The 180,763-nt window shown below is 70.9% G+C and carries 170 protein-coding genes and 6 tRNA genes (1 of these 176 running past the window's edge); 111 read left to right on the forward strand and 65 right to left on the reverse strand.

Annotated features, from left to right (window positions below):
• Both dxs and pepN read left to right on the forward strand, forming a co-directional pair.
• A protein-coding gene (gene dxs / locus ACFVR6_RS11595) for a 1-deoxy-D-xylulose-5-phosphate synthase (RefSeq protein ID WP_386963016.1) crosses the window boundary here: on the forward strand, positions 1-108 show its 3' portion. 1,869 nt of this gene lie to the left of the window's left edge; only the last 108 of its 1,977 coding nucleotides appear in the window; its start codon lies beyond the left edge, outside the window; it ends in the stop codon at positions 106-108.
• A gap of 55 nt (positions 109-163) precedes the next feature.
• Positions 164-2,662: an aminopeptidase N gene (gene pepN / locus ACFVR6_RS11600; protein ID WP_386963019.1), complete on the forward strand. Its 2,499-nt coding sequence runs from the start codon at positions 164-166 to the stop codon at positions 2,660-2,662.
• Between the two features lie 191 nt (positions 2,663-2,853).
• Here pepN and ACFVR6_RS11605 read toward each other — a convergent pair whose 3' ends face one another.
• The 4 genes from ACFVR6_RS11605 to ACFVR6_RS11620 all read right to left on the reverse strand — a co-directional run bounded on the left by ACFVR6_RS11605 (position 2,854) and on the right by ACFVR6_RS11620 (position 8,072).
• Positions 2,854-5,007, reverse strand: coding sequence for a 3-hydroxyacyl-CoA dehydrogenase NAD-binding domain-containing protein (locus tag ACFVR6_RS11605; RefSeq protein WP_386963022.1), 2,154 nt, complete (start codon positions 5,005-5,007; stop codon positions 2,854-2,856).
• Positions 5,008-5,013: 6 nt separating this feature from the next.
• Positions 5,014-6,219 (reverse strand): thiolase family protein, encoded by a 1,206-nt coding sequence (locus ACFVR6_RS11610; protein WP_386963025.1) that lies wholly within the window; start codon positions 6,217-6,219, stop codon positions 5,014-5,016.
• Positions 6,220-6,292: 73 nt separating this feature from the next.
• Positions 6,293-7,489 (reverse strand): ribonuclease D, encoded by a 1,197-nt coding sequence (locus ACFVR6_RS11615; protein WP_386963027.1) that lies wholly within the window; start codon positions 7,487-7,489, stop codon positions 6,293-6,295.
• Positions 7,482-8,072 carry a DUF3000 domain-containing protein gene (locus ACFVR6_RS11620; RefSeq protein WP_386963030.1) on the reverse strand — a complete coding sequence of 197 codons (591 nt, stop codon included), beginning with the start codon at positions 8,070-8,072 and terminating at the stop codon, positions 7,482-7,484. The genes ACFVR6_RS11615 and ACFVR6_RS11620 overlap by 8 nt, the downstream gene beginning before the upstream one ends.
• A 25-nt stretch (positions 8,073-8,097) precedes the next feature.
• On the opposite strand from ACFVR6_RS11620, the gene ACFVR6_RS11625 reads away from it, so the two are divergent.
• The 5 genes from ACFVR6_RS11625 (at position 8,098) to ACFVR6_RS11645 (ending at position 13,216) form a co-directional block, all read left to right on the forward strand.
• The gene (locus tag ACFVR6_RS11625) at positions 8,098-9,321 is read left to right on the forward strand and encodes an alpha/beta hydrolase family protein (protein WP_386963033.1); all 1,224 of its coding nucleotides are present in this window, start codon (positions 8,098-8,100) and stop codon (positions 9,319-9,321) included.
• Between the two features lie 40 nt (positions 9,322-9,361).
• Positions 9,362-10,390: a cell division protein ZapE gene (gene zapE / locus ACFVR6_RS11630; RefSeq protein WP_386963036.1), complete on the forward strand. Its 1,029-nt coding sequence runs from the start codon at positions 9,362-9,364 to the stop codon at positions 10,388-10,390.
• Between the two features lie 188 nt (positions 10,391-10,578).
• Positions 10,579-11,805 carry an ammonium transporter gene (locus tag ACFVR6_RS11635; protein WP_386963040.1) on the forward strand — a complete coding sequence of 409 codons (1,227 nt, stop codon included), beginning with the start codon at positions 10,579-10,581 and terminating at the stop codon, positions 11,803-11,805.
• A gap of 169 nt (positions 11,806-11,974) precedes the next feature.
• A complete protein-coding gene (locus ACFVR6_RS11640) occupies positions 11,975-12,493 on the forward strand; it encodes a type II toxin-antitoxin system PemK/MazF family toxin (RefSeq protein WP_386963043.1) in 519 nt (172 codons plus the stop codon).
• A 246-nt stretch (positions 12,494-12,739) separates the two neighbouring features.
• Positions 12,740-13,216 carry a hypothetical protein gene (locus tag ACFVR6_RS11645; protein ID WP_386963046.1) on the forward strand — a complete coding sequence of 159 codons (477 nt, stop codon included), beginning with the start codon at positions 12,740-12,742 and terminating at the stop codon, positions 13,214-13,216.
• Positions 13,217-13,234: 18 nt separating this feature from the next.
• On the opposite strand, the gene ACFVR6_RS11650 is transcribed toward ACFVR6_RS11645, so the two are convergent.
• Positions 13,235-13,310, reverse strand: a tRNA-Val gene (locus ACFVR6_RS11650).
• 148 nt (positions 13,311-13,458) lie between these two features.
• On the opposite strand from ACFVR6_RS11650, the gene ACFVR6_RS11655 reads away from it, so the two are divergent.
• The 8 genes from ACFVR6_RS11655 (at position 13,459) to ACFVR6_RS11690 (ending at position 19,653) form a co-directional block, all read left to right on the forward strand.
• Positions 13,459-13,531: transfer RNA gene (locus ACFVR6_RS11655), tRNA-Gly, on the forward strand.
• A gap of 55 nt (positions 13,532-13,586) precedes the next feature.
• Positions 13,587-13,660, forward strand: a tRNA-Cys gene (locus ACFVR6_RS11660).
• Positions 13,661-13,684: 24 nt separating this feature from the next.
• Positions 13,685-13,756, forward strand: a tRNA-Val gene (locus ACFVR6_RS11665).
• Positions 13,757-13,869: 113 nt separating this feature from the next.
• Entirely contained in the window at positions 13,870-15,714 is a 1,845-nt protein-coding gene (locus tag ACFVR6_RS11670; RefSeq protein ID WP_386963049.1) for an FUSC family protein, read from the forward strand.
• A 71-nt stretch (positions 15,715-15,785) separates the two neighbouring features.
• Positions 15,786-16,298 (forward strand): glycine cleavage system protein R, encoded by a 513-nt coding sequence (locus ACFVR6_RS11675; RefSeq protein ID WP_386963052.1) that lies wholly within the window; start codon positions 15,786-15,788, stop codon positions 16,296-16,298.
• 178 nt (positions 16,299-16,476) lie between these two features.
• The gene (gene thrS, locus ACFVR6_RS11680; RefSeq protein WP_386963055.1) at positions 16,477-18,468 is read left to right on the forward strand and encodes a threonine--tRNA ligase; all 1,992 of its coding nucleotides are present in this window, start codon (positions 16,477-16,479) and stop codon (positions 18,466-18,468) included.
• Positions 18,465-19,022 (forward strand): HIT family protein, encoded by a 558-nt coding sequence (locus ACFVR6_RS11685; RefSeq protein ID WP_386963057.1) that lies wholly within the window; start codon positions 18,465-18,467, stop codon positions 19,020-19,022. The genes thrS and ACFVR6_RS11685 overlap by 4 nt, the downstream gene beginning before the upstream one ends.
• A gap of 34 nt (positions 19,023-19,056) precedes the next feature.
• On the forward strand, positions 19,057-19,653 hold the full coding sequence (locus ACFVR6_RS11690) for a hypothetical protein (protein WP_386963060.1): 597 nt from the start codon (positions 19,057-19,059) through the stop codon (positions 19,651-19,653).
• Positions 19,654-19,665: 12 nt separating this feature from the next.
• Here ACFVR6_RS11690 and pdxY read toward each other — a convergent pair whose 3' ends face one another.
• Positions 19,666-20,517, reverse strand: a complete 852-nt coding sequence (gene pdxY, locus ACFVR6_RS11695) for a pyridoxal kinase PdxY (protein ID WP_386963063.1) — start codon at positions 20,515-20,517, stop codon at positions 19,666-19,668.
• A 16-nt stretch (positions 20,518-20,533) separates the two neighbouring features.
• Positions 20,534-21,862 (reverse strand): aminotransferase class I/II-fold pyridoxal phosphate-dependent enzyme, encoded by a 1,329-nt coding sequence (locus ACFVR6_RS11700; RefSeq protein WP_386963788.1) that lies wholly within the window; start codon positions 21,860-21,862, stop codon positions 20,534-20,536.
• 99 nt (positions 21,863-21,961) lie between these two features.
• On the opposite strand from ACFVR6_RS11700, the gene pdxS reads away from it, so the two are divergent.
• Together pdxS and pdxT are read left to right on the forward strand one after the other, a co-directional pair.
• Positions 21,962-22,846, forward strand: a complete 885-nt coding sequence (gene pdxS, locus ACFVR6_RS11705) for a pyridoxal 5'-phosphate synthase lyase subunit PdxS (RefSeq protein ID WP_386963066.1) — start codon at positions 21,962-21,964, stop codon at positions 22,844-22,846.
• A complete protein-coding gene (gene pdxT / locus ACFVR6_RS11710) occupies positions 22,840-23,436 on the forward strand; it encodes a pyridoxal 5'-phosphate synthase glutaminase subunit PdxT (protein WP_386963790.1) in 597 nt (198 codons plus the stop codon). Before pdxS ends, pdxT begins: the two co-directional genes overlap by 7 nt.
• A 6-nt stretch (positions 23,437-23,442) precedes the next feature.
• Here the strand turns inward: pdxT and ACFVR6_RS11715 are convergent, their stop codons facing one another.
• Entirely contained in the window at positions 23,443-24,828 is a 1,386-nt protein-coding gene (locus ACFVR6_RS11715) for a pyridoxal phosphate-dependent decarboxylase family protein (protein WP_386963069.1), read from the reverse strand.
• A 96-nt stretch (positions 24,829-24,924) separates the two neighbouring features.
• Between ACFVR6_RS11715 and ACFVR6_RS11720 the strand changes: the two genes are divergently transcribed.
• The 8 genes from ACFVR6_RS11720 to ACFVR6_RS11755 all read left to right on the forward strand — a co-directional run bounded on the left by ACFVR6_RS11720 (position 24,925) and on the right by ACFVR6_RS11755 (position 33,703).
• Positions 24,925-25,689 carry a YebC/PmpR family DNA-binding transcriptional regulator gene (locus ACFVR6_RS11720; protein WP_386963072.1) on the forward strand — a complete coding sequence of 255 codons (765 nt, stop codon included), beginning with the start codon at positions 24,925-24,927 and terminating at the stop codon, positions 25,687-25,689.
• Between the two features lie 59 nt (positions 25,690-25,748).
• A complete protein-coding gene (gene ruvC / locus ACFVR6_RS11725; protein ID WP_386963075.1) occupies positions 25,749-26,327 on the forward strand; it encodes a crossover junction endodeoxyribonuclease RuvC in 579 nt (192 codons plus the stop codon).
• 82 nt (positions 26,328-26,409) lie between these two features.
• Positions 26,410-27,045 (forward strand): Holliday junction branch migration protein RuvA, encoded by a 636-nt coding sequence (gene ruvA / locus ACFVR6_RS11730; protein WP_386963078.1) that lies wholly within the window; start codon positions 26,410-26,412, stop codon positions 27,043-27,045.
• Complete coding sequence (gene ruvB / locus ACFVR6_RS11735) at positions 27,038-28,093, forward strand: Holliday junction branch migration DNA helicase RuvB (protein ID WP_386963081.1); 1,056 nt, start codon at positions 27,038-27,040, stop codon at positions 28,091-28,093. The genes ruvA and ruvB overlap by 8 nt, the downstream gene beginning before the upstream one ends.
• A 78-nt stretch (positions 28,094-28,171) precedes the next feature.
• Positions 28,172-28,624 (forward strand): preprotein translocase subunit YajC, encoded by a 453-nt coding sequence (gene yajC, locus ACFVR6_RS11740; RefSeq protein ID WP_386963084.1) that lies wholly within the window; start codon positions 28,172-28,174, stop codon positions 28,622-28,624.
• Between the two features lie 42 nt (positions 28,625-28,666).
• Positions 28,667-30,394, forward strand: a complete 1,728-nt coding sequence (gene secD, locus ACFVR6_RS11745; protein ID WP_386963087.1) for a protein translocase subunit SecD — start codon at positions 28,667-28,669, stop codon at positions 30,392-30,394.
• Positions 30,394-31,383: a protein translocase subunit SecF gene (gene secF, locus ACFVR6_RS11750; protein ID WP_386963090.1), complete on the forward strand. Its 990-nt coding sequence runs from the start codon at positions 30,394-30,396 to the stop codon at positions 31,381-31,383. The genes secD and secF overlap by 1 nt, the downstream gene beginning before the upstream one ends.
• 70 nt (positions 31,384-31,453) lie before the next feature.
• Complete coding sequence (locus ACFVR6_RS11755; protein WP_386963092.1) at positions 31,454-33,703, forward strand: RelA/SpoT family protein; 2,250 nt, start codon at positions 31,454-31,456, stop codon at positions 33,701-33,703.
• Here ACFVR6_RS11755 and ACFVR6_RS11760 read toward each other — a convergent pair.
• The 3 genes from ACFVR6_RS11760 to ACFVR6_RS11770 form a co-directional block, all read right to left on the reverse strand.
• A complete protein-coding gene (locus ACFVR6_RS11760; protein ID WP_386963095.1) occupies positions 33,682-34,230 on the reverse strand; it encodes an SAM-dependent methyltransferase in 549 nt (182 codons plus the stop codon). The genes ACFVR6_RS11755 and ACFVR6_RS11760 overlap by 22 nt on opposite strands.
• Before the next feature lie 91 nt (positions 34,231-34,321).
• Positions 34,322-36,031 (reverse strand): DUF349 domain-containing protein, encoded by a 1,710-nt coding sequence (locus ACFVR6_RS11765; protein ID WP_386963098.1) that lies wholly within the window; start codon positions 36,029-36,031, stop codon positions 34,322-34,324.
• 76 nt (positions 36,032-36,107) lie between these two features.
• Positions 36,108-36,392 (reverse strand): dioxygenase, encoded by a 285-nt coding sequence (locus ACFVR6_RS11770; RefSeq protein WP_386963100.1) that lies wholly within the window; start codon positions 36,390-36,392, stop codon positions 36,108-36,110.
• A gap of 163 nt (positions 36,393-36,555) precedes the next feature.
• Between ACFVR6_RS11770 and ACFVR6_RS11775 the strand changes: the two genes are divergently transcribed.
• The 43 genes from ACFVR6_RS11775 to pyk all read left to right on the forward strand — a co-directional run bounded on the left by ACFVR6_RS11775 (position 36,556) and on the right by pyk (position 86,256).
• The gene (locus tag ACFVR6_RS11775) at positions 36,556-37,833 is read left to right on the forward strand and encodes a replication-associated recombination protein A (RefSeq protein ID WP_386963792.1); all 1,278 of its coding nucleotides are present in this window, start codon (positions 36,556-36,558) and stop codon (positions 37,831-37,833) included.
• Positions 37,834-38,358: 525 nt separating this feature from the next.
• Positions 38,359-38,988, forward strand: a complete 630-nt coding sequence (gene rpsD, locus ACFVR6_RS11780; protein WP_191719041.1) for a 30S ribosomal protein S4 — start codon at positions 38,359-38,361, stop codon at positions 38,986-38,988.
• Positions 38,989-39,111: 123 nt separating this feature from the next.
• Complete coding sequence (locus ACFVR6_RS11785) at positions 39,112-39,318, forward strand: ATPase (RefSeq protein ID WP_386963104.1); 207 nt, start codon at positions 39,112-39,114, stop codon at positions 39,316-39,318.
• 60 nt (positions 39,319-39,378) lie between these two features.
• A complete protein-coding gene (alaS, locus tag ACFVR6_RS11790; protein WP_386963107.1) occupies positions 39,379-42,048 on the forward strand; it encodes an alanine--tRNA ligase in 2,670 nt (889 codons plus the stop codon).
• Positions 42,045-42,518: a Holliday junction resolvase RuvX gene (gene ruvX, locus ACFVR6_RS11795; protein ID WP_386963109.1), complete on the forward strand. Its 474-nt coding sequence runs from the start codon at positions 42,045-42,047 to the stop codon at positions 42,516-42,518. The genes alaS and ruvX overlap by 4 nt, the downstream gene beginning before the upstream one ends.
• On the forward strand, positions 42,518-44,227 hold the full coding sequence (gene mltG, locus ACFVR6_RS11800; RefSeq protein ID WP_386963111.1) for an endolytic transglycosylase MltG: 1,710 nt from the start codon (positions 42,518-42,520) through the stop codon (positions 44,225-44,227). The genes ruvX and mltG overlap by 1 nt, the downstream gene beginning before the upstream one ends.
• Positions 44,194-45,066 (forward strand): shikimate dehydrogenase family protein, encoded by an 873-nt coding sequence (locus tag ACFVR6_RS11805; RefSeq protein WP_386963794.1) that lies wholly within the window; start codon positions 44,194-44,196, stop codon positions 45,064-45,066. Before mltG ends, ACFVR6_RS11805 begins: the two co-directional genes overlap by 34 nt.
• A 4-nt stretch (positions 45,067-45,070) precedes the next feature.
• A complete protein-coding gene (gene aroC, locus ACFVR6_RS11810) occupies positions 45,071-46,282 on the forward strand; it encodes a chorismate synthase (RefSeq protein WP_386963114.1) in 1,212 nt (403 codons plus the stop codon).
• Positions 46,279-46,794 (forward strand): shikimate kinase, encoded by a 516-nt coding sequence (locus ACFVR6_RS11815; protein WP_386963117.1) that lies wholly within the window; start codon positions 46,279-46,281, stop codon positions 46,792-46,794. Before aroC ends, ACFVR6_RS11815 begins: the two co-directional genes overlap by 4 nt.
• On the forward strand, positions 46,791-47,882 hold the full coding sequence (gene aroB, locus ACFVR6_RS11820) for a 3-dehydroquinate synthase (RefSeq protein WP_386963119.1): 1,092 nt from the start codon (positions 46,791-46,793) through the stop codon (positions 47,880-47,882). Before ACFVR6_RS11815 ends, aroB begins: the two co-directional genes overlap by 4 nt.
• Positions 47,879-48,424, forward strand: coding sequence for a GNAT family N-acetyltransferase (locus ACFVR6_RS11825; RefSeq protein WP_386963122.1), 546 nt, complete (start codon positions 47,879-47,881; stop codon positions 48,422-48,424). The genes aroB and ACFVR6_RS11825 overlap by 4 nt, the downstream gene beginning before the upstream one ends.
• 103 nt (positions 48,425-48,527) lie before the next feature.
• A complete protein-coding gene (gene aroQ, locus ACFVR6_RS11830) occupies positions 48,528-48,986 on the forward strand; it encodes a type II 3-dehydroquinate dehydratase (protein ID WP_386963124.1) in 459 nt (152 codons plus the stop codon).
• Between the two features lie 87 nt (positions 48,987-49,073).
• Entirely contained in the window at positions 49,074-49,634 is a 561-nt protein-coding gene (efp, locus tag ACFVR6_RS11835) for an elongation factor P (RefSeq protein ID WP_386963127.1), read from the forward strand.
• A gap of 18 nt (positions 49,635-49,652) precedes the next feature.
• On the forward strand, positions 49,653-50,063 hold the full coding sequence (nusB, locus tag ACFVR6_RS11840; protein WP_386963130.1) for a transcription antitermination factor NusB: 411 nt from the start codon (positions 49,653-49,655) through the stop codon (positions 50,061-50,063).
• Between the two features lie 60 nt (positions 50,064-50,123).
• Positions 50,124-53,075 carry a DEAD/DEAH box helicase gene (locus tag ACFVR6_RS11845; RefSeq protein ID WP_386963133.1) on the forward strand — a complete coding sequence of 984 codons (2,952 nt, stop codon included), beginning with the start codon at positions 50,124-50,126 and terminating at the stop codon, positions 53,073-53,075.
• 77 nt (positions 53,076-53,152) lie between these two features.
• On the forward strand, positions 53,153-54,727 hold the full coding sequence (locus ACFVR6_RS11850) for a Rieske 2Fe-2S domain-containing protein (RefSeq protein WP_386963136.1): 1,575 nt from the start codon (positions 53,153-53,155) through the stop codon (positions 54,725-54,727).
• 92 nt (positions 54,728-54,819) lie between these two features.
• Positions 54,820-55,350, forward strand: a complete 531-nt coding sequence (gene pyrR, locus ACFVR6_RS11855; protein WP_386963139.1) for a bifunctional pyr operon transcriptional regulator/uracil phosphoribosyltransferase PyrR — start codon at positions 54,820-54,822, stop codon at positions 55,348-55,350.
• Entirely contained in the window at positions 55,347-56,312 is a 966-nt protein-coding gene (locus tag ACFVR6_RS11860) for an aspartate carbamoyltransferase catalytic subunit (protein ID WP_386963142.1), read from the forward strand. The genes pyrR and ACFVR6_RS11860 overlap by 4 nt, the downstream gene beginning before the upstream one ends.
• The gene (locus tag ACFVR6_RS11865) at positions 56,309-57,628 is read left to right on the forward strand and encodes a dihydroorotase (RefSeq protein ID WP_386963145.1); all 1,320 of its coding nucleotides are present in this window, start codon (positions 56,309-56,311) and stop codon (positions 57,626-57,628) included. The genes ACFVR6_RS11860 and ACFVR6_RS11865 overlap by 4 nt, the downstream gene beginning before the upstream one ends.
• Entirely contained in the window at positions 57,625-58,146 is a 522-nt protein-coding gene (locus tag ACFVR6_RS11870; protein WP_386963149.1) for a PH-like domain-containing protein, read from the forward strand. The genes ACFVR6_RS11865 and ACFVR6_RS11870 overlap by 4 nt, the downstream gene beginning before the upstream one ends.
• Entirely contained in the window at positions 58,143-59,297 is a 1,155-nt protein-coding gene (gene carA / locus ACFVR6_RS11875; protein ID WP_386963152.1) for a glutamine-hydrolyzing carbamoyl-phosphate synthase small subunit, read from the forward strand. The genes ACFVR6_RS11870 and carA overlap by 4 nt, the downstream gene beginning before the upstream one ends.
• Positions 59,290-62,574: a carbamoyl-phosphate synthase large subunit gene (gene carB, locus ACFVR6_RS11880; RefSeq protein WP_386963155.1), complete on the forward strand. Its 3,285-nt coding sequence runs from the start codon at positions 59,290-59,292 to the stop codon at positions 62,572-62,574. Before carA ends, carB begins: the two co-directional genes overlap by 8 nt.
• Positions 62,571-63,413, forward strand: a complete 843-nt coding sequence (gene pyrF, locus ACFVR6_RS11885; protein ID WP_386963158.1) for an orotidine-5'-phosphate decarboxylase — start codon at positions 62,571-62,573, stop codon at positions 63,411-63,413. Before carB ends, pyrF begins: the two co-directional genes overlap by 4 nt.
• Complete coding sequence (gene gmk / locus ACFVR6_RS11890; protein WP_386963161.1) at positions 63,406-64,302, forward strand: guanylate kinase; 897 nt, start codon at positions 63,406-63,408, stop codon at positions 64,300-64,302. The genes pyrF and gmk overlap by 8 nt, the downstream gene beginning before the upstream one ends.
• A gap of 343 nt (positions 64,303-64,645) precedes the next feature.
• On the forward strand, positions 64,646-64,900 hold the full coding sequence (gene rpoZ, locus ACFVR6_RS11895) for a DNA-directed RNA polymerase subunit omega (RefSeq protein WP_386963164.1): 255 nt from the start codon (positions 64,646-64,648) through the stop codon (positions 64,898-64,900).
• A gap of 102 nt (positions 64,901-65,002) precedes the next feature.
• Positions 65,003-66,196 carry a methionine adenosyltransferase gene (gene metK, locus ACFVR6_RS11900; protein ID WP_386963167.1) on the forward strand — a complete coding sequence of 398 codons (1,194 nt, stop codon included), beginning with the start codon at positions 65,003-65,005 and terminating at the stop codon, positions 66,194-66,196.
• Between the two features lie 20 nt (positions 66,197-66,216).
• Positions 66,217-68,193, forward strand: a complete 1,977-nt coding sequence (locus tag ACFVR6_RS11905; protein WP_386963170.1) for a primosomal protein N' family DNA-binding protein — start codon at positions 66,217-66,219, stop codon at positions 68,191-68,193.
• A gap of 9 nt (positions 68,194-68,202) precedes the next feature.
• A complete protein-coding gene (gene fmt / locus ACFVR6_RS11910) occupies positions 68,203-69,123 on the forward strand; it encodes a methionyl-tRNA formyltransferase (RefSeq protein ID WP_386963173.1) in 921 nt (306 codons plus the stop codon).
• A complete protein-coding gene (locus ACFVR6_RS11915) occupies positions 69,120-70,490 on the forward strand; it encodes an RsmB/NOP family class I SAM-dependent RNA methyltransferase (RefSeq protein WP_386963176.1) in 1,371 nt (456 codons plus the stop codon). The genes fmt and ACFVR6_RS11915 overlap by 4 nt, the downstream gene beginning before the upstream one ends.
• Before the next feature lie 466 nt (positions 70,491-70,956).
• A complete protein-coding gene (gene rpe, locus ACFVR6_RS11920; RefSeq protein ID WP_386963179.1) occupies positions 70,957-71,631 on the forward strand; it encodes a ribulose-phosphate 3-epimerase in 675 nt (224 codons plus the stop codon).
• A 16-nt stretch (positions 71,632-71,647) separates the two neighbouring features.
• Positions 71,648-71,911, forward strand: coding sequence for a phosphoribosyl-ATP diphosphatase (locus ACFVR6_RS11925; protein ID WP_386963182.1), 264 nt, complete (start codon positions 71,648-71,650; stop codon positions 71,909-71,911).
• Positions 71,912-71,957: 46 nt separating this feature from the next.
• Entirely contained in the window at positions 71,958-72,800 is an 843-nt protein-coding gene (gene hisG / locus ACFVR6_RS11930; RefSeq protein ID WP_386963186.1) for an ATP phosphoribosyltransferase, read from the forward strand.
• Positions 72,800-73,579, forward strand: a complete 780-nt coding sequence (gene hisF, locus ACFVR6_RS11935) for an imidazole glycerol phosphate synthase subunit HisF (protein ID WP_386963190.1) — start codon at positions 72,800-72,802, stop codon at positions 73,577-73,579. The genes hisG and hisF overlap by 1 nt, the downstream gene beginning before the upstream one ends.
• The gene (gene hisI, locus ACFVR6_RS11940) at positions 73,576-73,932 is read left to right on the forward strand and encodes a phosphoribosyl-AMP cyclohydrolase (protein WP_386963193.1); all 357 of its coding nucleotides are present in this window, start codon (positions 73,576-73,578) and stop codon (positions 73,930-73,932) included. Before hisF ends, hisI begins: the two co-directional genes overlap by 4 nt.
• Entirely contained in the window at positions 73,929-74,528 is a 600-nt protein-coding gene (locus ACFVR6_RS11945) for a Trp biosynthesis-associated membrane protein (protein WP_386963196.1), read from the forward strand. Before hisI ends, ACFVR6_RS11945 begins: the two co-directional genes overlap by 4 nt.
• Positions 74,529-74,583: 55 nt before the next feature.
• Complete coding sequence (locus tag ACFVR6_RS11950; RefSeq protein ID WP_386963199.1) at positions 74,584-74,814, forward strand: DUF6704 family protein; 231 nt, start codon at positions 74,584-74,586, stop codon at positions 74,812-74,814.
• Positions 74,815-74,816: 2 nt separating this feature from the next.
• Positions 74,817-75,593, forward strand: a complete 777-nt coding sequence (gene trpC / locus ACFVR6_RS11955) for an indole-3-glycerol phosphate synthase TrpC (RefSeq protein ID WP_386963796.1) — start codon at positions 74,817-74,819, stop codon at positions 75,591-75,593.
• Positions 75,590-76,852 (forward strand): tryptophan synthase subunit beta, encoded by a 1,263-nt coding sequence (gene trpB, locus ACFVR6_RS11960; protein WP_386963202.1) that lies wholly within the window; start codon positions 75,590-75,592, stop codon positions 76,850-76,852. Before trpC ends, trpB begins: the two co-directional genes overlap by 4 nt.
• Positions 76,849-77,637 carry a tryptophan synthase subunit alpha gene (gene trpA / locus ACFVR6_RS11965; RefSeq protein WP_386963205.1) on the forward strand — a complete coding sequence of 263 codons (789 nt, stop codon included), beginning with the start codon at positions 76,849-76,851 and terminating at the stop codon, positions 77,635-77,637. Before trpB ends, trpA begins: the two co-directional genes overlap by 4 nt.
• Before the next feature lie 53 nt (positions 77,638-77,690).
• On the forward strand, positions 77,691-78,662 hold the full coding sequence (lgt, locus tag ACFVR6_RS11970; RefSeq protein WP_386963208.1) for a prolipoprotein diacylglyceryl transferase: 972 nt from the start codon (positions 77,691-77,693) through the stop codon (positions 78,660-78,662).
• Between the two features lie 52 nt (positions 78,663-78,714).
• Positions 78,715-83,292, forward strand: a complete 4,578-nt coding sequence (gene gltB / locus ACFVR6_RS11975; RefSeq protein WP_386963211.1) for a glutamate synthase large subunit — start codon at positions 78,715-78,717, stop codon at positions 83,290-83,292.
• Entirely contained in the window at positions 83,285-84,751 is a 1,467-nt protein-coding gene (locus ACFVR6_RS11980) for a glutamate synthase subunit beta (protein WP_386963214.1), read from the forward strand. Before gltB ends, ACFVR6_RS11980 begins: the two co-directional genes overlap by 8 nt.
• A gap of 56 nt (positions 84,752-84,807) precedes the next feature.
• Positions 84,808-86,256 (forward strand): pyruvate kinase, encoded by a 1,449-nt coding sequence (gene pyk / locus ACFVR6_RS11985; RefSeq protein WP_386963217.1) that lies wholly within the window; start codon positions 84,808-84,810, stop codon positions 86,254-86,256.
• 56 nt (positions 86,257-86,312) lie between these two features.
• Here the strand turns inward: pyk and ACFVR6_RS11990 are convergent.
• A tRNA-Leu gene (locus tag ACFVR6_RS11990) sits at positions 86,313-86,393 on the reverse strand.
• Positions 86,394-86,481: 88 nt separating this feature from the next.
• On the opposite strand from ACFVR6_RS11990, the gene ACFVR6_RS11995 reads away from it, so the two are divergent.
• Positions 86,482-87,069, forward strand: coding sequence for an ANTAR domain-containing response regulator (locus ACFVR6_RS11995; RefSeq protein WP_386963798.1), 588 nt, complete (start codon positions 86,482-86,484; stop codon positions 87,067-87,069).
• A gap of 89 nt (positions 87,070-87,158) precedes the next feature.
• Here ACFVR6_RS11995 and ACFVR6_RS12000 read toward each other — a convergent pair whose 3' ends face one another.
• A complete protein-coding gene (locus ACFVR6_RS12000; protein WP_386963220.1) occupies positions 87,159-87,581 on the reverse strand; it encodes a hotdog fold thioesterase in 423 nt (140 codons plus the stop codon).
• Positions 87,582-87,629: 48 nt separating this feature from the next.
• Between ACFVR6_RS12000 and polA the strand changes: the two genes are divergently transcribed.
• Positions 87,630-90,269 (forward strand): DNA polymerase I, encoded by a 2,640-nt coding sequence (polA, locus tag ACFVR6_RS12005; RefSeq protein WP_386963223.1) that lies wholly within the window; start codon positions 87,630-87,632, stop codon positions 90,267-90,269.
• Positions 90,270-90,316: 47 nt separating this feature from the next.
• Positions 90,317-91,990 carry a DUF885 domain-containing protein gene (locus ACFVR6_RS12010; protein WP_386963226.1) on the forward strand — a complete coding sequence of 558 codons (1,674 nt, stop codon included), beginning with the start codon at positions 90,317-90,319 and terminating at the stop codon, positions 91,988-91,990.
• 5 nt (positions 91,991-91,995) lie between these two features.
• Here ACFVR6_RS12010 and ACFVR6_RS12015 read toward each other — a convergent pair whose 3' ends face one another.
• Positions 91,996-92,625: a phosphoribosyltransferase family protein gene (locus tag ACFVR6_RS12015; protein WP_386963229.1), complete on the reverse strand. Its 630-nt coding sequence runs from the start codon at positions 92,623-92,625 to the stop codon at positions 91,996-91,998.
• A 264-nt stretch (positions 92,626-92,889) separates the two neighbouring features.
• Between ACFVR6_RS12015 and ACFVR6_RS12020 the strand changes: the two genes are divergently transcribed.
• Genes ACFVR6_RS12020 through ACFVR6_RS12030 form a run of 3 tightly spaced genes read left to right on the forward strand, consistent with a single transcriptional unit; the run spans position 92,890 to position 96,132 of the window.
• Positions 92,890-93,930, forward strand: a complete 1,041-nt coding sequence (locus ACFVR6_RS12020; protein WP_386963232.1) for an LLM class flavin-dependent oxidoreductase — start codon at positions 92,890-92,892, stop codon at positions 93,928-93,930.
• A gap of 41 nt (positions 93,931-93,971) precedes the next feature.
• Positions 93,972-95,342 carry an MFS transporter gene (locus ACFVR6_RS12025; RefSeq protein WP_386963235.1) on the forward strand — a complete coding sequence of 457 codons (1,371 nt, stop codon included), beginning with the start codon at positions 93,972-93,974 and terminating at the stop codon, positions 95,340-95,342.
• Positions 95,343-95,361: 19 nt separating this feature from the next.
• Positions 95,362-96,132 carry an SGNH/GDSL hydrolase family protein gene (locus tag ACFVR6_RS12030; protein ID WP_386963238.1) on the forward strand — a complete coding sequence of 257 codons (771 nt, stop codon included), beginning with the start codon at positions 95,362-95,364 and terminating at the stop codon, positions 96,130-96,132.
• Here the strand turns inward: ACFVR6_RS12030 and ACFVR6_RS12035 are convergent.
• Positions 96,114-96,674 (reverse strand): dihydrofolate reductase family protein, encoded by a 561-nt coding sequence (locus tag ACFVR6_RS12035; RefSeq protein WP_386963241.1) that lies wholly within the window; start codon positions 96,672-96,674, stop codon positions 96,114-96,116. The two genes, ACFVR6_RS12030 and ACFVR6_RS12035, sit on opposite strands and share 19 nt — an antisense overlap.
• A gap of 120 nt (positions 96,675-96,794) precedes the next feature.
• On the opposite strand from ACFVR6_RS12035, the gene ACFVR6_RS12040 reads away from it, so the two are divergent.
• The 3 genes from ACFVR6_RS12040 to ACFVR6_RS12050 all read left to right on the forward strand — a co-directional run bounded on the left by ACFVR6_RS12040 (position 96,795) and on the right by ACFVR6_RS12050 (position 99,022).
• A complete protein-coding gene (locus ACFVR6_RS12040; RefSeq protein ID WP_386963244.1) occupies positions 96,795-97,055 on the forward strand; it encodes a DUF6458 family protein in 261 nt (86 codons plus the stop codon).
• Between the two features lie 75 nt (positions 97,056-97,130).
• A complete protein-coding gene (locus ACFVR6_RS12045) occupies positions 97,131-97,874 on the forward strand; it encodes a formylglycine-generating enzyme family protein (RefSeq protein WP_386963247.1) in 744 nt (247 codons plus the stop codon).
• A 671-nt stretch (positions 97,875-98,545) separates the two neighbouring features.
• Positions 98,546-99,022 (forward strand): GNAT family N-acetyltransferase, encoded by a 477-nt coding sequence (locus ACFVR6_RS12050; RefSeq protein WP_386963249.1) that lies wholly within the window; start codon positions 98,546-98,548, stop codon positions 99,020-99,022.
• A gap of 19 nt (positions 99,023-99,041) precedes the next feature.
• Here ACFVR6_RS12050 and ACFVR6_RS12055 read toward each other — a convergent pair whose 3' ends face one another.
• Positions 99,042-99,908, reverse strand: coding sequence for an AraC family transcriptional regulator (locus ACFVR6_RS12055; protein ID WP_386963252.1), 867 nt, complete (start codon positions 99,906-99,908; stop codon positions 99,042-99,044).
• A 144-nt stretch (positions 99,909-100,052) separates the two neighbouring features.
• Complete coding sequence (locus ACFVR6_RS12060) at positions 100,053-100,286, reverse strand: hypothetical protein (RefSeq protein WP_386963255.1); 234 nt, start codon at positions 100,284-100,286, stop codon at positions 100,053-100,055.
• Positions 100,287-100,313: 27 nt separating this feature from the next.
• On the opposite strand from ACFVR6_RS12060, the gene ACFVR6_RS12065 reads away from it, so the two are divergent.
• Positions 100,314-100,685, forward strand: a complete 372-nt coding sequence (locus ACFVR6_RS12065; protein WP_386963257.1) for a hypothetical protein — start codon at positions 100,314-100,316, stop codon at positions 100,683-100,685.
• Here ACFVR6_RS12065 and ACFVR6_RS12070 read toward each other — a convergent pair.
• The gene (locus tag ACFVR6_RS12070; RefSeq protein ID WP_386963260.1) at positions 100,660-101,781 is read right to left on the reverse strand and encodes a saccharopine dehydrogenase family protein; all 1,122 of its coding nucleotides are present in this window, start codon (positions 101,779-101,781) and stop codon (positions 100,660-100,662) included. The genes ACFVR6_RS12065 and ACFVR6_RS12070 overlap by 26 nt on opposite strands.
• Before the next feature lie 92 nt (positions 101,782-101,873).
• On the opposite strand from ACFVR6_RS12070, the gene deoD reads away from it, so the two are divergent.
• Positions 101,874-102,593, forward strand: coding sequence for a purine-nucleoside phosphorylase (deoD, locus tag ACFVR6_RS12075; RefSeq protein ID WP_386963263.1), 720 nt, complete (start codon positions 101,874-101,876; stop codon positions 102,591-102,593).
• Positions 102,594-102,920: 327 nt separating this feature from the next.
• Positions 102,921-103,256 (forward strand): hypothetical protein, encoded by a 336-nt coding sequence (locus tag ACFVR6_RS12080; RefSeq protein ID WP_386963266.1) that lies wholly within the window; start codon positions 102,921-102,923, stop codon positions 103,254-103,256.
• On the opposite strand, the gene ACFVR6_RS12085 is transcribed toward ACFVR6_RS12080, so the two are convergent.
• Entirely contained in the window at positions 103,253-103,861 is a 609-nt protein-coding gene (locus tag ACFVR6_RS12085) for a GNAT family N-acetyltransferase (RefSeq protein WP_386963269.1), read from the reverse strand. The genes ACFVR6_RS12080 and ACFVR6_RS12085 overlap by 4 nt on opposite strands.
• A gap of 115 nt (positions 103,862-103,976) precedes the next feature.
• Here ACFVR6_RS12085 and ACFVR6_RS12090 point away from each other — a divergent pair, with 115 nt between their 5' ends.
• Positions 103,977-104,288, forward strand: coding sequence for a hypothetical protein (locus ACFVR6_RS12090; protein ID WP_386963272.1), 312 nt, complete (start codon positions 103,977-103,979; stop codon positions 104,286-104,288).
• Positions 104,289-104,301: 13 nt separating this feature from the next.
• On the opposite strand, the gene ACFVR6_RS12095 is transcribed toward ACFVR6_RS12090, so the two are convergent.
• The 7 genes from ACFVR6_RS12095 to ACFVR6_RS12125 all read right to left on the reverse strand — a co-directional run bounded on the left by ACFVR6_RS12095 (position 104,302) and on the right by ACFVR6_RS12125 (position 112,101).
• Positions 104,302-104,775, reverse strand: a complete 474-nt coding sequence (locus ACFVR6_RS12095; RefSeq protein ID WP_386963275.1) for a DoxX family protein — start codon at positions 104,773-104,775, stop codon at positions 104,302-104,304.
• Positions 104,776-105,152: 377 nt separating this feature from the next.
• Positions 105,153-106,169 carry a LacI family DNA-binding transcriptional regulator gene (locus ACFVR6_RS12100; protein WP_386963278.1) on the reverse strand — a complete coding sequence of 339 codons (1,017 nt, stop codon included), beginning with the start codon at positions 106,167-106,169 and terminating at the stop codon, positions 105,153-105,155.
• 47 nt (positions 106,170-106,216) lie between these two features.
• The gene (locus ACFVR6_RS12105) at positions 106,217-107,665 is read right to left on the reverse strand and encodes a GH1 family beta-glucosidase (protein ID WP_386963281.1); all 1,449 of its coding nucleotides are present in this window, start codon (positions 107,663-107,665) and stop codon (positions 106,217-106,219) included.
• Positions 107,666-108,565 (reverse strand): carbohydrate ABC transporter permease, encoded by a 900-nt coding sequence (locus ACFVR6_RS12110; protein ID WP_386963284.1) that lies wholly within the window; start codon positions 108,563-108,565, stop codon positions 107,666-107,668.
• Positions 108,562-109,560, reverse strand: coding sequence for a carbohydrate ABC transporter permease (locus tag ACFVR6_RS12115; RefSeq protein ID WP_386963288.1), 999 nt, complete (start codon positions 109,558-109,560; stop codon positions 108,562-108,564). Before ACFVR6_RS12115 ends, ACFVR6_RS12110 begins: the two co-directional genes overlap by 4 nt.
• Positions 109,561-109,648: 88 nt before the next feature.
• Positions 109,649-110,947, reverse strand: a complete 1,299-nt coding sequence (locus ACFVR6_RS12120; protein ID WP_386963291.1) for an ABC transporter substrate-binding protein — start codon at positions 110,945-110,947, stop codon at positions 109,649-109,651.
• A gap of 167 nt (positions 110,948-111,114) precedes the next feature.
• The gene (locus ACFVR6_RS12125) at positions 111,115-112,101 is read right to left on the reverse strand and encodes a Gfo/Idh/MocA family protein (protein WP_386963294.1); all 987 of its coding nucleotides are present in this window, start codon (positions 112,099-112,101) and stop codon (positions 111,115-111,117) included.
• A 324-nt stretch (positions 112,102-112,425) separates the two neighbouring features.
• Here ACFVR6_RS12125 and ACFVR6_RS12130 point away from each other — a divergent pair, with 324 nt between their 5' ends.
• Together ACFVR6_RS12130 and ACFVR6_RS12135 are read left to right on the forward strand one after the other, a co-directional pair.
• Positions 112,426-113,346, forward strand: coding sequence for an AEC family transporter (locus ACFVR6_RS12130; RefSeq protein WP_386963297.1), 921 nt, complete (start codon positions 112,426-112,428; stop codon positions 113,344-113,346).
• A 90-nt stretch (positions 113,347-113,436) separates the two neighbouring features.
• Positions 113,437-113,985, forward strand: coding sequence for an HdeD family acid-resistance protein (locus tag ACFVR6_RS12135; protein ID WP_386963300.1), 549 nt, complete (start codon positions 113,437-113,439; stop codon positions 113,983-113,985).
• 51 nt (positions 113,986-114,036) lie between these two features.
• Here the strand turns inward: ACFVR6_RS12135 and ACFVR6_RS12140 are convergent, their stop codons facing one another.
• Both ACFVR6_RS12140 and ACFVR6_RS12145 read right to left on the reverse strand, forming a co-directional pair.
• A complete protein-coding gene (locus ACFVR6_RS12140; protein ID WP_386963303.1) occupies positions 114,037-116,028 on the reverse strand; it encodes a S9 family peptidase in 1,992 nt (663 codons plus the stop codon).
• Between the two features lie 4 nt (positions 116,029-116,032).
• Complete coding sequence (locus ACFVR6_RS12145; protein WP_386963306.1) at positions 116,033-116,797, reverse strand: SDR family oxidoreductase; 765 nt, start codon at positions 116,795-116,797, stop codon at positions 116,033-116,035.
• Positions 116,798-116,917: 120 nt separating this feature from the next.
• Here ACFVR6_RS12145 and ACFVR6_RS12150 point away from each other — a divergent pair, with 120 nt between their 5' ends.
• The 4 genes from ACFVR6_RS12150 to ACFVR6_RS12165 all read left to right on the forward strand — a co-directional run bounded on the left by ACFVR6_RS12150 (position 116,918) and on the right by ACFVR6_RS12165 (position 119,616).
• Positions 116,918-117,409, forward strand: coding sequence for an NfeD family protein (locus ACFVR6_RS12150; RefSeq protein WP_386963309.1), 492 nt, complete (start codon positions 116,918-116,920; stop codon positions 117,407-117,409).
• Positions 117,402-118,343, forward strand: a complete 942-nt coding sequence (locus tag ACFVR6_RS12155; protein ID WP_386963312.1) for an SPFH domain-containing protein — start codon at positions 117,402-117,404, stop codon at positions 118,341-118,343. The genes ACFVR6_RS12150 and ACFVR6_RS12155 overlap by 8 nt, the downstream gene beginning before the upstream one ends.
• Entirely contained in the window at positions 118,340-119,116 is a 777-nt protein-coding gene (locus ACFVR6_RS12160; RefSeq protein ID WP_386963315.1) for a glycerophosphodiester phosphodiesterase family protein, read from the forward strand. The genes ACFVR6_RS12155 and ACFVR6_RS12160 overlap by 4 nt, the downstream gene beginning before the upstream one ends.
• 116 nt (positions 119,117-119,232) lie before the next feature.
• Complete coding sequence (locus ACFVR6_RS12165; RefSeq protein WP_386963318.1) at positions 119,233-119,616, forward strand: RNA polymerase-binding protein RbpA; 384 nt, start codon at positions 119,233-119,235, stop codon at positions 119,614-119,616.
• Positions 119,617-119,625: 9 nt separating this feature from the next.
• Here the strand turns inward: ACFVR6_RS12165 and lnt are convergent, their stop codons facing one another.
• The 9 genes from lnt to ACFVR6_RS12210 form a co-directional block, all read right to left on the reverse strand.
• Positions 119,626-121,221: an apolipoprotein N-acyltransferase gene (gene lnt, locus ACFVR6_RS12170; protein WP_386963321.1), complete on the reverse strand. Its 1,596-nt coding sequence runs from the start codon at positions 121,219-121,221 to the stop codon at positions 119,626-119,628.
• The gene (locus ACFVR6_RS12175) at positions 121,218-123,704 is read right to left on the reverse strand and encodes a DEAD/DEAH box helicase (protein ID WP_386963324.1); all 2,487 of its coding nucleotides are present in this window, start codon (positions 123,702-123,704) and stop codon (positions 121,218-121,220) included. The genes lnt and ACFVR6_RS12175 overlap by 4 nt, the downstream gene beginning before the upstream one ends.
• Positions 123,701-124,459, reverse strand: coding sequence for a twin-arginine translocase subunit TatC (gene tatC, locus ACFVR6_RS12180; RefSeq protein WP_386963327.1), 759 nt, complete (start codon positions 124,457-124,459; stop codon positions 123,701-123,703). Before tatC ends, ACFVR6_RS12175 begins: the two co-directional genes overlap by 4 nt.
• 66 nt (positions 124,460-124,525) lie before the next feature.
• Positions 124,526-124,801: a twin-arginine translocase TatA/TatE family subunit gene (gene tatA / locus ACFVR6_RS12185; protein WP_386963330.1), complete on the reverse strand. Its 276-nt coding sequence runs from the start codon at positions 124,799-124,801 to the stop codon at positions 124,526-124,528.
• Between the two features lie 57 nt (positions 124,802-124,858).
• Positions 124,859-125,821 (reverse strand): helix-turn-helix transcriptional regulator, encoded by a 963-nt coding sequence (locus ACFVR6_RS12190; RefSeq protein WP_386963333.1) that lies wholly within the window; start codon positions 125,819-125,821, stop codon positions 124,859-124,861.
• A complete protein-coding gene (locus ACFVR6_RS12195; protein ID WP_386963336.1) occupies positions 125,818-126,822 on the reverse strand; it encodes a helix-turn-helix transcriptional regulator in 1,005 nt (334 codons plus the stop codon). Before ACFVR6_RS12195 ends, ACFVR6_RS12190 begins: the two co-directional genes overlap by 4 nt.
• Positions 126,823-126,827: 5 nt before the next feature.
• On the reverse strand, positions 126,828-127,760 hold the full coding sequence (locus tag ACFVR6_RS12200) for an FKBP-type peptidyl-prolyl cis-trans isomerase (protein WP_386963339.1): 933 nt from the start codon (positions 127,758-127,760) through the stop codon (positions 126,828-126,830).
• Between the two features lie 9 nt (positions 127,761-127,769).
• Positions 127,770-128,786, reverse strand: a complete 1,017-nt coding sequence (locus tag ACFVR6_RS12205; protein ID WP_386963342.1) for a tRNA (adenine-N1)-methyltransferase — start codon at positions 128,784-128,786, stop codon at positions 127,770-127,772.
• Positions 128,783-129,469: an HAD family hydrolase gene (locus ACFVR6_RS12210; protein ID WP_386963345.1), complete on the reverse strand. Its 687-nt coding sequence runs from the start codon at positions 129,467-129,469 to the stop codon at positions 128,783-128,785. Before ACFVR6_RS12210 ends, ACFVR6_RS12205 begins: the two co-directional genes overlap by 4 nt.
• A gap of 83 nt (positions 129,470-129,552) precedes the next feature.
• Here ACFVR6_RS12210 and ACFVR6_RS12215 point away from each other — a divergent pair, with 83 nt between their 5' ends.
• Positions 129,553-130,419: a PAC2 family protein gene (locus ACFVR6_RS12215; RefSeq protein ID WP_386963348.1), complete on the forward strand. Its 867-nt coding sequence runs from the start codon at positions 129,553-129,555 to the stop codon at positions 130,417-130,419.
• Positions 130,420-130,429: 10 nt separating this feature from the next.
• Here the strand turns inward: ACFVR6_RS12215 and ACFVR6_RS12220 are convergent, their stop codons facing one another.
• Both ACFVR6_RS12220 and ACFVR6_RS12225 read right to left on the reverse strand, forming a co-directional pair.
• Positions 130,430-131,254: an undecaprenyl-diphosphate phosphatase gene (locus tag ACFVR6_RS12220; RefSeq protein WP_386963351.1), complete on the reverse strand. Its 825-nt coding sequence runs from the start codon at positions 131,252-131,254 to the stop codon at positions 130,430-130,432.
• A gap of 21 nt (positions 131,255-131,275) precedes the next feature.
• Positions 131,276-132,577 carry a M20/M25/M40 family metallo-hydrolase gene (locus ACFVR6_RS12225; protein ID WP_386963354.1) on the reverse strand — a complete coding sequence of 434 codons (1,302 nt, stop codon included), beginning with the start codon at positions 132,575-132,577 and terminating at the stop codon, positions 131,276-131,278.
• Between the two features lie 110 nt (positions 132,578-132,687).
• Between ACFVR6_RS12225 and ACFVR6_RS12230 the strand changes: the two genes are divergently transcribed.
• A tRNA-Leu gene (locus ACFVR6_RS12230) sits at positions 132,688-132,772 on the forward strand.
• A gap of 530 nt (positions 132,773-133,302) precedes the next feature.
• On the opposite strand, the gene ACFVR6_RS12235 is transcribed toward ACFVR6_RS12230, so the two are convergent.
• Both ACFVR6_RS12235 and ACFVR6_RS12240 read right to left on the reverse strand, forming a co-directional pair.
• On the reverse strand, positions 133,303-134,394 hold the full coding sequence (locus ACFVR6_RS12235; RefSeq protein WP_386963357.1) for a VIT1/CCC1 transporter family protein: 1,092 nt from the start codon (positions 134,392-134,394) through the stop codon (positions 133,303-133,305).
• Between the two features lie 126 nt (positions 134,395-134,520).
• Positions 134,521-136,356, reverse strand: coding sequence for a DEAD/DEAH box helicase (locus tag ACFVR6_RS12240; RefSeq protein WP_386963360.1), 1,836 nt, complete (start codon positions 136,354-136,356; stop codon positions 134,521-134,523).
• Between the two features lie 68 nt (positions 136,357-136,424).
• Here ACFVR6_RS12240 and ACFVR6_RS12245 point away from each other — a divergent pair, with 68 nt between their 5' ends.
• A complete protein-coding gene (locus ACFVR6_RS12245) occupies positions 136,425-137,297 on the forward strand; it encodes an SGNH/GDSL hydrolase family protein (protein ID WP_386963363.1) in 873 nt (290 codons plus the stop codon).
• Here the strand turns inward: ACFVR6_RS12245 and ACFVR6_RS12250 are convergent.
• Positions 137,294-138,130, reverse strand: coding sequence for a TrmH family RNA methyltransferase (locus tag ACFVR6_RS12250; RefSeq protein WP_386963367.1), 837 nt, complete (start codon positions 138,128-138,130; stop codon positions 137,294-137,296). The genes ACFVR6_RS12245 and ACFVR6_RS12250 overlap by 4 nt on opposite strands.
• Positions 138,131-138,780: 650 nt before the next feature.
• Between ACFVR6_RS12250 and ACFVR6_RS12255 the strand changes: the two genes are divergently transcribed.
• Together ACFVR6_RS12255 and ACFVR6_RS12260 are read left to right on the forward strand one after the other, a co-directional pair.
• Positions 138,781-139,599 carry a Sir2 family NAD-dependent protein deacetylase gene (locus tag ACFVR6_RS12255; RefSeq protein ID WP_386963800.1) on the forward strand — a complete coding sequence of 273 codons (819 nt, stop codon included), beginning with the start codon at positions 138,781-138,783 and terminating at the stop codon, positions 139,597-139,599.
• Between the two features lie 34 nt (positions 139,600-139,633).
• Positions 139,634-140,341, forward strand: coding sequence for a histidine phosphatase family protein (locus ACFVR6_RS12260; protein WP_386963370.1), 708 nt, complete (start codon positions 139,634-139,636; stop codon positions 140,339-140,341).
• Here the strand turns inward: ACFVR6_RS12260 and ACFVR6_RS12265 are convergent.
• From ACFVR6_RS12265 to ACFVR6_RS12285, 5 genes are read right to left on the reverse strand one after another with little or no spacing between them, the layout of a single operon-like run.
• Positions 140,338-141,156 carry an HpcH/HpaI aldolase/citrate lyase family protein gene (locus ACFVR6_RS12265; protein WP_386963372.1) on the reverse strand — a complete coding sequence of 273 codons (819 nt, stop codon included), beginning with the start codon at positions 141,154-141,156 and terminating at the stop codon, positions 140,338-140,340. The genes ACFVR6_RS12260 and ACFVR6_RS12265 overlap by 4 nt on opposite strands.
• Positions 141,153-141,656: a MaoC family dehydratase gene (locus ACFVR6_RS12270; RefSeq protein ID WP_386963375.1), complete on the reverse strand. Its 504-nt coding sequence runs from the start codon at positions 141,654-141,656 to the stop codon at positions 141,153-141,155. Before ACFVR6_RS12270 ends, ACFVR6_RS12265 begins: the two co-directional genes overlap by 4 nt.
• Positions 141,657-141,661: 5 nt before the next feature.
• A complete protein-coding gene (locus ACFVR6_RS12275; protein ID WP_386963377.1) occupies positions 141,662-142,831 on the reverse strand; it encodes an acyl-CoA dehydrogenase family protein in 1,170 nt (389 codons plus the stop codon).
• Positions 142,828-144,744 (reverse strand): acetyl/propionyl/methylcrotonyl-CoA carboxylase subunit alpha, encoded by a 1,917-nt coding sequence (locus ACFVR6_RS12280; RefSeq protein WP_386963379.1) that lies wholly within the window; start codon positions 144,742-144,744, stop codon positions 142,828-142,830. The genes ACFVR6_RS12275 and ACFVR6_RS12280 overlap by 4 nt, the downstream gene beginning before the upstream one ends.
• A gap of 1 nt (position 144,745) precedes the next feature.
• Complete coding sequence (locus ACFVR6_RS12285) at positions 144,746-146,329, reverse strand: carboxyl transferase domain-containing protein (protein ID WP_386963381.1); 1,584 nt, start codon at positions 146,327-146,329, stop codon at positions 144,746-144,748.
• A 107-nt stretch (positions 146,330-146,436) separates the two neighbouring features.
• Between ACFVR6_RS12285 and ACFVR6_RS12290 the strand changes: the two genes are divergently transcribed.
• Positions 146,437-147,033, forward strand: coding sequence for an SACE_7040 family transcriptional regulator (locus tag ACFVR6_RS12290; protein ID WP_386963383.1), 597 nt, complete (start codon positions 146,437-146,439; stop codon positions 147,031-147,033).
• A 29-nt stretch (positions 147,034-147,062) separates the two neighbouring features.
• Here ACFVR6_RS12290 and ACFVR6_RS12295 read toward each other — a convergent pair whose 3' ends face one another.
• The 3 genes from ACFVR6_RS12295 to ACFVR6_RS12305 are packed head-to-tail and all read right to left on the reverse strand — an operon-like array spanning position 147,063 to position 150,561.
• Complete coding sequence (locus ACFVR6_RS12295) at positions 147,063-148,421, reverse strand: dihydrolipoamide acetyltransferase family protein (protein ID WP_386963385.1); 1,359 nt, start codon at positions 148,419-148,421, stop codon at positions 147,063-147,065.
• A complete protein-coding gene (locus ACFVR6_RS12300; protein ID WP_386963387.1) occupies positions 148,418-149,428 on the reverse strand; it encodes an alpha-ketoacid dehydrogenase subunit beta in 1,011 nt (336 codons plus the stop codon). Before ACFVR6_RS12300 ends, ACFVR6_RS12295 begins: the two co-directional genes overlap by 4 nt.
• Entirely contained in the window at positions 149,425-150,561 is a 1,137-nt protein-coding gene (locus ACFVR6_RS12305; protein ID WP_386963390.1) for a thiamine pyrophosphate-dependent dehydrogenase E1 component subunit alpha, read from the reverse strand. Before ACFVR6_RS12305 ends, ACFVR6_RS12300 begins: the two co-directional genes overlap by 4 nt.
• 169 nt (positions 150,562-150,730) lie before the next feature.
• Between ACFVR6_RS12305 and ACFVR6_RS12310 the strand changes: the two genes are divergently transcribed.
• The gene (locus ACFVR6_RS12310; protein WP_386963392.1) at positions 150,731-151,204 is read left to right on the forward strand and encodes an Lrp/AsnC family transcriptional regulator; all 474 of its coding nucleotides are present in this window, start codon (positions 150,731-150,733) and stop codon (positions 151,202-151,204) included.
• On the opposite strand, the gene ACFVR6_RS12315 is transcribed toward ACFVR6_RS12310, so the two are convergent.
• A complete protein-coding gene (locus ACFVR6_RS12315; protein WP_386963394.1) occupies positions 151,176-152,285 on the reverse strand; it encodes a DMT family transporter in 1,110 nt (369 codons plus the stop codon). The genes ACFVR6_RS12310 and ACFVR6_RS12315 overlap by 29 nt on opposite strands.
• A 73-nt stretch (positions 152,286-152,358) precedes the next feature.
• On the opposite strand from ACFVR6_RS12315, the gene ACFVR6_RS12320 reads away from it, so the two are divergent.
• Positions 152,359-152,919: a CGNR zinc finger domain-containing protein gene (locus ACFVR6_RS12320; protein WP_386963396.1), complete on the forward strand. Its 561-nt coding sequence runs from the start codon at positions 152,359-152,361 to the stop codon at positions 152,917-152,919.
• On the opposite strand, the gene ACFVR6_RS12325 is transcribed toward ACFVR6_RS12320, so the two are convergent.
• Positions 152,879-153,778: an alpha/beta fold hydrolase gene (locus tag ACFVR6_RS12325; RefSeq protein ID WP_386963398.1), complete on the reverse strand. Its 900-nt coding sequence runs from the start codon at positions 153,776-153,778 to the stop codon at positions 152,879-152,881. The genes ACFVR6_RS12320 and ACFVR6_RS12325 overlap by 41 nt on opposite strands.
• Positions 153,779-153,850: 72 nt before the next feature.
• Between ACFVR6_RS12325 and ACFVR6_RS12330 the strand changes: the two genes are divergently transcribed.
• Entirely contained in the window at positions 153,851-154,594 is a 744-nt protein-coding gene (locus tag ACFVR6_RS12330; RefSeq protein ID WP_386963400.1) for a 3'-5' exonuclease, read from the forward strand.
• A 56-nt stretch (positions 154,595-154,650) separates the two neighbouring features.
• Here ACFVR6_RS12330 and ACFVR6_RS12335 read toward each other — a convergent pair whose 3' ends face one another.
• The 3 genes from ACFVR6_RS12335 to glgA all read right to left on the reverse strand — a co-directional run bounded on the left by ACFVR6_RS12335 (position 154,651) and on the right by glgA (position 156,998).
• The gene (locus tag ACFVR6_RS12335; protein WP_386963402.1) at positions 154,651-154,902 is read right to left on the reverse strand and encodes a type B 50S ribosomal protein L31; all 252 of its coding nucleotides are present in this window, start codon (positions 154,900-154,902) and stop codon (positions 154,651-154,653) included.
• Positions 154,903-155,000: 98 nt separating this feature from the next.
• Entirely contained in the window at positions 155,001-155,795 is a 795-nt protein-coding gene (locus ACFVR6_RS12340; RefSeq protein WP_386963404.1) for an ABC transporter ATP-binding protein, read from the reverse strand.
• Positions 155,796-155,804: 9 nt separating this feature from the next.
• The gene (gene glgA, locus ACFVR6_RS12345; RefSeq protein ID WP_386963406.1) at positions 155,805-156,998 is read right to left on the reverse strand and encodes a glycogen synthase; all 1,194 of its coding nucleotides are present in this window, start codon (positions 156,996-156,998) and stop codon (positions 155,805-155,807) included.
• A gap of 76 nt (positions 156,999-157,074) precedes the next feature.
• Between glgA and glgC the strand changes: the two genes are divergently transcribed.
• Genes glgC through ACFVR6_RS12360 form a run of 3 tightly spaced genes read left to right on the forward strand, consistent with a single transcriptional unit; the run spans position 157,075 to position 159,716 of the window.
• A complete protein-coding gene (gene glgC / locus ACFVR6_RS12350; RefSeq protein WP_386963408.1) occupies positions 157,075-158,319 on the forward strand; it encodes a glucose-1-phosphate adenylyltransferase in 1,245 nt (414 codons plus the stop codon).
• 32 nt (positions 158,320-158,351) lie between these two features.
• On the forward strand, positions 158,352-158,984 hold the full coding sequence (gene serB / locus ACFVR6_RS12355; RefSeq protein ID WP_386963802.1) for a phosphoserine phosphatase SerB: 633 nt from the start codon (positions 158,352-158,354) through the stop codon (positions 158,982-158,984).
• 42 nt (positions 158,985-159,026) lie between these two features.
• Entirely contained in the window at positions 159,027-159,716 is a 690-nt protein-coding gene (locus tag ACFVR6_RS12360) for an alpha/beta fold hydrolase (protein WP_386963410.1), read from the forward strand.
• A gap of 46 nt (positions 159,717-159,762) precedes the next feature.
• On the opposite strand, the gene fabG is transcribed toward ACFVR6_RS12360, so the two are convergent.
• Positions 159,763-160,473, reverse strand: a complete 711-nt coding sequence (fabG, locus tag ACFVR6_RS12365) for a 3-oxoacyl-ACP reductase FabG (RefSeq protein ID WP_386963412.1) — start codon at positions 160,471-160,473, stop codon at positions 159,763-159,765.
• Positions 160,474-160,588: 115 nt separating this feature from the next.
• On the opposite strand from fabG, the gene ACFVR6_RS12370 reads away from it, so the two are divergent.
• Genes ACFVR6_RS12370 through ACFVR6_RS12385 form a run of 4 tightly spaced genes read left to right on the forward strand, consistent with a single transcriptional unit; the run spans position 160,589 to position 162,736 of the window.
• Positions 160,589-161,221, forward strand: a complete 633-nt coding sequence (locus ACFVR6_RS12370; RefSeq protein WP_386963414.1) for a DUF4190 domain-containing protein — start codon at positions 160,589-160,591, stop codon at positions 161,219-161,221.
• A 50-nt stretch (positions 161,222-161,271) separates the two neighbouring features.
• The gene (locus ACFVR6_RS12375; RefSeq protein ID WP_386963416.1) at positions 161,272-161,637 is read left to right on the forward strand and encodes a DUF3099 domain-containing protein; all 366 of its coding nucleotides are present in this window, start codon (positions 161,272-161,274) and stop codon (positions 161,635-161,637) included.
• Positions 161,634-161,837, forward strand: coding sequence for a hypothetical protein (locus ACFVR6_RS12380; protein ID WP_386963418.1), 204 nt, complete (start codon positions 161,634-161,636; stop codon positions 161,835-161,837). Before ACFVR6_RS12375 ends, ACFVR6_RS12380 begins: the two co-directional genes overlap by 4 nt.
• Positions 161,834-162,736, forward strand: coding sequence for an SURF1 family cytochrome oxidase biogenesis protein (locus ACFVR6_RS12385; protein WP_386963419.1), 903 nt, complete (start codon positions 161,834-161,836; stop codon positions 162,734-162,736). The genes ACFVR6_RS12380 and ACFVR6_RS12385 overlap by 4 nt, the downstream gene beginning before the upstream one ends.
• 6 nt (positions 162,737-162,742) lie before the next feature.
• Here ACFVR6_RS12385 and ACFVR6_RS12390 read toward each other — a convergent pair whose 3' ends face one another.
• Entirely contained in the window at positions 162,743-164,341 is a 1,599-nt protein-coding gene (locus tag ACFVR6_RS12390) for an ABC-F family ATP-binding cassette domain-containing protein (RefSeq protein WP_386963420.1), read from the reverse strand.
• 170 nt (positions 164,342-164,511) lie between these two features.
• Between ACFVR6_RS12390 and ACFVR6_RS12395 the strand changes: the two genes are divergently transcribed.
• From ACFVR6_RS12395 to ACFVR6_RS12420, 6 genes are all read left to right on the forward strand, one after another.
• Positions 164,512-165,171 (forward strand): DedA family protein, encoded by a 660-nt coding sequence (locus ACFVR6_RS12395; protein ID WP_386963422.1) that lies wholly within the window; start codon positions 164,512-164,514, stop codon positions 165,169-165,171.
• A gap of 128 nt (positions 165,172-165,299) precedes the next feature.
• Positions 165,300-166,328: an iron-siderophore ABC transporter substrate-binding protein gene (locus ACFVR6_RS12400; RefSeq protein WP_386963424.1), complete on the forward strand. Its 1,029-nt coding sequence runs from the start codon at positions 165,300-165,302 to the stop codon at positions 166,326-166,328.
• Between the two features lie 8 nt (positions 166,329-166,336).
• Positions 166,337-167,380 carry a FecCD family ABC transporter permease gene (locus tag ACFVR6_RS12405; RefSeq protein ID WP_386963804.1) on the forward strand — a complete coding sequence of 348 codons (1,044 nt, stop codon included), beginning with the start codon at positions 166,337-166,339 and terminating at the stop codon, positions 167,378-167,380.
• On the forward strand, positions 167,377-168,402 hold the full coding sequence (locus tag ACFVR6_RS12410) for a FecCD family ABC transporter permease (protein WP_386963426.1): 1,026 nt from the start codon (positions 167,377-167,379) through the stop codon (positions 168,400-168,402). Before ACFVR6_RS12405 ends, ACFVR6_RS12410 begins: the two co-directional genes overlap by 4 nt.
• Positions 168,399-169,268, forward strand: a complete 870-nt coding sequence (locus ACFVR6_RS12415; RefSeq protein WP_386963428.1) for an ABC transporter ATP-binding protein — start codon at positions 168,399-168,401, stop codon at positions 169,266-169,268. Before ACFVR6_RS12410 ends, ACFVR6_RS12415 begins: the two co-directional genes overlap by 4 nt.
• Positions 169,252-170,157: a siderophore-interacting protein gene (locus ACFVR6_RS12420; RefSeq protein ID WP_386963430.1), complete on the forward strand. Its 906-nt coding sequence runs from the start codon at positions 169,252-169,254 to the stop codon at positions 170,155-170,157. Before ACFVR6_RS12415 ends, ACFVR6_RS12420 begins: the two co-directional genes overlap by 17 nt.
• A gap of 756 nt (positions 170,158-170,913) precedes the next feature.
• Here the strand turns inward: ACFVR6_RS12420 and ACFVR6_RS12425 are convergent.
• The 7 genes from ACFVR6_RS12425 to sufB form a co-directional block, all read right to left on the reverse strand.
• Positions 170,914-172,284 carry an MFS transporter gene (locus tag ACFVR6_RS12425; RefSeq protein WP_386963432.1) on the reverse strand — a complete coding sequence of 457 codons (1,371 nt, stop codon included), beginning with the start codon at positions 172,282-172,284 and terminating at the stop codon, positions 170,914-170,916.
• Positions 172,281-173,441, reverse strand: a complete 1,161-nt coding sequence (locus ACFVR6_RS12430) for a MalY/PatB family protein (RefSeq protein WP_386963434.1) — start codon at positions 173,439-173,441, stop codon at positions 172,281-172,283. Before ACFVR6_RS12430 ends, ACFVR6_RS12425 begins: the two co-directional genes overlap by 4 nt.
• 104 nt (positions 173,442-173,545) lie before the next feature.
• Positions 173,546-173,875 carry a metal-sulfur cluster assembly factor gene (locus ACFVR6_RS12435; RefSeq protein WP_386963436.1) on the reverse strand — a complete coding sequence of 110 codons (330 nt, stop codon included), beginning with the start codon at positions 173,873-173,875 and terminating at the stop codon, positions 173,546-173,548.
• A 9-nt stretch (positions 173,876-173,884) separates the two neighbouring features.
• Positions 173,885-174,655, reverse strand: a complete 771-nt coding sequence (gene sufC, locus ACFVR6_RS12440) for a Fe-S cluster assembly ATPase SufC (RefSeq protein WP_386963438.1) — start codon at positions 174,653-174,655, stop codon at positions 173,885-173,887.
• Between the two features lies 1 nt (position 174,656).
• Positions 174,657-174,983, reverse strand: a complete 327-nt coding sequence (locus tag ACFVR6_RS12445; RefSeq protein WP_386963440.1) for a non-heme iron oxygenase ferredoxin subunit — start codon at positions 174,981-174,983, stop codon at positions 174,657-174,659.
• Complete coding sequence (gene sufD, locus ACFVR6_RS12450; RefSeq protein WP_386963442.1) at positions 174,980-176,194, reverse strand: Fe-S cluster assembly protein SufD; 1,215 nt, start codon at positions 176,192-176,194, stop codon at positions 174,980-174,982. Before sufD ends, ACFVR6_RS12445 begins: the two co-directional genes overlap by 4 nt.
• Positions 176,194-177,612, reverse strand: coding sequence for a Fe-S cluster assembly protein SufB (gene sufB / locus ACFVR6_RS12455; protein WP_386963444.1), 1,419 nt, complete (start codon positions 177,610-177,612; stop codon positions 176,194-176,196). Before sufB ends, sufD begins: the two co-directional genes overlap by 1 nt.
• Positions 177,613-177,863: 251 nt before the next feature.
• Here sufB and ACFVR6_RS12460 point away from each other — a divergent pair, with 251 nt between their 5' ends.
• Entirely contained in the window at positions 177,864-178,847 is a 984-nt protein-coding gene (locus tag ACFVR6_RS12460; RefSeq protein WP_386963446.1) for a COX15/CtaA family protein, read from the forward strand.
• 84 nt (positions 178,848-178,931) lie between these two features.
• Positions 178,932-179,417, forward strand: a complete 486-nt coding sequence (locus ACFVR6_RS12465; RefSeq protein WP_386963448.1) for a dinucleotide-utilizing enzyme — start codon at positions 178,932-178,934, stop codon at positions 179,415-179,417.
• Positions 179,418-179,519: 102 nt separating this feature from the next.
• Here the strand turns inward: ACFVR6_RS12465 and ACFVR6_RS12470 are convergent, their stop codons facing one another.
• Entirely contained in the window at positions 179,520-180,377 is an 858-nt protein-coding gene (locus ACFVR6_RS12470) for an endonuclease domain-containing protein (protein WP_386963450.1), read from the reverse strand.
• Positions 180,378-180,763: the final 386 nt, after the last annotated feature.

Below are 180,763 nucleotides of genomic sequence, written 5' to 3' on the forward strand. Positions count from 1 at the left end.
GGCACCCGCATCCCCGTCGCACGGCCGGCGACCGACACCGGCGCGCTGTGGGTCACGCAGGTCACCAGCCCCGAGCGGGCCTCCCAGACCGGCGACGGCCAGAGCTGACCGCGCGCCGAGCGCGGCGCCTCGGCGTGCGCTCCGCGCGTGAAAGCATGGAGGGATGAGCAGCGCCAACCTCGGGCGGGAAGCCACCGCCGCCCGGTCCGCAGACATCACCCTCCACACCGTGCACGTCGAACTCGACGTCACGGGAGCACCGGATGCCGCCGTCACCGGCTTCCCGACGACGAGCGTCCTCCGCTTCGACGCCGCCGATGCGGCGGACCAGACGTGGATCGACTTCATCGGCGAGGCCGTCGAGCAGGTGGAGGTGAACGGGGTCGCGCAGCCGGTGGACTGGGACGGCGCCCGCATCCGGATCCACGACCTGCGGGCGCACAACACGGTGCGCATCGTCGCCCGCGGGGCGTACAGCCGCTCCGGTGAGGGCCTGCACCGGTTCGTCGACCCCGTGGACGGCGCGACCTACCTGTACACCCAGTACGAGCCGGCCGACTCCCGCCGCGTGATGGCCTGCTTCGAACAGCCCGACATGAAGGGGCACTACGCGTTCTCGGTGACCGCGCCCGCGGGGTGGCAGGTGCTGTCGAACCAGCCCGCCGTGACCGTCGCCCCGACCGGCGACGGGCAGCGCGTGGAGTTCGCGCCGACCCCGCCGCTGTCCAGTTACATCACGGCGATCGCCGCGGGCCCCTACCACCGCGTGGACTCCGAGTGGCGGCGCGGCGACCAGACCGTCGCGCTCGGTGTGCTGTGCCGTGCCTCCCTCGCGCAGCACCTCGACGCGGAGGAGATCATCGAGGTCACGCGGCAGGGGCTGGACTTCTTCACGGATGCCTTCGCGTATCCGTACCCGTGGGGCAAGTACGACCAGATCTTCGTGCCGGAGTACAACCTCGGCGCGATGGAGAACCCGGGGCTCGTGACCTTCACGGAGGGCTACGTGTTCCGCGGCGCCGCCACCGTCGCCCAGCGCGAGGGCCGGGCGAACACGATCCTGCACGAGATGGCGCACATGTGGTTCGGCGACCTCGTGACGATGCGCTGGTGGGATGATCTGTGGCTCAAGGAGTCGTTCGCCGACTACATGGGCGCCCATGCAACCGCCGCCGTCACCCGGTTCACCGACGCGTGGGTCACGTTCGCCGCGCGCCGCAAGTCGTGGGCGTATCAGCAGGATCAGCTGCCGACCACCCACCCGATCGTCGCGGACATCCCCGACCTGGAAGCCGCCAAGCTCAACTTCGACGGCATCACCTACGCCAAGGGCGCGGCGGTGCTCAAGCAGCTGGTCGCGTTCGTGGGGGAGGAGGCCTTCTTCGAAGGCGCCCGGCGGTACTTCGCCGCCCACGCGTACGGCAACACGACGCTCGCCGACCTGCTGACACAGCTGGAGGCGGCATCCGGCCGTGACCTGCGCGCCTGGTCGCGCGCGTGGCTGGAGACCACCGGGGTGAGCACCGTGTCGATCGAGCGCGGAGACGGTGAGGTCACGCTCGTGCAGACCGACCCCCGCCCGCACCGGCTCGGTATCGCGGCGTACGCGCTCGAGAACGGGCGCCTGGTGCGCACCGGCAGCGTCGAGGTCGACATCGCCGACGAGCGCACCGCCGTGCCGCTGCCGACGGCCGCCACCGCCGCGCTCCTCCTCCCCAACGAGGGTGATCGCACCTACGCCAAGGCGCGGCTGGATGCGGCATCCCTCGACGCCGTGCAGGCGGCACTGTCGACCATCGATGACGCGCTCACCCGCGGCATCGTGTGGTCGGCGCTGTGGAATGCCGCCCGCGACGGCGAACTGCCGGTGGCCCGCTACCTCGACATCGTGCGCCGTCACGCCCCCGCCGAATCGAACATCGCACTGTTGACCGATGTGCTCGCCAACGCCGCGTTCGCGATCGGTCACTACGTTCCCGAGGCCGACCGCGCCGCGCAGCACGCGGCGTGGCTCGAGGCGACCTGGCAGGCGATGATGGATGCCGCCCCCGGCAGCGGCGCCCAGCTCGCGTGGGCTCGCGCGGTGGGGCAGGCCGCGGCCGACGACGGTTCCCGCGCCGCCGAGCTGCGCGCCCTGCTGACCGGCACGCAGGGACCGCCTGCGGGCCTGGCGCTGGACCCGGAGCTGCGCTGGACGTGGTGGACGGCGCTGGCGACGACGGGCGACGCCGACACGGCGGATGCCGATGCCGAGCTCGCCCGCGACGCGACCGCGACCGGCCGCACCGCCTACATCGAGATGTGCGCGTCCCGGCCCCTCGCCCGAGTGCGCGCGGACGCGTGGCACCGCGCATGGGACGACACGACGCTCACCAACGACCACCTGAGCGCGACGATCGCAGGGATCCGCGCCGGCGGGCGCCGCGATCTCATCGCCCGGTTCGACGCCGACTACTTCGCGCGGCTGCGGCCCACGTGGGACGAGCGCAGCATCGAGATCGCACGGCGTTTGGTGCGGGGCCTGTTCCCGGCATCCGACTCGCTCGCGCCCGTGGACGCGTGGCTGGCCGAGAACGCCGCCGCCCCCGCGGCGCTGCGACGCATCGTCGTCGAGCAGCGTGACCATCTCGCCCGCGACCTGCGGGTGCGCGCGGCGCAGTAGCCCGGCGGCATCCGTCGCGCGCTCCGCCACGACTTCGGAGAAAACCACGACTTCGGACCGAACAGGCCGATCGGCTCCGCGGAACCGGCGATCTCCGAAGTTGCGGCGCGGGGCGCGTCGCCCGGGTGAGGACCGCGCACACACGAAAGGCGGCCCCGAGCCGAAGCCCGGCGCCGCCTTTCGCGTTCGCGTCAGACCGCGGCGATGCCGCGGATCGGCGGGTGGTGGAAAGTGTCGCCGAACACGCGCTCGGACGCACCCTCACGGTCGAGGTAGGGCGAGGCCCCGCCGTCGATGAACGGCCAGCCAGCGCCGAGGATGAGGCACAGGTCGATGTCCTCGACCTCGGGCACGACGCCCTCGTCCAGCATGATGCGGATCTCCTGCGCGAGCCCGTCCTGCACGCGGCGCAGGATCTCGTCCGCCGACGCCGGTGTCGAGCCGATGGCGCCCTTGAGCGCCTTCTCGGCCTGCTTGGTCCACCCGGAGACGCGGCCGCCCTTGTCCTTCTCGACGACGGCATCCAGCTCAGCGAGCGCGTGGAAGTTCTCGTTCGCGTAGAACCGGTCGGGGAAGGCGGTGACCATCGTGTCCTGCACGTGCGCCGCGACCTTCCAGCCCACCAGGTCGATGAGCTGGAACGGCGTCATCGGCAGGCCGATCGGCGCGAACGCCTTCTCGACCGTCATCAGCGGTGTGCCCTCGTAGACCGCGCGCGCCGCCTCGCCCATGACCTTCGCCAGCAGCCGGTTGACGACGAAGCCCGGAGCGTCGGCGGTGAGCACGGCGTTCTTGCCCAGACCCTTGGCGACGACGAACGCCGTCGACAGTGCGGCTTCGGAGGTGTGGGGCGTCTTCACGATCTCGATGAGCGGCATGACCGCCACCGGGTTGAAGAAGTGGAAGCCGACGAGACGCTCGGGGTGGGCGAGCTTCGCGCCGATCTCCTCGACCGACAGCGACGAGGTGTTCGTCGCGAGGATCGCGTCGTCGGCGATGATCTTCTCGATGTCGCCGAAGACCTGCTGCTTGACGCCGACCTCTTCGAACACCGCCTCGATCACGAAGTCGCAGTCGGCGTAGTCGCTCTTGTCGGTCGTACCGCTGACCAGTCCCCGCAGCCGGTTGGCGGCGTCGGCATCCAGCCGTCCCTTCGCCTCGAGCTTGCCGATCTCCTCGCGGATGTACGCCAGGCCCTTGTCGACGCGAGACTGGTCGAGGTCGGTGATGAGCACCGGCACCTGCAGCTTGCGTACGAACAGCAGCGCGAACTGGCTGGCCATGAGCCCGGCACCGATGACGCCGACCTTCGTGACCTTCTTCGCCAGCTGCTTGTCGGGAGCGCCGACCGGGCGCTTGGCGCGCTTCTGCACGAGGTCGAACGCGTACATCGACGCCGCGAACTGGTCGCCGGTCACCAGCTCAGCCAGCGCCTCGTCCTCGCGGGCGAAGCCCTCGGCCTTGGTGCCGCTCTTGGCCTTGTCGAGCAGGTCCAGCGCGACGTACGGCGAACGCGGCACGGTGCCGATCTTGGATTCGAGCATGCCGCGGGCCATCTTGATCGCGATGGGCCACTTCGTGAGGCGCTCCATCTTGCCCGGCTCGTTCTTGCGCTGCACCTTGACCGCACCCGACAGCACGCCGTCGGCCCACCGCAGCGAGTTCTCGAGGTAGTTCGCTGCCGGGAAGATGGCGTCCATGATGCCGAGGTCGAACGCTTGCTGCGGCTTGAGCATGCGGTTCTGCTTCAGCGGGTTGGAGATGACCACTTCGAGGGCGTTCTCGATGCCGATGAGGTTGGGCAGCAGATACGCCCCACCCCAGCCCGGGATGATGCCGAGGAACACCTCGGGCAGCGCCACCGCGGCGGCCGACGCGTCGACCGTGCGGTAGGTGGAGTTCAGCGCGATCTCCAGGCCCCCGCCGAGGGCGAGGCCGTTGACGAACGCGAACGACGGCACGCCCAGGTCGCCGAGCGACCCGATGACCTTGTGTCCGAGCTGGGCGACCAGTCGGGCGTCGTCGATCGAGCCGACGCGGGAGATGTCGGACAGGTCGGCACCGGCGGCCAGGATGTACTGCTTGCCGGTGATGCCGACCGCCTGGATCTCACCCGCGGCGGCACGGGCCTTGAGGCCCGCGAGGGTCTGGCCGAGTTCGGCGAGGGTCGCCGGACCCAGCGTGTTGGGCCGGGTGTGATCGCGCCCGTTGTCGAGCGTGATGAGGGCGAGCACGGCGCCGCTGGGGAGCGTGATGTCGCGCACGGGGGAGTGCGTGATCACCTCGCCGTCGGTGGCGGCGGCGGAGAGGATCGGCGAGAAGTCGATGGATTCGTAGTCGGTCATGTCGCTCTACTTCCGCTTCTTGCCGTCGAAGTGGGGGTTCTCCCAGATGACCGAGCCGCCCTGGCCGAGGCCGACGCACATGGCCGTGAGGCCGTAGCGCACGTCGGGACGCTCGGCGAAGTGCGCGGCGAGCTGGATCATCAGGCGCACCCCGGATGCCGCGAGCGGGTGGCCGACGGCGATCGCGCCGCCCCAGGGGTTCACGCGCGGATCGTCGTCGGCGATGCCGAAGTGATCCAGGAGCGAGATCACCTGGATGGCGAACGCCTCATTCAACTCGAACAGGCCGATGTCGGAGATGTCGAGACCGGCCTTGCGCAGCGCCTTCTCCGTGGAGGGGATCGGGCCGATTCCCATGATCTCCGGCTGCACGCCGGCGAAGGCGAACGAGACGAGCTTCATCTTCGGGGCGAGCCCGAGCTGCTTCACGGCCCCGCCGCCGGCCAGCAGCGACATGGTCGCCCCGTCGGTCAGCGGCGAAGACGTGCCCGCGGTCACCCGGCCGTGCGGGCGGAACGGGGTCTTCAGGTTCGCGAGGTCTTCCATCGTCGTCTGCGGGCGGCGGCCCTCGTCGGCGGTGGCGAGCCCCCAGGCGCCGTCGGCGTCCTTGATCGCGACCGGCACGAGGTCGGGCTGAATCTTTCCGGCGTCGTATGCCGCCTGCAGCTTGTGCTGGCTGAGCATGCCGTACCGGTCGGAGCGCTCCTTGGTGAGGTGCGGGAAGCGGTCGAAGATGCGCTCCGCGGTGACGCCCATGTTCAGAGCCCCCGGGTCGACCATCTTCTCGGCGACGAAACGCGGGTTCGGGTCGGCGTTGGTGCCGATGGGGTGGTGCCCCATGTGCTCCACACCGCCCGCGAGGGCGACGTCGTACATGCCGACGCCGATGGAGCCGGCCATCGTGGTCACGCTCGTCATCGCGCCGGCGCACATGCGGTCGATCGCGAAGCCGGGGACCGTCTGCGGCAGCCCGGCGAGGATGGCGACGGACCGCCCGAGGGTCAGGCCCTGGTCACCGGTCTGGCTGGTCGCGGCGATCGCGACGTCGTCGATGCGGTCGGCGGGAACGAGCGGGTTGCGCTCCATCAGCCCGATGGTCGCCTTGACGGCGAGGTCATCGGATCGGGTGTTCCAGTACATGCCTTTTTCGCCGGCGCGCCCGAACGGGGTTCGCACACCATCGACGAAGAAGACGTCCGAAATCTCGGCCACTCTGCCTCCAATTGTTGGGATCCGCGTCAGCCTAGAAATCGGGCTCTGCGCGGGAGAATCGCTTGGGGCGATCCTACGAAGCCGCTTCGGGCTCGTCGGAGGCCCCTTGCACAGAACGCACAAAAGCGTCGGTGATCACCTGTGCGGTTCGTTCAATCTGCCACGGGCGCGCACCGAGCCCGGCCATCGCGGCGGAGACGGATGCCACGTCGAGCGGCTCCGGCGGCGTCCACGCGAGACGGCGCAGCGAGTCGGGGGTCAGCAGGTTCTCCGTCGGCATGCCCAGCTCCTCCGCGACGCGCTCCACCTCGGGCCGGGCGGCCTTCAGCCGGGCGTCGGCGGCCGGGTTGCGGTCGGCCCAGGCGCGGGGCGGGGGCATGCTGTCGCCGGGGACGCGCTCGGGCGGGAGCGCGGTCTCGGCGCGGCCGGCTTCGATCGCCGCCCACCAGCGGTCCAGCTGGGAGCGGCTCGCACGTCCCGTGAACTCCTTGACCTTCGACAGCTCCTGCTTGCTCGCGGGATCGGCGAGCACCGCCGCGACCAGCGCACGGTCGGGCACGAGGCGGCCGGGGGAGACATCCTGCTCGCGGGCGTACTCCTCGCGCGCGGTCCACAGCGCCCGCGCCACGGCGAGCCCGCGGCGGCCGCGCACCGTATGCAGGCCGCTCAGCCGTCGCCACGGGTCCTCGCGGGGCGGCTTCGGGGCCCGCTCGAGCACCGCCTGGAATTCCTCGGCGGCGAGTTCCACCTTGCCCTGCTCCTCGAGCTCCGCGGCGAGCACGTCGCGCACGTCCACGAGCAGCAGCACGTCCAGCGCGGCGTACTCGAGCCACGCCTGCGGCAGCGGGCGGGTCGACCAGTCGGCGGCGGAGTGCGCCTTGTCCAGCGTGATGCCGAGGGTGTCCTCGACGACGGCGCCGAGACCCACCCGCTCGTGGCCGAGGAGGCGGGAGGCCAGTTCGGTGTCGAAGATCGACGGCGGCTCGAGCCCGATCTCCCGCAGCGACGGCAGATCCTGACTGGCCGCGTGCAGTACCCACTCGACGTCGCCGATCGCCGCCTGCAACGGGGTCATGTCGCCGATGGCGGGCGGGTCGAACAGGAACACCCCGGCATCCCGTCGGAACACCTGCACGAGGTAGGCGCGCTGGGAGTAGCGGAAACCGCTCGCGCGCTCCACATCGACGGCCACGGGGCCGTCACCGGCGGCCAGCGCAGCACAGGCTGCGGCGAGGCCGGCGGCATCCTCGATGACGACGTACTCAGCCACGGGCGCCTCGGCGCGGTCCGAACACAGCAATCTCCTCCGACCCGGGCGGGAGTCCCGCCAGCATGCAAACCAGTTCGCCCCACGCCTGAACGTGCTGGGCGATGTCGCTGGTCGGCGACCACGATGCCCGCAGCTCGATCTGGGCACCGTCACCCTGATCGGCGAGCGTGCCGAAACCCTTCGACAACGTCTTCGTGGCGGTCCCGGATGCCGCGTGGTACTTCGCCCCGCGGGATTCGAGCGCGTCGACCAGCCACGACCAGGCTACGTCAGCCAGCAGCGGGTCGGTGCCGATCTCGGTCTCCAGCGGCGCCTGCGCGAAGCACACGATGCGCCAGGGGCCGTCCCACGAGTCGACGCCCGCGTCGTCGTGCAACAGGATGAACCGGCCCGTCCCGTAAGGGGAGTCCACGCCGTGCTCCTCGGGACGCACGTCACCGGCGAGGGCGATGGCGTCGGGGGCCAGGCCGCCGGGCGCGGGGATCTCTCGCACCACGAAGTCGGAACGGAAGGCGAGGGAGCGCACCCGTTCCGCCACTTCGGCGAACGCGGGCCGCGCCGCCGGAGGCCGCGGGTCATCCACGTCGACAGACTAGAGTGAGCCCACCATGATGGCTTCCAGGCGCGCCGTCTCGCCCGGCGCCTCCCTCACCGCCCCGACGCTCCTGCGCGCACTGATCGTCGCCCTCAGCGCCGCCCTCGTCGGCGTCGCCGGCGCCATGGGCGTGCTGGCCGTGCGCATGGCCCGCCGCGTCGTGACGCCGTCGGGCCGCGTGCCCGACACGACGATCGTCGACCTCGACACCGCGGCGCAGACGATCACGCTCACGCGAACGCCCGACACCGAGCTGCCCGGCCGCTACGGCCTGTTCACGACCGGTACGTCGCCCTACATCAAGCTCGGCTCGGTGCTCTCCGAGGACGACGCCACGGTCAAGCGCAAGCTGCTCACGCACGTGCCCGCCGACGCGCGCCTCGCCCCGGCGGCGGCGTTCAGCGGCTGGTACTACGACGACCCGGCACAGCTGCACCTGCCGTACTCGGTCGAACTCATCGGCGGCCCGCTCGGCCCGTGCCCGGCGTGGCTGTTCCCCGCGGGGGAGCCCGCCGACACGTGGGTGATCCAGGTGCACGGCCGCGGCACGACGCGCGCGGAGTGCCTGCGCGCCGTACCGGTGTTCCACGAGGCCGGCATCACCTCGCTCCTCGTCTCGTACCGCAACGACGGGGAGGGACCGCGCAGCCGCACCGGCACCTACGCCCTCGGTGCGACCGAATGGCGCGACGTGGATGCCGCCGTGGGGTTCGCCCGCCGCAACGGCGCGCGGCGCGTGGTGCTGATGGGCTGGTCGATGGGCGGTGCGATCGTGCTGCAGGTCGAGCTGAATTCGGCCCACCGCGACCTCATCGTCGGGGTCGTGCTGGAGTCTCCGGTGCTGGACTGGCGCATCGTGCTGGGCTACCAGGCCAAGCAGCTGAACGTCCCCGAGCCGGTCACCCAGCTCGCGATCGAGGCGCTGCGCACCGAGTGGGCGACGGCGGTCACCGGCACGGGCGCGCCCATCCCGTTCGACAGGCTCGATGTCGTCGCGCGGGCGGGGGAGCTGCGGCATCCCGTGCTCATCCTCCACAGCGACGACGACGGGTTCGTCCCCTCCGACGCCTCGCACGACCTGGTGGTCGCGCGCCCCGACCTGGTGGAGTTCGAGATCTTCGAGGTGGCCCGCCACACGAAGCTGTGGAACTACGACCAGGACCGCTGGAACCGCCGCATCCTCACGTGGCTGCGCACGCACGGTTTCACCGCCGCCGAGGCCCCCGCGCGCGACTGAGCGCGACCGCGCTGCCGCGGCGCGACTACGATCGACACACATGACGACCACCGGCACGGGCATCGTGCGTCTCAGCGAACGCCAGCCCCACGTGACGGGCGACGAGATGATCGCCTCGCTCGTGCCGCCGCCGCAGTTCGACGGTGCCACGTTCGACACGTACCGCGCCGATGCCGCCTACCCGTCGCAGCAGGAAGCGAAGGAGACGCTCACCGCGTTCGCCGGCGGCGGCGCCCCCGCAGCACGCGGCGGACTGTTCCGCCGCGCGAAGAAGGCCCCCGACCTCAAGCCCGGCGTCTACCTCGACGGCGGCTTCGGCGTCGGCAAGACCCACCTGCTGGCGGCGATCTACCACGCGCTGCCCGCCCGCCGGAAGTACTTCGGCTCGTTCATCGAGTACACCGCGCTCGTCGGCGCGATCGGGTACCAGAAGACCGTCGAACTGTTCCGCGGCGCGGAGTTGCTGTGCATCGACGAGTTCGAACTCGACGACCCGGGCGACACGATGGTGATGACCCGGCTGCTGGGGGAGCTCGTGGCATCCGGCACACGTCTGGCCGCCACATCGAACACCCCGCCCAACGCGCTCGGCGAGGGTCGTTTCGCCGCGCAGGACTTCCTCCGCGAGATCCACGCGATGTCCGCGAGCTTCCAGACGCTGCGCATCGACGGCACCGACTACCGTCAGCGCGCCGTCGACGGCCACGCCGTGGTGCTCGGCGAGGACGAGTACGCACGGGCGCTGGCGGATGCCGCGGCATCCGCTGCCGCCTCCGACGACGAGTTCGCGGCGGTCGTCGCCCACCTCGCGACCGTCCACCCGTCGCGCTACATCCGCCTCCTCGACGGACTCTCGGCGATCGGGCTGCGCGAGGTGACCCAGCTGGACGACCAGTCCGCCGCGCTGCGGTTCGTCGCGTTCGTCGACCGCGCGTACGACGCACAGATCCCGATCCGCGCGACCGGCGTCGCCCTCGATCAGGTGTTCGGGGACGAGATGCTCGCCGGCGGGTACCGCAAGAAGTACCTGCGCGCCATCTCCCGCCTGGTGGCCCTCACCCACTCCTGAGCGTTCCGGCAGGAGGCTCCCGGCGGCGCGAAACGTGATGTTTACGCCGGATGCCACCACGTAACGAACGCGAAACACGACCTGCACGTTGACAGAAACGGCGCCTGGCGAAACTGGGCGAACACGAAGCGGCCACCCGTACCCATCCGCGACGTGTCCCTGTCACTGATCAATGTGAGGTAACACCTATGGACGCACCCGGCAACATCGCCTGGGGGATCATGGCCACCGCGCTCGTGCTATTCATGACGCCCGGTGTCGCCTTCTTCTACGGCGGTCTGGTCAAGGCCAAGAGTGTCGTCAGCATGATGATGATGAGCTTCGGAGCGCTCGGCCTCATCAGCGTGCTGTGGATTCTCTACGGCTTCAACATGAGCGCGGTCGGCAGCCCGTGGGAGTTCGCCGGCAACCCCTTCAGCGACTTCGCGCTGAGCGGCCTCGCCAGCGGTGACGACGCGAACACCTCGCTCATCGGCGTCGCCTACGGCTCGACGTTCGCCATCATCACCGTCGCCCTCATCTCCGGCGCGATCGCCGACCGGGCCAAGTTCGGCTCGTGGATGCTGTTCGCGGGCCTCTGGGCCACCATCGTCTACTTCCCGGTCGCGGCCTGGGTCTGGGGCGGCGGCTGGATCTTCAACCTCGGCTCGAGCATGGGCTTCGGCACGGAGGTCATCGACTATGCCGGTGGCACCGCGGTGCACATCAACGCCGGTGCGGCGGCTCTGGCCCTCGCCCTGGTGCTCGGCAAGCGCATCGGCTTCCAGAAGGGCATCCACAAGCCGCACAACGTGCCGCTGGTGCTCCTGGGCGCGGCGATCCTCTGGTTCGGCTGGTTCGGCTTCAACGCCGGCGCCGAGTGGCTGTCGGAGGACATGGGCGGAGTCGGTCTCATCGGCATCAACACGATCGGCGCGACCGCTGCGGCCGTGCTCGGCTGGGTCATCGTCGAGAAGCTCAAGGACGGCAAGGCCACCTCGATCGGCGCCGCCTCGGGTGCCGTCGCCGGCCTCGTCGCCATCACCCCGGCCTGCGCCAACCTGACGCCCGGCTGGGCGCTGCTCCTCGGCATCATCGCCGGTGCCGCCTGCGCCATGGCGATCGAGCTGAAGTGGAAGCTCGGCTTCGACGACTCGCTCGACGTCGTCGGCATCCACCTCGTCGGTGGCCTCATCGGCACCATCTACCTCGGCTTCTTCGCCACCGAGACCGGCCTGTTCGTCGGCGGCAACGCCGAGCAGCTGATCATCCAGGTGATCGCGGCGCTGGGCGTGCTGGTGTACTCCTTCCTGATCGCCGGCATCCTCGGCTTCGCGATCCAGAAGACCCTCGGATTCCGCATCAAGAACGAAGACGAGATCGCCGGCGTCGACACCGTCGTACACGGCGAAGAGGGCTACGCCCTGGTCGACTGACCGGGTCCGCCCACACAGCACGCAGAGGGCGTCGCGGCTTCGGCCACGGCGCCCTCTGTCGCGTGCGCACCCGGCGCCCCTCGCCCGTCGCCCGATACGCGCCCCGAACCCGCACCCCCGGGCGCCATACCTCCGATACGCGCCCCGAACGGGGGGATAGGGTGGCGCGATGGGCACCCGCGGCATCCTCCGGCGGCTCGTCTCGCTGTTGCGGCCGACGAGGCGATCCACCCAGCCGAGCCGGGCGGCCGACGACTCGCCCGGCCGCTCCGGTGCGACAGCGACGGTGCAGCTCGCGCCGCCGGCATCCGGCGCGTTGCGCATCGCCTACGCGCCCGCCAGTGACGGCCGCCCCGACGGTGGCGAGGTCGTGTGGACCTGGGTGCCGTATGCCGAGGGTGACGGCCGCGGCAAGGACCGCCCGGTGCTCGTGATCGCCCGACAGGATGCCGACCGGGTGTACGCGGTGAAGCTCACCAGCCAGCCGCGTGACGGTGGTCGCGATCACGTGCCGATCGGCGCGGGGGAGTGGGATTCGAAGGGTCGCCCGTCCTGGGCCGACATCGACCAGCTCTACAGCGTGCACGCCGCCGGGATGCGACGCGAGGCATCCGCCGTCGATCGCCGCGTGTTCGCGCGGGTCGCCGAGGCGTTGCGCCAGCGGCACGGCTACACGCCGGCCCGATGACGCGCGCTTTCCGCGCCTGACGGCGCCGGTACTTCGGAGAACGACCGTACATCGGAGCCCGGAAACGTTCCGGCCCCGAAGAAGCGGCGATCTCCGAAGAAGTGGCGTGCCGGTACGGGCGCACCCACGCACGCGACGCCCGCGGACGTCCTCAGCCGACGGCGGACGTCACGCCGGTGATCAACGCCGCGATGATCGTCGCCCGACCGCTGCGGCGATCATGATCGCCACGGATAGGGTGTGGCGATGACACGATCGCGCTCCGGTACCACAGCGCTGTGGGCCATCGCCTCCGTGCTCACCGTCGGTGGATTGGCAGGGATCGTCCTCACGCGCAACGCCTGGGGGCCATGCGTGCCCGACGAGTCGAGCGCGACCTGTCTCGAGGTGATGGACGGGCCGCCTCACCTTCCGGTCCTCCAGCTGTTCTGGATGGCGGCTTTCGCGCTGTCGCTCTGGGCCGCCGGTCTGGCTCAGACCCGCGCCGGTCGCACCCTGGCGTGGTCGGCGACGGCTCTCGTGGCGATCATGAACCCCTTCACCGAGTACCTGGTCTGGCTCGGGATCGCCGGCGGCCACTGGGACGTCCCGCCGGGGACGGGATACACCCAGGCGCTGGGCTTCGTCGTCGCGGGACTGCTGGTCGCCCTGTCCGCGCGCGTCCGCCGTCCACGTCGCACCGGCATGGCAATGAAAAGGCCCCGGTCACTCGCTTCCGAGTGATTCCGGGGCTTCCCTGGTTGGTGGGCGATACCAGACTCGAACTGATGACCTCTTCCGTGTGAAGGAAGCGCGCTACCAACTGCGCCAATCGCCCGTCGCCCCGAGGGGCCTCAACGAGCATACCGGATGCCGGGGCGGGCTTCGAACCAACAGGGCGAGACACGCGCGGGGCGCGCGTGGTTTTGCACTCGGCTCAGAGTCGGCTAAAGTCATTCAAGTGCCGGAGCGATCCGGTACGGAATGCGGATGTAGCGCAGTTGGTAGCGCACAACCTTGCCAAGGTTGGGGTCGCGAGTTCGAGTCTCGTCATCCGCTCGAGTGTACGGATTCTCTTCTGGGGGAATCCATGGCACGTGGGGTCAAACCACACGGTGGCGTGGCCGAGCGGCTAGGCACCGGCCTGCAAAGCCGTTTACACGGGTTCGAATCCCGTCGCCACCTCCACTCAGAACTCAACAGCCCTTACGGGCGCGATTGGCGCAGCGGTAGCGCGCTTCCCTGACACGGAAGAGGTCACTGGTTCGATCCCAGTATCGCGCACAGACAGAAGAGCCCCGCGAGGGGCTTTTCTTGTTTCTGCGCTGCGGTGTCGCTGTCCCGCAGACCGCGTGCACCTTCTGGTGGTCCCGGCGCTCGGGCCCTACCGTCAAGCCATGAACGAGCCCCGCAAGCTCAGACGACGCTCTGCGACCAGCGCCCCGACTCGCACGCGCCCGAAGGGCAGCCCTCTGCTCATCGTGTTGATGATCATCGTGGTGCTTCCCTCAGTTCTCCTCGCCGATGCCTGGGGGGCCGGTGCCGCGGGGATCATGGGCGGTCTCACCGGCATGTTCTCCCTCGTGGTGTTCATGGGCGGCCCGCTGCGTGCCGATCTCCGCGTCGCCGTGGTCATGGGCCCGATCCTGATCTTCGCTGCGGCGGTCCCTCGCCTCGTGGCCGAGGCGTCGCGTCCTGCGGCGATGGCGCTCGTGGTCGTGCTCACGTTCGTCGCCGCGCTCCTTCCGGTGATCGGCCCACGCTTCGGCAACGCCGGGATGGGGCTCGGGATGGCCACCATGTTCGGCTACGGGTACGCGCCGACGGGCGGGGCAGATCACCAGCAGGTGATCGCCGCGGCCATCGCGGGCGTCGTCGTGGCCCTCGTGCTGCGCATTCTCATGGGCATCTCCGATCCGTCCAAACCCACCCGGGAGCAGATCGCCGCGGTGCTCACCGCCGACGATCCGAGCGCGGCCACGGCCACGGCGTTCGGCACCTGGCTCACCGATCGCAGGCAGCGCTGGCTCGCGGATGCGCTCGAGGCAGCGTCGCGCTATCGCCTCGCACTGCGCACCGCACAGGCGACGGGGGCGGTCAGCGCCCACGACGCCGCGGCACTGCACGGGCGGGCCCAGACGCTGGCGGAAGCGCTGAAGGCCAAGCCCGGCCGCGACACGTCCCTCCAGGCATCGGCATCGGCGGCGGCACCCGGCGCGGGAGATGCTTCCGTCGCCGACGCGACGCGTGCCCTGGACGCGGTCGAGCAGGCCATCCGCGGGCACGACACCACCCCCGTCCAGCTCGATCGCGATCGGCGCCACCAACTCGGCGACGCCGTGCTGCATCCCTCGGCCAGGCTGCAGTCCATCCAGGTGCGGCATGCGCTGCGCGCGGCGCTCGCGGTGCTGCTGATGCTCGTGATCACCTCAGGGCTGGAGCCGGGCGATCCGCTGGTGTCCACCGCGCTGCTCACCACCTTCAGCATCCTCCAGGCCAGCTGGAGCGACACCGCGACGAAGACGCGCAACAAGATCATCGGTGTCGTCGCCGGCTCGCTCACGGTCGCGGTGGTCCTGCTGGTCGTGCCGCACGAGTACCTGGTCGCGGTCGCTGCCGTCGCCCTGTGCCTGGGACTGTGGTTCATCGTCACCCGTCCGGCACTGGGCGGCGCGTTCATGGTCATCGTCAGCGTCGGATTCAATTCCGTCACGAGGGATCTCGACCCGGTCACCCTCCTGCTGCAGTACGTGGGCCTCACGGCGAGCGCCGTGCTGGTCGGCGTCGGGTTCGGGTTCGTGGTGATCCCGGCGTTCCGGCCCGCGCCGCTGCGGAACCGGATCGAGGCCGCGACTGCGGCCACCGTTGCCGCGCTGCGCATCGCGCCCGGTCGCACGGGTCGGCCGACGCCCGACGAGATCAAAGTGTTCCGCGACGCCGCGCGCACGCAGGACGAGCTGGTGCCGGACCGCGAGAAGCTCGATGACCGGCAACGCGCCGAGCTCGACGCGTTGCGCACCGGGCTGCGCGACCTGACAGTTCTGGCGGATGCCACTCCGCTGGGCGCCCAGGAGGCGGAGCAGGTGATCCAGGCGCTGAGCCGCGACGGCGGCGGCCGCACCGAGCGGCCCGGCACCGCGCCGGAGGGATCCGGCGCGGCATCCTCGACGCTGTGGGACCTGGCGCAGCGCGCAGGATCCGCCGAGGAATACCTGCTCCAGACGCTGCCCGCCCGCACCTGAGCCGTCTCGGGGCCCCGACCTGCGGCGCCCCAGCCCCACCGCGCCGCATGCGGCGGGGCTAGGCTCGCCGCATGGCCCACCTCGTGCTCACCTTCGTCGGCGATGACCGTGCAGGTCTCGTGCAGACCCTCGCCGACACCGTCGCCGCCCACGGCGGCAACTGGGAGCGCAGCGAAATGGCCGAGCTCGCCGGCGCGTTCGCCGGCATCGCGCTCGTCTCCGTCGCCGACGACCGGGTCGACCAGCTCCGCACCGCCCTCGACGGCCTCGGCGGCCTCCTGCGCGTCACCACCCACACGAGTGCCGCGCCGCACCCCGCAGCCACGCGGCATGTGACCGTCACGGTGCTCGGCAACGACCGCCCCGGCATCGTGCGCGATGTCACCGGCACGCTCGCGGCGCGGGGCCTCAGCATCGACAGCCTCACCAGCCGCACCCTCGACGCACCGATGGCCGGTGGCACGCTGTTCGAAGCCACGGTCGCCGTCCGGGTGCCCGGCGACCTCGACACGACCACGATCACGAGCGACCTGGAGCGCCTTGCGGGGGAGATCCAGGTCGACCTCACCGTCACCGACTCGTGACGCACGTCGCCGACGGCCGGCAGCCGACTAGAATCATCCGCATGGAACTGAGCCGGACGACCGCTGCGATCGTCGTCGCGGCCACCGGCACGCGAACGCTTCACGCCTGAGCGGGCGGGGCGCCTGGCGCCCGAAGCTGAGCATCGATTGTTCCGAGCCACCTTCTGGAGAAGTTCCTGTGACTGACGTGTCGTACCCCGTCGACGGTTTCGCCCTGTTCCCCGATCGTTCCGTCGTGGCGCTGCGCGTCAACGGCGAGCTGAAAGACCTCGCGACGGTGGTGTCGGACACCGACACCGTCGAGCCGGTCTACGTCGACAGCCCCGAGGGCCTGTCGATCCTGCGCCACTCCACGGCGCACGTGCTCGCCCAGGCGGTGCAGCGCATCAAGCCGCAGGCCAACCTCGGCATCGGCCCGCCCATCGAGAACGGCTTCTACTACGACTTCGGCGTCGACGAGCCGTTCACCCCCGAGGACGTCAAGGCCATCAAGAAGGAGATGGAGCGCATCGTCCGCGAGAACCAGCGCTTCGTCCGGCGCGTGGTCACCGAGGACGAGGCGCGCGCCGAACTCGTCGACGAGCCGTTCAAGCTCGAACTGATCGACCTCAAGGGCGGATCGAAGGATGCCGCGGAGGGCGCCTCCGTCGAGGTGGGCGCCGGCGAGCTGACGATCTACGACAACGTCAGCCGCGACGGCGAGACCGTCTGGAAGGACCTCTGCCGCGGCCCGCACGTGCCCGGCACCCGCATGGTCGGCAACGGCTGGGACCTCACCCGCATCGCCGGGGCGTACTGGCGCGGCAGCGAGAAGAACCCGCAGCTGCAGCGCATCTACGGCACCGCCTGGCCCACGAAGGATGAGCTGCGCGCGTACCAGCAGCGTCTCGAGGAGGCCGCCAAGCGCGACCACCGCAAGCTCGGCAAGGAGCTGGACCTGTTCTCGTTCCCCGACGAGATCGGCTCGGGACTGTCGGTGTGGCATCCGAAGGGCGGTGTCATCCGCGGCGAGATGGAGCAGCACGCCCGCCGACGCCACATCGAGGGCGGCTACACGTACGTCTACACCCCGCACATCTCCAAGGAAGACCTCTTCCTGCAGTCCAACCACCTCGTCACCTACCGCGAGGGCATGTTCCCGCCCATCCGCATGGACGAGGAGCGCGACGCGGACGGGCACATCACCAAGCAGGGCCAGGACTACTACCTCAAGCCCATGAACTGCCCGATGCACATCCTCATCTACAAGGAGCGGGCGCGCAGCTACCGCGACCTGCCGATGCGGCTGGCCGAGAACGGCACCGTCTACCGCAACGAGCTCTCGGGGGCCCTCCACGGCCTCACCCGCGTGCGCGGCTTCACGCAGGACGACTCGCACCTGTTCGTCACGCCCGACCAGCTCGAGACCGAGACCACCCGGGTGCTGGAGTTCGTGCTCTCGATGCTGCGCGATTTCGGCCTGACCGACTTCGAGCTCGAGCTGTCGATGCGCGATGACGAGAAGGACAAGTGGATCGGCTCCGAGGAGTTCTGGGAGTACTCCACCAACGCCCTCCGCAACGTCGCCCACTCGAGCGGCCTGAAGGTCACGGAGGTCCCCGGCGAAGCCGCGTTCTACGGGCCGAAGATCGACCTCAAGACGCGCGACGCCATCGGGCGCACCTGGCAGCTGTCGACCGTGCAGGTCGACGTCAACCTGCCGGAGCGCTTCGACCTGGAGTACACCGGCCCCGACGGCGAGAAGCACCGCCCGATCATGATCCACCGGGCACTGTTCGGCTCGATCGAGCGGTTCTTCGCGATCCTGCTCGAGCACTACGCCGGCGCCTTCCCGGTGTGGCTGGCTCCCGTGCAGGTGGTGGGCATCCCGGTGGCCGCCGACTTCGGCGACTACCTCGACGGCATCATCGACCAGCTGCGGCTGCAGGGCGTGCGCGCCGAGGTCGACCACTCCGACGACCGCATGCAGAAGAAGATCCGCACGCACACCACCCAGAAGGTGCCGCTGCAGCTGATCGCGGGGGAGCAGGACCGCTCTGCCGGCACGGTGTCGTTCCGCTTCCGCGACGGTACGCAGACCAACGGCGTCCCGGTCGACGACGCGATCGCCCTCGTGCTGCGCGCCATCGCCGAGCGCACCCTCATCAACACGGCCGAGGACCTGGCGTGAGCGACGAGGAACTCGTCGACGCGGCGACCCTTGCCGGGGTGCCCGACGAGTTCCAGCGGCTGTGGACCCCGCACCGGATGGCCTACATCCACGCGGGCGCCGACGCCATGCGGGCGCACTGCCCATTCTGCGCCGCGCCGGAGAAGTCCGACGAAGACGGTCTCATCGTGCACCGCGGGCGCACCGCCTACGTGCTGCTGAACCTCTTCCCGTACAACTCCGGCCACCTGCTGGTGTGCCCGTACCGCCATGTGGCGACCTACGACCAGGCGACCGACGAAGAGGTGGCCGAGATCGCCGCCCTCACCCAGACGGGCATGCGCGTGCTGCGGCAGACGGCGCGCTGCGACGGGTTCAACATCGGCATGAACCAGGGCGCCGTGGCCGGGGCGGGCGTGGACGAGCACCTCCACCAGCACATCGTGCCGCGATGGGCCACCGACGCGAACTTCTTCCCGATCATCGCGAAGACCAAGGCCCTGCCCCAGTTGCTGGGCGAGGTACGCGAGGCGGTATCCACAGCGTGGCGACGGGAGATCGGCGAAGCCCAGTAGCCTGACGGGACATCCCCGAGAGGAAACCGCTTTCATGAAATCCACCCGCGCACTGGCGACCGTCTCCGCCGCACTGTTGGCCCTGTCGCTCACCGCCTGCGCCTCCTACCCCACCGAGGGCGCCCAGCGTGTCGATCAGGGCGGCGACACGGCCCCCGATCCGGCGGCGACACCGGACGAGGGGACGACCGTGGAGGAGACCGAGACGGACGCCGAGGCCGATGAGTTCGCCGCCGCATTCGCCGAGCGCGACGCGTTCTTCGTCGCGCAGCAGCAGCCGCTGGACGGCTCGTCCCTCGTGGCGAAGACACCCGAGCAGCTGGCGCTGGTCGCCGAGCAGCGGGCGTACGTCGAATCGCAGGGCGGCGCGTGGTCCGCGGAGGCGGAGACGCTGACCCTGGCCCTCACGCTCGATGCGTGCGAGACGTCGATCCTCAACGGCCACAACGTGGATGTGGATGTGTTCCGGACGCACGTCACCACATCGCCGCTCATCGCGGCCGTCTCCGGCGGCGACCCCGCCACGATCGACGGCGCCGTGAGCATCATGGTGTTCGGCACCGGCTTCATCTGCCCCGACGACGCCGCGCAGTGGGATGCCGCGTGGACGGAGTCCGGCGGCGTCTACTGAGCCATCCCCGGCTCAGCGCACCTGCCGCACGTCGAACTGCAGGCGCGGCTCGGCGTAGAAATCCTGCGCCTCGATGAGGGCGAGCTCCCGCTTGCCGGATTCGTGGGTCAGTCGCAGCAGGTCGTAGACGCTGGAGGTCGTGCGCGCGAGGGCGTCGGCGGCGCTGCCGGTGCGCCGGTAGTGGGCGGTGAACAGCGCGGCGGTGACGTCGCCCGACCCGTTCGCCTTCATCGGCAGCAGCGGCGTCTGCACGATCCACGCGCCGGCGTCGTCGACCACCAGCATCTCGATCGTGCCTTCGGGGCGGTCGGGTCGCTCGACGCTGGTCACCAGGACCGTCCGTGGCCCCATCGCACGCGCGCGATCCGCGGCATCCAGGGTCTCGTCGATCGTCGCAGGCTCGGTGCCGGTGAGAAAGCCCAGCTCGAATTGGTTGGGGGTGATGATGTCAGCCACCGGCACCACCTTCTCGCGCAGCAGCACCGGGATGCTGGGGGCGACGAAGCAGCCCGACTTGGCGTTGCCCATCACGGGATCGCACGCGTACACGGCATCCGGATTGGCCGCCTTGACCCGCGCGACGGTGTCGATGACGACCTGACCGATGCCTTCGCCGCCCTGGTAGCCCGACAGCACCACGTCGATGTCGGCGAAGGCGCCGCGCTCCTCGATCCCGATGATCACCTCGCGGACGTCGTCGGGCGAGATGAGCGGTCCGCGCCAGGCGCCGTAGCCGGTGTGGTTGGAGAAGTTCACGGTGTACACCGGCAGCACCTCCACCCCGATGCGCTGCAGCGGAAAGACGGCCGCGGAGTTGCCGACGTGCCCGTAGGCGACGGCGGACTGGATCGACAGGATGTTCACGGCAGGGGACCTTCTCTCATCGGGTGGCCGTCGCCCGGACGGCGGCGGCGATGTCGGCGGCGAGGGATTCCGCTTCGGCATCGGACAGGGTGTGCACGGTCAGACGCAGCCGGTGCGCAGCGCTCTGGTCGGCCAGGACGAATTCGTCTCCGGGGCGGGCGAGCCAGCCACGGCGCATGAGCTGCTCGGTGACCGCGCGCGCGGGAACGCCCACGTCGACCCACAGGCTCAGGCCGTCGCCGGCCGCGCAGGCGACGCCGTGCGCGGTGAGACGCTCGGCGAACGCGCGGTTGCGTGCGAGGTAGTGCTCGCCGGCGCCGTCGATGCCCGCCAGCACGTCGGGGTCGGTGACGAGCGCGACGGTGAGCCGCTGCAGCAGGTGACTCACCCAGGTGCTCCCGGGGCTCAGCCGCATGGCGAGCCGGTCGGCGGTGTCGGGGTCGCTCGCGGTGATCGCCAGGCACATGTCGGGGCCGAGGGACTTCGAGACCGACCGCACCAGCGCCCAGCGCCGGTGCGACGGACCGACGATCGAGTGGTAGGGCTGGCGGGTGAGCATGGCGGAGTGGTCGTCGATGATCACGAGCACGTGCGGATGCCCGTCGAGCACGTCCCGTAGCTGCTGGGCACGGCGGGCCGTCAGGCTCACTCCGGTGGGGTTCTGCGCCCGTGGGGTGCAGATGACGGCACGCACGCCCTCTTCCAGCGCGGCGCGGAGGCCGGCGACGGTCATGCCCTCCGCGTCGACCGGAACCGCGACGGGGCGGTAGCCGCCCAGGCGCACGGTGCGGATGCTGGAGAGGAAGCAGGGATCTTCGAGGGCGACGGCGTCGTCTCGCGTCAGCGCCTGGGCCAGCAGCCGCTCCATTGCATCGACGGCACCGCCGGTGACCGTGATGCGCGCCGCGCGTGGATCGGCGACGTCGGGGGCCACCCAGTCGTGCGCCCAGCGCTCCAGGTCGGGGTCGATGACCGGTTCGCCGTAGAGCACCGGTCGGCCGGCGAGCGAGGCGAGGGCGCGGGAGAGGTCGGGGATGAGCGCGGGGTCGGGGTTGCCGTCGCCGACATCGCGCAGCACGCTGTTCTGCGCGTAACCCTCCGCCGGCATGGGGCCCGGCGCCGTGACCCGCGTTCCGCCGCGACCGAGCGTGACGACGAGACCGGCCTGGCCGAGCAGGCGGTAGGCGGCGACGACGGTGTTGCGGTTGACACCCAGCCGGTCGGCGAGGGCGCGCACCGAGGGGAGGAGGTCGCCGGGGGAGAGCCGGCCGCTGTCGACGAGGTCGCGCACGCTGTCGGCGATCTCGGCCGCGGAGGCACCGGTGATGGCCTCGTCCGCTCTCATGTCATCCATCCCTCTGAACCTACAGCTCAGGACATGCTAGCTTCTGGCATAGGTCAAACAGCACAACGGCGCGATGGACGCGTCGGAGGGGAGCGCACCATGTCGATCACCGGAACCGGACGCGTCAAGCGCGGTCTCGCCGAGATGCTCAAGGGCGGCGTGATCATGGACGTCGTGACCGCCGACCAGGCCCGGCTCGCGGAGGATGCCGGCGCCGTCGCGGTGATGGCGCTCGAGCGCGTTCCCGCCGACATCCGCGCCCAGGGCGGCGTCGCGCGCATGAGCGACCCCGACCTCATCGACGACATCATCGCCTCGGTGTCGATCCCGGTCATGGCCAAAGCCCGCATCGGCCACTTCGTCGAGGCGCAGGTGCTGCAGCACCTCGGCGTCGACTACATCGACGAGTCGGAGGTGCTCTCGCCCGCCGACTACGTCAACCACATCGACAAGTGGCCCTTCACGGTGCCGTTCGTGTGTGGTGCGACCAACCTCGGCGAGGCGCTGCGGCGCATCACCGAGGGGGCGGCGATGATCCGCTCCAAAGGCGAGGCCGGTACCGGCGACGTGTCGGAGGCGACGCGGCACATCCGCACGATCTCCGGCGAGATCGCCCGGCTCCGATCCATGAGCAAGGACGAGCTGTACGTCGCGGCGAAGGAGCTGCAGGCGCCGTACGAACTGGTGGCCGAGGTCGCCGAGAACGGGCGGCTCCCCGTCGTGCTGTTCGTCGCCGGCGGGGTGGCCACCCCTGCCGACGCAGCCATGATGATGCAGCTCGGCGCCGACGGCGTGTTCGTGGGCTCGGGGATCTTCAAAAGCGGCAACCCCGCCGAGCGGGCGGCCGCCATCGTGAAGGCGACGACGTTCCATGACGACCCGCAGGTGGTCGCCGACGTCTCCCGCGGCCTCGGCGAGGCGATGGTCGGCATCAACGTCGCCGACCTGGTCGCGCCCCACCGGCTCGCCGACCGCGGCTGGTGATCGTGGCGGCGCCGCGCGCCGGCGTGCTGGCCCTCCAGGGCGACGTGCGCGAGCATCTGGGCGTCCTCGCCCGCCTGGGCGCGGACGCGGTGCCGGTGCGCACGCCCGCCGACCTGGTATCCGTCGATGTCCTCGTGATCCCGGGCGGTGAGTCGAGTGTCATCGACAAGCTCTCGCGCGCGTTCGGGCTGCAGGGCCCGGTACGTCAGCGCATTGCAGCGGGGATGCCGGTGTACGGCACGTGTGCCGGCCTCATCCTGCTCGCCGACCGCATCACCGACGCGGCGCCCGGTCAGCAGACCTTCGGCGGCATCGATGTGACGGTGCAGCGCAACGCGTTCGGCGCGCAGGTGGACTCGTTCGAGACCGAGCTCGAGGTCCCCGACCTCGGCGGTCCGCCGGTGCGCGCCGCGTTCATCCGCGCGCCACGGGTGGTCGAGGCCGGTCCTGACGTCCAGGCGCTGGCCTCGCTCGACGACGGCAGCATCGTCGCGGTGCGCCAGGGGCGCCTGGTGGGCACCGCATTCCACCCCGAGGTCACGGGGGAGCTGCGCTTCCACGCCCTGCTGCTCGACCTGGTGCGCGCCTGAGCCGCGTCAGGCGGTCGTGCCGGACGTCGCGGCCAGCCGCGCGATCGCGGCGACCGTGCGGTCGATGTCCTCGGGGGTCGTGGCCCAGTTCGACATCGAGCAGCGCAGCACGGCCCGACCGCGCCAGAGCGCCCCGGTGAGGGCGGCGGTGCCGTCGGTGAGGATCGCCGCACCGAGCGCCCGCGTGGCCTCGTCGTCGTCGAGGCGGAACATCACCTGGGTGTAGACGACGTCGTTGACCACCGTGATGCCGGGCACCTCCCGCAGGCGCGCCTCCAGCTGCCGGGCGTTGCGGTGCAGCCGGTCCACGAGCTCGGCGACACCGCCGCGGCCGAGCGCCCGCAGGGCCGCCCACACCGGCACCCCGCGCCCGCGTCGCGACAGTTCGGGGGTGACGTCCCACGGGTCGAGGCTCGTGTGCATGAGGTAGTCGCCACCGGCGTGGAACATCGCGATCGAATCCTCCGGGCGGCGCACGATCGCCATGCCGCAGTCGTAGGGCACGTTGAGGGTCTTGTGGGCGTCGGTCGACCACGAGTCGGCCTCCCCGACACCGGCGGTCAGCGCCTGCAGGGTGGGCGTGGCCGCCGCCCACAGCCCGAACGCGCCGTCCACGTGCACCCAGGCGCCGTACCGGCGAGCCAGCGGAATGAGATCGGCGAACGGGTCGGACGCCCCGGAATGGACTTCGCCCGCCTGCAGACACACCACGGTCGGCTGCCCGGCCGGTGCGGAGGCGAGCGCGTGGGCCAGGGACTCCGGCAGCATCCGCCCCTCGCCGTCCGCGGCGACGACGGTGATCTCGTCCGCGCCGACCCCCGCGAACCGCAGCCCGCGGTCGACGGCGCCGTGACGGTCGGCGCCCACGATGAAGCGCACCGGCGGCGCGCCGCGCAGGCCCCGGCGGGTCATGTCCCACCCCGCGTCGCGCAGCACCGCGTTCTGGGCGACCGCCAGGCACACGTAGTTGGACACCTGCGCACCCGTCACGAAACCGACGGATGCCGCGGCGGGCAGGCCCAGCAGGTCGCACAGCCAGGCGCCGGCGACCCGCTCCATCGCGACGACCGCGGTCGTCATGGTCGACGAGCCGGAGTTCTGGTCCCACGCCGACACCAGCCAGTCCGCCGCGAGGGCCGCCGGCAGCGTGCCCCCGATCACGAAGCCGAAGAACCGCCCACCGGGTATGGCCACGAGTCCCGGATCGGCGTCCGCGGCCAAAGCGGTCACGACCTCCTCGGCATCCGTCCCCGCATCCGGGAGCGGACCGCCGAACACGCCGATCATCTCGTCGAGCGTCGCCCGCGGCCATACCGGCCGGTCGTCCAATCCGGCGAAGAATCCGGTCGCCGCCCGGTGCGCCGCGTCGAGGGCGCGCTGCCTCTCATCCATGCCGCACAGTGTCCTCTCGTTCTGCCACGGTCACCACCCTGACCTGCGTGCACGGATGAGCGATACGCCAGGGGTCTGGCCCCGTAGACTGGGCGCATGTCCGGCCACTCCAAGTGGGCGACGACGAAGCACAAGAAGGCCGTCATCGACAGTCGTCGCGCCAAGTCGTTCGCCAAGCTCATCAAGAACATCGAGGTCGCTGCCAAGCTCGGCGGTGCGGATCTCTCAGGCAACCCGACGCTCTACGACGCCGTCCAGAAGGCGAAGAAGACCTCGGTCCCCAACGACAACATCGACCGCGCCATCAAGCGCGGTGCGGGCATCGGGGGAGAAGCCGTCGAGTACACCTCGATCATGTACGAGGGTTACGGCCCCAACGGCGTCGCGCTCATGATCGAGTGTCTGACCGACAACAAGAACCGCGCCGCGGCCGAGGTGCGCACGGCGCTGTCGCGCAACGGCGGCAACCTCGCCGATCCCGGCAGCGTCGCCTACAACTTCACCCGCAAGGGCGTCATCGTGGTGTCGTCGGAGCACGCGACCGAGGACGACGTCATGCTGGCCGTCCTGGACGCCGGCGCCGAGGAGATCCTGCCCCACGGGCAGGGGTTCGAGGTCATCACGGAGGCTTCCGACCTCGTCAAGGTGCGCACGGCGCTGCAGGATGCCGGCATCGACTACGAGTCGGCCGATGTCGAGTTCGTCCCGAACCTCAAGGTCGAGATCGACGCCGACACGGCCCGCAAGGTGTTCCGTCTGATCGACGCCCTCGAGGACAGCGACGACGTGCAGAACGTCTTCAGCAACTTCGACCTCACCCCCGAGGTGCAGGCGGAGCTGGAGAGCGCCGAGAGCGAGTGACACGGCCCGGGCGCGGTGCGCCTGAGTCCGATGCCGCGGCGCGCGGTTAGCGTGGGGGAGTGACCTCCTCCGGCAGCCTCCGCGTGCTCGGCGTCGACCCCGGCCTCACCCGCTGCGGCGTGGGCGTCGTCGACGTGGCGCGCAACCGGTCGGCATCCCTCGTGCACGTCGGCGTCGTGCGCACCGAGCCGTCGATGCCGATCGAACAGCGCCTCGCCGCGATCGCCGCGGGGCTTCGTGCCGTGTTCGCCGAGCACCGCCCCGACGTCGTCGCCGTGGAGCGCGTCTTCGCCCAGCACAACCGCAGCACCGTGATGGGCACCGCCCAGGCCAGCGGCATCGCGCTGCTGCTGGCGGGGGAGTTCGGACTGCCCGCGGCCACGCACACCCCCTCCGAAGTGAAGGCGGCCGTCACCGGGTACGGCTCGGCCGACAAGCTGCAGGTGCAGACGATGGTCGCCCGGGTGCTGCGGCTGGACGCCCTGCCGCAGCCGGCGGATGCCGCCGATGCTCTGGCCCTCGCGCTCTGCCACGCGTGGCGGGGCGGCGCCTCGACCCCCGCCGGCGGTAAGGCAGAGGCCACCCTCACGCCCGCACAACGGGCGTGGGCGGATGCCGCACGCCTGGCGCGCCGCTGAGGCGGAGCATCCGACCACGTCAGGGCGGGCCCCCGAGCGTGTCGCTCGAACAAACGTCCGAACCCCCACGTAGGCTCGGGGCATGATCTCCTCCGCGCGCGGCCGCGTGCTGCACCTCGACAGCGACACCGTCATCGTGGACGTCGGCGGCGTCGGCTTCTCGATCGCCGTGACCCCCCAGCTGTCCCGCGGGTTCCACGTGGGCGACGAGATCGTGCTGCTCACCCACCTCGTCGTCCGCGAAGACGCCCTGGCGCTGTACGGCTTCGAGTCGCGCGACGAGCTGGCCGTCTTCCTGCAGCTCATCGGCGTCTCCGGCGTCGGGCCGAAGTCGGCACTGGGCGTGCTGGCATCCCTCACCGTCCCGCAGATCGCGCAGGCCGTCGCCGACGAGGACGACGCCCCGTTCCGGCGCGTCTCGGGCATCGGGCCGAAGACGGCGAAGCTCATCGTCGTGCAGCTGGCCGGCAAGCTCAAGGACATCGCGCTCAGCCCGGGGGGCGCCGGGCATGCGGCCGGTGGATCGGCGCACGAGAAGGTCATCGCCCAGGTGGTCGCGGCGCTGGTGAGCCTCGGGTGGAGCGAGCGCATCGCCGCTGAGACCGCCCGGCCCGTCGCGGAGGCCGCGTCGGCGGGCGAGCGCACCGATGTCGCCGCGCTGCTGCGTCTGACGCTCGCCGAGCTGGGGCCCGCACGCAAGGAGCCCACCGGTGGATGACGCCCGCGACCTCGCCGAGCCGCAGGACGAGATCGAACTCGCCGTCGAGGGGGCGCTGCGCCCCCTGTCGCTGGCCGAGTTCGTCGGCCAGCAGAAGGTGCGCGGCCAGCTGCAGCTGCTGCTGGATGCCGCCCGCATCCGCCAGCGCCCGGCCGATCACATCCTGTTGTCGGGCCCGCCGGGACTCGGCAAGACCACTCTCGCGATGATCGTCGCGCACGAGAGCGAGCGCCCGCTGCGGCTGTCGTCGGGGCCCGCCATCCAGCACGCCGGCGACATGGCCGCGCTGCTGTCGAGCCTGACGCCCGGCGAAGTGCTGTTCATCGACGAGATCCACCGCATGGCGCGCTCCGCCGAGGAGATGCTGTACCTCGCGATGGAGGACTTCCGCATCGACATCATGGTCGGCAAGGGCGCCGGCGCCACGAGCATCCCCCTCGAGCTCGCCCCGTTCACGCTCGTGGGCGCCACGACACGGTCGGGCATGCTGCCCAACCCGCTGCGCGACCGGTTCGGCTTCACGGCGCACCTGGAGTACTACGAACCCGAGGAGCTCGAGCAGGTCGTGGAGCGCTCCGCCATCGTGCTGGGCGTGGGCCTGCCGCGCCACGCGCGTGCCGAGATCGCCCGTCGCTCCCGCGGCACGCCCCGCATCGCCAACCGGCTGCTGCGCCGCGTGCGCGACTACGTGCTGGTCCACGGCCAGTCCGGCCGCGCGGGCGCCGTCGACGGCAGTCCCGCCGCGACGCAGGCCGATGTCAACGCGGCCCTGGAGCTCTACGACGTCGACCCGATCGGGCTGGACCGCCTCGACCGCGCCGTGCTCGACGCGCTGGTGCGCCGCTTCCGCGGCGGCCCTGTCGGTCTCAGCACCCTCGCGGTGACCGTGGGCGAAGAAGCCGAGACCATCGAGTCGGTCGTGGAGCCGTATCTCGTGCGCATCGGGTTCATGGGACGCACCCCGCGCGGGCGCATCGCCACGCCCGAGGCATACGCGCATCTGCGGGTCCCGCACGCCGAACAAGCGCTGCGCATCGATGACCTATAATCACTGAAGGCTGTCGCCGCACTCTCCCTTGCTGGGCTGCTCATCCGCATGCCCGAACCGAAAGGTGATCTCACCTCCATGGAATTCGCTGCCTTCTTCGCCGAATACGGCCTCATCGTCCTGCTCGGCCTGCTCCTGGTCTTCATGTTCTGGAGCTCGCGTCGCCGCATGCAGAAGCAGAAGGCCGAGCAGGAGGTCAAGGCGCGCCAGACCGTCCCCGGCGCCGAGGTGCTGCTGCAGGGCGGTCTCTACGGCACGATCGTGGCGTACGACCCCGAGAACCTCGACCAGCCCGCGATCGTCGAGATCGCCCCGGGCGTGGACATCAAGGTGCACAGCCAGGCGATCCTGCGCGTCGTCGACCCGGCTGAGGGCGTCGTCAGCGAGGACGAGCTCATCGAGTCCGAGGCCGACGAGGCCGAGTACGTCGCTGACGTCGCCGACGGCGACATCACCTCTATCGACGACGACCGCAAGAGCGCGTCGGGCGAGTCCACCGACACCGACCCGGGCGCCAAGCCCCAGGCCTGATCCGCCCGCCGCTCCGGCGGCGTCCGAGAAAGCTGACCACTCGTGGCCACACCCACCCCCGTCCGGCACGCCTGGCGTGCGCTGACCGGACTGCTGGTCATCACCGCGGTCCTCTTCGGCATCAACGCCCTCGGCGTGCACGTGTTCGGAAAGAGCTCCTGGCTCCCCGAACTCGCCCTCGATCTGCAGGGCGGCACGCAGATCGTGCTCGAAGCGCAGACCGAGGACGGTGCGAACCCCACGACCGAGCAGATGGATCAAGCCGTCACGATCATCCGCCAGCGCGTCGACGCGTCGGGTGTGGGTGAGGCGGACGTCACCACCGAGGGCGGCCGCAACATCGTGGTGCAGATCCCCGGCGAGGCCGACGCTGCCACGCGCGAGCGCATCGAAGCCTCCGCCCAGCTGCAGCTGCGTGCCGTGCTGTACACCGGAGCACCGGCGAACACGTTCGTCGGCGAGGACGGCACGGCGACGCCGTACCCGACTCCCGACCCGGCGCTGCCCGCGACGCCGACGGCCGAGCCGACCAGCGGCAGCGACCTGGCATGGGTGACCCCGGCCCTCGAGGCCCAGTTCCTCGCGTACGACTGCGCGAACCCCGAAAACGATCCGGCATCGGCCCCGGCCGACCAGCCGCTCATCACGTGCGACCCGTCGGGAACGGTGAAGTACATCCTGGGCCCCGTGGAGCTCGACGGCTCGTCGATCTCGGACGCGAGCCACGGCATCGTGCAGCAGAACGGACAGTGGGCGGTCAACCTCGTCTTCGACAGCGAGGGCGCCAAGACGTTCGGCCAGATCAGCCAGCGTCTCTACAGCCAGACCCCGCCGTTGAACCAGTTCGCCTTCGTGCTCGACGGCTATGTGCTCTCGGCTCCGTCGATGAACGCGGTCATCCTCGACGGCAAGCCGCAGATCACCGGCAACTTCACGCAGGAGTCGGCCCAGGTGCTCGCCGACCAGCTCAAGTACGGCGCCCTGCCGCTGAGCTTCGAGGTGCAGAGCTCCAGCACGATCTCCGCGACGCTCGGTTCGCAGCAGCTGCAGATCGGTCTCATCGCCGGTCTCATCGGCCTGCTGCTCGTCGCCATCTACTCGGTGGTCGTCTACCGCGCGCTCGGCTTCATCATCATCGCCTCGCTGATCGTGATGGGTGTGCTGACCTACCTCGCCCTGTGCATCCTGGCCTGGCGCATGGGCTTCCGCCTGTCGCTGGCCGGCGTCGCGGGCATCATCGTCTCGATCGGCTTCACCGCGGACTCGTTCATCGTCTACTTCGAACGCATCCGCGATGAACTGCGCGACGGCAAGAGCATCACCGGCGCCGTCGAGGACGGCTGGGGACGCGCCAAGCGCACGATCTACATCTCCAAGTCGATCAACATCCTCGCCGCGGTGGTCCTCTACGTGCTGGCCGATGCCACGGTGAAGGGCTTCGCGTTCACGCTGGGGCTCACGACCGTCATCGACGTGGTGATCTTCGTCCTGTTCACCCACCCGGTGCTGCAGCTGCTCGCCCGCACCCGGTTCTTCGGATCCGGTCACCCGCTGTCCGGGCTCGACCCGGCTGCCCTCGGCGCCGTCTACCGTGGCCGTGCGCAGTTCCGCACGCCCATCGCGTCGACCAAGGATGCGGCGGGTAAACGCGCGAACCGTGCGAAGGGCGAGGCGGAACGCCGCCAGACCATCGCCGAGCGCAAGCAGGCCGAACTCGCCGCAGCCCAGCGCGGCGGCGATACCGGCCGCACGAAGGAGGGGGACAACTGATGCGTTCCATGAGCACGCTCGGCAACGACCTCTACACCGGCAAGACCTCGTTCCCGTTCGTCGGCAAGCGCCGGCTGTGGTTCATCCTCGCCGCCGTCCTCGTGATCGGCTCGGCCCTGGTGCCGCTGTTCCGTCCCATCCAGTTCTCGATCGAGTTCACCGGCGGGTCGCAGTTCACCGTCTCCAACGTCGCGGTCACCGATCAGGCACTGGCCACCGACGCCGTGCAGTCGGTCGTCCCCGGCGCCACCACGAAGGTGTCCACGGTCGGTGAAGACGCGATCCGTGTGCAGACCGACCAGATGACCGCCGAGGAGACGCAGGAGGTCACCGCGGCGCTGGCGTCGGCCTACGACGTCTCGTCGGCCGAGGTGACGTCGTCGTTCATCGGACCCAGCTGGGGTGCCGATGTCACCCGGCAGTCGCTGTGGGGTCTCGCGATCTTCCTCGCGCTGACCTTCCTCATCCTCGCGCTGTACTTCCGCACCTGGAAGATGTCCGCGGCCGCCATCATCGGCCTGGTCGACGTGCTCATCATCACGGTCGGCGTGTACGCGCTCTGCGGGTTCGAGATCTCGCCGGCGGCGGTGATCGGCTTCCTCACGATCCTCTCGTACGCCCTCTACGACACGACGGTGGTGTTCGACAAGATCCGGGAGAACACCCTCGAGGACGGCGAACGATCCAGTCGTCTGTTCGGCGAGTCGGTGAACCTCGCGGTCAACCAGACCCTCGTGCGCTCGATCAACACGACCGTGGTGGCGATCCTGCCCACCGGCGCCATCCTGTTCATCGGCGCCCTGTGGCTCGGTGCGCAGACGCTCACCGACATCTCGCTGTCGATCTTCGTCGGCACCATCGTCGCGGCATACTCGACGCTGTTCGTCGCCGCGCCGCTGTACTCGCTGCTGCGCGAGAACGAGCCGGCGATCAAGGCCCGCGACGAGCGGGTGCGCGCGGCGCGCGCGCTCGCCCTCGCCGCGGCCTGACGTCCAGACGCCTCCCACACGGGCGGGCGTAGAATCGATGGGTTGAGCACAGACGAGCGGAGGTGAGCGCATGACCGAGACGGTTCCCGCCGCCCAGACGTCATCGCTGCGCCGCCTCGTACCCCGCATCTTCTCGCGGGCCGCTCGCCGCGACGACGTCAACCAGCTTCTGCGCACCGTGCGCACGCACCACCCCAAGGGCGACCTCGCGATCATCGAGCGCGCCTACGCCACCGCGGACGCTGCCCACGCGGGCCAGAAGCGCCAAAGCGGTGAGCCCTACATCACGCATCCGCTCGCCGTCGCGCAGATCCTCGCGGACCTGGGGCTCGGACCGCGCGCGATCGCCGCGGCGCTGCTGCACGACACGGTCGAGGACACCGACTACCCGCTCGACCAGCTGACCGCCGACTTCGGCGACGAGGTCGCCATGCTGGTGGACGGCGTCACGAAGCTCGACAAGGTCAAGTACGGCGACGCCGCGCAGGCCGAGACCGTGCGCAAGATGATCGTGGCGATGTCGCGGGACATCCGGGTGCTGCTGATCAAGCTCGCCGACCGCCTGCACAACGCCCGCACGTGGGGCTTCGTGCCGCCCGAGAAGGCGGCGAAGAAGGCGACCGAGACACTCGAGATCTACGCGCCGCTCGCGCACCGACTCGGCATCCAGGCCGTCAAGTCCGAGCTCGAGGACCTGTCCTTCGCGGTGCTGCACCCCAAGCTCTACGCCGAGATCGACAGTCTCGTCAAGCAGCGCACCCCGCAGCGCGAGCAGTACGTGCAGTCGGTCATCGAGGCCGTCGAATCGGACCTGCGGGAACTGCGCATCCGCGGCCGCATCATGGGCCGCCCGAAGCAGCTGTACTCGGTGTACCAGAAGATGGTCGTGCGCGGCCGCGAGTTCGACGACATCTACGACCTCATCGGCATCCGCGTGCTCGTGAACACGGTGCGCGACTGCTACGCCGTCCTCGGCGCCCTCCACGCCCGCTGGACACCGCTGCCCGGCCGGTTCAAGGACTACATCGCCACCCCGAAGTTCAACCTCTACCAGTCGCTGCACACGACCGTCATCGGTCCCGGCGGCCGTACGGTGGAGATCCAGATCCGCACCAACGAGATGCACCAGCAGGCCGAGTTCGGCGTCGCGGCGCACTGGAAGTACAAGGAGCGGATGGCGGGCGGCAAGCCCGACCCCAAGTCGGTGGATGCCGACATGGCCTGGCTCGCCCACATCTCCGACTGGCAGGCCGAGACCGCCGACCCGGGGGAGTTCCTCGACTCGCTGCGGTTCGAGATCGGCGCCAAAGAGGTCTACGTCTTCACCCCCAAGGGTCGCGTCATCGGCCTTCCCGCCGGTGCGACGCCGGTGGACTTCGCCTATGCGGTGCACACCGAGGTCGGCCACCGCACGATGGGCGCCAAGGTCAACGGGCGCCTCGTGCCGCTGGAGTCCGAGCTCAAGAGCGGTGACGTCGTCGAGGTGTTCACCTCGAAGAACCCCGACGCAGGCCCCAGCCAGGACTGGCTCGGCTTCGTCAAGAGCACCCGAGCGCGCAGCAAGATCCGCGGCTGGTTCACCAAGGAGCGCCGCGAAGAGGCCATCGAGCAGGGCAAGGAGGCCATCGCCCGCGCGATGCGCCGCCAGAACCTCCCGCTGCAGCGCCTCATGAGTCAGGACTCCTTCGGGGAGGTCGCCCACCAGCTGCGCTACGAGGACGTCTCGGCACTGTACGCCGCCGTCGGCGAGGGACACGTCTCCACCCAGTCGGTGATCGAGAAGGTCACGGCGCTCGTCAGCCACTCCGACACCGCGACAGGTCCCATCGACCTCCCGCAGGTGGGGCGCTCGCGTCAGCCGCGCAGCAGCGATTCCGGCATCCTGGTGCGCGGAGCGCCCGACATCCTCGTCAAGCTCGCCAAGTGCTGCACGCCGGTGCCCGGCGACGAGGTCGTCGGCTTCGTCACGCGCGGCAGCGGTGTCTCGGTGCACCGCGCCGACTGCACCAACGTGCAGTCGCTCATGGCCGACAAGGAACGCCTCATCGAAGTCGAGTGGGCGCCGACGACCAAGAGCCTGTTCCTGGTGCAGATCCAGGTGGAGGCGCTGGACCGCTCGGGGCTGCTCAGCGACGTGACGCGCGTGCTCAGCGAGCATCACGTGAATATCCTGTCGGCGAGCGTGTCGACGACCAACGACCGGCTGGCGCTCAGCCGTTTCGTGTTCGAGATGGGCGACACCGTGCACCTGGACCGCGTGCTCAACGCGGTGCGTCGCATCGACGCGGTGTACGACGTCTACCGGGTCACCTCCTCCTGACGCCCGCGCAACCACGCGGCGGCGGCACGCTTGTCGTGCAGCGGTCCGCAGTCGGCGAGCCACGCCAGCGCAGCGCCGATGAGCTCGGGCCGCGTCGCCGCCATGCGCTCCGCCGCTGCGCGGTCGGCGGCATCGCGTGAGCGGACGAGGTCGGCGAGGGTGCGGGTCGGGGTGGTGACGGCGGCACCGCAGAGGACCATGACGTCGCGGTCGGGCAGTCGCATGGCGCGGTAGCGCACACGCAGATCGATCGCCGGCGAGAGACGACGTGCCGTGATGCGCTGCACCGCGTGCCGGGTGGGCGGCTCATCGAGCACACCGTGCACCCACGCGGCGCTGAGGTGGGTCGCGGCGAGCGTGTCGCCCAGGAGCGGGGCCAGCGAACCCGCACGCAGGTCGAACGTCTCGACCGCGTCGGCGGGCATGAAGCCCTCACCCACCTCCACGACATCGCCGTCCAGGCGCGCCGACGTCAGCTCTGCGGCCGAGAGGCGGCCGCCGGCGAAGTAGAGGAACGGCGACGACATGGGCCCATCGTCGCGCATCCGCAAGACCGCGGAACGCGCAACGGCCCCGACTGTGGACAGTCGGGGCCGTTGAGGCGGGTGTGGAGGAGGGTCAGCCGCCGAGAGCGGACAGCCACGCCTTGCGGGCGGCCAGAGCCTCGGATGCCGCGGCCTCGGCCTTGCGGTCGCCGGCGCTGCGCGCCGCCTCGACCTCGGCCTCGAGCTTGTCGATGGCATCCGTCAACTGACGCGTCATGTCGTTGGCGCGTGCCTTGGTCTCGGGGTTGTTGCGCTTCCAGTCGGTCTGCTCGCGCGCATGCAGCGCCTGCTCGATCTTGCGCAGGTCGTCATCGAGGGCGCGCTCCACCTCACGCGGGAAGATGCGACCCACGTCGTCCCAGCGGCGCTGGATGCCGGTGAGCAGCTGGCGTGCCTTGGCGATGTCCTTCTCGTCCGCGACCGCAGCGGCTTCGGCCACGAGGGCGCGACGCACCTCGATCTTCTCGCGCGACTCCTCGGCATCCGCCTGCTCACGCTCGGCACGGGCACCGTAGAGTGCGTCGCCGGCGGCCTTGAAGCGGGCCCAGAGAGCGTCGTCGACCTTCTTGCCTGCGCGGCCGGAGCTCTTCCACTCGTCGAGCAGATCGCGGTATGCGCCGATGCCGTCCTCACCGCGCGGGGCGAGGGCTTCGGCGCGCTCCACGAGGCGCGTCTTGCGGTCGCGGGCGGCCTTGTGGGTCTCGTCGAGCTCCGCGTAGAACTCGCGGCGGTGCTTGTCGACCGTGGCGCGGGCATCGCGGAATCGCTTCCACAGCTGCTGGGCGGTCGACTTGGGCAGACGGGGACCGTTCTGCTGGTGGGCCTGCCACTGGTCGAAGAGCGAGGCCATGTCGGCGGTCGCCTGCTTCCACTGCACCGAGCGAGGGTCGCGCGCGGCGAGGGCCTCGGCCTGCTCGACGAGCTTGGTGCGGTGGGCGACGGCCTGATCGACGGCTTCGCGGGCCGCGGCGACCTCTTCCTCCGACGCGGAGGCCAGCTCCGAGTCGAGGGCGTCGACACGGGCGCTGAGGGCGGCGAGATCGCCGACGGCCATCGCATCGGTGAGCTTGCCGCGCACGAGCGCGACCGCCGAGCGCAGGTCGGCGGCGGATGCGCCGCCGCGACGATGACGCACCTCGAGCAGCGTCACTTCGCTGGCGAGGTCGGTGTACTTGCGCTCGAAGTAGGCGAGTGCCTCCTCGTGCGTGCCGTCGGGGTACTGACCCACGACGCGCCACTGGTCGCCTTCGCGCACCGAGACGGTGCCGTCGTCGTCGACACGGCCCCACGCGGCGGCGGGTGCCGTCGGCGCGGTCGCGGGCTTCGTGCCGGACTGCGGGGCGCGGGGGAGCGGCGGGCGCGGCGACGGAGCCGGGCTCGGGGACGGGGTGGGCGCGGGAGCGGCGGTCTCGGGAGCCGGGGCGGCGTCCTCGGCCGGGGCGGCTTCCTCGGCAGGCGCATCAGCCGGGGCGGCATCCGCGACAGGGGCGGCATCCTCGGCCGGCTCATCAGCGGGGGCCTCGGCGGCGGGCTCTTCCGCGGTCGGCTCATCGGCCGCGGCCTCGTCGGCGGCGGGCTCCTCCGCGGTCGGCTCGTCGGCGGCGGGCTCTTCCGCGGTCGGTTCTTCGGTCGCGGGCGACTCCTCCGAGGCGTCGGTCGAGCGCGTGTCGGTGGCCGTCGCGGCGGGCGCGTCGGACTCGACGACGTCCCCCGTCTCTGGCGCGTCGCTCGTAGGCGCGTCGGTGTCGGGGCTGTCGGGAGTGGGCTGTGCTGCGGCGTTCACGGAATAGTCCTCGTCGCGGCTGACGCCGCCTTCGCTGATCGGTCGGCTCACAGCCTAGTACGGCAGGGAGCCCGGGTCAGGGGGTGGTCGTCGGCTCGGGTGTGGGTTCGGAGTCGGGCTCGGTCGGGGTGTCGGTCGGGGTGGGCGTGGGCGTCGGCTCGGGAACGCCGGGTCCCACGGTGAAGTAGAGGGTCTGACCGCCGATGACGGCGAGCACCAGCGCACCGCCGACGACGGCGGCGATGACGTTGTCGCGCACGCGCCGTCTCGCCTGACCGCGGTGATAGTCCAGGCGCGCCTGATAGATCCGTGCCCGCTCGCGCGCGACGCGGTCGTCGCGGCCTTTCGCCCCAGCTGCCACGGAACCTCCCTCGATCCCGGATGCCCGGGTGGCACGAGCCTACGCGGCCGCGATTCCGGCCCGCAAAACGGCGCGCGGCGCGAGGGTCGGCGGCCGCGATTAGCCTGGAGGGGTGACCTCTCCCGCAGCGCTCTTCCAAGGACAGACGCCGCTGCCGGTGCGTATGCGTCCCGTCTCGCTCGAAGAAGTGGCCGGGCAGCGCCACCTGCTGCGTCCCGGCTCGCCGCTCGTCGCGCTCGCGTCCACCGAGACCCGCGGCGCCGCGGCATCCTCCGTCATCCTCTGGGGGCCTCCCGGCACCGGCAAGACGACGCTGGCGCAGGCCGTCGCACGGTCGTCGGGTCGGCGCTTCGTCGAACTGTCGGCGGTGACGGCGGGGGTCAAGGACGTGCGCGAGGTCATGCAGGAGGCACTGACCCAACGCGACCTCTACGGGCAGTCGACCATCCTCTTCCTCGATGAGATCCACCGGTTCACCAAGGCGCAGCAGGACGCCCTGCTGCCGGGCGTGGAGAACGGGTGGGTCGTGCTCATCGCCGCCACGACCGAGAACCCGTCGTTCTCGGTGATCTCACCGCTGCTGTCACGGTCGCTGCTGCTGACCCTGCAGCCGCTCACAGACGAGGACCTCGGCATGCTCGTCGACCGCGCCGTCACCGACGCGCGCGGTCTCGCCGGCGCCGTGACCCTCGGCGACGAGGCGCGCGCGGCGCTCATCCGACTGGCATCCGGCGATGCCCGTCGCGCCCTCACAGCGCTTGAGGCGGCCGCGGCCATGGTCGACGTCGACGATGAGGGCGACGAGACGCCGGAGATCACGGCGGACCACGTCGCGCAGGCCGTCGACCGGGCGCTGCTGCGCTACGACCGTCAGGGCGACGAGCACTACGACGTGATCAGCGCGTTCATCAAGTCGATCCGCGGATCCGACGTGGATGCCGCGATGCACTACCTCGCCCGCATGATCGAGGCCGGCGAGGACCCGCGCTTCATCGCGCGCCGACTGGTGATCTCGGCCGCGGAGGACATCGGGCTGGCCGACCCGCAAGCGCTGGGCATCGCCGTGGCCGCCGCCGACGCCGTCGCGTTCATCGGCATGCCGGAGGGGCGGATCCCCCTCGCGGAGGCCACCGCCTACCTCGCCACGACCGCCAAGTCCAACGCCGCGTACAACGCGATCAACGCCGCGATCGCCGATGTGCGTGCCGGCGGGTTCGGCCGGGTGCCGATGCATCTGCGCGATGCGCACTACCCGGGGGCCAAGCGCCTGGGCCACGGCAAGGGATACGTGTACCCCCACGACCTGGACGTCGGGGTCGCGACGCAGCAGTATCTGCCCGACGAACTGCGCGGCCGCCGCTACTACGAGCCCACCGGCCGCGGCGTCGAGCGTGACATTTCCGCCCGCGTGGAGAAGATCCGCAAGATCCTCGGCGACTGACCCGCCGCGGCATCCACGTCGGTCGCGCTCCCCGCGCGACCACGAGCCGCTCGAGTGTCACTTTCGGTGGGTGCGAGACGCCCGAATCGTGCGCACGTGATACCCGAGCCGCACCCCGGGCGGTTCCGGTGTCACGTTCGGTGGGTGTTGGCCGCCGGAACTGTGCGCAAGTGACACTCGAGCCGCGCGAAGCCACGGCACGGCGCCGCGCGGCACCCCGGGCGGTTCCGGTGTCACGTTCGGTGGGTGTTGGCCGCCGGAACTGTGCGCAAGTGACACTCGAGCAGCCCCAGGGGAGGCGGGCGGGGGATGCCGCGGCACGGCGGATGCCGGCGGGCGGCGGGCTCAGGCGGCTCGGAGGGCGGATCTGTTAGGCTTGATCGGCTCGAAACCCAGTTTTCGGGCATCCCCTCTTCTCTTGAACACCTACCGGCATGCCCCGGCGTGCAGTCCGGACAGGGCGAGGAGAGGCGATACGTCCGTGAGCCGCGAAAGCCGCGGCCACGTCATCGGAAGGAACACTTCGTGGCAACGAAGTCCCAGGACCGCCGCAAGGTCCGTCTGTCGCGCGCCCTCGGCGTCGCACTGACCCCGAAGGCCGCCCGCTACCTCGAGAAGCGTCCCTACGCTCCCGGCGAGCACGGCCGCACCAAGCGCAAGCAGGACAGCGACTACGCCGTCCGTCTGCGTGAGAAGCAGCGTCTGCGCGAGCAGTACGGCATCCGCGAGAAGCAGATGCGCAACACGTTCAACGAGGCGCGCCGCAAGGACGGCCTGACGGGTGAGAACCTCGTCGAGCTGCTCGAGATGCGTCTGGACGCGCTCGTCGTGCGTTCCGGCCTCGCCCGCACCACCGCGCAGGCGCGCCAGCTCGTCGTGCACCGTCACATCCTCGTCGACGGCCAGACCGTGGACCGCCCGTCGTTCCGCGTGAAGCCGGGTCAGCTCATCCACGTCAAGGCCAAGAGCGAGGGCCTCGAGCCCTTCCAGGTCGCAGCCGCCGGCGGTCACGCCGAGGTGCTGCCCCCGGTTCCGGGCTACCTCGAGGTCGAGCTCGACAAGCTGCAGGCGCGCCTCGTGCGTCGCCCGAAGCGCGCCGAGGTGCCCGTCACGTGTGACGTGCAGCTCGTCGTCGAGTACTACGCCGCTCGCTGACCCACGGTCGGTAAGCGCAGGAATGCGCGTGAAGGGCGTCGGGGTCACCCGGCGCCCTTCACGTTTTGCACCTAACATTGAAAAGCGCCGCCGAAGCGGTGCGCAACGCGAGGATGTGGTGACGTGAAGAAGCTGGTGTGGTTCGTCCTGGGGATCGGCGCCGGATTCGTGTTGGCCCACGTGGTCGACAAGGACCCGCGCGGGCACGAAGTTCTCGCCGACCTCGACGCGCGCATCTCCGAGTTCACCGACCGGATGGGCGACGCGTACCGCGAGCAGGAGGCACGGCTGGACGCCGTCGTCGCCGCCGCCACGCCCACCGACGCCTGACTCTTCCCCACTCGTCCGGCCGCCCGCCGTGGTGCTGGACCCTGCCCTCGAGGACCTGAAATGAAGACCGCTGAGATCGCCCAGCGCTACCTCGACTACTTCGAGAAGAACGGTCACACGATCGTGCCGTCCGCCTCGCTGGTGACCGACGACCCCGCCCTGCTGTTCACGGTGGCCGGCATGGTCCCGTTCATCCCGTACCTCAGTGGCGACGTCCCCGCCCCGTACGCGCGGGTCGCCGACGTGCAGAAGTGCCTGCGCACGAACGACATCGAAGAGGTCGGCAAGACCCCGCGCCACGGCACCTTCTTCCAGATGCTCGGCAACTGGTCGTTCGGCGACTACTTCAAGGAAGGCGCGATCCGCTACGCGTGGGAGCTGCTGACCATGTCCGAGGCCGACGGCGGCCTCGGCTTCGACGCGAAGGACCTGTGGGTCACCGTCTACGAAGAGGACGACGAGGCGTTCGAGCTGTGGGAGCGCATCGCAGGGCTCCCCGCCGAGCGCATCCAGCGCCTGGGCAAGGACACCAACTACTGGAGCACGGGCCTTCCGGGCCCCGCCGGCCCCTGCTCGGAGATCTTCTTCGACCGCGGCCCCGAGTACGGCATCGACGGCGGCCCCGCCACCGATGACGACCGCTACGTCGAGATCTGGAACCTCGTGTTCATGCAGTACGAGATCACGAACGTCCGCTCCAAGTACGACTTCGACATCGTCGGCGAGCTTCCGAACAAGAACATCGACACCGGCATGGGCCTGGAGCGCATCGCGTTCATCAAGCAGGGCGTCGACAACATGTACGAGACCGACCAGGTGCGTCCCGTGCTGGATGCCGCGGTCGCGCTGTCCGGCCGCACCTACGGTGCCAACCACGAAGACGACGTGCGCTTCCGCGTCATCGCCGACCACGTGCGCTCGTCGCTCATGCTGCTCGCCGACGGTGTGACGCCGGCCAACGACGGCCGCGGCTACATCCTGCGCCGCCTCATGCGTCGCGCCATCCGCTCGATGCGTCTGCTCGGCGTGGAAGGCCCCACGTTCGCGGACCTCTTCACCGCGTCCCGCGACGCCATGAAGGACGCCTACCCCGAGGTCGAGACCGACTGGGCGCGCATCTCGCAGTACGCCCTCGCCGAAGAGGCGACCTTTCTGCGCACGCTTGCCGCGGGGGAGACCCTCCTCGAGGAGTCGCTCGTGCAGACGCGCGCGGCGGGCGGATCGACGATCCCCGGCGCCGAGGCGTTCCTGCTGCACGACACCTACGGCTTCCCGATCGACCTCACCCTCGAGGTCGCCGAGGAGGCAGGCCTCACCGTCGACCGCGCGGCGTTCGACACCCTCATGAAGGAGCAGCGCGACCGGGCCAAGGCCGACGCGCGCTCCCGCAAGCGCCTGCTCGCCGACACCAGCATCTACCGCGACTTCCGCGCGCACGGTGAGACCGTCTTCACCGGCTACACCGACCTCGAGACCGAGTCGACCGTGCTCGGCATCCTCGTCGACGGCGCCTCGGTCGACCGCGCCCTCACCGGCCAGATCGCCGAAGTGATCCTCGCCGAGACCGCCCTGTACGCCGAGTCCGGCGGCCAGGTCGCCGACAAGGGCGTTATCGTCGGGCCCGGCTACGAGCTCGATGTCATCGACGTGCAGCGCCCGGTGGCGGGCCTCATCAGCCACACCGTCGAGGTCACCACGGGTGAGGTCGGCGTCGGGCAGCCGGCGACGACGGTCGTGGATGCCGCGAACCGCCGCGCCGCCCGTCAGGCGCACTCCGCGACGCACCTCGTGCACGCAGCCCTGCGCGACACGCTGGGCAAGACCGCCACGCAGGCCGGATCCCTCAACCGCGCCGGCTACCTCCGCTTCGACTTCACCTGGGGCCAGTCCCTCTCGCCCGAGACGCGCAGCGAGATCGAGGAGATCGCCAACAACGCGGTGCGGGACAACCTCGAGGTCACCACGCGTGTGCTGCCGCTGGCCGAGGCCAAGACGCTCGGTGCGCAGGCGCTGTTCGGCGAGAAGTACGGCGACGTCGTGCGCATGGTCGACATCGGCGGACCCTGGTCGCGTGAGCTCTGCGGTGGCACGCATGTGTCATCGAGCGCCGAGATCGGGCTGGTCAACCTCGTCGGCGAGTCGTCGGTGGGCGCGTCCAACCGTCGTGTCGAGGCCCTGGTGGGCCTGGACGCCTTCCGCGAGCTGGCCGCCGAACGCGCCATCGTGTCGCAGCTGACCTCGAGTCTGAAGACGCCGCGCGATCAGCTGCCCGCACGCATCGCCGAGCTGGCCGCGAACCTCAAGGCCGCCGAGAAGAAGATCGCGCAGTTCGAGGCGCGCGCCCTCGGCGAGCGGCTGCCGCAGCTGGTGGAGTCGGCGCGGCGCATCGGCCGGTTCCAGGTCGTGGCGCAGTCGCTGGGCACCGCCGGTTCCGCCGACGACGTGCGCTCCCTCGCCCTGCAGGTGCGCGACCGGCTCGGGGCGGATGCCGCGGCGGTCGTGGCGCTGGGTGCCGAGGTCGGCGGTCGTGCCGTGGTCATCGTCGCCACCAACGACACCGCCCGCAGTGCGGGCGCGAAGGCCGGCGTGCTCGCGAAGTCGGCTGCTGCCGCCCTCGGCGGCGGCGGCGGCGGTCGCGACGACGTCGCCCAGGGCGGCGGGACGGATGCCGCGGCGCTGCCGGCCGCGTTCGACGCGATCACCTCGGCACTGGAGTCGCAGGCCGCGTGAGCGGGTTCCGGCGGGGCGTGCGCATCGGCGTCGACGTGGGCAAGGCGCGCGTCGGGGTCGCCCGCTGCGATCCCGATGGAATGCTGGCGACCCCGGTCGAGACGGTGCCGCGCAACGAGCATTCTGTGGCGCGCGTGCGGGAGATCGCCGCGGAGTACGACGCCACCGAGCTGCTCGTGGGCCTGCCGCTGAATCTGCGCGGCGAGGACACCCCCTCGACGGCCGACGCGCGGGCGTTCGCCGCCGCTCTCGCCGAGGCCGGCGACCCCCCGGTGCGGCTGGTGGACGAGCGGCTGAGCACGGTCTCGGCGCATGCCGCTTTGAGACAAAGCGGGCGCTCACAGCGAGATTCTCGTAGCATTGTCGATCAGGTCGCCGCCGTCGTCCTCCTCCAGCATGCACTCGACGTGGAGAAGAGCACGGGACGGCCTCCCGGAACCCCGATGCCCCCGGCCCAGGAGCCCGCCTGATGCCCTCTCCGTCCTCACCGTTCGACGATTCGCTCGCCGACATGTTCGGCAAGCTGCCCGACCCCCGGCACCGCGCCGCGACCGGTCGGGCGACCGAGTCGACGGCCGCGGGAGGACCGACCAGCGCTCCCGCCCCGGCGGGCGATCCCGCTGCGGGCGATCCCGGCGCCGGCGAACCCGCGTCGGCCGATGCCTCGGGCCGCAGCGCGGTCGCACGCGAGAGCGCTCCCGCGACCGAACCCGCAGCCCCGGCATCCGCCCCCGCCGATGCCCCCGCCGCACCGCTCTCGCGCCGCGCTGCCCGCGCCGCCGCCCGTCACACCGAGTCCGACGCAGCGTCCGCGACGCCGGCGGCGGACGCGCCCGTCCCAGCCACAGCATCGGCCTCGGCGGCGCAGCCGGAGTCCCCGGCACAGCCCGTGGCCGCCCCACGCCTCGAGACGCACGCCGCACCCGCCGTCGGCTCCGAGGACGACGACCTCCGCGCCGACGCGGGAAGCGCCGCGCCTGCCGCCGCGCCGCGCGTGGCCGCTCGGCCCGCCGCGACAGCGACTCTGGATGCCTTGTTCACCGGCGAGGTGTCCGTCGACCAGGTCGGCGCCCCGCCGCCGCCGCCGAACAAGCGCCGTCGACGTGTCGGTGGCTGGATCGCGCTCGGCATCGTGCTGGCGCTGCTGGGCGGCATCGCCGCCGGCGGCCTCTGGCTCTGGAACACCTACGAGGAGCCGATCCGGGAGTTCATGGGCTGGGAGGAGCCCCAGGACTATCCGCCGGGGGAAGCCACCGGCGAGGCGAGTATCACGGTCATCTCCGGCGACACCGGTGGGCCGATCTCGCGGAAGCTCTACGACGCCGGCGTCACCATGACCCCCGACGCGTTCTACGACTACCTCATCGACACCGGCCAGAACCCGCCGTTCCAGCCGGGCGTGTTCGCCCTGCAGCAGCGGATGACCTCCGCCGCCGCGCTGGACGCGCTGCTGAATCCCGCCAACAAGGTGTCCAACGCGGCCCAGCTGCGCGAGGGCCTCACGGTGGAGCAGTCGCTGCCGCTGCTGGCCGAGGGCCTGGCCCTGCCGATCGAGGACTTGCAGGCGGCCGTGAGCAACCCCGCCGACTACGGCGTGCCCGCCGACAGCCTGGAGGGCTGGCTCTTCCCGGCGACGTACTCCTTCGATCCGGGGGTCACCGCACCGGATGTCATCCGCACGCTCGTCAACCGCACGATCGAGTCGCTGGACAGCGCCGGAGTGCCGGTCGAGCAGCGCCAGGAGATCCTCACGATCGCGTCGATCATCCAGCGCGAGGCGCGGTTCGAGGACGACTTCTACAAGGTCTCGCGCGTCATCCAGAACCGGCTCTCGCCCGACAACGACGAGACGTTCGGCCTGCTGCAGATGGACTCGACCGCGCAGTACGGGTACAAGGAGATGCACGACGGCACCGTGAGCTCGTCGGCCGAGGCCCTCGCCGACGACAACGCGTGGAACACGTATGTGCACCCCGGTCTGCCGATCGGCCCCATCGCCAACCCGGGGGATCTGGCCATCGACGCCGCGATGCACCCGGCGGACGGCCCGTGGATGTACTTCGTCACGGTCAACCTCGACACCGGCGAGACGGTGTTCACCAACACCGGCGCCGAGCACGAGCAGGCTGTGAAGCAGTGGCAGCAGTGGTGCGCGGACAACCCCGACTCGGGCTGCTGAGGGTGGGGGAGCGCGCCGCGCTGGAGGTCTGGGGCGACCCCATCGCCCACAGCCGTTCGCCGCAGCTGCACGCCGCCGCGTACCGCGTGCTGGGGCTGGATTGGACGTTCGGGCGCCGCCGCGTGACCGAGGCGGCCTTCCCCGACGCACTGGCATCCGTCGACCCGCACACCCGCGGACTGTCGCTGACGATGCCGCTGAAGGGCGCGGGTTTCGCCGCGGCGACCTGGCACGACGACCGCGCCAGGGCCACGGGAGCGGTGAACACCCTGCTGCTCACCGACGACGGACCCCGCGGCTTCAACACCGATGTCGGCGGCATCGTGCGCGCGCTGCGCGAGGCCGGCATCCCCGCCCTCGACGAGGCCCGCATCGTCGGCGCAGGTGCAACGGCCACCTCGGCCGTGGTGGCCGTCGCCGAACTCGGCGCACGACGGGTCGAGGTCGTCGCCCGTCGCCCGGAAGCCGTCGAGCCGCTGCGCCGGCTCGGCGAGTCTCTGGGCGTCACCGTGCGACCTGTCGCGTTCGAGGTCACGGGGCACGCTGCGGTACCCGTGACGATCGCGACCCTGCCCGGCGAGGCGACCGTGCCCGCCGCTGCGGCGGACGCGCTGGCGCGGGCCGGCGGCGTGCTCATGGACGTCGTCTACGGCCACTGGCCGACCCAGCTGTCCACGGCGTGGACCCATGCCGGGCACCCTGCACTGTCGGGCGAGGGGATGCTGCTGCACCAGGCCCTGCTGCAGGTGCGGGTGTACGTCACCGGCGACCCCGGCACCGCACTGCCCGAGGAGGACGCCGTCCTCGCCGCAATGCGCCGCGCGCTCGTGGGAGGATAGGCGAATGCTCCGCGTGCTCACGGCCGGCGAATCCCACGGCCCCGAACTCGTCGCCATCATGGAAGGCCTGCCCGCAGGCGTGCCCGTCACCCGCGACGCCATCCAAGCCGACCTCGCCCGCCGAAAGCTGGGCTATGGACGAGGCTCCCGCATGAAGTTCGAGCAGGACGAGCTGACGATCTCGTCGGGCGTGCGCCACGGCTTCAGCCTCGGCAGCCCGATCGCGCTGCGCATCGGCAACACCGAATGGCCCAAGTGGGTCGAGGTGATGAGCCCCGAGCCTGTGGAACTGACCGAGAAATCGCGTGGCCGCGGCGCCGCGCTCACCCGTCCCCGCCCGGGGCACGCCGATCTCGTCGGCATGCAGAAGTACGACTTCGACGAGGCCCGGCCGATCCTCGAGCGCGCCAGCGCCCGCGAGACCGCCGCGCGCGTCGCGCTGGGCGCGGTGGCCCGAGCGTTCCTCAGCGAGCTCGGCATCCGCCTCGTCAGCCACACCCTCTCGATCGGGCCCGTGCGCGTGCCCGAGGACGCCGCCCTCCCGACTCCTGACGACGTCGACGCGCTCGACGCCGATCCGCTGCGGTGCTTCGACGCCGCCACGAGCGAAGCGATGGTCGCCGAGGTCGACGACGCACGCAAGGAAGGCGACACGCTCGGCGGCATCGTCGAGGTGCTGGCCTACGGCCTGCCGCCGGGGCTCGGCTCGCACGTGCAGTGGGACCGCCGCCTCGACGCCAAGCTCGCGCAGGCGCTCATGAGCATCCAGGCCATCAAGGGTGTCGAGGTCGGCGACGGCTTCGAGACCACCCGCCGTCGCGGCTCCGCCGCGCACGACGAGCTCTTCGCGACGGATGCCGGGATCACCCGTTCCAGCGACCGCGCCGGCGGCACCGAGGGCGGCATGTCCACGGGCACCGTGCTGCGGGTGCGCGCGGGCATGAAGCCCATCGCGACCGTGCCGCATTCGCTGCGCACCGTCGACGTCACCACCGGCGACACGGCCTCCGCGCACCACCAGCGCTCCGACGTGTGCGCGGTGCCCGCCGCGGGTGTCGTGGCCGAGGCGATGACCGCGGTCGTGCTGGCCGAGGCGGTGCTGGAGAAGTTCGGTGGCGACAGCGTGGGGGAGACCCGCCGCAACCTCGAGTCCTACCTCGCCGCCATCCCCGAGACCCTGCGCACGACGACGGCCAGCGACCCCGCACTGGCATGACGTCGCTCGTGCTGATCGGCCCGATGGGCGCGGGCAAGACGAGCATCGGCCGAAAGCTCGCCAAGCGCCTGGGACTGCCGTTCACCGACACCGACGCCGTGATCGTGCGCGATCACGGTCCGATCGACCGCATCTTCGCCGATCACGGCGAGGCCCGCTTCCGCACGCTGGAGCGGGACGCCGTGCTCGCGGCCCTCGACGAGGGCGGTGTCGTGGCACTGGGCGGCGGGGCGATCCTCGAACCGGTGACCCGGGTCGCCCTCCTCGACCACCGCGTCGTCCTCCTCACCGTCAGCGGCGACACCATCGCCTCGCGACTGCGCTCCACGGCGCGCCCGCTGCTGCAGGGCGAGGACCCGGTCGCGCGCTGGCACGCCATCCACGAAGCCCGCCGAGCGCTGTACGAGCAGACCGCCGACGTCACCTTCGACACCTCCGCCGGGCCGCTGCAGGACGTCGTCGACGCCGTGGCGCGCTGGGCGACGACCGCGACCCCCGAGGAGCGCCCATGAGCGAGCAGACCACCACGATCTCGGTGCGCGGAGGCGACGCCTACGACATCATCGTCGGGCGCGGCATCCTCGACCGTCTTCCCGAGCTCATCCCCGACGAGGCGCGCAAGCTGCTCGTCGTCCACCCGCCCACGCTGCGCGACGCCGCCGAAGCGCTGCGCGTGTCGCTGACCGATGCCCTGGGCGCGGGACGCCAGGTGCTGCTGGCCGAGATCCCCGATGCCGAGGCGGGCAAGCGCATCGAGGTCGCCGCCTTCTGCTGGCAGGTCATGGGCCAGGCGGACTTCACCCGCACCGACGTCGTCATCGGCTTCGGCGGGGGCGCGGTCACCGACCTCGCCGGCTTCGTCGCGGCGACCTGGCTGCGCGGGGTGAAGGCCGTGCTCGTGCCCACCACGGTTCTCGCCATGGTCGACGCCGCCGTGGGCGGCAAGACCGGTGTGAACACCGCCGAGGGCAAGAACCTCGTGGGCGCGTTCTGGGCGCCGCACGCGGTGCTCTGCGACCTGGCACTGCTCGACACGCTCAGCCAGAACGAGCGCATCGCGGGCTTCGCCGAGGTCGTCAAGGCCGGCTTCATCTGGGCTCCCGAGATCCTCGACCTCATCGAGGCCGACCCCGTCGCCGCCGTCGACCCCGCCAGCGCCGCGTTCCGCCGCAGCGTCGAACTCGCCATCGAGATGAAGGCCCGCGTCGTCAGCGAGGACTTCCGCGAGGCGGGGCTGCGGGAGATCCTCAACTACGGCCACACCCTCGGTCACGCCATCGAGCACGCCGAGCGCTACCAGTGGCGCCACGGCGCCGCCGTGTCGGTGGGCATGATGTTCGCTGCCGAGCTGTCGCGGCTGGCCGGGCGCCTGCCGGATGCCGTGGTGCAGCGTCACCGCGACATCCTCGGCACCCTTGGGCTGCCGATGAGCTACCGGCCCGGCGCGTGGCCGCAGCTGCTGGCGACGATGCAGCGCGACAAGAAGACGCGCGCCGGCATGCTGCGCTTCATCGTGCTCGACGACATCGCCCGGCCCACCGTGCTGCAGGCCCCCGACGAGTCGCTGCTGTTCGCGGCGTACCAGGAACTCGCCGAGTGACCCCTCGCCTGTCGGTGCGGCGTGTCCGCGCCGACGAATGGCGTGAGGTGCGGGCGCTGCGTCTTGCTGCCACCGCGGACCCCGACGCGACGATCGCGTTCCTGGACAGTCACGCCACGACGGCGGCGCACGGCGACGAGTTCTGGCAGTCCCGCACCGCGGATGCCGCGGACGGGGAGACCACCGCCCAGTTCATCGCCCTCCGCGGTGACGATCCCGTGGGCAGCGCCACCGTGCTCGTGCGGGCGACCGGTCAGACCGACCATCTGGGCCGGTTCGTCGACGACCGCCGCGCCGACGTCGTGGGCGTGTGGGTGCGGCCGGATGCCCGCGGCTCCGGCGCGATCGACCTGCTGCTGAGCACGGCGGCGGCGTGGGTGCGTTCGGTGGGGCTGCGCCGCGTGCACCTGGATGTGCACCGCGACAACGCGCGTGCCCAGGCCGCCTACCGGCGGGCCGGGTTCACCCCCACGGGCGAGACGTTCGACGGGCCGATCGGTCCGGAGATCGTCATGGCCCGCGACCTCCCGGTCGCTCCCTGAGTCTGCCCGGTACAGGAGAACTCCCCGCAACAGGACGGTGCCGTCGCGGATCGTCCTGTGCCGGTGAGATCGCCTGCGTCCGGGAGGGCAGTAGGGTGCCAGGGTGACCACGCCCCGCCGCCTGCTGCTCGTCAACGGCCCCAACCTCAACCTCCTCGGCACCCGTGAGCCCGCGATCTACGGCCACGAGACGCTCGCCGACGTCGAGCGGATCGTGACGGAGACCGCCGCCGCGCGCGGGTTCGAGGTGCGCTGCGTGCAGAGCAACCACGAGGGCGTGCTGCTGGACGCCATCCACGATGCCCGTGAGGACTGCGCCGGCATCGTCATCAACCCCGGCGGCCTCACCCACACCTCGGTCGTGCTGCGCGACGCCCTCGCCGGTGTCGCGCTGCCCGTCGCGGAGGTGCACATCTCCGATATCCAGGCCCGGGAGAGCTTCCGCCACCACTCCTACGTCGCCGACGTCGCACTCGTCCACGTGGTCGGCGAAGGCGTCGCCGGATACGCCCGCGCCGTGTCGCTGCTGCTGGATGTCATCACCGGTCATGCCGAAGGCTGAGAGACTGCGACCGGTCATCACGTAGAATCGAACGCCGGGCACGCCCGCGGCGCCCGACTCCCTCACACGAACGGACTTCTCCCTCCCATGGCATCCACCGCAGACATCAAGAACGGCGTCGTCCTCAGCATCGACGGCCAGCTCTGGAACGTCATCGAGTTCCAGCATGTCAAGCCGGGCAAGGGCGGCGCATTCGTGCGCACCAAGCTCAAGAACGTCGTGTCGGGCAAGACCGTCGACCGCACGTACAACGCCGGCGCCAAGATCGAGATCGAGAACGTCGATCGCCGCGACTTCACCTACCTGTACAACGACGGCGACAGCTTCGTGTTCATGGACGTCGCCGACTACGACCAGATCAACGTGCCCGCCGCCGTCGTCGGCGACGCGAAGAACTTCCTGCTGGAGAACCAGCAGGTGCAGATCGCGATGAACAACGGCAACCCGCTCTACATCGAGCTGCCGGCATCCGTGGTCCTGGAGATCACCTACACCGAGCCGGGCCTGCAGGGCGACCGCTCCTCGGCCGGCACGAAGGCCGCGACCGTCGAGACCGGCTACGAGATCCAGGTTCCGCTGTTCGTCGAGCAGGGCACGAAGGTCAAGGTCGACACCCGCACGGGTGACTACCTCGGCCGCGTCAACTGATCGCGGCGTCGTTCTTCCATGAGTGCACGCACCAAGGCGCGCAAACGCGCCCTCGACATCCTCTACCAGTCCGACATCCGCGGTGACGACCTGGGCGTGACCCTGGCGGCCGAGGCCAAGCGCGCCGCGAACGAGCCGGCCCGTGAGGCGTCGTGGCTGTACGCCCGCGAAATCGTCGACGGTGTCATCGACAACCGCGAAGAGATCGACGAGCAGATCACCACCGTCGCCAAGGACTGGTCGCTCGCGCGCATGCCCGCCGTCGACCGCGCGCTGCTGCGCATGGCGGCGTGGGAGATCCTCTACAACGACGCCGTCCCGGCCGCCGTCGCCATCGACGAGGCCGTGGAACTGGCCAAGGAGTTCTCCACCGACGACTCCGGCTCGTTCGTGCACGGTGTGCTGGCGCGCATCGCCCGATCGTCCTGACCGGCGGATGCCGCCTCATCGCCGGCCCGGCACGTCTGCGGGGTCGGCGAGGATGAGGGCATGACCTCCCGCGCGGCTCCCGACTGGCGCGAGCTGCTGACGGCGCCCGCGCCTGCGGAGCCGGCACCGCAGCTCGCCCTCGGGGTGGAACTGCGCCAGCGCGTGCGCCGCGCCGAGTCGCGGTGGGCGCCGACGCGCATGGAGACCGCCACCGCGCGCGGCCTGCAGCAGCCCGCCGTCGACGTGGCACTGGGGCTGCGCCCGTTGGAGCGCTCCCGCCGCGGCTGGATCAAGGGGCACGCCACCTGGGACGCCCTTCGCCGCCCGGGCCACGGCTACGACCCCGGCCAGGCACGCTGGTTCGTCGAGCTGTACAGCATCGTGCGCGACGCCCGGACGCTGGGCACGATGCCCGACGGGTCGGAATGGCTGACGCTGGACGACGTCGAGTCCCACCTGCTGTGGCCGCACCTGGCGGGCGCCCGCACCCGCGGCATCCCGCTGACGGCGCGGTCGGCGCAGCAGACGGTCGCCCTCGCCGCCGACGCGGGCGTCGCCGTCCACACCGAACGCGGCAGGGACGGCCTGATCCTCACCCCGCGCGTGACGATCGACGACGCACCGGTGCCCGCCGCCGAGGTGCGCACGATCGGGCATGTCGGCCTGTACCGGGTGGAAGCGACGGGGGAGCGCATCGCCCTCACCCTCGCCCCGGCGGAGGTGCCCCCGCCCGCGCGCGCCCTGCTGCGCGCCCGCGAGCCGGTGCTGGTCCCGCGCGCCGAGGCCGACGAGTTCCTCCGCGACCATCTGCCGCGCCTCGCGCGCCAGGCGCCGGTGACGCTCGGTCGCGGCGTCGAGATGCCGCCGGCGCTGCCGCCGCGCCTCGAGGTCGCGGTGCGGTTCGAGCCCGGCGACCGCGTGGAGTACGCGCTGACGTGGCGTTACGCCGGCACGCCGCCGGTGCCGTACGCCGCCACCGGCACCGCCACCGACCGCGACACCGCGTACGAGAAGCGCGTGCAGGATCACGTCGAGGCGGCGTGGCGCGGCGCGAGCGAACTGCCCTTCCGCGACGCCGGCGCGTTCACAGGCGTGGATGCCGCCGAGTTCGCGGCCGCCGTGCTGCCGGCGCTGCAGCTGATCGACGGGGTCGACACCGACGTCACCGGCATCCGCCGCAGCTACCGGGAACTCACCGGCACGCCGGAGATCACTGTCACGACGGTGGAGACCACCGACCGCGATTGGTTCGACCTCGGCATCATCGTGACGATCGACGGGCGCCGCATCCCGTTCACCCCACTGCTGACCGCGCTCACCCGGCGCCGGCGCAAGATGCTGCTCAGCGACGGCGGCTACTTCTCGCTCGCCCACCCCGCCCTCGACCGGCTGCGCGAGCTGCTGGAGGAGGCCGCGGAACTCGACGAATGGGACACCGGCCCCCGCATCAGCCGGTACCAGACCGCACTGTGGTCCGATTTCGAGGACCTCGCCGACCAGGCCCAACCCGCCGTGGCGTGGCGGGCCACCGTGGCGGGGCTGCGTGCGGCGGAGGGCGTGCCGACCACCCCCGTGCCGGCGGGAATCCACGCGAAGCTGCGCCCGTACCAGCAGCAGGGGCTGGACTGGCTGGCGTTCCTCTGGCGGCACCGGCTCGGCGGCATCCTCGCCGACGACATGGGCCTCGGCAAGACGCTGCAGACCCTCGCGCTCATCGCCCACACCCGTGACGAGGGGGAGCGGCGCCCGTTCCTCGTGGTCGCCCCCACCTCCGTCGTCGCGACGTGGCGCAGCGAAGCCGAGCGCTTCGCCCCCGACCTCGTCGTCCGCACGATCGGCTCGAGCGCGCTCACCCGCGGCGCGTCGGTGGCCGACCTCGCCGCCGGCGCCGATGTCGTGGTGACCTCCTACGCGCTGCTGCGCCTGGACGAGGCGGAGTACGCCGGGCTCGAGTGGGCGGGGCTCATCCTCGATGAGGCGCAGTTCGTCAAGAATCCCGCCACCAAGCTGCACCGCGCCGCCGCCTCGCTGCGCGCCGACGTGACCTTCGCCATCACCGGGACGCCGCTGGAGAACACCCTGACCGAGCTGTGGGCGCTGCTCTCGCTCACCGCGCCCGGCCTGTTCCCCTCGGCCCGACGCTTCCGGCAGGAGTACGTCGGCCCGATCGAGCAGGGCAAGACGCCGGAGAACGCCGAGGGAGCGCCCTACCGTGAGCGGCGTCTGGCGCGGCTGCGCCGGCGCATCCGGCCGTTCATGCTGCGCCGCACGAAAGACCTCGTCGCCCGCGACCTGCCGCCCAAGCAGGAGCAGGAGCTGCGCGTGCAGCTGAGCGACGACCACCGGGCACTCTACGACACCGTGCTGCAGCGGGAACGGCAGAAGGTGCTGGGCCTGCTCGACGACCTGGATCGCCAGCGGTTCATCGTGTTCCGCTCGCTGACGCTGCTGCGGCTGCTGAGCCTCGCCCCCGCCCTCATCGACGGCCGCCACACCCGACTGGGCTCCAGCAAGCTCGACGCCCTGCTGGAGCACGTGGGCGAACTCGCGGCGGAGGGCCACCGCGCACTGGTGTTCAGCCAGTTCACGTCGTTCCTCGAACTGGCGGCCCGGCGACTGGATGCCGCCGGCATCGCGTACGCGTGGCTCGACGGCTCCACGCGGCGCCGTGAGGAGGTCGTGGCCGAATTCCGCGGCGGCGACGCGCCGGTGTTCCTCATCAGCCTGAAGGCGGGCGGCTTCGGCCTGACCCTCACCGAGGCCGACTACGTGTTCGTCCTCGACCCGTGGTGGAACCCCGCCGCCGAGTCGCAGGCGGTGGACCGCACGCACCGCATCGGGCAGACCCGGCCGGTCAACGTGTACCGCATGATCGCGGAGGGCACGATCGAGGAGAAGGTCATGGCGCTGCAGCAGCGCAAGGCCCGCCTGTTCGCCTCGGTGATGGACGACGACGACCTGTTCTCGGAGGCGCTGACCGCCGACGACATCAGGGATCTGCTGGACGGCTGAGCATAGACACGGCCGCGCAGACCAATCCCAGAGGACTCGCCCCGTAGAATCGAGAGCTGTTGACAGGGGAGGAATCCATGCGCATCACGGGTCTCGGCCACGCCGGAATGTTCATCGAGACGACAGGCGGCACGATCCTCTGCGACCCGGTGATCAAGTCATCGTTCTACGGGTCGTGGTTCGTCTTCCCCGACAACCGGGCCCTCGACTGGGAGCGCTACGGCAAGGCCGACTTCCTCTACATCTCGCACCGTCACCGCGACCACTTCGACCCGTGGATGCTGGAGACTTTCGTCCGCAAGGACATCGAGGTGCTGCTGCCGGAGTACCCGACCGACGATCTCGAACAGGATCTGCGCAGGCTCGGGTACGACAACATCACCTACACCCGCGCCGGCGAGATCATCCAGCGCGGCGAGCTGAAGCTCATGATCACGCCGCTGCGCGCCCCGAGCGACGGGCCCATCGGCGACTCCAGCCTCTCCGTCGACGACGGCACGGCGTCGATCCTCAACCAGAACGACTCGCACCCGCTGGATCTGGAGAAGCTGCTGTCGTTCGGCAAGCCCGAAGCATATTTCACGCAGTTCTCCGGAGCGATCTGGTGGCCGATGGTCTACGACCTGCCGCAGGACGCCAAGGTCAACTTCGCCCACCTCAAGCGCGAGGCCCAGCACAAGCGCGCGATGTTCTACATCGAGAAGGTCGACGCGCCGCACGTGTACCCCATGGCGGGTCCGCCGATGTTCCTGCGCGACGAGCTGTTCCGCTACAACGGGCTCGGCGAGCACAACGACTCGATCTTCACCGACCAGGCGCAGTTCCTGGCGCGCATGAAGGAAGAGGCCCCGCAGTACTCCGGCCACGTCTTCATCCCCGGCACCGTCGTCACGATCTCCGGCGGCGAGCAGACGGTCGAGCAGACGCTGTACACCGACGCCGAGATCGACCGCATGTTCACCGACAAGTGGGGGTACCTCCAGGAGCAGCGCGCCTCGCGCCAGGAGGAGATCCGTGCCGAGGAGGCCTCCCGCGCCCCGGTGCTGCCGCCGGACGAGATGCTCGCCGAGCTGAAGGCCTGGTGGGAGCCGCTGCTGCGCCGCGGCCGCATCTTCCGTGAGGGCGTGGGCGGACCGGTGCGCATGACGATCGGCGAGCTGGACCTCTGCGTCGACTTCCCCAAGGCCAAGGTGCGCGAGTACGCGGGGGAGGAGACCAACTACTGGTTCACGATCCCCGCAGACCTCGTCTCGACGAACATCGCCGAGCACGAGATCGACTGGTCGAACTCGATCTTCCTGTCGATGCAGTTCGAAGCCGGACGCGTGGGCAAGTTCAACGAGTTCATCTACACGTTCTTCAAGTGCCTCTCACGCGACCGCATCGAGTACGTCGAGAACTGGTACGCCGAACAGTCCGACGTCACCGAGGACATCCAGCTCGAGGACTGGATCGTGCAGCGCCGCTGCCCGCACCTGCGCGCCGATCTCTCCAAGACCGGCAAGATCGAGGGCGACGTGCTCACCTGCTCGCTGCACGACTGGAAGTGGGACCTGAAGACGGGCAAGTGCCTGTCGACCCTCGGTCACCCGATCCGCGCCAGCCAGGTGGAGGACGACCTGCACCGCGCCGCGGCATCCCCCGCCGCCTGACGTCGCCTGCGCCCCGCGCGATCGCGGTAGGCTGAGCAGCACCACCCAGCAACCTTTAACACCGTCCTGTGAGGCGGAGAAGGGAGCGGCGGATGAGCACGCGTACCGTGCTGCACGAAGCCGACATCGCTCGAGCCCTGACTCGGATCTCCCACGAGATCCTCGAGTCCAATCGCGGCCCCGAAGGGCTGGTGATCCTCGGCATCCCCACGCGCGGCGTGAACCTCGCCCAGCGCATCGGCGCGCTGGTGACCGAGTTCGGGGGCCGCAGCATCCCCGTCGGGGCGCTGGACGTCACGATGTACCGCGACGACCTGCACCGCAACCCCACCCGGGCACCGCAGCCGACCGAGATCCCCGCCGGCGGAATCGACGGCAAGACCGTGGTGCTCGTGGATGACGTGCTCTTCTCCGGCCGCAGCATCCGCGCCGCCCTCGACGCCCTGCAGGACATCGGCCGCCCCGCCGCCGTGCGCCTGGCGATCCTCGTCGACCGGGGGCACCGGGAGCTGCCGATCCGGCCCGACTTCGTCGGCAAGAACCTGCCGAGCGCCCGCGAGGAACGCGTCAACGTGCGCCTGGCCGACGTCGACGGCATCGAGGAGGTGACGATCGAGTCATGAGGCACCTGCTCGACACCCGCACCCTCACGCGCGACGATGCCCTGCGCATCCTCGACGTCGCCGAGGACATGGCCGACACCCAGCGCCGTGAGGTCAAGAAGCTCCCGACGCTGCGCGGCAAGACCGTCGTGAACCTCTTCTTCGAGGACTCCACGCGCACCCGCATCTCGTTCGAAGCCGCCGCCAAGCGACTGTCGGCCGACGTCATCAACTTCTCCGCGAAAGGCTCCTCGGTCTCCAAGGGCGAGTCCCTGCAGGACACCGCCCAGACCCTCCAGGCGATGGGGGCGGATGCCGTCGTCATCCGCCACGGCGCGTCGGGCGCGCCGCGCACGCTCGCCACGAGCGGCTGGATCACCGCGGGCGTCGTCAACGCCGGCGACGGAACGCACGAGCATCCCACCCAGGCACTGCTGGACGCCTTCACGATCCGCAAGCGCTTCTTCGGTGCCGACAGTCGTGGGCGCGACCTCGCGGGGCTTCGGGTGACGATCGTCGGCGACGTGCTGCATTCGCGTGTCGCCCGCTCGAACGTGTGGTTGCTGACGACCCTCGGTGCGGCGGTCGCCCTCGTCGCCCCGCCGACCCTCATCCCGCAGGACGTTTCGGCCTGGCCGGTGCGGATCCGGTACGACCTCGACGAGGCCATCGCCGACGAGCCCGACGCGCTGATGATGCTGCGAATCCAGGCGGAACGCATGAATGCGGCGTATTTCCCGACTGAACGGGAGTATTCGCGCCGGTGGGGCCTGGACGCCGCGCGCTTGGGTCGGCTTTCGGCCGATAGCATTGTCATGCACCCGGGTCCCATGAACCGGGGCCTGGAGATCTCCGCCGACGCCGCCGATTCGCCGCGCTCGACCGTGCTCGAGCAAGTGACGAACGGCGTGTCCGTGCGGATGGCCGCCCTCTATCTGCTGCTGGCAGGGGAGCGCACACGAGCTGGAGAGGACGGACGATGAGCGAGACCATCCTCATCCGCGGAGCACGCATCCACGATCAGGCGGCCGCAGGCCGCCCGGCGGACCTGCTGATCGACGGCGGCCGCATCGTCGAGGTGGGCGCCGGCCTCAGCCGCGCCGGCGCGCGCGTCATCGACGCCGACGGCCTCATCGCCCTGCCCGGCCTCGTCGACCTGCACACGCACCTGCGCGAACCGGGCTACGAGGCGTCCGAGACGATCCTGAGCGGCTCGCGCGCCGCCGCCGCCGGCGGCTACACGGCGGTGTTCGCCATGCCGAACACCTCTCCCGTGGCCGACACCGCCGGCGTCGTGGAGCAGGAGCTCGCCCTCGGCGACGCAGCCGGCTACGTCACGGTGCAGCCGATCGGCGCCGTCACCGTGGGGCAGAAGGGCGAGCGTCTGGCAGAGCTCGGCGCCATGGCGTCGTCGCGCGCCCGCGTGCGCGTGTTCAGCGACGACGGGTTCTGCGTGTGGGATCCGCTCATCATGCGCCGCGCGCTCGAGTACGTGAAGGCGTTCGACGGCGTCATCGCCCAGCACGCCCAGGACCCGCGCCTGACCGAGGGCGCCCAGATGAACGAGGGCACCGTGTCGGCCGAACTCGGTCTCACCGGCTGGCCCGCGGCCGCCGAGGAATCGATCATCGCCCGCGACGTGCTGCTGGCCGAGCACGTCGGCTCGCGCCTGCACGTGTGCCATCTGTCGACGGCGGGCTCGGTGGACATCATCCGCTGGGCCAAGAAGCGCGGCATCGCGGTGACCGCCGAGGTCACCCCTCACCATCTGCTCCTCACCGAGGAGCTGGTGCGCGGCTACGACGCCCGATACAAGGTCAACCCGCCGCTGCGGCGTGAGCAAGACGTGCAGGCGGTGCGCGAGGGCCTGGCCGACGGCACGATCGACATCGTCGCCACCGACCACGCGCCGCACCCCGCCGAGGCGAAGGCGTGCGAATGGCAGGCCGCCGCCAACGGCATGGTGGGGCTCGAGAGCGCGCTGCGCGTCGTGCAGCAGGCGATGGTCGACACCGGCCTGCTCGGCTGGGACGACGTCGCCCGCGTCATGTCGACCACGCCCGCCCGCATCGGGCGCCTGGACGGCCACGGCACCCCGCTGACGGCGGGGGAGGCGGCATCCCTCACCCTCTACGACCCGACGCCGGTGCGTCCGTTCGGTCGCAGCGACCTCCACGGCCGCAGCGCGAACTCGCCCTACCTCGAGCGGGAACTGCCGGGCGAGGTGCGCTGGACGCTGCACCGCGGCACCGTGACCGTCGCCGACGGCGCGCTGCGCGAGATCGGGGTGAACGCATGACGCAGGAAGGCGCGCTGCTGGTCGTCGTCGCCGTGGCGCTGGGCCTGCTCGGACTCGTCGCGTGGGGCTGGCGCCGACGCACCCGCCGGGACTCCGGCCTCGTTCCGCCGGTGGGCGAAGTGCCGGCCGACGCCGCGGTGATCGGGGTGTTCCCGGTGCTGTACGTCGCCACCACCGCTCACGACCAGCCACTGGAGCGCCTCGCGATCCGCGGTCTCGGCTTCCGTTCGAGGGCCGACGTCACCGTCACCGACGCCGGCGTGGCGCTGGATCTGACCGGCCAGTCCCGGCTGTTCATCCCGCGCGCGCAGATCCTCGGCGCCGCACAGGCGACGGTCGCGATCGACCGCGTCGTCGAACGCGACGGGCTCGCCCGCCTCGATTGGCACCTGACCACCCCCGACGGCGCGACCGTCGTGGATTCCTACTTCCGACCACAGGAGACCTCCGCGCGCGCGCTCGTCGACGCGCTGCGACAGCTCTCCGACCCCGCTCCCACGACAGGAGGCGACGCGTGACACTGTTCACCCGCGACCCCGCTGTGCTCGTCCTCGAGGACGGCACCCGCCACACCGGACGCGCCTACGGCGCGCGAGGCATGACCCTCGGCGAGGTGGTGTTCTCCACCGGCATGACCGGCTACCAGGAGACCCTCACCGACCCGTCCTACGCCGGCCAGATCGTGCTGCAGACCGCACCGCACATCGGCAACACCGGCATGAACGATGAGGACCCGGAGTCCCGCCGCATCTGGGTGGCCGGCTACATCGTGCGCGACCCCTCGCGCGTGGTGTCCAACTGGCGCGCCGACACCTCGCTGGACGAGGCCCTCGTCGCCGACGGCGTCGTGGGCATCAGCGGCATCGACACCCGCGCCGTCACCCGCCACATCCGCTCCGCCGGGAGCATGCGCGGCGGCGTCTTCAGCGGCGAGGCCGCATCGCTGGACCCCGAGGAGCAGCTGCGCCTGGTGCGCGAGGCGCCCCAGATGGCCGGTCAGAACCTCTCGGCGGCCGTCTCGGTCGCCGCCGCCGAGGTCACCCCCGCCACCGGCGACCGCATCGGTCCGCTCGCGGTGCTCGACCTCGGCGTCAAGCAGTCCACCGTCGACAACCTCGCCGCGCGTGGGTTCGACGTGCACGTGCTGCCGCAGGACGTCACGATCGAGCAGATCCGCGCCATCGAGCCGGTGGCGGTGTTCTACTCCAACGGACCCGGCGACCCCGCGGCATCCGACGACCACGTGGCGCTGCTGCGCGGCGTCCTCGATCAGAAGCTGCCGTTCTTCGGCATCTGCTTCGGCAACCAGCTGCTGGGCCGTGCGCTCGGCTTCGGCACGTACAAGCTGCCGTTCGGCCACCGCGGCATCAACCAGCCGGTACTGGACCGTCAGACCGGACGGGTGGAGATCACCGCCCACAACCACGGCTTCGCCGTCGATGCGCCGCTGGACGGCGTCACCGACAGCCCCGCCGGCTACGGCCGCGTGGAAGTGAGCCACGTCGGCCTCAACGACGATGTCGTGGAGGGCCTGCGGGCCCTGGACATCCCCGCGTTCTCGGTGCAGTACCACCCCGAGGCCGCCGCGGGACCCCACGACGCCAATTACCTGTTCGACCGCTTCCGCGACCTCGTGCTCGCGACCCTGGAGACCACGAAGAATGCCTAAGCGCGACGACATCAACTCCGTCCTCGTCATCGGCTCCGGCCCGATCGTCATCGGTCAGGCCTGCGAGTTCGACTACTCCGGCACGCAGGCCTGCCGCGTGCTGCGCGAGGAGGGCGTGCGCGTCATCCTCGTCAACTCCAACCCGGCGACGATCATGACCGACCCCGACTTCGCCGATGCGACCTACATCGAGCCCATCACGTGGCAGGTCATCGAGACGATCATCGCCAAGGAGCGTCCCGACGCGATCTTGCCGACCCTCGGCGGCCAGACCGCGCTGAACGCGGCGATCGACCTGCACAACCACGGCATCCTCGAGAAGTACGACGTCGAGCTCATCGGCGCGAACTTCGAGGCGATCAACAAGGGCGAAGACCGCCAGATCTTCAAGCAGCTCGTGCTGGATGCCGGTGCCGATGTCGCCGCCTCCCGCATCGCCCACACGATGGACGAGGTGCTCGACGCCGCCGACGAGCTCGGCTACCCGCTCGTCGTGCGCCCGTCGTTCACGATGGGCGGTCTCGGCTCCGGCTTCGCCTACGACGAGCGGGACCTGCGCCGCATCGCCGGGGCGGGCCTGCGCGACTCGCCGACGACCGAGGTGCTGCTGGAGGAGTCGATCCTCGGGTGGAAGGAGTACGAGCTCGAGCTCATGCGCGACACCGCCGACAACACGGTCGTCGTCTGCTCCATCGAGAACGTCGACCCCGTGGGCGTGCACACCGGCGACTCGATCACCGTCGCCCCCGCGCTGACCCTCACCGACCGCGAGTACCAGAAGCTGCGCGACATCGGCATCGACATCATCCGCGCCGTGGGCGTGGACACCGGCGGCTGCAACATCCAGTTCGCCGTCGACCCCGCCACCGGACGCATCATCGTCATCGAGATGAACCCGCGGGTGTCGCGTTCGTCGGCGCTGGCCTCCAAGGCCACCGGCTTCCCGATCGCCAAGATCGCCGCGAAGCTGGCCATCGGCTACCGCCTCGACGAGATCCCCAACGACATCACCAAGGTCACCCCGGCGAGCTTCGAGCCGACGCTGGACTACGTCGTGGTGAAGGTGCCCCGCTTCAACTTCGAGAAGTTCCCCGCGGCGGATGTGACCCTCACCACCACCATGAAGTCGGTCGGCGAGGCCATGGCCATCGGCCGCAACTACGCCACCGCGCTGCAGAAGGCGCTGCGCTCGCTCGAGAAGCGCGGCTCCAGCTTCCACTGGGGCGACGAGGAGCGTTCCGTCGACGAGCTGCTGGAGATCTCCCGCACGCCCACCGACGGCCGCATCGTGGTGCTGCAGCAGGCGCTGCGCAAGGGTGCCACGATCGAGCAGGCGTTCGAAGCCACCGGCATCGACCCGTGGTTCCTCGACCAGATCGTGCTCATCAACGAGGTGGCCGAGTACGTGCGCACCGCCGGCGAGCTGGATGCCGACACCCTCCGCACCGCGAAGGATCACGGCTTCAGCGACGCCCAGATCGCCCAGCTGCGCGGCATCTCCGAGGCCGAGGTGCGCGGCATCCGCCACGCCCTGTCGATCCGTCCCGTCTACAAGACCGTCGACACGTGCGCGGGGGAGTTCCCGGCGCAGACGCCCTACCACTACTCCAGCTACGACCTCGAAACCGAGGTCACGCCCTCGGAGCGCACCAAGGTCGTCATCATCGGGTCCGGCCCCAACCGCATCGGCCAGGGCGTGGAGTTCGACTACTCGTGCGTGCACGCGTCGTTCGCGCTGTCGGATGCCGGCTACGAGACCGTCATGGTCAACTGCAACCCCGAGACGGTGTCCACCGACTACGACACCAGCGACCGCCTGTACTTCGAGCCGCTGACGCTCGAGGACGTGCTGGAGGTGCTGCACGCCGAGTCGCGTTCGGGCACCATCCTCGGCGTCGTCTGCCAGCTGGGCGGGCAGACTCCGCTCGGGCTCGCGAAGGGCATCGAGGCGGCCGGCTACACGATCCTGGGCACCCAGCCCGAAGCCATCGACCTCGCCGAGGAGCGCGAGCTGTTCTCGCGCCTGCTCGACGAGGCAGGGCTCGTCGCACCCCGCAGCGGCACGGCGATCGACGCCGCGGGCGCCGTCGCCGTGGCCGAAGGCATCGGCTACCCGGTGCTCGTGCGCCCGAGCTTCGTGCTCGGCGGCCGCGGCATGGAGATCGTCTACGACACCCCGAGCCTGCACGACTACTTCGCGCGCATCGCCGACCAGGCCATCATCGGCCCCGGCATGCCGCTCTTGGTCGACCGCTTCCTCGACGACGCGGTGGAGATCGACGTCGACGCGCTCTACGACGGCACCGACCTGTACATCGGCGGCGTCATGGAGCACCTCGAGGAGGCCGGCATCCACTCCGGCGACTCCAGCTGCACGCTGCCGCCGATGTCGCTCGGCCGGGGCGAGATCGACCGCGTGCGCGAGGCGACGCTGGCGATCGCGAAGGGTGTCGGGGTGCGGGGGCTGCTGAACGTGCAGTTCGCCGTCAGTGCCGGCGTGCTCTACGTCATCGAGGCGAACCCGCGCGCCAGCCGCACGGTGCCCTTCGTCTCCAAGGCGCTGGGCATCCCGCTCGCCAAGGCCGCCAGCCGCATCATGGTCGGCGCGACCGTCGCCGAGCTCATCGCCGAGGGCATGCTGCCCCCTCAGGACGGATCGCGGGTGCCGCTGGACGCGCCCATCGCCGTGAAGGAGGCCGTGCTGCCGTTCAAGCGGTTCCGTACGAAGGACGGCCGCATGGTCGACTCGGTGCTCGGCCCCGAGATGCGCTCGACCGGCGAGGTCATGGGCATCGACCGCGACTTCCCGACCGCGTTCGCCAAGAGCCAGGCCGCCGCCTACGGCGGGCTGCCGTTGTCGGGCACCGTGTTCATCTCGGTCGCCGACGACGACAAGCGCGCCGTGATCCTGCCCGCCCACCGGCTGCAGGAGCTCGGCTACACGATCACCGCGACCGAGGGCACCGCCGAGATCCTGGCGCGCAACGGCATCCGCGTGGAGGTCGTGCGCAAGTACTCCGAGACGATGGGCAGCGGCGAGACCAACATCGTCGACCTCATCAACGCCGGCGAGATCGACATCGTCGTGAACACGCCCTCGGGCGGCCTCTCGCGTGCCGACGGCTACGAGATCCGCGCCGCGGCGGTCGCCGCCGACAAGGCGCTGTTCACCACGATGGCCGTGCTCGGTGCCGCCGTCAGCGCCCTCCCGGTGCTGCGCGAGGGCTTCCGCGTGCGGAGCCTGCAGGAGTACGCCGCAGACCGGGCAGCCAGATGACGTCGTTCGGCCGCCGCCTCCAGGACACGCTTGCCGCGCAGGGACCCCTCTGCGTCGGGATCGACCCGCACGAGCACCTGCTCGCCGACTGGGGCCTGACCGCCTCGGCGGCGGGGGTGCGCGAGTTCGGGCTGCGTGTCGTGGATGCCGCGGCCGGACGCGTCGGCATCGTGAAGCCGCAGGTGTCGTTCTTCGAGCGCTGGGGGTCGGCGGGATTCGCCGCGCTCGAGGACGTGTTGGCCGCCGCGCGCGCGGCCGGTCTGCTGGTGATCGCCGACGCCAAGCGCGGCGACATCGGAACCACCATGGACGCGTACGCCCGGGCGTGGCTGACACCCGGCTCGCCGCTCGAGGCCGACGCCGTGACCGTCAGCCCGTACCTCGGGGTGGGCGCGCTGACCGGGACCCTCGAGTACGCCGTCGCGCACGGCAAGGGCGCATTCGTCCTCGCCGCGACGAGCAATCCCGAGGCCCGGCGCCTGCAGGCCGCGCGTGATGGCGAGCGGTCGGTCGCGAAGCTCGTGGTCGACGAGGTGTCGGCGTTCAACGAACGCACGACCGATGACGGAGAATGGGGGAGCGTGGGTGTCGTCGTGGGGGCGACCGTCGACATCGTCGCTGCCGGCATCGCGGAGGCCATCCGCCCGCCGGCGCCGATCCTCGCACCGGGGTTCGGTGCACAGGGGGCGGAACCGGGGGACTTCACCCACGTGTTCCGGGCTCTCGCGTCGCCCGTCGTGGCGAACGAGAGCCGTAGCATCCTGTCGGCCGGGCCGGCAGATCTCGCCCAGCGCATCGCGGACCGCGCCGCGCTCTATTCGAAAGTGAACCATGGCTGACGCTCAGCACCCGCCCGAGGTCGACCGCGCTGCGGCATCCCGTCGCGCCGTCGCCGCCCGCCGCGAACGCGCCGCACTCAAGCGCGACGTCGCCACGCGAGTGATCTCCCCGCAGGAACTGTTGCGCCGTGCCCTCGCCGAGCCGACATCGCCCGCCGGCGCGATGCGCGTGCCCGAGTTCCTCACCGCGATCCCCGCCATCGGCGAAGGCAAGCGCGATCGGATCCTCGCCGACCTCGGCATCTCGCCGGTCAAGCGGCTCGGCGGCCTCGGCGCGCGCCAGCGCGTCGCGCTGCAGCGCTTCCTCGACGAGCGGTGGCCCGAGCCGACGCCCCGCGAGGGACGCAGCCGGCTGATCGTGCTCGCCGGTCCCACCGCCGTGGGCAAGGGCACCGTCGCCGCGGAGATCAAGGCGCATCACCCCGAGATCCTGCTGTCGGTGTCGGCCACGACCCGCACACCGCGTCCGGGCGAGGTCGAGGGCGAGCACTACTTCTTCGTCTCCGATGCCGAATTCGACCGGATGGTCGCCGACGGCGAGCTGCTCGAGCACGCCACGGTGCACAACCGTCACCGCTACGGCACGCCCCGCGCGCCCATCGACGCGGCGCTGGCGGCCGGCCGCACCGTGCTGCTGGAGATCGACCTGCAGGGGGCGCGCCAGGTGCGCGCGGCCGAGCCGAGCGCGACGCTGGTGTTCCTGCTGCCGCCCAGCTGGGACGAACTCGTGCAGCGCCTCGTCGGCCGCGGCACCGAGGACGACGAAGAGCGCGCCCGGCGACTGCGCACCGCGAAGAAGGAGCTCGCCGCCCAAGGCGAGTTCGACTTCCACGTCGTCAACGACGACGTGGCGCGCGCCGCCGCCGAGGTCGCCGCCCTCGCGCACTGACCCCCGCGGGTGTCTCGCGGGGTCGGCTGCCGCCCTTTCGGTCGGCGCCCGCCGCGCGGCATCCCTCAGTCGTCACGAACGCACCTCCCGCACCCCGCAACCCGGTCGTTCGCGACGACCGAAGGAGGCAGGCGCGGGCGCGCCCCTGCGGCATCCCTCAGTCGTCACGTACGCACCTCGCGCGCACCGCCACCCGGCCGTTCGCGACGACTGAACGACGCCGGCGCGCGCCGCGCGCGGATGCCGCCTGCTCGGTGTGTCCGGCGAGCAGGTAGACTGGGCTGATGCCTCGGTTCACCCGAGCGCGCAGACTTTCGCAGAACACGACCTCAGGAGGTCCCGCATGGCCACTCGCGACCAGGGAATCATCGACCCGCCCATCGACGCACTGCTGGGCAAGGTCGACTCCAAGTACCAGCTCGTGATCTACGCATCCAAGCGGGCGCGCCAGATCAACGACTACTACTCCGACCTGCACGAAGGCAACCTCTTCGACAACGTGGGCCCGCTCGTGGACTCCACGGTCGAGGACAAGCCCCTCACGATCGCGCTGCACGAGATCCACGAGGACAAGCTGCGCCTGCGCCACGTCGACTGAGCTCGAGACACCTGTGACGCCGTGCGGCGGCATGCTTTCGAGCATGTCCGCCGCACGGCGCATACTTGTGCCCATACCCGCCGCCTTCGTCCTGGAGCACCGATGACCGACCTGCGACTGTTCACCTCCGAGTCCGTCACCGAGGGGCACCCCGACAAGATCTGCGACCAGATCTCCGACAGCATCCTCGATGCGATCCTCGCGGAGGATCCGAACGGCCGCGTCGCCGTCGAGACCCTCGTGACCACGGGGCTCGTCCACGTCGCCGGCGAGGTGTCCACGAGCGCGTACGTCGAGATCCCCGCCATCGTGCGCGATGTCGTCAACCGCATCGGCTACACCTCCAGCGATGCCGGCTTCGACGGAAACTCGTGCGGCGTGAGCGTGTCGATCGGCGCGCAGTCCTCCGACATCGCGGCGGGCGTGGACAAGGCGTTCGAGCGGCGCGAAGACGGCTCGGAAGACCCGCACGATCTGCAGGGCGCCGGCGACCAGGGCATCATGTTCGGCTACGCCACGACCGAGACGCCGCAGCTCATGCCGATGGCCATCTGGACGGCCCACCGCATCGCCGAGCGTCTCGCCGAGGTGCGCCGCTCCGGAGAGCTGCCGTTCCTCCGCCCCGACGGCAAGACGCAGGTGACGCTCGGCTACGACGGGCACACGCCCCGCACCGTCGAGTCCGTCGTGCTGTCCACCCAGCACCAGGCCGACATCTCGCAGAAGGCGCTGCGCGCCGCGGTGCGCGCCGAGGTGATCGACCCGGTGCTCGAGGAGACCGGGCTCGCGCTTCCCGACGTGACCTACTTCATCAACCCCGCAGGGCCCTTCGTCACCGGCGGCCCCAAGGGCGACGCCGGGCTCACCGGCCGCAAGATCATCATCGACACCTACGGCGGCGCCGCCCGCCACGGCGGCGGCGCGTTCAGCGGCAAGGACCCGTCCAAGGTCGACCGCTCCGCCGCCTACGCCATGCGCTGGGTCGCCAAGAACGCCGTCGCGGCCGGTCTCGCGGAGCGCCTCGAGGTGCAGGTGGCCTACGCCATCGGCAAGGCCAAGCCCGTCGGCCTCTACGTCGAGACGTTCGGCACCGGTCACGTCGCCGACGAGGTCATCCGCCGCGCCATCCGCGAGGTGTTCGACCTGCGCCCGAAGGCCATCATCGACCAGCTCGATCTGCTGCGCCCCATCTACGCGCAGACCGCCGCCTACGGCCACTTCGGCCGCGAGCTGCCCGACTTCACGTGGGAGCGCACCGACCGCGTCGAGGAGCTGCGCGCGGCCGCAGGCCTCTAGTGGAACCCGCGGGTGCCGATATGAGCACGCGTCGCGTCGCGCGCGTGCTCATCGACTCGCCGCTGCCGCAGCTGGACCGGCTGTTCGACTACGAGATCCCGTCGGAGCTCGCCGACACCGTCGTCCCCGGCATCCGGGTGCGCGTGCCGCTGCGCACCGCGGGTCGCCTCGTCGACGCGTACGTCATCGAGATCGACGAGGCGGATGCCGCGGGGCGGCCGCTGTCGCTGGTCGAATCCGTCATCTCCACCGTCGAGGTCTTGCCGCCCGGGCTCTACGCGCTCGCCCGGCGCGCCGCCGACCGGGCGGCCGGTTCCGCGTCGGACATCCTGCGCCTCGCGGTCCCCAAGCGCATGGTGCGTGCGGAGAAGGCGTGGTTCGCCGCCGACCCGGTGGCAGCGCCTGCGGTCGCCGACACCGACCTGGCGTGGGCCGACGGCGTGCTCGAGGCGTTCCCCGGGCTGTCCGACGCGCTGACGGCGGGGGAGCGGCTCGCACTGGACGCACCACCGCGGCCGGCGACGCTCGCCTCGGGCGAGGACGTCGGCGCGTGGGCGGAGCTTTTCGCCGCCGCCGCGGTGCGCACCCTCGCCGCCGGCCGCAGCGCCGTGCTCGTCGTGCCCGACCATCGCGACCAGGCGCAGCTGGAGCTCGCCCTCGCCGGCCGCGTGCCCGACGACGCGCTCGTGCGCGACGACGCCCGCCGGTCGGGTCCCGAGCGGTACGCCTCGTACCTGCGGGTGCTCGCGCCGCAGCCGTGCGTCGTGGTCGGCAACCGCTCCACCGTGTACTCCCCGGCGCACGAAACCGGCCTCGTCGCGATCTGGGACGACGGCGACCCGCTGCTGGCGGAGCCCCTGAGCCCCGGTGTGCACGCCCGAGACGCGGCGCTCGTGCGGCAGGAACTCGATGCCACGGCGCTGCTGTTCGCGGGGCACACCCGCACGACCGACGTGGAGCGCCTCGTCGCGATCGGCTGGGTGCGCGAGGTGCCCGCGCGGCGACGCGCGAGCCCGCGCGTGGTGCTTTCGGCCACGAGGGAGGGCGAGTCGCATGCCGCCCGGGTGCCGTCCTCCGCGTTCGCGGCGGCCCGCGAGGGCCTGGCATCCGGACCCGTGCTCGTGCAGGTCGCCCGGCCGGGGTACGCCCCGGTGCTCGTCTGCGCCGAATGCCGCACCCCGGCGCGGTGCCCGCACTGCGCGGGTCCGCTGCGCGCCCGCCGTCCCGGCGCCGTGCCGGAGTGCGGCTGGTGCGGCCGCAGCGCGCCGGCCTGGCGCTGCGCGTCGTGCGACAGCGTCAAGCTGCGCATGGCCTCGTCGGGCAGCGAACGCACCGCCGACGAGCTGGGCCGGGCGTTCCCGGGCGTGCGCATCATCGTCGCCGACGGCACCCACCCCGTGACGCGGGTGGCTGCCAAACCGGCACTGGTCATCGCGACCCGCGGGGCCGAGCCGATCGCGGCGGGCGGATACCGCGCCGTCGTGCTGCTGGACGGCGACCGCATGCTCATGGCCGACGAGCTGCGCATCGGCGAGTCGTGCCTGCGCTGGTGGTCCAACGCCGCGGCCCTCGCCGCGCCCGGCGCCCCCGTGCACCTCGTGGGGGTCACCGGCGGCGTCGCACGGGCGCTGGCCACCTGGACGCAGCCGGCATACGCCCGCAGCGAGCTCGCCGAGCGCACGCCGCTGCACATGCCGCCGGTGGTGCGGGTGGCCACCGTCGGCGGGGCCGCCGCCGCCGTGCGCACCTGCGTCGACACCCTGCGCGAAGACCTCCCGAACCTCGGCGACGACGCCGTGCTCGGCCCCGTCAGCACCGAGAACGGCGCTCGGGCGGTGGTGCGCTTCGACTACGGCGCCGGCCGGGCCGTCGCCGAAAGCCTGCGCTCGTCGGTCATCGCCGATGCCCTGCGCGCCCGACGCTCCGCGAAGGGACGCCAGGCCCCGGCCCGTGCGACCCTGAGAGTGCGCGTCGATGTCCCCGATCTGGATCTGTAAGGAAACCCCATGCGTCTCGTCTTCGCGGGCACCCCCGAACCCGCCGTCCCATCGCTGCGTGCCCTCGCCGCCTCCGGCCACGACCTCGTCGGCGTCGTGACCCGCACCGATGCGCCGCTCGGGCGCAAGCGCGTGCTCACGCCGTCGCCCGTCGCGCAGGCGGCGGCAGAGCTGGGCCTGCCGGTGATCAAGGCCGACCGTCTCAACGCCGAAGCGACCGAGCGGATCGCCGCGTTGCGGCCCGACCTCGGCGTGATCGTCGCGTACGGCGGGCTCGTGCGCGAACCGCTGCTGTCGCTGCCGCCGCACGGCTGGATCAACCTGCACTTCTCGCTGCTGCCGCGGTGGCGGGGCGCCGCTCCCGTGCATCACGCGCTCATCGCCGGCGACCGCACCACGGGGGCGATGGTGTTCCAGCTCGTCGCCGAGCTCGACGCCGGCGACGTGCTGGGGGAGATCACCTACGACGTGCCCGAGACCGCGACGGCCGGCGACGTGCTCGCCGATCTCGCGGATCGCGGCGCGGGCCTCGTGACCGACGTGGTCGAAGCGATCGCCGACGGCACCGCGCATGCCGTGCCGCAGACGGGGGAGCCGACCTACGCGGGCAAGCTCACCCTCGCCGACGGGGCGCTGGACTGGGCGCAGCCCGCGCGGCGCATCGTCGACCGCGTACGCGGCACCACCCCCGAGCCTGGCGCACACACCACGGTGGCGGGGCAGCGGCTGAAGGTGCTCGCCGCGACCGTGGCGGCGGATGCCGGTGGGCTCGAGCCCGGCCGTATCGGCCTCGTGGGCCGCGACGTCGTGGTGGGCGCGGGCGAAGGCGGCGTGGTGCTACACCGTGTGCAGCCCGCCGGGAAGGCGGCCATGGCCGCCGGCGACTGGTGGCGCGGGGCGCGCCTGACCGATGCGGTGGCCGGCGCATGAGCGGCGCGACCCTGGCCCGACGCGTCGCGTTCGAGACGTTGCGCGGTGTGCACGAGTCCGACGCGTACGCCAACCTGCTGCTGCCGAAGGAGATCCGCCTCGCCGGGCTCTCCACCGCCGACGCCGGGCTCGCCACCGAGCTCACGTACGGCACGCTGCGCCGGCAGGGCACATATGACGCGATCATCGCGGATGCCGCGGGGCGCCCGGTCGAGGACATCGATCCGCCGGTGCTCGACGCGCTCCGCCTGGGCGTGCACCAACTGCTGTCCACGCGCGTGGCATCCCACGCCGCCGTCAACGAGTCGGTCTCGCTCGCCCGGTCGGCCGTCGGCCAGAGCGCGGCCGGATTCGTCAACGCCGTGCTGCGACGGGTCTCGCGGGAGACCCCCGGCACGTGGATGGAGCGCATCACGTCGGCGGCGCGTTCCGACGACGAACGCCTCGCGCTCGCACACGCCCACCCGGTGTGGGTGATCCGTGCGTTCCGTCGTGCGCTGGCCGCGGAGGGCCGCGCCGACGAGCTCGAGCAGCTCCTCGCCGCCGACAACGTCTCGCCGCAGGTGACGATGACGGCGCTGCCGGGGCTCGCCGACATCCCCGCGGATGCGCAGCGCACCCCGTACTCGCCATACGGCTTCCGCCTCGGCGGCGGCGCCCCCGACACGATGATCGCCGAGGCCGGCGGCCGTGTGCGCGTGCAGGACGAGGGATCGCAGCTGGCCGCACTCGCGCTGGTGGGCGCGACACCGGTGCAGGCGGGGGAGCGGTGGCTCGACCTGTGCGCCGGTCCCGGCGGCAAGACCGCGATCCTCGCCGCCGAAGCGCTCGCGCGCGGCGCGCACATCGACGCGAATGAGCCGTCGGGCAACCGCGCGCGGCTCGTGCGCGATTCGGTTGCCGGCGTGCCGCTGGACGTGCCGGTGAGCCAGAGGGATGGTCGCGACCGCGCCCTCACCGCAGCGGGGCAGTACGACCGCGTGCTCGTCGATGCCCCGTGCACGGGCCTCGGAGCGCTCCGCCGTCGCCCGGAAGCGCGCTGGCGCAAGAGCCCGTCGGATGTCCCCGAGCTCACCGACCTGCAGCTGGGGCTCGCGAAGGCCGCCGTACAGGCGCTGCGCCCCGGCGGCATCCTCGCGTACGTCACGTGCTCGCCGCACCTGGCCGAGACGGCCGCGATCGGTGCGGAACTGCTGCGCGAGTTCGGCGATGGCCTCGAGGAGCTCGACGCCCGGGCCGTGGTCACCTCCGTCTCCCGCACGCCGCTGGATCTGCCCGCGCAGCTCGACGGCTCCGGCCGCGCGCAGCTGTGGCCGCACCGCCACGGCACCGACGCGATGTCGATCACCCTCCTGCGCCGCCGCTGACCCGCGGGCGTGTCGCGCGTGCACGGGCGTGCCCTGTTCTCCCCGGGCGGTCGCGTCTCGCCGGGCGTGCCCGTTCTTCCCGGGCGGTCGCGTCGTCCCGGGCTGCTCGAGTGTCACTTCCGCACAGTCCCGCGCCCCCACACCCACCACAAGCGACACCGGAACAGCCCGCGGCCGCGCGCCGCGGCGTCCGGGGCCGCTCGAGTGTCACTTCCGCACAGTCCCGCGCCCCCACACCCACCACAAGCGACACCGGAGCAGCCCGCGGCCGCGCGCCGCGGCATCCGGGGCCGCTCGAGTGTCACTCCCGCACAGTCCCGCGCCCCCACACCCACCACAAGCGACACCGGAGCAGCCCCAGCCCCAGCCCCAGCCCCCAAGCCCCAGCCCCAGGCCCCCGGCCCCCCGGCCCCGGCGACCACCACCACGGCACGCCGCACCAGGGGACGCCCGGGATAATGGGGGCGTGACTGACAACGACGTGCGCATCAACCCGAGCATCCTCGCCGCCGACTTCGTCAACATGCAGGCCGACCTCGCCCGCATCGCGACGGCCGACTTCGTGCACGTGGACGTCATGGACAACCACTTCGTGCCGAACCTCACGTTCGGGCCCCAGATGGTCGGACGCATCCAGGACACCAGCCCCGTGCCGCTGGACGTGCACCTCATGATCGACGACCCCGACCGCTGGGCACCGGAGTACGCCGAGCTCGGCGCGGCCTCGGTCACCTTCCACCTCGAGGCGGCCACCGACCCCATCTCGCTCGCCCGTCGCCTGCGTCAGATCGGCGCGCGGGCCGGTGTCGCGGTGAAGCCCGGCACCCCCGTGGAGGGCCTCTTCGACTCGCTCGACGAGTTCGACCAGATCCTCGTGATGACCGTCGAGCCGGGTTTCGGCGGTCAGTCGTTCATGCCCGAGACCATGCCGAAGCTGCGCACGCTCGCCGATGAGGCCCGTCGACGCGGCAGCGCGGTGTGGCTGCAGGTCGACGGCGGCATCGGCGAATCGACGATCGCGCAGGCCGCCGAAGCCGGTGCCGACACGTTCGTGGCGGGTTCCGCGGTGTTCGGCGCGGCGGATCCGGGGGCCGCGATCGCGGCCTTGCGGACGGCGGCGGGCCGCGCCCACCGGCACTGACCGGTAACCTGTCAAGGTGAAGACGTTCGACACCCTGTTCGCCGAGTTGTCCGCCAAGGCGGAGCAGCGCCCCGAAGGTTCGGGTACCGTCGCACAGCTGGATGCCGGCGTGCATGCGATCGGCAAGAAGATCGTCGAAGAGGCCGCCGAGGTCTGGATGGCCGCCGAGTACGAATCGCAGGATGCCGCGGCGGAGGAGATCTCCCAACTGCTGTACCACCTGCAGGTGCTGATGGTCGCGAAGGGCCTGAGCCTCGAAGACGTCTACCGACATCTCTGAGCCCTCGCCCACGACCGCGCATCCATCCCCTCACCGAAAGCCACCCATGCTGCGTATCGCCGTGCCGAACAAGGGCTCCCTCGCCGACACCGCCGCCGAGATGCTCGCCGAGGCGGGCTACACCGGCCGTCGTGACCCGAAGGACCTGCACACCATCGACCCGGTCAACGAGGTCGAGTTCTTCTACCTGCGCCCCAAGGACATCGCCACCTACGTCGGCTCCGGCGCGCTGGACGTCGGCATCACGGGCCGCGACCTGCTGCTGGACGCCCGGATGCCGGGGGCGCGAGAGATCGAAGCCCTCGGCTTCGGCGGGTCGACGTTCCGCTTCGCGGCTCCTCCCGGCCGTTTCTCCACCCTCGCCGACCTCGACGGCGTGCGCGTCGCCACCGCCTACCCGGGCCTGGTCGACGCGTACCTCGACGAGCACGGCGTGGCGGTGGACCTCGTCCCGCTGGACGGCGCCGTGGAATCGGCCGTGCAGCTGGGCGTCGCCGACGCCGTCGCCGACGTCGTGTCCACCGGCACGACGCTCCGACAGGCGGGCCTGGAGATCTTCGGCCCCGTGCTGCTGCAGTCCGAGGCCGTGCTGATCGGCGCGCCCGTCGAAGCGCCGGGCGCCGAGACGCTGCTGCGGCGCCTGCGCGGAGTCATGGTCGCCCGTCGCTACGTGCTGGTGGACTACGACCTGCCGGCCCACCTCGTCGACGACGCGGTCACCATCGCCGCCGGCATCGAGTCGCCCACCATCTCGCCGCTGCGCGACCCGGAATGGGTCGCCGTGCGCGTGATGATCGAGCGCACGCGCGCCAACCAGGTCATGGACGCCCTCTACGCCATCGGCGCCCGCGCGATCCTGGTGACGGCGATCCACAACGCGAGGCTCTGATGGCCCTCGCGTGCCGCGTCATCCCGTGCCTCGACGTCGCCGCAGGCCGCGTCGTGAAGGGCGTGAACTTCGCCAACCTGCGTGACATGGGCGACCCGGTCGAGCTCGCCCGCATGTACTACGAGCAGGGCGCAGACGAACTCACCTTCCTCGACGTCACGGCCACCGTCGACGCCCGCGCCACGACCTACGACGTCGTGCGCCGCACCGCCGAAGAGGTCTTCATCCCGCTGACCGTCGGCGGGGGAGTGCGCTCCACCGAGGACGTCGCCCGGCTGCTGGGGGTGGGGGCCGACAAGATCGGCGTGAACTCCGCCGCCATCGCCCGTCCCGCCCTCATCGACGAGATCGCCGACCGGTTCGGCGCCCAGGTACTCGTGCTCTCGCTGGATGTGAAGCGGTCGGATGCCACGGCGTCGGGCTTCGTCGTGACCACCCACGGCGGCCGCACCGAAACGTCACTGGACGCCCTCGGCTGGGCCCGCGAGGCCATCGACCGCGGCGCCGGCGAGCTGCTGGTGAACTCGATCGACGCCGACGGCACGAAGGCCGGCTTCGACCTGCCGCTGATCGGCCTCATGCGCGAACTGTCGAGCGTCCCCGTCATCGCGTCCGGCGGAGCAGGCGCCGCCGCCGACTTCGCCCCGGCCGTGCACGCCGGCGCCGACGCCGTGCTGGCCGCGTCCGTGTTCCACTCCGGCCAGCTGACGATCGCCGATGTCAAGGACGCCCTCGCCGCCGACGGCGTGCTCGTGCGCGGACGGGAGAATGCCTCATGACCGAATCCGTGGACGACCGCATCGCGCGGGTGCGCTTCGACGACTCCGGCCTGGTCGCGGCGATCATCCAGCAGTGGGACACCCGAGAGGTCCTCATGCTGGCGTGGATGGATGCCGAAGCGCTCCGCCGCACCCTCACCACCGGCCGGGTGACCTTCTGGTCGCGCTCGCGCGGGGAGTACTGGCGCAAGGGCGACACGTCAGGGCACATCCAGCTCGTCCGCGGCGCACGCCTGGACTGCGACGGCGACGCCGTGCTGATCGAGGTCGACCAGGTGGGAGCGGCCTGCCACACCGGCACCCGCACCTGCTTCGACGCCGACGACCTGCACCCGCAGACGGCACTGTCGTGACCCGCCGCGCACGCCTGATCGCAGTGCTCGCGATCGTGATCGCCGGCGGCACCGCCGTGATCTCGTCCACGCAGACGTGGCTCGACGTCACCCTGAACGACGGCGCCGCCGACACGCTCGCCGTGCCCGGCACCGCCGCAGTCCCCGTGCTGGCCCCCCTCGGACTCGCGGCGCTGGCCCTCGGCCTCGCCCTCACGATCACCGGGCGCGTGCTGCGCTACGTCTTCGGCGTGCTGGCGGTGGCCATCGGCGCGTCGCTGCTGGCCCTGACCTGGCCCGTCGCGACCGAACTGCCCGTCACCGCCGTCGCCAGCACCGTGACCGAGGCCACCGGCCTCAGCGGCACGAACGCGGTGGCTGCCCTGGTCGCCGAGATCACCGCGACCCCCTGGCCGTGGGTCACCCTGGTGGCCGCAGCCCTTTTGATCGCGGGCGGCGCGTTCACGCTCGCCACCGCGCACACGTGGCGCGGCTCCGGCCGCCGCTACCGCACCGACACGCCCGCCGCCGGCGCCCCCGGCACCGCAGGATCGCGCCCCCACGACGCGATCGACTCGTGGGACGACCTGTCCCGCGGCGCGGACCCGACAGCCTGACCCCGCTAGACTGAACCGAGCGGCCGCCCCGCCGCTCGGCACGCGAAGGAGATCCATGAGCAACCACATCGGCGACCCCGGCCACGGACATTCCCCGGCAGCATGGACCGCCGTCGTGATCATGCTTCTCGCGGTGACGCTCGGCACGGTGTTCTACTGGCTCGACATGCCGGCACTGGTCTGGGCTTCTGCCGCCCTGCTCGTCGTCGGCGCGATCGTCGGCTGGGTCATGGCCAAGGCCGGTTACGGCGTCAACGGCCCCAAGTACGCGTCGAAGCAGCATTGAGTATCCTCGCGGGCCTCACGGCCGGCGCGGTGGAGGACGCCGAGGCACGCGAGCGACTGCGTCCGCTCGCCGAGGTGGAGAAGACCGCCCTCGCCCAGGCTCCCGCCCTCGATGCCCTGCAGGCGCTCGCGCCCGCTGACCGGGTGAAGATCATCGCCGAGGTCAAGCGCGCGAGTCCGTCGCGCGGCGATCTGGCGGCGATCCCCGACCCCGCCCATCAGGCATCCCTGTACGAGACCGGGGGAGCCTCCGCGATCTCGGTGCTGACCGAGGGCCGCCGCTTCAAGGGCAGCCTCGCCGACCTCGAGGCCGTCAAGGCGGCCGTGTCGGTGCCGGTGCTGCGCAAGGACTTCATCGCGACGCCCTACCAGGTGCTCGAAGCCCGCGCGAGCGGCGCGGACCTCGTGCTGCTCATCGTTGCGGCCCTCGGCCAGCCGGTCCTGGCGCAGCTGCACGGCCTCATCCTCGAGCTCGGCATGACGCCGCTCGTGGAGACCCACTCGCTCGACGAGGTGCACCGCGCCGCCGACATCGGCGCGCGCCTGGTCGGGGTCAACGCCCGCGACCTGTCGACGTTCGAGATGGACCGCGACCTGTTCGGCCGGCTGGCCGAGCACCTGCCGTCGGATGCCGTGAAGATCGCGGAATCCGCCGTGCTCACCCCCGCCGACGTCGCCCACTACCGCGGTGCGGGCGCCGACGTCGTGCTCATCGGGGAGGCGCTGGTCACCGGTGACCCCGTCTCCACCCTCACCGCTTTCCTGGAGGCCGGCTCATGAGTCTGCGCGATGCCGCTGGACCCTACTTCGGTGACTTCGGCGGCCGGTACATGCCGGAATCGCTCATCGCCGCGATCGACGAACTCACCGCGGTGTACGACGCCGCGAAGGTCGACCCGACGTTCCAGGCCGAGTTCGAGGGCCTGCTGCGCTCGTACGCCGGCCGGCCGTCGCCGCTGACCGAGGTGCCCCGGTTCGCCGAGCACGCCGGTGGCGCCCGGGTGTTCCTCAAGCGCGAGGACCTCAACCACACCGGGTCGCACAAGATCAACAACGTCATCGGGCAGGCACTGCTCACCCAGCGCCTCGGCAAGACGCGCGTCATCGCCGAGACCGGCGCGGGCCAGCACGGCGTGGCCACGGCGACCGCCGCGGCGCTGTTCGGCTTCGACTGCACCATCTACATGGGCGAGGTCGACACCGAGCGGCAGGCGCTCAACGTCGCACGCATGCGGCTGCTGGGCGCCGAGGTCGTGCCCGTCACGAACGGCTCGCGCACGCTCAAGGACGCCATCAACGAGGCGTACCGCGACTGGGTGGCCAGCGTCGAGACGACCAACTACATCTTCGGCACGGCCGCCGGACCCCACCCGTTCCCGGCGATGGTGCGCGACTTCCAGAAGATCATCAGCGAAGAGGCCCGCGCCCAGCTGCTGGACGAGGTCGGACGCCTGCCCGACGCGGTCGTGGCCTGCGTCGGCGGCGGGTCCAACGCGATCGGCATGTTCGACGCGTTCCTCGACGACGCCGACGTGAAGCTCTACGGTGTGGAGGCCGCCGGCGACGGCGTCGACACCCTCCGCCACGCCGCGTCGATCGAACGTGGCCGCCCCGGCGTGCTGCACGGTGCGAAGACCTTCGTCCTGCAGGACGAGGACGGCCAGACGATCGAGTCGCACTCCATCTCGGCCGGCCTGGATTACCCCGGCGTCGGCCCCGAGCACGCGTGGCTGTCGGCCATCGGACGCGCCGAGTACATCCCCGCCACCGACACCGAGGCGATGGAGGCGCTGCGTCTGCTGAGCCGGACCGAGGGCATCATCCCCGCGATCGAGTCGGCCCACGCCCTCGCCGGCGCGCTGCGCCTCGGCCGCGAGATGGGCCCCGACGCGCTCATCGCCGTCAGCCTCTCCGGCCGCGGCGACAAGGACATGGACACCGCGGCCCGCTGGTTCGGCCTGTACGGCGACGAGGCCCCGGCACCGGTGGTCACCCCGCCCGCCGACGACGCCGCCGCCGGCGAAGGGATCGAACTGTGACCTCCCGCGTCGCCGCCGCCATCGACAAGGCCAAGGCAGAAGGCCGGGGAGCGTTCGTCGGATACCTGCCGCTGGGCTTCCCCGACCTGCAGTCCAGCATCGATGCCGCCGTCGTGCTGGCCGAGAGCGGCGCCGACGTGCTCGAGCTCGGCCCGCCGTACTCGGATCCCGTGATGGACGGCACCGTCATCCAGGAAGCCACCCAGGCGGCCCTGGCCGGCGGCTTCCGCCTGCGCGACATCTTCACCGCGGTGCGCGAGATCACCGCCCGCGTCGATGTGCCGGTTCTCGTGATGACGTACTGGAACCCCGTCATGCAGTACGGCGTCGACCGCTTCGCCGACGACCTGCTCGCGGCCGGCGGCGCGGGGCTCATCACCCCCGACATCACGCCCGAGTCCGCGGCCGACTGGATCGCGGCATCCGAGCGCACGGGCCTTGACCGCGTCTTCCTCGCCGCTCCCACGTCCACCGACGAGCGGCTCGACCTCATCGTCGGAGCCTCGACCGGGTTCGTCTACACCGTCTCGACGATGGGCATCACGGGGGAGCGGGCGGATCTGGATGCCGCCGCGCGCACGCTCGTGCAGCGCCTGCGCGACCGCGGCTGCGAACGCGCCTGCGTCGGCATCGGCATCTCGACCCCTGAGCACGTGGCCGGCGTGCTGGAGTACGCCGACGGCGCGATCGTGGGCACCGCACTCGTGCGGGCCCTCCGCGACGGCGGACTCGACGCCCTCGCCGCCACGACGCGTGCCCTCACCGCAGGCGCCGCCGCGAACTAGACTCTCTCGGGCCGGACAGCCTCCGCCCTCCGAACGCAAGGACCCGATCTGTCATGATCCACGCCGCCGCGAGCGTCGTCGCCAGCATCCCGAGCCCGTCCGTCAGCTACTGGGATCTGGGGCCGCTGCGCATCCACTTCTACGCGTTGTGCATCATCGCCGGGATCATCGCGGCCGTGCTGCTGACCAACCGCCGCCTCACCAAGCGCGGCGCGGAGCCGTGGGTCGTCATCGACATCTCCCTGCTCGCGGTGCCCCTGGCGATCATCGGCGCGCGCATCTTCCACGTCGTCACCCACCCGGGGTTCTACTTCGGCGAGGGCAAGGACCCGTGGGCGGTGTTCTACATCTGGGAGGGCGGCATCGCCATCTTCGGCGCGCTGCTGGGCGGCGCCGTGGGCGCGTGGCTCGGATGCCGCTGGACCGGCATCCGGTTCTGGAGCTTCGCCGACGCGCTGGCCCCGGGCCTGCTGCTGGCGCAGGCGATCGGCCGGTTCGGCAACTGGTTCAACCAGGAGCTCTACGGCGTGCCCACCGACCTGCCGTGGGGTCTGGAGATCGACTACCCCAACGCCGCATGGCCGATCGGCCTGCCCGAGGGGACCCTGTTCCACCCCACGTTCCTCTACGAGTCGCTGTGGAACCTCCTGGGCGTCGTGGTGCTGCTGTGGGCCGGGCGCAAGCTCCGCCTGCAGTGGGGGCGCCTGTTCGGCCTGTACCTCATCTGGTACTGCGCCGGGCGCGTGGTGTGGGAGTCGATCCGCATCGACCCGAGCGAGGTCATCCTCGGCCTCCGCACGAACGTGTGGGCCGCGATCCTCGGTGTCGTGGTGGGTCTGGTCATCATCGTGGTGCAGAAGCGCCGCCACACCGGCGGCGAGCCGTCGGTGTATGTGCCCGGTCGCCAATGGCAGCCCGACGGGGTTGTACAATCGCAGAACACCGAAGACTTCGTCGACGTGAGCGCACCCCCCGCGTCCGATGTTCCCGAGGAGACCGCCACAAGCGCAGTCCCCACCAAGTAACGCCCAGGGCCGACGGCGTCCCATCTTGAGTATCAGAGTGAGGACGGCAGGTATGCCTTCGAGCCCCCGTCACAACGTCGGCGAACTCGCCGCGTTCCCCCCGCGTGAGGGGATGTACAACCCGGCGTTCGAGAAGGACGCGTGCGGCCTGGCGATGGTGGCCACGCTGCGCGGCAGCGCCGGACACGACATCGTGGAACTGGCGCTGACGGCGCTGCGCAACCTGGAGCACCGCGGCGCCATCGGCTCGGACGCGGGCACCGGTGACGGTGCCGGCATCCTGACGCAGATGCCGGATGCCTTCCTGCGCGCCGTCGTGGACTTCGACCTGCCGCCGGTGGGGGAGTACGCCGCAGGCATGGCGTTCCTGCCGCTGGATCCCGACGCCCGCGCCGAGCTGAAGGCGGGCATCGAACAGCTCGCCGCACGCGAGGGCCTCACGGTGCTGGGCTGGCGCGTGGTGCCCACCGCCGTGGACAACCTCGGCAAGCTCGCCTACGACGCCCGCCCGGCGTTCGAGCAGCTGTTCCTGTCGCGTCCCGCCGTCGGCGACGCCCCGGCCCTGTCGGGGATCGAGCTCGATCGTCGCGCCTACCGGCTGCGCAAGCGCGCGCAGCACGAGCTGGGTGCCTACTTCGTGTCGCTGTCGTGCCGCACGCTCGGCTACAAGGGCATGGTCACGACGCTGCAGCTGGAGCCGTTCTACCCCGACCTGCAGGACGAGCGCTTCGCCTCGGAGCTCGCCGTCGTGCATTCGCGGTACTCGACCAACACGTTCCCGTCGTGGCCGCTGGCCCAGCCGCTGCGCATGCTCGCCCACAACGGCGAGATCAACACCGTCAGCGGCAACCGCAACTGGATGCGGGCGCGGCAGTCGCAGCTCGAATCCGAACTGCTCGGCGATATCCGCCCGCTGCTGCCGATCTGCACCGACGGCGCGAGCGACTCCGCCTCGTTCGACGAAGTGCTGGAACTGCTGACCCTCACCGGCCGCAGCCTGCCGCACGCCATCATGATGATGGTGCCGGAGGCGTACGAGAAGCAGGCCGATATCGCGCCGGACCTGCGCGCGTTCTACGACTACCACTCCATGCTCATGGAGCCCTGGGACGGTCCGGCCGCCCTCATCTTCACCGACGGCACGCAGGTCGGGGCCACCCTCGACCGCAACGGGCTGCGCCCGGGCCGGTGGACCGAGACGACCGACGGCCTCATCGTCATCGGCAGCGAGACGGGCGTGCTCGACTTCGAGCCGTCGCGCATCAAGCGCCGCGGCCGCCTGAGCCCGGGCCGCATGTTCCTCGTCGACACCGCCGAGCGCCGCATCGTGGAGGACTCCGAGATCAAGGCGACCCTCGCCAAGGCGGAGCCGTGGGAGCTGTGGCTGCGCCAGCGGCTGCAGCTGTCGGAGCTGCCCGAGCGCGAGCACATCGTGCATCCCATCGCCTCCATCACCCGCCGCCAGCGCACCTTCGGCTACACCGAGGAGGAAGTGCGCATCCTGCTGACCCCGATGGGGCAGAACGGCGCGGAGCCGATCGGCGCGATGGGGTCAGACACGCCCATCGCCGTGCTCAGCGAGCGGCCGCGCCTGCTCTTCGACTACTTCGTGCAGCAGTTCGCCCAGGTCACCAACCCGCCGCTGGACTCCATCCGCGAAGAGGTCGTCACGAGCCTGCGTGCGGGCCTCGGCCCCGAGCGCAACCTGCTCTCGGCCGGCCCCGACCACGCGCGCCAGATCACGCTGGACTTCCCCGTGATCGACAACGACGAGCTGGCGAAGATCCAGAACATCGAACGCACCATGCCCGGCCGCCGCGCCGTGACCCTCAAGGGCCTCTACCACTTCGATGCCGGCCCCCACACGCTGCAGGAGCGTCTGGAAGAGCTGTGCGCCGAAGCGGAGCAGGCCATCGAGGACGGTGCGGAGTTCCTCATCCTCTCCGACCGCGACTCGAACAAGGACCTCGTCCCGATCCCGTCGCTGCTCATGGTCTCCGCGGTGCACCACCACCTCATCCGCAAGCAGAACCGCATGAAGGTGGGGCTCGTCGTCGAAGCCGGCGACGTGCGCGAGGTGCACCACGTCGCGACCCTCATCGGCTACGGCGCCTCCGCCGTGAACCCGTATCTGGCGATGGAATCGGTCGAGTACCTGGTGCGCGCCGGCTTCATCACCGGCATCAGCCCCGAGAAGGCCGTCACCAACGTGATCTACGCCCTCGGCAAGGGCGTGCTGAAGATCATGTCGAAGATGGGCATCTCCACGGTGTCCTCCTACGCCGGCGCCCAGGCCTTCGAGGCCGTGGGGCTCTCACGGGAGTTCATCGACGCGTACTTCACCGGCACCGAGACCAAGCTCGGCGGCATCGGCATCGAGCAGATCGCCGCCGAGAACCAGGCCCGTCACGACTGGGCGTACCCGGAGGACGGCGCGGCCCGCGCACACGAACGGCTGTGGACCGGCGGCGAGTACCAGTGGCGTCGCGACGGCTCGCCGCACCTGTTCAACCCCGACACGATCTTCCGGCTGCAGCACTCCACCCGCGCCCGCCGCTACGACATCTTCCGCGAGTACACCAAACTCGTCGACGAGCAGGCCAAGGAGCTGAAGACCCTGCGCGGGATGTTCACGCTGCGCACAGGTCAGCGACCCGCCGTGCCGCTGGACGAGGTCGAACCGGTGTCGTCGATCGTCAAGCGGTTCTCCACCGGCGCGATGAGCTACGGCTCCATCTCGAAGGAAGCCCACGAGACCCTCGCCATTGCGATGAACCGCCTCGGCGGCAAGTCGAACACCGGTGAGGGCGGCGAAGACGTCGACCGGCTGCTCGACCCGGAACGGCGCAGCGCCATCAAACAGGTGGCATCCGGCCGGTTCGGCGTCACGAGCATGTACCTCACCCACGCCGAGGACATCCAGATCAAGCTCGCCCAGGGCGCCAAGCCCGGCGAGGGCGGTCAGCTGCCCCCGGCGAAGGTGTACCCGTGGATCGCCCGCACCCGCGGCGGCACCCCCGGCGTCGGCCTCATCTCGCCCCCGCCGCACCACGACATCTACTCGATCGAAGACCTCAAGCAGCTGATCTTCGACCTCAAGCGCGCGAACCCGAAGGCCCGCGTGCACGTGAAGCTCGTGAGCCAGTCGGGCATCGGCGCGGTCGCCGCCGGCACCGCCAAGGCCCTCGCCGACGTCATCCTGGTCTCCGGCCACGACGGCGGCACCGGCGCGAGCCCGCTGAACTCCCTCAAGCACGCCGGCACGCCGTGGGAGCTGGGGCTGGCCGAGACGCAGCAGACCCTCATGCTCAACGACATGCGCGACCGCGTCGTGGTGCAGGCCGACGGCCAGCTCAAGACCGGACGCGACGTCATCATCGCGGCGCTCCTGGGCGCCGAGGAGTTCGGGTTCGCCACGACCGCGCTCGTCGTGGAGGGGTGCATCATGATGCGCGTCTGCCACCTCGACACGTGCCCCGTCGGCGTCGCCACGCAGAACCCGGTGCTGCGCTCGCGCTTCACCGGCAAGGCCGAGCACGTCGTGAACTTCATGGAGTTCCTCGCGCAGGAGGTGCGGGAGTACCTCGCCGAGCTGGGTTTCCGCTCCCTCGACGAGGCCATCGGCCACAACGAGCTGCTCGACGTCAACGGGGCGATCTCGCACTGGAAGGCCAACGGGCTCGACCTCACGCCGATCCTGCGCGGACCCGCGTTCGCCGAGACCGCAGCACGACGCAACACTCGCGGTCAGGACCACGAGCTCGAGGAGCACTTCGACGTGCAGCTCATCGAGCGCGCGCAGGACGTCATCGCCCACGGCGGCCAGATCACGATCGACCTGCCCATCCGCAACACCGAGCGCGCGGTCGGCACGATGCTCGGCAACCGGGTGACCCTCGCGCACGGCGCGAACGGCCTGCCGTCGGGCTCGATCGTGGTGAACCTCACCGGCTCCGCCGGGCAGTCCTTCGGTGCGTTCCTCCCCGCCGGCATCACGCTGCGGCTCGAGGGCGACTCGAACGACTACGTCGGCAAGGGCCTGTCGGGCGGTCAGATCGTCGTGCGCCCGCCGAGGGATGCCACCTTCGACGCGTCCCGCAACGTCATCGCCGGCAACGTCATCGGCTACGGCGCGACGCAGGGCACCATGTTCCTGCGCGGCGTCGTGGGGGAGCGGTTCTTCGTCCGCAACTCCGGCGCCACCGCCGTCGTCGAAGGCGTCGGCGACCACGCCCTGGAGTACATGACGGGCGGTCTCGCCGTCATCCTCGGGGCCACCGGCCGCAACCTCGGCGCCGGCATGTCGGGCGGCAACGCCTACATCTACCGGCTCGACACCGCGCTGGTCAATCGCGAGTCGCTGGCCAGCGGCGAGCTGGAACTGCTGGAGATGGGCTCGGGGGACATCGAGATCCTCCGAGACCTGCTGCTGCAGCACGTCGCCGAGACCGATTCGGCTCTCGCGGCATCCCTGCTGGAGAACTTCGACGTGGCGGCCACCGAGTTCGTCCGCGTCGTGCCGCGTGACTATGCGGCCGTTCTGCAGACCCGCCAGGAGGCGGCAGCCGAGGGGCTGGACCCCGACGGCGATGTCGTCTGGAATCGCATCATGGAGGTGACGGGTGGCTGACCCGAAGGGCTTTCTGAAAGTCACCGAGCGCGAGCTGCCGCCGCGCCGGCCGGTCCCCGTCCGCATCCTCGACTGGAAAGAGGTGTACGAACCGGGGGACTCCGCGGTGCTGCGCCGCCAGGCGGGGCGCTGCATGGACTGCGGCGTGCCGTTCTGCCACAAGGGATGCCCGCTGGGCAACCTCATCCCGGAGTGGAACGACCTCACGTGGCGCGGCCAGCCGCGCAGCGCCATCGAGCGGCTGCACGCCACGAACAACTTCCCCGAGTTCACGGGGCGGCTCTGCCCGGCACCCTGTGAGAGCTCGTGCGTGCTGGGCATCAACCAGCCCGCCGTGACGATCAAGCAGGTCGAGGTCTCGATCATCGACGAGGCTTTCGCGCGCGGCTGGGTGGAGCCCGAGCCGCCGGCCCGCCTGACGGGCAAGACGGTCGCCGTCGTCGGCTCGGGGCCCGCCGGTCTCGCCGCCGCCCAGCAGCTGACCCGCGCCGGCCACACCGTCGCGGTGTTCGAACGCGACGACCGCATCGGCGGGCTGCTGCGCTACGGCATCCCGGACTTCAAGATGGAAAAGCGCCATCTCGAGTCGCGTCTGCGTCAGATGCAGGACGAGGGCACCCGATTCCGCGCGGGTGTCGAGATCGGCAAGGACATCACGTGGGACCAGCTGCGGGAGCGTTACGACGCTGTCGTGGTCGCCACCGGCGCCACGGTGCCCCGCGATCTGCCGATCCCCGGGCGTGACCTCGCCGGCGTGCACTTCGCGATGGAGTACCTCGTCGAGTCGAACAAGGCCGTCGCGGGGGACCAGGTCCCCAACCAGATCAGCGCGCAGGGCAAGCACGTCATCGTGATCGGCGGCGGCGACACCGGCGCCGACTGCATCGGCACCGCCCACCGCCACGGTGCGCTGAGCGTGACCAACCTCGCCATCGGCAAGCAGCCGCCCGCGGCGCGCCCCGACAGCCAGCCGTGGCCCATGACGCCGACCCTGTTCGAGGTCTCCTCGGCCCACGAAGAGGGCGGCGAACGGGCCTACCTCGCCTCGACGGTCGAGTTCCTCGGCAACGAGGTGGGGGAGGTGCGTGCCCTCCGCGTCGCCGAGACGGAGTTCGTCGACGGTCGCCGCGTGCCCAAGAGCGGCACCGAACGCGAGATCCCCGCCGACCTCGTGCTCATCGCGATGGGCTTCACCGGCCCCGAGCGCACCGCGCTCGAGGCGCAGCTGCAGACGCAGTTCACTCCGCGCGGCATTCCCGCCCGTGACGACGAGTACCAGGCCACCCACCCGGGTGTCTTCGTCGCCGGTGACGCCGGGCGCGGCCAGTCGCTCATCGTCTGGGCGATCGCCGAGGGCCGCGCTGCGGCCGCGTCGGTCGACCGCTACCTCATGGGTACGACCGAGCTTCCTGCTTTCGTACGGCCCACTGACATCGCCATCGGCTTGCAGCCCGCGTAGGGTTGAAACCGACGGCACTACACCGCCATCCCCCAAAGACCGGAGCACATCACACGATGAGACGCGCGAAAATCGTCGCCACTCTCGGCCCCGCCACGTCCTCGTACGAGATGGTCCGCGCGATCATCGACGCGGGCGTGGACGTGGCCCGATTCAACCTGAGCCACGGCGACTACTCGGTCCACGAGAACAACTTCGCCAACGTGCGCAAGGCAGCACAGGACGCCGGCCGTGCCGTCGCCGCGCTGGTGGATCTCCAGGGCCCCAAGATCCGTCTCGGCAAGTTCGCCGACGGGCCACACGACCTCGCCGTGGGCGACGTCTTCAAGATCACCGCCGAAGACATCGTCGGCACCAAGGAGATCGTCTCGACGACCTTCAAGGGCCTGCCCGACGACGTCAAGCCGGGCGACTTCCTCCTGATCGACGACGGCAAGGTGCGCGTCGAGGTCACGAGCGTGGACGGCCCCGTCGTCACGACGAAGGTCATCGTCGGCGGTCCGGTGTCCAACAACAAGGGCATCAACCTGCCCGGCGTCGCCGTCAACGTCCCCGCGCTGTCGGAGAAGGACGAAGCCGACCTCCGCTGGGGTCTGCGCGCCGGCGCCGACCTCATCGCGCTGTCGTTCGTGCGCAGCGCGAAGGACGTGCAGCGGGTCCACGTGATCATGGCTGAAGAGGGCCGCCGGGTCCCCGTCATCGCCAAGATCGAGAAGCCGCAGGCCGTGGACAACCTCGAGGAGATCATCGACGCCTTCGACGGCATCATGGTCGCCCGCGGTGACCTGGGCGTCGAGCTGCCGCTCGAGGCCGTGCCGATCGTGCAGAAGCGCGCCGTGGAGCTGTGCCGCCGCATGGCCAAGCCCGTCATCGTCGCGACGCAGATGCTCGAGTCGATGATCAACAACCCGGTGCCCACCCGCGCCGAGACCAGCGACGTCGCCAACGCGGTGCTCGACGGCGCCGACGCGGTCATGCTCTCGGGCGAGACCAGCGTGGGGGACTACCCCGTCGTGGTCGTCGAGACCATGGCCCGCATCATCGAATCCACCGAAGACCACGGCATGGAGCGCATCGCGCCGCTGAACACCAAGCCCCGCACGCAGGGCGGCGCCATCACCCTCGCGGCGATGGAGGTGGCCGAGTTCGTCGAGGCCAAGTACGTCTGCATCTTCACCGAGTCCGGCGACACGGCGCGACGCATGTCGCGCCTGCGCCCGAAATTCCCGATGATCGCGTTCGCACCCGACCCGTCGATCCGCCGGCGCATGGCGATCACGTGGGGCGTGCAGTCGACCCTGGTCGAGCACGTGGCCCACACCGACCTCATGTTCATCCAGGTCGACGATTACCTGCTCTCCAACGGCCTGGCCGAGGTGGGTGACCGCGTCGTCGTGATCTCCGGATCGCCTCCCGGAATCATCGGGTCGACCAACGACATCCGCATTCACAAGGTGGGCGACGCCGTGCACGGCAAGGCGCCGATCTACAAGGCCGAGCTCTAAGGCCGGATGCAGAACAAGAGGGATGCCGCGATGCGGCATCCCTCTTGTTCGTTGCGTACCGGTGGTGGGAGTCGAACCCACACGTCCGAAGACAACCGAGTTTGAGTCGGTCGCGTCTGCCATTCCGCCACACCGGCAGGGTGACTCAACGACGATACCGCAGGTGCACGGCCTCGCCTGGCCTAGAATGGTGTTGTGACTGAGCTCGACGAAACCGCCACCCCCATGGCCGCAGCCCCCCGACGCGTCGTCGTCGCCGAGGACGAATCGCTGATCCGCCTCGACATCGTCGAGATCCTCCGCGACAACGGATTCGACGTCGTGGGAGAGGCCGGTGACGGCGAGACGGCCGTTCAGCTGGCGACGGAGCTGCGCCCCGACCTGGTGATCATGGACGTGAAGATGCCCGTCCTCGACGGCATCTCCGCCGCAGAGAAGCTCAGCAAGGCGCACATCGCGCCGGTCGTGCTGCTGACGGCGTTCAGCCAGAAGGAGCTCGTCGAGCGCGCGACCGAGGCCGGCGCGCTGGCCTACGTCGTCAAGCCCTTCACCCCCAACGACCTGCTGCCGGCGATCGAGATCGCCCTGGCCCGCTACGAGCAGATCATCACGCTCGAGGCCGAGGTGGCCGACATGGTCGAGCGCTTCGAGACCCGCAAGCTCGTCGACCGGGCCAAGGGCCTGCTCAACGAGAAGATGGGGCTGACCGAGCCCGAGGCCTTCCGCTGGATCCAGAAGGCGTCGATGGACCGTCGCCTCACGATGCAGGACGTCGCCAAGGCGATCATCGAGCAGCTCGCGCCCAAGAAGTAACGGGACACCACTTTCCGGCTGAGACCCCTCGCATCGCGGGGGGTCTCAGCCGTTTCGTGGTTTTTCACGCGGGGATGCCGCGCGAGGCGTCAGAGGTCCTTGATGAGGTTCGTGATGCGCACGGTCGAGCAGCGCCGCCCGGCCTCATCGGTCACGACGATCTCGTGCACCGTCATCGACCGGCCGAGGTGGATGGGGGTGCACACCCCGGTCACCTGCCCGCCGGTGGCGGCGCGGGTGTGGGTGGCGTTGATGTCGGTGCCGACCGCCAGTCGTCCCTCGCCGGCGTGGAGGTTCGCCGCCATCGAACCGAGCGACTCGCCCAGCACGACGTATGCGCCGCCGTGGAGGAGCCCCACCGGCTGGGTGTTGCCCGCCACCGGCATGGTCGCCACGCAGCGGTCGATCGTGAACTCCGTGATCCGGATCCCCATCCTCTCGGCGAGATCCCCGAGGCCGCGGCGTGCGACCCAGTCCATTCCGGCATCGGCCACGGCGTTCTGATCGGTCATATCCCACTCTCGGCTCACGCTGTCCCAGCCCGAAGTTAGGCTGTCATGGTGACGGATGCCGCAAAGCCTACCCTTCTGATCGTCGACGGCCACTCGCTGGCATACCGGGCGTTCTTCGCCCTCCCGGTCGACAACTTCACGACGAAGGACGGCCAGCACACCAACGGCATCTACGGGTTCCTGTCGATGTTCGTGAACCTGCTCAAGGCCGAGAAGCCGACGCACGTCGCGGTCGCCTTCGACACCTCGCGGCAGTCGTTCCGCACCCGCGAGTACGCCGAGTACAAGGCCAACCGCTCCGAGTCGCCTGCGGAGTTCAAGGGTCAGATCCCGCTGCTGCAGGACTGCCTCGCCGCGATGAACATCACGGTGCTGCAGAAGGAGGACTTCGAAGCCGACGACATCCTCGCCACCCTCGCCACCGAGGGCGCGGCCGCCGGCTTCGACGTGCTGGTGTGCTCGGGCGACCGCGACACCATCCAGCTCGTCAACGACGACATCACGCTGCTGTACCCGAGCGTGCAGGGCGTGTCGCAGCTGAAGCGCTACGACCCCGCCGCGGTCATCGAGAAGTACGGCCTGCCGCCGGAGAACTACCCCGACATCGCGGCCCTCGTGGGCGAGACGAGCGACAACCTGCCCGGCGTGCCGAAGGTGGGGGAGAAGACCGCCGTGAAGTGGCTCACCCAGTACGGTTCGCTCGACGAGCTGCTGGAGCGCTCGGGCGAGATCAAGGGCGTGGTCGGCGGCAACCTGCGCGAGCACCTCGACGACGTGCGGCGCAACCGCACCCTCAACCGGCTGCTGCGTGACGTCGAGCTGCCCGTCACCCCCGAAGACCTCGCGGTCAAGCCGATCGACGCCCAGGCCGTGCGTGACATCTTCGCCCGGCTCGAGTTCCGCACGCTCCTCCCGCGCGTGTTCGAGGCGGCCGGCGCGATCGATCCGGGTCCCGGCCCCGATGCCGCCCCCGCCGTCGCCGCGCCCACCCCGACCCAGCCCGACGCCGCCGGCCTGACCGCGTGGCTCGACGCCGCCCAGGGTGAGGTCGCCGTCACCGTCGCGATGAGCGGTGGACTGCCCGAGCGCGTCGGCCTCGCCACCGCCGACACCGCCGTCGAGGTCGACTGGACCGACCAGACGAGCGCCGTGCTGTCAGGCTGGTTCGCCTCGGCCGCGCCGAAGGTGTTCTCCGACGCCAAGCCGCAGGTCAAGGCGCTGCGCCGGGCGGGCGTCGTCGTCGACGCGCTCGTGTTCGACGCGATCGTGGCGGGCTGGCTGCTGCGCCCCAGCTTCCCCGACAAGAGCCTCTCCGACCTCGTCGATCGCTACCTCGGCGAGAAGCTGCCCGAAGCCGACCCCAGCCAGCTCGTGCCCGAGACCGAGGGCGCGACGCCCGGCCAGGTGTCGTGGTTCACGTTGCGTGTCGCGGACGCCCTCCGCGAGGAGCTGCCCGAGTCCGTGGCATCCGTGCTCACCGACATCGAGTTGCCGACCCTCATCACCCTCGCCGACATGGAGCTGGCCGGTGTCGCCGTGTCGCACGAGAAGCTGTCGGGCTTCTCGGCCGAGCTCGCCGAGCGTGCCGACGCCATCGCGCAGCAGGCCTACGCCACCATCGAGCGCGAGGTGAACCTCGGTTCCCCCAAGCAGCTGCAGGAGGTGCTGTTCGAGCAGCTGCAGCTGCCGAAGACCCGCAAGACCAAGACCGGGTACTCCACGGATGCCGCGGTGCTGGCCGATCTGCAGGAATCCCACCCGCATCCGTTCCTCGACCAGCTGCTGCAGCACCGCGAGGCCACCAAGCTGCGCCAGATCATCGAGTCGCTCGACACCGCCATCGCCGCGGACGGGCGCATCCACACGACCTACGTGCAGACCGGCAGCCAGACCGGGCGCCTGTCCAGCACCGACCCCAACCTGCAGAACATCCCGATCCGCACCACCGAGAGCCGCCGCATCCGCGCCGCCTTCCAGGTCGGCGAGGGGTACGAGACGCTGCTGACGGCGGACTACTCCCAGATCGAGATGCGCATCATGGCGCACCTCTCCGGCGACCCGGGGCTCATCGAAGCGTTCAACTCCGGCGAGGACCTGCACCGCTTCGTCGGCGCACGGGTGTTCGGCGTCACGCCGGAGGAAGTCACCTCCGCGATGCGCACGAAGGTCAAGGCGATGTCGTACGGCCTCGTCTACGGCCTGTCGGCGTTCGGCCTCTCCAAGCAACTGCGCATCGAGCAGTCCGAGGCCAAGGGCCTGATGCTGGAGTACTTCGCCCGCTTCGGTGCGGTGCGCGACTACCTGCGCTCCGCCGTGCAGCAGGCGAAGATCGACGGTTACACCGAGACGATCTTCGGCCGTCGGCGCCCGTTCCCGGATCTCTCCAGCCCCAACCGGGTGCTGCGCGAGAACGCCGAGCGGGCAGCGCTGAACGCCCCCATCCAGGGCAGCGCCGCCGACATCATGAAGATCGCGCTGTTCCGCATCCACGCCGAGTTCGCCCAGCAGCAGCTGCGTTCGCGCGTGCTGCTGCAGATCCACGACGAACTGGTCGTCGAGGTGGCGCCGGGGGAGTGGGATGCCGCGGAGCGGATCGTCCGCGAACGCATGGGCGATGCCGCCGACCTCTCGGTGCCGCTGGATGTGCAGATCGGTCGCGGCGCGGACTGGGACGAAGCCGGCCACTGAGCAGTCCCGGGGTTCGCGTCGGCGTGCGCGGGTTCTAGGCTCGAAGGATGACTGACACCTCTCGTCCCACGACCCCGATCGATGCGATCGCGGACGCCTGGGTGGACACCGCCGCCGAACTGTCCCCGATCCTGGCGACCTACATCGGCCGCACCGAGCACAACGGCCGCTTCGACGACCTGTCGCCGGCCGGTGCCGACCGGGCAGCCGAGGCCGCACGACAGACCCTCACGGCGCTGGAAGCGGCAGAGCCCGTCGACGAGATCGACGCCGTCACGAAGGAAGACCTCACGCGCGAACTGCGCCTGAGCCTCGAACTGCACGCGGCGAAGGCGCATCTGCGCGACCTCAACGTCATCGCCTCGCCCGCGCAGGACCTGCGCTCGGCGTTCGACCTCATGCCCACCGACACGGTCGAGGACTGGGGCATCGTCTCCGAGCGGCTGCGGGCTGTCCCCGCCGCGATCTCCGGCTACATCGAGACGCTGCGCGAAGGCATCGCGCAGGGCGTCGTGCCGGCGCGGCGCCAGGTGCTCGAAGTGGTCACGCAGATCGGCCGCTACACCGCAGACGCGGGCTTCTTCGCCAGCTTCGCCGCCGAGGCGGCCCCCGCCGAGGGCCACCTGCCGGCCTCCCTCGCACGCGACCTGACCGACAACAGCAACGCCGCCCGGGTGGCCTACGACGAGCTGGCCTCGTTCCTGGCCAATGAGCTCACACCCGAGGCGTCGGCGACGGATGCCGTGGGCCGCGAGCTCTACGCGCTGCACTCGCGCCGTTTCCTCGGTGCCGAGATCGACCTCGACGAGACCTATGAGTGGGGCATCGAGGAACTCGCCCGCATGGTCGCCGAGCAGGAGTCGATCGCCGAGCAGATCTCTCCCGGAGCGACGGTCGAAGAGGCCGTCGCGCTGCTCGAGGCCGACCCCTCCCGTCAGCTGCACGGCACCGAGGCGCTGCAGCGCTGGATGCAGGAGACCAGCGACCGCGCCGTCGAGGAGCTGGGCCGCACCCACTTCGACATCGCCGAGCCCATCCGCCGCCTCGAGTGCATGATCGCCCCGACGAACGAGGGCGGCATCTACTACACCGGCCCCACCGACGACTTCTCCCGTCCCGGGCGCATGTGGTGGTCGGTGCCGGAGGGCGTGGACACCTTCGACACCTGGCGCGAGCTCACGACCGTCTACCACGAGGGTGTCCCCGGCCACCACCTGCAGATCGCGCAGGCGGTGTACAACCGTGCGCAGCTGAACTCCTGGCGTCGACTGCTGGCCGGCACGAGCGGCCACGCCGAGGGATGGGCGCTGTACGCCGAGCGGCTCATGGAGCAGCTGGGCTACCTCGACGACCCGGCCGACCGCCTCGGCATGCTCGACGGCCAGCGCATGCGCGCCGCCCGCGTCGTGCTCGACATCGGCGTGCACCTGCAGAAGCCGCGCCTGGACGGTACGGGCACCTGGGATTACGACTACGCGCTGGAGTTCATGCGCCGCAACGTCAACATGCCCGACGAGTTCGTGCGCTTCGAGGTGAACCGCTACTTCGGCTGGCCGGGTCAGGCTCCCGCGTACAAGGTGGGCCAGCGCATCTGGGAGCAGCTGCGCGACGAGGTCGCCGAACGCGAGGGCGCCGACTTCTCGATCAAGGCGTTCCACAAGCGGGCGCTGGACATCGGCGGCGTCGGCCTCGACACCCTGCGCGCGGCACTGCGGGGCTGACCTGCTCAGCGACGAGGAGCGTCACGCAGCAGCGCGACGACCTCCTCGTCGCTGGTCTGGCGGAAATCGTCGTAGAACGCGCCGACGGCCCAGAAGTCCCGCACCGGCTGCGGGCACACCCACTCGTCTGCGGCATCCGCCGGCGGCTGCCATCGCGCCGGCGCGACCGGCGCCGCCAGCACCACGTACGCGGCCCCCAGGGCCCGCACGGCGCGGCAGGCGGCGGTGGCCGTCGCACCGGTGGCCACCCCGTCGTCCACGACGATCGCGGTGCGACCGGCGAGGTCCACGCCGCCGAGCCCGTAGCGTTGCGCCCGCCGCCGCAGCTCGGCGCGTTCCCGTTGCTCCACCTCGGCCAGTTGCGCGGGGGTCACCCACCGGCCGTCGGTCGCTTCGTCGTTGAGCACCCGCACGTCCTGCGCGATGGCCCCCGCGGCGACCTCGGTGTGCGAGGGGATGCCGAGCTTGCGCACCGCGACGGCCGTGAGCGGCATGTCGAGCTCGCGGGCGACGGCGGCCGCCACCACGACGCCGCCCCGCGGGATCCCCACCACGACGGCCGCCGTGCCGCGCCACGCGTCGAGGGCCGCCGCCAGAGCGACGCCCGCCGCGACCCGGTCGGCGTACACCGTCACGCCTTCACCGTACGCGCGCGGCATCCGCGGGGGAATGCGGTGCGCCACGGCATCCGCGCCCGCACCCGCGCCCGCGCCGTCGCGAGCGTAGGAGATGGGGCGACCACAGGACCGATCCCCGCTGAAACCACCTACGCACGCCACATCTCCTACGCCCGGAACGCCGAGCGAACGGATGCCGGCGCACGCGAGCGTCGCGGCAGCGCGGGGGAATGCGGAACGGCACCGTCGTGTTGCATGCGCATGAATGGAAAGGAGCCGCGGATGACCGACACGGCACTGCAACTCGGACTCGACACGTTCGGCGACATCACCCGGGGACCGGATGGGGAGCTGCTGAGCGCGGCGCAGACCATCCGCCACCTCGTGGACCAGGCGGTGCTCGCCGACGAACTGGGGCTCGCCGCCTTCAACGTGGGGGAGCACCACCGCCGCGAGTTCGCCGTCTCGAGCCCGGAGGTCGTGCTGGCCGCCATCGCGGCACGCACCCGCGACATCCGGCTCGGCACCGCCGTCACCGTGCTCTCCAGCGACGACCCCGTGCGGGTGTTCGAGCGGTTCGCGACGCTCGACGCGCTGTCGTCGGGGCGCGCAGAGGTGATCCTCGGCCGCGGCTCGTTCATCGAATCGTTCCCGCTGTTCGGCTTCGACCTCGCCGACTACGAGGTGCTGTTCGAAGAGAAGCTCGAGCTGTTCTCCGAGCTGCTCACCGAACGCCCCGTGACCTGGCAGGGCACGACACGGGCGGCGCTGACGGATGCCGACGTGTTCCCCAAGACCGAGAACGGGCTCACCGCGTGGGTCGGGGTGGGCGGCAGCCCGGAGTCGGTCGTGCGCACGGCCCGGTACGGCTACGGCCTCATGCTCGCGATCATCGGCGGCCCGGCGCACCGCTTCCGGCCGTTCGTGGACCTGTTCCACCGGTCGCTGGAGAGTTTCGGGCATGACACCCGTCCGGTGGGCGTGCACTCGCCCGGCTACATCGCCGACACCGACCAGCAGGCGTGGGACGAGGCGTACGAGCACTTCGCCGCCATGAACGACACGATCGGCCGCGAACGCGGCTGGCCGCCGTACAACCGCCTGCGCTTCCAGCACGACGTCGGTCCGGAGGGGTCGATGTACGTGGGATCGCCCGAGACGGTGGCGCGCAAGATCGTCGAAACGGTCACGACGCTCGGTGCCGACAGGTTCGACCTGAAGTACTCCACCGGCACGCTGCCGCACGAGAAGATGATGCACTCCATCGAGCTGTACGGCTCCACCGTCGCCCCGCTCGTGCACGACATGCTCGCGTCGCGCTGATCCGGCGCGGCGGAGGTCGCCGGCATCCGTACGATGACGGTATGCCTGAAGCCGCCACCGCACCCGCGAACGCGCCCGACACCGCGTCGGAGCGCCTGGATCGCCTGCCGTTCACGAAGCGCCACCTGCGGGTGCTGACGGGGTCGGGCATCGGCTGGGCGCTGGATGCGATGGATGTCGGGCTCATCTCGTTCATCATCGCGGCGCTGGCCGTGCAGTGGTCGCTGCAGCCGCATGAGACGGCGTGGATCGCCTCGGTCGGGTTCGTGGGCATGGCGATCGGCGCGAGCCTCGGGGGCCTGCTGGCCGACCGGTTCGGGCGCCGGCAGGTGTTCGCGCTGACCCTGCTGGTCTACGGCATCGCCACCGGCGCGAGCGCGCTCGTGGGCGGCCTCGCGGTGCTGCTCGTGCTGCGCTTCTTCGTCGGTCTCGGCCTCGGCGCCGAACTGCCGGTAGCGAGTACCTACGTGAGCGAGTTCGCCCCGGCGCGTATGCGCGGGCGGCTTATCGTGATCCTCGAGGCGTTCTGGGCCGTCGGATGGACCGCCGCAGCCCTCATCGGCTACTTCGTGGTGCCGTCCTCGGAGGACGGCTGGCGGTGGGCGTTCGTCCTCGGCGCGATTCCGGCGGTGTACGCGCTCATCGTGCGCTGGGGGCTTCCCGAGTCGGCCCGCTGGCTCGAGCGACGCGGCCGCACGGCCGAAGCCGACGCGGTGACCCGGTCGTTCGAGGATGCCGCCGGGCACATCGCCGCGGCGCGGCCCGCCGATGCCGTCGCCGCCCCGGCGGCGCCTCCCGCGGCCGTGCGCACCCGTGAACGCCTCGCCGCGCTCTGGTCGGCGGAGTTCCGCGTGCGCACCGCGTGCCTGTGGCTCGTGTGGTTCTGCGTGAACTTCTCGTACTACGGGGCGTTCATCTGGATCCCCACGATCCTCGTCGCCCAGGGGTACGACCTCGTGCGCTCGTTCGGGTTCACCCTCATCATCACCCTCGCGCAACTGCCGGGCTACGCCGTCGCCGCGTGGCTCATCGAGGTATGGGGCCGCCGGCTCACCCTGTCGGTCTTCCTCGTCGGCTCAGCGGTGGCCGCGGTGTTCTTCGGCACCGCGACGGGGGAGGGCGCGATCATCGCCGCCGGTATGGCGCTGTCGTTCTTCAACCTCGGCGCCTGGGGCGCCCTCTACGCCGTGACCCCGGAGATGTACCCGACGTCGTTGCGCGCGACCGGGTCGGGCTGGGCCGCCGGCGTCGGGCGCATCGCCTCGATCGTCGCCCCGCTCACGGTGCCGCCGCTGCTGGCCGGTGGGGGAGCGCCGCTGCTGTTCGTGATCTTCGCGGGGTTCTTCGCCGTCGCCGCCGCGGCCGCCTGGGGACTCGCAGATCGCCGTGGCCTGGCTCTCGACGACCGGTGACGGCGCGTAGGCTGTGCCGGTGGCATCCGTTCGTTACGTCGCCATCGGCGACTCCTTCACCGAGGGCGTCGGCGACGACCTGCCCGACGGCCGTGAGCGCGGCTGGGCCGATCTGGTCGCGCAGGGGTGGGCGGATGCCGCGGGTGAACCGATCGAGTACGCCAATCTCGCCATCCGCGGCAAGCTGATCGCGCCGATCATCGCCGAGCAGCTGGAACCCGCTCTGGCGCTGCGTCCCACGCATCTGTCGTTCAACGGCGGCGGCAACGACATGCTGCGCCCTCGTACCTCGGTGTCACAGGTGGTGGATGCCTTCTCGCACGTCCTGCGCCGCTGCGATGAGGAGGGTGTGACACTGATCCTGCTGTCGGGCGCCAACCCGTCGGGTCAGCTGCCGCTGAGCCGTGTCATCCAGCGCCGCGGCGACCTACTGTCGGCCGCGGTCGCAGAGCGCATGGGCGACCGGCCCGACGTCGTGACGGCGTTCAACTGGCCCGACCGCGAGCTGTCGACGCCGCCGTACTGGTCCCAGGACCGGCTGCACATGAACGGCCGCGGCCACCACCGCGTGGCGGCGCGCGTGCTCGATGCGCTGGGTATCGGCGCACCCGAGGGCTGGTGGTCGCTGCCGGAGCTGCCGGAGACCGGGCTGCGCGGGGCGGCGTACTATCGCACCCACGTGGGCCCGTGGGTGCGCCGCCGGCTCACCGGCACGTCGTCAGGGGACGGCCGCCAGCCGAAGCATCCCGCGTGGGTGCAGATCGACCCACGTCAGGGGCGCACCGAGTAGACCAGCTCGGCGAACTGGCCGTTGCGACGGGCATCCACCAGCGTCAGCCGGTCGGAGCCGAGACGGCGAGGCAGCAAGGGTTTGCCCGCGCCGAGGGTCGCGGGAGCGATCGACACCCGGATCTCGTCGAGCAGCCCGGCATCGGCGAACTGCCCCGCGAGGTCGCCCCCGCCCACGACCCACACGTCGAGGTCGCCCGCCGCGTAGCGGATCTCCGCCCAGCTGTCGGTGACGGTGCCCGAGGCGAACCGCACGTCGGCGCCGGGAACCGTCGGCAGCTGCCGCGTCGTGAACACCCACGTCGGGCGAGGACCGTAGAACGACGGCCACTTGTCGGGGTGCGCGATGAGATCCTCATGCTCGAGCACCCACTCGTAGGTCGATGACCCCTGCACGAGCACGCCGATGCCGTCGAGGAACGTGTGGAAGTCGGCATCCCCGCCCTCGCCGCCGGGGACCGCGAAGAGCCAGTCCAGCGAATCGGACTCGTCTGCGAGGTAGCCGTCGAGCGTCGTTGCGGTGTAGAAGATCACGCGTGCCATGCGCGCCACGCTATCGCTGACCGTCGACACGGCACAGTCGGAGGCAGGGTGTCAACCCCTCCCATCGCCGGGATGGGTCACGAGAAGATTCCGGAGCTACCCGAACCGAAAGGAATCATCATGAGCATCGGAGCCGGAATCGCGCTCTTCGTCATCGGAGCGATCCTCGTCTTCGCGGTCAACGTCGAGGTGGAGTGGGTCAACCTCGACATGATCGGGTACATCCTGATGGGCGCCGGGGCGCTCGTGTTCCTCATCGGCATCGTGCTGATGGCGCGCCGCCGGTCCACGGAGACCGTCTCGCGCACCGCCGTCGACCCCGCCGCGGGCGAGCGGGTCACCCGCCGCTCGACCACGACCTCGGGGGACGACACCCTGTGAGCACTCTCCGCGCGGAGCCCCCACGCTGAGCGACGCACGACCCGGTGCCGCCGCGACCGACGCTAGAGTCCTGGAGTGAAGGATCTCGAAATGGCGCGGATCGCCGGCGGCACCGTCATGTTGCATGACGCCCGCCGTGAGCGCCGCTGGCAGGTGACCCTGGAGCCGTTCGAGATCGGCGTGTACGCGCTCACCCAGGAGCAGCTCGGCGAGCTGCTCGGCGAGCCGGCGCCGTACCCGCGGCGGCCGGCGAGCGACCTGAGCTGGCTGCGCGCAGTGCGGGTGTGCAACGCGGCATCCGAGTGGGAGGGCCTGGACCCCGCCTACACGTTCGATGGGGAGGACGTCACGTGGCACGTCGACTCCGACGGCTACCGCCTGCCGACCGAGGCGGAATGGGAGTTCGCGTGCCGCGCGGGGTCGACCGGCGCCCATTACGGGCCGCTCGACCAGGTGGCGTGGACGGCAGCCGACGGCGGCACCGCGCCCCACGACGTGGGCGGCAAGCTCCCCAACCTCAACGGCCTGTTCGACACGCTCGGCAACGTGTGGGAGTGGTGCTGGGACCTGCTCGACCCCGCCCGCTACGGCGACTACCGGGTGTTCCGCGGGGGCGGTTTCGCCGACGACGCCTGGAGCGTGCGGGCATCCACCCGCCGGGGCGGTGCTCCGCGCATGCATCACGACGATGTGGGGGTGCGTCTCGCGCGCGGCGGTTTCGACGCCGTCGGCGCCGCGCAGGGCTGGTCGGCCGCCGCCGACCGTGAGCGCGCGATGGGCGAGGACCCTCGCCCCTCCGGCTGGACCCCGCGCCGCTGACCCCGCCCGCTCGCGCAGCCGCCACGGCTGTCGGAATTCAGGCGGTGCGGGATAGTTCCGCCCGCCACGGGTCGACGACGCGGTTACAGCCTGAATTCCGACAGCGCGGTACAGCGACCCGGCGGAGCACGGGCCGGCATCCGCCCGCACCCGCCGCCGCTGCCCCGTCGGAATTCAGGCGGTGCGGGATAGTTCCGCCCGCCACGGGTCGACGACGCGGTCACAGCCTGAATTCCGACAGCCCGGCGCCCGAGCCGGGGAGCAGCGGGCCCCGGACCGCCCGACCTCAGCCGCGGGGCAGCCGCCGCAGCCGGGCGGCCGCCGCGGCTGTCGGAATTCAGGCTCCGCGGGGGAATTCGGCCCGCCACGGGCCGGCGACCGGGTCACAGCCTGAATTCCGACAGCGGGCAACAGCGACCCGGCGGAGCCCGGCCGCCGTCGGGATGTCGGCTTCCCACGAGGCAGGGACGCGCCGGCTGGGTGGCCGGCAGCGGCGCGGCCGCCCGGTGTCGGAATTCAGGCTCCGCGGGGGTATTCGGCCCGCCACGGGCCGGCGACGGGGTCACAGCCTGAATTCCGACAGCCCGGCGCCGATCGGCGACCCGGTCACAGCCTGAATGTCGACAACCCGCCACCGATCGGCGGTGGGAGGCCGTGCCATCATGGGCGCCATGACAGCTCTCACCGTACGGCCGATGACCCCGGACGAGTACGCGCAGTGGCAGACCACCATCGCCACGGAGTACGCGGCCGAGCAGGTAGCCGCAGGCCGCTGGGCGGCGGACGGCGCGGTGCAGCGCGCCCTCGACGAGAACGCTGAACTGCTCCCCGACGGCCTGCAGACCCCGCGCACGCTCCTGCTCACGGCGGTGGATGCCGCCGGCGCCCCGGTCGGGCGGGCCTGGGTCAGCCTGGACCACCCCCGCGGCGCACCGGATGTCGCCTTCCTCTACGACATCGAGGTCGCCGAGCCCCACCGAGGCAAGGGCTACGGCCGTGCCCTCCTCGCGGCCGTGGAGCAGGCCACCCGGGAGACGGGCGTCGGCGCGCTGGAGCTCAACGTGTTCGGGCACAACGCCACCGCGATCAGCCTGTACGGATCGTCGGGCTACGACGTGGTGACCCAGCAGATGCGCAAGGCCCTCTGACGGATGCCGGAGCGCCGCATCACCCGCGCTCGACCGGCAACCACAGCTCGCACGTCGCGGTTGCGAAGTCCTCGGCGCGCTCGAGCACCGCGACGAGCGCCGGTCCCGGCCGCAGACGCCACGGGTTCGACGGGAACCAGTCGGTGGCCGTGGCCGCCCACATCGACTGCAGAGCCTCGGGGTACGGGCCGGACGTGCGGAAGACCGCCCAGTCACCCGGGGGCACCTCCATCACGGTCAGATCGGCAGGTACGGAACTGTGCGCGTCGACTGCCACGCCGTGCAGGTAGGTGAGCTCGCTGCCCTCGGTGTAGTCGGGATCGACGTCGGCGCTGACCTGCAGCAGCCCTGTCGGTGCGGCATTGCCGAGCCGCTTCAGGCGGGCGTGCTCGTCGGCCGGGAGCCCGGCGATGAACGCCTGGATGTGGGGGTTCGCGCCCACGTGGATGAGCGGGACGGGTGTCGCGTGGCCGATCATGCGGAAGGCGGGCTGCGCGGTGATGCGGGTGTCCATCGGGGTGTTCCCTTCTACGGTCAGGCGGAACCTGAGTTGCGATTGCGAGCGAAGGGGGCCGCCGTGACGGCGAAGGTCACCGGGACCGACACCGTGCACCGCACGGAAAGCGCGCTGGAATGCCTCGGTCGAGCCGTACCCGTAGCGCACCGCGATGTCCACCAGCACGTCGCCGGCCAGCACTTCCGCCGCCGCGACGGTCATGCGCCGCCGACGGATGTACTCCGACAGCGGCATGCCCGCCAGCGACGAGAACATGCGCCGCACGTGGTACTCGGTCGTGCCGAGACCTGTCGCGAGACCGCCGATGTCGATGTCCTCGGTGAGGTGATGCTCGACGTACTCGACGAGCCGGTTGAGAACAGCGATCACGGCTTCCCCTTTCGACATCCAGCCTGCCTCCGGCCGCGCGGCCGCACCCGACAATCGCGGTCCGATCGCATCGGAGCGACCCGACGGCGTGCCTGCACCCTACGCAACGCGCGCCCCGCTCGCGCGCCCCGCAGGCACCTCGCCTCAGGCGGCGAGCGCCGTGACCTCGACCTCCACGAGCACGCCCGGCGCGAAGAGACTCTCGACGCCGATGAGGGATGCCGGAGGCATCGGGAGCGGCAGGCCGATCTCCGCCGCGACCTCGGTCACGCCCGCCATGAACGCGTCCATGTCCGACGCCTCCCAATCGACGACGTAGAACGACAGCCGCAGGACGTCCGCGAACGAGGCATCGCGAACCCGGACTGATCCGGGCAACCACCTCCTCCCCGCTAGGCTCAGGCCGTGATCGCCGCTTACGCCCTCACCGCGCTCCTCGGACTCCTCACCGTCTTCCAGTTCGCGCTGATCTTCGGCGCCCCGCTCGGACGCTTCGCCTGGGGCGGCACCCACCGGATCCTGCCGACGCGCCTGCGCATCGGCAGTGCGGTGTCCGTCGTGATCTACGCGGTCATCGCCCTGCTGGCGCTGGACTGCGCCGGGGTGATCGACCTCGTGCCCGATGCCGTCTCCACGGTCGCGATGTGGGTCGTCTTCGCCTACTTCGTGCTCGGCATAGCGATGAACGGCATCTCCCGCAGCAAGCCCGAGCGCTACACGATGGCACCGCTGTCCGCCCTCCTGGCCGCGCTCAGCCTCCTCGTGGTCCTGAGCTGACGTCGACCGTCATCCCCACATCGGCACCCATCTCCTGCAGCGCGGCCAGGCCGAACCCCTGAATCGGACCCTGCACCCCGAACGCAGCGGGCACCGATGAGCGGAGCCGCTCCGCCGCCACCGCCACAAGGTCGGCGGTGAGTGTGTACGGGCTCGGGGCATCGAGGTGCGCCTCCGCCACCATGACCCCGGCCGCGTCACTCGCCGTCGCCACGACGCGGGTGCGCGTGCGGGCCCGCGCAGCGGCATCGGGACCGGGGGAGGAGCCACCGCCGGCACCGGCGATCCGCTCGATCAGCCGGCGCCCCGCCGGCACCGTGCCGATACCCCGCGCGAGCCGCGTGATGAGCGGCATCAGCCGCGCGGTGCGCGGGAACCAGCCGTTGTAGTCCTCCACGGTCTGCAGCGTCGGGTACAGCGGCGGCAGGAAGAGCACCTCGGTCCCCGAGACGAGGATGCCGGTGCGCGTGGAGCCGCGCAGGTCGAACGCGTAGGTGCGCCCCGCCGTCGGCACCTGCTGCAGTCGCCCCTCGCGCCACACCGGGCTCGACTGCAGGATGCCGGCGGCGAGGGTGGCCCGCGTCCCCTTGCTGATGCCGCCGCGCAGCGATCCGGCGGCGAAGTACCCGATGCGCAGCGTCGTGGCATCGGCCCCGGCGCGTTCCAGGGCGAGGGCACCGGCCAGCATCCCCGGCACGTAGTCGTAGCCGAATGCGGGCAGCATGAGGATGCCGGCGGTTCGGGCCGCCCCGTCGTGACGGTCCTGCAGCGCCCGCACGAACCCGACCTCACCGGTCGTATCGAGATAGTGCGCCCCGGCGCGCACGGCGGCCTCCGCACCCGCCCACCCGACCTTCTCGAACGGCCCCACGGTGCTGACCAGCACATCGCCGGGGGAGAGGATGCCGGCGACGGCGGCAGCGTCGGTGGCATCCACCACCCGCGTCGGCAGCCGCGCATGGCGCGCCGACGCGTCGGCGAGCTTCAGCGGGTTGCGTCCGGCCAGCACGGGCGAGCCGCCCCGACGCACCAGGGCCTCGACGATCAGGTCGCCGGTGTAGCCGGTCGCGCCCAGCACGACGATCTTGGGGGGCATCGTTCCTCCTTGCTCCGCGTGCCGGCCATCATCGCAGACGGCGGAGAGCCGGGGCCGACCGCGCGTACAGCCGACTGACCTACTGTGGGCGGATGAGCACCCACATCGCTGCCGCGCCCGGCCAGATCGCCCCCATCGTCCTGTTCCCGGGCGACCCGCTGCGGGCGAAGTGGATCGCCGAGACCTTCCTCGAGGGCGCCGAGCTGTACAGCCAGACGCGCGGGATGCTCGGCTACACCGGAACCTGGCAGGGCACGCGCGTCTCGGTGCAGGGGTCGGGCATGGGTCAGCCGTCGATGGCGATCTACGCGAACGAGATGTTCGAGGCGTACGACGTGCAGACCGTCGTGCGGGTCGGATCGTGCGGGGCACTCACCGACCGGCTCGCGCTGCGCGACATCATCATCGCCAACGGTGCGTGCACGGACTCCGGCATCAACCGCGTGCGGTTCCACGGGCTCGACTACGCGCCCGTCGCCGACTTCTCGCTGCTGCGCGCGGCGGTCGAGGCCAGTGAACGGGAGCCGGTGGCATCCGCCGTGCACGTGGGGCTCCTGCTGTCGAGCGACCAGTTCTACACCACGCGACCCGAGCTCAACGAGCCGTTCGTGCGGCACGGCGTGCTGGGCGTCGAGATGGAGACGAGCGGGCTCTACACGCTGGCCGCGTACTACGGCCGCCGGGCGCTGAGCATCTGCACGGTGTCGGACAATCTGGTCACGGGCCAGGAGACCACCGCCGCAGAGCGGGAGCAGACGTTCGGCGACATGATCCGCATCGCGCTGCAGGCGGCGACTGCGGCGAGCGCGTAAGGCCGTCGCAGGCCCCACGCCGCTCCACCGATCCGGAGGCGGGCCGGATCGAGATCGACCGGACGGCGCGGCGATCCGCTCACCTCGAGGTCGCCGGGGCGTTCGGCTCTCGGTCGACAGACACCCCGTACCGCGCGGCGATGGTGCGCGCCGCGTTGGCCGTCGTGAAAAAATCCCGCAGCGCCCGAAGCACAGGCAGGGTGCCGAAATCGAACGTGCGCTCGCGCAATTCGGGGAACCTCGCCGACACATCCCGCCGGTCTACGCTGCGTTGAGGTGAGCCACTCGACTCACCTCATCTGTGCACACGATGCTCGAGGGGGAGCGATGGCGAAGGTACTGATTCACGCAACGGTGAGCCTGGACGGCTTCATGGCCGATGCCGACGGGGGAGTCGACTGGATGAACGGCTTTCCGGTGGATGCCGGCGATGAGGCCGTCGTCGGCGGTGTCGTCGCGGACATCGGCGCGGTCATCGGCGGCGCCAACAAGACGCAGACGGTGGAGGCGGGTGAGATCCCGTACGGCGGGATGCTCGGAGTGCCGGTGTACCTCATGACGCACAGCCCGCGCGACGCGATCGAGAAGGACGGCGGGCTGGAACGCGTCGACACCTCGGCCTTCGCCAGCGAGGTGCATCTGCGCTACCGCGTGCTGACCTAAGCGCGAGTCCCTGCCGCAACGGTCGGCGGCACGGTGATGCGCATCACGGTCTTGCGCTTGCCGATGTGGCGCTCGAAGGTGAATCCCGCCTTCTCGAACATGGCCCTCGTGCCGTTGTGAAGGAAGGAGGACGACGTCTTCTTGTCGGGCACCAGCTCGTTCGGGAACGAGACCACCTCGCCCCCGCCGGCCTGGGAGATCAGCGCGAGCGCGCCGTCCAGGGCTTCCCGGGCGACGCCCGAGCGGCGGTGGTCGCGATCGACGAAGAAGCACGTGATGCGCCACGGTGCCGGGCGGCCCTCGCCGGCGTCGTATTCCTTGCGGTGGTAGATGCCGGGGAGTTCGAGGGGACTGCCGTACTGACACCACGCGATCGCCTGGTCGCCGTCGAAGACGAGGGCGGCGTGGGCGACACCCTCATCCACGAGACGTCGCTTGAACGTCGGCCCGTCGTGCTCCCTCTTGATCGTCTCCTCGGTGTCGCCGTGGAAGTAGGAGCAATAGCATCCGCCCCACACCCCGTTGTGTTTCTGCGCGAGCGCCAACCAGGCGGGGAAGGTCTCCGGTGTGAGGGGCTTGATCACGTGCGCCGTTGTCGTGTTCATCTCATCCGCTCCCGATGTCGGTGGTGCTGCCAGTGTGCCGCCGGGGTCGGACACCCGCCAGGGGAGCGTCAGGGGAGCAGCACTCGGGCGCCCCGATGGTCGCTATCGTTGCGCCATGCCTACGGTGACGGACTGGATATCAAGCATCGGCTCCTTGGTGGGCGGCCTGACCGGTATCGGCGCACTGGTGGTCGCCGTCCTCAGCTATCGCAAGTCGAACCGGGCGCTGGCAGCCGACGCGCAGACCAGGGGAGCGGTCACCTCGACCGTGGACGCGATCGAGGTGCTCGGGCGCGCAGGAGGGTTCGACACCGAAGCGGGCGACGAGGGCTACGCCGTTCGCCGGGAGCGACCTCGGGGCCGGGAGCAGAAGGATGCCTACGAGGCGGCGTTGAATTCTGCCCGACGCGAACTCGGCCAGGCCTAGCGCCGGGCGGGATTCACAGCGTGCGCGGATCGCGGTCTGGGCGATCGGCGGGGGCAGCAGTGCGTCCATCATGTCGCTCGCGCCACGCGCGCCACGCGCCGGTGGACCACAGCGCCCAGATCACCAGGAGAGGCTGGAAGAGCAGGCGGATGCCGCGGGAGAGATCGGTGTCCAGACCGAAGGCATCCGTGCCGCTGACGAACTGTTCGACGTTCCCCGGGAAGATCGCCACGAAGAACGCCGCGGTGATCCACCCGATCAGCACACGCTGCCGCGCCCATACCAGCAGCGCGACGCCCAGCGCGATCTCGACGACGCCTGACGCGAGCACGACGAAGTCGACCGGCAGGGGGATCCACGCGGGAACCTGGGCGACGAACGAGGCACGCGCGAAGGTGAGATGTCCGACTCCCGTGAACAGGAGCGTTGCACCCAGCATCCACCGGGCGATCGTCCGCGGTAGGCTCGTGGCCCGGCGTTCACGCATGTCATCACCTCCCGCTCCGGTCGACACCGCGATGGTGCGTCCACCATACGGTGAGCGCGGCGCGGGGAGGGGCGCAGCCGCCGTGCGGCGTGTGCGATTCACGTGGATTGACATAATGTGCATTATCGGCGCACCACCGTCGATCGCTGCGGCACCACCAACGACCGGCCGGCCCGACGTTTCTCTCCTGGCCCGTCGATGCCGGCCCCGCGGAGCCGTACATCTATGGTCTGACCACAAGGCGTGCCTGGAAGCCCAACGGGCATCCCGTGGGTCTGTCACGGGGCCAGCCTCTCCCCCACCCTGCGGGTCGCACGACATCGCGACCGCACCCTATTTTCGAAGATCACGAGGTTTGGCGACTATTCACGTTGACCTCAGACCGATGATCGCTCAACCAGGTCACAGTCGATCGTCGTGACCAACGGCACTTCTTTTCCCTCCACCAGAGTCAGGAGCGTCTTCACCATGACGGCGCCCTTCTCGGCCGTATGCAGATCGAGGGTCGTGAGCGAGGCGCTCGCGGCAAAGAAGTTGTCATCCGCCGCCGTGAGCGCAATCGCGTGCGGAATGAGCACCCCCTGCTCGCGCAGGTATGTCGCCGCGCCCGAGCCCATCTGAGCCGAGGCGCAGAACACAGCATCGATCGTCGGATCCCGCTCGAGAAGCCGCGCGATGGCGCGTGCGCCGCTGGCAGGAGTGAAGTCACCCACCTCGAAGAGATCGTCCCGGAGTCCGGAAGCCGCCAGGGCGCTTCGGAACCCCTCCATACGGTCCATCCCGGCCGCCGTGTCGAGCGGCCCGGCGATCGTCGCGATTCGCGAGCGCCCCGCATCGATCAGCGCGCGGGTGCCACGGAAACCGACCTCCACGTTGTCCACGTCCACGACGTGGACAGCCGGGGACGTGGGCTGCAGAGGCCGCACCCCGAAAACGATCGGCAGGCTCGGCGACAGTTCGGCGTAGGTCTGCGCGCCGGTGTGATGAGAGAGCACAAGAGCTCCGTCGACGTTGCCTCCCAGCAGGAACTGCCTCGTCTTCCCCGCGTTCCCACCCGACTCGATGAGCAGAGTGAGCATGTAGCCGGTCGTCGATGCGTACAGCGCGGCACCCTGGATGACCTCGGCGAAGTACGGGTCGGCGAAGAAATCCGCCGTCCGTTCGGGGATGACCATGGCGATCATGTGGGCCCTGCGCCCGACGAGGCTCCTGGCAGCGCGGTTGGGAATGTAATTCAGGCGCGCGATGGCCGCGTTCACCGCCGCGACCGACTCGGGGGTGACATGGGGCGAGCCGGTGATGACCCGCGAGACCGTTGACTTCGAGACGCCGGCCATGGCCGCCACCGCGAACAGGGTGGGCGGCGCGACCTCTTGATCCGACTGCGCACTCATGCTGTCCTGACCTCGATCCAGCGTCTCATCGGGAAAACCAGCACCGATCAGTGCGGGATGCTGCGACCCTCGATCAGTCGCGCCAGCCAGCGACCGCTGTCTTTCACGGTGCGCTCCTGGGTCTCGTAGTCTACGTGGACGATCCCGAATCGCTTGGTGTAGCCGTACCCCCACTCGAAGTTGTCCAGCAGCGACCAGACGAGGTATCCACGGAGGTCGACACCGCGCTCGATAGCTCGGTGGGCGGCGGCGAAGTGGCGGCGCAGATAGTCCAGACGCGCAACATCTCGCACCCGGCCACCGACGATTTCATCCGCGAACGCCGCACCGTTCTCGGTGATCATCAACGGGAGAGCCGGAAACTCACGGGTCAGTGACAGCAGGAGTTCCTCCAGCCCGTCGGGCGCGATGTTCCACCCCATCGCGGTGTAAGGCGGGTCCTGCACGAGGAACTCGACGTGCTCGCTGCCCGGCCAGGGCGAGCCGCCGACATCCTTGTGCCCATCCGCGCGCTGACGAACCGAGACGCCGTCCCACATCCGCACCGTCGCCGTGGAGTAGTAGTTGACCCCGAGGAAGTCCAGCGGCTGGTGGATGATCTCCAGGTCGCCCGGGAGGACGAACGACCAGTCCGTGACGTCGGCGGTGTCCTGAAGGAGATCTTCGGGATAGACGCCGTGCAGCATCGGTCCCGTGAAGGAGCGGTTGGCAAGCGCATCGATGCGGCGCCGCGCCTCGGGGGACGACGCATCCGCTCCGCGCAGCACATGGAAGTTCAGCGTCACCGAGACCTCGGCATCCGCCGGCACCACCCGGCGCAATGCCGCCACCGCGAGTCCGTGCGCCAGGTTGAGGTGATGCGCGGCGCGAAGCGCAGCATCCGGATCGGTGCGCCCCGGGGCGTGAGCACCCGACCCGTAACCGAGGAACGCGCTGCACCACGGCTCATTGAGGGTCGTCCACACCGGCACCCGATCGCCCAGGGCGGTACCGACGATCTCGGCGTACTCGGCGAAGCGATACGCCGTCTCCCGGTTGGTCCACCCGCCCCGATCTTCGAGGGCCTGCGGCAGATCCCAGTGATAAAGCGTCGCGATGGGACGGATGCCGCGGGCGATGAGCCCATCGACCAGCCTCGAGTAGAAGTCCAGGCCGCGCTCGTTCGCAGGCCCCGAGCCGCTCGCCTGGATGCGCGGCCAGGAGATGGAGAAGCGATACGCGTCGAGGCCCAGCGATGCCATCAGGTCGAGATCCGCCTCGACCCGGTGGTAATGGTCGTCAGCGATCTCCCCCGTGTCGCCGTTCGTGATGGCTCCCGGCTTGGCCGAGAACGTGTCCCAGATGGACGGTCCCCGCCCGTCGGCATCCACCGCGCCCTCGATCTGGTAGGCGGCGGTGGCCGAGCCGATCACGAAAGAAGGGGGAAAGGTCAGGCCGACCTCTTGGTCATCCGCGCGCTCCGCGACGGCGCCCGCCGTCGTGTCGATGGTGTTCATCTAGCCCTTCACTGCTCCCTGCATGATTCCTGCGATGAGTTGCTTCCCCGCGAGGAAGAAGAGGATGAGAAGCGGGATGACCGACACGACGGCCCCCGCCAGGACGAGCGAGTTGTCGGGTGTCTGCCCTCCGCTCGCGCTCAGGGTGGCCAGAGCCGTCTGCACGCTGGGATTGCGGGGGCCGAGAACCAGGCTCGGCCACAGATAGTCGGTCCACGCGGCCATGAAGGTGAACAGCGCGAGCACCGCCATCGCGGGCCGAGCCGCCGGCAGGGCGACGTGCCAGAACGTGCCCCACATCGAGGCGCCGTCGACCCGTGCTGCCTCGATGAGCTCGTCGGGGATGACGTCCACCAGATACTGGCGCATGAAGAACACGCCGAACGCCGTCACCAGCCCCGGCACGATGACCGCCTGCAGCGTCCCGACCCACTCCCATTCGGCCATGAGCATGAACAGCGGGATGATGCCGAGCTGAGTCGGGATGGCCATCGTCGCGATCACGGCGAGGAGCAGACCGTTGCTCGCCCGGAAGCGCAGCTTGGCGAAGGAGTAGCCGGCGAGCGTCGAGAAGAACACCACCGAGATCGTGATCGCGCCCGCGATGATGATGCTGTTGATCAGCGCCTGGACGAAGGGCACCGTCGTGAAGACCTTGGTGATGTTGTCGAAGAAGTTCGGGCCGGGCAGAATCGCCGGCGGCACCAGGTTGACGTCCGAGGACTGCCGGCTGGCGATGACGAAAGACCACCACAGCGGGAACGCCGACACCAGGAAGAAGGCGATCAGGATCGAGTAGGTCAAGATGCCTGGCGTCTCGTGGTTCTTCGCCTTGCGTTGCGGCGGTGGCGCGTGGCCGGCCCCCGCAGCCGTGAGGTTCTTCTCCAGGACAGCGCTCATGATACGCCTCGCTTCAGTGGAAGGATCTTCTGGACCGGCTGTCGAACGGGCCGCTCGGATGTGGTGCGGATGGCCCGGGCGACCACGAAGTTGAGAACGCCGGCGAGGATGATGATGAGGAAGAGGATCCAGGCGGTGGCGGATGCCATCCCGAAGTCTCGTCGCGGGAACGCCATCTCGTAGAGGTAGAGGACGATCGTCTGGAACTGCTTGTTACCGCCCCCGTACGTGCGTGAGTCGAAGAGCCTCGGCTCGGTGAAGATCTGCAGTCCGCCGATGGTCGCGGTGATCACGACGAAGATCATGGTGGGCCGGATCATCGGGATCGTGATCGACCAGAACCGGCGGGCTTTGCTCGCGCCGTCGAGGGAAGCCGACTCGTAGACGTCACGCGGCACGGCCTGCATGGCGGCAAGGAGGAGCAGCGCGTTGTAGCCGGTCCAGCGCCAATTCACCATGCTCGCGATGGCGACATGCGACGGGAAGACGTCGAAGGTCCACCGGATGGGGTCCAGGCCCATCAGCTCGAGAAGGCCGGCGACCGGCCCGTGGTACTGGTTGAAGATCTGCAGGAAGATGACCGCGACCGCGACCGGGGCCACGATGTAGGGCAGCAGTACGCTCATCCGCCAGAACGTCGTGCCGCGCAGCGCCTGGTCGAGCAGCGCGGCGATGATCGTCGCGACGACCAGCTGCGGAATTGCCGACAGCAGGAAGATGCTGATGGTGTTGCCGAAGGCGTTCCAGAACAACGGGTCGCTCAGCACGGCGCCGTAGTTCGCCAGGCCGACGAAGTCGCCCTGGCCCTTCAGCAGATCCCAGTCGTAGAGCGACACGTTGAAGGTGTAGATGACCGGGAAGAGCCCGATGAGCGCGAACAGGATGAAGAACGGCGCGATATAGAGGTACGGAGAAGCTGCGTAGTCGAATCGACTCAGCTTCTGCCGGAACGTCAGGCCCGATGGAGCCCGGCGGACGGCGGTGGAAGTGGTCATCTCTCTGCCAATCGAGGAGAAGTGCCGCGGGTGGGAATGGTGGTGGGGCGGCCTCCGACAGTCGGCCGCCCCACCGGTGGAGTGCGGACTAGCGGACGACCTGATCGAGCGTCTTCAAGGCTTCGTCCCACGCCTCTTCACCGCTGGTGATCTCGCCCTGGCTCACGCGGTCCAGTGTCGGACCGAAGACGTTGTCCTGGATGTTCGAGTCCTCCGGCCCCTTGACCTGAGCGATGACGCCCTCGGACCGCGCCGCGAAGATCTCCCCGACGGGTGCGTCGTTGAAGAACGCATTCGCGGAGTCCGCAACGAGTTCCTGCCCCTCGAGGGTGCTCGGGTACGGGCCAGCCAGCTCGAACGATGCCGCCTGCTGCTCGGGAGCAGCCAGCCAGAGAGCGAGCTTGGCCGCCTCCTCCTGGTGTTCCGACGATTCGGAGACACCGAGGAAAGCGCCGCCCCAGTTGGCCGAGCCACCGGGGAGAACATCGGCGAAGTCCCAGCCGCTGTCCGTCGTGCCCTCGTCGTAGTAGCCCTGCACGATGCCCAGCATCCAGCTCGGGCACATGTAGACGGCGAAGTCGCCCTCCTTGGCCTCGGGGCCGACGTCCCATCCGGGGAGCCCGGCACCGAGGCCGGACATCTCCGCGTCCACGAGCTCGATGTAGTGCTCCTTCAGCACGTCATTCCCCTCGATGTTGAGCGTCTCGCCGTCCTTCTTGTAGTAGCCCTCTTCCTGCTGGTTCACGAAGGAGTTCCAGAAGAATCGGGGGCTGTGCCAGAACGCCGCGCCGCTGGCGTCGACATACTCCTGACCGACCTCGTAGAAGCGATCCCACGTCGCGTCCTCGCCGCCCAGGTACTCTGCGACCTCGGTGCGCTCGCTGGGCAGGCCGGCGGCGGCGAAGAGGTCGCCGCGGTAGCAGATGCCCTGGGGGCCGATGTCGAGGCCGGCTCCGATGACGCGACCTTCCGAGTCCGTGCCCTGCTTGTACTTCCAGTCGAGCCAGTCGTCCTTCACGTCCTCGATGCCGTGGTCGCGCAGGTCGACGAAAGCATCTGAAGGGATGGTGCCGAGCCAGCCCTCTTCGATCGCGACGATGTCGCTGAGTCCGGTGTTCGCGGCGATCTTCGCGTACGCGTCGTCACGCGCGGCTCCGCCGCCCTCGAGATTGGTCGCCTCGATCTTGATGTTCGGATTCTCCTCCATGTACTTCTCGTAGTTCGCGTCTACGCCCATGGTTCCGAACGTCGTGATCGTGAGGGTGATCTGACCATCACCGCTGTCGCCGGCATCCGCTCCCCCGCCGCCGGAACAGCCGGCCGCGGCGACCGTGATCAGTACGGCTCCGATGACGGAGGCCGCGGTGGTTGCGCGTCTTGACCTCATGAAACACTCCCTTGTGTGCTCGCTGATGAAACCTCAGCGGGTGCGGTCCGGCCAGTCGCGGGAACGTTCCCATGAGGATTCGGTCAGGCTATTGCGCGAGGCCGGACTCGTCAAGGGAACGTTCCCATGAGCTGCGGCGGCGGCTGGAGTTCGAACCGGCGACAGCGTCAGCGCGTGAGGGCGGCCTCGCGCCAGTCGGTGAGGACGCGAGCAGCGGCGCGGGTGTGCGCCCACGGCATCTGCGGCACCTCGAGGCGACCCTCGGCGATCGCAAGTGACAGCGCATCGGCCTCTGCGCCCATCGGCTGGACGACGGGCACCTCGATGACCCGCTCCGCGCCCCCGCGGCGCACGATGAGCTGCGACGGACTCTCGGTACGACTGCCCCACACATCGGGCAGCACCACTTCGCCATCGGTGAAGCGCAGGATGCCCGTGTCGGACAGATTCTCGATCACCGAGGTCGCGATCACCGCGGTGAAATCACCGAACGCAAGCTCGGCCGAGGCTGCGCCGTCGACGCCACCGACGAGTTCCGCCGCGAAGGAGTGGTAATCGGGCATGATCGGCCGCCCGGCCGCGTCCGCGAGATCGATGGCCAGGGCGACCGGGTAGCACCCGACGTCGAGGATCGCGCCACCCGCGAGCGATGGATCGAACAGACGGCCCTCACGGACGCCCGCATCGAAGCCGAACGCACCCTCGAAGCGCACCGGCGCGCCCAGATCTCCCCCGGCGGCGAACTCTCGGAGGGCCTCGGCGAAGGGCCCGAACCGCGTCTTGAACGCCTCGAGGAATGGGCGCTGCGCACGCTCCGCGGCGAGCAGGATCCGCTGGACTTCGTCGATCGTCGGGCTCGCTGGCTTCTCGCAGAGCACGGCCTTGCCAGCCTCGAGTGCCCGGACCGAGAGGGCGGCATGCGTTGTGTGGACCGTGCCGACGTACACCGCGTCCACATCGTCGCGCGCCAGGATCTCGTCGTATGTTCCGAACGCCGCGGCCCCGTGCGCAGCGGCGAAGGCCTCGGCGCGGTCGACGGACGTGCTGCCCACCGCGTGAAGGACGCCGTGTCGCGAGGCCCGGAGGCCCACCGCGAAGTCTCGGCTGATCGCGCCCGGCCCGAGGACCGCCCATCTCGTCTGCAGTTGCGCCACAGCTCGATGCTATCCAGACGCCGATGTGCGGATGAAGCCGGCGATCAGGCGGCTGCGGACCTCATCCGCGGCACGCGTCAGGTGAGAGGCTCAGCTGCGTGGGCGACGCTCGAACGGGCCCGGTTCGTCGTCATCGCCCTCGACCTCGGATGCGGCCTGCACGGCGATGGGCGGAACACCCAGGAACAGTGCGACGAACTTGCCCCATCAGCCGGACCGACCCGCGGTCTTCTCGTCCACATCGTCTCCTTCATCGGTCGACTGCGGCTCACGCTACCGCGTCGATCGCGCGGCGTCCGCCGCGGCGAGCCCTAGGCTCGTACCGTGCTGGATGTCGCCACCGGGTTCGTCGTCATCGGTGTGGCGATCCTCATCGGCTACATCATCGGGCGCATCGACCTGCTCGGTCCGCACGGGCGTCACGTGCTGAACCGGCTGACCTTCTTCGTGCTGTCACCGTTCCTGCTGTTCGTGGTGCTGGCACAGGCCGACGTGCACACGCTGTTCTCGGCGCTGCTGCCGGTCTCGGCGATCGCCGCCGTCTCGGTCATCGCCGTCCAGGCGTTGTTCTCGCGGTTCGTGTGGCGCCGCTCCGCCGGCGAGACGACGATCGCGGCGCTGTCGGCCGGACAGGTCAACTCCAACAACATGGGCATTCCGTTGTCGCTGTATCTGCTCGGCAGCGCCGCCTTCCCGGCTCCCGTGATCCTGCTGCAGCTGCTCGTGTTCACCCCGATCTCGATGGCCATCCTGGATGCCGCGACCAGCGGCCAGCGCTCCGCACGCCGCATCCTGCGCCGCACCGCGACGAACCCGATCGTGCTGGGGTCGGTGCTCGGCGTCGCCGTCTCGCTCAGCGGCTGGGAGCTGCCGCCGTTGATCCTCGATCCCGCGCAGTCCGTGGCGAACGCGTGCATTCCGGTGCTGCTGATCGGCTACGGAATGTCACTGCACGGACAGCGCGTGCTGGGAAAGCCCGGCCGCCGCCGCGACGTGCTGCTGGCGACGGCGCTCAAGCTCATCGCCATGCCGCTGATCGCCTGGGCGGTGGCCTCGTTCGTGTTCCACCTCTCCCCCGCCGAAATCCTCATCGTGACGGTGCTCGCAGCTCTCCCGACGGCGCAGAACATCTTCACGTACTCACAGCACTACAACGTCGGGGAAACGATTTCCCGCGACACGATCTTCCTCACGACCGTCGGCTGCGTGCCGGTTCTGCTGCTCGTCATGCTCCTTCTGGGTTGACCCGCCCCGCCGTGTCGACTCCCCCGCACGTCGCGTGAGAGGGCTATGCTGGCGCCGTCCTCACAGGGGATTCTCAGAAAGGACAGACCAATGACCACCGAATCCATCGATAGGCCGGTTCTCAACGGCATCCGCACGGCCCTCGGCATCAGCGGCGTGCTCGCCCTGCTGCTGGGCATCCTCATCATCGTCTGGCCCGGACGCACGGCCATGGTCGTCGTCGCGATCGTCGCGGTGTACGCGATCGCGGCCGGTCTCGTCTACGCCGGGCTCGGCATATTCAGCGCCCAGAAGGGCGGTTGGGCACGCGTCGGGCACATCGTGCTCGGCGTGCTGTTTGTCATCGCCGGTATCGTCGCGTTCATCAATCTGCCCGCCGCGACCGCCTGGTTCGGCGTCTTCATCGGTGTGTTGGTCGGCATCATGTGGATCATCGAGGGCATCGTCTCGCTCACGACCCTCGAACTGGCCGTTTCCCGGGGATGGACGATCTTCTTCGCGATCCTCTCGATCGTCGCCGGCATCGTGCTGCTGTTCGCGCCGCTGTGGGGCGCAACGACGCTCTGGCTGCTGTTGGGCATCTCGGGGATCGTGCTCGGCATCGTGCAGATCGTCCGCGCGTTCACCTTCGGCAAGTAACCGAAACCACGAGGGGCCCCGGATCTCCGGGGCCCCTCGTCGTGTCTGCGCTCACCGCACCGGCAGATACCGATCCCACCAGTCGAGCACGGCATCGAACCGCTCCACGCGGTGCCGGGGCTGCCCGCCGCGCGTGAGCTCGTGGTTCTCCCCCGGGAACACCAGCATCTCCGCCGGGGTCCCCTGACGCTTGAGCGCCGTGTAGTAGCGGGTCGCCTGCTCCAGCGGGCAGCGGAAGTCGAGCTCGGAGTGCACGACGAAGGTTGGTGTGCGCACCCGCGACGCCACCGCCATCGGGCTCTGCCGCGCCACCACCTCCGGATCGGTGCCGACGTACTCGTCACCGAAGAACGAGCCGATGTCGCTGGTGCCGACGAACGCCACCGGGTCCAGGAAGCCGCGCTCCACGATCGCGCCGGCGAAGCGGTGGTCGTGCGCGATGACCCACGCGGTGAGGTACCCGCCGTACGAGCCGCCCATGACCCCCACCCGCGAACCGTCGAGGCGCGCGTCGGCGGCGATGGCCCCGTCGAGGTAGTCGATGACGTCGGTGTAGTCCACCGTGCCCATGGCCTGGCGGATGCTGCGCCCGTGCGCCCGGCCGTACCCGGCGGACCCGCGAGGGTTGCAGTAGACGACCGCGTACCCGGCGTCGACGAGCACCTGCGTCTCGTCGAACGCGTGGATGCCGTAGCTCGCGAACGGGCCGCCGTGGATCTGCAGGATCACCGGGAACGGTCCCGCCCCGGCGGGGATCGCGACCCAGCCGTGCACGGGGTAGCGATCACGCGCGGCGAAGGTGCGCTCGACGGGGGTGACGATCCCGGCTTCGAGCAGCCCGGCGCCGAAGTCGGTGAGTGGATGCCACGTCCCGCCGGCATCCACCCGCACCAGTTCGCCGAACGAGGTGGGCGTGGCGATCGCCGCGACGATGCTCCCGCCGGCGGCCGCGTGCCCGAGCACCTCGACGTCGCCGCCGAGCACCTCGGACCTCGCACCGGCACGGGTCACCCGCAGCAGCCGCACGCGTCCGCGCGCGCGGTCCTGCACGAGCACGTCGTCGCCGTCGAAGCCGATGTGGCTTCCCACTTCGCCGAGGTCGATGGTCTCGGCATCGGTCAGCGACCGTGGTGTCGCGCCGTCCAGCAGCCACAGGCCGGTGCCGGGTGCGACGAAGTCGCGACCGGCGGGCCCGACGTCGAAGGCGAGTGCGAAGACGGCGCCGTCGGGGGCGACGGCCACCTCGTCGATCGCGAGATTCGCCTCGCGGGCGACCACGGTGCGCTGCCCGGAACCGTCGACGGCGACCGCGACGACCGGGGTGCGCAGGTCGCGCACGACCTCCTCGATCTCCTCGACGACGGCGAGGAGGTCCGCCCCGTCGGTGGTGAACACCGGGGCACTGTAAGAGGCGGTGCCGTCGGTGAGCTGCACCGCTTCGGCCGGGATCAGACGCTGCGTCGGCGCGTCCTCACCCTCGCGACGCACGGCCGCCGCTGGCTCGTAGAAGGGCTCGGCATCGACGTCGGGAGCATCGACGACGAACAGCTGCGCGGGGCGGTCGCCGAGGTAGCCGAGACCGTTGGCATGCCAGCGGATGCCGGTGATGCGCCGCGGCGCCTCGGCCGCGGCATCCAGCCCTTCCACCGAGCCGTAGCGGCCCCGCTCGGGCACGCGGGCGCTGAAGGCGATGCGGTGGCCGTCGGGCGACCACGCGAAGCCGCTCACGCCGAGCGGCGCGTCGGTGGCCTGCACCGGTTCGCCGCCCTCGGCGCGCACGACGAAGATCTGCGCGCGGCCCTGTGCGTCGCCGCGGAGGAAGGCCACCAGCGCGCCGTCGGGCCGCAGTCGCGGCTCGGTGTCGGCGATGCCTCGGGTCAGGCGCCGCGGGGCACCTTCGGGCAGGTCGACGCGCCAGAGCTGGCCGACGTCGCGATTGGCCTCGAGGTCGGGGTGCGACGCGGCGAACACCGTGAAGGCGCCGTCGGGGGCGATGACCGGCCGACCGACCGACACCAGCGCGTCGATGTCCCGCGCGCGCATGGGCTCACACCTCCGCGAACGAGCTGGTGTCCCCGATCAGGCGGGTGTTGTCGGCGGGCACGTCTTCGACGGCGGCGCGGGCGACCTCGGCGGCGAACTCCGACACGTTGTAGAGCTTGCCGGCCGATTCGCGACGCGAGGCGATCGCTCCCGGGTTGGCACGCTCCAGCAGGGTCGCGGTGATCGTGCCCTCGATCATGTCGCCGGAGACGACGACGAAACCGATGCCGCGCTCGTCGAGGTCGCCGATGCGCTCGCGCAGGGCGTCTTCACCGGCGCGCTTGGACAGCGCGACGACCTCGTACTCGGCCATCGTGGTGGTGGTGCGGATGAAGTGCGCCTGGTGGCTCGTGACGAAAACGACACGGGCGCCCGGGCGCAGCAGCGGCAGCGCCGCCTCGAGCACACCCACCTGCGCGTCACGGTTGAGCTTCAGGGCGTAGTCCTCGGCCATGCCCGACTCCATGCCGCCCGACGCGTTGAGCACGAGGATGTCGAGCCCGCCGAACACGCGCTCCACTTCGGCGAACATCGCCTGCACGGCGTCGGGGTCGGTGAGGTCGGCGCCGACGACGAGCGCCTCGACCCCGAGCTCGCGCAGCTGCGCGGCGAGCTTCTCGGCACGCGGGGCCTTGTTGCGGAAGTTGATGACGACGTTCGCGCCGGCTTCGGCGAGGTAGCGCACGGTGTCGGCGCCGATGCCGCGCGACGAACCGGTGACAAGGGCCGTCTTTCCGCTGAGCGAACCGGCGGGCAGGATCTGGGACATGGGGCGGCGCTCCTGTTCGAGGGGCCCGGAACGGGCGTCGCCCGGGCTGTCCGAGCCTATCAACCGTGCGTCCGCCGACCGGTGTTAGGGTTCCGTCAACGGACCGATGAAGGGGCTGGGATGCTGCCGGATCTCACGCAGTACCTGTGGATCGCCTGGCTTGTGCTCGCCCTTCTGTTCGTCATCGCGGAACTGGTGACCCTGGAGTTCACGTTCCTCATGCTCGCGGCGGGCACGCTGCTCGGCGGCCTCGGGGTGAACCTGCTCGGCGGCCCGTGGTGGCTGCAGGTGGCCGCTGCCGCCGCCGTTTCGGCGTTGCTGCTGTTCACGATCCGCCCCCTGCTCCTGCGCGTGCTGCATCGCGGCAAGGAGCGCGCGCTCACCAACGTGGATGCCCTCTACGGAATGGGCGCGCGCGTGGTCGCACCCTTCGTCGACGATCTGGGCTCCGTGCGCCTGGACAACGGCGAGACGTGGACGGCACGGCTCAGCGCCGACACGCCCGCCGTCGGCGTCGGCGTCGGCGACCGCGTGCGCGTCGTGAGCGTGCTCGGCTCGGCAGTCGAAGTCTCCTCCTCCCCCCAACCCGAAAGGACGTCGGACGATGGTTGACGTCGGAGCGTTCGTCGGACAGATCTTCGTGATCGTCCTGCTCGTGGTGCTCGCGATCTTCGTGGTCGTCGTGATCTTCCGGTCCATCCGCATCATCCCGCAGGCCTATGCCGGGGTCGTGGAGCGCCTCGGTCGTTACCAGCGCACCCTGAGCCCCGGCCTGAACCTCCTCGTGCCGTTCGTGGATCGCCTGCGCCCACTCGTGGACATGCGCGAGCAGGTGGTGTCCTTCCCGCCGCAGCCGGTGATCACCGAGGACAACCTGGTCGTCTCGATCGACACCGTCGTGTACTTCCAGGTGACCGACGCTCGCGCGGCGACGTACGAGATCGCCAACTACCTCGGGGCGGTGGAGCAGCTCACCACGACGACGCTGCGCAACGTCGTGGGCGGACTCAACCTCGAACAGGCCCTCACCAGCCGCGACAACATCAACAGCCAGCTGCGCATCGTGCTCGACGAGGCCACCGGCAAGTGGGGCCTGCGGGTCTCGCGCGTGGAGTTGAAGGCCATCGATCCGCCCGTGTCGATCCAGGACTCGATGGAGAAGCAGATGCGCGCCGAGCGGGAGCGACGCGCGACCATCCTCACCGCCGAGGGCTCCAAGCAGGCCCAGATCCTCGAAGCCGAGGGACGCCGGCAGGGCGAGATCCTCCGCGCGGAGGGCGACAAGCAGGCCGCGGTGCTGCGCGCGCAGGGTGAGGCAGAGGCGATCGAGACCGTGTTCCAGGCCATCCACCGGGGCGACGCCGACGAGAAGCTGCTGGCGTATCAGTACCTGCAGACCCTCCCCAAGATCGCCGACAGCGCCTCCAACAAGCTCTGGATCATCCCGAGCGAGTTCACCGAGGCACTCAAGGGCGTGAGCGGCGCGTTCGCGGCGAAGGCGTCGGATGCCGCGGCGCGCCGCCCCGGCGACCCCACCGCGCCGTGAGTCACCCGTGGTTCGCCCGGCCCGGCCCGCGCGTGCTCGCCCACCGCGGGCTGCTCCCCGCCGACGCCGAGGGCATAGCCGAGAACAGCTTCGCCGCCGTCGCGGCCGCGCACGCCGCCGGTGCGGCCTACGTCGAATCGGACTGTCATCTCACCGCTGACGGCGAGGTCGTGCTGTTCCACGACGACGATCTCTCCCGGGTGACCGGCGACCCCCGCCCCGTCGCCGACGTGCCGCTGGCCGAGCTCGAACGACTCATGGCCGACATCGGCGGGCTGATCACCCTCCGCCAGGCGCTCGAGGCCTTCCCGGATCTGCGGTTCAACCTCGACGTCAAGGCACAGGCGGCCGCGGCACCCGTGGGACGCATCGCCGCCCCGCACGCCGAGCGGGTGCTCCTGGCGAGCTTCTCCGATGCGCGACGACGTACCGCGCTCGAGGCCGCCGAGCGCTTCGGCCGCGGCATCCGTCCCGCCACATCGGCCGGCACCGCGACGATCGGCCGTACACTGTCGGCGCTGGCTGTGCGGTCGACACCGCTCGTGCGTCGGGCTCTCGCGGGCGTCGACGCGTTGCAGGTGCCCGAGCGCCAGGGGCCGGTGCGGGTGGTCACCCCCCGGCTCATCGAGGCCGCGCACGCCTGCGGAGTGGAAGTCCACGTCTGGACCGTGAACGACCCGCTGCACATGAGACGGCTGCTCGATCTCGGGGTCGACGGGCTCGTCACCGACCGTGCGGATGTGGCGTTGAGAGTGGTCGCCGAACAGCGCTGAGAGCCTGTACTCGCGGGGCTGGGGATCGGCTGTGAATGCCTTCCGGCACAGGCCCGTTCGGAGTATGCGCACAGGTCTCAGCGTTATACCTGTACAGGCGACGAGAGGACCACACAATGGCAGACCGCAGTTTGCGCGGCATCCGACTCGGCGCGTCCAGCCTACAGAGCGAGGACGGCGTCGTATTCCATGACCGGACCACACACACATACGTGTGCACCACGTGTGGCAAAGAGACCACCCTGCCCTTCGCGGTCGACGCCGAGGCGCCGGAGACCTGGGAATGCCGCACCTGCGGCGCCGAGGCCTTGCTGCGTGTCGGCGACACGACCGTCGAGGTCGATCACAGCGGCGACAAGGTCCCGCGTACGCACTGGGACATGCTGCTCGAGCGGCGCACCCTTCCCGAGCTCGAGGAGCTTCTGGAGGAGCGCCTCGCGTTCATCCGCGAACGGCGCGGTGCGGGCCAGGACGTGACCGCGGCAAAGAAGAGCGCCTGACGCGCTGACTCACTTCGAGACGCCGGTCCCCTCGGGGGCCGGCGTCTTCGTCGTTCCCGCGGCACGCCGCCGGCGCGCCAGGTGCGCGCCGGCGAGCAGTGCGAGGGCGAGGATGCTCCCCCATCCGAGCACGAGCTTCACCGCGGCGCCGACGACGACGGCAGGGGTGAGTCCGGTGCGCAGCGGCACGTCGGTGACCATGGCACCCGCCACGCCGGCGGGGAGGCCTTCGATGACGGAGCCGTCGGGCGCGATCACCTGGCTGGTGCCGACCGTCGAGAGGTTGACCACCGACCGACCGGTCTCGATCGCGCGCATGCGCGCGAAGGCGAGCTGCTGCAGGTTCTCGTCGGTGTCGCGGAAGTCGGCGTTGTTGGTCTGCAGCATGTACACCTGGGCGCCGTCGCGGGCGCCCTCCCAGATCACGTCGTCGTAGATGACGTCGAAGCAGATCGCCAGGCCCACCCCGATGCCGTCGACGTCGAACAGCGGCGGGTTGGTGCCGGGGGTGTACTCGCGCTGGATCAGCCCGACGAGGTCGGGCACGAGCGCTTCGAAGAACCAGCGATCGGGCACGTACTCCCCCATCGGCACCGGATTGCGCTTGTCGTGCAGCGCCACCGGGTTGTCCTCCCCCGGCACCCACAGCATCGAGGTGTTGTAGCCGGCGTCGTCGCGCGTCGTGGCCGCGTTGACGATGAGCGGCGCGTCGAGGGTGCGCGCGAGCCGGTCGAGCACGACCGCCACCGAGGCGTTCTGCAGCGGATCGGCGTCGATGCCACCTTCGGGCCACAGCAGCACGTCGAGGTCTTCGTCCAGCAGCGGCTCCGTGGCATCCAGCTGGGATTGCAGCACCGCGTACGGCTCGCGCTCGTCGAAGTACCCGGTGGGGCCATTGCCTTGCACCGCGCCGACGCGCATCGTGCCGGCGGGGGTCGTGGGGAACGCGGGGGTCAGCAGCAGCACGGCGATCGCGACGATACTCGGCAGCGCCGTGCGCCACGCGCGCCAGCGCCCCAGCCGCACCCACTCGATGACGGCGGCCACGGCGAAGACCATGACGAAGGTGAGGCCGGCCACGCCCAGCCACGACGCGAGGTGGGCCAGCGGGCTCTCGGACTGGCTCATGCCCAGCCGCGCCCACGGGAACCCCGTGTAGGGCCAGGAGCCCATGAACAGCTCGCGCGCGGTCCACAGGCCCGCCACGAGGGCGGGAAGGGCCAGCAGGCGCCACCAGGTGCCGCCGCGCACCTGCGGCATCCACCGGTAGGCGAGCATGATCAGCACCGACCCGAGCGCCCAGAACAGCGTCTCCAGACCCGCGAGGGCGAACCAGGGCACGGGGCCCAGGTACCGGGTGATCCAGACGATGTGGGTGAAGTAGAACGAGGCGCCGAACACCGCGCCCACCAGCAGCGCGCCGCCGCCGGAGCGGCCGATGAGCGAGAGCAGGGCGAACGCCACGCCGACGAACGCCAGCGGCCACCACCCGATGTCGGGGTAGGCGAGATCGAGCACCGGTCCGCCGACGAGCGCGGCCAGCAGCGCCACCCACAGCGGCAGGAGCGGGCGCGGCAAGGGCTCGCGACGGCGGCGGGCGCTCATACGCCGCTGTAGGCGACGATGCCGCGCCGCACGGCGTCGAGTGCTTTGCGCGCGGTCGTCGCGACCGGCGCGTCGGCGACGAGCGACAGCTGGTCGAGCAGATCGATCGTCTGCTTCGCCCACCGCACGAAGTCGCCGGCGGCGAGATCGGCTTCGGTCAGCACCCGGTCGAGCATGCCCCCGCGCGCCCAGGTGTACATCGCCTGGGCGAGGCCGGTGGCCACCGGTTCGGTGCCGGGGAGGTGATGCTCTCGCTCCAGATCGTCCAACCGTGCCCACAGCAGCTGCGTCTCGGTGAGCGCCGTGCGGAACGCACCGCGCGGCAGGCCGTACTCCCCCGGCCCCTCCGAGTCGCGGCGCGGTTCGTAGACCAGGCAGCAGGCGAGGGCCGCGAGCGAGGGGGCATCCAGGTTCTTCCAGATGCCGCGGCGCAGCGCCTCGGCCACGAGCAGGTCGCGGTCACCGTAGATGCGGCGCATGGTGCGGCCGGCGGCGGTGAGGGAGGTCTTGCCCGCGGCGTCGACCTCGACGTAGTCCAGGGCCGTGAGCACGTCCACAACGCGGTCGAAGACCCGGGCGACCGTGCCGGTGCGGGTCTGGATCTCCCGCCGCATCTTGTCGGTGCGGCGCTTGAGCTTGTAGTACCGCTCACCCCAGCGTGCGTGGTGCTCGCGGTCGGGGCAGCTGTGACACGGATGCCGCTGCAGACGTCGACGCAGCGACTCCATCTCCTGCTGCCGCTGACGCCGCAGCTTCGCAGGCGCGGTGCGGTCGGCGCGGCCCTGCTTCTCGAGGTCGGTGAGCTCCCGTCGCAGCCCGGCGTATTCGACGAAGTCTCCGCGGTCGCACGTCTGCGCCTGCCGGTAGCCGGCCAGCGACTCCTCGGCCTCGCGCACCTGCCGCGCCAGGCCCACGACCGAGCGGTCGGCCTGGAACTGGGCGAAGGAGGACTCGAGGATCTCGCGGGCCTCGGCGCGGCCGAACCGGTCGATGAGGTTGACGGCCATGTTGTAGGTGGGCCGGAAGCTCGAGTTCAGCGGATAGGTGCGACGCGACGCGAGTGCGGCGACCGCCTGCGGGTCGACGCTCTCTGTCCACTGGATGACCGCGTGCCCCTCGACGTCGATGCCCCGGCGCCCGGCGCGCCCGGTGAGCTGGGTGTACTCCCCCGACGTGATCGCCACACGCGCCTCGCCGTTGAACTTCTCGAGCTTCTCCAGCACGACGGTGCGGGCGGGCATGTTGATGCCGAGCGCGAGCGTCTCGGTCGCGAAGACGACCTTCACGAGCTTGCGGCGGAAGAGCTCCTCGACGACCTCTTTGAACGTCGGCAGCAGACCCGCGTGATGCGCCGCGATGCCCCGCTCGAGGTTCTCGCGCCACTCCCAGAAGCCGAGCACGCCGAGGTCTTCGTCGTTGAGCGACTGCGTGCGCTCCTCGACGATGCGGCGGATCTCGGCGCGCTCGTCGGCATCGGTGAGCCGCAGCCCCGACCGGCGCACCTGCTGCACGGCGCCGTCGCAGCCGGCGCGGCTGAAGATGAAGAAGATGGCGGGCAGCAGGTTCGCCCGCTGCAGCAGCTGCACGACCTGCGGGCGGTCCAGCCGCTCGACCCGCTGCACGTTGCCGGGTCGCACGGGGCGGCGCCCGCCGCGCTGCGGGCGGCGGTGGGTCGGCTCGTACCCGCCGTGGCGCGCGCTGTTCATCGACTGCGCGCGGCGGTTCTCCTCGAACGTGGCGCCCTTGACCGACCGGATGCGCATGAGTTCCTGATTGACCTGCGCCGTGGCGATGCCGGCGCGGTCGTCGAACAGCGGCAGCAGGTCGCCGCGCACGAGCATGTGCTGCTCGAGCGGCACGGGCCGGGTCTCGGAGACGATCACCTCGGTGTCGCCGCGCACCGTGTCCAGCCAGTCGCCGAACTCCTCGGCGTTGGACACCGTCGCCGACAGCGACACCAGCCGCACGCTCGGCGGCAGATGGATGATGACCTCTTCCCACACCGCACCGCGGAAGCGGTCGGCGAGGTAGTGTACCTCGTCCATGACCACGAACCGCAACCCGCGCAGGGCGGGCGAATCGGCGTAGAGCATGTTGCGCAGCACCTCGGTGGTCATCACCACGACGCGCGCATTGCCGTTGATGTTGGTGTCGCCGGTGAGCAGGCCCACCTGGTCCTCGCCGTACACCTCCTGAAGCTCACGGAACTTCTGGTTCGACAGCGCCTTCATCGGCGTGGTGTAGAACGCCTTGTCGCCGGGCTCGCGCATCGCCAGATGCACGGCGAACTCACCCACGATCGTCTTGCCTGCGCCGGTGGGTGCGGCCACCAGCACGCTGCGCCCGTCTTCGAGGGCGTGGCATCCCGCGATCTGGAAGGGGTCGAGCGTGAACCGCTGGCCCTCCGCGAAATCGGTGGTCAGCGGATGCCGGCGCGCGTCGTCGGCCGCGGCGAACCGCTCCGCCGGGCTGGGCGCACTCACAGGGCGGGTCCGGACGGCAGCAGCGCCGCATCGCGCTTGCGGCGGCGACGGTCGAACAGCAGCGACAGGCCCGCAGCGGCGAAGAACAGCACGACGAGGATGCCGGCCAGCAGCAGCATGCTGACCGCGTCGGCGGCGGGAGTGGCGATGGCGGCGAAGATCGTGGCGATCAGCACGGCCGCGCGCCAGCCCTTGAGGATCGCGCGGCCCGACATGATTCCGGCGAGGTTCAGTGCGACCAGGAACACCGGCAGCACGAACGAGATGCCGATGACGATCATCAGCTTGAAGACGAAGTCGTAGTACTCCGCGGCGTTGTAGAAGTTGACACCGCCCTCGGGGGTGAACGACCACATCACCTCGATCACGTGCGGCACCACGAGCATGCCGACGTAGCAGCCGGCGAAGAACAGCGGAATGGCGGCGGCGACGAACCCGACGGTGTAGCGGATCTCCTTGCGGGTGAGTCCGGGCATGATGAACGCCCAGATCTGCCACAGCCAGACCGGCGCCGACAGGAACAGGCCGATCGAGAACGCGATCCGCATGCGCAGGTCGAACGCCGATGTCACGGTGCCGAAGTTCAGCGCGGAGAAATCGTCGCCGCGCTGCTCTGCGATCACGCGGATCGGTCCGGTGATCCACTCGATCACGGGACCGGTGACGAAGAAGGCGACCACCATGCCCACCACGAGCGCGGCTGCGGCGATCATCAGCCGTTTGCGCAACTCCAACAGGTGTGCCCCGAGGGACATCCGCTTCTCGCGGCGAGGCGGGTCCGGTTCATCCACCCGCTGTCGTTCGGCCGTGGCCACCTCGGGCTACGGCTTTGGTTCGGAGGGCCCGCTCGCGCTGTCGGGAGCCGTCGTGGAGGCGGTCGAGTTCGCGGTGCCGGCGACGGGAGGCGTCGTGGCGGCAGGCGTCGTGGTCGTGGCGGCCGGGACGTCCTCGTCCTTCATCGCCTTCATCTCGCCCTTGAAGACGCGGGCCGACTGGCCGACGCTCTTGGCCAGTGCGGGAAGCTTGGCCGCGCCGAACAGAAGCAGAATGACCGCGAGGATGATCAGCAGGTGCGGCCATCCGAATGCGTTGCCCATGGAGGTCTCCTCGAATCGGGGTTCAAAACAGTGTAACCCGGCAGGTTGCGCCGTGGTTCAGCGGTACTGCGCGAGTCCCGCGGCGGCCCAGGCGGCCGTGGCGCGCCGGGCGCCGGCGGGGGCGAGCACCTCGACCTCGCCCCCGAGGCGGGCGGCGAGCCGCTTGAGGCTCTGCTCGTCGGCCACCCGCATGGTGGCGGTGTCGCGGTCGCCCTCGGCGACGATGTCGGCGCGCGCGAGGTAGTCGCCCAGCAGCGGCGCGATCTGGTGCGGGTACCGCACACGCGCGGCGACCTCCCCGGCCCCCGGCTCGAAAAGGTCGGGCACGGGTTCGCCGCCGTGGGCGATGGGGATGCCGGTGAGGGCGACGTCGCTGACACGGTCGAGGTGGAAGGTGCGCATCGCCTGGCGCATGTGGCACCAGCCCTGCAGGTACCACTGGCCGTCGGCGATGTGCACCTTGACGGGATCCACCGTGCGGATGGTGGGCGCGGCATCCGGGGCCTGATAGGTGAACGACACCGCCACGCCTTCGCGGAGCGCTTCGGCCACCGTCACCCGCACGTCGTCGACGGGGCCGGGGGCCACGATCACGTCGGCGGGGGCGCTGGCCGCACCCCGGGCGAGCTTGGCGAGCAGACTCTGCACGACGCCCTGGTCGCCGACGCCGGGCAGCGTCGCCGCCAGCTGCAGCCCCGCCAGCAGTGCGGCCGCCTCGCGGGCGGTCAGTCGGGGCGAGCGCTCGAGTCCGACCGAGTGGGTGATGACGATGAGGTCGCGTTCGTCCAGCAGGTCCCAGTCGATGTCGAACAGGTCACCCGGCAACTGCCAGTACCCTCCCTCACCGGGACGACCGATGACGGTGAGCTTCTGCACCATGTCGCGCATCTGGTCGGCGGTGACCTCGAACTCGTCGGCGGCTTCCGCGACCGACACCTCGCCCTTGCCCAGCAGGTACGGCACGAGCTGCAGGATGAGGGCGGCACGCTCGGTGGCGTGCAGCGGCCGGGCGGCGCTCATGCGTGCTCCCCGTCGTGATCGGCGTGGAGGTCGACGGTGGCCTGCAGTCGGCGGATGACCTCGTCACGCAGGGCGGCGGGTTCCACCACGCGCACCTCGGGGCCGTAGGAGGCCAGCTCGTCGGCCAGCACCTGCGCGTCGACGTACGGCACCAGGATGCCCTGCTCGGCGGGCTGGGCACGCCGGCGCAGCCGGAGCGACGCCTCGGTGCCGGGGTTGACCTCCAGCAGCGCCTGCTGCCGGGCCGCGACCTCGTTCAGCCCGGCCACGGCGCGGTCGCCCGCACCATCGCGCAGCGCGGCGTCGAACGTCTCCCGGGTGATGGTGACGTCGCCGACGATGCGCGAGAGCAGGAAGGTGCGCTCGGCATCCTGATCGATGTCGAATCCGAACACGTGCCAGCGCGACTCGTAGTCCACCAGCGCGAGGGGACGCACGCGCCGCAGGAGCGGCCGCTCCTCCCCCGGCTTCAGATACGGGAACGACACGACACGCGACTGCTCCATCGCCCGCTGCAGCGGGGCGAAGGCCGGGGTGCGCACGCTCAGGCGCGGCGAGAACCCGAGGATGGGCTCGTCGACGTCGTTGCCCAGCGCGCGGATCTTGCGCAGGCCGCTGCGCGCCTCCGCCGACAGCGAGCGCTCACTCCACACGCCACCGGCCACGGCCAGCACAGCCAGCTCCGCCGGCGTGAAGGAGATGTCCTCGGGGAGGGCGTACTCGTCGTTGGGCACGCGGTAGCGCGCCTCCCGCAGATCATCGGGGTCGGCGTAGTCGCCGATCGTCTCGATCGGCACGCCGAGGCCGCGCAGACTCTCCTTGTCGCGCTCGAACATCTTCTCCAGCGCGTCCTTCGATGCACCGGACTCCGATTGCTCCCGGTAGCCCGCGACGGACGCGAGGATGGTGTCCTTCGTCAGCCCCTGGTCGGTCGCCATGAGGGCGACGAGCAGGTTGACCAGACGCTCCTCGGGCGCGCTGCGGCTGGACGGGGCTGCCATTGCGGCTACTCAGCCACCTCGTCGAGACCGAGGATGTCGATCACGAACACGAGCGTCGCACCCGGCGGCACAGCGCCCTGGCCGGCATCGCCGTAGGCCTGGTCGGGCGGGATCACCGCGAGGATCTGCGAGCCGACCGTCTGACCCTCGAGCGCGGCCGCGAAGCCGGGCACGACCTGGTCCAGCGACAGGGATGCCGAGGTGCCGGTCTCCCACGTGGAGTCGAAGACCTCGCGGTCGTCCCAGGTGACGCCGGTGTAGTGCACGCGCACGGGCTGCTCGCCGGTGACGACGGGACCGTCGCCCTTCTGCAGCACCTGCACGACCAGCTCATCGGGCGCGTCGGCGTCGGGGATGATGATGCCGGGGGTGCCGTCGGGCGCGAGCACGACGCTCGGCATGCCGCGACGGTCGTTGTACTGCGCGGCGCCGTCGGCCTTGTCGAGGTAGACCTTCTGCAGGTCGATGACGAACACGGCGGAGTCGTCCTCCCCGAGACCGAGACTCGCCGCCGCCTCGGGCGCGAGGTCGTCGGGCGCGATGGCACCGGAGATGAGCGACCCTTCGGTCGCGCAGTCGAGCATCGTCGCGATGCCGGCGTAGAACTCGCCCCACTGCGCCACGGGCGCGACCTGGGTGCCGCTCTGGACGAGCGTCTCCCCCGTCGTGCCGTTGACGATGGTGATGTCGAAGACGACGTCCTGCGCATCGGAGGTGACCGTGGGGCCCTCTCCGACGGTGAGGTCTTCGAAGACGGTCTCTTCGACGTGCACGGGAGCGGACAGCTCCACGGTGTCGCCGGAGACGCTGATCAGGTCGAGGACGGACGCGTCGGAGACGGCGCGCTCGCACGACGCCTCGGTCGATGCGGACGAGCAGCCGACGAGGGCCAGAGTGGAGACGCCGACGACGGCGGCGATTGCGGGAATCCTGCGCACCGGTACAGCCTAATCGGTGGCGGCGTCCGTCTCGGTCCCCGCGGCGATGCGCGCGCCGTCCGCGATGCGCTGAGCCTCCCGCACGCGCTTGCGCAGGTTCTTGTCGGTGATCTCGCGATCGCCCACGGCCCCGGGGGTCCAGATCTCCACGTCCTCGTCGGCGTAGCTGGGCTTCTTCAGCGCGCGCTTGCGCACATCGGGCGGCACGGCGCCCGGCGCCAGGCGCCGCGCGGTGAGGAGGAAGCCGGTGTGGGCGACCATGCGATGGTCGGGGCGCACCGCGAGACCTTCCACGTGCCAGCCGCGCACCATCGTCTCGTTGGCCTCGGGATCGGTGAACAGGCCCGTGCCGCGGATGAACTCGGCGACCCGGCTCAGCTGCGTCGCGGTGGCGACGTAGCAGAGCACCACACCACCGGGGGTGAGCGCGTCGGCGACGGCGTCGATGCACTCCCACGGCGCGAGCATGTCGAGCACGACCCGGTCGACGGATGCCGGGGCGACGGCGCCCGGCAGCGACTCGACGAGATCGCCGACGACCACCTCCCAGTTCGCCGGCGGGGTGCCGAGGTAGGTCTCGACGTTGGCGCGCGCGACCTCGGCGAACTCCTCGCGGCGCTCGAACGAGACCAGGCGACCGGTGGCGCCGATGGCGCGCAGCAGCCACAGCGACAGCGCACCCGACCCGACGCCGGCTTCGACGACGGTCGCCCCGGGGAAGATGTCGGCCGAGGCAAGGATCTGCGCGGCATCCTTCGGGTAGACGATCGCAGCTCCGCGCGGCATCGACATGACGAAGTCGCGCAGCAGCGGGCGCAGCGCCAGGTACTCGTGGCCGCCGCTGCCGGTGACGACGGAGCCGTCGGGAAGCCCGACCAGCTGCTCGTGACGCAGCACACCGTGGTGGGTGTGCAGCTCGCCGCGCTCGCGGAGGGTGATCGTGTGCAGGCGGCCCTTGGGGCCGGTCAGCTGCACCCGGTCGCCGTAGCGGAACGGGCCGGTGGGACGGGTGAGGTCGACGGTCATGACGACTCCTTCGTGCGGTGGTCGGCATGGAGCTGGGTGAGGTCGGCGGCGGTGCGGCCGGCGAGCGTGGGCCACAGCGCATGCGCGCCGACGCCGGTGAGGGACACCATGAGCGGCACCCCGAGGCTGGTGGCCCCCGACGCGATGGCCGAGCGCAGGCCGTTGGGCGAATCCTCGATCGCGACGACCTCGGACGGCTGCACGCCGAGCGCCTCGCAGGCCTGCAGGTACGGGTCGGGGAAGGGTTTGGGGCGGATGGCGTCGTCACCGGCGACGATGACGTCGAACGCTTCGAACGGGATCTGCGCGACGACGGTCTCGGCCATGCGCCGCAGCGACATCGTGACCAATCCCGTCTTGATCCCGGCTTCGCGGAGGCTCTCGAGCAGCTCCTGGGCACCGGGGCGGAAGGGATTGCCGAGCTCGCGCAGCTGGGTCATCACCTGGGAGGTGAGGTGGTCGACGATGGCGTCTTCCTGCATGCGCACGCCGGCGTCCTGGAGGATCCGGGCGGAGTCGTGCAGGCCGAGGCCGACCAGGCCCAGCGCCTGCTCGTGCGTCCAGGTGCCCCCGTAGCTCTCCACCAGCGGCGTCTCGGCGGCCATCCAGTACGGCTCGGTGTCGACGAGGGTGCCGTCCATGTCCCACAGCACGGCTCGAAGGGTGGGAACGGGGCCTGTCACCTCCCCATGGTACCGAGGCGCATGGCGCCTCCCGCCCGCCCCGGCAGCGCGCGGCCTATCCTGGGAGGGACGAAGGGAGTCGTGTGGAGGGACTGGGACGCCGCGTTCTCGTGGCGGCATTCGACGGATGGAACGATGCCGGCGAGGCCGCATCGGCAGCCGTCGCACTGCTGCGCGAGGAAGGAGCGTACGAGCCGGTCTTCTCCGTGGACCCCGAGCTGTACTTCGACTACCAGTACACCCGCCCGCAGATCAGCCTCGATGCCGAAGGCCGTCGCGTGCTCAACTGGCCGGAAACCACACTGTGGCGCCCCTCGCGACGCTCGCGTGGCACGCAGCTGTGGCTGCTGACCGGCGTCGAGCCGGCGCGGGCCTGGCAGGCGTTCGCGGGCGAGATCATCGACGTCGCACTGCGCGAGGACATCACCGGCCTCGTCTCGCTCGGCTCGATGATGGCCGATGTGCCGCACAGCCGCCCCATCTCGGTCTTCGCCGGCAGTCACAACGAGGAACTGCGCACCAAGCTCGAGCTGGAGAAGTCCACCTACGAAGGGCCCGTCGGCATCCTGAGCGTGCTCGACCAGGCAGCGGATGCCGCCGGCATCCCGTCGGCGTCACTGTGGGCGAGCGTGCCGCACTACGTCGCGGGACACACCCCGTCGCCCAAGGCGACGCTGGCGCTGCTGGACAAGCTCGAGGACCTCACCGGTGCGCGCGTGCCGCGGGCTCAGCTCGCGGCGGAGGCGGCGGCGTGGGAGGCGACGATCGACGCTGCGGCCGCGGACGACGAGGAGATGACGGAGTACATCCGCCAGCTCGAGCGCACCCGCGACACGTGGGACTCCCCCGAGGCCTCGGGCGACGCGATCGCGCAGGAGTTCGAGAAGTACCTGCGCCGCGGCGGAGAGGGCCCGAGCAAGCCCGGACGCGACGAGCCGCCGCGGCGCTGACCCGTCGGGATCAGGGCTGCAGCACGCCCATCGACAGCAGCACCAGCAGCACCGTGCCCAGCACGACGCGGTAGATGACGAACGGCAGGAAGCTGCGCTTGGAGATCCAGCGCATGAAGAACGCGATCACGCCGAGGGCGACCGCGAAGGCGATGACGGTGGCCACGAGCGTCTCGGGCAGGCTGAACGGGCCCTGCACATCCCAGCTCTTGAACAGCTGGTAGAAGCCACTGCCGAAGACCGCGGGGATCGCCAGCAGGAACGCGTAGCGGGCGGCATCCGCGCGCTTGTAGCCGAGGAGCAGCCCCATCGTGATGGTGCCGCCCGACCGTGAGACTCCGGGGATGAGGGCCAGGGCCTGCGCGAACCCGAACGCCACGCCGTGCGGCAGCGTCAGGTCCTTCAGCTCGCGACGCTTGGCGCCGATCTTGTCGGCGATGCCCAGCAGCACACCGAAGACGATGAGCATGATGGCCACGAGCCACAGCGACCGGAACACCGTCTCGATCTGGTCCTGGAACAGCAGGCCCAGCACAACGATCGGGATGCTGCCGATGATGATGAGCCACCCCATGCGGGCATCGGGGTCGTTGCGGGGCGCCTTGCCCACGAGGGACCGGCACCACTGGCCGATGATGCGCACGATGTCGCGCCAGAAGAACACCACGACGGCCGCCTCGGTGCCGATCTGGGTGATGGCGGTGAACGCCGCGCCCGGGTCCTCGGCGCCCGGGAGGAGCTCGCCCAGGATGCGCAGGTGGGCGCTGGAGGACACCGGGAGGAACTCGGTGAGCCCCTGCACCAGACCCAGGATGATGGCCTCGAAGAAATGCATGCGCGCCTTTCGGTGACTGCGTCAGTAGCTGCGGAGAAGGTCCGTGAGCACGGCCTGCCCGAACACCAGGGCGTCCAGGGGCACGCGTTCATCGACCCCGTGGAACATACCCGTGAAATCGAGATCCGCCGGCAGACGCAGCGGTGCGAAGCCGTAGCCGGCGATGCCGAGGTACGCGAGCGCCTTGTTGTCGGTGCCGCCGCCCATGAGGTACGGGATGACGGGCACGCCGGGGTCGTGGCGGCCGAGCGCGGCGATCATCTCGGTGACGAGGTCGCCGGCGAACGGCACCTCCAGGCCGATGTCGCGATGGACGATCTCGATCTCGACGTCCGCGCCCACGATCGCGGCGATGTCGGCGAGCACGGCGTCTTCGGTCCCCGGGATCGTGCGCACGTCGATGAGGGCTTCTGCGGTGTCGGGGATGACGTTGTGCTTGTAGCCCGCGGTCAGCCCGGTCGGGTTGGTCGTGGTGCGGAAGGTGGACCGCAGGAAGCCTGCGGCGGCGCCGAAGCGCTCGGCGACGGCATCCGGATGCTGCGGGTCGCCGCCGACGAGGGCCGCGAGACCCGCCACCAGCTGACGGGACGTCTCGGTCATCGCCACCGGCCACGCGGTGCGGCCGAGGGCCGCGACCGCCTCGGCGAGCCGGGTGACGGCGTTGTCGGGGTGGAGGCTGCTGCCGTGCGCCGCCCGCCCGCGCGCCCGCAGCCGGATCCACATGAGGGCCTTCTCCCCCGTCTGCAGCAGGTACGCGCGACGGTCGCCGGAGGCGATGGAATAGCCGCCGACCTCGCTGATCGCCTCGGTCGCGCCGGCGAACCACTCGGGGTGGTTCTGCACGACCAGCGCGGAACCCTCGACACCGCCGTTCTCCTCGTCGGCGAAGAACGTGACGATGACGTCTCGGGCGGGCTGCTCGCCGGAGCGGAGCAGGTCGGCGACGGAGGTGAGGATCATGGCATCCATGTCCTTCATGTCCACCGCGCCCCGGCCCCACAGCATGCCGTCTCGGATCTCTCCGGCGAACGGGTCGACGCTCCAGTCCTCGGCGACGGCGGGCACCACGTCGAGGTGGCCGTGCAGCACGAGGGCGGGCTTGTCGCGGTCGCGTCCGGGGACGCGAGCGGAGACGTTGGTGCGACGCGGGATGGGTTCGTAGAACTCGGGCGCAAGACCCAGCGCCTGCAGGTACGCGCCGACGTACTCGGCGGCCTCGCGCTCGCCGCGGGCGTTGCCGCCACCGAAGTTCGACGTGTCGAACCGGATGAGGTCGCGGGCCACTCGGACGACCTCGGGCAGGTCGGCTTCGGTCTCGGGCATGCCGACTACGCTACCGCTGTCGTCGCGCCACGCCGTGCGGCGCCGGTTCGAACACCGGCGCGGATCATGCTAGGCTCGACCCTCGGTTGCGAAAGCAATTTTCACCCAATGCGCGGGTGGCGGAATAGGTAGACGCGCTAGCTTGAGGTGCTAGTGCCCGTATAGGGCGTGGGGGTTCAAGTCCCCCCTCGCGCACAGATGAAGAAGGCCCCCGAAAGGGGGCCTTCTTCCGTTTCCGGGTGTCGCGGCATCGGTCGCCTGGTGCCTCTTTCCGGGCGCGTGCCCCCGTTCGGGGCGCGTACCGGGCACCGAACGGGCGGGTGCCCCCGGTTCGGGGCGCGTACCGGGCACCAGACGGGTGCGTGACCCGGTTCGGGGCGCGTACCGGGCACCAAACGGGTGCGTGACCGGGTTCGGGGCGCGTACCGGGCACCAGACGGGTGCGTGACCGGGTTCGGGGCGCGTACCGGGCACCAAGACGGGTGCGTGACCGGGTTCGGGGCGCGTACCGGGCACCAAGACGGGTGCGTGACCGGGTTCGGGGCGCGTACTGGACACCAAACGGGTGCGTAACCGGGTTCGGGGCGCGTACCGGGCACCAGACGGGTGCGTGACCGGGTTCGGGGCGCGTACCGGGCACCAAACCCCGGATGCCACGGTTCGGGGCGCGTACCGGGCACCAAGCGGGTCGGTGACCCGGTTCGGGGCGCGTACCGGGCGCGCGGCTAGGCCACCGAGACGCCGAACACGAGACCCAGCGCGTACGTGATCGCCGCCGCCCCCATGCCGATCGCGAGCTGACGCAGCGCGCGACGCAGCGGCGGGCCTCCCGAGAGCACGCCCACCAGCGCACCCGTGGCCATGAGCGCGATGCCGACGAGCACGAGCGCCATCACGACGGCGGCGACGCCCTCGAGGCCGAAGAGCCACGGCAGCACCGGGATGACGGCGCCCGACGCGAAGAACAGGAAGCTCGACGTCGCTGCACCCCAGGCACCGCCCACGACCTCCTCGACCTCCAGGATCTCCTGCGGACGCCGGTAGGGCACCGAACGGTCGGCGGCCTGCGCCGTCGCCACGACACGGCGGGCCCGCTCGATCGCCTCGTCGGCGCTGATGCCGCGCGCCCGGTAGACCAGGGCCAGCTCGTTGGCATCGAGGTCGAGGTCGGGCAGCGACGCGTCCACGAAGTCGCTGTGGCCGGTGGCCTCGATCATCTCGCGCTGGGAGCGCACCGAGACGAACTCCCCCGCCGCCATCGACAGCGCACCGGCGAGCAGGCCGGCAAGGCCACTGAACAGCACGAACTGCGCGCCGACGCCGGTGGCACCGATACCCATCACGAGCGCCAGGTTCGACACCAGGCCGTCGTTCGCGCCGAAGACCGCGGCGCGGAAGGTGCCCGACAGGCGACGGCGGCCCCGGGCCGCGAGTCCGCGCACCACCTCGTGGTGCACCTTCTCGTCGGCGACCATGGCGGGCGTGGCATACGGCTCGTTGTCGTAGGGCGACCGCGCCTCGGCGTTCTGTGCCAGGGCGAGCACGAAGATCATGCCGAACCGGCGCGCCATCCACCCGAGCATGCGGGTGTCGAGACTCGGCTGCGGCAGCCGCTTCGGCTCACCGCCCAGCAGGCCCACCCAGTGCGCCTCGTGGCGCCCCTCGGCATCGGCGAGCTCCAGCAGGATCTCCCGCTCCTCGCCCGTGCGACGGGCAGCGAGGTTGCGGTACACGCGTGCCTCGGCGCGCTCGTCGACCAGATACTGCGCCCACCGCCGTCGGTCTCGCGGCGTGGGGCTGGCGACGGGCGCGCTCATCGTTCCTCCGAGGGGAGTGGTACTGAAGGGGACCTCCTCACGGTAGTGACGCGCACCGCGCCGACCCGCCCGAAACCAGCGATTGCCAGCATTTCGGGGTTCCGAACCGCGGATGCCGGTCGGCGGCTAGGAGTGCACGCGGCGGCGCAGCAGCTCGATGCGGGCCTGCAGCTGCGCGACGGTGGCGTGCGAGACGGCAGGTCCGCCGCAGAGGCGCCGGAGCTCCGAGTGCACGACGCCGTGCGGCTCACCGCTCTGACGGGCGTACACCCCGACGAGGCTGTTCAGCAGCTGTCGCTGCTCCTTGAGCGTGCGGTGCAGCGCCGGCGGCAGAGTCGTCGCGGCATCGCTCCCGGTGGCATCCGCGTGTTGTGCCTCCCCCGTCTCGCGCACCTTGCGATGCCGCGACTGGCGAGCCTGGCGCTGCATCAATAGCTCGTGCACGTGCTCCGGCTCCAGAAGCCCCGGCAGCCCGAGGAACTCCTCCTCCTCGGGCGTGCCCGGGACGGCGAGCTGACCGAACTCCTTGCCGTCGAACAGCACCCGGTCGAAGTGGGCGACGGAGCCGAGCGCCTGGTAGGTGAACTCCTCGGTGAGTGCGTCGGAGGCTTTGTCCTCGCGCTCCGCCTCGGCCAGCAGGGTGTCTTCCAGCCCGTCGTCGTCGCCCGATTCGCGGTCGAGGGCGTGGTCGCGCTCGCGCTCCATCTCGTTCGCGAGGGCCAGCAGCTGCGGCACATGCGGCAGGAACACGCTCGCCGACTCGCCGCGGCGACGGGCGCGTACGAAGCGGCCGATCGCCTGCGCGAAGAACAGCGGCGTCGAGGCGCTCGTGGCGTATACCCCGACCGACAGCCGGGGCACGTCGACGCCTTCGGACACCATCCGCACCGCGACCATCCAGCGCGAGGTGCTCTTGGCGAACTCCTCGATGCGGCCCGAGGCCGCCGGGTCGTCCGACAGCACGACGGTGGTGGGCTCCCCCGTGATCTCCTTCAGGATCGCGGCGTACGCGCGCGCCGCGGTCTGATCGGTGGCGATGACGAGGCCACCGGCATCCGGCACCTCCTGACGCACCTCGCTGAGACGGCGGTCGGCGCTGCGCAGCACCGCGGGGATCCAGTCGCCCTCGGGGTCCAGCGCCGTGCGCCACGCCTGCGAGTTGATGTCCTTGGTGTTGTCCTGACCCAGGTGCGCCTCGTACTCGTCCCCCGCCTTGGTGCGCCAGCGCATGTGGCCGGCGTAGACGAGGAAGAGCACCGGACGCACGACGCCATCGGCCAGCGCCCGACCGTACCCATAGTTGTAGTCCGTGCGGGAGAGGCGGATGCCCTTCTCGTTCGGGTGATATTCCACGAACGGAATGGGCGCGGTGTCGCTGCGGAACGGGGTTCCCGACAGCAGCAGCCGGCGGGTCGCGCGCTGGTACGCCTCGCGCAGCGCGTCGCCCCAGCTGAGGGCGTCGCCGCCGTGGTGCACCTCGTCGAGGATCACGAGCGTGCGGGCATCCTCGGCGAGTCGCTGGTGCACGGATGCCTTCACCGCGACCTGCGCATACGTCACCGCGACGCCGTGGTAGTGCCGGGCGGGGGCGACGTGACGGTTGCTGAAGTTCGGGTCGAGTCGGATGGACACGCGCGCCGCGGCATCCGCCCACTGGGTCTTCAGATGCTCGGTGGGGGCCACGACCACGATGCGGTCCACGATCCGTCGGCGCAGCAACTCGGTGGCCAGACGCAGGGCGAAGGTGGTCTTACCGGCGCCGGGGGTCGCGGCGGCGAGGAAGTCCCGCGGACCCTTGCCGACCCCGTCGGGCCCGTCCATCCCGAAGTACTGATCCAGCGCCTCGGCCTGCCAGGCACGCAGTCGCTGCGCCGTTCCCCAGGGTGCACGCTGCGGGAACGACGGCGACAGGTGCTCGGCAGCGAAACTGCCGAAATGTTCCTGCTGCTGCTGCTCATCCACGACGGTCCAGCCTAAGTCAGTCCGCGAGGGGCTAACCTCGGAGTCGGTCACAAAGCCGAGGAGGAATCATGCGGCCCGACGATCACGCCCCCGAAGATCAGCAGCATTCGCACACCCCCGCCACCGTCACGCACCCCTGGCGGCGCATGGTCGCCATCGGCGATTCCTTCACCGAGGGCATCGGCGATCCAGACCCCTCATCGCCCGGCGGACACCGCGGCTGGGCCGACCGCGTCGCCGAGGCGCTGAGCTCGCAGGTCGAAGACTTCGCGTATGCCAACCTCGCCGTGCGCGGCAAGCTCATCGGCCAGATCGTGGCCGACCAGATCGAGCCGGCGCTGGCTCTCAAGCCCGATCTCATCACCTTCTCCGCCGGTGGCAACGACGTGATCCGCCCGGGCTCAGACCCCGACGCGGTCGCCGCGCAGTTCGAGGATGCCGTCGTGCGCCTCACCTCCTCCGGCGCGACCGTCGTGGTGTTCACCGGCATCGACACCAACTTCACCCCGGTGTTCCGCGGCATCCGCGGGCGTGTGGCGATCTACAACGAGAACATCCGCGCCATCGCCGAGCGCTACGACTGCATCGTGGCCGACCAGTGGGCGCTGAAGGAAGTGCAGGACATGCGCTTCTTCGACGACGACCGACTGCACTACAACACCCTCGGCCACCACGAGGTGGCGCGCATGGTGCTGCGGACGCTGAACGTCCCCAACGACCTCAAGCCCATGCAGCCCGATCCGGTGCCGGCGCGCACCTGGCGGGCGGCCCGCGTGAACGACCTGGTGTGGGCGCGCGAGCACCTCGTGCCCTGGGTGCTGCGGCGGGTGCGGCAGGAATCCTCGGGCGATAGCATCACCGCCAAGCGCCCCCAGGCGCTGCCGATCGTGACGCTCGCGCCGGGACCGGACCCCGCGGCCGCACCGGGCGACCCGGTTTAACGGGTCGGCGCGGCGGGCGCGGCGGGCGCGGCGGGCGCGGCGTGCGTGAGCGACCACAGCGCCACCGCGCTGGCAGCGGCGACGTTGAGCGAGTCGACCCCGCCCCGCATCGGGATGGTGACGACCGTGTCTGCCGCCGCCAGCGCGCGGCGTGAGAGCCCGTCGCCCTCGGAACCGAGCACGAGCGCGACCCGGTCGGGGCGCGCCGCGGCGAATGCGTCGAGCGACACCGCGTCGTCGGCGAGGGCGAGGGCCGCGATGTGGAAACCGGCGTCGTGCAGGATGCCGCGGGCTGTCGGCCACTCCGGCATCCGGGTCCACGGCACCTGGAACACGGTGCCCATGCTCACGCGCACGCTGCGACGGTAGAGCGGATCGGCGCAACGCGGCGAGATGAGCACGGCATCCGCCCCGAGCGCCGCGGCGCTGCGGAAGGCGGCGCCGACGTTGGTGTGGTCGACGATGTCCTCGAGCACGACCACGAGGCGCGCGCCGGCGACGATGTCGGCGACGGCGGGCTCGGCGGGGCGGTGCATCGCGGCGAGAGCCCCCCGGTGCACGGCGTAGCCGGTGAGCTTCTCGGCCACCTCCGCGGGGACGACGTACACCGGCGCGTCGCCGGCGACTTCGGCGACGTCATCGAGCCACTTCTCCTGCACCAGCACCGAGCGCGGACGATGCCCGGCGGCGATGGCCCGCCCGATCACCTTCGCCGACTCGGCGATGTAGAGCCCGCCGGCCGGTTCCAGCACGCGTCGCAGCGCGACATCGGTGAGATCGCGGTAGTCGGCGAGCCGGGGATCGGTGGGGTCGTCGACGCGCTCGATGGGCATGGTTCCATGCTCGCACGCGGCCCGCGCGCGGCTCGCCCGGTCTCCTTGCCCCCTCCCTGTGCCGCTGTCCCGGAACGAGGGGATCCGCCCGGACGCGGACCGCCAGCGCGCCGGCATCCGCAATCCGGCAGATCACCGCATCCCGGCAACACCGGCCCCCGCCGCGGTTCGGGGCGCGAATCGGGCGCCGACCGCGGCATCCAGGACGTTCGGGGCGCGAATCGGGCGTCGGCCGCGGGATCCAGGGGGTTCGGGGCGCGAATCGGTCCCCGACCGCGGGATCCAAGGGGTTCGGGGCGCGTATCGGGCGTCGGCCGCGGGATCCAGGGGGTTCGGGGCGCGAATCGGTCCCCGACCGCGGGATCCAAGGGGTTCGGGGCGCGAATCGGTTCCGCAGGGCGGGACCGAGGACGTTCGGGGCGCGAATCGGGCGCCGACCGCGGGACCCAGGACGTTCGGGGCGCGAATCGGGCGCCGACTGCGGCACCCAAGGGGTTCGGGGCGCGAATCGGGCGCCGACCGCGGGACCCAGGACGTTCGGGGCGCGAATCGGGCGCCGGACGCACTGCGGCCCCCGACGTAACCTCCCCGCAAACTGCGACGCCTAGACTCGGCGGGTGACCTCGGTGCTCCACCTCGATGCGCCGACCATGCAACTGGTCGGCCAGGCCGCCGACGCGTTCGCCGGACGGCGCGTGGCCGTCCTCACCGGGGCGGGTGTGTCCACCGACTCGGGCATTCCCGACTACCGCGGCGAAGGGGCCCCCGCGCGCACCCCGATGACCGCGCAGCAGTTCCTCGGCAGCGAAGCCGCCCGCCGCCGCTACTGGATCGGCAGCCACCTGGGCTGGCGGGCGTTCGCGAGCGCGGACCCCAACCCCGGGCACACCGCCCTCGCCGATCTCGAGCACGCCGGCGTCGCCACCGGCGTCGTGACCCAGAACGTCGACGGCCTGCACCTGCGCGCCGGCAGCCGCCGCGTGGTCGAGCTCCACGGCACCATGCGCCGGGTGTTCTGCACCCACTGCGGCCAGGTGTTCGACCGCCGCGACCTCGCCCGCCGCGTCGAGGCCGACAACCCCTGGATCGACGTCCCCGACGACGTGCTGCTCGGCCCCGACGGCGACGTGCTGCCCGACACCGTCGACGGCTTCCACGTGCCCGACTGCAGTGTCTGCGGCGGCATCCTCAAACCCGACGTCGTCTTCTTCGGCGAGTTCGTGCCCGTCGAGCGCTTCCGCGAGGCCGAACAACTCGTCCGCACGAGCCAAGCGCTTCTCGTGGCCGGCTCGTCGCTCGTGGTCAACTCCGGCGTGCGCCTGGTCGAACGGGCACGCCGCCGCAAGCTGCCGGTCGTCATCGTCAACCGCGGCGAGACTCGGGTCGACCGCCACGCGACGGTCAAGATCGACGCCGGCACGAGCCCCGTCCTCACCGCGCTCACCGAGGCCCTCATCGCCGCACGCTGAGCCTTCTCCCGGATGCCGCGGTTAGGCTCGAACGGTGACCCTGCTGACCCTCGTGCGCCACGGTGAGACCGACTGGAACCGCGCCCGCCGCATCCAGGGGTCCACCGACATCCCCCTCAACGACACCGGCCGCGCCCAGGCGCGCGCGACGGCCGAGCGCCTGCGCACCCGCCTCGATCCCGCCGCGCCCGTGGTCGTCGTCAGCAGCGACCTGTCCCGCGCGCGAGAGACCGCCGAGATCATCGCGGCCACACTCGGCGTCGCCGCCCCGCGGGTCTACCCGCAGCTGCGCGAACGCGCCTACGGCGAGGCCGAGGGCGTGGATTCCGCGGAGTTCCTGGAACGCTGGGGCGACTGGCACTCCGCCGAGATCCCCAGCGCCGAGCCGTGGCCCGAGGTTCGCGCCCGTGCGCTCGCGGCGCTGCGCCAGATCGCCGACGACGTGCGCCGCACGACCGCGCCGGCCTCGGCATCGGTCATCGCCGTCGCGCACGGCGCGCTCATCCGCGAGCTGATCCGCCACGCGACCGGCGGTGAACTCCCACCCGTCGGCTTCCGCCTGCCCAACGGATCGACGTACGACATCCTGCTGGAGCGCGACCGGCTGCGGCTGCTGTCGGACGTCGGCCCGGATGCCGCAGCCGACACGGCCGCCGACGACGACGAGACCGCGACCGAGACCGAGACCGAGGCCGAGGCCGCAGCCGACCCCGCGACCGAGACCCGGGCGACCGCGCGCTAAACCCCCGCGCCGGCGCGGTGCAGCAGCGTGCGCGCGTGGCGCAGCACCGGCTCGTCGATCATGCGCCCGCGGTAGGTGAACACGCCGCCCTCGTTCTCGGCCGCCACGAGCACGTCGCGCGCCCACGCGAGCTGGTGCTCGCCGGGCCGGTAGGCGTCGCGGATGACCGCGACCTGCGACGGGTGGATGCAGGCGGTGGCGGTGAAGCCGCTCGCGGCGGCATCCTCCGCCTCCCGCGCCAGCCCTTTCACGTCGGCGATGTCGAGGTAGACCGCATCGATCGCGGCCTTGCCACGCGCCCCGGCCGCCAGCAGCACGCGCGAGCGGGCGTACCGGGCGACGTCGCGGTAGCGGCCGGTGGGCTTGCGGCTGGACGTGCCGCTGAGGGAGGCGACGAGGTCTTCGGCTCCCCACATGAGGCCTGCGACGTTCTCGAGCGCGGCGATGCGCTCCGCCGCGGTGACCCCGCGCGCCGTTTCGCACAGCGCGATGACCCGGTAGCGGGGGTCGATGCGGCCGATGCGCTTGGCCGACTCGGACTTGGCGACCATGATCGTGCGCACGTCCGTCTGCGACAGGGTCGCCAGGTCCGCGTCGAAGTCGGGGGTGCCGACGGGGTTCACCCGTACGATCACGCGCGACGCGTCGAGCTCGGCGTCGATGAGCGCGCCGCGGGCGGCGGTCTTCGCGCGCGGGGCGACGGCGTCCTCCAGATCGATGACCACCCCGTCGGCGCGAGCCAGGGCCGACGCGTACCGCTCGGGGCGGTCGGCGGGGCAGAACAGCAGGGCGGGGCCGATGTCGAACGCGGTCACGTCTGTACTTTCTCGTGGGAACGGCACCACATCAGTGCCGTGCGGGTGGCCGTGGCGACCACGACGTCGTCCTGGTTGCGACCGGTGTGGCGCATCACCACGATCCCCTGACCGGCGCGGGATGCCGACAGTCGCGCCCCCACGATCTCGGTGTCGCAGTACAGGGTGTCGCCGGGGTGCAGCGGCGCGGGGAAGGTGACGTCCTCGAGGCCGAGCTGGGCGACGAGGGTGCCCTGGGTCAACTGCGCGACGGAGGAGCCGATGAGGGTCGCGAGGGTCCACATCGAGTTGATGAGCGGCCGCCCGAACGGCTGGCTACGGGCGTACGCCTCGTCCACGTGCAGCGCCTGCGGGTTCATCGTCAGCGCCGAGAAGAGCTGGTTGTCGGCCTGGGTGACGGTGCGGCCCGGGCGGTGCAGGTAGCGCGCCCCCACCTCGAACTCCTCGAACCAGAGCCCGCGCTCCACGATGGTGCGCGGCGCGTCGGGGGTGTCCGTCATGCCCATCACGCTACCCCGAGCGCCCGAGCGATGACGAGCAGCTGCACCTCCGTGGTCCCCTCGCCGATCTCCAGGATCTTGCTGTCGCGGTAGTGCCGGGCGACGGGGTACTCGTTCATGAAGCCGTTGCCGCCGAAGATCTGCGTCGCGTCGCGGGCGTTGTCCATCGCCGCGTCGCTGGAGACGAGCTTGGCGATGGCGGCCTCGGTCTTGAACGGCTTGCCGGCGTCGCGCAGGTGCGCCGCCCGCACCCAGGCGAGCCGGGCGGTGTGCACCCGCGCCTGCATGCGGGCGAGGGTGAACTGAATGCCCTGGCGGGTCGCCAGCGGCGCCCCGAACACGACCCGCGACCCGGCGTAGTCCAGTGCAGCCTCCAGGCATCCCTCCGCCGCCCCCGTCGCGAGCGCCGCGATCGCGATGCGGCCCTCGTCGAGGATGTGCAGGAAGTTCGCGAACCCCCGGCCCTCTTCTCCCAGGAGGTTCCCCTCGGGCACCCGGCAGCCGTCGAAGCTCAGCGGGTGGGTGTCGGACGCATGCCACCCGACCTTGTCGTAGGCGGGCCCGACGGTGAACCCCGGGGTGCCCGACGGCACCATGATCGTGGAGATCTGCGAGCGGCCACCCTCGCGGCCGGTCACCGCCGTGACCGTCACGAACCGGGTGATGGGCGTGCCGGAGTTGGTGATGAACTGCTTGCTCCCGTCGATCACCCACTCCTCGCCCTCGCGGCGGGCGGTGGTGCGGGTGGCGCCGGCATCCGACCCCGCCTCGGGCTCGGTGAGTCCGAATCCGGCGAGCGCCCGCCCCGCGAGGAGATCGGGGAGCAGCTCCTCGCGCTGCGCGTCGGTGCCGAACCGGAACACCGGCATGGCACCCAGGCTCACGGCCGCTTCGAGAGTGATGGCGATGGACTGGTCGGCGCGGGCGAGCGCCTCGATCGCGAGCCCGAGGGCGAGGTAGGTACCGCCCTGCCCGCCGACCTCCTCCGGGAAGGGCAGCCCGAACAGGCCCAGCTCCCCCATCTGCGCCACGACGTCCAGGGGCAGCGTGTGCGTGCGGTCCGCCTCGTACGCCTGCGGCGCCACCACCTCGTCGGCGAAGGCGCGCACCATGCGGGCCAGTTCGATCTCGTCGTCTTCCAGCGCGTAGGAGCGCAGGTCGATGGGTCCGGTCATGGGGTCTCCTCCTCGGGGGTGTCGTGCACCTCGGCGAGCACGTCGTCGCGGCGCACCTGCGCGCCGATCGCGACGAGGATCCGTGCCACGCCGTCGTGGGGCGCGGTCACGGTGTGCTCCATCTTCATGGCTTCGATCGTGGCCAGGCGTGCGCCGGATGCCACGCGGGCGCCGTCCTGCGCGTGCACGGCGACCACGGTGCCGGGCAGCGGGGCTCGCACGTGCGGCGCGGCCGCCGTGTCCGCGGGCGCCCGGGCCGCGCGCCGCCGCCGGGCCGCCGCACGGCGCGAGAGGGGGCGGAGGCGGTGCGTCGCGCCGTCGAGATGCACCCACACGTCGCCGTCGGCGTCGCGGGCGACGGTGGCCCCCTCGAGGGCGGCAGCGGATGCCGCAGCGAGCTCCCCCGCCTCGGTCTCGAACGCCCACACCCGCGGCTCGGCGCGACCGCTCAGCCGCCAGCCGTCGCCCCGGCGCCACGGCGAACCATCCGCGCGGGCGGCGTCGCTCTCGAGCAGGTGTGCGGCCGCGGCGAGCACCCCCTCCCCCGGCCCGGGCACGACGACCGGCGGCATCCCGCCGATGATGCCGGTCTCCAGCGCCCCGCTGCGCACCGCGGGCTGGGCGAGCAGGGTGCGCAGGAAGGCGATGTTCGTGTCGACGCCGAGCACGACGGTCTCCGCCAGCGCCGCGTCGAGAAGATCGAGCGCGGCGGTGCGGTCGGCGGCGTGGGCGATGACCTTGGCGATCATGGGGTCGTAGTGACTCGTGACGACGGTGCCGGTCTCCACCGCACCGTCCACCCGCACCCCGTGCGGGGCCCGCCAGGCGACCACCTCGCCCGTGGCCGGCAAGAACCCGCGCGCCGGGCTCTCGGCGTACACCCGCGCCTCCATGGCGTGACCGTCCAGACGCACGTCCCCCTGCGCGAACCCCAGCGGCAGGCCCGCGGCGATGCGCAGCTGCTCGGCGACGAGGTCGATGCCGGTCACGAGCTCCGTCACCGGGTGCTCCACCTGCAGCCGCGTGTTCATCTCGATGAAGAAGAACTCGTCCGGCCGGTCCCCGGAGACGAGGAACTCCACCGTGCCCGCCCCGCGGTACCCGACGCTGGCGGCGGCCCGGCAGGCGGCATCTCCCAGGCGCTCCCGCGTCGCCGCGTCGATCGCCGGTGACGGGGCCTCTTCGATGACCTTCTGATGGCGCCGCTGCAGGGAGCATTCGCGCTCGCCGAGGTGCACGACGCCGCCGTGGGCATCGGCGAGCACCTGCACTTCGATGTGGCGGGGGCGGGTGACGAGCCGCTCGAGCAGCAGCGTGTCGTCGCCGAAGGCGGCGGTGGCCACCCGGCGCGCCGCGGCGAGCGCGTCGGCGAGCGCCTCGTGCCCGGTGACGATCTGCATCCCCTTGCCGCCGCCGCCTGCCGACGGCTTCACCAGCAGCGGGTAGCCGTGCACCTCGGCGGCCTCGGCGATCGCGGCATCCGTCAGGCCCGCGGCACTGAACCCCGGCACCACCGGCACGGCGTGACCGGCCACGTGCTCCTTGGAACGGATCTTGTCGCCCATCACCCGCAGCGCCTCGTCTCCCGGGCCGACGAACACGATCCCGGCCTCGGTGCAGGCGCGTGCGAAGTCGGCGTTCTCGGAGAGGAAGCCGTAGCCCGGGTGCACGGCCTCCGCCCCGCTGTCCCGGGCCGCGGCCACCACGGCGGCGATGTCGAGGTAGGACTCGGCCGCGGCGGCACCGCCGATGCGCACCGCCATGTCGGCTTCGCGCACGTGCGGGGCGTCGGCATCCGCATCACTGAAGACGGCCACCGAGCGGATGCCGAGGCGGCGGAGGGTGCGGATGATGCGGCGGGCGATCTCGCCGCGGTTGGCGACGAGCACGGTGCGGAATGGCGGGGTGGTCATGTCACATCCGGAAGAGGCCGAAGCCCGGGTCGGCGAGCGGGACGCGGGACACGACGTCGAGGGCGAGCCCCAGCACGTCGCGGGTGTCGACGGGATCGATGACGCCGTCGTCCCAGAGCCTGGCGGTGGCGTAGTACGGGTCGCTCTGCCGGTCGAACTGCTCGCGCACCGGGGCCTCGAACGCGGTGCGCTCGCCGGCGGTCCACTCCCCGCCGCCTCTCGCGACCTGGTCGGCCTTGACGGTGCCGAGCACGGATGCCGCCTGCGCGCCGCCCATCACCGAGATGCGACTGCCCGGCCAGCTCCACAGGAATCGCGGCCCGTAGGCGCGCCCGCACATGGCGTAGTTGCCGGCACCGAACGATCCGCCGACGACGACGGTGAGCTTGGGCACCCGGGTGGTCGAGACGGCGGTGACCATCTTCGCGCCGTCCTTCGCGATGCCCGCGGCCTCGGCGTCCCGGCCCACCATGAACCCCGAGATGTTCTGCAGGAACAGCAGCGCAATGCCGCGCTGATCGCACAGCTCGATGAAGTGCGCTCCCTTGAGTGCCGATTCGCCGAACAGCACCCCGTTGTTGGCGAGGATGCCGACGGGATGCCCGTGGATGCGGGCGAAGGTCGTCACCAGCGTCATGCCGTACTCGCGTTTGAACTCGTGCAGGCTGTCGGCGTCGACGAGCCTGGAGATCACCTCGTGCGCGTCGTAGGGCTGCGCGACGTCGACCGGCACCACATCGTAGAGCCCGTCTGCGGCCGCGGCCGGCGGCACCGATGCGTGCACGGTCCACGCCGGAGCGGCCGGGGCGGGCAGGGTCAGCACGATGTCGCGCATGATCTCCAGCGCGTGCTCGTCGTCGTCGGCGAGATGGTCGGCGACGCCGGAGCGGCGTGCGTGCAGCTCGCCGCCGCCGAGTTCCTCCGCCGTGACGATCTCCCCGATCGCCGCCTTCACCAGCGGCGGGCCGCCGAGGAAGATCGTGCCCTGACCGCGCACGATGATCGTCTCGTCGCTCATCGCCGGCACGTACGCACCCCCGGCCGTGCACGACCCGAGCACCGCCGCCACCTGCGGGATGCCGGCGGCCGACAGCCGCGCCTGGTTGTAGAAGATCCGGCCGAAGTGATCGCGGTCGGGGAAGACCTCGTCCTGCATCGGCAGGTAGGCGCCGCCGGAGTCGACGAGGTACAGGCAGGGCAGGCGGTTCTCCAGGGCGATCTCCTGCGCGCGCAGGTGCTTCTTCACCGTGAGCGGGTAGTAGGTGCCGCCCTTGACCGTCGCATCGTTGCAGACGACCATCACGTGCCGCCCGTGCACGAGGCCGATCCCGGCGACGACCCCCGCGGCCGGGGCCTGCCCGTCGTAGAGGCCTTCGCCGGCCAGCGGGGCGATCTCGAGGAACGGACTCCCCTCGTCGAGCAGGCGGGTCACGCGCTCGCGCGGCAGCAGCTTGCCGCGCGAGCGGTGGCGCTCCCGGGCGACGGCTCCCCCGCCGTCGGCGGCCCGCTCCAGCCGCTCGCGCAGCTCGGCGGCGAGCGCGCGCTGGGTGGGGGCGAGGGGTGGGGCGGTGGCCGGTGCGCTCATGCTGTCTCCGTCGACGTCACGATCGCGTCACACCGGCTTGTGAGCCGTGCGGCGCGCATGGTTAGTTGGCATTAACCGAGACTTCAGGTTAGCGAGGATTAACTGAGATGACAACGGGACTGACCGAGCGCAGCCGCGCCAAGGCCGACCGGCAGGCAGCTCTCCTGCGCGAGGCGGCCCGGCTGTTCGCCGACCGCGGGTTCGCGGGGGTGAGCCTGGAGGACCTGGGCACGGCGGTCGGCATCACCGGCCCCGCCGTCTACCGTCACTTCCCCAACAAACGGGCCCTGCTGGGGGCCATCCTCGTCGGTGTCAGCCACACCCTGCGCGACGGCGGGCGCGGTGTCGTGGATGCCGGGGGCGACGCCGACGACGTGCTCGACGCCCTCATCGCCTTCCATGTCGACTTCGCCCTGGCGTCGGCCGACGTCATTCGGGTGCAGGACCGCGAACTCGACAACCTCAGCGACGCCGACCGCCACACGGTGCGCCGTCTGCAGCGTGAGTACGTCGAGCTGTGGGTGCAGGTGCTCACCGCGCGTCGTCCGTCGCTCACGGCGCGCGAGCAGCGGGTGCGCGCCCACGCGTGCTTCGGACTGATCAATTCCACGCCCCACAGCCTGCGGGTCGCCCGCGACACCGCGGCCGACGTCGACGTGCGCGCCATCCTGCGCACGATGGCACGAGCGAGCCTCACCGCCTGAGCCGCGGGGCCTGCACCGCCGACGGCCGATCAGGCGACCAGCAGTGCCCGGGCGGGCTGGCGCAGGAGTGCCGCCACATCGGCGAGGAACCGCGCCCCCTGCTCGCCGTCGACGAGCCGATGGTCGAACGACAGACTCAGGGTCAGCACGTCCCGCAGCGCCACCTGCCCCTCGTGCTCCCACGGGGTGCGCCGCACCGTGCCGAGGGCGAGGATGCCCGCCTCCCCCGGATTGAGGATCGGCGTACCGGCATCCACGCCGAAGACCCCGACGTTGGTGATCGTGAAGGTGCCGCCGGCGAGCGCGGCGGGCTGGGTGCGCCCGGCCCGCGCCGTCTCGGCGAGTCCGGCGATCGCGTCGGCGAGCGCGGTGAGTGTCAGCGCACCGGCATCCTTCACGTTGGGTACGACCAGACCCCGACCGGTCGCCGCGGCGATGCCGAGGTTCACCCGGCCGAACTGCACGATCTCCTCCCCCTCCCATCGGGAGTTGAGCATCGGATGCCGCGGCAGGGTGAGGCACACCGCCTTCGCCGCGACCGCGAGGATGCCGATGCGGTGGGCGGCGAGCGCGCGGTCGTCCCGCAGCGATGCGAGCAGACGCGTGGTCTCGGTGACGTCGACGGTGAGGAACACCGTCGCGTGCGGTGCCGTGAAGGCGCTGTGCACCATCGCCTCGGCGGTGAACCGGCGCACTCCCCGCACGGGGATGCGGGTGTCCCCGCGATCGGTGACGGCCGGCGACACGGCCTCCGGGTGTTCGGCAGGTGCCGCCGCCTGTCCCGCGGCGAACGCCTCGACGTCGGCACGGGTGACGAGCCAGTCGTGACCGGTGGGGGTCACGCGCGCCAGGTCGACGCCCAGCTCCTTCGCCAGGCGGCGCACCGGCGGCGTGGATCGCGGCCGGTCGGTGCGTGCCGGTTCGGGCTCGAGGGTGCGCACCGCGTCGTGCGGGGCCGCCTGCCGCACCTCCGCGTCCCCGGCGCCTCCCGCGCTCGCCGCACGGCGACGCCGCTGCGGGCGGCCGGCGGCTGCCGGTGCGGCGCCGTAGCCGACGAGGTTCGGGCGCGGGGTGTCGGTCGCCGCGACTTCGGGCGTGGCTGCGGCCGTCGTGGCGGCACCGGTGTCCCCGTCGTCGGCACCCTCGTCACCCACGACATCGACGGACATGATCACGCTCCCCACCGCGATCACGTCCCCCGCCGCGGCGTGCAGGATCGTGATGCGCCCCGCGTGCGGCGACGGCAGCTCGACGATGGCCTTGGCGGTCTCCACCTCGGCGATGGTCTGGTTGAGCGTGACGTCGTCGCCCTCTGCGACCAGCCACTGCACGAGCTCGGCCTCGGGCAGGCCCTCGCCGAGATCGGGCAGGCGGAACTCGGCGATCACAGCTGCACCCCCGAGAGGCTGTGCGGACGATCGAGGACGCGGTCGACGGCATCGAGGATGCGGTCGAGGTCGGGGAGGTGGTGCCCTTCGAGCTTGGCGGGCGGGTAGGGGATGTCGTGCCCGGTGACCCGCACCGGGGCAGCCTCGAGGTGGTCGAAGCAGCGCTCGGTGATGCTCGCGGCGACCTCCGCTCCCACGCCCGCCTCCCCCGGCGCCTCGTGCGTGATCACGACCCGCCCGGTCTTGCGCACCGAGGCGGCCACCGTGCCGTAGTCGACCGGTGAGAGCGAGCGCAGGTCGACGACCTCCAGCGACAGTCCGTCGTCCTCGGCGGCGGTCGCCGCCTGCAGCGCCGTCGACACCTGAGCGCCGTAGGTGACGATCGTCGCGTCGCTCCCCTCCCGCACGACGCGCGCGAGCCCCATGGGCGCGGTGTCGGCGAGGTCGGCCTCGAGGTCCACGGCGCCCTTGGCGTGGTAGAGCCGCTTCGGCTCGAAGAAGACGACGGGATCATCGGACGCGATCGCCTGCCGCAGCATGACGTAGGCGTCGGCGGAGTTCGACACCGCCACGACCCGCAGGCCCGACGTGTGCACGAAGTAGGCCTCGGGCGACTCGGAGTGATGCTCGGCGGCACCGACCCCGCCCGCCCAGGGCACCCGGATGGTCAGCGGCATCCGCACCGCCCCGCGCGTGCGGTAGTGCAGCTTCGCGACCTGACAGACGATCTGGTCGAAGGCGGGATAGATGAAGCCGTCGAACTGGATCTCGACGACCGGGCGGAAGCCGCGGAAGGCCAGCCCCACCGCGGCACCCACGATGCCCGACTCCGCCAGCGGCGTGTCGATGACCCGGTTCTTGCCGTAGGCGGCCAGCAGCCCGTCCGTCACCCGGAAGACGCCGCCGAGCCTGCCGACGTCCTCCCCCATGACCAGGACCGAGGGGTCGTCGGCGAGGGCGCGGTGCAGGGCGGCGTTCAGGGACTTCGCCATGGTGAGTTCGGTCATCGCTGCTCCTCCTCGAAGCCGTCGAGGTAGGCCGCGTAGGCGCGGCGCTGCCGTTCGAGCCCGGTGTGCGGCGCGGCGTACACCTCGTCGAAGATCGTGAGCGGGTCGCGGGTGCGCGCCGACAGGCAGGCGGAGCGCATCCGGGCCGCCAGGCGGTCGGCGTCGCCGGCGATGTCCGCGACGACGGTGTCATCGAGGGCCCCGCGGGCGCGCAGCAGGATCTCCACGCGCGCGATGGGGTCGCGGCCGCGCCACAGCTCCAGCTCGGCGGGGTCGCGGTAGCGGGTGGGGTCGTCCGCCGTCGTGTGGGGGCCCATGCGGTAGGTCACCGCCTCGATGTAGGCGGGGCCGGCGCCCGAGCGTGCGTGCTCCAGCGCCCAGCGCATCGCCGCGAAACCGGCGAGCACGTCGTTGCCGTCGATGCGCAGGCTCGGGATGCCGAAGGCGGGCGGGCGGGCGGCCAGCGGGGTGCGCGACTGCACGGCGACCGGCTCCGAGATGGCCCACTGGTTGTTGGAGCAGACGAACACGACGGGTGCGCCGAAGGATGCCGCGAACACCATCGCCTCGTTGACGTCACCCTGGCTCGACGCGCCGTCCCCGAAGTAGGCGACCGCCGCGTCGTCCGAGGCCTGCCCGTCGGCAGCGGGCGTGCGCTGGATGCCCATGGCGTATCCGACGGCGTGGAGGGTCTGCGCGCCGATGATGATCTGCGGTCCCGCGGTGTTGCGGGCGAACGGGTCGCCCATCGACTGCTCCTCGCCGCGCCACACCTCCACGAGATGGGCGGGCGTCGCGCCGCGCACGAGCTGCACGCCGAGCTCCCGGTAGCTGGGGAAGACGAAGTCGCTCTCCCGCAGCGCGCGCGCCGTGCCGATCTGCACCGCCTCCTGACCGAGGCACGGCGCCCACAGGCCCAGCTGTCCCTGGCGCTGGAGCGCGACTCCCTCGGTGTCGAGCCGGCGGGTGCGCACCATGTCCCGGTACAGATCGACCAGCAGCATGTCGTCGACGTCGCGGGCCCAGGGGTCGAGCGTGGCATCCGCCACGCGCTCGCCGGTGGGCGTGATGAGCCGGGCCACCGACCCGACGTCGGTCGCGGGCTCAGCCGCGGTGCTCGGGGAATACGTCATCGTCACCCTCCGTCCCGGCCGTCCTCGTGAGACCGCCGTCGCGTGTGCGCCGGCCTCGTCGCCGACTCCGGTGAGCGTACGTCTGGCGAGCACGTAGCTCAAGCATCCTGGGCTCCACTGAGCATGTTGCGCAAATAGTACGCCCGACGGCGTGCTATCGTTTGGCACTATGACATCCCTGGACCACGTCGACCTCGCCCTCCTGGACGCTCTCGCCGAGGACCCGCGCGCCACCGTGGTGGCCCTGGCCGATCGGCTCGGGATGTCCCGCAACACGGTGCAGGCGCGTATGTCGAAGCTCGACCGTGCCGGGGTGTTCCTGTCCTACGAGCGAGCCATCGCCCCCAGCGCCCTGGGCTACCCGATCGAGGCGATGCTCGAGGTCGTGGTGACCCAGGCCGACCTGCCGCAGATCACGCAGCGCATCGCTGAGATCCCCGAGGTGATCCAGGCGCACGGTGTGAGCGGGCAGGTCGATCTCGTCGTGCGCGTCGCCGCACGCGACACGCAGCACCTGTTCGACATCGACGCGCGCATCCTCGGCATCGACGGCGTCGAGCGCACCGAGACTTCGCTCGTCATGGGCGAAGTGATCGGCTACCGGGTGCGACCGCTCATGGCGCTGGCCGAGCGGGAGCGCTGAGCGCAGCCGCAGCCGCGGCGCGCAGCTGCGCCCGCGTCGCCGGGACAGGCGCCGGTGGCGCGGGTGCCTCCGCCGCCGGCACGATCGGGATCGACCCCGTCGGCAGGCCCGGGACCACCTGGGCCGCGCCGGGCTCGGCGGCCGCGGCATCCAGACGCACCAGCACGACGCCGGTGAGAATGAGCGCACCGCCGGCGAACTGGATCGGCGCCGGGGCCTCCCCCAGCACCAGCCACGCCACCATCAGCGTGAACAGCACTTCGGACAGCCCCACGAACGAGGCCAGTCGCGCCCCCGTGCGCGGCACCGCCATGACGCCCAGCGCGTAGCCGAGCGTCGTGCCGACCGCTCCCACCCAGCCGAGCGGGACGTACCAGGGCAGGGTCATGCCGGCGAGCTCCACCGTGACGGCGGGCGCGTGGAAGGGCAGCACGCCCGCGAGCATCAGCACCCCGACGAGCGCGGCGCCGACGATCAACCCGCCGGCGGCGAGGGCGAGCGGCGGCATCCGGTCTCCGGCGCGCTCGGCGATCGCGAAGTAGCCCGCCGCGCAGACGGCGGCGCCGAGCGCCAGCAGCGTGCCAAGAAGGTCGAAGCGGGCGCCGGTGAGGTCGACGACGAGCACCAACCCGCCCATGGCCAGCACCGACCCGCCCACGACGAGCTTCGAGGGCGCCCGGCGGCTGCGCAGCCACACCCAGAGCACGAGCAGCACCGGGGCGACGTACTGGATGAGGAGGGCCACGGCCACCGGCATCCGCTGCATGGCCGCGAAGTAGAACAGCTGGCAGCCGGCGACGGCGGTCAGCCCGAACGCGACGATGATGAAGCCGTGCCGCCGGATGAAGCCGCGCTCCCGCCGGAGCGCCCGCACGAGCGCCGGCGAGAGGATGAGGCCCGCAAGCGACATGCGCACCAGCAGCGCCGCGCCGAGCGACCAGCCCGCCTCCAGGAGCGGTTTGATGAACGGCCCGCTGGCCGAGAACGCCAGCGCCGAGGCGACGGCCATGACGAGCCCCGAGGTCGCGACGCGGCGCGGCGCGGCGGCCACGGAAGGAATGGGAGCGGTGTGCGTGGTCATGCGGTGCCGGTCTGTCAGGAGTGTCGTGTAGGTTCACTCGTGACAGTACGCCCCGCCGCCGTCAGGAGTCAATGTGGTCTTTGCTCGTGACACCCGCCGTTCCCTCGCGGCGGCCGTCGACCTGGTCAACACCCTCCCCGTCACCGATGTGGATCGCGTGGACCGACTGGTGACGCCCGACGATCTGCGGGCGTACCTCGCCGATCATCCCTACACCGGGTCGTTCACGCGCGACCAGGCCGAGGTCGATGCCGTGCGCGCGATCCGGCCCCGGCTGCGTGGCCTCTGGGTCACTGATCGCGAGGGCGCGGTCCCCCTCGTGAACGCCATGCTCCGCGACGCCAACGCCCTCCCCCAGCTGGTCATCCACGAGGGCTACGACTGGCACATCCACGCCACAGGCGACGACGAGGGCCTGGCGACCCGCATCCTCGTGGAGACGGCCATGGCGTTCGTCGACATCATCCGCTCCGACGAGTACGACCGCCTCCGGGTGTGCGCCGCCGACGACTGCCTGTCGGTGTACGTCGACTATTCCAAGAACGGCTCGAAGCGCTACTGCGACACCGGCAACTGCGGCAACCGCATGAACGTCAACGCGTACCGTCGGCGGAAGGCTGCAGAAACGACCTGATCGCCTCGGCCGCCGGCCGCGGCGTCTCGTAGTGGATGAGGTGGCCGACCCCGTCGATCTCGACCAGGCGCGCATCGGGGAAGAGAGTCACCAGGTGACGCTCCGCCTCGATCGGGGTGATGTCGTCCTGCACGGCGGCGACCAGCAGCGTCGGCTGGGTGATCGCGGGCGCGTGCGCGCGGATGTCGTTGGACACCGACGCGAGGAACGCGTCGTGCAGCACCTCGCGGTCGGCGAACCGGGAGAAGTAGGTGTCGTGCTGGTCGTGCACGAAGCGGCGCAGCTCCCGGTCGCGGGTCTTGGCCATCGACGCGCTCATGACCCGCACGACCAGGCGACTGCGCAGCACCGCCTCGCCGAGCGGGCGGGGCAGGCGTGCGCCCGCCCAGTAGTAGAACACCGCGAGGCGGGTGAGGATGCCGCGGGGCCCCTCCAGCGCCGGAGCGCCGATCGGGTTGACGAGGATCACCCGCGGGGCCTGCAGGCCATCGGCGACCGCCGCAGCGACCACGATCGAGCCGAAGGAGTGACCGAGGATCACCGCGCCGGGCGCCGTCGCTGCGACGAAGTCGGTGAGCCACTGCGCGTAGGCGGCCAGGTCGTGGCGGCGACCGGGCAGGGGCGCCGTCTCGCCGAACCCCGGCAGGTCGGGCATGATCACGCGGATGCCGTCGAGGTGGGCGACGACGGGCTCCAGGCCGTGGTGCTCTCCGCGGAACCCGTGCACCGCGACGATCACCTGGGCGGCGTCGTCGGGTCCGTACTCCCAGTAGGCGGTCGTCCCGCCCTGCACCGCGACCTCGCGGCGACGCACCGGGATGCGCGCGAGAGACGGGGCATACGGGTGCACGGCGGTCATCCCACGATTCTACGAGCCGACAGGCGGTGTGCCTGCCCGGCGATGTCGCCGGTCGCCTTTAGCGTTGTCGGTATGACGACGTGGCAACCCGAGCCGCTCCTCGACTTCCCCGAGCCCGAGCGCATCCCCGCCTGGACGCGACTGGTGGGAGTGTTCGACCTCGAGACCACCGGCGTCGACGTCGAGACCGATCGCATCGTCACGGCACACGTCGGGGTCATCGACGGCTCCGGTGCCGTCGTGCACGCCCGCGACTGGCTCGCCGACCCCGGCGTGGACATCCCCGAGGGCGCGACGGCGGTGCACGGCATCACGACCGAGCACGCCCGCAGCGAGGGCCGGGCCGCCTCCGAGGTCGTCGCCGACGTCGTCGACGCGCTGCGCGGGCTGTTCGCCGCCGGCATCCCCGTCGTCGCCTACAACGCCTGCTACGACTTCTCGCTGCTCAGACACGAAGCGGTGCGCCACGGCATCCCGGCACTGAAGAACCCGGCGCCGATCATCGACCCGCTCGTGCTCGACAAGGCGCACGACCGCTACCGACGCGGCAAGCGCACGCTCGAGGCCGTCGCCGCCCACTACGCCGTGCCGCTGGAGGGTGCCCACGACGCGTGCGCCGACGCCGTCGCCGCGGGCAGGGTGGCGCAGGCGCTGGCCGAGCGCTTCGGCGCGCAGCTGCCGCCGACGGCGGCCGAGCTGCACACGCGGCAGATCGGCTGGGCACGCGCGCAGGCGGCGAGCCTGACGGAGTACTTCATCAAGGTCGGCCGGCTCGACCCCGACGACGCGCTCGACGGCAGCTGGCCGGTGCGCTGAATCCCCGGCACAACGAAAGAAGGCCCCGCCGAAGCGGGGCCTTCTTTCGCGGCGACTTACTTGCTGCCGAAGTTCTTGAAGCGCTGGTTGAACTTCTCGACGCGACCGGCCGAGTCCATGATGCGCTGCTTGCCCGTGTAGAACGGGTGCGAAGCCGACGAGATCTCCACGTCGATGACGGGGTACTCGGTGCCCTCGAATTCGACGGTCTTGTCGCTGGTGACCGTGGAACGGGTGAGGAACAGTTCGCCCGAGCCGAGGTCGCGGAACACGACGGGCCGGTAGTCGGGGTGGATGTCAGTCTTCATGAGATGTCCTTGAGGTGGTGTTCTGGATTTTGCCAGAACGGTCAAAGTCTGAAGGTGCGAGCGCACCAATGGACGATTCTACCAGCCCCTGAGCAGAGTCAGGAACCGGCGAGTTCGGCACGTGCGGCGTAGCGGCCACCCTCGACGTGCAGGGCGATCGGCATGCCGAACGTCTCGCCGAGGTTCTCGGCCGTGAGCGTGTCGGCGACGGGGCCGGCGGCCACCACCGCGCCCTCGCGCAGCAGCAGCACATGGGTGAAGCCGACCGGGATCTCCTCCACGTGGTGCGTCACCATCACCATGGCCGGGGTCGTCGGCGCCTGCGCGTAGCCGCTGAGCAGGCCCAGGAGCTCTTCGCGTGCGCCGAGGTCCAGGCTCGCGGTCGGCTCGTCGAGCAGAAGCAGTTCGGGGTCGGTCATGACCGCACGGGCGATCTGCACGCGCTTCTGCTCGCCGTCGGACAGCGTGCCGAAGGTGCGGTCGGCGAGGTGGTCGAGCTTCCACTCGGCCAGCACGCGCAGCGCACGACGCTCGTCGATGTCCTCGTACGCCTCGTTCCACCGGCCGAGCACCGAGAACGCCGCCGTCAGCACGACGTTGAGCACGGTCTCCTCGGGCGGCACCCGGCGGGCCATCGCCGACGAGGCGAAGCCGATGCGCGGACGCAGTTCGAACACGTCGGTGCGACCGAGCCGCTCGCCGAGGATCGTCGCCACACCAGAGGTCGGGTGCAGTAGCGACGCCGCCAGCTGCAGGATGGTGGTCTTGCCGGCGCCGTTGGGGCCGAGGATCACCCACCGCTGGTCGTCGGTGACGGTCCAGTCGACATGATCGACGATGTTCCGGGCGTTCCGGCGAACGACGACGTCGGAGAACTCGAGAACTTCAGGCATGACTCCAGCCTATCGGCCGGCGCCGCTGACCTCCGCGTACAGCGCGGCCGTGGTGTCGGCGATCGCCTGCCAGCTGAAGTCCTCGGCGGCGCGTGTGCGGCCCGCGCGGCCGTACTCGGCGGCGCGTTGCGGATCCGAGACGACCTCGGTGAGCACCGCGGCGAGATCGGCGACGTACCGATCGGGGTCCTTCGGGGTGCCGGTGCCGTCCTGCACTTGGTCGATGGGGACGAGGCGCCCCGTCACGCCGTCGGCGACGACCTCGGGGATGCCACCGGTCGCGGTGCCCACGACGGCCGCCCCGCACGCCATCGCCTCGAGGTTCACGATGCCCAGCGGCTCGTACACCGACGGGCACACGAAGGTCGTCGCGGCCGACAGCAGTGTGCACAGCTCGTGGCGCGACAGGTGCCGGTCGATCCACACGACGCCCGATCGGGTCTCCTGCAGACCGCGCACGAGCTCCTCGACCTCGGCCATGATCTGCGGGGTGTCGGGGGCTCCCGCGCACAGCACCAGCTGCACCTCCGGCGGCAGCAGCGCGGCCGCCCGCAGCAGGTACGGCAGGCCCTTCTGGCGCGTGATGCGGCCGACGAAGACGACACTCGGCCGGGTGGCATCCACACCCAGCTGTGCCAGCAGCTCGGGGTCGGACACCGGATGCCACGCGTCGACGTCGATGCCGTTGTAGATGACGCGCACCTTGTCTGGGTCCAGCGCCGGGTAGCTGCGCAGGATGTCCTGCCGCATGCCCTCGCTCACGGCGACGATCGCGGCCGCACCCTCGTAGGCGGTCTTCTCGATGTAGCTGGAGACGGCGTACCCGCCGCCGAGCTGCTCGGCCTTCCACGGCCGCAGCGGCTCGAGCGAGTGGGCCGTGACGATGTGCGGGATGCCGTGCAGGAGCGAGGCCAGGTGACCGGCGAAGTTCGCGTACCAGGTGTGGCTGTGCACGACGTCGGCGCCGGCGACGTCGCCGACGATCTCGAGGTCGGTGCCGAGGGTCTGCACGGCGGCGTTGGCCGTCGACAGCTCTGCGGGCACACCGTAGGACGCGGTGCCGTCTTCGTCACGCTCGGCGCCGAACGCACGCACCCGCACGTCGAGCTGCGTGCGCAGCGCCTTCACGAGCTCGGTGACGTGGACTCCCGCGCCGCCGTAGATCTCCGGCGGGTATTCCTTCGTGACGATGTCGACGCGCATGCCACGAACGCTAGTACACGCGCAAGGTGTCGCGCCGTGCTGGCCCGCTGCGGGGGCGGGGCAATAGTGTGGTGACATGCCTGCGACCCCGAAGGTCTTCGGAATCATCCTCGCTGGAGGCGAGGGCAAACGCCTCATGCCGCTCACCGCGGACAGAGCCAAACCAGCGGTGCCGTTCGGAGGCCAGTACCGCCTGATCGACTTCGCGATCTCCAACCTGATCAACTCGGGATTGCGTCAGATCGTCGTGCTCACGCAGTACAAGTCGCACAGCCTCGACCGTCACATCTCGCAGACCTGGCGCATGTCTCCGCTGCTGGATTCCTACGTCGCCTCTGTGCCCGCGCAGCAGCGGCTGGGCAAGCGCTGGTTCTCCGGCTCGGCCGACGCCATCCTGCAGAGCCTCAACCTCATCAACGACGAGAAGCCCGACATCGTCGTCGTCGTCGGCGCCGACCACGTCTACCGCATGGACTTCCGGCAGATGCTCGACGCGCACATCGCCTCGGGCCTGCCCGCCACCGTCGCCGGCATCCGCCAGCCGATCGCCATGGCGAACCAGTTCGGAGTCATCGAGGTCACCGACGACGATCCGACCAAGATCAACCGCTTCCTCGAGAAGCCGCAGGATCCCACCGGGCTCCCCGACGCGCCGCACGAGGTGCTCGCCTCGATGGGCAACTACATCTTCAACACCGACGCCCTCATCGCCGCCGTCGAGGCCGACGGCGAGGTCTCGACCTCCAACCACGACATGGGCGGCGACATCATCCCCTACTTCGTGGAGCGCGGTGAAGCCGGCGTCTACGACTTCAAACGCAACGAAGTGCCCGGCTCCAACGACCGCGACCGCGACTACTGGCGCGACGTCGGAACGATCGACTCGTTCTTCGACGCCCACATGGACCTCATCTCCACGCTGCCCGTGTTCAACCTGTACAACACCGACTGGCCGATCCACTCGCAGACCGTCAACTCGCCCCCGGCGAAGTTCGTGCGCGACTCGGTGGGACGCATGGGCAACGCGATCGACTCGATCGTCTCGCTCGGGTCGGTGCTGTCGGGCACGCACCTCGAACGCAGTGTGGTGGGGCCGTGGGCGCTCACCGGCGGCGGGTCGACCATCACCGACTCCGTGCTGTTCGAACACGTCGACATCGGCGCCGGTGCCCGGGTGCACCGGGCGATCCTCGACAAGAACGTCCGGCTGCTCGACGGCGCGACCGTCGGCGTCGATCGATCGCGCGACCTCTCACGGGGCTTCACGGTCACCGACTCCGGCATCACGATCGTCGGCAAGAACGTCGTCGTCGAGCGTTAGCACCACGCCGCGGGCGCTAGCGTGGAGGCGTGATGCCTGCCCGGTTCCTCGTCGTGTTCGACGCCGACTCCACACTCATCCGCAACGAGGTCATCGAGCTCATCGCCGATGAAGCCGGGCGCGGCGCCGAGGTGGCCGCCGCCACCGAAGCCGCCATGCGCGGCGAGGTGGACTTCGCCGCGAGCCTGCGTTCCCGCGTCGCCACGCTCGAGGGTGTGCCCGTGGCATCCTTCGCGCGCGTGCTGGCGCGGGTGGAGCCCACACCGGGCGTCCGGGAACTCATCGACGCGATCCACGAACGCGGCGGCGTCGCCGCCGTCGTGTCGGGCGGCTTCCACGAGATCCTCGACACCGTCGCCCCCGACCTGGGCGTCGACGTGTGGCGCGCGAACCGCCTCACGACCGCGGCCGACACCCTCACCGGCGTCGTCGACGGACCGATCGTGGATGCCGCGGGCAAGGCGGCGGCGCTGCGGGAATGGGCTGCCGCCCACGGCGTGCCCCTCTCCCGCACGATCGCGATCGGCGACGGTGCGAACGATCTGCAGATGATGGCGGCCGCCGGCCTCGGTCTTGCGTTCAACGCGAAGCCGGCGGTGCGCGCGCAGGCCGATCTCGTGATCGAGGCGGTCGATCTGCGGAAGGTCATCCCCCTCCTGCCCTGAGCGCCGGGCGCGGGTGTCGGATGCCGCTCCTACCCTGACCGCATGGACATCATCCTCATCCCCGGGCTCTGGCTCGACGCCTCATCGTGGGACGACGTCGTCCCCTCGCTCGTCGAGGCCGGCCACTCCCCCCGCCCGCTGACGCTTCCGGGCGTCGGCGCCACCGGCGCGGACAGCGCCGGCATCGGCATCGCCGACTGGGTCGACGCCGTCGTCGCCGAGATCGACCGGTCGGCCGGTCCCGTCGTGCTCGTCGGGCACAGTGGCGGCGGTAACGTCGCGTGGGGCGCGGCCGATGCCCGCCCCGATCGCGTGGCGCGCGTCGTGTTCGTCGACACCGTGCCGCCGCCGGACGGCGCCGACATCTCGGAGTTCCCGCTCGTCGACGGGGTCGTCCCCTTCCCTGGCTGGGATTTCTTCGACCACGACGACGTCGCCGACCTCGACGCCGAGGTGCGCGCGGCCACCGCGCCGCGCACCCGCAGCGTGCCGGGCCGTGTGCCCGCCGACACCCTCACGCTGCGCGATCCGCGACGGCACGGCGTGCCGGTGACGATCCTGTCCGGCGGCATGGACGCGCAGACGCTGCCGGCCATGCTCGCGCAGTGGCCGGCGTTCGACACCGAGTACACGGCCATCCGCGACGCACAGGTGGTGCGTCTCGGGTCGGGGCACTGGCCGCAGTTCTCGCAACCGCGCGCGCTCGGCGAGGCGATCGCCCGGGCGATCTGACCCCTGCCTCGCGGCCGGGCTGGGCGCCCCGGAGGTGCGCTGGAGCCTAGTGGCCCATGCCGAGACCGCCGTCGACCGGGATCACGGCACCGGAGATGTACGCGGCGTCGTCGGAGGCGAGCCAGGTGACCACTCCGGCCACCTCGTCGGGCGTCGCGAAGCGCCCCGCGGGGATGTTGCGCTTGTACTCGGCCTGCGTGTCCTCGGGCAGCGACGCCGTCATCTCGGTCTCGATGAAGCCGGGGGCCACGACGTTCGTCGTGATGCCGCGCCCACCGAGCTCGCGGGTGAGCGAGCGGGCGAACCCGACCAGACCGCTCTTGGAGGCGGCGTAGTTGGTCTGCCCGGCGGAGCCGTACAGGCCCACCACGCTGGAGATCAGGATGACCCGGCCCCAGCGCGCCCGCAGCATCCCCTTGGACGCCCGCTTGACGACGCGGAACGCACCGCCGAGGTTGGTGGCGACGACGGAGTCGAAGTCATCCTCCGACATGCGCATGAGCAACGTGTCCTTCGTGATGCCGGCGTTGGCGACGACGACCTCCACCGGGCCGAGCTGCTGCTCGACCTCGGTGAACGCGGCATCCACCGAGGCGGCGTCGGTCACGTCGGCGCGCACCGTCAGCGCACCCTCCGGGCCTTCGCCCGACCGGGCCGTCACCGCGACGCGGTGCCCCTCGGCCACGAAGCGCTCGGCGATGGCGCGGCCGATGCCGCGGTTGCCTCCGGTGACGAGGACGACGCGTGCAGTGGTCATGAACAGGCTCCCTGGGATGCGCGGACGTGAAACCGCCCCAGCCTATCGCCGCACCCGTTTGACACCCGCCGGTGGCACTGGGACGCTGGGACCAGGTTCTAGGAAAGGCACGCAGTTGAGCACTTCGGACAGCACTCCCCCCGCTGAGGGCGCGAACGAGCCGGCCGAGCCGACGTCGCCTCCCACGCCCCCGACCTACACGCCGCCGCCCGCGTACACCGCGCCGCCGGCGTACTCGCCGCCCGCCACGCCGCCGTACGGGGCGCAGCCGCCCTACGGTTCCCCGCCGGAGCAGCCCGCATACGGCCAGCCCGCCGAGCAGCCGTCTGGTCAGCCGGCCGAGCAGCCGCCCGCCTACGGCGCCCCCGCCGGGCAGCCGGGCGCCTACGGGCAGCCCGCCTACGGACAGCCCGCATACGGACAGCCCGCGTACGGACAGCCCGCGTACGGACAGCCGGCCTACGGCGGCGCATACGGCTACGGCGAAGCGAAGACCAACGTGCTCGCGCTCGTGTCGATGATCGCGAGCATCGCGGGAGTCACCGTGCTGCCCGTGCTCGGCTCGCTCGCCGGCGCCATCATGGGCCACATCGCCCTGCGGCAGATCGCGACCACCGGTGAGAAGGGCCGCGGCATGGCCCTCACCGGTGTGATCCTCGGCTGGGTGGGCCTGGCCCTGCTCATCCTGGTGATCGTGCTGATCGTGCTCTTCGCTCTCGCGGCATCCTCTCAGCGCCTCTACTACTGAGCCGACGTCGCGGCATCGGCCGGCCGCATGCGGCGTAGGCTTGATGCACCGTGAAGAAGTCGACCAGAGCGCAGTCTGCGACCTCGCTGCCGCCCGCCCCGCGGGACGAAGCGGGATCGCGGATGACCAACTACCTCGTCATGATGACCGTGCGTGCCACGTGCTTCGTGCTGATGGTGGTCGTCACGCCCTACGGATGGCACACGGCGGTGCTGGCGGTCGGTGCGATCGTGCTCCCCTACTTCGCGGTCGTGTTGGCCAACGTCGGCAAGGACACCCGGTCCACGCGAGCGGTGACCCCCGAGCGTGCGCTGCCCGCGGCCCCCACCGTGCCACCGACAGCGCCGGTGGAACGGCCGCACGTCATCCGTCTCGACGAACAGTCACCCCCCGAAGCAGGAGCCCCCGAGAAGTGAACGAGACCATCTGCTCCCGAGCGGGATGCCGGGAAGGGGCTCGTTGGCTCGTGGTGTGGCGCAACCCCCGCATCCACCCCGCCGATCGCCGCAAGACGTGGGCGGCGTGCGACGAGCACGTCGGCTACCTCCGCGACTACCTCGCGGCGCGGGACTTCCCCGTCGCGGTCGAAGCCCTCGCCGAAGCGGACGCATCGTGAGCCGGCGCCCGGCGCCCGCCGCCGTCCGCTGGTCCGGCTACGTCGTCGTCGCGATCCTGTTCGCGCTGGCGTGCGCCTACCTCTCGCAGTGGCAGTTCGCCCGCAACGAGGAGCGCACGTCGCAGCTGGACCTCGTGGCCGCCAATTACGATGCCGACCCGGTGCCGCTCGCCGAGCTGCTGCCCGCCGGCGGCGAGTTCGACCCGGGCGACCACTGGCATCCGGTCACCCTCGTGGGCGAGTACGACACCGACGCCCAGCTGCTCGTGCGCAACCGCCCCCACGGCGGCACCTCGGCATTCGAAGTGCTCGTGCCGTTCCACACCGACGACGGACGCGTCGTGATGGTCGACCGCGGCTGGGTTCCGCCGGGCGCCGACGGACCCGAGCCCGACGTGATCCCCGCCGCTCCCGAGGGACCGGCCGCGGTGGTCGTGAGACTGAAGGCAGGCGAAGCACTGCCGACCTCGGGACGCTCCGCGCCCGAGGGACAGGTCCCCACGATCCACCTGCCGCTCATCGCCGACACGATCGACGGCGGCGAGAACCTGGTGCTCGACGCCTACGGTCTGATGGTGCGCGAAGACCCGGCACCGGCGACCGCCCCGAACGCGATCGCCTCACCCTCCGAGGATCCGGGACCCCACCTGTCGTATGCGATCCAGTGGATCCTGTTCGCGATCATGGGCTTCGTCTTCATCGCGTACATGATCCGCTCCGAGCTGCGGCACCGGCGTGAGGACGCCGCCGACCGTGCCGATGCCGCCGCCGCGCTGGCGGCGGAGACGGACGCGGATGCCCCCGCTCCCCGGCCCGCACGCCGGCCGCGGCCGGTGAAGCAGCGGCGCGACCGCGATGCCGAGGACGAGGACGCCCTGCTGGACAGCGCCGGCCGCTGAGCCGAATCAGGCGAGGGTGATGAGGTCGGCGTAGTCGCGACCCCAGATGTCCTCGACGCCGTCGGGCAGGATGAGCACCCGCTCCGGGTTGAGCGCGTGCACGGCCCCCTCGTCGTGCGAGACGAGCACGACTGCGCCCTCGTAGTGCGACAGCGCGTCGAGGATCTCTTCGCGCGACGCGGGATCGAGGTTGTTGGTGGGCTCGTCGAGCAGCAGCATGTTGGCGCTGGAGACCACGAGCGTCGCGAGCGACAGGCGGGTCTTCTCGCCACCGGAGAGCACGGCGGCGGGCTTGAGCACATCGTCGCCCGTGAACAGGAACGACCCCAGCACCTTGCGCGCCTCGGTGGCGGTGATGTCGGGCGCTGCGGACATCATGTTCTCGAGCACCGACCGGTTGACGTCGAGGTTCTCGTGCTCCTGGGCGTAGTAGCCGATCTTGAGGCCGTGACCGGGCTGCAGCTCACCGGTGTCGGGCTTGTCGACGCCGGCGAGGATGCGCAGCAGCGTCGTCTTGCCGGCACCGTTGAGCCCGAGCACGACGACCTTCGAGCCGCGGTCGATCGCGAGATCGACGTCGGTGAAGATCTCCAGCGACCCGTACGACTTCGACAGACCCGTCGCCATGAGAGGCGTCTTGCCGCAGGGGGCGGGCTTGGGGAAGCGGAGCTTGGCGACGCGGTCTTCCTGACGCACATCGTCGAGGCCGGCGAGCATCTTCTCGGCACGGGCGACCATCTGGTGCGCTGCGGCCGCCTTCGACGCCTTCGCGCCGAACCGGGCCGCCTGCATCTGCAGCACGGTGGCCTTCTTCTCGACGTTGGCGCGCTCCTTCTTGCGGCGCTCCTCGTCGGCCACTCGCTGGCGCAGGTAGTTCTTCCAGTTCATGTTGTAGACGTCGATCACCTGGCGGTTGGCGTCGAGGTAGAACACGCGGTTGACCGTCTCGCCGACCAGCTCCACATCGTGGGAGATGACGATGAGGCCGCCCTTGTAGTTCTTGAGGAACTCCCGCAGCCACACGACGCTGTCCGCGTCGAGGTGGTTCGTCGGCTCGTCGAGGATCATCGTCTCGGCGTCGGAGAACAGGATGCGCGCCAGCTCGATGCGCCGGCGCTGACCACCCGAGAGGGTCGACAGCGGCTGGTCGAGGATGCGGTCGGGAAGCGAGAGGTTGTGCGCGATGGTCGCCGCCTCCGCCTCTGCGGTGTACCCGCCGAGCGCTTCGAAGCGCTCGGTGAGGTTCGCGTAGCGCCGCATCGCCTTGGCGGCCACGGCGGGGTCGTCCGAGCCCATTTCGACGGATGCCTCGTGCATGCCGATCGCGAGCGTACCGAGCCCACGGGCATCGAGGATGCGGGTGCGAGCGAGCATCGCGGGGTCACCCGAGCGCGGGTCCTGCGGCAGGTAGCCGAGCTCTCCGGAGCGGTCGACGCGCCCTTCGGCGGGCGGCAGGTCGCCGGCGAGCACCTTGGTCAGAGTGGTCTTTCCCGCTCCGTTACGGCCGACGAGTCCGATCTTGTCTCCGTTGGACACGCGGAAGGAGACGTCCGACATGAGCACACGGGCGCCCACGCGGATCTCGAGGTCGTGCACGGCGAGCACAGCGAACGTCCGTTCCTAGAAGGGGGTGGTGGGATCTGGCACAGGGCCAGCCCCCCAGTATAGGTCGCACCACCTGTGCGCCCGCTCCTCACCCAAGACACCCCCACAGAGTGAGGCGGGTGCTACTCGAGAGGGATGTGCGTGCCGACGCCGGTTCGTAGCGTCGAAGGGTGGACGTCGTCAATGAGCTCATCCTGCAGGCCGTGGCATCCCCCTGGCTCCCCCTCGTCATGCTCATCGTGGCCATCGTGGACGGGTTCTTCCCGCCGGTGCCGAGCGAGACGGTACTCGTGGCGGCGGCCGCCGTCGCCGTCTCCTCCGGCGACCCCGACCTGATTCTGCTGTGCGCCGCCGCGGCGCTGGGCGCCATGATCGGCGACAACCTGGCGTTCGCCATCGGCCGCCGCGTCGGCACGAGCCGGTGGCGGTGGATGCGACGGCCGCGGGTGGCCGCCGCGTTCACCTGGGCGGGCAGCACGCTCGAGCGTCGCGCGGCTGCGCTCATCATCGGTGCCCGCTACATCCCGGTCGGTCGCGTCGCGGTCAACATGGCCGCCGGCGCACTCGGCTACCCGTGGCGCCGCTTCCTGCCGCTCAGTGCGATCGCAGCCACCTCCTGGACGATCTACAGCACCGGGCTCGGCGTGCTCGCCGGCCACTGGATGGCGGACCAGCCCTTCCTCAGCGCCCTCGTCGGCATCGTGCTCGCCCTCGCCATCGGCCTCGTGATCGACCGTGTCGCAGCGCTGCGGCGCGCACGTCGGGCACGGGCGACCGCTGCCGCGTCCGCAGCGGAGTCGGCGCCGGAACCGGAATTGGCACGACGCTGAAGGTCGACGCGCGGCCGTCGCGCTGCGCTCGGGAAGGGCAGAGCGTCCTCGGTTCGGAAGATCGGCTCCGAGGAAGTAAAGTAAGCCTGCCCTAATCTTTCGGGCCATCGCCACTCACGGAGGTTGCCATGCCCCGCACACGATTCACCGCCGCCGCCGCGTCACTCGCGGCCGCCGCACTCCTGCTCTCCGGCTGCGCCGGCAGCACGCCCGCCGATGCCGGCTCCGCCGGATCATCGGATGCCGCGTTCGAAGAGATCACGATCGAGCACGCCCTGGGTGAGACCACCATCACCGAGAAGCCGGAACGCGTCGCGACGATCGCGTGGGCGAACCACGAGGTGCCCCTCGCGCTGGGCGTCGTGCCGGTCGGGATGAGCAAGGCGTCGTGGGGCGACGACGACGGTGACGGTGTGCTGCCGTGGGTCGAGGACCGCCTGGAAGAGCTCGACGCCGAGACGCCGGTGCTGTTCGACGAGACCGACGGCATCGACTTCGAGGCCGTCGCCGACACGCAGCCCGACGTGATCCTCGCCGCCTACTCCGGGTTGACGCAGGAAGAGTACGACACGCTGTCGAAGATCGCACCGGTCGTCGCCTACCCCGACATCGCGTGGGCGACGTCCTACGAGGACATGATCCGTCTCAACTCCGCGGCACTGGGGCTCGCCGACGAAGGCGAGCAGCTGATCGAGGACCTGCACGCCGAGGTCGACACGGCTCTGGCCGCGCACCCCGGTCTGGCCGATGCGAAGGTGCTCTTCTCCTACCTCGACCCCGCTGATTTCAGCTCGGTGGGCTTCTACACCAGTCACGACACCCGGCCGGGCTTCCTCGAGAGCCTGGGGCTGCCGGCACCCGCCGTGGTGAGCGAGGAGTCCGAGGGAACCGACGCGTTCTACCTCACGGTGAGCTCCGAAGAGGCCGACCGCTTCGCGGACGTCGACGTCTTCGTCACGTACGGCTCCCCCGATGGCGCGATCATCCAGCAGCTGCAGGCCGACCCGCTGCTGTCGCAGATCCCCGCGATCGCCGAGGGGCGCATCGCGATCCTCGAGGAGTCGAGCCCGCTCGCGGCATCCGCGAACCCCTCGCCGCTGTCGATCGGCTGGGGTATCGACGAGTACTTCGCCGTCCTCGCCGGCGCTCTCGACTGACTCGGGTGATCGACCAGCACACTCCCGCACCGCTGCCGGACGCCGCCGCTCTGCGGCGCCCGGCAGCGGTGCGGCTGGCGTGGATCGGCGCGGGCATCGGTGCGGTCGCGCTGCTGGTCGTGGCGTCGGTCGCGTTCGGAGTGCGCGACGTGTCGATCGACGAGATCCTCCGCGGCCTGAGCGGTGACACCGGCGGCATCGCTGAGGCCGCGGTCGTCGCCCGCATCCCGCGCACCGTGCTGGCGATGCTCGTCGGGGCGGCGCTGGCGATGTCGGGGGCGACGATGCAGGCCGTCACGCGCAACCCGTTGGCCGATCCCGGCATCCTCGGGGTCTCGGGCGGGGCGAGTCTCGCCGTCGTCATCGGCATCGCCTTCTTCGGCCTCTCCGCGCCGTACAGCGTCATGGGTGTCGCGATCGCCGGCGCCGCGGGGGCGGCCGTGTTCGTCTACGCGGTCGGTTCGCTCGGCCGCGGCGGGGCGACTCCGCTGAAGCTCACCCTTGCCGGGGCCGCCAGTTCCGCCGCCTTCATGTCGCTGGTGAGCGCGGTGCTGCTGCCGCGCGTGGACGTGCTGGAGACCTTCCGCTTCTGGCAGATCGGCGGCGTCGGCGGTGCCACCTGGGACCGCATCATCGCCCTGCTGCCCGTCCTCGGCATCGGCGCGATCATCTGCCTCGCGACCGCGCGCGGCATGAACTCGCTCGCCCTCGGCGACGACCTCGCCGCCGGTCTCGGCGAGAACGTCGCACGCACCCGCCTCGTCTCCTCGATCGGGGCCATCGTCTTGTGCGGGGCAGCCACCGCGGTCGCCGGCCCCATCGCCTTCGTCGGCCTGGTGATCCCGCATCTCTGCCGGCTGCTGATCGGCACCGACCACCGCTGGCTGCTGCCGCTGTCGGCACTCGCGGGAGCCGCGCTGCTCGTGGCCGCCGACGTCGTCGGGCGCGTGATCGCACGGCCGTCCGAGATCGAGGTCGGCATCATCACGGCGCTCATCGGCGCGCCGGTGTTCATCTGGATCGTCCGGCGCCAGCGGGTGAGGGAACTGTGAGCGCTCCGCAGATCATCGCCGGCCGACGGCACCGCCAGCGCCGGCACGCGCTGGTGACGGGCGTGCTCGTGCTGCTCATCGCCGTCGCCTACGCCGTCACGCTGATGGTCGGGAAGACCTTCTACTCCCCCGCGGAGGTCCTGGCCGTGATCTTCGGTGACACGGTCCCGGGGGCGTCCTTCACGGTCGGCGAGCTGCGCCTGCCGCGCGCGACGCTCGCCCTGTTCGCCGGGTTCGCCTTCGGCATCGCCGGCGCCACCTTCCAGACGATGCTGCGCAACCCGCTCGCCTCACCCGACATCATCGGCATCTCGTCGGGTGCGAGCGCCGCCGCCGTGTTCGGCATCATCGTGCTCTCGCTCGACGAGACGTCAGTGTCGCTGATGGCGCTGGGCGGGGCGCTGCTGACCGCCGCAGCGATCTACCTGCTGTCCAACCGTGGCGGGTTCGCCGGCACGCGGCTGATCCTCATCGGCATCGGCGTCGCCGCGATGCTCGACAGCGCCGTGACGTACGTGCTCTCGCGGGCGGCGGCCTGGGATCTGCAGACGGCGATGCAGTGGCTCACCGGCAGCCTCAACGGCGCGACGTGGGCGAGCGTGCTGCCGGTCGTGCTCTCGTGCGCGCTGCTGGCGCCCGTCATGCTCAGCCAGAACCGCAACCTCGGTGCGCTGCGGCTGGGCGACGACTCCGCCGCAGCCCTCGGGGTGAACGTCCGTCGCACCCGCGTGCTGCTGATCGTGGGGGCCGTCACCCTTCTCGCCTTCGCAACCGCGGCAGCGGGACCCATCGCGTTCGTCGCGTTCATGGCGGGGCCCATCGCCGCCCGCATCGTCGGCGCGGGCGCCTCGCCCCTGCTGCCTGCCGGCCTCGTCGGCGCGCTCCTCGTGCTCGTGGCCGACCTCATCGGCCAGTTCGCCTTCGACAACCGCTATCCGGTCGGTGTGGTCACGGGTGTGCTCGGCGCCCCGTACCTCATCTACCTCCTCATCAGGACCAACCGCTCGGGAGGCTCACTGTGAGCACGACCCACACCCTCGCCGCCGAGGCGCTCACCCTCGCCTACGGCGACCGCGTCGTGATCGAGGGTCTCGACATCGAGATCCCGCCCGGAAAGATCACCGCGATCGTGGGGGCCAACGGCTGCGGCAAGTCGACGCTGCTGCGCGCCCTCGCCCGGCTCGTCGCCCCGCGCTCGGGTCAGGTGCTGCTGGACGGCCAGTCCCTCCGGGGCCGGCCCACGAAGGAGATCGCCCGCACGCTGGGGCTCCTGCCCCAGAGCCCCACCGCGCCCGAGGGCATCGCGGTGGCCGACCTCGTCGGCCGGGGGCGGCATCCGCATCAGAAGCTCCTCGCACGGTGGAGCGAGCGCGACTATGCCGTCGTCGCGCAGGCGCTGGCCGACACCGGCATCGCCGACCTCGCCGATCGGGCCGTCGACGAGCTGTCCGGCGGCCAGCGGCAGCGCGTGTGGATCGCGATGGCACTCGCGCAGGAGACCGACGTGCTGCTGCTGGACGAGCCGACCACGTTCCTCGATGTGGCCCACCAGATCGAGGTGCTCGACCTGCTCACCGACCTCAACCGCGACCGCGGCACGACGATCGTCATGGTGCTGCACGACATCAACCTCGCCGCCCGCTACGCCGACCACGTCTTCGCGGTGCGCTCGGGGCGCATCGTCGCCAGCGGCGCGCCGTCGGAGGTCATCACCGACACCCTCATCCGCGACGTCTTCGACCTCGACAGCGTCGTCGTCCCCGATCCCGTCTCGGGGGCTCCCATCGTGCTGCCCCGCGGCCGGCACCACGTCCGGCCGCGTCCGGACACCCACCACGACGCCCTCGACCCGACCCTCCCTGGAGATCCCGATGACCGCGCCCGCTGACACCTCCCGCTTCTTCCGCGCGCGGGTGAGCTCGATCACCGATCTGACCCCGAGCTTCCGCCGGTTCACCTTCACCGGTGACGACCTCGCCGAGTACGGCGACACCGGGTTCGACCAGCGCGTGAAGGTGGTCTTCCCGACCCCGACCATCCCGTTGGATGCCATGCCCACCGGTGCGGACTGGTATCTGCAGTGGCGGGAGCTGCCCGAAGACGCTCGGCCGCCGTTCCGCACGTACACCACCCGCGCGGTGCGCCCCGAAGCGCGGGAGGTCGACATCGACATGGTCGCGCACGACGTGCTCGGACCGGCATCCGCCTGGATCGACCGCGCCGTCGTCGGCGACGAGGTGCTCGTCTACGCGCCCACCACCGCCCACACCGGCGTGAGCTACGGCATCGACTTCGTCCCGCCCGCGCAGACCGACGCGATGCTGCTCGTGGGCGACGAGACCGCGGCGCCCGCGCTCGCCGTCATCCTCGAGCAGCTGCCCGTCCAGGCGCGGGGCGTCGTGGTGCTCGAAGTCCCCGACCCGGCCGATGCCGCCTACCTGCCCCGGCACGCCGGCTTCGAGTACCACGTCAGTGCCCGCAGCGGCGACCGGCACGAGCATCTGCTGGCTTCGGTCGCAACGGCCGCGGCGCGACTGGCGCCCGCCGGCCGCGGTGCGGAGGTGGAGGAGATCGACGTCGACACCGAAATCCTGTGGGAGGTGCCCCGCACCGCGAAGGGCGGGGCTGCGCTGAAGAGCGCGCCCCTGTACGCGTGGCTGGCCGGCGAGTCGGGTGTCATCAAGACGCTGCGCCGCCAGCTCGTGTCCGTGCAGGGCGTCGACCGTCGCGCGGTCGCGTTCATGGGCTACTGGCGCCAGGGCAAAGCCGAGAACTGACCCCGCCCTCGTCGCGGTCGCGGCGGTCGCGGCGGTCGCGGCGGTCGCGGCGGTCGCCACAGCTTCGGAAAAAGCCACAACTTCGGACCAGAGCACCCGATCCACTCCGAAGAACCGGCGATCCCCGAAGAACCGGCGACGGGGATGCCGGTGGACGCCGCCAAGCTGCAGCATCCACCGCCGGCGAGGCGGAGGCCGCGGCATCCAACCCCTCCCCGCGCCACTGCATCGGAGAAAGCCACAGCTTCGGACCGATCCCCCGGACCCGCTCCGAAGATCCGTAGGACTCCGAAGAACCGGCGATCCCGGATGCCGCCGTGCGCGCCGTCCCGCCGCGCGCCGTGCGCGCTGCGGGCGCGCGCCTGCCGCGCGTCCGGCCGCGGCATCCACCCGCTACTCATCGCCACAGCTTCGGAGAAAGCCACAACTTCGGACCAGAGCACCCGATCCACTCCGAAGAACCGGCGATATCCGAAGAACCGGCGACGGGGATGCCGGTGGACGTCGCGAAGCCGCGGCACCCACCGCCGGCGATGCGGGGGCCGCGGCCTCCGACCCGCGCCACTACGTCGGAGAAAGCCACAGCTTCGGACCGATCCCCCGGAACCGCTCCGAAGAACCGTAGAACTCCGAAGAACCGGCGATGCGGATGCCGCGGCGCGCCGACCCCCGACCCGCGCGCATCGCGCACCGCGCCCGCGCGCCCCGCGGGACCCCCGACCCGCGCGCACCGGCGACCCCGCGCCCGCACCCCACTCAGCCGCGCGGCGCCTCCTGCGCGTGCCCGAGACGCAGCCCGGGCACGAGGGCGAGCACCGACAGGCCGGCCGCGATCGCGAAGACGACGGGGAATCCCGCCCCGGAACCGGCCAGCGCGGTGAACGCGATGCCCATCGTCGCGATCACCACGGCCGCGCCCACCGAGTCCGAGATCGACAGGGCGGACGAGTTGAAACCCTGATTCTGCGGCGTCGAGTAGGCAAGTGTCAGCACCGTGAGCCGCGGGTACATCAGCCCCATGCCCGCTCCCGCAAGCGACCAACCGGCCACCAGCACGAACGGGTCGAGGTGCCACAGCGCGGTGGCGCCCGCGATCGCGACCGCGGCGAACAGCAGCGCCGTCCCGATCACCGTGATCCGCGCGTTCCCCAGCCAGTCGCCCCAGCGGCCCTGCACCGCCGCACCGAGCGCCCACAGCAGTGCGGCCGCGGTCAGCCCGAAGCCCGCCCACACCGGCGAGAATCCGTACTCGTCGATCAGCAGCTTGGGCACGTAGATCTCGGCCCCGAACAGCGCCCCGGCGATGAGCGCGCGCATGAGCACGACGCTCGGCAGGCCCCGTCCGCTCGTAAGCGTCCGCCGCGGCAGCAGCGGCCGCACCGTGACCAGAACGACCAGCACGGATGCCACGACCACGACCGGCGTGAACTCCCCTGCCTCCCCCGCGAGGCTGAGCGCCAGCGCGCCCGCCGCGACGAGCGTCGCCCAGGCCAGCCGTCGCGCCACCGGCGAGCGATCGGGGTGCGTCGTGGTCAGATCGGTGCCGCGCAACCGCGCCCACACCAGCACGAAGGCGGCGAGGGTGAGCGCGGCGACGCCGAGGAAGACCCACCGCCAGTGCAGGAATTCCGCGACGGCCCCGGCGAGCACCGGTCCGATGAGCGAGGGCACCACCCACGCGGCGGAGAACGCGGCGAACACGCGTCCGTGCAGCGGCGCGGGGTAGATGCGCGCGACCACGACGTACAGCGCCACGGTCTGGCCGCCGGTGCCGAGTCCCTGCAGCAGCCTGCCGGCGACGAGCACCTCCATCGTGGCGGCGAGTCCGGCCACCACCAGACCCGCGGCGAACAGCACGACCGCGGTCGTCAGCGGCGCGACGGGGCTCGAGCGGTCGCACCAGGCACCCACGGCCACCATGCCGATGACACTCGTTGCGAGCGTCGCGGAGAACGCGACGGCGTACAGCGCCTCACCGTCGAGGTCGGCGCTGACGACCGGCATGACGGTCGTGACGGCGAGAGCCTGCGTCGCGGCGAGGAAGATCATCGCGACCGCCCCGAGCGTCACCCACAGATAGCGCGGAGCCCAGATGCCGGCATCCGCCCTCCCCGGCGCCCCGCTCACGCGCGCACGAGGGCGCCGATGCGCTCGATCGCCTCGCGGAGCACATCCGGCGAGCAGCCGAAGTTGATGCGCACGTAGCCGGCACCCTCCACGCCGAACGCGGGGCCGTAGTGCAGCGCCACCTTCGCCTCACGCAGGATCTTCGCCGCCGGGTTGTCTCCCCAGCCGAGCGCGCCGAGATCCACCCAGGCGAGGAATCCGGCGTCGGGCATGCGGTACCGAGCGCCGGGCACGTGCTCCGCGAGCAGCTCGGCGAGCAATCGGCGGTTCTCGTCGAGTGCGGCCAGCAGGCTCCCGAGCCATGCGTCGCTGTCCGGAGCGAACGCGGCGACATTCGCCAGCGCCCCGAACAGTCCCGTGCGCCACTCCACCTCGGCGGGCAGGGCGTCCACGACCGCGGCGGTCGCGTCCGCCGCGGTCACCATGACCGCGCACTTGAGGCCGGCGAGGTTGTAGGTCTTGCTCGCGCTGGTGACGGCGTATCCGGTGCGCGCCGCGGCGGGCGACGACGCGAGATAGGGCGTGAAGCGGATGCCGGGCTGTGTCAGCGGCGCGTGGATCTCGTCGCTGATGACGATCGCTCCGTAGCGATCGGCGAGTTCGGCCAGCCCCGCCAGTATCTCGCGCGAGTGCACGGTGCCGGTGGGGTTGTGCGGGTTGCACAGCAGCATGGCCCGCGCTCCGCCGGCGAACGCCGCTTCGATGCCCGGCAGGTCCAGCTTCCAGCCCTCGCCGGTGTCCGCCAACGCGACGCGTTCGACGACACCCCCAGCCTCGGTGATGCAGTCGCCGAACGGCGGATAGACCGGCGGGGTGATGATGACGCGGTCGCCGGGGGTGATCGTGGCGCGCAGCAGCTCGACGACGCCCATCATGACGTCGGTCGTGGACCGTACACGCGCGGGGGCGACGTCCCAGTCCCAGTGGCGCCGCGCATACCCGCTGAAGGCGGCGCGGATGCCGGGATCGGGCGGGGTGTATCCGGTGTCGCCGAGGGCGACGGCGCGGGCGAGCACCTCGGTGATCGCCGGCGCGAGCGGAAAATCCAGCTCCGCGACGAACAGCGGCAGCACGTCGTCGGGGTAGGTGCGCCACTTGGTGCTGCTGCGCCGGCGCAGCTCGGCGAGGGGTGGAGCCTGCAGGGGGGTGGGGGTCACGCTGTCGCCGTTCCATCCGGGAGTCGATGCGCGCGTGACGCGCGCCCCTCCACCTTGACATGCCGACGGGCCAACACCGTTGATCGGTGCTGGCCCGTCCGAGGTCAGATCGCGAAGCCGAGGGCTCGCATCATGTCCCGACCGTCGTCGGTGATGCGCTCAGGGCCCCACGGCGGCATCCACACCCAGTTGATGCGGAAGCGCTGCACGACCTGATCCAGCGACTGCGCCGTCTGCTCTTCGAGCACGTCCGTCAGCGGGCAGCCGGCGGAGGTCAGCGTCATGTGGATGACGAGAGCGTCGTTCTCGTCGTCCCACGCCAGGTCGTAGATGAGGCCGAGGTCCACGACGTTGATCCCCAGTTCGGGGTCCATGACGTCTTTGAGTGCCTCGAGCACCTCTTCATACTTCTCCGGAGAGAGCGTGGCGGTCATGATGCGATCCTACGCATCGGTGGCGTCGGCGGGCTCGAGGTAGCGGTCGTAACCTTCGCTCTCGAGACGGTCGGCCAGCTCCGGGCCGCCCTCTTCCGCGATACGGCCCGCGACCATGACGTGCACGAAGTCGGGGTGGATGTAGCGGAGGATGCGGGTGTAGTGCGTGATGAGCAGCACGCCGAGGCCGGTGTTCTCCTTGGCGCGGTTGACGCCCTCCGAGACGATCTTCAGCGCGTCGACGTCGAGACCGGAGTCGGTCTCGTCGAGCACGGCGATCTTCGGCTTGAGCAGCTCGAGCTGCAGGATCTCGTGGCGCTTCTTCTCGCCGCCGGAGAAGCCCTCGTTGACGTTGCGCTGGGCGAACTTCGAGTCCATGCGCAGGTTCTTCATGGCCTCCTTGACGTCCTTCGTCCAGGTGCGCAGCGCGGGCGCCTCACCCTCGATGGCCGTCTTGGCGGTGCGGAGGAAGTTCGTCACGGTGACCCCGGGGATCTCCACCGGGTACTGCATCGCCAGGAACACGCCGGCGCGGGCGCGCTCGTCCACCGACATCGCCAGCACGTCCTCACCGTCGAAGGTGATGGAGCCACCGGTGACGGTGTACTTCGGGTGGCCGGCGATCGTGTAGGCCAGCGTCGACTTGCCGGAGCCGTTGGGGCCCATGATGGCGTGGGTCTCGCCGGTGCGGATCGTGAGGGTCACGCCGTTGAGGATGGGGGTCGTTCCCTCATCGGTCTCGACCGTCACGTGCAGGTCGCGGATCTCGAGGACAGACATGTCAGACTTCCTTCTTCAGGTTCGGGTCGATGAGCACATCGTCGCCGTCGATCTCGACGACGTAGACGGGGACGGGCTCGTACGCGGGGAGGTTGAGGGGGCGGCCGGTGAGCAGCGAGAACGCCGAGCCGTGGGCCCAGCATTCGAGGGTCTCCCCCTCGACGAACCCCTCCGACAGCGAGATGTCGCCGTGCGTGCAGGTGTCGCCGATCGCGTGCACCTCACCGTTCGAGTCGAGCACGACCGCGATCGGCACGCCCTCCACCTCGAAGCGACGCGCCGCGTCCTGCTCCAGCTCGCTCAGCGCGCACACGCGGGTCGCGGTCATGCCTGCTCTCCTGCTTCCAGCTCGGCGAGGATGGCTGCCGTGAGCTCCTCTTCGAGCGAGGGGATGCCGGTCTTCTGCACGATTTCGCCGAGGAAGCCGACGACCACGAGGCGCCGGGCCTCCTGCTCATCGATACCGCGGGCCTGCAGGTAGAACAGCTGCTCGTCGTCGAAGCGTCCGGTGGCGCTGGCGTGGCCGGCGCCCTGGATGTCACCGGTCTCGATCTCGAGGTTCGGGATCGATTCGGCGCGGGCGCCGTCGGTGAGAACGAGGTTGCGGTTGGCCTCGTAGGAGTTGGTGCCGGTGGCATCCGGACCGATCAGCACGTCGCCGATCCAGACGCTGCGGGCGCTCTCACCCTGCAGCGCGCCCTTGTAGAGCACGTCGCCGGTGGTGTGCGGGCCCTTGTGGTGCATGAACACCTGGCTCTCGAGGTGCTGCCCGGCGTCGGAGAAAGACACGCCGTAGAGCTTGCACTCGGAACCGGCGCCGGCCAGCTCCACCGACGGGTTCACGCGCACGACGCCGCCGCCCAGGCTCACCACGACGTGGGTGAGGCTGGCGTCGCGGTCGACGCGCGCCTGGTGGGATGCCACGTGCACGGCATCCTCGTCCCAGCGCTGCACCGAGACGAGGTTCAGCCGTGCGCCCTCGCGGACGATGATCTCGACGTTCTGCGCGTACTGCGCGGCACCGGAGTGGTACAGCAGCACGGAGGCGGCGGAGTTGGGCATGGCCTCGATGATGATGTGCGCCTGTGCATGGCGGGGCGTGCCGTCGGCGTCGCGGCGACCGCTCAGGTCGACGCGGATCGTCTCCTCGACGACGGCGTCGCCGGGGATCCGCACGTGCAGCGCGTCCTTGCCGTTCTTCCAGGCGAGGGCGGCGACGACATCCTCCGGGCGGAAGACCTCACCGCGCACCGGCGCCTCGTGGCCCTGCGAGGGGACGAGCATCGCGGCGGGGATGCCCGCCACGTCGTAGTCGATCGCGTTGTCGGGGCCGGACTCGGTGTCCTCATCCGTCAGCACGGCGCCCAGACGGGCGACCGGGGTGTGCTTCCAGTTGACCTCGCGGCCGGTCGGCATGCCGAAGTCGGCCGGGTCGTACGACGTGGGTCGCTCGGAACGGGTCTGCACCGGGACGAACGCCGCGGCAGGGTCGATGTGGCCCTCCGCGCGAGCGGCGGGGGCCTGGGTCGCTGTCGTCATCAGCCGACGGATCCTTCCATGCCCATCTCGATGAGCTTGTTCAGCTCGAGGGCGTACTCCATGGGCAGTTCACGGGCGATGGGCTCGATGAAGCCGCGGACGATCATCGCCATGGCCTCGTCTTCGGGCATGCCCCGCGACTGCAGGTAGAACAGCTGCTCTTCGCTCACCTTCGACACCGTGGCCTCGTGACCGAGCTGCACGTCGTCGACGCGGATGTCGATGGCGGGGTAGGTGTCGGAGCGCGACTTGGTGTCCACCAGCAGCGCGTCGCAGCGCACCGTGTTGGCGGAGTGGTGCGCGTTGGCATCCACCCGCACCTCGCCGCGGTAACCGGCACGTCCGCCGCCGCGGGCGATGGACTTGGAGATGATCGACGACTGCGTGTACGGCGCCATGTGGATCATCTTGGCGCCGGCGTCCTGGTGCTGGCCGGGGCCGGCGAAAGCGACCGACAGGGTCTCACCCTTGGCGTGCTCGCCCACCAGGAAGATCGACGGGTACTTCATCGTCACCTTGGAGCCGATGTTGCCGTCGACCCACTCCATGGTCGCGCCCTCGTGGGCGATGGCCCGCTTGGTGACCAGGTTGTAGACGTTGGTCGACCAGTTCTGGATCGTCGTGTAGCGAACGCGGGCGTTCTTCTTCACGATGATCTCGACCACGGCGGAGTGCAGCGAGTCGGACTGGTAGATCGGGGCGGTGCAGCCCTCGATGTAGTGCACGTAGGAGTCTTCGTCCGCGATGATCAGGGTCCGCTCGAACTGGCCCATGTTCTCGGTGTTGATGCGGAAGTACGCCTGCAGCGGGATGTCGACGCGTACGCCCTTGGGGACGTAGACGAACGAGCCGCCCGACCACACGGCCGTGTTCAGCGCGGCGAACTTGTTGTCCCCGGAGGGGATGACGGTGCCGAAGTACTCCTCGAAGAACTCGGGGTGCTCGCGCAGCGCGGTGTCGGTGTCCATGAAGATGACACCCTGCGCCTCGAGGTCCTCGCGGATCTGGTGGTAGACCACCTCGGACTCGTACTGCGCGGCGACGCCGGCGACGAGGCGCTGGCGCTCGGCCTCGGGGATGCCGAGACGCTCGTACGTGTTCTTGATGTCCTCCGGGAGGTCTTCCCAGGTCTGCGCCTGCTTCTCGGTGGAGCGCACGAAGTACTTGATGTTGTCGAAGTCGATGTCGCTGAGGTCGGCGCCCCAGGTCGGCATGGGCTTGCGATCGAACAGCTGCAGTGCCTTGAGGCGGGTTTTGAGCATCCACTCCGGCTCCGCCTTGAGGGCGGAGATATCACGGACCACCGCTTCGCTGAGGCCGCGCTTGGCGGCAGCGCCGGCGGCATCGGGGTCGTGCCAGCCGAACTCGTACACCCCCAGCCCATCGAGCTCGGGGCGGTCGATCAGCACATCCGACATGATGTTTCCTCCTCTGGGCCGCAACGGTGTCATCCGTCCCGACATTCCCCGCTCCCCCGTGGAGTTCCGAGGGTGGGATGTCGCTTCCGGGCCCGCTTAACCGGCGCGGATTCGCGCCTAGACTATGGGTGATGTCCGTCGCTTGCGCGCGGCATCCCTACCCCCCGAGTCTACAGGCAACGCCGACACCACGGCGTGGCCACGGCGCCCGGCCGATCCCGATCCGGAGCGCTCTCCCAGGAGGCGACGACATGTCCCACGCGGCTGCGACGACGACCGGACGCTCCCGGTTCTACAACTGGCTCCCCCGCGCGGTCGATCGGCGCGTGCGGATCTTCGCCTGGCTGTCGTTCGTGGCCGAGGTGCTCATCATCGCCACCGGCGGCGCCGTGCGCCTCACCGGCTCCGGCCTCGGCTGCCCGACGTGGCCCACCTGCACCGCCGAATCACTCGTGAACACGCCGGAGATGGGCATCCATGGCGTCATCGAGTTCGGCAACCGCACGTTGACCGGACTCGTCGGCATCCTGGCTGTGATCGTCGTCGTGCTGGTGTGGCGCATGCGCGCCGAGCGCCGCGACCTGTTCGTGCTGTCGCTCATCGTGGTGGGCGGCGTCGTCGCGCAGGCGATCGTCGGCGGCATCACGGTGCTCACCGGCCTGAACCCCTTCATCGTCGGGTTCCACTACGTCGCCTCTCTCGTGTTGGTGTGCGTGTGCGCCGCCTTCCTCGTGCGCATGAATTCCGTGGCCGGCCCGCGCGAGCGTGCGGTGCCGCGCTGGTACGCGATCACGACGCACGTCACGACCCTCGCCCTCGCGGTCACGATCGTGTTCGGCGTGCTGACCACCGGCGCCGGCCCCCACTCGGGCGATGCGGATGCCGGACGCAACGGGTTCAACGCCGAGGTGCTCGAGCACGTGCACGCGTGGCCCGGATACATCCTCTTCGCACTCGTGCTGACCCTCACCGTCGTCGCGTGGCTGCGCCGCCTCCCGACCCGCACCTGGAGCACCACCCTGCTGGGCGTCGTGCTGGTGCAGATCGCGGTGGGCCTCTACCAGGCACGCAACGGCCTGCCGGAGTTCGCCGTCGGAGTGCACATGGTGCTCGCCGCCCTGGCCGCGGCCGCGATGACCGTTCTGGTGCTGCACCTGAAGGCGCCCCGGGCCGCGCATGCGACCACGGACGCCGCGGATGGTCCTGCCCTCGCCGCGCGCACAGCGCACTCATAGTCCCCACATCGCGTGCACCAGGGTGACTGGTGCACAGTTGTAGGCCGTGGCGGATTGCGCCGCGTTCCCCAGTCAAGGAGCAGCATGTCCTCTCGTCCCCGCCTCGTCCGCAGCATCCCCTTCTGGGGTCTGATCGCAGGATCGCTGGCCAGCGGCATCGCCGGCACCATGCTCCTGACGGACCGGCTCGGCGCCATGGCGTCGGCTCTCACCGACGGCACCGCCACCGGCATCGAGGTGTACGTGGGCCAGATCGAGGCCGTCTTCGGCGCGATCCTCGTCGGCGCCGGCATCGTCGGGCTCGCTCTCGCGCTCACCGTGGCCTCCATCCGTTCGTTCGTGCCGTCGGCTCCCGTCGCCGCGCCGCTTGCTCCGGTCGAGTCGGCTGACCGGGTTGAGCCGGTCGCGTCGGCTGCGCCGGTTGCCTCGGCTGCGCCGGCTGCGCCGGTTGCCTCGGCTGCGCCGGCTGCGCCTGCCGCTTCGGCCGACTCGATCGAGGACGGTGCCGCGCAGGCCTCGGCCACCGGTTCGACCGACGCCGAGCTCGCCCCCGCCGAGCCCCGCAACTGACCCCCCGCGCCACGTCTTCGGAGATCGCCGCATTCTCGGACCCGGGTTCCCGGTGGCATCCGAGCGAGCGCTGATCTCCGAAGACGTGGCGTTTCGCATTCCTCACGCCGCACGGTGAAGCCCCTGCCCGACCGCGCGTGCGATGAGATCCTGAACCGCCGGCCAGTCCTCGACCACCTGCTCGTATGTCACGCGGATGACGTGATAGCCCTGCAGCATGAGCGCCGCGTCATGCGCGACGTCACTCGCGCGCTGGCCGCCGACGTGCTGGCGCCCGTCGATCTGCACCACGAGACGTCGCCCGATCAGGAAGTCGACCCGGTGCCCCAGGATCCACGCCTGCGGCACGATGCGCACTCGCAGCCAGCGCAGCCGCACCGAGAAGATCGTCTCGAGCCCCGACCCGGCGAAGCTCTGTGCCGTTTCGAGCAACCCCCGCGCGGTGTTGTCCAGCGGCAGCCGCGCGAGTTCCTCCCGCACAGCGTGCCCCCGCTCGAGAGCCGACTCCCACACCGCCAGCGCCACTTCGTGCGGTTGACAGTGGGCCACGATCGTCAGCACGTTCTCGATCGGATCCACCAGGGCATCCGGATGCCGCGGCACGAGCGGCACCGCCCAGTGCACCCGCACGCGCTCGGCCTTATGCCCGGCCGCGTGCGGCTCGGCCGCCACGTGTGGTCGCTCTTCGCGCAGCACCCACAATCCGAGTCTCCGTGCCTGCGTGAGGCACGACAGCACGACGCCGCCGCGTGCCGCCGCGACGAGTTCGGCATCGGCGCCGGGCAACGCGACCCAATCGCGCCGCACCCGGACCAGTAGCCCGCGCTCCAACGCCAGGCGGATGCAGTATCGCGACCAGCCCGCCGTCAGCAGCGACGCGACGCGCGCGACGCCGCCCTGCGCACCAACGTGCGCGCACAGCGCCCGTAGCGCCCTCTCGATCCGGATCGTCGCCTCCATGCGCCCACCCTGCCCGGATGCGGCACTCCCCCGTGGCGCCGAGGAGGCGATCCGTGGACGATCCGGCGGCATCCGCGCCCTGTGGAGGAAGCGTCGAGCGCGCGGCCGGCGGAGGCGGCACCCATCCCCGGCCGCCACAACCTCGGAGATCGCCACTTCTTCGGAGCCGAACCGGCCACCCGCTCCGAAACACCGTCGATCTCCGAAGAACCGGCGACCGGATGCCGCGGGTACGGGCGCAGCGACAACCGGCGACCGGATGCCGCGGGTACGGCCGGCGGAGGCGGCATCCATCCCCGGCCGCCACAACCTCGGAGATCGCCACTTCTTCGGAGCCGAACCGGCCACCCGCTCCGAAACACCGTCGATCTCCGAAGAACCGGCGA

Source organism: Microbacterium sp. NPDC058021 (genome assembly GCF_042885955.1).
GTDB lineage: Bacteria > Actinomycetota > Actinomycetes > Actinomycetales > Microbacteriaceae > Microbacterium.

What these genes read in the sequence shown, in the direction of transcription:
- pepN (WP_386963019.1), top strand. Translation starts at nt 164, where the DNA reads ATGAGCAGCGCCAACCTCGGGCGGGAAGCCACCGCCGCCCGGTCCGCA.
- ACFVR6_RS11605 (WP_386963022.1), bottom strand. Translation starts at nt 5,007, where the DNA reads ATGACCGACTACGAATCCATCGACTTCTCGCCGATCCTCTCCGCCGCC.
- ACFVR6_RS11625 (WP_386963033.1), top strand. Translation starts at nt 8,098, where the DNA reads ATGATGGCTTCCAGGCGCGCCGTCTCGCCCGGCGCCTCCCTCACCGCC.
- zapE (WP_386963036.1), top strand. Translation starts at nt 9,362, where the DNA reads ATGACGACCACCGGCACGGGCATCGTGCGTCTCAGCGAACGCCAGCCC.
- ACFVR6_RS11635 (WP_386963040.1), top strand. Translation starts at nt 10,579, where the DNA reads ATGGACGCACCCGGCAACATCGCCTGGGGGATCATGGCCACCGCGCTC.
- ACFVR6_RS11640 (WP_386963043.1), top strand. Translation starts at nt 11,975, where the DNA reads ATGGGCACCCGCGGCATCCTCCGGCGGCTCGTCTCGCTGTTGCGGCCG.
- ACFVR6_RS11645 (WP_386963046.1), top strand. Translation starts at nt 12,740, where the DNA reads ATGACACGATCGCGCTCCGGTACCACAGCGCTGTGGGCCATCGCCTCC.
- ACFVR6_RS11670 (WP_386963049.1), top strand. Translation starts at nt 13,870, where the DNA reads ATGAACGAGCCCCGCAAGCTCAGACGACGCTCTGCGACCAGCGCCCCG.
- ACFVR6_RS11675 (WP_386963052.1), top strand. Translation starts at nt 15,786, where the DNA reads ATGGCCCACCTCGTGCTCACCTTCGTCGGCGATGACCGTGCAGGTCTC.
- ACFVR6_RS11690 (WP_386963060.1), top strand. Translation starts at nt 19,057, where the DNA reads ATGAAATCCACCCGCGCACTGGCGACCGTCTCCGCCGCACTGTTGGCC.
- ACFVR6_RS11700 (WP_386963788.1), bottom strand. Translation starts at nt 21,862, where the DNA reads ATGAGAGCGGACGAGGCCATCACCGGTGCCTCCGCGGCCGAGATCGCC.
- pdxS (WP_386963066.1), top strand. Translation starts at nt 21,962, where the DNA reads ATGTCGATCACCGGAACCGGACGCGTCAAGCGCGGTCTCGCCGAGATG.
- ACFVR6_RS11715 (WP_386963069.1), bottom strand. Translation starts at nt 24,828, where the DNA reads ATGGATGAGAGGCAGCGCGCCCTCGACGCGGCGCACCGGGCGGCGACC.
- ACFVR6_RS11720 (WP_386963072.1), top strand. Translation starts at nt 24,925, where the DNA reads ATGTCCGGCCACTCCAAGTGGGCGACGACGAAGCACAAGAAGGCCGTC.
- ruvA (WP_386963078.1), top strand. Translation starts at nt 26,410, where the DNA reads ATGATCTCCTCCGCGCGCGGCCGCGTGCTGCACCTCGACAGCGACACC.
- yajC (WP_386963084.1), top strand. Translation starts at nt 28,172, where the DNA reads ATGGAATTCGCTGCCTTCTTCGCCGAATACGGCCTCATCGTCCTGCTC.
- secF (WP_386963090.1), top strand. Translation starts at nt 30,394, where the DNA reads ATGCGTTCCATGAGCACGCTCGGCAACGACCTCTACACCGGCAAGACC.
- ACFVR6_RS11755 (WP_386963092.1), top strand. Translation starts at nt 31,454, where the DNA reads ATGACCGAGACGGTTCCCGCCGCCCAGACGTCATCGCTGCGCCGCCTC.
- ACFVR6_RS11760 (WP_386963095.1), bottom strand. Translation starts at nt 34,230, where the DNA reads ATGTCGTCGCCGTTCCTCTACTTCGCCGGCGGCCGCCTCTCGGCCGCA.
- ACFVR6_RS11775 (WP_386963792.1), top strand. Translation starts at nt 36,556, where the DNA reads ATGCGTCCCGTCTCGCTCGAAGAAGTGGCCGGGCAGCGCCACCTGCTG.
- alaS (WP_386963107.1), top strand. Translation starts at nt 39,379, where the DNA reads ATGAAGACCGCTGAGATCGCCCAGCGCTACCTCGACTACTTCGAGAAG.
- mltG (WP_386963111.1), top strand. Translation starts at nt 42,518, where the DNA reads ATGCCCTCTCCGTCCTCACCGTTCGACGATTCGCTCGCCGACATGTTC.
- aroC (WP_386963114.1), top strand. Translation starts at nt 45,071, where the DNA reads ATGCTCCGCGTGCTCACGGCCGGCGAATCCCACGGCCCCGAACTCGTC.
- ACFVR6_RS11815 (WP_386963117.1), top strand. Translation starts at nt 46,279, where the DNA reads ATGACGTCGCTCGTGCTGATCGGCCCGATGGGCGCGGGCAAGACGAGC.
- aroB (WP_386963119.1), top strand. Translation starts at nt 46,791, where the DNA reads ATGAGCGAGCAGACCACCACGATCTCGGTGCGCGGAGGCGACGCCTAC.
- efp (WP_386963127.1), top strand. Translation starts at nt 49,074, where the DNA reads ATGGCATCCACCGCAGACATCAAGAACGGCGTCGTCCTCAGCATCGAC.
- nusB (WP_386963130.1), top strand. Translation starts at nt 49,653, where the DNA reads ATGAGTGCACGCACCAAGGCGCGCAAACGCGCCCTCGACATCCTCTAC.
- ACFVR6_RS11845 (WP_386963133.1), top strand. Translation starts at nt 50,124, where the DNA reads ATGACCTCCCGCGCGGCTCCCGACTGGCGCGAGCTGCTGACGGCGCCC.
- ACFVR6_RS11850 (WP_386963136.1), top strand. Translation starts at nt 53,153, where the DNA reads ATGCGCATCACGGGTCTCGGCCACGCCGGAATGTTCATCGAGACGACA.
- pyrR (WP_386963139.1), top strand. Translation starts at nt 54,820, where the DNA reads ATGAGCACGCGTACCGTGCTGCACGAAGCCGACATCGCTCGAGCCCTG.
- ACFVR6_RS11860 (WP_386963142.1), top strand. Translation starts at nt 55,347, where the DNA reads ATGAGGCACCTGCTCGACACCCGCACCCTCACGCGCGACGATGCCCTG.
- ACFVR6_RS11865 (WP_386963145.1), top strand. Translation starts at nt 56,309, where the DNA reads ATGAGCGAGACCATCCTCATCCGCGGAGCACGCATCCACGATCAGGCG.
- ACFVR6_RS11870 (WP_386963149.1), top strand. Translation starts at nt 57,625, where the DNA reads ATGACGCAGGAAGGCGCGCTGCTGGTCGTCGTCGCCGTGGCGCTGGGC.
- carB (WP_386963155.1), top strand. Translation starts at nt 59,290, where the DNA reads ATGCCTAAGCGCGACGACATCAACTCCGTCCTCGTCATCGGCTCCGGC.
- pyrF (WP_386963158.1), top strand. Translation starts at nt 62,571, where the DNA reads ATGACGTCGTTCGGCCGCCGCCTCCAGGACACGCTTGCCGCGCAGGGA.
- gmk (WP_386963161.1), top strand. Translation starts at nt 63,406, where the DNA reads ATGGCTGACGCTCAGCACCCGCCCGAGGTCGACCGCGCTGCGGCATCC.
- rpoZ (WP_386963164.1), top strand. Translation starts at nt 64,646, where the DNA reads ATGGCCACTCGCGACCAGGGAATCATCGACCCGCCCATCGACGCACTG.
- metK (WP_386963167.1), top strand. Translation starts at nt 65,003, where the DNA reads ATGACCGACCTGCGACTGTTCACCTCCGAGTCCGTCACCGAGGGGCAC.
- ACFVR6_RS11905 (WP_386963170.1), top strand. Translation starts at nt 66,217, where the DNA reads ATGAGCACGCGTCGCGTCGCGCGCGTGCTCATCGACTCGCCGCTGCCG.
- fmt (WP_386963173.1), top strand. Translation starts at nt 68,203, where the DNA reads ATGCGTCTCGTCTTCGCGGGCACCCCCGAACCCGCCGTCCCATCGCTG.
- ACFVR6_RS11915 (WP_386963176.1), top strand. Translation starts at nt 69,120, where the DNA reads ATGAGCGGCGCGACCCTGGCCCGACGCGTCGCGTTCGAGACGTTGCGC.
- hisG (WP_386963186.1), top strand. Translation starts at nt 71,958, where the DNA reads ATGCTGCGTATCGCCGTGCCGAACAAGGGCTCCCTCGCCGACACCGCC.
- hisF (WP_386963190.1), top strand. Translation starts at nt 72,800, where the DNA reads ATGGCCCTCGCGTGCCGCGTCATCCCGTGCCTCGACGTCGCCGCAGGC.
- hisI (WP_386963193.1), top strand. Translation starts at nt 73,576, where the DNA reads ATGACCGAATCCGTGGACGACCGCATCGCGCGGGTGCGCTTCGACGAC.
- ACFVR6_RS11950 (WP_386963199.1), top strand. Translation starts at nt 74,584, where the DNA reads ATGAGCAACCACATCGGCGACCCCGGCCACGGACATTCCCCGGCAGCA.
- trpB (WP_386963202.1), top strand. Translation starts at nt 75,590, where the DNA reads ATGAGTCTGCGCGATGCCGCTGGACCCTACTTCGGTGACTTCGGCGGC.
- lgt (WP_386963208.1), top strand. Translation starts at nt 77,691, where the DNA reads ATGATCCACGCCGCCGCGAGCGTCGTCGCCAGCATCCCGAGCCCGTCC.
- gltB (WP_386963211.1), top strand. Translation starts at nt 78,715, where the DNA reads ATGCCTTCGAGCCCCCGTCACAACGTCGGCGAACTCGCCGCGTTCCCC.
- pyk (WP_386963217.1), top strand. Translation starts at nt 84,808, where the DNA reads ATGAGACGCGCGAAAATCGTCGCCACTCTCGGCCCCGCCACGTCCTCG.
- ACFVR6_RS11995 (WP_386963798.1), top strand. Translation starts at nt 86,482, where the DNA reads ATGGCCGCAGCCCCCCGACGCGTCGTCGTCGCCGAGGACGAATCGCTG.
- ACFVR6_RS12000 (WP_386963220.1), bottom strand. Translation starts at nt 87,581, where the DNA reads ATGACCGATCAGAACGCCGTGGCCGATGCCGGAATGGACTGGGTCGCA.
- ACFVR6_RS12010 (WP_386963226.1), top strand. Translation starts at nt 90,317, where the DNA reads ATGACTGACACCTCTCGTCCCACGACCCCGATCGATGCGATCGCGGAC.
- ACFVR6_RS12020 (WP_386963232.1), top strand. Translation starts at nt 92,890, where the DNA reads ATGACCGACACGGCACTGCAACTCGGACTCGACACGTTCGGCGACATC.
- ACFVR6_RS12025 (WP_386963235.1), top strand. Translation starts at nt 93,972, where the DNA reads ATGCCTGAAGCCGCCACCGCACCCGCGAACGCGCCCGACACCGCGTCG.
- ACFVR6_RS12035 (WP_386963241.1), bottom strand. Translation starts at nt 96,674, where the DNA reads ATGGCACGCGTGATCTTCTACACCGCAACGACGCTCGACGGCTACCTC.
- ACFVR6_RS12040 (WP_386963244.1), top strand. Translation starts at nt 96,795, where the DNA reads ATGAGCATCGGAGCCGGAATCGCGCTCTTCGTCATCGGAGCGATCCTC.
- ACFVR6_RS12050 (WP_386963249.1), top strand. Translation starts at nt 98,546, where the DNA reads ATGACAGCTCTCACCGTACGGCCGATGACCCCGGACGAGTACGCGCAG.
- ACFVR6_RS12070 (WP_386963260.1), bottom strand. Translation starts at nt 101,781, where the DNA reads ATGCCCCCCAAGATCGTCGTGCTGGGCGCGACCGGCTACACCGGCGAC.
- deoD (WP_386963263.1), top strand. Translation starts at nt 101,874, where the DNA reads ATGAGCACCCACATCGCTGCCGCGCCCGGCCAGATCGCCCCCATCGTC.
- ACFVR6_RS12080 (WP_386963266.1), top strand. Translation starts at nt 102,921, where the DNA reads ATGGCGAAGGTACTGATTCACGCAACGGTGAGCCTGGACGGCTTCATG.
- ACFVR6_RS12085 (WP_386963269.1), bottom strand. Translation starts at nt 103,861, where the DNA reads ATGAACACGACAACGGCGCACGTGATCAAGCCCCTCACACCGGAGACC.
- ACFVR6_RS12090 (WP_386963272.1), top strand. Translation starts at nt 103,977, where the DNA reads ATGCCTACGGTGACGGACTGGATATCAAGCATCGGCTCCTTGGTGGGC.
- ACFVR6_RS12095 (WP_386963275.1), bottom strand. Translation starts at nt 104,775, where the DNA reads ATGCGTGAACGCCGGGCCACGAGCCTACCGCGGACGATCGCCCGGTGG.
- ACFVR6_RS12100 (WP_386963278.1), bottom strand. Translation starts at nt 106,169, where the DNA reads ATGAGTGCGCAGTCGGATCAAGAGGTCGCGCCGCCCACCCTGTTCGCG.
- ACFVR6_RS12105 (WP_386963281.1), bottom strand. Translation starts at nt 107,665, where the DNA reads ATGAACACCATCGACACGACGGCGGGCGCCGTCGCGGAGCGCGCGGAT.
- ACFVR6_RS12110 (WP_386963284.1), bottom strand. Translation starts at nt 108,565, where the DNA reads ATGAGCGCTGTCCTGGAGAAGAACCTCACGGCTGCGGGGGCCGGCCAC.
- ACFVR6_RS12115 (WP_386963288.1), bottom strand. Translation starts at nt 109,560, where the DNA reads ATGACCACTTCCACCGCCGTCCGCCGGGCTCCATCGGGCCTGACGTTC.
- ACFVR6_RS12120 (WP_386963291.1), bottom strand. Translation starts at nt 110,947, where the DNA reads ATGAGGTCAAGACGCGCAACCACCGCGGCCTCCGTCATCGGAGCCGTA.
- ACFVR6_RS12135 (WP_386963300.1), top strand. Translation starts at nt 113,437, where the DNA reads ATGACCACCGAATCCATCGATAGGCCGGTTCTCAACGGCATCCGCACG.
- ACFVR6_RS12140 (WP_386963303.1), bottom strand. Translation starts at nt 116,028, where the DNA reads ATGCGCGCGCGGGACATCGACGCGCTGGTGTCGGTCGGTCGGCCGGTC.
- ACFVR6_RS12145 (WP_386963306.1), bottom strand. Translation starts at nt 116,797, where the DNA reads ATGTCCCAGATCCTGCCCGCCGGTTCGCTCAGCGGAAAGACGGCCCTT.
- ACFVR6_RS12150 (WP_386963309.1), top strand. Translation starts at nt 116,918, where the DNA reads ATGCTGCCGGATCTCACGCAGTACCTGTGGATCGCCTGGCTTGTGCTC.
- ACFVR6_RS12155 (WP_386963312.1), top strand. Translation starts at nt 117,402, where the DNA reads ATGGTTGACGTCGGAGCGTTCGTCGGACAGATCTTCGTGATCGTCCTG.
- ACFVR6_RS12165 (WP_386963318.1), top strand. Translation starts at nt 119,233, where the DNA reads ATGGCAGACCGCAGTTTGCGCGGCATCCGACTCGGCGCGTCCAGCCTA.
- lnt (WP_386963321.1), bottom strand. Translation starts at nt 121,221, where the DNA reads ATGAGCGCCCGCCGCCGTCGCGAGCCCTTGCCGCGCCCGCTCCTGCCG.
- tatC (WP_386963327.1), bottom strand. Translation starts at nt 124,459, where the DNA reads ATGTCCCTCGGGGCACACCTGTTGGAGTTGCGCAAACGGCTGATGATC.
- tatA (WP_386963330.1), bottom strand. Translation starts at nt 124,801, where the DNA reads ATGGGCAACGCATTCGGATGGCCGCACCTGCTGATCATCCTCGCGGTC.
- ACFVR6_RS12190 (WP_386963333.1), bottom strand. Translation starts at nt 125,821, where the DNA reads ATGAGCGCCGCCCGGCCGCTGCACGCCACCGAGCGTGCCGCCCTCATC.
- ACFVR6_RS12195 (WP_386963336.1), bottom strand. Translation starts at nt 126,822, where the DNA reads ATGGCAGCCCCGTCCAGCCGCAGCGCGCCCGAGGAGCGTCTGGTCAAC.
- ACFVR6_RS12205 (WP_386963342.1), bottom strand. Translation starts at nt 128,786, where the DNA reads ATGACCGTCGACCTCACCCGTCCCACCGGCCCGTTCCGCTACGGCGAC.
- ACFVR6_RS12220 (WP_386963351.1), bottom strand. Translation starts at nt 131,254, where the DNA reads ATGCATTTCTTCGAGGCCATCATCCTGGGTCTGGTGCAGGGGCTCACC.
- ACFVR6_RS12225 (WP_386963354.1), bottom strand. Translation starts at nt 132,577, where the DNA reads ATGCCCGAGACCGAAGCCGACCTGCCCGAGGTCGTCCGAGTGGCCCGC.
- ACFVR6_RS12235 (WP_386963357.1), bottom strand. Translation starts at nt 134,394, where the DNA reads ATGAGCGCGCCCGTCGCCAGCCCCACGCCGCGAGACCGACGGCGGTGG.
- ACFVR6_RS12245 (WP_386963363.1), top strand. Translation starts at nt 136,425, where the DNA reads ATGCGGCCCGACGATCACGCCCCCGAAGATCAGCAGCATTCGCACACC.
- ACFVR6_RS12250 (WP_386963367.1), bottom strand. Translation starts at nt 138,130, where the DNA reads ATGCCCATCGAGCGCGTCGACGACCCCACCGATCCCCGGCTCGCCGAC.
- ACFVR6_RS12255 (WP_386963800.1), top strand. Translation starts at nt 138,781, where the DNA reads ATGCAACTGGTCGGCCAGGCCGCCGACGCGTTCGCCGGACGGCGCGTG.
- ACFVR6_RS12270 (WP_386963375.1), bottom strand. Translation starts at nt 141,656, where the DNA reads ATGACGGACACCCCCGACGCGCCGCGCACCATCGTGGAGCGCGGGCTC.
- ACFVR6_RS12275 (WP_386963377.1), bottom strand. Translation starts at nt 142,831, where the DNA reads ATGACCGGACCCATCGACCTGCGCTCCTACGCGCTGGAAGACGACGAG.
- ACFVR6_RS12280 (WP_386963379.1), bottom strand. Translation starts at nt 144,744, where the DNA reads ATGACCACCCCGCCATTCCGCACCGTGCTCGTCGCCAACCGCGGCGAG.
- ACFVR6_RS12285 (WP_386963381.1), bottom strand. Translation starts at nt 146,329, where the DNA reads ATGAGCGCACCGGCCACCGCCCCACCCCTCGCCCCCACCCAGCGCGCG.
- ACFVR6_RS12290 (WP_386963383.1), top strand. Translation starts at nt 146,437, where the DNA reads ATGACAACGGGACTGACCGAGCGCAGCCGCGCCAAGGCCGACCGGCAG.
- ACFVR6_RS12300 (WP_386963387.1), bottom strand. Translation starts at nt 149,428, where the DNA reads ATGACCGAACTCACCATGGCGAAGTCCCTGAACGCCGCCCTGCACCGC.
- ACFVR6_RS12305 (WP_386963390.1), bottom strand. Translation starts at nt 150,561, where the DNA reads ATGACGTATTCCCCGAGCACCGCGGCTGAGCCCGCGACCGACGTCGGG.
- ACFVR6_RS12310 (WP_386963392.1), top strand. Translation starts at nt 150,731, where the DNA reads ATGACATCCCTGGACCACGTCGACCTCGCCCTCCTGGACGCTCTCGCC.
- ACFVR6_RS12315 (WP_386963394.1), bottom strand. Translation starts at nt 152,285, where the DNA reads ATGACCACGCACACCGCTCCCATTCCTTCCGTGGCCGCCGCGCCGCGC.
- ACFVR6_RS12325 (WP_386963398.1), bottom strand. Translation starts at nt 153,778, where the DNA reads ATGACCGCCGTGCACCCGTATGCCCCGTCTCTCGCGCGCATCCCGGTG.
- ACFVR6_RS12330 (WP_386963400.1), top strand. Translation starts at nt 153,851, where the DNA reads ATGACGACGTGGCAACCCGAGCCGCTCCTCGACTTCCCCGAGCCCGAG.
- ACFVR6_RS12335 (WP_386963402.1), bottom strand. Translation starts at nt 154,902, where the DNA reads ATGAAGACTGACATCCACCCCGACTACCGGCCCGTCGTGTTCCGCGAC.
- ACFVR6_RS12340 (WP_386963404.1), bottom strand. Translation starts at nt 155,795, where the DNA reads ATGCCTGAAGTTCTCGAGTTCTCCGACGTCGTCGTTCGCCGGAACGCC.
- glgA (WP_386963406.1), bottom strand. Translation starts at nt 156,998, where the DNA reads ATGCGCGTCGACATCGTCACGAAGGAATACCCGCCGGAGATCTACGGC.
- glgC (WP_386963408.1), top strand. Translation starts at nt 157,075, where the DNA reads ATGCCTGCGACCCCGAAGGTCTTCGGAATCATCCTCGCTGGAGGCGAG.
- serB (WP_386963802.1), top strand. Translation starts at nt 158,352, where the DNA reads ATGCCTGCCCGGTTCCTCGTCGTGTTCGACGCCGACTCCACACTCATC.
- ACFVR6_RS12360 (WP_386963410.1), top strand. Translation starts at nt 159,027, where the DNA reads ATGGACATCATCCTCATCCCCGGGCTCTGGCTCGACGCCTCATCGTGG.
- fabG (WP_386963412.1), bottom strand. Translation starts at nt 160,473, where the DNA reads ATGACCACTGCACGCGTCGTCCTCGTCACCGGAGGCAACCGCGGCATC.
- ACFVR6_RS12400 (WP_386963424.1), top strand. Translation starts at nt 165,300, where the DNA reads ATGCCCCGCACACGATTCACCGCCGCCGCCGCGTCACTCGCGGCCGCC.
- ACFVR6_RS12420 (WP_386963430.1), top strand. Translation starts at nt 169,252, where the DNA reads ATGACCGCGCCCGCTGACACCTCCCGCTTCTTCCGCGCGCGGGTGAGC.
- ACFVR6_RS12435 (WP_386963436.1), bottom strand. Translation starts at nt 173,875, where the DNA reads ATGACCGCCACGCTCTCTCCGGAGAAGTATGAAGAGGTGCTCGAGGCA.
- sufC (WP_386963438.1), bottom strand. Translation starts at nt 174,655, where the DNA reads ATGTCTGTCCTCGAGATCCGCGACCTGCACGTGACGGTCGAGACCGAT.
- ACFVR6_RS12445 (WP_386963440.1), bottom strand. Translation starts at nt 174,983, where the DNA reads ATGACCGCGACCCGCGTGTGCGCGCTGAGCGAGCTGGAGCAGGACGCG.
- sufD (WP_386963442.1), bottom strand. Translation starts at nt 176,194, where the DNA reads ATGACGACAGCGACCCAGGCCCCCGCCGCTCGCGCGGAGGGCCACATC.
- sufB (WP_386963444.1), bottom strand. Translation starts at nt 177,612, where the DNA reads ATGTCGGATGTGCTGATCGACCGCCCCGAGCTCGATGGGCTGGGGGTG.
- ACFVR6_RS12460 (WP_386963446.1), top strand. Translation starts at nt 177,864, where the DNA reads ATGTCCCACGCGGCTGCGACGACGACCGGACGCTCCCGGTTCTACAAC.
- ACFVR6_RS12465 (WP_386963448.1), top strand. Translation starts at nt 178,932, where the DNA reads ATGTCCTCTCGTCCCCGCCTCGTCCGCAGCATCCCCTTCTGGGGTCTG.
- ACFVR6_RS12470 (WP_386963450.1), bottom strand. Translation starts at nt 180,377, where the DNA reads ATGGAGGCGACGATCCGGATCGAGAGGGCGCTACGGGCGCTGTGCGCG.